At 67.8% G+C, this 219,955-nt stretch carries 238 protein-coding genes, 1 tRNA gene and 1 other RNA gene (2 of these 240 cut by a window edge); 156 read left to right on the forward strand and 84 right to left on the reverse strand.

What is annotated here, in order from left to right; translation table 11 throughout:
- The 6 genes from BUR28_RS14500 to BUR28_RS14525 all read left to right on the forward strand — a co-directional run.
- Positions 1-1,566, forward strand: the 3' portion of a protein-coding gene (locus BUR28_RS14500; protein ID WP_074220765.1) for a glycosyltransferase family 2 protein. The gene continues 279 nt to the left of window position 1, outside the view; only the last 1,566 of its 1,845 coding nucleotides appear in the window; its start codon lies off the left edge, out of view; the stop codon is at positions 1,564-1,566.
- A 10-nt stretch (positions 1,567-1,576) separates the two neighbouring features.
- Complete coding sequence (locus BUR28_RS14505; RefSeq protein WP_074220766.1) at positions 1,577-2,467, forward strand: glycoside hydrolase family 26 protein; 891 nt, start codon at positions 1,577-1,579, stop codon at positions 2,465-2,467.
- 245 nt (positions 2,468-2,712) lie between these two features.
- Entirely contained in the window at positions 2,713-3,012 is a 300-nt protein-coding gene (locus BUR28_RS14510; protein WP_074220767.1) for a hypothetical protein, read from the forward strand.
- 242 nt (positions 3,013-3,254) lie between these two features.
- Positions 3,255-4,385 (forward strand): capsular polysaccharide export protein, LipB/KpsS family, encoded by a 1,131-nt coding sequence (locus BUR28_RS14515; protein ID WP_074220768.1) that lies wholly within the window; start codon positions 3,255-3,257, stop codon positions 4,383-4,385.
- A 76-nt stretch (positions 4,386-4,461) separates the two neighbouring features.
- The gene (locus tag BUR28_RS14520; protein ID WP_074220769.1) at positions 4,462-5,484 is read left to right on the forward strand and encodes an aspartate-semialdehyde dehydrogenase; all 1,023 of its coding nucleotides are present in this window, start codon (positions 4,462-4,464) and stop codon (positions 5,482-5,484) included.
- Between the two features lie 138 nt (positions 5,485-5,622).
- Positions 5,623-7,230 (forward strand): DUF4139 domain-containing protein, encoded by a 1,608-nt coding sequence (locus tag BUR28_RS14525; protein ID WP_074220770.1) that lies wholly within the window; start codon positions 5,623-5,625, stop codon positions 7,228-7,230.
- Here the strand turns inward: BUR28_RS14525 and BUR28_RS14530 are convergent.
- The 3 genes from BUR28_RS14530 to glmU are packed head-to-tail and all read right to left on the reverse strand — an operon-like array spanning position 7,227 to position 11,078.
- Entirely contained in the window at positions 7,227-7,907 is a 681-nt protein-coding gene (locus BUR28_RS14530) for a DNA alkylation repair protein (RefSeq protein WP_074220771.1), read from the reverse strand. The two genes, BUR28_RS14525 and BUR28_RS14530, sit on opposite strands and share 4 nt — an antisense overlap.
- Positions 7,904-9,724, reverse strand: a complete 1,821-nt coding sequence (gene glmS / locus BUR28_RS14535; RefSeq protein WP_074220772.1) for a glutamine--fructose-6-phosphate transaminase (isomerizing) — start codon at positions 9,722-9,724, stop codon at positions 7,904-7,906. Before glmS ends, BUR28_RS14530 begins: the two co-directional genes overlap by 4 nt.
- Positions 9,725-9,728: 4 nt before the next feature.
- Complete coding sequence (gene glmU / locus BUR28_RS14540; protein WP_074220773.1) at positions 9,729-11,078, reverse strand: bifunctional UDP-N-acetylglucosamine diphosphorylase/glucosamine-1-phosphate N-acetyltransferase GlmU; 1,350 nt, start codon at positions 11,076-11,078, stop codon at positions 9,729-9,731.
- 127 nt (positions 11,079-11,205) lie between these two features.
- Between glmU and BUR28_RS14545 the strand changes: the two genes are divergently transcribed.
- Both BUR28_RS14545 and BUR28_RS14550 read left to right on the forward strand, forming a co-directional pair.
- The gene (locus BUR28_RS14545) at positions 11,206-11,886 is read left to right on the forward strand and encodes an HAD-IA family hydrolase (RefSeq protein WP_074220774.1); all 681 of its coding nucleotides are present in this window, start codon (positions 11,206-11,208) and stop codon (positions 11,884-11,886) included.
- Positions 11,883-13,070, forward strand: a complete 1,188-nt coding sequence (locus BUR28_RS14550; protein WP_074220775.1) for a DegT/DnrJ/EryC1/StrS family aminotransferase — start codon at positions 11,883-11,885, stop codon at positions 13,068-13,070. Before BUR28_RS14545 ends, BUR28_RS14550 begins: the two co-directional genes overlap by 4 nt.
- Here the strand turns inward: BUR28_RS14550 and BUR28_RS14555 are convergent.
- The 3 genes from BUR28_RS14555 to BUR28_RS14565 are packed head-to-tail and all read right to left on the reverse strand — an operon-like array spanning position 13,067 to position 15,062.
- On the reverse strand, positions 13,067-13,378 hold the full coding sequence (locus BUR28_RS14555) for a P-II family nitrogen regulator (protein WP_074220776.1): 312 nt from the start codon (positions 13,376-13,378) through the stop codon (positions 13,067-13,069). The two genes, BUR28_RS14550 and BUR28_RS14555, sit on opposite strands and share 4 nt — an antisense overlap.
- 4 nt (positions 13,379-13,382) lie before the next feature.
- Positions 13,383-14,360, reverse strand: a complete 978-nt coding sequence (locus tag BUR28_RS14560; RefSeq protein ID WP_074220777.1) for a sodium-dependent bicarbonate transport family permease — start codon at positions 14,358-14,360, stop codon at positions 13,383-13,385.
- Positions 14,361-14,411: 51 nt separating this feature from the next.
- Positions 14,412-15,062, reverse strand: coding sequence for a carbonic anhydrase (locus tag BUR28_RS14565; protein WP_074220778.1), 651 nt, complete (start codon positions 15,060-15,062; stop codon positions 14,412-14,414).
- A 177-nt stretch (positions 15,063-15,239) separates the two neighbouring features.
- Between BUR28_RS14565 and BUR28_RS14570 the strand changes: the two genes are divergently transcribed.
- The 3 genes from BUR28_RS14570 (at position 15,240) to BUR28_RS14580 (ending at position 17,870) form a co-directional block, all read left to right on the forward strand.
- Entirely contained in the window at positions 15,240-15,584 is a 345-nt protein-coding gene (locus tag BUR28_RS14570; RefSeq protein ID WP_175566954.1) for a hypothetical protein, read from the forward strand.
- A gap of 73 nt (positions 15,585-15,657) precedes the next feature.
- Entirely contained in the window at positions 15,658-17,040 is a 1,383-nt protein-coding gene (locus BUR28_RS14575; RefSeq protein WP_074220780.1) for a leucyl aminopeptidase family protein, read from the forward strand.
- Positions 17,037-17,870, forward strand: coding sequence for a C40 family peptidase (locus BUR28_RS14580; protein ID WP_074220781.1), 834 nt, complete (start codon positions 17,037-17,039; stop codon positions 17,868-17,870). The genes BUR28_RS14575 and BUR28_RS14580 overlap by 4 nt, the downstream gene beginning before the upstream one ends.
- Here the strand turns inward: BUR28_RS14580 and BUR28_RS14585 are convergent.
- A complete protein-coding gene (locus BUR28_RS14585) occupies positions 17,867-18,211 on the reverse strand; it encodes a DUF2794 domain-containing protein (RefSeq protein ID WP_074220782.1) in 345 nt (114 codons plus the stop codon). The genes BUR28_RS14580 and BUR28_RS14585 overlap by 4 nt on opposite strands.
- Positions 18,212-18,556: 345 nt before the next feature.
- The gene (locus tag BUR28_RS14590; protein ID WP_074220783.1) at positions 18,557-20,200 is read right to left on the reverse strand and encodes a Y-family DNA polymerase; all 1,644 of its coding nucleotides are present in this window, start codon (positions 20,198-20,200) and stop codon (positions 18,557-18,559) included.
- 137 nt (positions 20,201-20,337) lie between these two features.
- Here BUR28_RS14590 and BUR28_RS14595 point away from each other — a divergent pair, with 137 nt between their 5' ends.
- The 3 genes from BUR28_RS14595 to BUR28_RS14605 all read left to right on the forward strand — a co-directional run bounded on the left by BUR28_RS14595 (position 20,338) and on the right by BUR28_RS14605 (position 22,691).
- Positions 20,338-21,450: an S-(hydroxymethyl)glutathione dehydrogenase/class III alcohol dehydrogenase gene (locus tag BUR28_RS14595; RefSeq protein ID WP_074220302.1), complete on the forward strand. Its 1,113-nt coding sequence runs from the start codon at positions 20,338-20,340 to the stop codon at positions 21,448-21,450.
- The gene (locus BUR28_RS14600) at positions 21,447-21,908 is read left to right on the forward strand and encodes a phage tail protein (RefSeq protein ID WP_074220784.1); all 462 of its coding nucleotides are present in this window, start codon (positions 21,447-21,449) and stop codon (positions 21,906-21,908) included. The genes BUR28_RS14595 and BUR28_RS14600 overlap by 4 nt, the downstream gene beginning before the upstream one ends.
- Before the next feature lie 66 nt (positions 21,909-21,974).
- On the forward strand, positions 21,975-22,691 hold the full coding sequence (locus BUR28_RS14605) for an NYN domain-containing protein (protein WP_074220785.1): 717 nt from the start codon (positions 21,975-21,977) through the stop codon (positions 22,689-22,691).
- A gap of 3 nt (positions 22,692-22,694) precedes the next feature.
- Here the strand turns inward: BUR28_RS14605 and BUR28_RS14610 are convergent, their stop codons facing one another.
- Entirely contained in the window at positions 22,695-23,312 is a 618-nt protein-coding gene (locus BUR28_RS14610; RefSeq protein ID WP_074220786.1) for a TetR/AcrR family transcriptional regulator, read from the reverse strand.
- A 171-nt stretch (positions 23,313-23,483) separates the two neighbouring features.
- Between BUR28_RS14610 and mbfA the strand changes: the two genes are divergently transcribed.
- From mbfA to zapE, 7 genes are all read left to right on the forward strand, one after another.
- Positions 23,484-24,461, forward strand: a complete 978-nt coding sequence (mbfA, locus tag BUR28_RS14615) for an iron exporter MbfA (protein WP_074220787.1) — start codon at positions 23,484-23,486, stop codon at positions 24,459-24,461.
- A gap of 266 nt (positions 24,462-24,727) precedes the next feature.
- Positions 24,728-25,558 (forward strand): S-formylglutathione hydrolase, encoded by an 831-nt coding sequence (gene fghA, locus BUR28_RS14620; protein ID WP_074220788.1) that lies wholly within the window; start codon positions 24,728-24,730, stop codon positions 25,556-25,558.
- Positions 25,555-26,010 (forward strand): YaiI/YqxD family protein, encoded by a 456-nt coding sequence (locus BUR28_RS14625; RefSeq protein ID WP_074220789.1) that lies wholly within the window; start codon positions 25,555-25,557, stop codon positions 26,008-26,010. Before fghA ends, BUR28_RS14625 begins: the two co-directional genes overlap by 4 nt.
- Before the next feature lie 72 nt (positions 26,011-26,082).
- A complete protein-coding gene (locus tag BUR28_RS14630; protein WP_074220790.1) occupies positions 26,083-26,712 on the forward strand; it encodes an HAD family hydrolase in 630 nt (209 codons plus the stop codon).
- Positions 26,705-27,622, forward strand: a complete 918-nt coding sequence (locus tag BUR28_RS14635) for an ornithine cyclodeaminase family protein (protein WP_074220791.1) — start codon at positions 26,705-26,707, stop codon at positions 27,620-27,622. Before BUR28_RS14630 ends, BUR28_RS14635 begins: the two co-directional genes overlap by 8 nt.
- Complete coding sequence (locus BUR28_RS14640) at positions 27,619-28,539, forward strand: alpha/beta fold hydrolase (RefSeq protein WP_074220792.1); 921 nt, start codon at positions 27,619-27,621, stop codon at positions 28,537-28,539. Before BUR28_RS14635 ends, BUR28_RS14640 begins: the two co-directional genes overlap by 4 nt.
- Before the next feature lie 59 nt (positions 28,540-28,598).
- Positions 28,599-29,678, forward strand: coding sequence for a cell division protein ZapE (gene zapE, locus BUR28_RS14645; protein WP_074220793.1), 1,080 nt, complete (start codon positions 28,599-28,601; stop codon positions 29,676-29,678).
- 34 nt (positions 29,679-29,712) lie between these two features.
- Here the strand turns inward: zapE and BUR28_RS14650 are convergent, their stop codons facing one another.
- The 4 genes from BUR28_RS14650 to BUR28_RS14665 all read right to left on the reverse strand — a co-directional run bounded on the left by BUR28_RS14650 (position 29,713) and on the right by BUR28_RS14665 (position 33,875).
- Positions 29,713-30,987, reverse strand: coding sequence for a bifunctional folylpolyglutamate synthase/dihydrofolate synthase (locus tag BUR28_RS14650; RefSeq protein ID WP_139307585.1), 1,275 nt, complete (start codon positions 30,985-30,987; stop codon positions 29,713-29,715).
- Positions 30,984-31,976 (reverse strand): acetyl-CoA carboxylase, carboxyltransferase subunit beta, encoded by a 993-nt coding sequence (accD, locus tag BUR28_RS14655; protein ID WP_074220794.1) that lies wholly within the window; start codon positions 31,974-31,976, stop codon positions 30,984-30,986. Before accD ends, BUR28_RS14650 begins: the two co-directional genes overlap by 4 nt.
- Before the next feature lie 76 nt (positions 31,977-32,052).
- Positions 32,053-32,928: a CPBP family intramembrane glutamic endopeptidase gene (locus BUR28_RS14660; RefSeq protein WP_074220795.1), complete on the reverse strand. Its 876-nt coding sequence runs from the start codon at positions 32,926-32,928 to the stop codon at positions 32,053-32,055.
- Positions 32,929-32,990: 62 nt separating this feature from the next.
- On the reverse strand, positions 32,991-33,875 hold the full coding sequence (locus BUR28_RS14665) for a CPBP family intramembrane glutamic endopeptidase (RefSeq protein ID WP_074220796.1): 885 nt from the start codon (positions 33,873-33,875) through the stop codon (positions 32,991-32,993).
- 112 nt (positions 33,876-33,987) lie between these two features.
- Here BUR28_RS14665 and ilvD point away from each other — a divergent pair, with 112 nt between their 5' ends.
- The 5 genes from ilvD to BUR28_RS14690 all read left to right on the forward strand — a co-directional run bounded on the left by ilvD (position 33,988) and on the right by BUR28_RS14690 (position 40,509).
- The gene (gene ilvD / locus BUR28_RS14670; RefSeq protein WP_074220797.1) at positions 33,988-35,721 is read left to right on the forward strand and encodes a dihydroxy-acid dehydratase; all 1,734 of its coding nucleotides are present in this window, start codon (positions 33,988-33,990) and stop codon (positions 35,719-35,721) included.
- On the forward strand, positions 35,702-36,466 hold the full coding sequence (locus BUR28_RS19565) for a hypothetical protein (protein ID WP_074220798.1): 765 nt from the start codon (positions 35,702-35,704) through the stop codon (positions 36,464-36,466). The genes ilvD and BUR28_RS19565 overlap by 20 nt, the downstream gene beginning before the upstream one ends.
- Before the next feature lie 72 nt (positions 36,467-36,538).
- Positions 36,539-37,216 carry a DUF6478 family protein gene (locus tag BUR28_RS19080; RefSeq protein WP_254813754.1) on the forward strand — a complete coding sequence of 226 codons (678 nt, stop codon included), beginning with the start codon at positions 36,539-36,541 and terminating at the stop codon, positions 37,214-37,216.
- A 196-nt stretch (positions 37,217-37,412) separates the two neighbouring features.
- Positions 37,413-39,437 (forward strand): NADPH-dependent 2,4-dienoyl-CoA reductase, encoded by a 2,025-nt coding sequence (locus tag BUR28_RS14685; RefSeq protein ID WP_074220800.1) that lies wholly within the window; start codon positions 37,413-37,415, stop codon positions 39,435-39,437.
- Positions 39,438-39,606: 169 nt separating this feature from the next.
- Positions 39,607-40,509, forward strand: a complete 903-nt coding sequence (locus BUR28_RS14690; protein ID WP_074220801.1) for a LysR family transcriptional regulator — start codon at positions 39,607-39,609, stop codon at positions 40,507-40,509.
- Between the two features lie 22 nt (positions 40,510-40,531).
- On the opposite strand, the gene BUR28_RS14695 is transcribed toward BUR28_RS14690, so the two are convergent.
- Genes BUR28_RS14695 through BUR28_RS14710 form a run of 4 tightly spaced genes read right to left on the reverse strand, consistent with a single transcriptional unit; the run spans position 40,532 to position 43,505 of the window.
- Complete coding sequence (locus BUR28_RS14695; RefSeq protein ID WP_074220802.1) at positions 40,532-41,479, reverse strand: OmpA family protein; 948 nt, start codon at positions 41,477-41,479, stop codon at positions 40,532-40,534.
- Positions 41,476-42,051 (reverse strand): peroxidase-related enzyme, encoded by a 576-nt coding sequence (locus BUR28_RS14700; protein ID WP_074220803.1) that lies wholly within the window; start codon positions 42,049-42,051, stop codon positions 41,476-41,478. The genes BUR28_RS14695 and BUR28_RS14700 overlap by 4 nt, the downstream gene beginning before the upstream one ends.
- 3 nt (positions 42,052-42,054) lie before the next feature.
- The gene (locus BUR28_RS14705) at positions 42,055-42,777 is read right to left on the reverse strand and encodes a GNAT family N-acetyltransferase (RefSeq protein ID WP_074220804.1); all 723 of its coding nucleotides are present in this window, start codon (positions 42,775-42,777) and stop codon (positions 42,055-42,057) included.
- Entirely contained in the window at positions 42,774-43,505 is a 732-nt protein-coding gene (locus BUR28_RS14710) for a competence/damage-inducible protein A (RefSeq protein ID WP_074220805.1), read from the reverse strand. Before BUR28_RS14710 ends, BUR28_RS14705 begins: the two co-directional genes overlap by 4 nt.
- Positions 43,506-43,550: 45 nt before the next feature.
- On the opposite strand from BUR28_RS14710, the gene sfsA reads away from it, so the two are divergent.
- The 3 genes from sfsA to BUR28_RS14725 all read left to right on the forward strand — a co-directional run bounded on the left by sfsA (position 43,551) and on the right by BUR28_RS14725 (position 46,776).
- Entirely contained in the window at positions 43,551-44,267 is a 717-nt protein-coding gene (sfsA, locus tag BUR28_RS14715) for a DNA/RNA nuclease SfsA (protein WP_074220806.1), read from the forward strand.
- 66 nt (positions 44,268-44,333) lie between these two features.
- Entirely contained in the window at positions 44,334-45,146 is an 813-nt protein-coding gene (map, locus tag BUR28_RS14720) for a type I methionyl aminopeptidase (protein ID WP_371441599.1), read from the forward strand.
- Positions 45,147-45,222: 76 nt separating this feature from the next.
- Positions 45,223-46,776 carry an alpha/beta hydrolase family protein gene (locus BUR28_RS14725; RefSeq protein WP_074220808.1) on the forward strand — a complete coding sequence of 518 codons (1,554 nt, stop codon included), beginning with the start codon at positions 45,223-45,225 and terminating at the stop codon, positions 46,774-46,776.
- A gap of 6 nt (positions 46,777-46,782) precedes the next feature.
- Here BUR28_RS14725 and BUR28_RS14730 read toward each other — a convergent pair whose 3' ends face one another.
- Genes BUR28_RS14730 through BUR28_RS14740 form a run of 3 tightly spaced genes read right to left on the reverse strand, consistent with a single transcriptional unit; the run spans position 46,783 to position 49,537 of the window.
- Positions 46,783-47,724 carry a DUF6635 family protein gene (locus tag BUR28_RS14730; protein WP_074221678.1) on the reverse strand — a complete coding sequence of 314 codons (942 nt, stop codon included), beginning with the start codon at positions 47,722-47,724 and terminating at the stop codon, positions 46,783-46,785.
- Positions 47,725-47,765: 41 nt separating this feature from the next.
- Positions 47,766-48,329 carry a 16S rRNA (guanine(966)-N(2))-methyltransferase RsmD gene (gene rsmD, locus BUR28_RS14735; protein WP_074220809.1) on the reverse strand — a complete coding sequence of 188 codons (564 nt, stop codon included), beginning with the start codon at positions 48,327-48,329 and terminating at the stop codon, positions 47,766-47,768.
- Complete coding sequence (locus BUR28_RS14740; protein WP_074220810.1) at positions 48,326-49,537, reverse strand: NAD(P)/FAD-dependent oxidoreductase; 1,212 nt, start codon at positions 49,535-49,537, stop codon at positions 48,326-48,328. Before BUR28_RS14740 ends, rsmD begins: the two co-directional genes overlap by 4 nt.
- An 83-nt stretch (positions 49,538-49,620) precedes the next feature.
- On the opposite strand from BUR28_RS14740, the gene BUR28_RS14745 reads away from it, so the two are divergent.
- On the forward strand, positions 49,621-50,127 hold the full coding sequence (locus BUR28_RS14745) for a peroxiredoxin (RefSeq protein ID WP_074220811.1): 507 nt from the start codon (positions 49,621-49,623) through the stop codon (positions 50,125-50,127).
- Positions 50,128-50,178: 51 nt separating this feature from the next.
- On the opposite strand, the gene BUR28_RS14750 is transcribed toward BUR28_RS14745, so the two are convergent.
- From BUR28_RS14750 to BUR28_RS14765, 4 genes are read right to left on the reverse strand one after another with little or no spacing between them, the layout of a single operon-like run.
- The gene (locus BUR28_RS14750; protein WP_074220812.1) at positions 50,179-50,472 is read right to left on the reverse strand and encodes a 4a-hydroxytetrahydrobiopterin dehydratase; all 294 of its coding nucleotides are present in this window, start codon (positions 50,470-50,472) and stop codon (positions 50,179-50,181) included.
- A complete protein-coding gene (locus tag BUR28_RS14755; RefSeq protein WP_074220813.1) occupies positions 50,469-51,653 on the reverse strand; it encodes a GNAT family N-acetyltransferase in 1,185 nt (394 codons plus the stop codon). The genes BUR28_RS14750 and BUR28_RS14755 overlap by 4 nt, the downstream gene beginning before the upstream one ends.
- Before the next feature lie 46 nt (positions 51,654-51,699).
- Positions 51,700-52,467 carry a glycerophosphodiester phosphodiesterase family protein gene (locus BUR28_RS14760; RefSeq protein WP_074220814.1) on the reverse strand — a complete coding sequence of 256 codons (768 nt, stop codon included), beginning with the start codon at positions 52,465-52,467 and terminating at the stop codon, positions 51,700-51,702.
- Positions 52,464-52,928, reverse strand: coding sequence for a RidA family protein (locus tag BUR28_RS14765; RefSeq protein ID WP_074220815.1), 465 nt, complete (start codon positions 52,926-52,928; stop codon positions 52,464-52,466). The genes BUR28_RS14760 and BUR28_RS14765 overlap by 4 nt, the downstream gene beginning before the upstream one ends.
- Before the next feature lie 200 nt (positions 52,929-53,128).
- Between BUR28_RS14765 and BUR28_RS14770 the strand changes: the two genes are divergently transcribed.
- Both BUR28_RS14770 and BUR28_RS14775 read left to right on the forward strand, forming a co-directional pair.
- Positions 53,129-53,860 (forward strand): MlaA family lipoprotein, encoded by a 732-nt coding sequence (locus BUR28_RS14770; RefSeq protein WP_254813755.1) that lies wholly within the window; start codon positions 53,129-53,131, stop codon positions 53,858-53,860.
- A complete protein-coding gene (locus BUR28_RS14775; protein ID WP_074220817.1) occupies positions 53,838-54,455 on the forward strand; it encodes an MlaC/ttg2D family ABC transporter substrate-binding protein in 618 nt (205 codons plus the stop codon). Before BUR28_RS14770 ends, BUR28_RS14775 begins: the two co-directional genes overlap by 23 nt.
- Before the next feature lie 11 nt (positions 54,456-54,466).
- Here the strand turns inward: BUR28_RS14775 and BUR28_RS14780 are convergent, their stop codons facing one another.
- Complete coding sequence (locus BUR28_RS14780; protein ID WP_074220818.1) at positions 54,467-56,662, reverse strand: transglycosylase domain-containing protein; 2,196 nt, start codon at positions 56,660-56,662, stop codon at positions 54,467-54,469.
- Positions 56,663-56,922: 260 nt separating this feature from the next.
- On the opposite strand from BUR28_RS14780, the gene BUR28_RS14785 reads away from it, so the two are divergent.
- Positions 56,923-57,261: a P-II family nitrogen regulator gene (locus tag BUR28_RS14785; RefSeq protein ID WP_074220819.1), complete on the forward strand. Its 339-nt coding sequence runs from the start codon at positions 56,923-56,925 to the stop codon at positions 57,259-57,261.
- A gap of 39 nt (positions 57,262-57,300) precedes the next feature.
- Positions 57,301-58,638 (forward strand): ammonium transporter, encoded by a 1,338-nt coding sequence (locus tag BUR28_RS14790; protein WP_074220820.1) that lies wholly within the window; start codon positions 57,301-57,303, stop codon positions 58,636-58,638.
- A gap of 64 nt (positions 58,639-58,702) precedes the next feature.
- On the opposite strand, the gene BUR28_RS14795 is transcribed toward BUR28_RS14790, so the two are convergent.
- From BUR28_RS14795 to smpB, 3 genes are all read right to left on the reverse strand, one after another.
- A complete protein-coding gene (locus BUR28_RS14795) occupies positions 58,703-59,878 on the reverse strand; it encodes an amino acid aminotransferase (RefSeq protein ID WP_074220821.1) in 1,176 nt (391 codons plus the stop codon).
- Complete coding sequence (gene sseA, locus BUR28_RS14800; protein ID WP_074220822.1) at positions 59,878-60,735, reverse strand: 3-mercaptopyruvate sulfurtransferase; 858 nt, start codon at positions 60,733-60,735, stop codon at positions 59,878-59,880. Before sseA ends, BUR28_RS14795 begins: the two co-directional genes overlap by 1 nt.
- A 63-nt stretch (positions 60,736-60,798) precedes the next feature.
- Positions 60,799-61,275 carry an SsrA-binding protein SmpB gene (gene smpB / locus BUR28_RS14805; protein WP_074220823.1) on the reverse strand — a complete coding sequence of 159 codons (477 nt, stop codon included), beginning with the start codon at positions 61,273-61,275 and terminating at the stop codon, positions 60,799-60,801.
- A 675-nt stretch (positions 61,276-61,950) separates the two neighbouring features.
- Here smpB and BUR28_RS14810 point away from each other — a divergent pair.
- Together BUR28_RS14810 and BUR28_RS14815 are read left to right on the forward strand one after the other, a co-directional pair.
- Positions 61,951-62,367 (forward strand): Hint domain-containing protein, encoded by a 417-nt coding sequence (locus BUR28_RS14810; protein WP_175566955.1) that lies wholly within the window; start codon positions 61,951-61,953, stop codon positions 62,365-62,367.
- A gap of 94 nt (positions 62,368-62,461) precedes the next feature.
- A complete protein-coding gene (locus BUR28_RS14815) occupies positions 62,462-62,890 on the forward strand; it encodes a DUF4399 domain-containing protein (protein ID WP_074220825.1) in 429 nt (142 codons plus the stop codon).
- Between the two features lie 169 nt (positions 62,891-63,059).
- Here the strand turns inward: BUR28_RS14815 and BUR28_RS14820 are convergent, their stop codons facing one another.
- Both BUR28_RS14820 and dapA read right to left on the reverse strand, forming a co-directional pair.
- Entirely contained in the window at positions 63,060-63,536 is a 477-nt protein-coding gene (locus tag BUR28_RS14820) for a TrmO family methyltransferase domain-containing protein (RefSeq protein WP_074220826.1), read from the reverse strand.
- 2 nt (positions 63,537-63,538) lie between these two features.
- Entirely contained in the window at positions 63,539-64,414 is an 876-nt protein-coding gene (gene dapA / locus BUR28_RS14825) for a 4-hydroxy-tetrahydrodipicolinate synthase (protein ID WP_074220827.1), read from the reverse strand.
- 176 nt (positions 64,415-64,590) lie between these two features.
- Here dapA and BUR28_RS20750 point away from each other — a divergent pair, with 176 nt between their 5' ends.
- A complete protein-coding gene (locus BUR28_RS20750) occupies positions 64,591-66,513 on the forward strand; it encodes a lytic transglycosylase domain-containing protein (RefSeq protein ID WP_074221679.1) in 1,923 nt (640 codons plus the stop codon).
- Here the strand turns inward: BUR28_RS20750 and BUR28_RS14835 are convergent.
- Both BUR28_RS14835 and mnmD read right to left on the reverse strand, forming a co-directional pair.
- Positions 66,510-67,376 (reverse strand): DMT family transporter, encoded by an 867-nt coding sequence (locus BUR28_RS14835; protein WP_074220828.1) that lies wholly within the window; start codon positions 67,374-67,376, stop codon positions 66,510-66,512. The genes BUR28_RS20750 and BUR28_RS14835 overlap by 4 nt on opposite strands.
- A complete protein-coding gene (gene mnmD / locus BUR28_RS14840) occupies positions 67,373-68,050 on the reverse strand; it encodes a tRNA (5-methylaminomethyl-2-thiouridine)(34)-methyltransferase MnmC2 (RefSeq protein ID WP_074220829.1) in 678 nt (225 codons plus the stop codon). The genes BUR28_RS14835 and mnmD overlap by 4 nt, the downstream gene beginning before the upstream one ends.
- Before the next feature lie 56 nt (positions 68,051-68,106).
- On the opposite strand from mnmD, the gene BUR28_RS14845 reads away from it, so the two are divergent.
- Positions 68,107-69,153 (forward strand): NAD(P)/FAD-dependent oxidoreductase, encoded by a 1,047-nt coding sequence (locus BUR28_RS14845; protein WP_074220830.1) that lies wholly within the window; start codon positions 68,107-68,109, stop codon positions 69,151-69,153.
- Between the two features lie 3 nt (positions 69,154-69,156).
- Here BUR28_RS14845 and BUR28_RS14850 read toward each other — a convergent pair whose 3' ends face one another.
- The 7 genes from BUR28_RS14850 to def (BUR28_RS14875) all read right to left on the reverse strand — a co-directional run bounded on the left by BUR28_RS14850 (position 69,157) and on the right by def (BUR28_RS14875) (position 72,616).
- Positions 69,157-69,396, reverse strand: a complete 240-nt coding sequence (locus BUR28_RS14850) for a GlsB/YeaQ/YmgE family stress response membrane protein (RefSeq protein ID WP_074220831.1) — start codon at positions 69,394-69,396, stop codon at positions 69,157-69,159.
- Positions 69,397-69,452: 56 nt separating this feature from the next.
- Positions 69,453-69,605, reverse strand: a complete 153-nt coding sequence (locus BUR28_RS20170) for a hypothetical protein (protein WP_175566956.1) — start codon at positions 69,603-69,605, stop codon at positions 69,453-69,455.
- A 123-nt stretch (positions 69,606-69,728) separates the two neighbouring features.
- Positions 69,729-70,628, reverse strand: a complete 900-nt coding sequence (gene fmt / locus BUR28_RS14855; RefSeq protein WP_074220832.1) for a methionyl-tRNA formyltransferase — start codon at positions 70,626-70,628, stop codon at positions 69,729-69,731.
- Positions 70,628-71,131: a peptide deformylase gene (gene def, locus BUR28_RS14860; RefSeq protein WP_074220833.1), complete on the reverse strand. Its 504-nt coding sequence runs from the start codon at positions 71,129-71,131 to the stop codon at positions 70,628-70,630. The genes fmt and def (BUR28_RS14860) overlap by 1 nt, the downstream gene beginning before the upstream one ends.
- Complete coding sequence (gene def, locus BUR28_RS14865; RefSeq protein ID WP_074220834.1) at positions 71,128-71,622, reverse strand: peptide deformylase; 495 nt, start codon at positions 71,620-71,622, stop codon at positions 71,128-71,130. Before def (BUR28_RS14865) ends, def (BUR28_RS14860) begins: the two co-directional genes overlap by 4 nt.
- The gene (locus tag BUR28_RS14870; RefSeq protein WP_139307587.1) at positions 71,622-72,083 is read right to left on the reverse strand and encodes a hypothetical protein; all 462 of its coding nucleotides are present in this window, start codon (positions 72,081-72,083) and stop codon (positions 71,622-71,624) included. The genes def (BUR28_RS14865) and BUR28_RS14870 overlap by 1 nt, the downstream gene beginning before the upstream one ends.
- A gap of 11 nt (positions 72,084-72,094) precedes the next feature.
- On the reverse strand, positions 72,095-72,616 hold the full coding sequence (def, locus tag BUR28_RS14875) for a peptide deformylase (protein WP_074220835.1): 522 nt from the start codon (positions 72,614-72,616) through the stop codon (positions 72,095-72,097).
- Between the two features lie 100 nt (positions 72,617-72,716).
- Between def (BUR28_RS14875) and BUR28_RS14880 the strand changes: the two genes are divergently transcribed.
- The 3 genes from BUR28_RS14880 (at position 72,717) to BUR28_RS14890 (ending at position 76,208) form a co-directional block, all read left to right on the forward strand.
- Positions 72,717-73,886 carry a MalY/PatB family protein gene (locus BUR28_RS14880; protein ID WP_074220836.1) on the forward strand — a complete coding sequence of 390 codons (1,170 nt, stop codon included), beginning with the start codon at positions 72,717-72,719 and terminating at the stop codon, positions 73,884-73,886.
- A gap of 86 nt (positions 73,887-73,972) precedes the next feature.
- Positions 73,973-74,962, forward strand: a complete 990-nt coding sequence (locus BUR28_RS14885; protein ID WP_074220837.1) for a glutathione S-transferase family protein — start codon at positions 73,973-73,975, stop codon at positions 74,960-74,962.
- Positions 74,963-75,026: 64 nt separating this feature from the next.
- Positions 75,027-76,208, forward strand: coding sequence for a lytic murein transglycosylase (locus BUR28_RS14890; protein WP_074220838.1), 1,182 nt, complete (start codon positions 75,027-75,029; stop codon positions 76,206-76,208).
- A gap of 3 nt (positions 76,209-76,211) precedes the next feature.
- Here the strand turns inward: BUR28_RS14890 and smc are convergent, their stop codons facing one another.
- The gene (gene smc / locus BUR28_RS14895) at positions 76,212-79,670 is read right to left on the reverse strand and encodes a chromosome segregation protein SMC (RefSeq protein WP_074220839.1); all 3,459 of its coding nucleotides are present in this window, start codon (positions 79,668-79,670) and stop codon (positions 76,212-76,214) included.
- A 227-nt stretch (positions 79,671-79,897) separates the two neighbouring features.
- Here smc and BUR28_RS14900 point away from each other — a divergent pair, with 227 nt between their 5' ends.
- A complete protein-coding gene (locus tag BUR28_RS14900) occupies positions 79,898-80,398 on the forward strand; it encodes a GNAT family N-acetyltransferase (protein WP_074220840.1) in 501 nt (166 codons plus the stop codon).
- Here BUR28_RS14900 and BUR28_RS14905 read toward each other — a convergent pair.
- The gene (locus tag BUR28_RS14905) at positions 80,368-80,745 is read right to left on the reverse strand and encodes a hypothetical protein (RefSeq protein ID WP_175566957.1); all 378 of its coding nucleotides are present in this window, start codon (positions 80,743-80,745) and stop codon (positions 80,368-80,370) included. The genes BUR28_RS14900 and BUR28_RS14905 overlap by 31 nt on opposite strands.
- A gap of 50 nt (positions 80,746-80,795) precedes the next feature.
- On the opposite strand from BUR28_RS14905, the gene BUR28_RS14910 reads away from it, so the two are divergent.
- Together BUR28_RS14910 and BUR28_RS14915 are read left to right on the forward strand one after the other, a co-directional pair.
- The gene (locus BUR28_RS14910; RefSeq protein WP_074220842.1) at positions 80,796-82,010 is read left to right on the forward strand and encodes a TsoY family (seleno)protein; all 1,215 of its coding nucleotides are present in this window, start codon (positions 80,796-80,798) and stop codon (positions 82,008-82,010) included.
- Positions 82,011-82,109: 99 nt separating this feature from the next.
- Positions 82,110-82,820, forward strand: coding sequence for an aspartate/glutamate racemase family protein (locus tag BUR28_RS14915; RefSeq protein WP_074220843.1), 711 nt, complete (start codon positions 82,110-82,112; stop codon positions 82,818-82,820).
- An 18-nt stretch (positions 82,821-82,838) separates the two neighbouring features.
- On the opposite strand, the gene BUR28_RS14920 is transcribed toward BUR28_RS14915, so the two are convergent.
- Entirely contained in the window at positions 82,839-84,494 is a 1,656-nt protein-coding gene (locus BUR28_RS14920; RefSeq protein ID WP_074220844.1) for a thiamine pyrophosphate-binding protein, read from the reverse strand.
- Between the two features lie 120 nt (positions 84,495-84,614).
- Between BUR28_RS14920 and BUR28_RS14925 the strand changes: the two genes are divergently transcribed.
- Positions 84,615-85,157 (forward strand): NADPH-dependent FMN reductase, encoded by a 543-nt coding sequence (locus BUR28_RS14925; RefSeq protein WP_074220845.1) that lies wholly within the window; start codon positions 84,615-84,617, stop codon positions 85,155-85,157.
- A gap of 27 nt (positions 85,158-85,184) precedes the next feature.
- Here BUR28_RS14925 and BUR28_RS14930 read toward each other — a convergent pair whose 3' ends face one another.
- On the reverse strand, positions 85,185-85,583 hold the full coding sequence (locus tag BUR28_RS14930) for a VOC family protein (RefSeq protein WP_074220846.1): 399 nt from the start codon (positions 85,581-85,583) through the stop codon (positions 85,185-85,187).
- Positions 85,584-85,636: 53 nt separating this feature from the next.
- Between BUR28_RS14930 and BUR28_RS14935 the strand changes: the two genes are divergently transcribed.
- Positions 85,637-86,431: an HTD2 family dehydratase gene (locus tag BUR28_RS14935; RefSeq protein ID WP_254813756.1), complete on the forward strand. Its 795-nt coding sequence runs from the start codon at positions 85,637-85,639 to the stop codon at positions 86,429-86,431.
- Positions 86,432-86,440: 9 nt separating this feature from the next.
- On the opposite strand, the gene rnhA is transcribed toward BUR28_RS14935, so the two are convergent.
- The 7 genes from rnhA to BUR28_RS14970 all read right to left on the reverse strand — a co-directional run bounded on the left by rnhA (position 86,441) and on the right by BUR28_RS14970 (position 90,706).
- Positions 86,441-86,893 carry a ribonuclease HI gene (rnhA, locus tag BUR28_RS14940; RefSeq protein WP_074220848.1) on the reverse strand — a complete coding sequence of 151 codons (453 nt, stop codon included), beginning with the start codon at positions 86,891-86,893 and terminating at the stop codon, positions 86,441-86,443.
- Between the two features lie 51 nt (positions 86,894-86,944).
- On the reverse strand, positions 86,945-87,544 hold the full coding sequence (locus BUR28_RS14945; RefSeq protein WP_074220849.1) for a class I SAM-dependent methyltransferase: 600 nt from the start codon (positions 87,542-87,544) through the stop codon (positions 86,945-86,947).
- Entirely contained in the window at positions 87,541-87,990 is a 450-nt protein-coding gene (locus BUR28_RS14950) for a DUF3429 domain-containing protein (RefSeq protein WP_074220850.1), read from the reverse strand. The genes BUR28_RS14945 and BUR28_RS14950 overlap by 4 nt, the downstream gene beginning before the upstream one ends.
- Positions 87,987-88,601, reverse strand: coding sequence for a LysE family translocator (locus tag BUR28_RS14955; protein ID WP_074220851.1), 615 nt, complete (start codon positions 88,599-88,601; stop codon positions 87,987-87,989). Before BUR28_RS14955 ends, BUR28_RS14950 begins: the two co-directional genes overlap by 4 nt.
- Entirely contained in the window at positions 88,601-89,551 is a 951-nt protein-coding gene (gene ispH / locus BUR28_RS14960) for a 4-hydroxy-3-methylbut-2-enyl diphosphate reductase (RefSeq protein ID WP_074220852.1), read from the reverse strand. Before ispH ends, BUR28_RS14955 begins: the two co-directional genes overlap by 1 nt.
- Before the next feature lie 60 nt (positions 89,552-89,611).
- Entirely contained in the window at positions 89,612-90,058 is a 447-nt protein-coding gene (locus tag BUR28_RS14965; protein WP_074220853.1) for a YqaA family protein, read from the reverse strand.
- 69 nt (positions 90,059-90,127) lie between these two features.
- Positions 90,128-90,706: a LabA-like NYN domain-containing protein gene (locus BUR28_RS14970; RefSeq protein WP_074220854.1), complete on the reverse strand. Its 579-nt coding sequence runs from the start codon at positions 90,704-90,706 to the stop codon at positions 90,128-90,130.
- Positions 90,707-90,820: 114 nt separating this feature from the next.
- Here BUR28_RS14970 and folK point away from each other — a divergent pair, with 114 nt between their 5' ends.
- The 9 genes from folK to era all read left to right on the forward strand — a co-directional run bounded on the left by folK (position 90,821) and on the right by era (position 98,428).
- Entirely contained in the window at positions 90,821-91,459 is a 639-nt protein-coding gene (folK, locus tag BUR28_RS14975) for a 2-amino-4-hydroxy-6-hydroxymethyldihydropteridine diphosphokinase (RefSeq protein ID WP_074220855.1), read from the forward strand.
- A gap of 37 nt (positions 91,460-91,496) precedes the next feature.
- Positions 91,497-91,862 (forward strand): DNA-directed RNA polymerase subunit omega, encoded by a 366-nt coding sequence (rpoZ, locus tag BUR28_RS14980; RefSeq protein WP_074220856.1) that lies wholly within the window; start codon positions 91,497-91,499, stop codon positions 91,860-91,862.
- Between the two features lie 43 nt (positions 91,863-91,905).
- Positions 91,906-94,026, forward strand: a complete 2,121-nt coding sequence (locus tag BUR28_RS14985; protein ID WP_074220857.1) for a RelA/SpoT family protein — start codon at positions 91,906-91,908, stop codon at positions 94,024-94,026.
- 29 nt (positions 94,027-94,055) lie between these two features.
- The gene (locus BUR28_RS14990) at positions 94,056-94,700 is read left to right on the forward strand and encodes a DUF2062 domain-containing protein (protein WP_074220858.1); all 645 of its coding nucleotides are present in this window, start codon (positions 94,056-94,058) and stop codon (positions 94,698-94,700) included.
- 26 nt (positions 94,701-94,726) lie between these two features.
- On the forward strand, positions 94,727-95,467 hold the full coding sequence (locus BUR28_RS14995; RefSeq protein ID WP_074220859.1) for a pyridoxine 5'-phosphate synthase: 741 nt from the start codon (positions 94,727-94,729) through the stop codon (positions 95,465-95,467).
- A gap of 88 nt (positions 95,468-95,555) precedes the next feature.
- Positions 95,556-95,978, forward strand: a complete 423-nt coding sequence (acpS, locus tag BUR28_RS15000; RefSeq protein ID WP_074221681.1) for a holo-ACP synthase — start codon at positions 95,556-95,558, stop codon at positions 95,976-95,978.
- A 57-nt stretch (positions 95,979-96,035) separates the two neighbouring features.
- Entirely contained in the window at positions 96,036-96,827 is a 792-nt protein-coding gene (gene lepB / locus BUR28_RS15005) for a signal peptidase I (protein WP_074220860.1), read from the forward strand.
- Between the two features lie 7 nt (positions 96,828-96,834).
- Positions 96,835-97,524 (forward strand): ribonuclease III, encoded by a 690-nt coding sequence (gene rnc, locus BUR28_RS15010; protein ID WP_074220861.1) that lies wholly within the window; start codon positions 96,835-96,837, stop codon positions 97,522-97,524.
- The gene (gene era / locus BUR28_RS15015; RefSeq protein ID WP_074220862.1) at positions 97,517-98,428 is read left to right on the forward strand and encodes a GTPase Era; all 912 of its coding nucleotides are present in this window, start codon (positions 97,517-97,519) and stop codon (positions 98,426-98,428) included. Before rnc ends, era begins: the two co-directional genes overlap by 8 nt.
- On the opposite strand, the gene BUR28_RS19570 is transcribed toward era, so the two are convergent.
- Positions 98,389-98,634, reverse strand: a complete 246-nt coding sequence (locus BUR28_RS19570; protein WP_139307588.1) for a hypothetical protein — start codon at positions 98,632-98,634, stop codon at positions 98,389-98,391. The genes era and BUR28_RS19570 overlap by 40 nt on opposite strands.
- Positions 98,635-98,700: 66 nt before the next feature.
- On the opposite strand from BUR28_RS19570, the gene BUR28_RS15025 reads away from it, so the two are divergent.
- Positions 98,701-99,027, forward strand: a complete 327-nt coding sequence (locus BUR28_RS15025) for a DUF1491 family protein (protein WP_074220864.1) — start codon at positions 98,701-98,703, stop codon at positions 99,025-99,027.
- A 54-nt stretch (positions 99,028-99,081) separates the two neighbouring features.
- Complete coding sequence (gene recO, locus BUR28_RS15030; RefSeq protein WP_074221682.1) at positions 99,082-99,807, forward strand: DNA repair protein RecO; 726 nt, start codon at positions 99,082-99,084, stop codon at positions 99,805-99,807.
- A 61-nt stretch (positions 99,808-99,868) separates the two neighbouring features.
- Here the strand turns inward: recO and BUR28_RS15035 are convergent, their stop codons facing one another.
- Entirely contained in the window at positions 99,869-101,551 is a 1,683-nt protein-coding gene (locus tag BUR28_RS15035; RefSeq protein ID WP_074220865.1) for an acyl-CoA dehydrogenase family protein, read from the reverse strand.
- A gap of 169 nt (positions 101,552-101,720) precedes the next feature.
- Here BUR28_RS15035 and BUR28_RS15040 point away from each other — a divergent pair, with 169 nt between their 5' ends.
- Positions 101,721-102,482 (forward strand): sulfite exporter TauE/SafE family protein, encoded by a 762-nt coding sequence (locus BUR28_RS15040; protein WP_074220866.1) that lies wholly within the window; start codon positions 101,721-101,723, stop codon positions 102,480-102,482.
- On the opposite strand, the gene BUR28_RS15045 is transcribed toward BUR28_RS15040, so the two are convergent.
- Entirely contained in the window at positions 102,483-103,241 is a 759-nt protein-coding gene (locus BUR28_RS15045; protein WP_074220867.1) for a DUF429 domain-containing protein, read from the reverse strand.
- A gap of 79 nt (positions 103,242-103,320) precedes the next feature.
- Positions 103,321-104,919 (reverse strand): phosphoenolpyruvate carboxykinase, encoded by a 1,599-nt coding sequence (locus tag BUR28_RS15050; RefSeq protein ID WP_074220868.1) that lies wholly within the window; start codon positions 104,917-104,919, stop codon positions 103,321-103,323.
- 335 nt (positions 104,920-105,254) lie between these two features.
- Between BUR28_RS15050 and BUR28_RS15055 the strand changes: the two genes are divergently transcribed.
- Genes BUR28_RS15055 through BUR28_RS15085 form a run of 7 tightly spaced genes read left to right on the forward strand, consistent with a single transcriptional unit; the run spans position 105,255 to position 110,663 of the window.
- Positions 105,255-105,956, forward strand: a complete 702-nt coding sequence (locus tag BUR28_RS15055) for a response regulator transcription factor (RefSeq protein WP_074220869.1) — start codon at positions 105,255-105,257, stop codon at positions 105,954-105,956.
- Positions 105,957-105,984: 28 nt separating this feature from the next.
- The gene (locus BUR28_RS15060) at positions 105,985-107,688 is read left to right on the forward strand and encodes a sensor histidine kinase (RefSeq protein ID WP_074220870.1); all 1,704 of its coding nucleotides are present in this window, start codon (positions 105,985-105,987) and stop codon (positions 107,686-107,688) included.
- 10 nt (positions 107,689-107,698) lie between these two features.
- Complete coding sequence (locus tag BUR28_RS15065) at positions 107,699-108,130, forward strand: HPr kinase/phosphorylase (protein ID WP_074220871.1); 432 nt, start codon at positions 107,699-107,701, stop codon at positions 108,128-108,130.
- Positions 108,130-109,056, forward strand: a complete 927-nt coding sequence (rapZ, locus tag BUR28_RS15070; protein WP_074220872.1) for an RNase adapter RapZ — start codon at positions 108,130-108,132, stop codon at positions 109,054-109,056. The genes BUR28_RS15065 and rapZ overlap by 1 nt, the downstream gene beginning before the upstream one ends.
- Complete coding sequence (locus BUR28_RS15075; RefSeq protein WP_074220873.1) at positions 109,053-109,445, forward strand: PTS sugar transporter subunit IIA; 393 nt, start codon at positions 109,053-109,055, stop codon at positions 109,443-109,445. The genes rapZ and BUR28_RS15075 overlap by 4 nt, the downstream gene beginning before the upstream one ends.
- Before the next feature lie 10 nt (positions 109,446-109,455).
- The gene (locus BUR28_RS15080; protein ID WP_074220874.1) at positions 109,456-109,734 is read left to right on the forward strand and encodes an HPr family phosphocarrier protein; all 279 of its coding nucleotides are present in this window, start codon (positions 109,456-109,458) and stop codon (positions 109,732-109,734) included.
- A 26-nt stretch (positions 109,735-109,760) separates the two neighbouring features.
- Positions 109,761-110,663, forward strand: coding sequence for a lysophospholipid acyltransferase family protein (locus tag BUR28_RS15085; protein WP_074220875.1), 903 nt, complete (start codon positions 109,761-109,763; stop codon positions 110,661-110,663).
- A gap of 60 nt (positions 110,664-110,723) precedes the next feature.
- On the opposite strand, the gene BUR28_RS15090 is transcribed toward BUR28_RS15085, so the two are convergent.
- Entirely contained in the window at positions 110,724-111,599 is an 876-nt protein-coding gene (locus BUR28_RS15090; protein WP_074220876.1) for a 3-hydroxybutyryl-CoA dehydrogenase, read from the reverse strand.
- A 151-nt stretch (positions 111,600-111,750) separates the two neighbouring features.
- Here BUR28_RS15090 and BUR28_RS15095 point away from each other — a divergent pair, with 151 nt between their 5' ends.
- On the forward strand, positions 111,751-112,581 hold the full coding sequence (locus BUR28_RS15095; protein ID WP_074220877.1) for a DUF6473 family protein: 831 nt from the start codon (positions 111,751-111,753) through the stop codon (positions 112,579-112,581).
- 59 nt (positions 112,582-112,640) lie between these two features.
- On the opposite strand, the gene BUR28_RS15100 is transcribed toward BUR28_RS15095, so the two are convergent.
- The 4 genes from BUR28_RS15100 to BUR28_RS15115 all read right to left on the reverse strand — a co-directional run bounded on the left by BUR28_RS15100 (position 112,641) and on the right by BUR28_RS15115 (position 115,991).
- Positions 112,641-113,567 carry an electron transfer flavoprotein subunit alpha/FixB family protein gene (locus tag BUR28_RS15100; protein WP_074220878.1) on the reverse strand — a complete coding sequence of 309 codons (927 nt, stop codon included), beginning with the start codon at positions 113,565-113,567 and terminating at the stop codon, positions 112,641-112,643.
- A 1-nt stretch (position 113,568) separates the two neighbouring features.
- Complete coding sequence (locus BUR28_RS15105) at positions 113,569-114,330, reverse strand: electron transfer flavoprotein subunit beta/FixA family protein (protein WP_074220879.1); 762 nt, start codon at positions 114,328-114,330, stop codon at positions 113,569-113,571.
- Positions 114,331-114,511: 181 nt separating this feature from the next.
- Positions 114,512-115,084 (reverse strand): cob(I)yrinic acid a,c-diamide adenosyltransferase, encoded by a 573-nt coding sequence (locus tag BUR28_RS15110; protein ID WP_074220880.1) that lies wholly within the window; start codon positions 115,082-115,084, stop codon positions 114,512-114,514.
- Positions 115,085-115,160: 76 nt separating this feature from the next.
- Positions 115,161-115,991: an SDR family NAD(P)-dependent oxidoreductase gene (locus tag BUR28_RS15115; RefSeq protein ID WP_074220881.1), complete on the reverse strand. Its 831-nt coding sequence runs from the start codon at positions 115,989-115,991 to the stop codon at positions 115,161-115,163.
- A 51-nt stretch (positions 115,992-116,042) separates the two neighbouring features.
- On the opposite strand from BUR28_RS15115, the gene BUR28_RS15120 reads away from it, so the two are divergent.
- The 45 genes from BUR28_RS15120 to rplQ all read left to right on the forward strand — a co-directional run bounded on the left by BUR28_RS15120 (position 116,043) and on the right by rplQ (position 154,438).
- Positions 116,043-118,349, forward strand: coding sequence for a DNA topoisomerase IV subunit A (locus tag BUR28_RS15120; RefSeq protein ID WP_074220882.1), 2,307 nt, complete (start codon positions 116,043-116,045; stop codon positions 118,347-118,349).
- Positions 118,350-118,416: 67 nt separating this feature from the next.
- Complete coding sequence (locus BUR28_RS15125) at positions 118,417-119,085, forward strand: hypothetical protein (protein WP_074220883.1); 669 nt, start codon at positions 118,417-118,419, stop codon at positions 119,083-119,085.
- A gap of 91 nt (positions 119,086-119,176) precedes the next feature.
- A complete protein-coding gene (gene tuf / locus BUR28_RS15130; protein ID WP_074220884.1) occupies positions 119,177-120,352 on the forward strand; it encodes an elongation factor Tu in 1,176 nt (391 codons plus the stop codon).
- A 426-nt stretch (positions 120,353-120,778) separates the two neighbouring features.
- Positions 120,779-120,854 (forward strand) — tRNA-Trp (locus BUR28_RS15135).
- A gap of 201 nt (positions 120,855-121,055) precedes the next feature.
- The gene (gene secE, locus BUR28_RS15140; protein WP_074220885.1) at positions 121,056-121,247 is read left to right on the forward strand and encodes a preprotein translocase subunit SecE; all 192 of its coding nucleotides are present in this window, start codon (positions 121,056-121,058) and stop codon (positions 121,245-121,247) included.
- A 179-nt stretch (positions 121,248-121,426) separates the two neighbouring features.
- Positions 121,427-121,960 (forward strand): transcription termination/antitermination protein NusG, encoded by a 534-nt coding sequence (gene nusG / locus BUR28_RS15145; RefSeq protein ID WP_074220886.1) that lies wholly within the window; start codon positions 121,427-121,429, stop codon positions 121,958-121,960.
- A 105-nt stretch (positions 121,961-122,065) separates the two neighbouring features.
- Positions 122,066-122,494, forward strand: a complete 429-nt coding sequence (gene rplK, locus BUR28_RS15150; RefSeq protein WP_074220887.1) for a 50S ribosomal protein L11 — start codon at positions 122,066-122,068, stop codon at positions 122,492-122,494.
- A 5-nt stretch (positions 122,495-122,499) separates the two neighbouring features.
- Positions 122,500-123,198, forward strand: a complete 699-nt coding sequence (gene rplA, locus BUR28_RS15155) for a 50S ribosomal protein L1 (protein WP_074220888.1) — start codon at positions 122,500-122,502, stop codon at positions 123,196-123,198.
- A gap of 269 nt (positions 123,199-123,467) precedes the next feature.
- The gene (rplJ, locus tag BUR28_RS15160; RefSeq protein ID WP_074220889.1) at positions 123,468-123,986 is read left to right on the forward strand and encodes a 50S ribosomal protein L10; all 519 of its coding nucleotides are present in this window, start codon (positions 123,468-123,470) and stop codon (positions 123,984-123,986) included.
- Positions 123,987-124,058: 72 nt separating this feature from the next.
- A complete protein-coding gene (gene rplL, locus BUR28_RS15165) occupies positions 124,059-124,439 on the forward strand; it encodes a 50S ribosomal protein L7/L12 (protein ID WP_074220890.1) in 381 nt (126 codons plus the stop codon).
- A gap of 248 nt (positions 124,440-124,687) precedes the next feature.
- On the forward strand, positions 124,688-128,821 hold the full coding sequence (rpoB, locus tag BUR28_RS15170; protein WP_074220891.1) for a DNA-directed RNA polymerase subunit beta: 4,134 nt from the start codon (positions 124,688-124,690) through the stop codon (positions 128,819-128,821).
- Between the two features lie 51 nt (positions 128,822-128,872).
- Positions 128,873-133,120 carry a DNA-directed RNA polymerase subunit beta' gene (gene rpoC, locus BUR28_RS15175; protein ID WP_074220892.1) on the forward strand — a complete coding sequence of 1,416 codons (4,248 nt, stop codon included), beginning with the start codon at positions 128,873-128,875 and terminating at the stop codon, positions 133,118-133,120.
- A 1,004-nt stretch (positions 133,121-134,124) separates the two neighbouring features.
- Positions 134,125-134,535, forward strand: a complete 411-nt coding sequence (locus tag BUR28_RS15180; protein WP_074220893.1) for a DMT family transporter — start codon at positions 134,125-134,127, stop codon at positions 134,533-134,535.
- Positions 134,536-134,889: 354 nt separating this feature from the next.
- Positions 134,890-135,261: a 30S ribosomal protein S12 gene (gene rpsL, locus BUR28_RS15185; protein ID WP_074220894.1), complete on the forward strand. Its 372-nt coding sequence runs from the start codon at positions 134,890-134,892 to the stop codon at positions 135,259-135,261.
- Between the two features lie 12 nt (positions 135,262-135,273).
- Entirely contained in the window at positions 135,274-135,744 is a 471-nt protein-coding gene (rpsG, locus tag BUR28_RS15190) for a 30S ribosomal protein S7 (protein WP_074220895.1), read from the forward strand.
- Positions 135,745-135,772: 28 nt separating this feature from the next.
- Positions 135,773-137,896 carry an elongation factor G gene (gene fusA, locus BUR28_RS15195; protein WP_074220896.1) on the forward strand — a complete coding sequence of 708 codons (2,124 nt, stop codon included), beginning with the start codon at positions 135,773-135,775 and terminating at the stop codon, positions 137,894-137,896.
- A 63-nt stretch (positions 137,897-137,959) separates the two neighbouring features.
- Complete coding sequence (gene tuf, locus BUR28_RS15200; RefSeq protein WP_074220884.1) at positions 137,960-139,135, forward strand: elongation factor Tu; 1,176 nt, start codon at positions 137,960-137,962, stop codon at positions 139,133-139,135.
- Between the two features lie 57 nt (positions 139,136-139,192).
- Positions 139,193-139,501, forward strand: coding sequence for a 30S ribosomal protein S10 (gene rpsJ, locus BUR28_RS15205; protein ID WP_037209276.1), 309 nt, complete (start codon positions 139,193-139,195; stop codon positions 139,499-139,501).
- Positions 139,502-139,514: 13 nt separating this feature from the next.
- Positions 139,515-140,354, forward strand: coding sequence for a 50S ribosomal protein L3 (gene rplC / locus BUR28_RS15210; protein ID WP_074220897.1), 840 nt, complete (start codon positions 139,515-139,517; stop codon positions 140,352-140,354).
- Positions 140,351-140,971, forward strand: a complete 621-nt coding sequence (gene rplD / locus BUR28_RS15215; protein ID WP_074220898.1) for a 50S ribosomal protein L4 — start codon at positions 140,351-140,353, stop codon at positions 140,969-140,971. The genes rplC and rplD overlap by 4 nt, the downstream gene beginning before the upstream one ends.
- On the forward strand, positions 140,968-141,264 hold the full coding sequence (locus BUR28_RS15220) for a 50S ribosomal protein L23 (RefSeq protein ID WP_074220899.1): 297 nt from the start codon (positions 140,968-140,970) through the stop codon (positions 141,262-141,264). The genes rplD and BUR28_RS15220 overlap by 4 nt, the downstream gene beginning before the upstream one ends.
- A gap of 119 nt (positions 141,265-141,383) precedes the next feature.
- Positions 141,384-142,223: a 50S ribosomal protein L2 gene (gene rplB / locus BUR28_RS15225; RefSeq protein WP_074220900.1), complete on the forward strand. Its 840-nt coding sequence runs from the start codon at positions 141,384-141,386 to the stop codon at positions 142,221-142,223.
- Between the two features lie 3 nt (positions 142,224-142,226).
- On the forward strand, positions 142,227-142,505 hold the full coding sequence (rpsS, locus tag BUR28_RS15230; protein WP_074220901.1) for a 30S ribosomal protein S19: 279 nt from the start codon (positions 142,227-142,229) through the stop codon (positions 142,503-142,505).
- A gap of 5 nt (positions 142,506-142,510) precedes the next feature.
- Positions 142,511-142,891 carry a 50S ribosomal protein L22 gene (gene rplV, locus BUR28_RS15235; RefSeq protein ID WP_074220902.1) on the forward strand — a complete coding sequence of 127 codons (381 nt, stop codon included), beginning with the start codon at positions 142,511-142,513 and terminating at the stop codon, positions 142,889-142,891.
- Positions 142,891-143,595, forward strand: a complete 705-nt coding sequence (rpsC, locus tag BUR28_RS15240; protein ID WP_074220903.1) for a 30S ribosomal protein S3 — start codon at positions 142,891-142,893, stop codon at positions 143,593-143,595. Before rplV ends, rpsC begins: the two co-directional genes overlap by 1 nt.
- A 19-nt stretch (positions 143,596-143,614) precedes the next feature.
- A complete protein-coding gene (gene rplP, locus BUR28_RS15245) occupies positions 143,615-144,028 on the forward strand; it encodes a 50S ribosomal protein L16 (RefSeq protein ID WP_074220904.1) in 414 nt (137 codons plus the stop codon).
- A 273-nt stretch (positions 144,029-144,301) separates the two neighbouring features.
- Complete coding sequence (gene rpmC, locus BUR28_RS15250; RefSeq protein WP_074220905.1) at positions 144,302-144,502, forward strand: 50S ribosomal protein L29; 201 nt, start codon at positions 144,302-144,304, stop codon at positions 144,500-144,502.
- A gap of 10 nt (positions 144,503-144,512) precedes the next feature.
- Positions 144,513-144,746, forward strand: coding sequence for a 30S ribosomal protein S17 (rpsQ, locus tag BUR28_RS15255; RefSeq protein WP_074220906.1), 234 nt, complete (start codon positions 144,513-144,515; stop codon positions 144,744-144,746).
- A gap of 82 nt (positions 144,747-144,828) precedes the next feature.
- Positions 144,829-145,197, forward strand: coding sequence for a 50S ribosomal protein L14 (rplN, locus tag BUR28_RS15260; protein ID WP_039523372.1), 369 nt, complete (start codon positions 144,829-144,831; stop codon positions 145,195-145,197).
- Position 145,198: 1 nt separating this feature from the next.
- The gene (rplX, locus tag BUR28_RS15265) at positions 145,199-145,510 is read left to right on the forward strand and encodes a 50S ribosomal protein L24 (RefSeq protein ID WP_074220907.1); all 312 of its coding nucleotides are present in this window, start codon (positions 145,199-145,201) and stop codon (positions 145,508-145,510) included.
- The gene (gene rplE / locus BUR28_RS15270; protein WP_074220908.1) at positions 145,503-146,066 is read left to right on the forward strand and encodes a 50S ribosomal protein L5; all 564 of its coding nucleotides are present in this window, start codon (positions 145,503-145,505) and stop codon (positions 146,064-146,066) included. The genes rplX and rplE overlap by 8 nt, the downstream gene beginning before the upstream one ends.
- A 20-nt stretch (positions 146,067-146,086) precedes the next feature.
- A complete protein-coding gene (gene rpsN, locus BUR28_RS15275; protein WP_074220909.1) occupies positions 146,087-146,392 on the forward strand; it encodes a 30S ribosomal protein S14 in 306 nt (101 codons plus the stop codon).
- A gap of 12 nt (positions 146,393-146,404) precedes the next feature.
- Entirely contained in the window at positions 146,405-146,803 is a 399-nt protein-coding gene (gene rpsH / locus BUR28_RS15280; protein WP_175566959.1) for a 30S ribosomal protein S8, read from the forward strand.
- Between the two features lie 11 nt (positions 146,804-146,814).
- Entirely contained in the window at positions 146,815-147,348 is a 534-nt protein-coding gene (rplF, locus tag BUR28_RS15285; protein ID WP_074220910.1) for a 50S ribosomal protein L6, read from the forward strand.
- Positions 147,349-147,359: 11 nt separating this feature from the next.
- Positions 147,360-147,719 carry a 50S ribosomal protein L18 gene (gene rplR, locus BUR28_RS15290; RefSeq protein WP_074220911.1) on the forward strand — a complete coding sequence of 120 codons (360 nt, stop codon included), beginning with the start codon at positions 147,360-147,362 and terminating at the stop codon, positions 147,717-147,719.
- Between the two features lie 11 nt (positions 147,720-147,730).
- Complete coding sequence (rpsE, locus tag BUR28_RS15295; protein ID WP_074220912.1) at positions 147,731-148,297, forward strand: 30S ribosomal protein S5; 567 nt, start codon at positions 147,731-147,733, stop codon at positions 148,295-148,297.
- Between the two features lie 12 nt (positions 148,298-148,309).
- Positions 148,310-148,498: a 50S ribosomal protein L30 gene (rpmD, locus tag BUR28_RS15300; protein WP_074220913.1), complete on the forward strand. Its 189-nt coding sequence runs from the start codon at positions 148,310-148,312 to the stop codon at positions 148,496-148,498.
- A gap of 24 nt (positions 148,499-148,522) precedes the next feature.
- Entirely contained in the window at positions 148,523-148,972 is a 450-nt protein-coding gene (locus BUR28_RS20175) for a hypothetical protein (RefSeq protein WP_175566960.1), read from the forward strand.
- A gap of 193 nt (positions 148,973-149,165) precedes the next feature.
- Positions 149,166-149,642 carry a 50S ribosomal protein L15 gene (gene rplO, locus BUR28_RS15310; protein ID WP_074220915.1) on the forward strand — a complete coding sequence of 159 codons (477 nt, stop codon included), beginning with the start codon at positions 149,166-149,168 and terminating at the stop codon, positions 149,640-149,642.
- Positions 149,643-149,749: 107 nt separating this feature from the next.
- Positions 149,750-151,108, forward strand: a complete 1,359-nt coding sequence (gene secY, locus BUR28_RS15315) for a preprotein translocase subunit SecY (protein ID WP_074220916.1) — start codon at positions 149,750-149,752, stop codon at positions 151,106-151,108.
- Positions 151,105-151,752 carry an adenylate kinase gene (locus tag BUR28_RS15320; protein ID WP_074220917.1) on the forward strand — a complete coding sequence of 216 codons (648 nt, stop codon included), beginning with the start codon at positions 151,105-151,107 and terminating at the stop codon, positions 151,750-151,752. The genes secY and BUR28_RS15320 overlap by 4 nt, the downstream gene beginning before the upstream one ends.
- Before the next feature lie 189 nt (positions 151,753-151,941).
- A complete protein-coding gene (rpsM, locus tag BUR28_RS15325; RefSeq protein ID WP_074220918.1) occupies positions 151,942-152,310 on the forward strand; it encodes a 30S ribosomal protein S13 in 369 nt (122 codons plus the stop codon).
- Positions 152,311-152,325: 15 nt separating this feature from the next.
- Positions 152,326-152,715 carry a 30S ribosomal protein S11 gene (gene rpsK, locus BUR28_RS15330; protein ID WP_074220919.1) on the forward strand — a complete coding sequence of 130 codons (390 nt, stop codon included), beginning with the start codon at positions 152,326-152,328 and terminating at the stop codon, positions 152,713-152,715.
- A 115-nt stretch (positions 152,716-152,830) separates the two neighbouring features.
- A complete protein-coding gene (locus tag BUR28_RS15335; RefSeq protein ID WP_074220920.1) occupies positions 152,831-153,847 on the forward strand; it encodes a DNA-directed RNA polymerase subunit alpha in 1,017 nt (338 codons plus the stop codon).
- A gap of 168 nt (positions 153,848-154,015) precedes the next feature.
- Positions 154,016-154,438 carry a 50S ribosomal protein L17 gene (rplQ, locus tag BUR28_RS15340; protein ID WP_074220921.1) on the forward strand — a complete coding sequence of 141 codons (423 nt, stop codon included), beginning with the start codon at positions 154,016-154,018 and terminating at the stop codon, positions 154,436-154,438.
- Between the two features lie 99 nt (positions 154,439-154,537).
- On the opposite strand, the gene BUR28_RS19575 is transcribed toward rplQ, so the two are convergent.
- Positions 154,538-154,699, reverse strand: coding sequence for a hypothetical protein (locus BUR28_RS19575; RefSeq protein WP_175566961.1), 162 nt, complete (start codon positions 154,697-154,699; stop codon positions 154,538-154,540).
- A gap of 124 nt (positions 154,700-154,823) precedes the next feature.
- Between BUR28_RS19575 and BUR28_RS15345 the strand changes: the two genes are divergently transcribed.
- The 13 genes from BUR28_RS15345 (at position 154,824) to BUR28_RS15405 (ending at position 167,403) form a co-directional block, all read left to right on the forward strand.
- Positions 154,824-155,435 (forward strand): helix-turn-helix transcriptional regulator, encoded by a 612-nt coding sequence (locus BUR28_RS15345; protein WP_074220922.1) that lies wholly within the window; start codon positions 154,824-154,826, stop codon positions 155,433-155,435.
- A gap of 57 nt (positions 155,436-155,492) precedes the next feature.
- The gene (locus BUR28_RS15350; RefSeq protein WP_074220923.1) at positions 155,493-156,083 is read left to right on the forward strand and encodes an acyl-homoserine-lactone synthase; all 591 of its coding nucleotides are present in this window, start codon (positions 155,493-155,495) and stop codon (positions 156,081-156,083) included.
- Positions 156,084-156,188: 105 nt separating this feature from the next.
- Complete coding sequence (locus BUR28_RS15355) at positions 156,189-157,574, forward strand: trypsin-like peptidase domain-containing protein (RefSeq protein WP_074220924.1); 1,386 nt, start codon at positions 156,189-156,191, stop codon at positions 157,572-157,574.
- A gap of 23 nt (positions 157,575-157,597) precedes the next feature.
- A complete protein-coding gene (locus tag BUR28_RS15360; RefSeq protein ID WP_074220925.1) occupies positions 157,598-158,914 on the forward strand; it encodes a replication-associated recombination protein A in 1,317 nt (438 codons plus the stop codon).
- Between the two features lie 31 nt (positions 158,915-158,945).
- Positions 158,946-159,326, forward strand: a complete 381-nt coding sequence (gene crcB / locus BUR28_RS15365) for a fluoride efflux transporter CrcB (protein WP_074220926.1) — start codon at positions 158,946-158,948, stop codon at positions 159,324-159,326.
- Positions 159,323-160,366, forward strand: a complete 1,044-nt coding sequence (locus tag BUR28_RS15370) for an RluA family pseudouridine synthase (protein ID WP_074220927.1) — start codon at positions 159,323-159,325, stop codon at positions 160,364-160,366. The genes crcB and BUR28_RS15370 overlap by 4 nt, the downstream gene beginning before the upstream one ends.
- On the forward strand, positions 160,363-161,028 hold the full coding sequence (locus BUR28_RS15375; protein WP_074220928.1) for an HAD-IA family hydrolase: 666 nt from the start codon (positions 160,363-160,365) through the stop codon (positions 161,026-161,028). Before BUR28_RS15370 ends, BUR28_RS15375 begins: the two co-directional genes overlap by 4 nt.
- A gap of 4 nt (positions 161,029-161,032) precedes the next feature.
- Positions 161,033-161,752, forward strand: coding sequence for an ATP12 family chaperone protein (locus BUR28_RS15380; protein ID WP_074220929.1), 720 nt, complete (start codon positions 161,033-161,035; stop codon positions 161,750-161,752).
- Positions 161,753-161,975: 223 nt separating this feature from the next.
- Complete coding sequence (locus BUR28_RS15385) at positions 161,976-162,995, forward strand: amino acid ABC transporter substrate-binding protein (protein WP_074220930.1); 1,020 nt, start codon at positions 161,976-161,978, stop codon at positions 162,993-162,995.
- Positions 162,996-163,152: 157 nt separating this feature from the next.
- A complete protein-coding gene (locus tag BUR28_RS15390) occupies positions 163,153-164,586 on the forward strand; it encodes an amino acid ABC transporter permease (protein WP_083626674.1) in 1,434 nt (477 codons plus the stop codon).
- 1 nt (position 164,587) lies between these two features.
- Positions 164,588-165,904 carry an amino acid ABC transporter permease gene (locus BUR28_RS15395; protein WP_074220931.1) on the forward strand — a complete coding sequence of 439 codons (1,317 nt, stop codon included), beginning with the start codon at positions 164,588-164,590 and terminating at the stop codon, positions 165,902-165,904.
- A gap of 12 nt (positions 165,905-165,916) precedes the next feature.
- Positions 165,917-166,708 carry an amino acid ABC transporter ATP-binding protein gene (locus BUR28_RS15400; protein ID WP_074220932.1) on the forward strand — a complete coding sequence of 264 codons (792 nt, stop codon included), beginning with the start codon at positions 165,917-165,919 and terminating at the stop codon, positions 166,706-166,708.
- Positions 166,709-167,031: 323 nt separating this feature from the next.
- Complete coding sequence (locus BUR28_RS15405) at positions 167,032-167,403, forward strand: 2Fe-2S iron-sulfur cluster-binding protein (RefSeq protein ID WP_074220933.1); 372 nt, start codon at positions 167,032-167,034, stop codon at positions 167,401-167,403.
- Positions 167,404-167,413: 10 nt separating this feature from the next.
- Here BUR28_RS15405 and BUR28_RS15410 read toward each other — a convergent pair whose 3' ends face one another.
- Together BUR28_RS15410 and argB are read right to left on the reverse strand one after the other, a co-directional pair.
- Positions 167,414-167,920: a SixA phosphatase family protein gene (locus BUR28_RS15410; RefSeq protein ID WP_074220934.1), complete on the reverse strand. Its 507-nt coding sequence runs from the start codon at positions 167,918-167,920 to the stop codon at positions 167,414-167,416.
- A 68-nt stretch (positions 167,921-167,988) separates the two neighbouring features.
- Entirely contained in the window at positions 167,989-168,840 is an 852-nt protein-coding gene (gene argB / locus BUR28_RS15415; RefSeq protein WP_254813757.1) for an acetylglutamate kinase, read from the reverse strand.
- A 131-nt stretch (positions 168,841-168,971) separates the two neighbouring features.
- Between argB and BUR28_RS15420 the strand changes: the two genes are divergently transcribed.
- Entirely contained in the window at positions 168,972-169,703 is a 732-nt protein-coding gene (locus tag BUR28_RS15420) for an SDR family NAD(P)-dependent oxidoreductase (RefSeq protein ID WP_074220936.1), read from the forward strand.
- Positions 169,704-169,941: 238 nt separating this feature from the next.
- Here BUR28_RS15420 and yihA read toward each other — a convergent pair whose 3' ends face one another.
- The 11 genes from yihA to BUR28_RS15475 form a co-directional block, all read right to left on the reverse strand.
- Positions 169,942-170,595 carry a ribosome biogenesis GTP-binding protein YihA/YsxC gene (gene yihA, locus BUR28_RS15425; protein WP_074220937.1) on the reverse strand — a complete coding sequence of 218 codons (654 nt, stop codon included), beginning with the start codon at positions 170,593-170,595 and terminating at the stop codon, positions 169,942-169,944.
- On the reverse strand, positions 170,592-171,338 hold the full coding sequence (locus BUR28_RS15430) for an MOSC domain-containing protein (RefSeq protein ID WP_074220938.1): 747 nt from the start codon (positions 171,336-171,338) through the stop codon (positions 170,592-170,594). The genes yihA and BUR28_RS15430 overlap by 4 nt, the downstream gene beginning before the upstream one ends.
- Positions 171,335-173,218, reverse strand: coding sequence for a membrane protein insertase YidC (gene yidC / locus BUR28_RS15435; RefSeq protein ID WP_074220939.1), 1,884 nt, complete (start codon positions 173,216-173,218; stop codon positions 171,335-171,337). The genes BUR28_RS15430 and yidC overlap by 4 nt, the downstream gene beginning before the upstream one ends.
- Positions 173,219-173,362: 144 nt before the next feature.
- Positions 173,363-173,773: a universal stress protein gene (locus BUR28_RS15440; protein WP_074220940.1), complete on the reverse strand. Its 411-nt coding sequence runs from the start codon at positions 173,771-173,773 to the stop codon at positions 173,363-173,365.
- Positions 173,774-173,873: 100 nt separating this feature from the next.
- Positions 173,874-176,687, reverse strand: coding sequence for a DNA polymerase I (polA, locus tag BUR28_RS15445; protein WP_074220941.1), 2,814 nt, complete (start codon positions 176,685-176,687; stop codon positions 173,874-173,876).
- Between the two features lie 59 nt (positions 176,688-176,746).
- Positions 176,747-177,511 carry a DsbA family protein gene (locus BUR28_RS15450; RefSeq protein ID WP_074220942.1) on the reverse strand — a complete coding sequence of 255 codons (765 nt, stop codon included), beginning with the start codon at positions 177,509-177,511 and terminating at the stop codon, positions 176,747-176,749.
- 23 nt (positions 177,512-177,534) lie between these two features.
- A complete protein-coding gene (locus BUR28_RS15455) occupies positions 177,535-178,488 on the reverse strand; it encodes a 2-hydroxyacid dehydrogenase (protein ID WP_074220943.1) in 954 nt (317 codons plus the stop codon).
- A complete protein-coding gene (locus BUR28_RS15460) occupies positions 178,488-178,826 on the reverse strand; it encodes a tRNA-binding protein (protein WP_074220944.1) in 339 nt (112 codons plus the stop codon). Before BUR28_RS15460 ends, BUR28_RS15455 begins: the two co-directional genes overlap by 1 nt.
- Positions 178,823-179,644 (reverse strand): pyrroline-5-carboxylate reductase, encoded by an 822-nt coding sequence (gene proC / locus BUR28_RS15465; RefSeq protein ID WP_074220945.1) that lies wholly within the window; start codon positions 179,642-179,644, stop codon positions 178,823-178,825. Before proC ends, BUR28_RS15460 begins: the two co-directional genes overlap by 4 nt.
- Positions 179,645-179,677: 33 nt before the next feature.
- Positions 179,678-180,181 carry a type III secretion system chaperone family protein gene (locus BUR28_RS15470; RefSeq protein WP_074220946.1) on the reverse strand — a complete coding sequence of 168 codons (504 nt, stop codon included), beginning with the start codon at positions 180,179-180,181 and terminating at the stop codon, positions 179,678-179,680.
- Between the two features lie 344 nt (positions 180,182-180,525).
- Complete coding sequence (locus BUR28_RS15475; protein ID WP_074220947.1) at positions 180,526-180,771, reverse strand: accessory factor UbiK family protein; 246 nt, start codon at positions 180,769-180,771, stop codon at positions 180,526-180,528.
- A 97-nt stretch (positions 180,772-180,868) separates the two neighbouring features.
- Here BUR28_RS15475 and lgt point away from each other — a divergent pair, with 97 nt between their 5' ends.
- From lgt to pgeF, 3 genes are read left to right on the forward strand one after another with little or no spacing between them, the layout of a single operon-like run.
- Positions 180,869-181,759 carry a prolipoprotein diacylglyceryl transferase gene (gene lgt / locus BUR28_RS15480; protein WP_074220948.1) on the forward strand — a complete coding sequence of 297 codons (891 nt, stop codon included), beginning with the start codon at positions 180,869-180,871 and terminating at the stop codon, positions 181,757-181,759.
- Entirely contained in the window at positions 181,756-182,820 is a 1,065-nt protein-coding gene (locus tag BUR28_RS15485) for a class I SAM-dependent methyltransferase (RefSeq protein ID WP_074220949.1), read from the forward strand. Before lgt ends, BUR28_RS15485 begins: the two co-directional genes overlap by 4 nt.
- Positions 182,817-183,572 carry a peptidoglycan editing factor PgeF gene (pgeF, locus tag BUR28_RS15490; protein ID WP_074220950.1) on the forward strand — a complete coding sequence of 252 codons (756 nt, stop codon included), beginning with the start codon at positions 182,817-182,819 and terminating at the stop codon, positions 183,570-183,572. The genes BUR28_RS15485 and pgeF overlap by 4 nt, the downstream gene beginning before the upstream one ends.
- 305 nt (positions 183,573-183,877) lie before the next feature.
- On the opposite strand, the gene BUR28_RS15495 is transcribed toward pgeF, so the two are convergent.
- Positions 183,878-184,471, reverse strand: coding sequence for a rhodanese-like domain-containing protein (locus BUR28_RS15495; RefSeq protein ID WP_074220951.1), 594 nt, complete (start codon positions 184,469-184,471; stop codon positions 183,878-183,880).
- A 105-nt stretch (positions 184,472-184,576) separates the two neighbouring features.
- Here BUR28_RS15495 and BUR28_RS15500 point away from each other — a divergent pair, with 105 nt between their 5' ends.
- Positions 184,577-185,071 carry a HugZ family pyridoxamine 5'-phosphate oxidase gene (locus tag BUR28_RS15500; RefSeq protein ID WP_074221685.1) on the forward strand — a complete coding sequence of 165 codons (495 nt, stop codon included), beginning with the start codon at positions 184,577-184,579 and terminating at the stop codon, positions 185,069-185,071.
- Between the two features lie 19 nt (positions 185,072-185,090).
- On the opposite strand, the gene BUR28_RS15505 is transcribed toward BUR28_RS15500, so the two are convergent.
- Both BUR28_RS15505 and BUR28_RS15510 read right to left on the reverse strand, forming a co-directional pair.
- Complete coding sequence (locus tag BUR28_RS15505; protein WP_074220952.1) at positions 185,091-186,131, reverse strand: hypothetical protein; 1,041 nt, start codon at positions 186,129-186,131, stop codon at positions 185,091-185,093.
- Between the two features lie 49 nt (positions 186,132-186,180).
- Complete coding sequence (locus tag BUR28_RS15510; RefSeq protein WP_083626676.1) at positions 186,181-186,588, reverse strand: DUF4864 domain-containing protein; 408 nt, start codon at positions 186,586-186,588, stop codon at positions 186,181-186,183.
- Positions 186,589-186,693: 105 nt separating this feature from the next.
- On the opposite strand from BUR28_RS15510, the gene BUR28_RS15515 reads away from it, so the two are divergent.
- From BUR28_RS15515 to BUR28_RS20460, 10 genes are all read left to right on the forward strand, one after another.
- On the forward strand, positions 186,694-187,581 hold the full coding sequence (locus BUR28_RS15515) for a CHAD domain-containing protein (protein WP_175566962.1): 888 nt from the start codon (positions 186,694-186,696) through the stop codon (positions 187,579-187,581).
- Positions 187,582-187,633: 52 nt separating this feature from the next.
- Positions 187,634-187,732, forward strand: an RNA gene (gene ffs / locus BUR28_RS15520) — signal recognition particle sRNA small type.
- A gap of 105 nt (positions 187,733-187,837) precedes the next feature.
- Positions 187,838-188,863 (forward strand): sodium:calcium antiporter, encoded by a 1,026-nt coding sequence (locus tag BUR28_RS15525; RefSeq protein ID WP_074220954.1) that lies wholly within the window; start codon positions 187,838-187,840, stop codon positions 188,861-188,863.
- An 83-nt stretch (positions 188,864-188,946) separates the two neighbouring features.
- Positions 188,947-190,692 (forward strand): DNA polymerase III subunit gamma/tau, encoded by a 1,746-nt coding sequence (locus BUR28_RS15530; protein WP_074220955.1) that lies wholly within the window; start codon positions 188,947-188,949, stop codon positions 190,690-190,692.
- 18 nt (positions 190,693-190,710) lie between these two features.
- The gene (locus BUR28_RS15535; protein WP_074220956.1) at positions 190,711-191,055 is read left to right on the forward strand and encodes a YbaB/EbfC family nucleoid-associated protein; all 345 of its coding nucleotides are present in this window, start codon (positions 190,711-190,713) and stop codon (positions 191,053-191,055) included.
- Between the two features lie 8 nt (positions 191,056-191,063).
- A complete protein-coding gene (gene recR / locus BUR28_RS15540) occupies positions 191,064-191,663 on the forward strand; it encodes a recombination mediator RecR (protein ID WP_074220957.1) in 600 nt (199 codons plus the stop codon).
- A gap of 200 nt (positions 191,664-191,863) precedes the next feature.
- Entirely contained in the window at positions 191,864-193,681 is a 1,818-nt protein-coding gene (locus BUR28_RS15545; RefSeq protein WP_371441620.1) for an extracellular solute-binding protein, read from the forward strand.
- A gap of 16 nt (positions 193,682-193,697) precedes the next feature.
- Positions 193,698-194,783 carry a microcin C ABC transporter permease YejB gene (locus BUR28_RS15550; protein WP_074220959.1) on the forward strand — a complete coding sequence of 362 codons (1,086 nt, stop codon included), beginning with the start codon at positions 193,698-193,700 and terminating at the stop codon, positions 194,781-194,783.
- Positions 194,737-195,963, forward strand: a complete 1,227-nt coding sequence (locus BUR28_RS20455; protein ID WP_083626677.1) for an ABC transporter permease — start codon at positions 194,737-194,739, stop codon at positions 195,961-195,963. The genes BUR28_RS15550 and BUR28_RS20455 overlap by 47 nt, the downstream gene beginning before the upstream one ends.
- Positions 195,960-197,594 (forward strand): ABC transporter ATP-binding protein, encoded by a 1,635-nt coding sequence (locus BUR28_RS20460; RefSeq protein WP_074220960.1) that lies wholly within the window; start codon positions 195,960-195,962, stop codon positions 197,592-197,594. The genes BUR28_RS20455 and BUR28_RS20460 overlap by 4 nt, the downstream gene beginning before the upstream one ends.
- 112 nt (positions 197,595-197,706) lie before the next feature.
- Here the strand turns inward: BUR28_RS20460 and hemN are convergent, their stop codons facing one another.
- A complete protein-coding gene (gene hemN, locus BUR28_RS15565) occupies positions 197,707-199,062 on the reverse strand; it encodes an oxygen-independent coproporphyrinogen III oxidase (RefSeq protein WP_074220961.1) in 1,356 nt (451 codons plus the stop codon).
- A gap of 62 nt (positions 199,063-199,124) precedes the next feature.
- Between hemN and fnrL the strand changes: the two genes are divergently transcribed.
- Entirely contained in the window at positions 199,125-199,871 is a 747-nt protein-coding gene (gene fnrL / locus BUR28_RS15570) for a transcriptional regulator FnrL (RefSeq protein WP_074220962.1), read from the forward strand.
- A 29-nt stretch (positions 199,872-199,900) separates the two neighbouring features.
- Here fnrL and BUR28_RS15575 read toward each other — a convergent pair whose 3' ends face one another.
- The gene (locus tag BUR28_RS15575) at positions 199,901-200,740 is read right to left on the reverse strand and encodes a universal stress protein (protein ID WP_074220963.1); all 840 of its coding nucleotides are present in this window, start codon (positions 200,738-200,740) and stop codon (positions 199,901-199,903) included.
- Between the two features lie 211 nt (positions 200,741-200,951).
- On the opposite strand from BUR28_RS15575, the gene ccoN reads away from it, so the two are divergent.
- The 8 genes from ccoN to ccoS all read left to right on the forward strand — a co-directional run bounded on the left by ccoN (position 200,952) and on the right by ccoS (position 208,972).
- Entirely contained in the window at positions 200,952-202,550 is a 1,599-nt protein-coding gene (gene ccoN / locus BUR28_RS15580) for a cytochrome-c oxidase, cbb3-type subunit I (protein WP_074220964.1), read from the forward strand.
- Positions 202,551-202,561: 11 nt separating this feature from the next.
- Positions 202,562-203,290 (forward strand): cytochrome-c oxidase, cbb3-type subunit II, encoded by a 729-nt coding sequence (ccoO, locus tag BUR28_RS15585; protein ID WP_074220965.1) that lies wholly within the window; start codon positions 202,562-202,564, stop codon positions 203,288-203,290.
- A 12-nt stretch (positions 203,291-203,302) separates the two neighbouring features.
- A complete protein-coding gene (locus tag BUR28_RS15590; protein ID WP_074220966.1) occupies positions 203,303-203,509 on the forward strand; it encodes a CcoQ/FixQ family Cbb3-type cytochrome c oxidase assembly chaperone in 207 nt (68 codons plus the stop codon).
- Positions 203,506-204,387, forward strand: a complete 882-nt coding sequence (gene ccoP / locus BUR28_RS15595; RefSeq protein ID WP_074220967.1) for a cytochrome-c oxidase, cbb3-type subunit III — start codon at positions 203,506-203,508, stop codon at positions 204,385-204,387. Before BUR28_RS15590 ends, ccoP begins: the two co-directional genes overlap by 4 nt.
- Positions 204,388-204,708: 321 nt before the next feature.
- Positions 204,709-206,151, forward strand: coding sequence for a cytochrome c oxidase accessory protein CcoG (gene ccoG / locus BUR28_RS15600; RefSeq protein WP_371441600.1), 1,443 nt, complete (start codon positions 204,709-204,711; stop codon positions 206,149-206,151).
- Entirely contained in the window at positions 206,148-206,612 is a 465-nt protein-coding gene (locus tag BUR28_RS15605) for a FixH family protein (protein ID WP_074220969.1), read from the forward strand. Before ccoG ends, BUR28_RS15605 begins: the two co-directional genes overlap by 4 nt.
- A gap of 3 nt (positions 206,613-206,615) precedes the next feature.
- Complete coding sequence (locus BUR28_RS15610; RefSeq protein ID WP_074220970.1) at positions 206,616-208,808, forward strand: heavy metal translocating P-type ATPase; 2,193 nt, start codon at positions 206,616-206,618, stop codon at positions 208,806-208,808.
- A gap of 5 nt (positions 208,809-208,813) precedes the next feature.
- The gene (gene ccoS, locus BUR28_RS15615; protein WP_074220971.1) at positions 208,814-208,972 is read left to right on the forward strand and encodes a cbb3-type cytochrome oxidase assembly protein CcoS; all 159 of its coding nucleotides are present in this window, start codon (positions 208,814-208,816) and stop codon (positions 208,970-208,972) included.
- A gap of 66 nt (positions 208,973-209,038) precedes the next feature.
- Here ccoS and BUR28_RS15620 read toward each other — a convergent pair whose 3' ends face one another.
- From BUR28_RS15620 to BUR28_RS15630, 3 genes are all read right to left on the reverse strand, one after another.
- Positions 209,039-209,725, reverse strand: a complete 687-nt coding sequence (locus BUR28_RS15620; protein ID WP_074220972.1) for a fumarylacetoacetate hydrolase family protein — start codon at positions 209,723-209,725, stop codon at positions 209,039-209,041.
- Positions 209,722-211,110 carry a D-alanyl-D-alanine carboxypeptidase family protein gene (locus tag BUR28_RS15625; protein ID WP_254813758.1) on the reverse strand — a complete coding sequence of 463 codons (1,389 nt, stop codon included), beginning with the start codon at positions 211,108-211,110 and terminating at the stop codon, positions 209,722-209,724. The genes BUR28_RS15620 and BUR28_RS15625 overlap by 4 nt, the downstream gene beginning before the upstream one ends.
- 246 nt (positions 211,111-211,356) lie before the next feature.
- Positions 211,357-212,058: an HAD family hydrolase gene (locus BUR28_RS15630; protein ID WP_074220974.1), complete on the reverse strand. Its 702-nt coding sequence runs from the start codon at positions 212,056-212,058 to the stop codon at positions 211,357-211,359.
- 123 nt (positions 212,059-212,181) lie between these two features.
- Between BUR28_RS15630 and clpS the strand changes: the two genes are divergently transcribed.
- The 3 genes from clpS to BUR28_RS15645 are packed head-to-tail and all read left to right on the forward strand — an operon-like array spanning position 212,182 to position 214,393.
- Positions 212,182-212,502 carry an ATP-dependent Clp protease adapter ClpS gene (clpS, locus tag BUR28_RS15635; RefSeq protein WP_074221687.1) on the forward strand — a complete coding sequence of 107 codons (321 nt, stop codon included), beginning with the start codon at positions 212,182-212,184 and terminating at the stop codon, positions 212,500-212,502.
- Positions 212,503-212,518: 16 nt separating this feature from the next.
- A complete protein-coding gene (locus BUR28_RS15640) occupies positions 212,519-213,553 on the forward strand; it encodes a class I SAM-dependent methyltransferase (protein ID WP_074220975.1) in 1,035 nt (344 codons plus the stop codon).
- A 30-nt stretch (positions 213,554-213,583) separates the two neighbouring features.
- The gene (locus BUR28_RS15645; protein ID WP_074220976.1) at positions 213,584-214,393 is read left to right on the forward strand and encodes an SDR family NAD(P)-dependent oxidoreductase; all 810 of its coding nucleotides are present in this window, start codon (positions 213,584-213,586) and stop codon (positions 214,391-214,393) included.
- A gap of 5 nt (positions 214,394-214,398) precedes the next feature.
- Here the strand turns inward: BUR28_RS15645 and BUR28_RS15650 are convergent, their stop codons facing one another.
- The gene (locus tag BUR28_RS15650) at positions 214,399-214,794 is read right to left on the reverse strand and encodes a hypothetical protein (protein WP_074220977.1); all 396 of its coding nucleotides are present in this window, start codon (positions 214,792-214,794) and stop codon (positions 214,399-214,401) included.
- Positions 214,795-214,916: 122 nt separating this feature from the next.
- Between BUR28_RS15650 and hemF the strand changes: the two genes are divergently transcribed.
- A complete protein-coding gene (hemF, locus tag BUR28_RS15655; protein ID WP_074220978.1) occupies positions 214,917-215,810 on the forward strand; it encodes an oxygen-dependent coproporphyrinogen oxidase in 894 nt (297 codons plus the stop codon).
- 317 nt (positions 215,811-216,127) lie between these two features.
- Here the strand turns inward: hemF and BUR28_RS15660 are convergent, their stop codons facing one another.
- Both BUR28_RS15660 and BUR28_RS15665 read right to left on the reverse strand, forming a co-directional pair.
- A complete protein-coding gene (locus BUR28_RS15660) occupies positions 216,128-216,772 on the reverse strand; it encodes a cytochrome b/b6 domain-containing protein (protein WP_074220340.1) in 645 nt (214 codons plus the stop codon).
- Positions 216,772-217,071: a PepSY domain-containing protein gene (locus tag BUR28_RS15665; protein WP_074220341.1), complete on the reverse strand. Its 300-nt coding sequence runs from the start codon at positions 217,069-217,071 to the stop codon at positions 216,772-216,774. Before BUR28_RS15665 ends, BUR28_RS15660 begins: the two co-directional genes overlap by 1 nt.
- A 138-nt stretch (positions 217,072-217,209) precedes the next feature.
- Here BUR28_RS15665 and BUR28_RS15670 point away from each other — a divergent pair, with 138 nt between their 5' ends.
- The 4 genes from BUR28_RS15670 to BUR28_RS15685 form a co-directional block, all read left to right on the forward strand.
- A complete protein-coding gene (locus tag BUR28_RS15670) occupies positions 217,210-217,509 on the forward strand; it encodes a PepSY domain-containing protein (protein WP_074220342.1) in 300 nt (99 codons plus the stop codon).
- Positions 217,509-218,180 (forward strand): response regulator transcription factor, encoded by a 672-nt coding sequence (locus BUR28_RS15675; RefSeq protein ID WP_074220343.1) that lies wholly within the window; start codon positions 217,509-217,511, stop codon positions 218,178-218,180. Before BUR28_RS15670 ends, BUR28_RS15675 begins: the two co-directional genes overlap by 1 nt.
- Complete coding sequence (locus tag BUR28_RS15680; RefSeq protein ID WP_074220979.1) at positions 218,177-219,535, forward strand: sensor histidine kinase; 1,359 nt, start codon at positions 218,177-218,179, stop codon at positions 219,533-219,535. The genes BUR28_RS15675 and BUR28_RS15680 overlap by 4 nt, the downstream gene beginning before the upstream one ends.
- 83 nt (positions 219,536-219,618) lie before the next feature.
- A protein-coding gene (locus BUR28_RS15685) for a cytochrome b/b6 domain-containing protein (RefSeq protein WP_074220980.1) crosses the window boundary here: on the forward strand, positions 219,619-219,955 show its start. Its footprint extends 788 nt past the window's final position; 337 of the gene's 1,125 nt are visible here — the first part of the coding sequence; it begins with the start codon at positions 219,619-219,621; its stop codon lies off the right edge, out of view.

A 219,955-nucleotide genomic window follows, 5' to 3' on the forward strand; every position in this document is an offset into this window, starting at 1 on the left:
GGCAGCCCGCGCGTCGCGGTGGTGGTGACGAAAAGCCCCGCCGAGCCCTTCGAGGTGGTGCGCCGCACGCTGGAGGGGATGCTGGCGCAGGATTTCCCGCACGACACCTGGCTTGCCGACGAGGACCCCGCGCCCGACACGCTGGCCTGGTGCGCGGCCAACGGCGTGAAGGTCTCGACCCGTAAGGGCCGGGCCGACTATCACCGGGCGGAATGGCCGCGGCGCACCCGCTGCAAGGAGGGCAACCTCGCCTTCTTCTATGACCAGTTCGGCTACGACCGGTACGACTTCGTCTCGCAGCTCGATGCCGACCACGTGCCGCAGCCCGGCTACCTGCGCGAGGTCCTGCGACCGTTCCTAGACCCGCGCGTCGGCTATGTCAGCGCGCCGTCGATCTGCGCGCGCAACGAACGCGAAAGCTGGGCGGCGCGGATGCGGCTGCACCACGAGGGCATGTTCCACGGCATCCTGCAGGCGGGCTATTCCAACGGCTGGGCGCCGATGTGCATCGGCTCGCATTACGCGGTGCGGACGCGGGCCTTGCGCGAGATCGGCGGGCTGGGCCCGGAACTGGCCGAGGACCACTCCACCTCGATGATGATGAACGCCCATGGCTGGCGCGGCGTGCATGCCTTCGACGCGATCGCCATCGGCGACGGGCCGGTGACCTTCTCCGACATGCTGACCCAGGAATTCCAGTGGTCGCGCAGCCTGGTGACGCTGCTGCTGCGCCATACGCCGCGCTATTTCCGAGGTCTCGGGCCGGTCCTCAAGTTCCAGTTCCTGTTCTCGCAGCTCTGGTATCCGATGTTCGCGCTGTTCATGCTGGCGACCACGCTGGTTCCCGTGAGCGCCGTTCTGTTCGACATGCGCTATGCGGATGTCACATATCCCGCCTTCATCGCCCACAGCCTGCCGGTGGTGCTGGCCTTCGTGCTGATCGCCTATCAGCTCAAGGCCGACGGGCTGTTCCGGCCCACCGACGCCAAGGTCATCGGCTGGGAAAAGGCGCTCTTTCAATGCGCGCAATGGCCCTGGGTGCTCTGGGGCTGCCTGATGGCGGTGCGCGACAGCGTGACCGGGCGCTTCGTCGATTTCCGGATCACGCCGAAGGGCGCGTCGGCCACGGCCAAGCTGCCCTTGCGGGTGGTGGCGCCCTACGCGGTGATCGCGGCGGTCTGCATCCTGCCCGTGTTGATCGTCGACGACTGCGAGAACGCCGCCGGCTTCTACCTGCTGTGTCTTTTCAACGCAGTGCTCTACCTGGCCGTTCTCGCCGTCGCGATCATGCATCATATCTGGGAGAACGGCGTGGACCTGCTGTCGAATCTGCGCGTCTACGGGCCGCAGGTGGCGGCGACGGTCGGGATCGCGGGGCTGATGGTTGCGGCGGGCTGGCTGCGGGGCATGCAGAGCGTGCACTACCTCTCGGCCGGGCTCGGTCCCTATCAGTTCACCAAGGTCGAATTCCTGGTCTCCGGCGCGGGCCAGGGCGGCGGCAAGGCCATGCATTACTCGCTCGACCTTCCCTTCACGCGCCGTGACTGGGAACCGCCCGTGAAATAAGGACTGGACCATGGCACACATGCCGAAGATCGCAGCCGTTCTCGCCGCCACCCTTGCCCTGCCGGCCGCCGCCCTGGCCGAGTCCGCGCCGCCGGGCGACTTGCCCTTCGGGGTCTACGATCCCGACGGGGCCTTCGCCGACGATCCCGAGGTCACCATCGAACACCTGTTCCTGCCGTGGGAGGACGTGTTCCTGCCGAGCCTCGTCGAGGCCGACGCCTATGCGCTGGAGCGCGGCCGGTCGATCCTTGCCACGATCGAGCCCTGGACCTGGAACCGCAGCGAACGCAACACCGCCGAAGCCTTGCAGGAAGGAATCGCCTCGGGCGCCTACGACCGGTACATGGCCTCGATCTGCGCGGTGCTGAACCTCTTCGAGAGCCCGGTCACGGTGCGTTGGGCCCAGGAGATGGAGGATGAAAGCGGCCAGTTCATCTGGGCCGACTGGGAGCCCGAGACCTGGACCGCGGCCTATCGGCGCATGGTCGATGTCTGCCGCGCGCAGGCGCCGGACGTGAATTTCATGTGGTCGCCGCTCGGCCATGAGGAACTGGAGGACTATTATCCCGGTGACGACTATGTCGATATCGTCGGGCTGTCGGTCTTCGGCCTGGAGCCGTGGGAAGAAGAGATCGTCGGGCGCGCCCAATCCTACACCGACATTCTCGCCCCCCGATACGCGCGGGTGGAGCCCTTCGGCAAACCCGTCGTGGTGGCGGAACTCGGCTACTCGGGAAGCCAGGACTACGTCGACGCGTGGAACGGCGATGTGCGCGTGGTCTACCCCGAATTTCCGAACCTCGTCGCCGTGGTCTACTTCAACCAGAAGGAAGTCCATCCCTGGCCCGACGGCTACGGCCTGCCGAACTGGAAGTTCGACGCACGGGTGCTCGACGACTAGGCAGATGTGAGTCCCCCGGCGGCAAGCACCCGCCGAGGGCCGGGCGGCTCTCGGCGATCCTCCGCGCCACGACGCGCGCCCGGTCGGGCGGCCTCGTTTTTGCCCCACGCTTGCCTCAGAATGACCAAGGCTCTTTCGGACGGTGACCGCATCCCAGCCTTCGGACCGGCGCGCGCATCGTGCCCGTCGGTGGGCTGACGGCTCAGAAGGGCGACACGAGTTCCGACAACGCAGGGACAGGTCTCATGCCCCTTGAGAGAAAACGACCGGCCAAGGCCGGTGTGGCGGCTCTTGCCGCCGTCGCGACGGCGGGTTTCATCGGTACGGTGGCGCCGGCCGTGGCCGAGCGCCCGGCAGTCCAGCGTCCGGCCGTCGTCGGGGCCTCCGTGCGGCTGTGGCTCGCGCCCGAGGCCAGGCGGCTTTCGGCGCAAAGCCGCCAGGCGCGCAAGGTCCAGGCGGCGCGGCTCGACAGCCGCCATGGCCGCGGCAGCTACATCTGTTCGCCTTCCGGCTTCGGCGAGCGCCCGCGCTGTTTCGCGCGCTGAGCCCGCGCCCGTCGCGGCCCGGGTCGCCATGGAGCGCCACAGGGCGTTTCGGGGGGCGCATGGCCCCGGCCACCGATGTCGAGGCCTCTTTCCGGACCGCCCGGTAATGCGCTATGCCGAGCCACGCAAAGCGCGCGGGATGCCGCCGCGGCCCGACGGAGAGCCGGCATGCAGTTCGATACGACCGATGCGCCCCTGCGCGCCCCGGCCGCGGCACCGACACGCGGGGGGACGCGGCCGACATGATTGCCTGGCTCGCCGGCTGGAACCGGAAAAAGGACGCGATCTTCCGCGCGGTCGCCCGGGGCGCGGACGGTGGCGTGCGGCTGGCCGTGATCGGGCTGTCCTTCCGCGGCTTCCCCGAGAGCCGGAGGCGGGCCGCCGAGGCGCTTGCCGTGGCCAAGCGCCAGCCGAAAGGCAAGAGCGGCCGGGTGCTGAAACGCGCGCTGATCGAGGCGCAATACAACTGGTCGCGGCGCTACTTCACCCGTCATCCCGACCGGGTCGCGGTCTGCTGGAACGGCCTGACCGGGTCGCGCCGCGCCTTCATGGAGGGCGCGCGGGATGCGGGCGCCGGGCGGCTCTATGCCGAGCTCGCGCCGTTTCCGGGCCGGGTGACGCTGGACCCGGCGGGCGTGAATGCGCAGAACGGCCTGCCGCGCGATCCGCGCTTCTACCTGGACTGGGCCGAGACCGAGACGCCCCCCCCCGGCGAGACCTGGCGCGCGCTGGGCGAAGGTCTGACCGCGCGCGCCTCGCGCCGGGCCGATGTGGGGCAGGCCGGGGACGAGGCCCTCGCCGGGGCGGGTGATTTCCTGTTCGTGCCCCTGCAGGTGCCGAACGACAGCCAGATCACCCTGTTCTCGGGTTGGGCGGGCAGCTTAGAGGGGATGATCGCGGCGCTTGGCCGGGCGGCCCGCCGCCTGCCCGCGGGCTGGCATGTCCGGCTCAAGGAACACCCCTCTGCGCGGCAGTCTCTGGCCGATCCGCTGGAGCGGGCGGTCGCGGAAAGCGGCGGGCGGCTGGTCGTCGACAACGCGACCGACAGCTTCGCGCAACTGCGCGCGGCGCGGGGGGTCATCACCGTCAATTCCTCGATGGGGCTTCAGGCGTTCTTCCACGACAAGCCGGTGATCGTCCTGGGCGAGGCGTTCTTCGCGATCCCCGGCCTGGTGACCTGCGCGCAGTCCGAAACCCTGTTGGCCGAAGCGCTGTCGGCGCCCGGCAGGCTGACCTTTGACCCCGCGCTGCGCGCCGCCTTCATGAGCTATCTCGACCGCGTCTACTACCCCAGGGTGGAGGAACGCCCCGACGGAAGCGTGGTGATCGACCCCGAGGCGCTCGCCCGGAAGCTGGCCGCCGCGCGCCCCTGAGGACCCTTTCGCAGCCCCGGCCTTTGCTGTAAGGCTCCGCCCGACAGTAAATCCGCCTGACGCAGGAGCCATCCGTATGGGCTACAAGGTCGCCGTCGTCGGCGCCACGGGCAACGTGGGCCGCGAAATGCTGAACATCCTGGCCGAGCGCCAGTTCCCGGTCGACGAGATCGTGGCACTTGCCTCGCGCCGCTCGCTGGGCACCGAGTGCAGCTTCGGCGACGAGACGCTCAAGACCCAGGACCTGGCGCAGTTCGACTTCACCGGCTGGGACATCGCGCTGTTCGCCATCGGCTCGGACGCGACGAAGGAGTATGCGCCCAAGGCCGCCAAGGCGGGCTGCGTGGTCATCGACAACAGCTCGCTCTACCGCTACGACCCGGACGTGCCGCTGATCGTGCCGGAGGTGAACGCCGAGGCGGTCGAGGGCTATGCCAAGAAGAACATCATCGCCAATCCCAACTGCTCGACCGCGCAGATGGTGGTGGCGCTGAAACCGCTCCACGACCGGGCGAAGATCAAGCGCGTGGTGGTGTCCACCTACCAGTCGGTCTCGGGCTCGGGCAAGGACGCGATGGACGAACTCTGGAACCAGACCAAGGCGATCTACAACCCCGTGGACGAGGTCGAACCCTCGGTCTATCCCAAGCAGATCGCCTTCAACGTGATCCCGCATATCGACGTTTTCCTGGAAGACGGGACCACCAAGGAAGAGTGGAAGATGGTCGCCGAGACCAAGAAGATCGTGGATACTTCGATTAAGGTCACCGCGACCTGCGTGCGGGTGCCGGTGTTCGTGGGCCACGCCGAGGCGATCAATATCGAGTTCGAGGAGTTCCTCGACGAGGACGAGGCGCGCGACATCCTGCGCGAGGCGCCGGGCATCATGGTCGTCGACAAGCGCGAGGATGGCGGCTACGTGACGCCGGTGGAATGCGTGGGCGATTTCGCGACCTTCATCAGCCGCATCCGGCAGGATTCGACCATCGATAACGGTCTGAACCTGTGGTGCGTGTCCGACAACCTGCGCAAGGGGGCGGCGCTCAACGCCGTGCAGATCGCCGAGGTCCTGGGCAGCCGCGTTCTGAAGAAGGGCTGAGACCGGGGGCGGGCGCCGCCCGGCCAGCGCTTCGGCGGGGCGAACGGCCGGAGCGCTGTCTTGGGTGCAGTTGGCCCTTGCCTTTCGGCGGACGCATGACGCACCGTGCGTGCAGCGACCCAAACGGAGCCCGAAGTGATGCGCGCGCTCGTTCTGTGCCTTGCCCTTTTCCCGACGGTCCTTTGGGCCGACGACATCCCGCTTGAAACCGCGGTGGCCGCGGTGACCGTCTATCCCGACGGCGCGACGGTTACCCGGCAGGTGCCGTTCGAACTGCCCGCGGGCCAGCACCGGCTCATCCTAGCCGACCTGCCGCGCGACACGCCGCTGGCGCAGGTGCGCGTCGCGGTCGCCGGCGCCACGCTTGGCGCCGTCACGACGCGGTCGGATTTCGTGCCGCCCCGCTCGCCGCTCGAGGACGCGGTGGTCGAGGCGGCCGAGGCCAAGGTCGCGGAACTCGAGGACCGGTTGCGGTCGGGCGAGGCGGAGGTGCGCACGATCCGGCTGGAAGCGGTCGCTGCCGAGGCGCGGGCGGATTTCCTTGGCCGGATCGGCGCCGACGGCGGCCCGCTGCCAGCGGAGACCGACGCGCTTCTGGAACTCTCGGCGATGATCAAGGGCACGACGCTTTCGGCGCTGAACGAAGCCCACGAGGCGGAGTTGCGTGCCGACGCGGCGGACCGCGCGCTGGACGATGTCCGCGAAGAGCTTGAAGAGGCGCGCCGGACCCTGGCCGCGTTGGTGCCGGAAACCGAAGAGCGCGCCTATCTTGCGGTCTCGGTCTCGGCGGCGGAACCGGCAGCGGGGGAGTTGACGATCAGCCACCCGGTCGATGCGGCGGGTTGGGTTCCGGTTTACGACATCCGGCTGAACCGCGCGGAGGGCCGGCTTGCCATCGCGCGCGGCGCCTTCGTCCGCCAGGAGACGGGCGAGAACTGGCGGCAGGTCGCGCTCACGCTCTCGACGGCCCGCCCGAGCGGGCAGCTGGCCCCAAGCGAGGTGCGCCCGGACCGGCGAAGGGCCGTCGACCCCGACGAGGTCCTGCCGCTTCGCCGCTCGGGCATGGCCGGCATCGCCGCCGACGCCCCCGCGCCGGCGCCTGTGGTCGAGGCCAGGCCCGAGGCGGATGCCATCTCGGTGCGTTACGTCTATCCCGAGCCGGTCGATATCGCCGCCGGCGCCGACCGGGTGCGGCTTGCGCTGGGCACCGCCGAACTGGCGGCCGAGGTCGCGGCCCGCGCCGCGCCGCTTTGGGACGACACCGCGTTCGTCGTTGCGGGGGTCACAAATGACACGGGCGAAGTAATCCTGCCCACGGACGAGGCGATGTTCTATCTCGACGGCCGGTTCGTGGGCCGGCAGGCGCTGTCCCTGATCCCGGCGGGCGACGCCGCGGAACTTGCCTTCGGCCCGGTCGAGGGGCTGCGGCTGAGCCGTATCCTGCGCAATCGGACCGAGGGCGACCGCGGCGTGATCCGCAGCGGCAACGAGGTTGTCGAGGACGTGTGGATCGAGGTGGAAAACCTGACCGGCGAGGCATGGCCGGTGCGGCTGGTGGACCGGGTGCCCCATTCCGAGCAGGAAGACCTGAAAGTCACCTGGGAGGCGGAGCCGGCACCGGACGCGGTGGATGTGGACGGCAAGCGCGGCGTGCTGGAATGGCGCTTCGATCTCGCTGCCGGGGAGGCGCGCGAGGTGTCGCTGTTTCACCGCATGATTTGGCCGGACGGGCAGGTGCTGCGTTAGCGCATCGGCCGAGCGGCGTCCCGCCGGGCAAAGGGCTTCATGGCGGGGCCGTGGGCGTCGAGAAAGGCGCGCACGCGCTCCGGGTCCCGTTTCGAGAGACCGCGCAGCCACCAGGCCACCGCCTTCTGGATGAACCACGCGCGGTCGTCGACATAGCCGGCCGCCCAGCCGAGGACGCGTTCGCGGATGGCCAGATCGGCGGGTTTGGGGTGCGGCGTCTTGGCCCAGGGCAGGGTCATCACCAGCGCGGCGCGCCGGGTCCACATGGACGCGGCAGTGGTCCAACCCTCTACCTCGTCCAGCCGGGCGGGATCGTCCACCAATCGCTTCTGGCCTGCGATCGAGGCGTGGTCGGCGATCGCCCAGCCGTCGAACCCGGGCACCCAGGAGGCGATCAGCCGCCATGCCCCCGTGTCGTCGGGCCGGATGCGCGCCTGCGTCAGCAGCTTCGCCGCCGCGATCCGTGCCTCGTGGATGTCGCTGTCCCACAACCCGCTTGCCAACGCCAGCCGGTCCTGCAGCGTGCACTCCGCCCGCCACGCCCTGACCAGCGCGTCGATCTCGGGGTTGGCGACGCCGAGGTAGACCCGCGCCGCCTTGTGATAGACGGCCATCCCGGCAGCCTTGCCGGGGGCGGCGCGGCTTTCGAATGCGGCAAGCGCCGCCGCGGGCGTCATTCCACCGTGACGGATTTCGCGAGGTTGCGGGGCTGGTCCACGTCCGTGCCCTTGGCCACCGCCGTGTGATAGGCCAGCAGCTGGGCGGGCAGCGCGTAGAGGATGGGCGCGAACAATTCCGGCGCCTCGGGCAGCACCAGCGTTTCCCAGACCCCTTCGCCCGCTTCGGCCGCGCCGCGGGCATCGGTGATCAAGAGCACCTTGCCGCCACGCGCCATGACCTCCTGCATGTTCGACACCGTCTTCTCGAACAGCCGGTCATGGGGCGCCATCACGATCACCGGCACGGTCTTGTCCACCAGCGCTATGGGGCCGTGCTTGAGTTCGCCGCTGGCATAGCCCTCGGCATGGATGTAGCTGATTTCCTTGAGCTTCAGCGCCCCTTCCAAGGCCAGCGGATACATTGCGCCACGGCCGAGGAACAGCACGTCCTCGGCCTCGGCCAACCGGCGCGCGACCGCCTCGATCCGGTCCTGCAGCGCCATCGCCGCGTTCAGCCGCCCCGGAATGCTGCGCAGGTCTTCGAGGTGGTTTGCCAGCGCCGGCGCGTCGAGCCGGCCGCGCTGCCGCGCCGCATCGAGCGCCAGAAGCGCAAGAACCGTCAGCTGGCAGGTGAACGCCTTGGTGGACGCCACCCCGATCTCGGCGCCGGCATGGATCGGCAGGGCAAGCGCGCTTTCGCGCGCGATGGAGCTTTCGGGAACGTTGACGACCGAGACGATGCGGTCGGCCTTGTCGGCGCAATAGCGCAGGGCGGCCAGGGTGTCCGCGGTCTCGCCCGACTGGCTGACGAAAACGGCCAGCGTGCCCTCGGGGATCGGCGGCTCGCGGTAACGGAATTCGGACGCGATATCGACGTCGACCGGCAGGCCCGCGAGGTGCTCGATCCAGTATTTCGCCGTCTGACAGGCATAGAAGGCGGTGCCGCAGGCGACCATGGTCAGCCGGCTGACCCGCGTGAAATCGATCGCGCCCTCGGGCAGGACGATGCGGTCGTCCTCGGTGAGGTAGTGGCGCAACGCGTCGCCCAGCACGGCGGGCTGCTCGGCGATCTCCTTGGCCATGAAGTGCTTGTAGCCCCCCTTCTCGACGCGGGCGGCATCCATCTCGATGGTCTTGATCGCGCGGGTGACGGGGCGGCCCTCGGCATCGAAGATCGCAGCACCGGCCCGGGTGACGATCGCGCGGTCGCCCTCCTCCAGATAGGTGATGCGGTGGGTCAGCGGCGCCAGCGCGATCGCGTCGGAACCCACGAACATCTCGCCCTCGCCATGGCCGACGGCAAGCGGACTGCCGCGGCGCGCGGCGATCATCAGGTCCTCTTCGCCCTCGAAGAGGAACAGCAGCGCGAACGCGCCCTCCAGCCGGGCGAGGGTCTTTTCCGCCGCCTCGCGCGGCGGCAGCCCGGCTTCGAGATAGGACTGCGCCAGGTGGGCCACCGTCTCGGTGTCGGTGTCGCTTTCAAAGCCCGCCCCGGCGGCGACCATCTCGTCGCGGAGCGACCGGAAATTCTCGATGATGCCGTTATGGACGACGGCAACGCGGCCCGCGCGGTGCGGATGGGCGTTGGCGACGGTCGGCGCGCCATGGGTGGCCCAGCGCGTGTGGCCGATGCCGGCCTTGCCGGGCAGGGGGTCGTGGACCAGAAGGTCCGAGAGGTTCACGAGCTTTCCCACCGCCCGGCGCCGGTCGAGCCGGCCGTCGTTCACCGTGGCAAGTCCCGCGCTGTCATAGCCGCGGTATTCCAGCCGTCTGAGCGCCTCGACCAGGGAGGGCGAAACCTCGTGCGTGCCAAGGATTCCAACAATTCCGCACATGAATTCAATCTCTTTTCCGTTCGGCCTTTTGAGCCCGCAATCTGTCGAACAGCTTGCGCGCGAGGCCGGGTTTGTTTTCCTGCCGTGCGCGCCCCAGCGCCAATGCCCCGTCCGGCACGTTGCCGGTGATGACCGAGCCGCTGGCCGTCATCGCCTCGGCGCCCACCGACACGGGCGCCACCAGCATCGTGTCCGACCCGATGAAGGCGTGCGCGCCGATCTCGGTCCGGTGCTTGAACACGCCGTCATAGTTGCAGGTGATGGTGCCGGCGCCGATATTCGCCGCCGCGCCGATCGTGGCGTCGCCGATGTAGCTCAGGTGATTGACCTTGGCCCCCTCGGCGATCTGCGCGTTCTTCACCTCGACGAAATTGCCCACGCGCACATCCTCGGACAGTTCGGCCCCCGGCCGGAGCCGTGCGTAGGGACCGACCACCGCGCCACGGCTGACGTGGCAGCCTTCGAGATGCGAGAACGCGCGGATACGGGCGCCGGATTCCACCGTGACGCCGGGGCCGAACATCGCGTAGGGCTCGATCACGGCATCGCGCCCGACAATCGTGTCGCTGGCGAAGTACACCGTGTCGGGCGCGACAAGCGTCACCCCCTTGTCCAGCGCCTCTGCGCGGGCGCGGGCCTGGAACGCGTCCTCGGCCCGCGCGAGGTCGGCGCGGGAGTTGACGCCGAGCGTCTCGGTCTCGTCGCAGACGACGACGCCCGCCGACAACCCGCGCGCTCGGGCGAGCCCCACGATGTCGGTGAGGTAGTATTCGCCCGCGGCATTGTCGTTGCCGACCTCGGCGATCAGTTCGAACATGAGCCGGCAATCGGCCGCGATCACACCGGAGTTGCACAGCGGTATCGCCCGTTCGGCGGCGCTTGCGTCCTTGAACTCGACGATCCGGTCGAGCGTGTCGCCCGCCATCACCAGACGGCCGTAGCGGTCGGGGTCGGCCGGTTCGAAGCCCAGCACCACCACCGAATGCCGCGCCCGCGCCTCGGCCATGGCCGCCAGCGTTCCGGGCCGGATGAAGGGGGTATCGGCATACAGGACGATCGCGTCGCCCTCGAATCCCTCCAGCGCGGCGGCCGCCTGCGCCACCGCATGGGCGGTGCCAAGCTGTTCGGCCTGCACGGCCAGCAGCACCTCGGGATCGACGGCGAGCGCCGCGGACTGCACGGCTTCGGCGCCATGGCCGGCGACGATCACCGTCCGCTCGGCGGACAGCGCGTCGGCGGCGGCCATTGCATGGGCCAGCAGCGGTGCGCCGGCCACCTCGTGCAGCACCTTGGGCCGGTCGGAATTCATCCGCGTGCCCTGGCCCGCGGCGAGGATGATCAGAGCTGTCGGCATGTCCCTCTGCTCTTTCCTTTTTGCCGCTTCCCTTTTATCGCGGTTCTGCATGTTCGCAACGGGCGCCCGGGTCACTTGGCGTTTCGACGTGTTTCAGCGTGGGCGGCGGTTCGCGCAGGGAGTGGGGATGCGCACGGTCATATTCGATCTCGACGGCACGCTGGCCGACACCAGCCGCGACCTGATTGCCGCGGCGAATGCCTGTTTCGAGGAAGTCGGCCTTGGCCTGCCGCTCGATCCGGTGACAGATGCGACAACCGCGTTTCGCGGCGGTCGCGCGATGCTGCGCCTCGCGCACGAACGCCTGGGCAGCGCGGCCGACGAGGACATCGTCACCATACAGTATCCCGTGTTCCTCGACCACTACGCACGCAACATCGACCGGCACACGGTGCTTTACCCCGGCGCCCGCGCGGCGGTTGAGCGGTTGCGGCGGGCGGGCTACGCGGTGGGCATCTGCACCAACAAGCCCGAGGGGCTGGCAGAGGTGTTGCTGGGCCGTCTCGGCGTGCGGGAGTTGTTCGATTCTCTCGTGGGCGCGGACACGCTGCCGGTGCGCAAGCCCGCCTCCGCGCCCTACCGCGCGGCCGTCGAGCGGGCGGGCGGGGATGTCCCGCGGTCGATTCTCGTCGGCGATTCGGAGACCGACCGGGAAACGGCACGCGCGGCGGGCGTGCCGTGTGTTCTGGTGACGTTCGGACCGGCGGCTGCGGCGATGCCGGGATTGAAGCCCGATGCGCTGATGGGCGACTTCGACGAGTTGCACGCGCTGGCCGAACGGCTGATCCCGCGCGAGGCCGCGGAATGACCGAGCGCTTCGCGGGCAGTTTCACCCAGCAGGAGCCGCTGTCCGAGGAGGCCATCGCCGCAGCCGAGGAGGTGATGCGCCACGGGCGGCTGCACCGTTACAACCTCGCGCCCGGAGAGGCGGGCGAGGTTGCGCTCCTGGAAGAGGAGTTCGCGGCTTTCACGGACGGGCGCTATTGCCTGGCGGTCGCGTCGGGGGGCTACGCGCTGTCCTGTGCCCTGCGGGCCTTGGGGGTGGGCTCCGGCGATCCGGTTCTGACCAACGCCTTCACGCTGGCGCCGGTGCCCGGCGCCATCGCGAGCCTCGGCGCGCGGCCCGTCTTCGTCGAGACGACCGAGGCGCTGGTGATCGACCTTGACCACCTCGAGACGCGCGCCGTCGAGACCGGGGCGAAGGTGCTGATGCTCAGCCACATGCGCGGGCATATCTGCGACATGGACGCCCTGACGGCGCTTTGCGATCGGCTTGGCGTGGCGGTGATCGAGGATTGCGCACACACGATGGGCGCGGCCTGGGCCGGGGTGCCGTCCGGGCGGCACGGTGCCATCGGCTGCTATTCCACCCAGACCTACAAGCACATCAATTCCGGCGAGGGCGGGCTGATCGTCAGCGACGATGCCGCGCTGATGGCCCGCGCGATCCTGCTGTCGGGCTCTTACATGCTTTACGATCGTCACCGCGCGGCGCCCCCGGCGGAGGCGTTCGAGGCGCTGACCGGCGAGGTCCCGAACGTTTCGGGCCGGATGGACAACCTGCGCGCCGCGATCCTGCGCCCGCAACTCGCGGACCTGCCTGCCCGGGTCGCGCGCTGGAACCGCCTCTACGGTGCCATGGAGGCGGGGCTGCGGGGGGCGCCGGGCGTCGCGCTGATCGACCGGCCGCAGGACGAGGCCTATGTCGGCTCGTCGTTCCAGTTCCGGGTGCCGGACTGGACAGCGGCGCGGATCGAGGCGTTCCTGTCGCGCTGCGCCAGCCGCGGCGTGGAGCTCAAGTGGTTCGGTGCCGACCGGCCGGCGGGCTTCACGTCGCGCTATGCGCATTGGGCCTATGCCGACCCCGACCCCCTGCCGCAGACCGACCGGGTTCTGGCCACGCTCATCGACATGCGCCTGCCGCTGACCTTCTTGGAACACGATTGCGCGCTGATCGCCCGGATCATCCGCGAAGAGGCGGCGCGGCCCTAGAACCGTTCGGCGCGCAACACCTCGCAATCGGTGATCGAGACCACCCCGATATGGCGGTCGACCACGTCGAAGGCGGCCTCCAGCAGGCCGTCCAGCCGGTCGGGCCGGATCAGGCAGACCACCGCCACCATGCCGCCGGCCGCGCTCACCTGGCCCTCGCGGCTCCAGGTGCCCGACCGGCCCGATCCGCCGAGCACCGGCAGCACCGTGTAGCCGGTCACGCCGGCCTTGTGCAGCGCGCTCCTGAGACGGCGCTCCATCGGCGCCTCGATGATGATCTCCACCCGTTTCGCGGCATGGGTCTGCATGCGGCTATCCTCCGGTAGCAAGGCGCGCCGCCGCCAGGTAGAGCGGGATGCCCAGCGTCAGGTTGAACGGGAAGGTGATCCCGAGCGACAGCGTGAGATAGATCGACGGATTCGCCTCGGGCAGCGCCACGCGCATTGCCGCGGGCACCGCGATGTAGGAGGCCGAGGCCGCCAGCGTCATCAACAGCACCACCCCGCCCAGGCTGAGCCCGAGCAGGAGCCCCAGCCCCAGGCCGATCAGCGCGCCGATGGGCGGCATCAGGACCCCGAAGGCCAGCAGCCCGGGCGTGATGACGCCCCGGCTCTGGCGCAGGCTGCGGCCCGCGACCAGACCCATGTCCAGCAGGAACAGGCACAAGACACCTTTGAAGGGCGCGACGATGAAGCTCTCGATCTCGGCCAGCCCTGCAGGCCCGGTGATCCAGCCGATCAGGAACGCGCCCAGCAGCAGAACGATCGAGCCGTTCAGCAGGATTTCGCGCCAAAGCCCGGCCTCCATGTCCGTCTGCCCGCCCTGGCGCATCACCAGCCAGAGCGCGGCGAGGATCGCGGGGGCCTCCATGATCGCGGCGACGGCGACCATAAACCCCTCGGACGCGATGCCCTGGCTGGTCAGGACTGACGTGGCCGCGACGAAGGTCACGATCGAGATCGAGCCGTAATGGCCCGCGACCGCGCCGGCATCGACCGGGCCGAGCCGTGTCATCGCGCGCAGGAGCGCATAGGCGACGAAGGGAATCCCGGCTGACAGGACCAGCCCGGCCAGCAGCGCGAAGACCAGCGTCGCGTCCATCCCGTGCGCGGCGACGCCCGCGCCGCCCTTGAAGCCGATGGCGAACAGCAGGTAGATCGACAGCGCCTTCGCCGCGGCCTCGGGCACGGTCAGGTCGGATCGCGCCAGCGCCGCCGCCACGCCCAGCGCGAAGCTCAGGATGATCGGCGATAGCAGGTTGCCCGCCGCAAGGTTCAGTATCTCGCCCACCGCGCCCCCCGTTCGCGATCATCCCCGGAAGTCGGGCCGCCCCGGCCCGCCTCAGACCGGCACGAACCGGTCGCTCTCTGCGTCATAGCACTCCACCGCGCCCTCGCCGATATCGTTCCAGAGCCCGTGCAGGGTCAACTCCTCGGCCTCGACCGCGCTTTGAACGAACGGGAAGCTCATCAGGTTCCCGAGCGAGACCAGCACGGCGTCCTTCTCCATCGCTTCCAGCCGGGCGGCCTCGTCGCCGATATTGGCCATCCGATCGTAGCTGGGGCGCAATATGTCCATCCAGCGGCCGATGAAGCTGGACTTGTCCTCGAGTTGCGGCGCGTTCCCGGCGCACATGTCGTGGCAGCCGCGGATGCCGCCGCAGTGCGAATGGCCGACGACCAGCAGGTTCGCGACCTTGAGCACGGTGACGGCGTATTCGACGGCCGCCGAGGTGCCGTGATGGTCGCCGTCGGGCGCGTAGGGGGGCACGAGCCCGGCGATGTTGCGGTGGATGAAGAACTCGCCCTCGTCCGCGCCGAAGATCGAGGTCACGTGCACCCGCGAATCGCAGCACGAGATGATCATCGCTCGCGGCCGCTGCCCCTCGGCGGCAAGGCGCCGATACCACGCCTTGTTCTCGGCATGCGTCGTCGCCTTCCAGCCATGGTAGCGCTGGGCGAGATACTGCGGAAGCGGGCGGGCGTGCTGCATGGGGCTCTCCGTGTGTCCGCGGCTGCATAAAGCGCATTTGCGAGGAATTCGAGACATTTCCGCTTTTGCGTTCAACGCTTTCTTGACCCAAAAGGCCGAGGCTTGGCGCAGGTGTGGTGGTGCCGTTATCGGAGGGTGCGTGTGTCCCGAGTAGTTGTGTTGTGCCATGACGAGCCGTTGAAAGTGGATTCCGACCGTCTGGCCGATATGTTCGTCGATCTGGGCGAGGTCCGGGCGGCGCATCTTGTCGCGCTTTCCGTCGGGCGCCTCGAGGAATTGATGGAGGGGCTCGACCTCGCCTCCTCGCAGGTGCGCCCCGGCGACTGCATCGATCTTGCAGGGCAGATTCGCACGTTGGGCGAGTCGCTCGGTCTCGACAGCCTGTCGCTGGCCGCGCGGGGCGTCTCGTATGCGGTCCAGTCCGGGGATGCGACCGCGATATCGGCCACGATGGCGCGGCTCCGGCGGCTTGCACTGCGCTCGGTGCGCATCGCGGCAGAGCTTCAGCACCGCTCCGGTTGATCCCGCTTGCGGGGGCGGCGGAACCCGATAGGGTCGGGGCAACCCCGCAACCTGTCCGGAGGAACCGCCGCCCATGCCCCCCCGTTTCGCCGCGCCCGACACCGCCGCGCTGCCGTTCCACGTCGTAGACGAGTCCGCGCTTGACGACTGGCGCACGGCGCGCCCGCCGCACGAGGCTGCCTGGCTCAAGGCAAACGGCTTCGGCGCGGGGCTGGGCGAGTTGGCGGTGCTGCCCGACCCGGCGGGCGGGCTTGCCGGTGCCGTCGCAGGGTATGGCGCCGCGCCGGCCCGGGCGCGCGGGCGGTTTCACCTGGCCGGGGTGGCTGGCCGCCTGCCCGCGGGCATCTGGCGCCTTGAAACGGACCTCGAAGGCGCGGCCCTGGAGGCCGAGGCGCTGGGCCTGCTGCTGTCGGGCTACCGGTTCGACCGATACCGCGACCAAGGCCCTGTCCGGGCCGCGTTCCAGGCGCCTTCCGGGATCGACGCCGCGCGGGTCGAGGCCGTTGCGGCCGGCGAGGTGCTGACCCGCGACCTGATCAACACGCCGGCCTCGGACATGGGGCCCGAGGCGCTGGAGCAGGCTGCCTTCGCGCTGGCCGCGCGCCATGGGGCGACGGCGCGCGCGGTGCGCGGCGAGGACCTTCTGTCGCAGAACTTCCCGCTGATCCATGCGGTCGGCCGGGCCGGGCCGCAGGCGCCGCGGCTGATCGAACTGACCTGGGGCTACGGCGGTCCGCGCCTGACGCTGGTCGGCAAGGGCGTCTGTTTCGACACCGGCGGGCTGAACCTAAAGCCGGCCTCCTCGATGGGGCTGATGAAGAAGGACATGGGCGGGGCGGCAACGGTGCTGGGCCTTGCCGAGACGATCATGGCGCTGGGCCTGCCGCTTCGGTTGCGCGTGCTGATCCCGGCGGTCGAGAACAGCGTGTCGGCCACCTCCTTCCGCCCGCAGGACATATTGACCGCGCGCAACGGGCTGACCGTCGAGATCAACAACACCGATGCCGAGGGACGGCTGGTCCTGGCCGACGCGCTGGCGCTGGCGGCCGAGCAAGACAGCGACCTCATGATCTCGATGGCCACGCTGACCGGGGCGGCGCGGGTCGCGGTCGGCCCCGATATTGCGCCCTTCTACACCGATGACGAGGCGCTCGCCGGTGCGTTGTCCGAGGCCGGGGAGCGCGGCGCCGACCCGGCCTGGCGGATGCCCTTCCACGCGCCATACGAAGCGATGATCGAGCCGGGCATCGCCGATCTCGACAACGCGCCGAAGAACGGATTCGCCGGCTCGATCACCGCCGCGCTTTTCCTGCGGCGCTTTACCGCCGGGGCGCGCTATGCCCATTTCGACATCTACGGCTGGCAGCCCTCGGATGCGCCCGCCCGGCCGAAGGGCGGCACCGGCCAGGGGGCCCGGGCGATCCTGGGCGCGCTGCCCGACGCGCTGGGCCTGTGACCGGGGACCGCCGCGAGACGCCCGCCAACGGGCGCGTCGCCGCCGCCCATCTGGCCGGGCAGGTGAGCGCCGAGCGCTTCGTGGAACCCGTACGCCACCGCCTGACCCGCCCGCTCGCCGACCTGATGCGCGCCCCCGGCGGCCCGCGCGAACGGCAATTGCTGTTGGGCGAGGCGTTCGAGGTGCTGGATCTGCACGAGGGCCATGCCTTCGGCTGGGCCGCGCGCGACGGCTTCGTGGGCTACCTGCCCGCCGACGCGCTGTCCGACGCCGCGCCCGAGCCCACCCATATCGTCGCCGTCCCCGCGACCCACGCCTATTCCGCCCCCGACCTCAAGCGGCCCGAGCACATGGCGCTCAGCTTCGGCTCGCGCCTGCGCGTCGTCTCGGCCAGTGGCGGCTTTTTCGAAACCGCCGAGGGCTGGTTCGTGCCCAAGCCGCACCTGCGCCCGGCGAACGCGCCCTTCGCCGACCCGGTGACCGTCGCCCAGCTGTTCTTCGGCGCGCCCTATCTCTGGGGCGGGAACGCGATCTGGGGGATCGATTGCTCGGGGCTCGTGCAGGCCGCGTTCCTCGCCTGCGGGCGCGCCTGTCCGGGCGACAGCGACCAGCAGGAGCGCGCCCTGGCCCCCCCCCTCCCCGATGGGACGCCCCCCGAACGCGGCGATCTGCTGTTCTGGAAGGGTCATGTCGCGCTGGTCGTCGAGCCGGAGGTCCTGATCCACGCCAACGCGCATACGATGTCGGTTGCCTACGAGCGTATCGTTGACGCGCTCGCGCGGATCGAGGCGGCGGGCGACGGCCCGCTGACCGCGCATCGGCGGCCCTAGTCGACCGCCCGGATCAGCTTCTTCTCGAGGACGCGCAGAACGCTCTTCAACTCGTGCCCGCGCTTGAGGATCTGTCCGTCCATGCCGATCACGGCGTACATCCCCTGCCGGTTCCGCAGCTTGGGCCGCTTCTCGATGCGGTAGAGCGGGTGCTCGGCCGTGCGCCGGAAGATCGAGAAGACCGCCACCTCGCGCAGGCAGGAAATTCCGTAGTCGCGCCATTCGCCGGCCGCCACCATCCGGCCGTAGAGGGCGAGAATGACACCGAGTTCTGTCCGGTCGAAGGCGACCTGCTCCTGAGCGCGGGCCTGGCGGACCGGGGTGGGCGGCACGACGTTCATTGCGCCAGCGTGCCGCCCCGGGCCGTGCAAATCAAGCTCTGCCCGGTTTCCGCCGCAAAATTACCTTCCGAAAACCCGTCAGGCTCCGCGATCTCGCCGGGATTCGGCAGGATATTGTCTCCATAGCGAAGACGCTACCCCGGTGCCGCAGATTAACAGCCCCCACCCAGCCTGCGGCACCGGGGCCTTCGCTTCTCCCCCAGATGAATGCTCCGACCGTGTGGCGAAAGCGCATCCGCGCGTGGCCCGCCCTGGCCCTGGGCAGGCCGGGGAAGGCGGCCGGCCGGTGCCATGCGTCTTGGCTCAGGGGCTTGCCCGCGGCGTTTGGGTGCCGTGGCTGCCCGCTTACCCGAATTGCCCCTGGCAGAACCAGCCCGACGACATCTCGCCCCCGTGCGCATAGTAGAGCCAGAGCCTGAGGCCGGTCTCCGTCTCCACCCGCCAGTAATCGCGCGGGCCGGATCGCCAGTCGGGATCGTCCAGCCACCATTCCGGCGCGATCCGTTCGGGGCCGGTCGCGCCCACCGCCCGGAAATCGCGCCGCCGCCAGCGGAACCGGGCGGGCGGCCCCGGCCTGTCCGGGGCCATGACCGGCTCGGGCGGGAACAACAGCAGCGGCCGGGGCCGGTCGCGGGCGGGCCAGCGATCTACCGGCTCGGACCAGGCGGCGGCCAGCACCTGCCAGCCCTTCTCGGGAATGTGGCTTTCGGCCGGGGCCATCCGTGTGATCGCCTCGAGCCCGATCCGCACCCCGATCCGCCCGATTAGGTCCGCAAGCGCCGCCTCCGTGCCGTGGCGGTGCTGCGCGGCGCGGACGGCCTCGGCGTGGCCGGCATGCTGGCGGGCATGGACGGGCTCGGTCACATGCGCCTCGAGCCGAAGCCGATCGAGCCCGGGGCCGGCGTCGAGACTGGCGAGTTTCAGCGCGATCAGCGGCCGGATTCGGTCGGGGGCCGCGGTGGCCTGGGCAAGGCCCAGTTCGATCTCCTCGACCCCGTGGTCGCAGCGGAACGCCTGGAACCGCACCCGCCGCGCGCCGCGCGCCGCCTCTGTCAGCCGCGCCGCGAGCGCCTCCAGCAGCCGGTCGAGCCCGGTGAGGATGTCCGCCTCCAGCCCGATCGGCTCGGGCAGCGACAGGCGCACCGCGAAATGCGGTGCGGCGCGCAGCGGCGAAACGGGCTCGGGCTCGGCCCCCAGCGCCTGGTCGAGCCGCCGGACGAGGTCGCGCCCGAACCGGCGGGCGAGGGGGGCGCGCGGCATGCCGAGAATGTCCTCGATCCGCCGCAGCCCCAGCCGGGCCAGCGCCGCCACGGTGTCCTCGGGCAGTCGCAGAGCGGCCATCGGCAGCGGCGCGAGTGCCGGGCGTGTCTGGCCGGGAGCGGCGATGCGCGGGGTCTCCGCCGGGTCACCCGCGGGCGGCAGGCGTTGCCAGACCCGGCGTTTCGCCGCGCGCGAGCGGGTGGCGCGGGCCTCCTGCGCGATGGCGTCGCCCGAGCGGTGGGGGCGCACGGACTGCCCGGCGAACCGCGCCAGCGCCCAGGCCGCGCCCCTTGTATCGGCCAGCCCCGCCCGCACGCGCAGCCCCAGATCGGCGCAATCGGCCTCGACCTGCGCCATCAGGCCCGCCTCGCCGCCGAAGAGATGGGCGCATCCGGTGATGTCGATCACCAGCGCGTCGGGGGGCTCTTCCGCCACCCAGGGCGAGAACTTGCCCGCCCAGCGGGAAAGTCCCCGGAGAAACGCCGCCTCGCCCGACGGGTCGGCCGGCCGGGTGATCAGCTGCGGGCAGATCGCCATCGCGTCCCTGAGCGGCTGGCCCTGCCTGAGCCCCGCCGCCTCGGCCTCGTCGTTCAGCGAGGCGATCGCCTGTGCGCCGGTCGCCTCGGCGATCACCGCGAAGGGGCCGGGCGGCAGGCCGCGATGGCGGCGCAGTGCGCGGTCGGCGGCAAGCCGCGGAAACCAGAGCGAGAGGATGCGGCGGGCGGGCATGGCGGCAGTGTATGTTCACTTTATGTTCCAAATCTATCTTCGCGCCTGCGGGGAGTCGAGTCCACGCCGCCCGCGCTTGCAATGCAGCGGCCTTTCCCGCACCCTTCGCGCAAACTCATGCAGGAAGGGACAAGACGATGCGGACGCGTGCTGCGGTTGCGTTTCGGGCGGATTCGCCTTTGGAGGTGACGGAGGTGGAGCTTGCCGGCCCGAAGGCGGGCGAGGTTCTGGTGGAGATCAAGGCCACGGGGCTTTGCCACACCGACGAGTTCACGCGCTCGGGCGCCGACCCGGAGGGGCTGTTTCCGACGATCCTGGGCCACGAGGGCGCGGGCGTGGTGGTGGAGACCGGCCCCGGCGTGACCAGCGTCAAGACGGGCGATCACGTGATCCCGCTCTACACGCCGGAATGCCGCGAATGCGAATACTGCCTGAACCCCAAGACCAACCTCTGCCAGGCGATCCGCGCGACGCAGGGCCAGGGCCTGATGCCCGACGGCACCTCGCGGTTCAAGACGCTGGATGGCGACCCGCTCTATCACTACATGGGCTGCTCGACGTTTTCGAACTACACCGTGCTGCCCGAGATCGCGGTGGCGAAGATCCGCCCCGACGCGCCCTTCGACAAGGTCTGCTACATCGGCTGCGGCGTGACCACGGGGGTGGGCGCGGTGATCAACACCGCCAAGGCGGAGCCCGGCTGCCGGGCGGTGGTGTTCGGGCTGGGCGGCATCGGTCTGAACGTGATCCAGGGGCTCAGGCTGGTGGGCGCAGACCAGATCGTCGGCGTCGACCTCAACCCCGCGAAGCGCGAGATGGGCGAGCGTTTCGGGATGACCGATTTCGTCAATCCGGCCGAGGTTGAGGGCGACCTGGTGCCCTATCTGGTCGACCTGACGAAGGGCGGCGCGGATTACAGCTTCGACTGCACCGGCAACGTGAACGTGATGCGCGCCGCACTCGAATGCGCGCACAAGGGCTGGGGCGAGTCGATCATCATCGGCGTGGCGCCGGCGGGGGCCGAGATTTCGACCCGGCCGTTCCAGCTGGTCACCGGGCGGGTCTGGAAGGGCACGGCGTTCGGCGGTGCGCGCGGCCGGACCGACGTGCCGAAGATCGTGGAGTGGTACATGGACGGCAAGATCGAGATCGACCCGATGATCACCCACACCCTGACGCTGGACGAGATCAACCACGGCTTCGACCTCATGCACCAAGGAAAATCCATCAGAAGCGTGGTGGTCTATTGAGCGCGAAGGACGGCACGGGGCCTGGGACGGCCTGGCCCCTGCCGAAATTCCATTTCGAGGTCAGCTTCGGGGACGGGGCGCCCATCGGGTTCCAGGAGGTGTCCGGTCTGGATGTCGAAACCCGGCCGCTGGACGACCGGGCCGGCAACAGCCCTGCCTTTTCGAGCGTCAAGATGCCGGGGATCCGGAAGACGGCAAACGTCACGCTGAAGAAGGGCGGGTTTGCCGGGGACAGCACGCTCTGGGACTGGGTCGCCGAGGTCAAGATCAACACCGTCGAGCGGCGCGCGGTCACCATCCGGCTGTTGGACGAGGCGGGGGCGCCGGCCATGATCTGGCGGCTGGTGAACGCCTTTCCCGTCAAGGTGCAGGGCACCGACCTGAAGGCCGAGGGCAACGAGGTGGTCATCGAAACGCTGGAACTCGCCCACGAGGGGATCACCATCGAGACCGGTTGAGCGAGAGGCTGTTCCCCGCCGGCCCGCCCGTGTAGACAGGCGGAAAACGAAAGCGATGCAGGAACCATGCCCGACTCCAAGCCCCCTCTCCTCGCCGTCCTGATCGACGCCGACAACATCCCCGCCCGCTATGCCGAGGCGATCCTGAAGGAGATCACCTCTTTCGGGGAACCCGCGCTGCGGCGCGTCTACGGCGACTGGTCCTCGGACCGCCTGAAGCCCTGGGCGGAAAAGGTGATGGCGCTGGGGCTGGTCGCCCACCAGGAAACCGCGAACACCAAGGGCAAGAACGCCTCCGATATCGGGTTGGTGATCGACGCGATGGACATCCTGCATTCGGGCCGGTTCGACGGGTTCGTGCTGGTGTCCTCCGACAGCGACTTCACCCGGTTGGCGAGCCGCATCCGCGAACACGGGCTGGACGTGATCGGCATCGGCGAGTCCAAGGCGCCGGTCAGCTTGCGCAATGTCTGCAACCGCTTCGTGCTGATCGAGAACATCGTCGAGGAGCCCGCGCCCGCCCAGAAGGGGCCCGCGGCGGAGCCCGCCGGCAAGCGCAACCCGCGCGAAGCGATCGACCTTATCCTGCGGGCGATGGACAAGATCGAGCAGGAGGACGAGTGGTACACGCTCGGCCAGCTGGGCCAGTACATCACCGCCGACAATCCCGATTTCGACACCCGCACCTATGGCAAGCGCAAGCTCTCGGACCTCGTGCGCGGGCTGAAACGGTTCGAGACCCGGCAGGTTGGCAACCAGTTGCAGGTGCGGCGGGTCGACTGAGGCTCAGCGCGCGTAGCGCGCCATGAACGTGGTCACGGCGCCGTCGATCACCCGGTCGATCTCCGCGGGCGTGAACCGGATCTGCACGCCCAGAAGGTGGCGCAGGTAGATGTCGGCCTTGCAGAGTTCGATGAACTGGTCCGCGGCCAGGTGCGGGTCGGGCACGGCGAGCGCGCCCGCCGAGTCGGCGCGGCCCAGATAGGCCACGATCTCGTGGTGCAGGCGGCACGGGCCCGAGCGGTAGAACGCCTCGCCCAGTTCGGGAAAGCGGTCGGCCTCGGCCACGCAGACCCGGAACACCGCCTGGTTCAGGTCCGACAGGAACGAGGCGACCATGTGCTCGGCGGCCTTGCGCAGTACTATCGGCACCGGGGCCGTGAAGTCGATCTCGGACAGCGCGGCGTGGGTCTGGCGGTCGCATTCCACGCGGAACACTTCGAGAAACAACAGGCGCTTGTCGGGGAAGTAGCTGTAGAGCGTCGCCTTCGACACCCCGGATGCGCGGGCGATATCGTCGACATTCGCGCCCTCGAACCCGTCGCGCAGGAATACCTTGCGTGCGCCGTCGAGGACCTGGTCGAACTTGCGGCCCTTCTTGATCTGGCCGGGGCGGACGTTCATGGGCTCTCCCGCACGGTGGCCCGGAAGTCTAGCCCGGAGGGGGCGCGACGGGCAAGCCGGCCCGAGGGCGGCAATTGGCCCTCTCGCCCTTCCTTGCATCCGCAGCGAGATTTCCGTTGCCCCCGGCTGCCGCTCGATTAATTTAGAATCATTCCAAATACGGAGGCCCCGATGATTCCTGGCGTTCCGCAGCGTCGCCGCTTCTCCGACCTGTCCGAGCAGGAAATCCTCGCCCTGGCGATCTCGTCGGAGGAGGACGACGCGCGTATCTATCGCAGCTATGCCGAGCAGTTGCGCGGCGACTATCCGGATTCCGCGAAGGTGTTCGAGGAAATGGCGCGCGAGGAGGACGGCCACCGCCAGCGCCTGATCGAGACGCACCGCGCGCGGTTCGGGGAGGTGATCCCGCTGATCCGGCGCGAGCATGTCTCGGGCTATTACGCGCGGCGCCCGGTCTGGCTGGTGCAGAATCTCGGGCTCGAGCGCATCCGCGAAGAGGCCGAGATGATGGAGCGCGAGGCGCATCATTTCTACCTCAAGGCCGCGCAGCGCACCTCCGACGCCGAGACCCGGAAGCTCCTGGGTGATCTCGCCGCGGCCGAGGCCGGGCATGAGGCGACGGCCGACAGCCTTGCCGCCGAGCATCTGGGCGAGGACGTCAAGGAACAGGAGGACCGCACCGCCCACCGGCAATTCGTGCTGACCTGGGTCCAGCCCGGGCTGGCGGGGCTGATGGACGGGTCGGTCTCGACGTTGGCGCCGATCTTCGCCACGGCCTTTGCTACGCAGGACACATGGACGACCTTCCTGGTCGGTCTCGCGGCCTCCGTGGGCGCGGGGATCTCGATGGGCTTCACCGAGGCGGCGTCGGATGATGGCGAGATCTCGGGCCGCGGCTCGCCGGTGAAACGCGGCATCGCCTCGGGGGTGATGACGGCGCTGGGGGGGCTGGGCCACGCACTGCCCTACCTGATCCCGCATTTCTGGACGGCGACGATCATCGCCATGGCCGTGGTTTTCGTGGAACTCTGGGCGATTGCCTGGATCCAGAAGAAATACATGGAAACGCCGTTCTTCCGCGCCGCCTTCCAGGTTGTGCTGGGCGGCGCGCTGGTTCTGGCGGCGGGCATCCTGATCGGATCGGGCTAGCGGCGGATCGGGTTTCGCCTTGGCTTCGCCAAGGCGACCCGCCGGGGGCTCTGCCCCCGGACCCCCGGATATTTCAGGCCAGAAGAAGGGGTGGGGCGGGCCGCACACGTTGTCGCGCGGAACTGGTTCAGGGTTGAACCGTATTTGTCGGGTCCGGCGGCGTCTGCGCCGCGGCACGGGGCCGCTGCGTCGCGACGCGCGCGACTTGCCGGGACGGGGTGGGCGCGCTAGCCCTGTGGACGAGAAGCGTCGAGGGAGCGAAAGCCATGGAGACCGTATCGGAAAACAAGTGTTTCGGGGGGATGCAGGGGGTCTATACCCATGCCTCGGACGTATGTGCCTGCGACATGACCTTCGGCCTGTTCCTGCCCGCCGAGGCGCAGGATGGCCCGGTGCCGATGCTGTGGTATCTTTCGGGCCTGACCTGCACCCACGAAAACGCGATGGTGAAGGCCGGCGCCCAGCAATGGGCCGCCGAGCACGGGATCGCGCTGGCGTTTCCCGATACCTCGCCCCGCGGCGACGGCGTGGCCGATGACGAGATGTACAATCTGGGCAAGGGGGCCGGGTTCTACGTGAACGCGACCGAGGCCCCCTGGGCTGCCAATTACCGGATGTGGGATTACGTCGCCGAGGAGTTGCCGCGCGTGATCCTGAACGATTTCGCCATCGACGAGGAGCGCCAAGCGATCTCGGGCCATTCGATGGGCGGGCATGGCGCGCTGACCATCGCGATGGCCTATCCGGGCCGCTTCGCCAGCGTCTCGGCCTTCGCGCCGATCACGCATCCCAGCCAATCGGACTGGGCGAAGAAGCCGATCCACGCCTATCTCGGCGAGGGCAAGGTGGACTGGGTGCGCCACGACGCGTGCCTGTCGCTGCGCGAGAACGGGTTCGCCGGGCCGATGCTGATCGACCAGGGCACGGCAGACCAGTTCATCGATTCGCTGATGCCCGAGGCGCTGGCCGCCGCGCTGACCGAAACGCGTCACCCCGGCACGCTGCGGATGCAGCCGGGCTACGATCACAGCTATTTCTTCGTCTCGACCTTCATGGAGGACCACGTGGCCTTCCATGCCGAGGCGCTGTACGGGTGAGCCGCATCTTCGTCGATGCCGACGCCTGCCCGGTGAAGGCGGAGGCGCTGCGCGTGGCCGAGCGGCACGGGGCCGAGATTCACTATGTGGCCAATGGCGGTTTGCGCCCGGTGGACCACCCGCTGGCCCGCATGGTCTATGTCCCCGACGGCCCGGACGAGGCGGACAAGTGGATCGCCGAGCGCGCCGGGCCGGGCGATGTGGTCGTGACGGCCGACGTGCCGCTTGCCGCGAAATGCGTCGGCCAGGGCGCGCGGGTGCTGAACCACAATGGCGAGCCCTTCACCGAGGCCAATATCGGCCAGAAACTCGCCAGCCGCGACCTGATGGCCGACCTGCGCGCCGCCGACCCGTTCCGGCAGGGCGGGGGGCGGGCCTTCTCGAAGGCCGACCGTTCGCGGTTCCTCGACGGGCTGGAACGCGTGCTCCGGGCCGCCGGCCGGGGCGGATGAGCGCGCCGGCGCAATTCGCCCTTCCGCCGCCGGGGGGCACCCGCTAGCCTCGGCCGCGAACGAGGAGAGCCCATGCCCATCGACGCCGTCGTCTTCGACATCGGCCGGGTGCTGATCGACTGGCAGCCCGAGGCCTTTTTCGACCGCCGCATCGGCGCCGACCGGCGCCGCGCGCTGTTCGCCGAGGTCGACCTGTACGGCATGAACCTGTCGGTCGATCACGGTGCGGACCTTGGCGGGGCGGTGGAGGCGTTGGCCGCGCAGCACCCGGGCTGGGCGGCCGAAATCCGGCTGTGGCAGAGCCACTGGCTGGAGATGGCGAGCCCGGCCATCCCGGGTTCGGTCGCGCTGCTGAAGGCTCTGAGGGCGCGCGGCGTGCCGGTCTTCGCGCTGACGAATTTCGGCACCGACACCTACGAAATCGCGCGGCGCGCCTATCCGTTCTTCGACCTGTTCGACCGGGCCTTCGTCTCGGCGCGTCTCGGCGTCGTCAAGCCCGACCCGGCGATCTACGCGGTCCTCGAACGCGAAACCGGCATCGCGCCCGAAAGGCTGATCTTCACCGACGACCGGCCCGAGAACATCGCCGCCGCGGCCCGGCGCGGCTGGCAGACGCATCTCTTCGAGGCGGCGGAAAGCTGGGTGGCCCGGCTGGTCGAGGCGGGCGTGCCGGGCGCCGACGAGGTGACGCACCATGCCTGAGATCATCGGTTTCGAAGAGGGCGAGCGCATCCTGACCTGGCAGGGCCTTTGCGCGGCGTTCGAGGCGGGCCATGCCCTGCCGCGCGCCGAGATCGCCGACACGTTCCTCTACCGCGGGCCGGACACGCTGCTTTCGCGCGCGGCCTGGATCGACGGGCTGGGCATCGCGGTGAAGTCGGCGACGATCTTTCCGGGCAACCCGACCGACGGCAAGCCCGCGGTGAACGGCGGCGTCAGTCTCTATTCCGACCGTGACGGCACGCTGAGCGCCATCATCGACTTTCACCTCGTCACCAAGTGGAAGACCGCAGGCGACAGCCTTTTCGCGGCCACCAAGCTCGCTCGGCCGGACAGTGAGCGCATTCTGATCGTCGGGGCGGGAACGGTCGCCCATGCGCTTTACGAGGCGTATTCCGGTGCTTTTCCGGATGCGCGGTTCGCCGTCTGGAACCGCTCGGCGGCGGGTGCGGAACGGCTGGCCTCGGCCTTTCCGGATGTCCGGGTCACGGGCGATCTGGAGGCCGCGGTGCGCGAGGCCGACATCGTGACCTCCGCGACCATGGCGACACAGCCGCTGATCCGCGGCGCCTGGTTGCGGCCGGGGCAGCATCTCGACCTGATCGGCGCCTTCCGCCCGGACATGCGCGAAGCCGACGACACGGCGCTGCAACGCGCCCGCGTTTTCGTCGACAGCCGCGATACGACGCTGGGCCATATCGGCGAATTGAGGATCCCGCTCGAGCAAGGCGCCATCGCCGAAACCGACATCGTGGCCGACTATTACGATCTTGGCTCGGGGGCCTTCGCCCGCCGGTCCGACGACGAGATCACGCTGTTCAAGAACGGCGGTGGCGCGCATCTCGACCTGATGACCTGTGCCCATATCCTGGACGCCTGGCGCGGGCGATGACCTGGGCCTTCGGGCTTCTTGCGCTCGCCGTGCTTGCCTGGGCGCTGGCCGAGCGGCGGCGTCGGCCGATGGATCGGGCGGCGCGTGCGGCTGCACCGGGGCGGATCGCCGATCTGCCCTCGGGGGGTACGCATTACCGCTGGGACGGCCCGACCGAGGGCCCGGTGGCCGTCGTGATCCACGGCATTTCCATCGGCAGTTCCTTCATGGACGAGGTCGCCGCGATCCTGGCGGGCATGGGGTTCCGGGTGCTTCGCTACGACCTTTACGGGCGCGGCCTGTCCGACCGGCCCGGGGGCGCGCAGGACCGGGCCTTTTTCGTGGGCCAGTTGCGGGCGCTTCTGGACTATCTCGGGTTCGACGGCCCGGTGACGCTCGTGGGGCATTCGATGGGCGGGGCGATCGCCACCGCCTTTGCCGCCGAAGCCTCGCACCGCGTGAACCGGCTGGTCTTGCTCACGGCCGCGGGCCTGGGCGAGCGGACGCCGCTTCTCTTCAAGCTGGTGCGCGACGTGCCGGTGGTGGGCGACTGGCTGATGCGGGTGGGCGGCGGGCTGGCGATCCGGCGGATCGCGCGGACGCTGGGCCGCGATCAGGGTATCTCCGGCGAGGTCATCGAGGCCCAGTGCGCGGAGACGCGTTACCGCGGCTTCCTGCCCGCGATCCTGTCGAGCCTGCGCCATTTCTTGCGCGACGATCTGGCCGTTGACCACCGCAAGGTCGCCCGCACCGGTCTCCCCGTGCTCGCCATGTGGGCGGAGGAGGACGAAGTGATCCTGCGGTCGGTGCCGGGCCGTCTGGCCGAGATCAACCGCGACGCGATGCAGGTCGTCGTGCCCGGTGCCACCCATGCCTTGCCGGTCACGCATGTCAGGGACATTCGCGAGGCCCTGAGGGAGTTCCTGCGCGCGATCTGAAGACTGCGGCCCATGCGCCATGGCTTTTCTTCCGCGCGGGCGGGGCCTAGAACGCGCCCATGGGCACGAGCTTGCGCCACCTTTACGATCAGCGCGTCGAGGCCGGGGAGTTGCGTCCCGACCCCGCGCAGATCGCCGCGCTGGGGCCTCTGGATCGCATCCGGCAGGCGCTGGAGTGCCCGCCGCCGCGTCCCCGGGCCGGGCTGTTCCGCAAGCCCCCGCCGCCCAAGGCCGAACGCGGGCTATACCTCTGGGGGGGTGTGGGGCGCGGCAAGTCCATGCTGATGGACTTCTTCTGCGCCAATGTTGCGGTCGAGGGGAAGCGTCGCGTCCATTTCCACGCCTTCATGCAGGAGGTGCATTCGGGGCTGCACGCCGCACGGTCGGGCGGTGCAGGCGACGCGCTGAAGCCGGTGGCGGCGGAGATGTTCAAGGACCTGCGCCTGCTTTGCCTTGACGAGATGCAGATCACCGACATCACCGACGCGATGATCGTGGGGCGGTTGTTCGAGCTGATGTTCGGGGCGGGCGTCACGGTTGTGACGACGTCGAACCGGGTGCCGGGCGATCTTTACAAGGACGGGCTGCAGCGGGACCGGTTCGTGCCCTTCATCCGGCTGATCGAGGAGCGGCTGGAGGTGATGCACCTCGCCTCGCCCACCGATTACCGGCAGAACAGGCTGACCGGGGCGGATGTCTATTTCACGCCCGCAGACCGCCTGGCCCGCGAGGCTATGTCGGAGATCTGGGAGGATTTCACCGGCGGCGCGGGCGGACCGCTGGTGCTGCGGGTGCAGGGGCGCGACGTCGAGATACCGCGCTTTCACAACGGGGTGGCGCGGGCGAGTTTCTGGGACCTCTGTGCCAAGCCGCTGGGGCCGGCGGACTACCTAGCCGTCGCCGAGGCGGTGCGGGTTCTGATCCTCGAGGATATTCCGCGGCTGTCCTCCGAGAATTACAACGAGGCGCGGCGCTTCGTGACGCTGATCGACGCGCTCTATGAGGCACGGGTGCGCCTGATCGCGTCTGCGGCGGACGTGCCGGAATCGCTCTATCTCGAAGGGGAAGGCTCGTTCGAGTTCGAGCGCACGGCCAGCCGGCTGCGCGAGATGCAGGCCGCCGATTGGGGACGGGGGTGACTGGCCGGGTTTCGGGCGCGATCCGCGCCGGGGGTCAGCCGTTCTCGCCCAGAACGCGGCCTGCGAGGTAGAGCGAGCCGCAGATCAGGATGCGCGCGTTCGGGACCTCTGCGGCGATCCGCGCAACGGCCGCGCGGACGCTCTCGGCGGTTCGTGCGGACAGACCCGCCGCGCGCGCGGCCTCGGCCGTTATCTCGGCGGGCAGCGTCGCAGCCTCGCCGGGGATCGACACCGCGGTCAGGCTTTCGGCGATTTGCGCCAGCGGGCGCATGAACCCCCCGACATCCTTCGTGTTCAGCATGCCGCAGACCAGGTGCAGCGGGCGCGGCGCCAAGCGCGTCAGCGCCTCGGCCAGCGCTTCGCCGGCCGCGGGGTTGTGCCCGCCGTCGAGCCAGAGCTCCGCCCGGCCCGCGCCCTCGACCAGCGGCCCTTGGCGCAGGCGTTGCAGGCGGGCGGGCCATTCGGCGCGGGCCATGGCGGCCTCGCAGGGGGCCTCGTTCATGTCCAGCGCGCGTAGCGCGGCCAGCGCGATCCCGGCGTTCTGCACCTGGTGGGCGCCGATGAGCCGCGGCATCGGCAGGTCGAGCAGCCCCCGCTCGTCCTGGAAGACGAGCCGTCCGCGTTCCTCCCAGACATGCCAGTGCTGGCCGTGGGCCAGAAGCGGCGCGCCCATGCGCGTGGCCTGCGCCTCGATCACCTCCAGCGCCGCCTCTTCTTGGGGGCCGACCACGCAGGGCACGCTGCGTTTGATGATGCCGGCCTTCTCGAAGGCGATCTGCGGCAGTGTCTCGCCGAGGAATTGCTGGTGATCGAGAGCGACAGGCGTGATGACGGTCAGCCGGGGCGCGTCGATCACGTTGGTTGCGTCCAGGCGTCCCCCAAGACCGACCTCCAGCAAGCAGAAGTCGGCGGGGTCGCGGGCGAAGGCCAGGAGCGCGGCGCAGGTGGTGATCTCGAAATAGGTGATCGCCGCCCTGCCATTGGCGCGCTCGAACTCGTCCAGCACTTCCGTCAGCGCGGCCTCGGAAATCAGCCCGTCGGCCAGCCTTATGCGTTCGTGGAACCGCGCGAGATGGGGCGAGGTGTAGGCCTGCACGCGCAGCCCCGCGCCCTCCAACCCCGCGCGGATCATCGCCAGCGTCGAGCCCTTGCCGTTGGTTCCCGCGATGTGGATCACCGGCGCGAGCCGCCGCTCGGGGTGATCGAGCGCGCCCAGCAGGCGCCAGACCCGGTCCAGCGTCAGGTCGATGATCTTGGGATGCAACGCCATCATCCGCGCGAGGATGGCGTCGCTTTCGGCCCCGCTCACCCCTTGGCGTCCTCGGGGGGGTCTGCATCCGGCGGGGCGGTCTTGCGCAGCGGTTCGGCGTTCTCGGTGTCCTGGTCCGCCGCCTTTTCCGGCCCGTGGCTGAAACTGGCCGGAGGCGGCAGGTCGGCGATCACCGCGGGCGGCAGGCCCATCAGCATCCGGGTGATGGTGATGAGTTCCTCGCGCAGCCTGGTGCGCGGCGTCACGCGGTCAAGCATGCCGTGCTCCAGCAGGTATTCCGCCCGCTGGAAGCCTTCGGGCAGTTTCTCGCGGATCGTCTGTTCGATCACCCGTGGCCCGGCAAAGCAGATCAGCGCGTTCGGCTCGGCGATCTGCACGTCGCCCAGCATCGCGTAAGAGGCGGTGACGCCCCCCGTCGTGGGGTGGGTGAGGACCACGATGTAGGGCAGGCCCGCCTCGCGCAGCATCTGGATCGCCACGGTGGCGCGGGGCATCTGCATCAGGCTGAGGATGCCCTCCTGCATCCGCGCGCCGCCGGCGGCCGAGAACAGGATGAACGGGCGCTTGAGTTCCACCGCGCGGTCGATTCCGGCGATGATCGCGTTGCCGACATACATCCCCATCGACCCGCCCATGAAGCCGAAATCCTGCGCCGCCGCCACGACGGGGGTGCGCCCGATCTCGCCCTCGGCGACCAGCATCGCCTCTTTCTCGCCGCTGGCCTTCTGAGCGGCGCGCATCCGGTCGGGATATTTCTTCTGGTCGCGGAACTGGAGCGGGTCGGCGACCGGCTGGGGCACTGGCACCTCGGCGAAGATGCCGCCGTCGAACAGCGTGATGAACCGGTCGCGGGGGCTGATCCCCATGTGATGGCCGCAAGCCGTGCAGACGTTGAGGTTGTCGCTGAGTTCGCGGTGGAACAGCATCGTTCCGCAGGCGTCGCATTTCGACCAGAGGTTCTCGGGCATCTCGCGGCGCGAGAACAGCGAGTTGATCTTGGGCCGGACGTAGTTGTTGATCCAGTTCATGCGGCGCGCCACCCTTCGCTCGGTCTGGCCGGTCAGATAAGCCCCGGGGCGGGGAAATGCAATCGGCCCCGGGCGGTCAGATCAGCGCGCGCAGCAGCCGCCACATCGCCAGGATCAACAGGATGTCCAGCCCGAAGCTGACCGGCGCCATCGCCGTGTCGCTCAGGTCGAAGGGCGTGACGTAGAGCGCGAGCCCGGTGATCGTGCCCTTGACCGAGACCAGCAGGAGCGAGCTGCAGTTGTTGATGAAATGCCAGCCCATGGCGAACCCCAGGCTGCCCGATTTCTCGGTCAGGTCGGCGGCGGCCAGCGCGAAGGCGAGCACGCCGAGCAGTATGAAAACGAGGTTCCCTCCCGCCATCGGGTTGAAGTGCAGCGCGGTGAAGATCAGCGCCGGTACGCCCATCCAGACCGCGCGCCATGCGAAGCGCGCGGCGAGTTGCTGTTGCAGGTAGCCTCGGAACAGAAGCTCTTCCGACCCGGTCTGCACCAGCACCAGGATCACCGCCAACGGCAGAAGCCTCAGCCACTGGCCCGGGTCCAGATTGGGCTCCAGCGGCGTGACAAGCTGCCCGAGGAGGAGCAGCAGCGCATAGACCGGGATCAGAGCCGCGATCGATACAAAGAACCCGCGGATCGTGTCGCGGAACGGGCCGAAGAGGCTGCTCGGTTCGCGGTAGTGCAACGCCGGCGTCGCGATCAGCACGGCGAGTCCCATGCCGAGGAAGCTTGCCAGAATGAACAGCGTGTGGCCGGGCGTCGCGGGCTGGGTCAGGCCCTGCATCCAGCCGAAGTAATTGAGCGGCCCGAGCACCGGGTAGGCGCCCACCAGCATCAGCGCGAAGACACCGGCATAGATCAGCACGATCACCCCGATCCCGAGGAACAGCCGCCAGAGCTCGGGGTAAAGGCGGGCGGGCTCGATATAGGCCTCGAAAAGGGGGGCGCGCATTGGGTCTCTGCTCGTGGTGCGGTTGCGGCGCAAGCTAGCGCCCGGTGCGGCGCGCTTCAACGTCAGACCCGAAGCGCGACGCGCGCGGCCAGCCACGACACGAAAAGCACCCCCAGGTCGACGAGGAGAAGCGGCATCAGCGCCGGGTCGTCGGCGGCCATCGGGTGGGTGTAGAGCGCGAGCCCGGAGACCGGGCCGGGAAGCGCGACGAAGAGAATGGCGCTGGCGTTCGTCGCGAAGTGCAGCGCGATGGCCGGCCCCAGGGTGCCCGACCGCGCGGTCAGATCGGCCGCCGCGACCGAGAAGGCGCCCGCCCAGAGCGCGACGGCGGACGCGTTCTGCCCCGTCATGTCCGGTGTGTAGTGGCCCCAGGCGAACAGCGCTGCGGGCAGTCCGATCCAGACGAGCGGCGCGCGGAACCGCGCGGCCAGTTGTTGTTGAAGGTATCCGCGGAAGAACAGTTCCTCCGCGCTGCACTGGATCAGGATCGCCGGCACCGCGAGCGGCAGGAGGGCGAACCAGCGCCCCAGCCCGAGTTTGGGCGCCAATTCCAGCCCGGTCGGCAACAGCGCCCACACCACGGCATAGAGCAGCGTGAGCGCCCAGAGGACTCGCGCGAACTGTGCCGCCGCCAGGGTGGGCGGGCCGGTCAGCGACACCAGTCCGCGGCCGTGCAGCAGGTTGGTCGCCGCGAGCGTGCCCGCGATCATGAAGAGGAAGGAGGCAAGCAGCCACAGCGCACCGCTCGCGGTCAGGGTGCTGACGAAGATGCTCTCGAAGATCGAGGCGGCGAGGTCCGGCCCGCGCAGCATGGTCACCACGCCGAAGGCGGCGTAGACCAGCCCGATCTGGACCGCGAAGACCACCACCGCGCCGACCACGAGCCGCCAGGGCGCGGACTGCGCGCGGGCGGGGCGGACCAGGCGTTCATGGGGGGCGTAGCGCATTCTCGGCGTCCTTGTCGGTGCGAGACTAGACTGCCTCCCTGCGCCTATCAATCGCTTGTCTCGGCTCCGTCCGGGGGCTATTCCCGTGAACGACACGACCCCGGAGGACCCCATGCTCAAGCGACCCGTCGACAAGTCCCGCCTGCCCAGCCGCCACGTGACCGAGGGCCCGGCGCGCGCGCCGCACCGGTCCTACTACTACGCGATGGGGATTTCCGAGGACGAGATTCATCAGCCGTTCGTCGGGGTCGCCACCTGCTGGAACGAGGCCGCGCCCTGCAACATCGCGCTGAGCCGTCAGGCCCAGGCCGTGAAGTTCGGCGTCAAGGAGGCGCACGGCACGCCGCGCGAATTCACCACGATCACCGTCACCGACGGCATCGCGATGGGCCACGAGGGGATGCGGTCCTCGCTCGCCTCGCGCGAGGCGATCGCGGATACCGTGGAGCTCACCATGCGCGGACATTGCTATGATGCGCTGGTGGGGCTGGCGGGCTGCGACAAGTCGCTGCCGGGGATGATGATGGCGATGGTGCGGCTGAACGTGCCCAGCGTGTTCATCTACGGCGGCTCGATCCTGCCCGGCCGGCACGAGGGGCGCGACGTCACCGTGCAGGACGTGTTCGAGGCCGTCGGTCAGAACCAGGCCGGCAACATGTCCGAAGAGGCGCTGATCGCGCTGGAAAAGGTCGCCTGCCCGTCCGCGGGGGCCTGCGGCGGCCAGTTCACCGCGAACACCATGGCCTGCGTGTCCGAGGCGATCGGGCTGGCGCTGCCCAACTCGGCCGGCGCGCCCGCGCCCTACGAGAGCCGCGACCAGTATTGCGAGGCGTCGGGCCGCGCGGTGATGGACCTGATCGAGAAGAACATCCGCGCCCGCGACATCGTCACCCGCAAATCGCTGGAGAACGCCGCGCGCGTGGTGGCCTGCACCGGCGGGTCGACCAATGCCGGGCTGCACCTGCCGGCCATCGCGCATGAGGCCGGGATCGAGTTCGACCTGTTCGACGTGACCGACATCTTCCGCGACACGCCCTATTTCGTCGACCTCAAGCCGGGCGGGAAATACGTCGCCAAGGACCTCTACGAGGCGGGCGGCGTGCCGGTCATCATGAAGGAGTTGCGCAAGGCGGGCCTGATCCATGAGGACTGCATCACCGCCACCGGCCGCTCCATCGGCGAGGAGATCGACGTGGTCACGCGCGAGGCCGACGGCCGGGTGATCTATCCGGTCGATGCGCCGCTTTCCCCCACCGGCGGCGTCGTCGGTCTGAAGGGCAATCTCGCCCCCGAGGGCGCCATCGTGAAGGTCGCGGGCATGGAGGCCGACGCCCAGGTCTTCACCGGTCCCGCGCGCGTCTTCGAGTGCGAAGAGGACGCCTTTGCCGCCGTGAAGGCCCGTGAATACGAGGAAGGCGAGGTCATCGTCATCCGCAACGAGGGCCCCGCGGGCGGCCCCGGCATGCGCGAGATGCTGGCCACCACCGCGGCGCTCTCGGGCCAGGGCATGGGCAAGAAGGTCGCGCTCATCACCGATGGCCGCTTCTCGGGGGCGACGCGGGGGTTCTGCGTTGGCCATGTGGGGCCCGAGGCGGCGCATGGCGGGCCCATCGCCCTGATCCGGAACGGCGACATGATCACCATCGACGCGGTGAAGGGCGAGCTTTCGGTGGCGCTGACCGACGAGGAACTGGGCGCGCGCAAATCCGACTGGGCCGGGGCGAAGGATACCATCTACGGCTCGGGCGCGCTTTGGAAATATGCCCAGCTCGTGGGCTCGACGCGCAAGGGCGCGGTCACGCATCCCGGCGCCAACGGCGAGAAGCATGACTACATGGATCTCTGATCCGCGGTCCGGGGCACTCATTGCACTTGCCGGGCTGGCGGCGCTCGCGCTTGCCGGCTGTGCCGGCGGCCCCGATGCGACCGCGGGTTTCGGCGGCCTCTCCTTCTCACGCGCGGCGCCCCAAGCGGTCACCGTCGCTGGCGATACCGTGACCATTGCCGGGCCAGCGGGCTTTTGCGTCGAGAACAATGCGACCCGTGACGGCGACGACGGGGCCTTCGTGCTGATGGCAAGCTGTGCCGCCGTGACCGGGCGCGAGAACGCCCCCACTCCGGCGAGTGACGCGTTGTTGACGGCCTCCGTTGCGGCGAATGCCGGGCCGGGTGGCCGCCCCGAAGACCGCGCCATCGTGCTCGAACGGTTCTTCGCGTCCGAGGCGGGGCGTGCCGCGCTTGCCCGTGATGGCCGCGCCGCGAGCGTCGAGGTGGACGAGATGTTGGACCGCGACGGGCTGTTCGTCCTGCGGGCGCGCGACGACAGCGCCGGGCTTTTTCCGGGGCTGCGGAACGATTACTGGCGCGCGATCTTCGACGTGAACGGGCGCATCGTCACCGCCTCGGTCGTGGGCTTCAAGGCGCGGCCGATCAGCGACAGGGCGGGGCTGGCGGTCCTCTCCGACTTCGCGGACCGCATTCGGACGGAAAGTGCGGCGCTTGCACGGGCGCCCGGCGCTGCCGCCCCGGCCCAGTCAGAGATCGGACCGACGCCGCAAAAGACCGGCATTTTCGGATTCTTTCGGCGCTAGGTTTACCGGGAAGAAACCCGCCGGCGTCCTTAGTCGGGCGATCTGCAGCCATGCCCGAGACGGTCGCGCCCGATGGTTCCGAAACCCGATTCCCTGATCGACCGCCTCCTGGTCCGCCGCCTACGCGACCGGATCGTCCGTCAAGCGGATGGCCGCCTCCCCCGACCGCCGGCCGGCGCGACTGCGGTGGCCATGCCGCTGGGGTCGGACTGGGGGTGGCGGCCGGAGGTCTTTTGCAGCCCGCTGCCGGCCCCGGGCACTGCACCAGCCAGCAGCCGCACGCCGATCGGGGCGGAGGTGTGGCTGTTCCACGACTGCGTTAGTCCAGAACTGACCCTGCGGCAGCTGCGCAGCACGCGCGCCGAGGACAGGGCGCCCTTCGGTCTCCGCGTCGATGTCTTGCGCTTCGAGGGCAGCTTTCTGTCCCTGGCGATCGATCTGCCGCAAGACGCGGCGCGCGGCCTGCGTCGTAAGCACCTGGTCCGTCTCGACGCCCTCTTCGAGACCGAGGCACCGCTTGGGGTCTTTGCGCGTCTGAACGTCAGGCACGGGCCGAATGTCGCGCAGCTCGTGCGCGAAGTGCCGCCCAGGGCCGGGCCGGTCGCGGTGGACTTCGACCTTGCCTACACCCGGTTGAACGAGAACCGAGTCGAAAAGCTGTGGCTCGATCTGATTTTCGAGCGGCCGCGGGTGACCCGGATCACGCTGCGCGACGTGACGCTCAGCCGCAGGCCAAGGGCCGAGGTCTGACGGACGGGGTCCGCCCCGCAGCGGCCTCTGCACAGCCGCCGCCTTGCAGGCATGTGGGCGGCCCGCCCCGGCATCCCGAGAACGGCCTTCAGCCGACGTCGGGGCCCGGTCGCGCGACCAAGCCCGCCTTGACGCCGCGTTCCGTCGTGACAGCCTTGGCGCGGCCCGCCATTCTGCCGGCCGTGGAGGAGGGCCAATGACCGAATACCCGCACCTGCTGGCGCCGCTGGACCTCGGCTTCGTCACGCTGAGAAACCGTGTTCTGATGGGCTCGATGCATACCGGGCTGGAGGAACGGGGCGACTGGGCGCGCGTGGCGGAATTCTACGGCATCCGCGCACGGGGCGGCGCGGGGCTGATCGTCACCGGGGGGATGGCGCCGAACCCGGAGGGCGGTGTGTTCCCGGGGGCCGCGGGGCTCTACACTGCGGACGACATCGCAAACCACCGCCGGGTGACGGACCGCGTGCATGACGAGGGCGGGCGGATCGCGATGCAGATCCTGCATGCGGGCCGCTATGCCTATGGGCCCGACTGCGTTGCGCCCAGCGCGCTCAAGTCGCCGATTTCCCCGTTCCCGCCCACGGCGCTGGACGAGGCCGGTATCGAAAAACAGATCGCCGACATCGCCGCCGCCGCCGCGCGCGCCCGCGAAGCGGGCTATGACGGGGTCGAGGTGATGGGGTCCGAGGGCTATTTCCTCAACCAGTTCCTGGTCACGCATACCAACAAGCGCGACGATCGCTGGGGCGGGTCCTACGAGAACCGGATGCGGCTGCCGCTGGAGGTGGTGCGCCGGGTGCGGGCTGCGGTGGGGGACGATTTCATCCTGATCTACCGGCTGTCGATGATCGACCTGGTGCCGGACGGCTCGACGTTCGACGAGGTGGTGGACCTCGCGCAGCGCGTCGAAGAGGCGGGCGCCACGATCCTGAACACCGGCATCGGCTGGCACGAGGCGCGGGTGCCGACCATCGCGACCTCGGTGCCGCGGGCGGGCTTCGCCTGGGTGACGCGGAAACTGATGGGCAAGGTGGGCATTCCGCTGATCACCTCGAACCGGATCAACACGCCGGGGGTCGCCGAGACCGTGCTGGCCGAGGGCTGCGCCGACATGGTCTCGATGGCCCGGCCGTGGCTGGCCGACGAGGCGTTTGTCGCCAAGGCCGCGGCGGGCCGCGCCGACGAGATCGCCCTCTGCATCGCCTGCAACCAGGCCTGCCTCGACCACACCTTCTCGGGCAAGGTCTCGACCTGCCTTGTCAACCCCCGCGCCTGTTTCGAAACCGAACTGCGCTACGACGAGGCCGAGGCGCCGAAGCAGATCGCCGTGGTGGGCGCGGGGCCGGCGGGGCTGTCGGCCGCGCTGGTGGCCGCCGAGCGCGGGCACCGGGTCACGTTGTTCGACAAGGCCGGGCGTATCGGCGGGCAGTTGAACATGGCCCGACGCATCCCGGGCAAGGAGGAGTTCGACGGGCTGGTCGGGTGGTACGAAACGATGCTGGACCGGCGCGGGGTCGATCTGCGCCTGTCCACCGCGCCCGATACCTGGGAGCTTGCGGGGTTCGACGCGGTGATCGTGGCCACCGGCGTGCGTCCGCGAGACCCGGGCATTCCGGGTCAGGACCTGTCCCATGTGATGGGCTATGCCGACGTGCTTATCGCGGCGAGCGACGTGGGCGACCGGGTCGCCATCGTCGGGTCGGGGGGGATCGGCTTCGACGTGGCCGAGTTTCTGGTCACCGGCGAGAGCCCGACGCTCGACCCCGCCGAATGGCGCGCGGAATGGGGCGTTTCCGATCCGGCGCGCCATCGCGGCGGGCTGGCCCCCGACGGCCCGCGCCCGGTACCGCCCCTGCGCCGCGTGACGATGCTTCAGCGCAAGGACGAAAAGCCCGGCAAGCGGCTGGGCAAGACCACCGGCTGGATCCATCGCGCCGCGCTCAGGATGAAGGGCGTCGAGATGCTGGGCGGCATCAACTACGAGCGGATCACCCAAGAGGGGATCGAGATCAGCCACGGGCCCGACCGGCGCGACCCGCGGCTCGTCGCCGCCGATACCGTCGTGCTCTGCGCCGGTCAGGAGCCCGAGAGGCGCCTTGCCGAGGCGCTGTCGCGCGCCGGCATCGACAATCATGTGATCGGGGGCGCCGACGTCGCGGCGGAACTGGATGCCAAGCGGGCCATAGACCAGGGCGCCCGGCTGGCGGCGACACTTTGACTTCAAGGGCTTGCGGGATCGCGGCGTGGCCCGGGCGCGCTTGCCGATGGGTTTCCGCCGTCCCGACGATCCGGCGATCACCCCAGTATTGTCGAGCGTCTTTCAAAATCCTGCCTGAATTGCAGAGGATTGTATCGGACAGCACGGGGGTGTGAGTAAGGATGTTCCGATGGATCGACTGACCGAGATGGAGGCCTTTGCCACGGTGGTGGACCAGGGTGGCTTCACCGATGCCGCCAAGAAGATGGGAATCTCGAAATCCGCCGTGTCGAAGCATGTCTCGTCGCTGGAGGCGCGCCTGGGCGCACGACTCCTGAACCGCACCACCCGCCGCGTCAGCCCGACCGAAATCGGGCTTGCCTATTACGACCGCGCCCGCAAGGTGCTGAACGATGCCGGCGAGGCCGACGCGCTGGTCACCTCGATGCAGTCGGCGCCATCGGGGCTGTTGCGCATCTCGGTCGCGACCGATTTCGGAGTGAATCACCTGTCGCCGCTTCTGGGCGACTTCCTTCTGCAATACCCCGACATCACCGTGAACATGGTGCTGAACAACCGCTACGTGGAACTGATTTCAGAAGGATTCGACATGGCGATCCGGGTCGGCGAACTGGAGGACAGCACCTTGCGCGCGCGCAAGCTGGCCGAGACGAGCAAGCGCATGATCGGCTCGCCGTCCTACTTCCAGAAATACGGACGGCCGCAAAAGATCGATGATTTGAACGAGCACAAGCTGCTGCACTATTCCAACCAGGCCAGCGGCAATGTCTGGAAGATCACCGCGCCTTCGGGTGAGAAACGCCAGGTGCGCACCGCGGGCTGGCTGACGGTGAATGACGGCCAGTCGCTGCTGAATGCCGCGATCTCGGGCCTCGGCATCGCCTACCTGCCGAGCTTCCTGTTCAGGGAGGCGATCGAGAAGGGGTTGGTCGAAGAGGCGATCCCGGGCCTGCCGGTCGAGAAGCTGGGTATCTACGCGGTCTATCCCCCGGGCCGCTTCACCCAGCCCAAGGTCCGCGCCTTTATCGACTTCCTCGTGCAGCGGTTCTCCGGCGAGGATGCCGCCATCTGATCGGGGCTGGCGGGCGGCGGCATCAGTCTGTCGTGGTCAGGATCACCTCGACCCGGCGATTGCGCATCCGCCCCTCCTCGGTGCGGTTGGAGGCCAGCGGGGCGAGGAACCCGGCGCCGGCCGCCGCCACGCGGTCGGCCGGCGCATCGAGCGCGTCGATGAGATAGTTGCGCACGGCTTCTGCCCGCCGGCGCGACAGCGCGATATTGCTGTCCAGCGCTCCGACCGCATCGGTATGGCCCACGAGCATGATCGACCGGTTCGGCGTTTCTTCTAGGTAGCGCGCCAGCGCCTCGAGCGAGGCGAACTCGCCTGCTGTGAGCGTTGCTGACCCGGTCGCGAAGTCGAGACCCGCCAGCACCGCCCGCCCGTCGCGTTCCAACCGCTCAACCAGCGGGACCGCGTGCGTCAAAGGCGCCCCGTGACGGTCCGGTGCCGCGGGCGTCGCGGTCGGGGCAGAGGCCGCTGCGGTAATGCCGACACCGGTAACCTGCACGAAGGCGCGCGTGGCCGAGCGACTGACCATCAGGGTTACGTATTCCGGGCCATCGGCTCCCAATCGCCGCGCCGAGAGAAAGCGGAAATCGCCGAGGTCCACATGCATCGCCGGCTCGGGAAGGATATCGATGGCATAGCGGAAGTCGAAGCCGCCGCAGCGCGCGGCCGCACATTCGTGGATCACATGGAACCCGTCCGAGACCACCTGCGCGCGCAAGGCGGCCAACACCTGCCGGGTCGTCAGCCCCTGGAGCGGCTGTTGCCAGGCGCGGCGGGTGATCGGGCCTTCGGCGGTGATCGTCGGCACGGCGTTGCCGTCGAAATCGCCCACCGGGATCTCGGCGGTGCCCAGCGCCGACACCTGTTCTGCGGCCAGCGTCGCGGCGTCGGGCAGGTCCGGCGCCAATGCGCCGGCGCTCTTCGCCGCGAGCGCTGCGGCCAGGGTGCAGGCAACAAGGCGGGGCGCGCTCATCGATGGGCGCCGTGATAGGCCTCGTTGGGGTCCATGCCTGACGCCGAGGCGATCCGGTTCGACATGTTGAAGAAGCCCGCGACGGCGGCGATGTCCCAGATGTCGCGGTCGGTGAAACCCTGATCGCGCAGGCATTGCCGGTCCGGTTCCTCGATGCGGTGGCTTTCGAGCGTCAGTTTCTCGGCGAAGTCCAGCATCGCTTTCTGCCGTGCATCCAGCGGCGCGGCGCGGTAGTTCATCACCATGGCTTCGCCGAGCTTGGGGTCGCCCGACAACTGCCGCACCGCCGCGCCATGGGCGACCTGGCAGTACCAGCACCGGTTGATCGACGAGACCACCACCGCGATCATCTCGCGTTCCAGTTTGGTCAGCCCGCTGTCGCCCAGCATCAGGTCGTTATACATCGCGGTGAAGGCGTTCAGCTTGGCGATGTCGAAGGCGTAGGCGCGCAGCACGTTGGGCACGAGGCCCAGCTTCTCGGCGCAGATGTCGAAATACTTCTGCGTGTCCTCGGGAAGTGGCTCGACCGGCGGCAGGTCAAGCGCCGTGGGAAGGTCGGGGTCTTTGGTCACTGCTCAGACCTTGTGCGGCTCCTTGGCTCTGTAGTGGTAGTGTCCCACATTCTGCAGCCCCAAGGAAGCGTAGAGCGCCCGCGCGGGCGCGTTATCCTCGGTCACCAGCGCGACGATCTCCGAGGCCCCCTGGTCTTGCGCCCACACGGCCAGCGCCCGCATCATGTTGATGGCGGTGCCCTTCCGACGGTGGCTATCGGCCACTGCCAGCGCGTGGACGTAGCACAGCCCGTCATGGATCGCGGCGAAGCCGGCGCCGGCGGGGCGGTCGCTCTGACGGCCGAGCACGGCGGTCTTGGGGGCGGTCGAGCGGGCCATCACGGCGCGCCGCGCGGGGCCGATCCCGCAGGCGTCCCAGATCTCCTCCATGATCGCGAGCGGTTGCCACACTGTGAACGCGGTCACCGGCGGTGGTTCCTGGGCTACGGTCTCGACCGGCGCGGCGAGGACGCACACCGGGTCGACGACCCGGTAGCCCCGCGCGTCCAGCACCTCGTCCAGCGCCTCGTCGCCCGGCCGGATCATGAAGAGCGGTACTTGACCCAGCCGCGCCATCGCCACCTCCGCCGCGGTGATGTCGCCCTCGCTCACCGGTCCCTCAACGGTCGCTGCCGAGACGCGCTGGCCGCCGCCCTGTCCCTCGCGGATCGTGACCGGGCCCAGTCGGGTCTTTGCCGCGGGCGGCCAGGTCGCCTCTTGCGCGGCGAACAGTCGTGCGGGCGTCACGCCACGGCCTCGGGAAACCGTGCGCAGAGCCGCGCCATGGCGGCGTCGATCTGCGTGCCGTCGGTGCCGCGGATCACGACATTGGTGCCGTAAATCCCGTCGCGCACGAAGGGGTAGGACCCGATCGAGAGGTCGGGAAACTCGTTCGCCAGGGTGCGCAGGTCGCCCGCGATGTCGCCCTCGGCACGCCGGATCGTCAGGTTTTGCGACATCAGCGCCGTGCCGCCCGTCAACGTCGGCAGTACGCTTGCCACCATCGCTTCGAAGATCGCCGGCACGCCAGCCATGACGTGCACGTTGCCGATGGAAAAGCCCGGCGCCGCGGAAATCGGGTTATCTATCAGCGCCGCGCCCTCGGGGATACGCGCCATGCGCAGGCGGGACTCGTTCAACTCGCGCCCCATCTTCTCGCAATAGGCGCCCATGATGGCGCGGGCGTCCTCGCGCACATCGATCCCGACGCCGAAGGCGGCTGCCACGGCATCCGCGGTGATGTCGTCATGCGTCGGGCCGATGCCGCCCGAGGTGAACACCGAGTCGTAGCCCTCGCGCAGCGCGTTCAGGGCCGTGACGATCCGCTCCTGGTCGTCCGGCACGATCCGCACCTCGGCCAGCTTGATGCCATGCTTCACCAAGGCGCCCGCCAGGAAATGCATGTTGGAATCGCGCGTCCGCCCCGAAAGGATCTCGTCGCCGATCACCAGCATTGCCGCCGTTGGGTTGGCCATGCCCGCCTCCTTGCCCGGATACCTGCCCCGGTATAGGAGCAGGCCATGCGCTTTCAAAGCCCTCTCGTGCCCGGTCGGCTGATCCGCCGCTACAACCGGTTCCTCGCCGACGTGACGCTGGACAGCGGCGAGCAGGTGACGGCGCATTGCCCGAACCCCGGGTCGATGATGGGGCTGAAGGAACCCGGCCTGCGCGTCTGGCTGGAGCCGAATGACGACCCCAGGAAGAAACTGCGCTACGGCTGGCGGCTGGCGGAATTGCCGGACGGTCACTGGGCGGGGATCGATGCGGGCCTGCCCAACCGCGTGGTGCGCGAGGCGCTGGAGGCCGGGCAGGTGGCCGAGCTTGCGGCCTATGCAAGCGTTCGGCCGGAGGTCAAATACGGTGAGAAGAGTCGCGTCGATTTCCTGCTGACCGGCCCGGGCCTGCCGGATGCCTATGTGGAAGTGAAGAACGTCCATCTGCGGCGCCATGCCGATTGGGCGGAGTTCCCCGACAGCGTGACTGCCCGTGGCGCCAAACACATGGCCGAGTTGGCCCGCATGGCCGAACTGGGGCATCGGGCGGCGGTGCTTTACCTCGTGCAGCGGACCGACTGCGCGCGGTTTCGCCTCGCGGCCGATCTCGACCCCGCATATGCCGCCGCCGCGCGCAGCGCGCGGACGGCGGGTGTCGAGATGCTGTGCTATGGCGCGCGCATCGGTCCCGGGGGGGTGACGCTGTCCCATCCGCTGCCCTTGGACCTTGCGCCGCAGGATTAGGCCGGCCTCTGGCCATTGCAGGTTCAGCGACTTATGTTTCGCGCAAGAGATCATGGAGTTGCACTCTTGGACGAGAAATCCCGCGGTCGACGGACCAAGGACAATATCCGGCTTTACGACCCTGCGGATTTCGCGGGCATGCACATGGCTGGCCGCGTGGCCGCGGAAATCCTCGACGAGGTCGCGCCGCTGGTCTTTCCCGGCCAGACCACCGGCGAAATCGACCGGGTGATTACCGAGTTGGTTGAGCAGAAGGGGTCGACCTCGGCCACGATCGGCTACAAGGGCTACCAGCACGCCAGCTGCATCTCGGTCAACCACGTGGTCTGCCACGGGATTCCGGGCGACAAGGTGCTGAAGGACGGCGATATCCTGAACATCGACGTCACCGTGATCGTCGACGGCTGGTTCGGCGACACCAGCCGGATGTATGTGGCCGGCAAGCTTAGCCGCAAGGCCGAGCGGCTGATCCAGGTCACCCATGACGCGCTGTTCAAGGGGATCGAGGCGGTCAGGCCCGGCAACACCTTCGGCGATATCGGGCATGCGATCCAGTCCTTCGTGGAAGGCCACCGGATGAGCGTGGTGCGCGATTTCTGCGGCCACGGGCTGGGCCGGGTGTTCCATGCGCCGCCGAACGTGCTGCATTACGGCCAGCCGGGCGCCGGGCCGGTTCTGGAGGAAGGCATGTTCTTCACCATCGAGCCGATGGTGAATCTCGGACGGCCCGAGACCAAGATCCTCGCCGACGACTGGACGGCGGTGACCCGCGACAAGTCGCTCTCGGCGCAGTTCGAGCATTCGGTGGGGGTGACGGCGGACGGCGCCGAGATCTTCACCCTGTCGCCCGCTGGGCTTTTCCACCCGACATATGCGTGACGGTGTCCGGCTGGCCTTCGCCGCGCGCGCACTAGGTTAGCCGACAAGCGCGAGCGGCAGGAGGAGAGCGCCACAGATGAGCCATGCCGAGGCTTCCCATCACCGTGTCGCCTGGCGGCTGACCCCGGCGCGCTGGGTCGTCGCGATCCTGTCGGTCCTCGCCATCGCGGTTTCGGTCTGGCAGCTCGAGGCCGAGCGCACGGGCGTTCTGATCGAACCGGTGCCGGGCACCGGAACCACGCCCGCCACCGTCTACCGGCTGCCCGATGCCGGGCCGGCGCCCGTGGTCATAGTCTCGCACGGCTTCGCGGGCTCACGCCCGCTGATGCAGGCCAGTTCGCTGACGCTGGCGCGGGCGGGCTACAACGCGGTGGCCTTCGATTACGAGGGGCACGGCAAGAACCCCGAACCGATGTCGGGCGATCTCGACAGTCCCGAGGGTACCGCGCTCCTCTTGATGGCCGAGACCGAGCGGGTCATCGACGCCGCGCTCGCCCAGCCCTGGGCCGACGGGCGGGTGGCGATCCTGGGCCATTCCATGGGCAGCTATATCGCGGTGCGCCAGGCGGTGGTCGACGAGAGGCTGGAGGCGACCGTCGCGGTGTCGATGTCGAACGATTCGATCACGGCCACCGAGCCGCCGAACCTCTTGATGATCCAGGGGGAGTGGGAGGGCCGGCTGATCCCCGACGCGCGCGATGCGTTGCACCTCGCCGACCCGGACGCCGCGTTCGGCGACACCGTCGGCGATCCGGCCGAAGGCAATGCGCGCCGCGCGGTGCTCGCCCCCAATGTCGAGCATGTGGGGATCATCTGGTCGCCCTTCATGCTGCGCGAGGCGCGCGCCTGGCTCGACGCAACCTTCGGGCGCGAAAGCGCCGGCGAGGTCGCGAAGATGGGCGGCTGGGTCGCGCTTTTGCTGACCGGGATCGTGGCGCTCGGCTGGCCGCTCGCCCGGCTGCGGGAAAGGACCCACGACCCGCGCCCCGAACCGCTCTCGCGCCGGCGCTTCCTGGTCGTGGCGCTGTTGCCGGCGCTGGTCGTGCCGCTGGCGCTCGCACCGGTCGACACGCATCTCCTGCCGGTGCTGGTCGCGGAATACCTGGCGATGCATTTCGCCGCTTACGGGTTGCTGTCGCTCGCGCTGCTGTGGTGGTGGGGCGAGGTCCGCTGGCCCGGCCGGGCCGAGGCGGGGCGCATCCTCGTGCTGGCCGGCCTCGTGGCGTTCTACGGCATCTGCGTTTTCGGGCTGGCGATGGACCGCTACGTCACCAGCTTCTACCCGATCCCGATCCGGCTCCTGATCATCTGCGCGATGGCGCTGGGCACCGTGCCCTTCATGCTGGCCGATTCGCTGATGGTCGAGGGCGGGCGCGCGCCGCTCTGGCGCAGCGTCACGGCGCGGGGCGCCTTCCTCGTGTCGTTGGGGGTCGCCACGGCGCTCGATTTCGAGCGGCTGTTCTTCCTTCTGGTGATCCTGCCGGTGGTGCTGCTGTTCTTCCTCTTGTTCGGGATGATGGGCGGCTGGGTCGGGCGCGCCTCCGCCCGGCCCGCCGGCGCGGGCATCGGGCTGGGGCTGTTCCTGGCCTGGGCGCTCGGCGTGACCTTCCCGATGTTCCAGGCGGTCTGAACCGCCTCAGGGCGTCAGCAGGCGGATCGCGGCAAGCCCCGCATCCGAGAGGTCCAGCAACCGCGCCAGGTAATGCTCGCGGGCGGCGAAGCCGCGCCTGCCCTCGCCGGTAAAGGCATCCTCCATCGCGTCGATCAGCCGGTTCAGCCGGCGCCGATGCAGGCCCAGCGCGGCCTGCACCGGGTCGGCGATCACGCCCGCGAAGGCCGCGACCAGTGCGCCCAGCGCGACGAGGCCCAGCGTCAGCCCGGCCGTCAGCCAGGGCGAGACCACCGCCGGAAACACCCCGTACCAGGCCGAGCCCAGCAGCCCGCCCAGCGGGAAGGCCGCAATCGCCGCCTGCTGGGCCAGCACGGCGGCAAGGCCCGGCGCGAAGGAGACCATGCCCGGCGTCAGCGACTGGAACGCGACGGCGCCCGCCCCGATGGTGCCCAGCGCGGTCGTCATCTCGGCCACCGCCGAGCGCGTCCCGCCGTAATCCGACAGCGCCCGCGCGCTGACCGCTCCGGCCTCGCGCCTTGTGGCGACTAGGCGCGCGAGGGTGGGATTGGCCAGGATCGCACGGGCCAGCGCATCGCGCTCGCTCGCCCGGCCCGGGCCGTCCCACGGCAATTCCAGCAGGTCCACCACGATCGCCCGCTCGGTCGCGCGTGCAACCGCGGTGGGCAGGAGGATGCGCCGCGACGCCAGCCACCGGGCGATGCGCGGCGCCCCCGCCCGGCCCGCGCCCCAGGCGGCAAGGCGCGACAGGATCAGCACCGGCGAGAGCATCACGTTGAGGGGCGCCTTGAGGATGTCCCAGCCCAGCGCGTGGCGGTGCAGCCGCAGCGTGCCGCGCAGGCCGAACCGCTCGCGCACGAATCCCGGCACGCGGGCGCGCCGCTCCGCGAAATAGGCGCGGGCGGCGGCAATCAGCGCGGCATCGGTGTCCGGAGAAAGCTCGGGCATGGCGATCAGATGGGTTGCCGGGCGATGCACGGCAAGCGGCTTCAGGCGGCGCGGCAGAGGATCGCCACCAGGCTATCGCCATAGCGCCGCGTATCCAGAAGCTCCACCCCCTCGGGCGGCACGATCTCGCCGCCTTCCTCCCAGACGATCAGCGCGCCCGGCGCGATCCAGCCGCCCGCCAGCGCCGAGGCCAGCGCGCGTTCGCCCAGCCCCTTGCCATAGGGCGGGTCGAGGAACACCAGATCGAAGGGCGCGCCGCGGCCCTCGCCCAGCCGCGTGGCGTCGCGGCGAAACAGCTTCGTCGCGCCCTCGGCCTTGCACCGGCTCACGTTCTCGCGGATCAGCGCCCGCGCCTTGCCCCCGTCCTCGACGAAGGTGACATGGGCCGCGCCCCGCGACAGCGCCTCCAGCCCCAGCGCGCCGGTCCCGGCGAACAGGTCCAGAACCCGCGCGTCGGTCACCGGGTCGCCATAGGGGCCGTTCAGGATCAGGTTGAACAGGCTTTCCCGCACCCGGTCGGTGGTGGGCCTCAGATGCGCGCCCGGGTCGCCCTTGCCGACCGAGGCCAGCGCCAGCCCGCGATGCTCTCCGGCGATGATCCTCACGCGGTCATCAGCGCCTTGAGCCCGGTCGCGGGATCGGCGACCAGCGCCGCCCCGGGCGAGCGCCCCGCCTCGATCAGGCGCTTGGCGGTCATGTAGGCGCGCGGGTCGTTCATCGCGTCGACGGCCAAGAGGGACTCGCCGCGATAATACCAGTGGCTGATGCTGCCCGCCTTGTCGCCCTCGCGGACGATGACCCTCTCATAGCCTGCGTTCAGCCCCGCGATCTGCAGCTTGACGTCGTACTGGTCCGACCAGAACCACGGCTTCGGGTCGTACGGTGCGTCCGCCCCCAGCATGTTCGCCGCCACCGCCTCGGCCTGGTCGATGGCGTTCTGCACGCTTTCCAGCCGGGTTCGAACCCCGCGCCACGGAAAGCTGGCGCAATCGCCGGCGGCCCAGATCGCGGGGTCGGAGGTGCGGCCGAACGTGTCCACGGCGATTCCGTTCTCGATCGCCAGCCCGGCGCTTTCGGCCAGTTCCGTCGCGGGCGTCACGCCGATCCCGACGATGGCAAGGTCAAGGTCGAGCCGCGTGCCATCGGTCAGCTCGGCCCCGGTGACATGGCCCCCCCCGGTCAGCCGCACCAGCCCCGTGCCCTCGCGCAGGTCGACCCCGTGGGCGCGGTGCAGCGCGCGGAACCAGGTTGAGGTTTCGGGCGCGGCGACGCGTTGAAGGATGCGGTCGGCGGCCTCGACCAGCGTGACCCGCATGCCCTTGGAGGCGGCCACGGCAGCGGCCTCCAGCCCGATATAGCCGCCACCGACGATCAGGGCGCGCGCGCCGGCAACGAAATCCGGCGCCATCGCGTCCACGTCGGCCAGTGTGCGCACCACGTGCACGCCGGCCAGTTCGCCGCCGACGGCGCCGGGCAGACGGCGCGGGACAGCGCCGGTTGTCAGCGCGAGCTGGTCGTAGGGAAGCGCCTGCCCGCCCGCGATTACCTTTCGGTCGGCCCGGTCGATGGCCACCGCCGTCTCCGACAAGTGCAACTCGATCCCGTTCTCGGCATAGAATTCGGGCGGTCGCAGGTAGAGCCGTTCCAGCGCCATGTCGCCGAGAAGGTATTTCTTCGACAGGGGCGGGCGCTGATAGGGGGGCGCGGCTTCCTCGCCGATCATCGTGACATGGCCTGCGAAGCCGAGCGTCCTCAGCTTGGCGGCGAGCGCCGCGCCCGCCTGACCGGCGCCGATGATGACGATGTGGGACATTCGGGACGATCCGCTCTGGCCTGATCCGGTGTGCAGACTACCTGAGCGCCGGAACCGTTTGCAATCCGCGAGGAGGGACAGAGATGACGATTTCGACCGGCGACCGGCTGCCCGAGGCGAGCTTCACCCGCATGGGCGCCGAAGGGCCCGAGCAGGTGACGCTGTCCGAGAAGCTCAAGGGCCGCAAGGTGGTGATTTTCGCGGTGCCGGGGGCGTTCACGCCGACCTGCCACTCGGCCCACGTGCCCAGCTTCTTGCGGGTGAAGGACGCGCTGGCCGAGCAGGGCGTGGACGAGATCATCTGCATCGCGGTGAACGACCCGTTCGTGATGCAGGCCTGGGGCGAGGCCACCGGGGCGAGCGACGCCGGAATCACCATGCTCGCCGATGCCGACAGCGCATTCACCAAGGCGATCGGCATGGATTTCGATGCCGCGCCTGTCGGTCTCATGGCGCGTTCGCGCCGCTACGCGATGCTGGTCGAGGATGGAGGCGTCACCGTGCTGAACGTCGAGGAAAGCCCCGGCGAATGCGGGGTATCGGCCGGCGAAGCCCTGCTTGAGGCCGTGAAGTCGGGGCATGCCGCCTGAGCAAGGCACCTGGCGCCCCGGGGCACGGTGCCGTGCCCCGGGGCCTCGCGATCAGGCGAGTGCGTCCATGCGCCGGGCGAGTTCCACGTCCTTCATCGTCAGCCCGCCCGCGTCGTGGGTCGACAGCGTAACCTCGACGGTCTTGTAGACGTTGAACCATTCGGGGTGGTGGTCCAGTTTCTCGGCCCAAAGCGCGGCCCGGGCCATGAAACCGAACGCCTCCACGAAATCGCCGAAGCTGTAGCGGCGTGAGATCGCATCCCGCCCCTCCACCATCTGCCAGCCTGCGTCCAGCAGTGGGGCCAGTTCGGTTTCGCGTTCGGCATCCGTCAGCTTATCACTCATGTCTCCTCCGTCACGGTTTTCCTGAAGGGGCCGTATTCGGTCATCACCTCGATCTCTTCCTCCACCGCACCACGCTCGGCGCGAAGATACTGCTCGATCGCCCCACGCAGCCCCGGATCGGCGATCCAGTGCAGCGAATGGGTCTGCACCGGCAGATAGCCCCGGGCCAGCTTGTGCGCGCCCTGGGCGCCCGCCTCGACGGTGTCGAGCCCGCGGGCGATGGCGAAGTCGATGGCCTGATAGTAGCAGAGTTCGAAATGCAGGCAGGCGTGGTCCTCGATGCAGCCCCAGTAGCGCCCGTAGAGGCGCGACCGGCCGATGAAGTTCAGTGCGCCCGCCACCGGCTGGCCGTCGCGCTCGGCCAGCACCAGAACCATGTCGTCGCGCAGCGTCTCCTGCGCCCGGTCGAAGAACGCGCGCGTCAGGTAGGGCGTGCCCCACTTGCGCATGCCGGTGTCCTGGTAGAACCGCCAGAAGGCGTCGCAGTGCTCAGGCCGGAGGCCGTCGCCGGTGTAGTGGCGGATGGATCCGCCGAAGTCCTGCGCCGTGGCGCGTTCCTTGCGGATGTTCTTGCGCTTGCGCGAGGACAGCGAGGCGAGGAACGCGTCGAAATCGGTATAGCCTTGGTTTTCCCAGTGAAACTGTTGGGTCACGCGGTGCAACAGCCCCATCGCGGCGCCCGCCTTCGCCTCGTCCGCGGTGCAGAACGTGACGTGGAGCGAGGACAGACCGTTCTCGGCGGCCAGTTGCACGGCCCCCTGTACGAGCGCAGCCTTGCCGACGGTTTCGGCACCCGGCCGGGTGAGAAACCGCCGTCCCGTCGCCGGGGTGAAGGGCACCGCGATCTGGAGCTTGGGATAATAGCGTCCGCCCGCCCGCTCATAGGCATGGGCCCAGTTGTGGTCGAAGATGTATTCGCCCTGGCTGTGCGACTTGGCATAGAGCGGTGCGACCGCGATGACCTCGCCCGCGCGGCGCGCCACGAGGTGGCGCGGCTGCCAGCCGGTGCCGGGGCCGACCGAGGCACTGTCTTCGAGCGCAGACAGGAACCGGTGCGTCGTGAACGGGTCCTCGGGGCGTCCGCTTTCGGCGGCCTCGGGGCAGGCGCAGGCATCCCACTCTGCCGCCGCGATCTGCGACAGCGCCGAAAGGACCTCGATTTCCACCTGCTCCGCGGACATGGGTTCCCCTGCCTTGCCAGGTCAGATGGGCCGACGCCCGCGCGGGTCAAGCGGTCTGCAGCGCGGCGTAGCGTTCGAAGGTCACGTTCGCGGCGACGCTGCGGGCGATGGCCTCTTCGCGCGGGCTCTTGACGGTCCAGCACAGGATCGCCGCCCCGGCCGCGCGCAGTTCGGCGACGCGGGGGCGGGCGAGGTCGGACCAGCGGTGCGAGATGAAGGACGCCCCCAGCCGCTCGTAATCGGGGATCGCGCGGAGTTGCTCGCGCACCGGCGCCGGCAGGCCGGGCCATTTGAGCGGCTCGAAGGCGCAGGTCGTCAGCCCACGCGGAATGGCGGGGGCCGCCTCGGCGAAAGCCGCGAGCGCATGGGGGTTGAACGACATGACCGCAACGTCGCCCCCGTAGCCCGAAAGCACGCCGGCCACCGCGCGCTCAAGCGGCCCGACATCCCGGCCCATCGCCCCGTCCTGGTCCTTTATCTCGATCAGCAGGGGCACGCGGCCCCCGACCGATTCGAGCACCTGCTCCAGCGTCGGTATGCCATGCTTCCCCCCGATCAGCGTCAGACGCCCGAGTTCGGTGGCGGGCCGCGCCGATACCGGACCGGTGGCCCCGGTCAGACGCTTCAAGTCGTAGTCGTGGAAGACCATTGGCACGCCGTCGGCCGACGGCTGGATATCGATCTCGATCGCGTAGCCGCGCTCGGCGGCCGCGCGCACGGCTTCCGGCGAGTTCTCGGGGCGCCCGGCCGCGCGGTCGTGATAGGCGCGGTGGGCGATCGGGCGCGCCAGCAGCGCCGGGGGAAGCGCTGTCATCGGATTTCGAAGATCCCCTCGATCTCGACCGCGACGCCGAAGGGCAGCGACGCGGCGCTGACCGCCGAGCGCGAATGCCGCCCGGCCTCGCCCAGCGCCTCGACCAGGAAATCCGAGGCGCCGTTGACGACCTTGGGCTGGTCGCCGAAATCGGGCGTCGAGTTGACGAAGCCGGTCAGCTTGACCACCCGCTGCAGCCGGTCGAGATCGCCGCCGCAGGCCGCCTTGACCTGCGCCAGAAGCCCGATCGCGCAGCTGCGCGCCGCCGCGGCCCCGGCCTCGACCTCCATGTCGGCGCCAAGCTTGCCGATGATGAAGGTGCCGTTCTCCATCGAGATCTGGCCCGAAACGAACACGAGGTCGCCCGAGACGACATAGGGCACGTAGTTCGCCGCCGGGGCGGGTGCCGCGGGCAGGGTGACGCCAAGTTCGGCCAGACGGGCCTCGTAGTTTCCGCTCATGGGGTCTCCGGGTCAGGATTTTCTCTGCGGGAGAGGCTACAGGGAGCCGCGACCGGACGGAACCGGAAATCCGGCCATCTCCCGCTCGGCTCTGCCCTTGTGATCCGGGCCGGGCCATGGTTCGGTAGATGGGGATGTTCTGCAAGCGGAGGCTGGCCTTGCACGCGTTTCGATGGAATTGCGGACCCCGGCGCGCGGCGGTGCTGACGCTGGTGGCCGTGGCGATGTTGTCGGCCTGCGGCCCGGCCAACATTCCTGCGGGAATCGAGGACCCTTACGAAGCGCAAAACCGCAAGGCGCATGCCGACAACGTCGCCTTCGACAGGACCGTGCTGCGGCCCGTGTCGATGGCTTATGGCCGCACGGTGCCGGGCCCGGTGCGCAGCGGCATCGGCAATGTTGCCGCGAACCTTTCGCTTCCGGAAGCGGTCATCAACAGCCTGCTTCAGCTTCGGCCAGGCGACGCGGTGCAGAACACCACGCGTTTCCTTATCAACTCGACGATCGGGATTGCCGGTCTGTTCGATCCGGCGACGGCCATGGGCGCGCCCGCGGTCGAAACCGACTTCGGCGAGACGCTCTATGTGTGGGGCGTGCCGGAGGGCAGCTACACCATCTTCCCGCTGATCGGCCCGTCCACCGGGCGCCACGCGGTCGGCAGGGTGGTCGATTTCGCCTTCGATCCTCTCGGCTTCCTGGCATTGTCGCAGGAGGGGCGCTACGTGGCCGCCTCGACGGGCGTTCTGTCGGGGGTGAATGTGCGCTACGAGCGCACGGAAACGATTGATTCAGTCCTTTACGATAGTGCGGACAGCTATGCGCAGACCCGCCAAATCTATCTCGAGAATCGCAGGTTCAAGCTTCGGCGCGGGGCGGCCCCCGAGTATTTCGATCCCTACGAGGACCCATATGACGACGTTCCCGCAGAATGACACGCGCCGTCGCGACGTGCTGGCCTCCGCTCTTGCCGTCGGGTGCGCGGCGCTGTTTCCCGGGCCGGCCGGCGCGCTAACCACGAACGAGGCCGCGCAACTGGTCGACCGGGTGGTGGGCGACATAAACCGGGTGATCAATTCCGGCCGCTCCGAGTCGCAGATGCTGGTGGAGTTCGAGCGGATTTTCGCCCGCTATGCCGACGTGCCCATCATCGCACGCTCCGCGCTCGGCCCGGCGGCGCGATCCGCGTCGCCTGCCCAGCTTCGGGCCTTCACCGACGCGTTCCAAGGCTATATCTCGCGCAAGTACGGGCGGCGTTTCCGCGAATTCATCGGGGGCAATCTCGAAGTGCGCGAGGCGCGGCCCTACAAGAGGTTCTACGAGGTCAAGACGACCGCCTACCTGCCGGGGCAGTCACCGTTCGAGGTGATCTTCCTCGTGTCGGACCGGTCGGGGCGGGACCTCTTCTTCAACATCTTCATCGAGGGTGTGAACATGCTCGCGACCGAGCGGACCGAGATCGGCGCGATGCTCGACCGGCGGCGGGGCAATATCGAGGCACTCACCCAGGACCTGCGCCGCGCGGGCTGATGCCGCGCCGGTCAGTTCCTGCCCGTGCCGAGGATCGCGCCCAGCACCTCCAGGATGCGGTCGCCCATCTCGCCGGCCCCATCCGCCGGCCGCCGCTCGTTGCGATAGCCGTCGTCCGAGGAATAGGTGCGGCCCGGGTAGCGACCGTCCGCCGCCAGGCCGGGGCGTTCGGGCACCAGCATCGGCAACTGGCGCGCCGGCAGCCCCTCGTGAACGCGCAGCATCGTTTCGCGCCAGATTTCGGCCGGCAGGCCGCCTCCGGTCACGCCAGTCAGTGGCGTGTTGTCGTCGTAGCCCATCCACACGCCCGCGACGTAGTCGGCGGTGAAGCCGATGAACCACGCGTCGCGCGCGGCCGAGGTCGTGCCGGTCTTGCCAGCCGCGGGCCAGCCCGGCAGTTGCGCGCGCTGCCCAGTCCCGGCCTCGACGACCCGGTGCATCATGTAGGTCAGGCTGCGGGCCGCACGCTCCGAGATCACGCGTTCGCCGATACCGCCCTCCTGGTCCATCAGGGGGTCGCGCTCGCCCTTGAGGCGCAACTCGACCAGGCCGTAGGGCGTGACGCTGGACCCGCCGTTCAAAATGCCCGCATAGGCGCCGGTCATTTCGATCAGTGTCGATTCCGAGGCGCCGAGCGCCAGCGCGGGGCCGAGCGCGAGGTCGCTTTCAACCCCGAAATCGGCCGCGATCTTGCGCACGTTCTCGCGCCCGACCGATTCCGACACCTTCACGGCCGGCACATTGTAGGAATGCTGCAGCGCCTCGGCCAGCGTCACCCGGCCGTGGAACTTGCGGTCGTAGTTGGCGGGCGAATAGGGTCCTGACCCCGGCACATCGATCGTGTAGGGCTCGTCCACCACGGTCGCGTTCGGCGTGTAGCCCAGGTCGAGCGCGGCGGCATAAACGAAGGGTTTGAAGGCCGATCCGGTCTGGCGCAGCGCCATGGTCGCGCGGTTGAAGCCCCCGATGGTCGTCTTGCGCCCGCCCACCATCGCGCGCACCGCGCCGTCGGCCGACATCACCACGATCGCCGCCTCGGCCTTGGAACCGGGCCTCACCTTGGTCTCGAACACCTCCTTCAGCGCCGTCTCGGCGGCCTCCTGCAACCGCGGGTCGAAGGTGGTGCGGATGATGACGTCCTCGGTGGTGTCGCGGGTCAGGAAATCGGGGCCGGCGCCCATCACCCAGTCGGCGAAATAGCCGCCCGACCGCGACTCCGCGGCCTCCGACAACTCCGCGGGATTGGCCTTGGCGATGGCGGCTTCCTTGGCCGTCAGGTAGCCTTGGTCCTGCATCAGGCCCAGGATCAGGTTTGCCCGGTCGCGCGAGCGTTCCAGGTTGTTCGTCGGCGCATAGGTCGTGGGCGCCTTGAGAAGCCCCGCCAGCATCGCCGCCTCCGAGGCGCTGACCTCGTTCGCGGACTTGCCGAAATAGCGCTGGGCGGCGGCCTCGAACCCGCGCGCACCGGCCCCCAGATAGGCGCGGTTTAGGTAGATCGTCAGGATCTCGTCTTTCGCGTACTTCGCCTCCATCGCCAAGGCGTAGAGCGCCTCCTTGGCCTTGCGGCCCAGCGTGGTCCGCCGGCAATCGGCCTCGTAGGCGGCCTCGCTCTCCCATTTCGCGGGGTCGTAGGTCACGCCGAGGCACAGCAACTTTGCGGTCTGCTGCGTGATTGTGGACCCGCCATGGCCCGATAGCGGGCCGCGCCCTTCGGACAGGTTGATCCGGATCGCGCCGGCGATGCCGCGCGGGCTGATCCCGAAATGGCGGTAGAAGCGGCGGTCCTCGGTGGCGATAACCGCGTGTTTTAACTCCGGCGCGACGGTGTCGGCGGTGATCTGTCCACCGAACTGTTCGCCGCGCCAGGCAAAGACCTCGCCGCCGCGGTCCAGCAGCGTGACTGAGCCGCGGTTGCGCCCGTCCAGCAGCGCCGTCATCTCGGGCAACTGCACATAGAAATAGAGGACGGCCAGCGCCAGCGCCACGGCGCCCATGAGGGCGATGCGCGAAAACAGACGCCAGACCAGCCGGGCGAGCCAGCGAAAGAGCCCCGTGACCGCGGCGACCACCGGGTTGCCGCGTCGCCGCGTCTTGCGCGCGCGCGTCGTCTTGCGCCGCGCCGGCGCCGCTTTCCTTGCCGGGCGCTTCTTCTTCGGATTGCGCCGCTCCGCCACCAGTGGCTTTTTTTTCCGGCCGTTGCTGCCCATGACGGTTCCCGTGACCTGCCTGCCCGTTGCCGCACCATACAGCGCCACCCGGCGAATGTGGAGTTCCGCCGGGTCACATTATCGGCTTCGCAGTAATGCCTAATAATTAAGCAAACAAGTTAATCTGTGCAAAGATTGTGCAAAAACGCCGGATGCCGAGCCCTCGCAACCGCAGGATTCCTTGTCAGCTTTCCGCCTCCGGCCCCTTCTTGCCCGGGTACTCCCGCAGGACCGCCTGCCAAAACCGGAAGGGTCATGACGTGAAACTGATCATTGCTGCAATCAAGCCGTTCAAGCTGGAGGAGGTGAGGGAAGCACTCACGGCCATCGGCGTGCGCGGCATGATGGTGACCGAGATCAAGGGCTTCGGCTCGCAATCCGGCCACACCGAGATCTACCGCGGCGCCGAATATGCCGTGAACTTCGTTCCCAAGGTCAAGCTCGAAATCGTCGTGTCGTCCGCGATGGCCGACCAAGTCGTCGACACCATCGCGAAGACCGCGAAGACCGACAAGATCGGCGACGGCAAGATTTTCGTCCTCGATGTGAACCAGGCGGTGCGCGTGCGCACCGGCGAAACCAACGAAGACGCGATCTGAGCGCCCCCTGACGATCCTGAAGCAAAAGGACCAGTACAGATGAAATCGATGAAACTTCTCACCCTCGCCGCGGGCTTGGCTGCCCTGCCCGCGCTGGGCTTCGCCCAGGAAGCCGAGGTGCCCGCCGCCGTGCCGACCGACGTGGTCTGGATCCTCAACACCTTCCTGTTTCTCGTGGCGGGCTTCCTGGTGTTCTTCATGGCCACCGGCTTCGCCATGCTCGAAGCGGGCCTCGTGCGCTCCAAGAATGTCACGATGCAGCTGACCAAGAACGTCGGCCTGTTTTCTCTGGCCACGATCTTCTACTGGCTCATCGGCTACAACCTGATGTACCCGCTGGGCGACTGGGCCATCGAGGGTGTGTTCTCGGGGCTGTTCCCGACCTGGGGCGTGCTTGAGCCCGTGGGCGCCGGCGCCGATGCCGTCGACGATTACGGCTATGCCTCCACCGGGTCTGACTTCTTCTTCCAGCTGATGTTCTGCGCGGCAACCGCCTCGATCGTGTCGGGTACCCTGGCAGAGCGGATCAAGCTCTGGCCGTTTCTGGTGTTCACCATCATCCTGACCTCGATCATCTACCCGCTGCAGGCCTCCTGGAAGTGGGGCGGCGGTTTCCTGGACTCTATGGGCTTCCTCGACTTCGCCGGTTCGACCGTCGTGCACTCGGTCGGTGGCTGGGCGGCGCTGGCCGGTGCCATCATCCTGGGGGCGCGTAAAGGCAAGTATGGCAAGGACGGGTCGATCCATCCGATGCCGGGCTCCAACCTGGCCCTCGCGACGCTGGGTATGTTCATCCTGTGGCTGGGCTGGTTCGGCTTCAATGGCGGTTCGCAGCTGGCGCTTGGCTCGATCGGCGATGCCGCGGACGTGTCGCGAATCTTCGCCAACACCAACGCCGCGGCCGCGGCCGGCGGTGTGGCGGCGCTGATCCTGACCCAGGTGGTCTACGGCAAGGTCGACCTCACCATGGTGCTGAACGGCTGTCTGGCGGGCCTGGTGTCGATCACCGCCGAACCGCTGACGCCCTCGCTGTTCATGGCGACGGTGATCGGGGCCATCGGCGGCGTGATCGTGGTCTTCACCGTGCCGCTCCTCGACAAACTGAAGATCGACGACGTGGTCGGCGCCATCCCGGTGCACCTGTTCGCGGGTATCTGGGGCACCATTGCGGTCGTCCTGACCAACCCCGATGCCAGCTTCATCACCCAGATCATCTCGATCGCGATCGTCGGCGCCTTCGTCTTCGTCGCCTCGTCGGTGGTCTGGCTGATCCTCAAGGCGACCATGGGCATCCGCGTGTCCGAGGAGGAAGAGGTCAACGGCCTCGACGTCACGGAACTGGGGATGGAAGCCTATCCGGAATTCGTGAAGGGCTGAGCCCGCGCACATGGCAAGATGACGGAAGGCCCGGGGTTTGCCCGGGCCTTTCGCGTTTCGCGGATTACAGGCCGATGTCGAGCAGGGCCTCGGAGACCCGCGGGATCAGCGCCTCGGTCAGCCCCGCCAGGTTCATCCGCCCGTCGCCGACCACATAGACCCCATGACGCTCGCGCAGCGTGCTCACCTGCTCCGGCGTCGCGCCAAGCAACGAGAACATGCCGCGCTGCTCCGCGAGATGGCAGAACCGATCCGAGCCGCTCTTCGCGCGCAGGCTGTCGGCAAGGTCGCGCCGTAGCCGCTGCACGCGGTCGCGCATCGCGTCGAGTTCGTGCTGCCAGTCGCGGCGCAGGGCCGCGTCGGTCAGGATGTCGGTGACGACCCGCGCCCCGTGATCGGGCGGAAAGGCATAGGTCTGGCGGTTGAGGTTCGAAAGGTTGCCGCGCACGGTCGCCGCCGTCTCCGTCAACGCGAGGATCGCGCCCGCCCGCTCACGATACAGGCCGAAGGTCTTGGACCCGCTGACCGCCACCAGCATTTCGGGCAGGGTTCTGGCCAGAAGGCGCAGGCCGGCCGCATCCGCCTCCACCCCGTTGCCGAAGCCAAGGTAGGCGAGATCGACCAGGGGCAACGCCCCGGTGCGGTTCAGCACCTCCGCGACCGCGGCCCAATCGCCTGTCGCAAGGTCTGCGCCGGTCGGGTTATGGCAGCAGGCATGCAGGATCACCACGTCGCCGGGGCCAGTGCGTTCGAGGTCGGCCAGCATCCCCGGCGCATCGACGCCCCGCGACTGCGCATCGTAATAGCGGTAATCGGCCTGTTCGAGCCCCAGGAACCCCGCGATGGCGGCATGGTTCGGCCAGCTAGGATCTGGGATGAAGACGCGGGCATCCGGGCGCGCCAGCCGCACGAGGTCAAGCGCCAGGCGCACCGCCCCGGTGCCGCCGGGCGTGGCCACGGCCGCCACTCGATCCGGTGGCACGGCCTCGCCCAGGGTCAGGTCGCCGATCGCGTGGAGGAAGGCCGGATCGCCCTCGATCCCCACATATCCCTTGCTGTCTTGCAAGCGCCACAGGCGCTCCTCGGCCGCCTTGACGGCGCGCATGACGGGGGTGCGGCCCTCGGCGTCGCGGTAGACGCCCACCCCGAGGTCGATCTTGTCGGGGCGCGGATCGGCGCGGAAGGCCTGCATCAGGCCGATGATCTTGTCGGGCGCCTGCGGCGAAAGGCGCGAGAGCATCAGGCGGGTCCGGTCGCGACCGGCAGGTCGTCATACATGCCCCATTCGGTCCAGGACCCGTCATAGACAGCATGGTTGCGATGCCCCATCACCTCGAGGGCGAGGTTCAGGATCGCGGCCGTGACCCCGGTGCCGCAGGAGGTGATTGCGGGCTTTTTCAGGTTCACGCCGGCCGCCTCGAAAACCGCGCGCAGGTCGTCAGGCGACTTCATCGTGCCGTCGGCGTTCAACAGCGCCTCGAAATGCACGTTACGCGAGCCGGGGATGTGACCGGAGCGCAGGCCGGGCCGCGGCTCGGGGTCGGTGCCCGCGAAGCGGCCGGGGCTGCGCGCGTCGATGATGGCGTAGTCCGATAGCTTGGAGGCCGCCGCGACCTGGGTGACGTCCTTCACCAGATGCGCCTGGCGCTGGACGGTCATGTGCCGGTCGCGCACAACGGGCGGCAGGTCCTCGACTGCGCGCCCCTCGGCCTGCCATTTCGGAAAGCCGCCGTCCAGCACCGCGACGTCGGATTTGCCCATCAGCCGGAAAGTCCACCACACCCGCGGCGCCGAGTAGGCCCCGGCCCCGTCGTAGATCACCACATGGTGGCCGTCGCCGATGCCCATCGCGCGCATGCGGCTGATGAACTTCTCGACCGGCGGCGCCATGTGCGGCAGGTCCGACCGCAGGTCGGCGATCTCGTCGATGTCGAAGAAGCGCGCGCCGGGAATGTGCGCGGTCTGGTATTCGGCCCTGGGATCGCGCCCGGCATCCGGCAGGTACCACGACGCATCGATCACCCGCAGGTCGGGATCCTGCAGGTGTTGCGCCAGCCAGTCCGTGGACACAAGCGTTGTCGGATCGTCGTAGGCCATGGCCCCCTCCGCCTCGGGCAGTTCGTTTTCCCTTAGAGCGCGGACCCGCGCGAGGCAAGGCGCTCAGCCTTGCTCCTTGAGCAGGCGTTGCTTCTGGCGCTGCCAGTCGCGCTTGGCCTGGGTCGCGCGCTTGTCCTGGGTCTTCTTGCCCTTGGCGATCCCGATCTTCAGCTTGGCCAGGCCCTTATGGTTGAAGTAGAGCACCAGGGGGACCAGCGTGTAGCCCTTGCGCTGGGTGTCGGACCAGAGCCGGGCGAGTTCGCGCCGCGACACCAGCAGCTTGCGCCGGCGCCGTTCGTCATGGGCGAAGGTCTTGGCCTGCTCGTAGGGCGGGATATAGCCGTTGACGAGCCACAATTCGCCCCCCTCGACGCTGGCGTAGCTCTCGGCGATGTTGGCACCGTTCTCGCGGAGCGATTTCACCTCCGAGCCCTCGAGCACGAGTCCGCATTCGACATCGTCCTCGATGGCGTAGTCGAAGCGCGCGCGCCGGTTCTCGGCGATCACCTTGTAGTTCGGGTTCGTCTGCAACTTGGCCATGGTGGGCGCGATATAGGCGAATCCGTCGCCCGGGGGAAGCGGTGCGGGCCGATCCGTCGGGGGTGAGTCGCGCCCGAAGACGCGGTTTCGGGGCGGTTTGACCAGTGCGAAGTCGCGAAAATCCGCGCGAAACAGTGTGTTCCCGTATCGAGAACGCCAAAAGATGGCATGATCGCGGCCGCCCGTCGTTTCGCGTTGGGAAACAGACTTGGCCGCCGCGGCCGCTTGGACCTGATCCTTTAGACAGGTTTCGTCACGGCACTGTTGCGATGGCATGGACGAGGTCGTGGCGCCGCTTGCCGGTGCTGCGCCGCGCCGTCACCAACGCTCCGCAAAGTACCAAGACTCGACCTGACTGATGTCCGATTCCGAACCACAATGCCGCTCACGGGCCGGGGCGACCCGGTCCGGTGTTGGGCCCTTCGGGGCCGGTAAGAGGTGGTGTGGTTGCTTGGGGTGCACGGGCCAACAGGGTTTTCGGCTCCGTGCGCCCCAACGCTGTTCCGGGGCGGCCCGTCGGTCGCGGCGACGCGGTCCACGGCCCCTTCGCGAGGACGTGACATGTCGGGAGAGAGTGGCTTGAGGGATGCGACGGGCCAAGGCCGCTTGTGCGATGGATCGGCGTCTCGCGCCGCCTCGGCCGGGCGCGATTGGCCGCTGCCGGGCTTCGGCCCGATGACGCGTATCTCGACCCAGATGGGTGCGTTTCCGGCCCAGACGTTGCGCGTCGGCGACCGCGTGCGCACGCGGCGCGGACCCTACTTGCGAATCGTCTGGCTCGACCGGCTCACCCTCGACGAGGCGTTCCTGACCGCGCACCCCGAAGCGTTGCCGATTCTCATACGGCCCGGCGCCTTCGGTGCAGGTCTGCCCGCGCGGAACGTGGTCGTCTCGCCGGGCCAGCGGCTTCATCCGCAGACACCGGGCCTCGGCAGCCGGTCGGAACCCGCCGCTCGCCTGACCTCAATCCCCCGCATCCTGCGCAAGCCCGAGACCATCTTCACCTACACGCTGTTCCATTGCGAGGACCTCGTGGACGTGCATGTCGAGGGGCTTTGGGTGCCGTTGCCGCCGCGGGCGCCCCGGCATTGATCGCGGCATTGCGCGGCCTATCTCTCCCACGTCGATCCCTCGCCGAACGCGGAGAGGGGGCGGCGGTTGTCAGAGAGCAAGGGAGGACTTTGCGATGATTCGTTTCCGTCTTGCCGCCGCGGCGCTGGGAGTCGCGCTGGCCGTACCCGCGATGGCCCAGGAGCGGAGCGCCGCGCCCGACGGCGCCAGTGCCTATGTCATCAGCCCGGAGGATGGTAGCACCGTGTCGAGTCCCGTGACGATCCGTTTCGGGCTGGAGGGCATGGGCGTGGCGCCCGCCGGAACCGAGGCCGAGGCGACCGGCCACCACCACCTGATCATCGACATTCCGCAGGAGGGGTACGATTTCTCGACCGCCGTGCCAGCCGACGACAACCACATCCATTTCGGGGGCGGTCAGACGGAAACGACGCTGGACTTGCCTGCGGGAACCCATACGCTCTGGCTGCTGCTCGGCGATGCGATGCACGTGCCGCACGATCCGCCGGTGATGTCCGCGCCGGTGACGATCACGGTGGAGTAACCGGCGCCCGCGCTCCCCTGCCGGAATGTCGCCCGGCTTCGGTTTCGCCGCGGCTGCGCCGCGCCGACCCGCCGGGGGGCTCTGCGCCCGTCGCCATTGTCGCTCGGACCAATGGCGCTCCAATGGCGACCCCCGGGATATTTGACGCCAGAAGAAGGACGACGGGGACTCAGGGCGCGGGGGGCAGGTCGATGGTCTCGATCCACGGTTTCATATCGACCATGGGCGTGCCGTCGAAGCAGTCGATCGCGTCAATTCCGACCGTGCCGCGGTCCGCGTCGAGCGCCGTGATGCGGACCGTGGCCTGCGCGATCGCGTTGGGCCGGTTCGGCGAGCGCAGCGCGAAGGTGCCGCGCGGGCCGTCGAGATGCCGGGGCGCCTGGCGCAAAAGGTCGCGCCGCGCCCGGTCCATCCAATAGAGTAGGATGAGCGGCTGGCCGATCCCGAGCCCCAGTAGGGCCGGCCCGTAGCCGGAGGCGAGCTCGATCCGGGCGCCCCGGCCCGATGCGCGCGCGGCGCGCATGTTCTTGGGGCAGTCATCCGGGCCCCAGGGCGAGCGGATATGGCCGATGAAACGCAGGCGCGGACCGTCGGGCGGCGCCTGATCGTCAAGTGCGACCTCGCCGGGGCGCCGCGGCTTGGCCATGATCAGTTTAGCAGGCCCGCGTGACGCATCGCGGCGTCGATCTTCGCCGCCGTGCCCTCGGTCACGCCTGTGAGGGGCGCGCGCACCTCGTCGCTGCACCGACCGAGGCGGGCGAGCGCGTATTTGGCGCCCGCGACGCCGGGCTCGAGGAAGATCGCCACATGGAGCGGCATCAGGCGGTCCTGCAGGTCCAGCGCCCTGGAATAGTCGCCTGCCAGCGTCGCCTCCTGGAATTCGGCGCAGAGCCGGGGGGCCACGTTCGCGGTGACCGAGATGCAGCCGCGGCCGCCATGGGCGTTGAAGCCCAGCGCTGTCGCATCCTCGCCGGAGAGCTGGAGAAAGTCGGGCCCGCAGGTGATCCGTTGCTTGGGCACCCGGGCAAGATCGCCGGTCGCGTCCTTCACGCCGATGATGCGGGGCAGCCTGGCCAGTTCGCCCATCGTGTCGGGCATCATGTCGACGGCCGATCGGCCGGGGATGTTGTAGATGATGATCGGCAGCTTGCAGCAGTCGTGCAGCGCGGTGAAATGCGCGATCATCCCGGCCTGGGTGGGCTTGTTGTAATAGGGCGTGACCACCAGCGCGGCATTGGCGCCGACCTTCTCCGCGTGCTGAAGGAAGCGCATCGCTTCCTGGGTGTTGTTCGAGCCCGCTCCCGCGATTACCGGCGCCCGGCCGTCCACGGCCCTCACCACCTCCTCGATGACGGTCTCGTGCTCGGCATGGCTGAGGGTGGGGCTTTCGCCGGTGGTGCCGACGGGGACGAATCCGTGGCTGCCCTCGTCGAGATGCCACTCGACCAGGCGTTTGAGCGCGTCGATATCCAGTGCACCGTGCTTGAACGGCGTCACCAGCGCGGGCAGGGACCCTTGAATCATGACACGCTCCTTTCATCTATGGCTGACCGAGGCCGTGGCCGACGACTCGCGCCCGCCGCAGCGCGCCGGACCCTATAGCGCCAGAAGGGCGTTGCCAAGTTTGTGTATTGCCTGTGCCCCGTGCGCCATGACAGCCTGAGAGCCGTTTTCCCGTGACCGTGCCGCCCGACCTTTCCATGCGCCTGAAAGCCCTCTGCCTCGCGCTCGCGCTCGCCGCACCCGCCGATGCCGAGCAGGCGGTTCTGGCGACGGTGATGGACGCGGTGCGCGCCGACCGCTGGGAAAAGGCCTGGGACCTCGCCGACCGCACGGCGCCCGTGGCGCGCGACATCGTCACCTGGCGCTGGCTGCGTGCCGGGCAGGGCGACTTCGAGGACTATCGCGCGTTCCTTGCACGCAACCCCGATTGGCCCGGGCTCGACCGGCTGCGGGCCGAGGGCGAGGGCAAGATTCCAGGCGGCGGCGCCTCCGACGCGGTGATCGGCTATTTCGGCGGCAAGCCGCCCCATACCGGGACCGGTGCCCTGCGGTTGGTGCAGGCACATGCCGCGCGCGACGAGGTGGGCGATGCGCAGGCGATGGCGGTGCTCGCCTGGCGTACCCTGGTGCTGTCGGAAAACGCGCGGGTCGCGTTCCTCGCCCGTTTCCGCGATCAGCTTGCGCCCCATCACGAGGCCCGCATCGACGCGATGCTGTGGGACGGGCATTTCGTTTCGGCCCGCCGGATGCTGCCCTTGGTTCCGGAGGGGTGGGAGGCCCTGGTGGCCGCGCGCGAGGCCCTGCGCAAGCAGGCGCCGGGCGTCGACGCGCTGATCGACACGGTTCCCGAGGCGCTCAAGGACGATCCGGGGCTGGCCTACGAACGCTTTCTTTGGCGCGCGCGGAAGGGCCGTAACGAGGATGCCATCGCGCTTCTGGACGCGCGCAGCGGCTCGGCGGACTCGCTGGGGCGCCCGGAGGCCTGGGCGGGCTGGCGGCGCGTTTTCGCCCGAACGGTCCTGAGCGAGTTCGACCCGGGCCTGGCCTATCGCCTGGCATCGCGCCACCATCTCGCGACGGGATCGGACTACGCCGATCTCGAATGGCTTTCGGGTTTCATCGCGTTGCGCTTCCTAGACGACCCCGAAACGGCGCTCGCGCATTTCGTGAATTTCGAGGCGTCGGTGCGGACGCCGATCAGCCTGGGCCGCGCGGGCTATTGGCAGGGCCGGGCGCTGGAGGCGCTTGGCCGCACGCAGGAGGCGCGCGCCGCCTACGTGAAGGGGGGCGCGCATCAGACGAGTTTCTACGGGCTGCTCGCGGCCGAGCGGGCGGGACTGACGATGGACCCGGCCCTGACCGGGCGCGAGGCGCTCCCCGACTGGCGGGATGCGCCCTGGGCCGAGGGGTCCGTGGTGCAGGCGGCCCGCCTGTTCCACGAGGCGGGCGAACGCAACCTGATGGAATGGTTCCTCACCCATCTGGCCGAGACTGCCGGCCCCGAGGGCCAGCGCCAGATCGCCGGGCTGGCGCTGGAGCTTGACGAGCCCCATGTCGCGGTTCGCATCGCCAAGGTCGCGGCGCGGGACGGCAACGTGATCATGCCGGCCTATTTCCCGGTGACGGAGCTTGCGGCGGGGGATCATCCGGTTCCGACCGAACTTGTCCTGGCGATCGCCCGGCGCGAAAGCGAGTTCGACCCTGCCGTGGGCAGCGGCGCGGGCGCGCGCGGGCTGATGCAGCTTATGCCGGGCACGGCGCAGGCGATGGCCCGCAAGCTCGGCGTCGAGCATTCCGATGCCGCCCTGCTGACCGATCCCGACTACAACGCGGAATTGGGGGCGGCCTACCTGGCGCAACTCATCGCCGAATTCGGCGCGAACCCGGTTCTGGTTTCCGTTGGGTACAATGCCGGGCCCGGCCGGGCCCGGCGCTGGTCGCGGGTGATGGGCGATCCGCGCGCGGCGGATGTCGATGTGGTGGACTGGATCGAGATGATCCCGTTTCGCGAAACCCGGAACTACGTGATGCGGGTAGCCGAGTCGCTGCCGGTTTACCGCGCGCGGCTGACAGGCGACACCGCGCCGCTGCGGCTGTCGGAAGAGCTGAAGGCCCGTTAGGCGCGACGCCGTTCGCGCCACAGCGTGAAGAGGCCTGCCGCCACGACGAGGGCCGCGCCGAGGACCACGTTCGGCCGCAGTGACTCGCCGAAGACCGTCAGTCCGAGCGCCGAGGCGAAGGCAAGTTGCAGGTAGGCGAATGGCTGCACCGCGCTCGCCTCGGCGACTTCGTAGGCCTTGATCAGCAGGAAATGTCCGGTGGCCCCGGTCACGCACAAGAGCGCCATCCAGCCCCAGTCGCCGGGCGCCATCGGCTCCCACACCCAAAGCCCGACGGCGGTCATCGCGACGGCGCCTACGGTGCCCGTCCAGAAAAAGCTGGTCGCGGCGCTGTCGGCGCGGGCGACGTAGCGGGTGAGCAGCCCGTAAAGCGCGAACATCAGCGCCGCGGCGAAGGGGATCAGCGCGGCCGGATCGAACACCGCGACGCCGGGCTGCAGGATGATGAGCACCCCAAGGAAGCCCACGCCGATCGCAACCCAGCGCCGCCAGCCGACCCGTTCGCCCAGAACCGGGCCCGACAGCGCCGCGATGAGCAGCGGATAGCAGGTGAAGACCGCGTGACTCTCGACAAGCCCGAGCGCCACGAAGCCGGCCACCATCACGCAGATCTCGGCCGCCAGCAGAAGGCCACGGAACGCCTGGACCAGCGGCTGGCGCGTTGCGGCGGCGGCGCGGATGCCCCCGGCTTTCCGGGTGGCGACGGCGATCACGAAGGCGGCGAAGAACCAGTAGCGGATCATCACCACCATCAGCACGTTGTATTCCCCCGCCAGATGCCGCGAGAGCCCGTCCTGCACGGCGAACACCATGGTCGTGGCCACCATCAGCAGAATGCCGAGGCGCGTGTTCTGTTCCGTCATCCGGGCCGCCTTGCCGCGGTCATGTGCCGCTTCCCGCCATAGCCGGCGCGGCGTTCGACCGCGAAGCCGGCGGCGGCGAGGGCGCGGCGGACATGGCCTGCGGCCGTGTAGGTCGCCGCGGTGCCGCCGGGCGCGGTGTGCGCGCCGACCTCGGCCAGCAGGTCGGGGGCCCACAACTCGGGGTTCTTCGCCGGTGAGAACCCGTCGAGAAACCAGGCATCGGCCTGCCCCGGCCAGCCCGGCAGGCACTGGCGGGCGTCGCCCAGGATGATCTCGGCTTCCAGGTCGTCGGCGCGGATCGTCCGCGCGCCGTCCTGCCATGCGCGCAGCAGTGGGCCGGCTACGGCTTCCGCCTCGGGGAAGGCGGTTAGCGCGCGTGCGATCTGGTCCGCGCTCATCGGGAATGCCTCGAAGCTGGTGAACCTCAGCGGTCCGGCCACGCCCGCCGCGCGCCAGGCCACAAGCGCGGCCAGCATGTTGAGCCCCGTGCCAAAGCCGAGTTCGGCGATGTGGAAACCGGGCCGGAAGCGTTCGGGCAAGTCGTTGCCGGCCAGGAAGACGTGCCGCGACTCCGCCAGCCCGCCCCGCAGCGAGAAATACGGGTCGTCGAATAGCGTCGAAACCGGCACGCCGCCCCCCGCCCAGGTGAGCTCCGTCCGCTGGCCTTGTTCCATCACATGCCCTAGACCGCCGATGACTGGAGCCGCGAGCATGGGTGAGGGCGAGAGGAATGGCAACCGACGTGACGGTGATGGGCGCGGGCGTGTTCGGGCTGGCCTGCGCCTATGCCTGCGCCGCGCGCGGTGCGCGCGTGCGTGTCGTGGAGTGGTCGCATCCGGCGGCCGGCGCCAGCGGAACCCCGGTCGGTGCGCTCGCCCCGCATGTGCCCGAGGGCTGGAATGACAAGAAGGGATTTCAGTTCGAAAGCCTGCTGATGTCGGACGCGTTCTGGGCCGAGGTCGAGGCGGCAAGCGGTCGGCCCACGGGCTACGCACGCCTAGGCCGGTTCCAGCCGATCGCGGATGAGCCCGCGCGCGCCCGGGCCGAGGCGCGCGCGGAGGCCGCGGCGACGCTGTGGCGCGGTGCGGCGCGCTGGGAGGTGGTGCCGGCGGACCGGGCGGGCACGCTTGCCCCCGTCTCGCCCACGGGCCTGCTGATCCGCGATACGCTGTCGGCCCGGATCGCCCCCCGCGCGGCCTGCGCGGCGCTTGCCGGCGCGGTCGAGGCGCTCGGCGGCGAGGTGTCGTGCGGCGCCGAGGGGCCCGTCGAGGGAAAGGTGATCTGGGCCACGGGCTATCCCGGCCTCGCGCAGCTTTCGGCGGAGTTGGGCCGGCAGGTCGGCAGCGGGGTCAAGGGGCAGGCGGCGATCCTTGCGCATGCCGCGCTGGATGCGCCGCAGGTGCATGGCCACGGCCTGCTTATCGTCCCGCACCATGACGGGACGGTGGCCGTCGGCTCGACGACCGAGCGCGAGTTCGACGATCCCTATTCCACGGATGCTCGCCTGGACGACGTGATCGCCCGCGCCCGCGCGCTGTGCCCGGCGCTTGAGGGCGCGGAGGTGATGGAGCGCTGGGCCGGCGTGCGCCCGCGGGCGCGGAGCATCGCGCCGATGCTGGGGCCGTGGCCCGGGCGGTCGGGGCACTACGTGGCCAATGGCGGGTTCAAGATCGGGATCGGTCTGGCGCCCAAGGTGGGCGCGGTGATGGCCGACCTCGTGCTGGAGGACCGGGAAGAGGGCATCCCGGCGGGGTTTCGGGTCGAGGCGCACCTCTGAGTCTCAGCGCCTGTCGAGATAGCTCCGGTAGAGCCAGATCAGCAGCATCGCGCCCAGGATGGCCCCGACGAGCCCGGCTGCGATACCCGTCAGCGCCAGCAGCGCTCGCAACACGAAGCCGCCGATGAGCGCCCCGAGAATGCCGATCGCAAGCGTCACCGGAAGGCTCGCCTCGACGCGCATCAGCCGCGTTGCGATGAAGCCCGCGGCGGCGCCGATGATGACCAGAGCCAGGAACTGCATGGGCCGACTATGGGCCGGACGGCGGGATTCGCCTAGGGCCGCTTTGGCGCCGAGGCCTATTCCCGCGTAAAGACGTCGGTGGAGACCATGCCCTTCGCGGCGGACTTGAGCGCCTTGCGCTCCTGCTCCCCGCTCGGAAGCGCGAGGAGCACGAGGGTCACACCCACCAGCCCGGAAAAGCCCAGGAGTTCATATTTCGTCGATTTCATCTGCTCTGCCTCTTTTTTGGAAGCATGGCATCGATCGTCGCATACATCAACGAGGGTGTGCGGCGATTCCCGGCCCGTTGCCGGCGCGCCGCACGAACCGTGGCGGATGCGCCGGCGGGCGCGTCAATCGAGGCGGTCGGGTAGGCGGAAGCCTCGAAGGATCTCGTCGGCCGACATCGGCCGCTTGCCTTGGCGCTGCGCCTGCAGCAGGTCCACCGCCCCTTCGCCGCAGGCGATCCGCAGCCCGCCGAGAACCGTGCCGGGCGCCCCGGCCCCCTCGACCGCCCGTGCGCGCAACAGCTTGAGGCGTTCGCCGCCGGCTTCGCACCAGGCGCCGGGAAAGGGGGAGAGGCCGTTGATATGCCGAGCCACCTCGGCGGCCGTGCAGGTCCAGTCCACCCGCGCTTCGGCCTTGTCGATCTTCTCGGCATAGGTGACGCCCGTCTCCGGTTGCGGGTCGGGCGCCAGATCGGGCAGCCGGTTGAGCGCCTCGACGATCAGCCGCGCGCCCATGGACGAAAGCCGGTCGTGCAAATCGCCCGTGGTCTCCTCTGCGCCGATCGGGGTGACCTCGCGCAGAAGCACCGGGCCGGTGTCGAGCCCCGCCTCCATCCGCATGATGCAGATGCCGGTTTCGGCATCGCCTGCCATCACGGCCCGGTGAATCGGTGCCGCCCCCCGCCAGCGCGGCAACAGCGAGGCGTGGATGTTGAGGCAGCCGTGCCGCGGCGCGTTCAGCACCGGCTGCGGCAGGATCAGGCCATAGGCGACAACGACGGCGACATCGGCATCGAGGTCGGCGAAGGCGGCCTGTTCTTCGGGAGTGCGCAGCGATCCGGGGTGGCGTACTAGGAGCCGGAGTGCCTCGGCCCGGGCCTGAACCGGCGAGGGGCGGTCCTTCTTGCCGCGCCCGGCGGGGCGCGGCGGCTGACAGTAAACAGCGGCGATCTCGTGCCCGGCCGTCACCAGCGCCTCTAGCACCGGAACCGAGAATTCCGGCGTGCCCATGAACACCACCCGCATCAGCGCCCTCTCCTTTTCTCCGCCTTCTTCAGCAACCGTGCCCGCTTCAGGCGCGAGAGGTTGTCGAAATACATCCGTCCCGCAAGGTGGTCGATCTGATGCTGCACCGAGGTCGCCCAGAGCCCGTCGAACGCGCGCTCCTCGATCTCGCCCTCGGTATTGAAGAACCGCACCGTCACCCGCGCGGGCCGCGTGATTTCGGCCGAAACCCCGGGCAGGCAGGGGCTTGCCTCCTCGTGGGCATTTCGCGTCTCCGAGGCGACGACGATCTCGGGGTTCGCCATGCGGATGGCCTGGCCGCGCTCCTGCGAACAGTCCAAGACCGCCAGACGTTGCAGCACCCCGATCTGCGGTGCGGCAAGCCCCACGCCCTGACCGGGCATCGCCTCCATCGTGTCGATCATGTCGGCCCAGATCGCGCGGATCTCGTCGGTCACCGTTGCGACGGTTTCGGCCGGTGTCATCAGGCGCCGATCCGGCCATTGCAAGATGTCGCGGATCATGGGGCGTAGGCCTTTTCCAGCGCGGCGCGGTCCTCGGGCGCGAGGCGGTCGAGGGTCACGATCCCGTCGAGATGGTCGATCTCGTGCTGGGCGCAGATCGCGGCAAAGCCGGTCAGCGTTTCACGATGCGCCGTGCCAGCAAGGTCGCGCCAACTCAGCGTGATCTCGAGCGCTCGCTCCACCTGGGCGACGATGCCGGGAATCGAGAGGCAGCCTTCGGGGCCGCTTGCGGTCTCGACCGAGCGCGCCTCGATCACGGGGTCGACGAACACCCGCGGCGCGGGCGGCCCCGCGCGTCCGTGCGGGTCCATCACGAACAGCCGCCAGAGCACGCCGACCTGCGGCGCGGCGAGCCCCCGGCCCGGCGCGGCATACATCGTGTCCAGCATGTCGCCGGCGAGCCTTGCGACCGCGTCGGAGACCGCGCCCACCGGCGTGCAGGGGGCCGACAGCCGCGGGTCCGGCCAGCGCACTATGTCGCGCACCGGCATCAGTGCATCCCGTCGGGCAACGCCGTCGCCAGGTAGGCCGAGGGGTTCGGCGTCGGCGTCATCATCGTTTCGATCCAGGCGCGGCGCTCGGCCTCGATCACGGCGAGTTCCCAGACGCAGGCCAGGAGCGGCCGTCCCAGCATCGGGAGGAACACGCCGCCCTCGGGGTCGGCGCGGAACAGGCGCTGGCAGCAGATGTCGCCATGTGCCCACCAGTCGAGCAGCAGCCACAGCCCGTCGGTCCCCCGGTGCAGGACGACGAAGCGGAGGTCATGGCCCGCGCCCTCGGCCTGCATCTCGATGGGCAGCACCTCGCGCGCCACGGCCTCGGCCATCGCGGATATCTCGGGCTCCGGCGCGGCGGCGCCATGCACGTCGATCCAGTAGAGCTTGAACCGCGCCCCGTTCACCTGCCAGTCGGGCTGTCGAACGATCCGGCGGGGCGCGTAAGGGGCGGGCATCGTCCCAAGGCTCAGGCGCGGGCGCGTTCGCGCTTGAGTTTCTGCATACGCCGCGTGATCAACTGGCGCTTGAGCGGCTTGAGGTAATCGATGAAGAGCTTACCTTCGAGATGGTCGATCTCGTGCTGGACGCAGGTGGCCCACAGCCCTGCGAACCTGTCCTCCTTTGCCTCGCCCGAGGGGTCGGTCCAGCGTACCACGACTTCGGCCGGCCGCGTCACCTCGGCGAAGGTTTCGGGGATCGACAGGCAGCCCTCCTCGTGGATGTTCAGGTCGTCGGATTGCCACACTACCTCGGGGTTGAACATCGCGTGGGGTTGCGGGCGCGCGCCCTCGTCCTTGGCGCAATCCATCACGATCAGCCGGTGCGACAGACCCAGCTGCGGCGCGGCCAGCCCGATGCCCGGCGCGTCGTACATGGTCTCCAGCATGTCCTCCGCAAGCCGTTGAAGCTCGTCGGAGATGTCCGTCACCGGGTCCGCCACCTTCTTCAGGCGCAGATCGGGATGGATCAGGATCGGTCGAACACTCATGACAGCAGGATTTAGGCGAACCGGCCGCCTTGCGCAATGCGACGAAGGCTTGCGCCCGCCGTGTCGGCTTGTAGCTTGGCGCGACACTTCGGAGGACCCCATGAATTTCGACGAGATCATCGAGCGCCGCGGCACCCATTCGCAGAAATGGGACATGATGGAGCCGATCTACGGCGTGCCGGCCGAAGACGGGATCCCTATGTGGGTGGCCGACATGGACTTCCGTCCGCCCGCCTGCGTGAGCGCGGCGGTGCAGCGGATGATCGATCACGGGGTCTACGGCTATTTCGGCGACGAGAGCGCCTACAAGGCGGCGATCGGCTGGTGGATGTCTGAGCGCCATGGCTGGACGGTCGACCCGTCATGGATCTTCACAACGCACGGGCTGGTGAACGGGACGGGAATGTGTGTCGACGCCTTCACCGCGCCCGGCGACGGTGTGGTTCTGTTCACGCCGGTCTACCACGCCTTTGCACGGGTGATCCGGGCCGCCGGTCGCAAGGTGATGGAATGCCCGATGGTCAACCGCGAAGGCCGTTATGAAATGGATTTCGCGGCCTATGACGGGATGGTCGAGGGGGCGAAGATGGTGATCCTGTGTTCGCCGCACAATCCCGGCGGGCGGGTCTGGACGCGCGAGGAATTGCAGGGTGTCGCCGATTTCGCCAAGCGGCACGACCTGGTGCTGGTCTCGGACGAGATCCACCACGATCTGGTCTACCCGGGGGAGTGCCACACGGTGATGGACCTGGTGGATGCCAGCATACGTGACCGGCTGGTAATGATGAGCGCGACCACCAAGAGCTTCAACATCGCCGGCAGCCATATAGGCAACGTCATCATCCCCGACGAGCGCCTGCGCCGCACCTTTGGGGCGCGGATGATGGCGCTGGGCCTGTCGCCCAACTCCTTCGGGGTCGAGATGGCGACCGCCGCCTATTCGCCCGGGGGTGCGGAGTGGATCGACGCGCTGATGGCCTATCTGGACGGCAACCGCCGGCTGTTCGACGAGGGCGTGAACGCCATTCCGGGGCTCGCGTCGATGCCGCTGGAGGCGACGTACCTGGCCTGGGTGGATTTCGCGGGCACCGGCATGTCCGCGGAGGAATTCACTCGGCGCGTTGAGCGGGACGCGAAGATCGCGGTGAACCACGGGTCGACCTTCGGGGCGGGGGGCGAAGGTTTCCTGCGGTTCAACATCGCCACGCCGCGCGCCCGCGTCGCCGAGGCGGTGGAGCGGCTGCAAGAGGCCTTCGCCGACCTGCAGTAGTGCGTTGATGCAGGGGGCGTGCGCGCGCCCTGCGGATGTGCGCGGGCCGCGCCGGCCCTAACTGGTGCCCCGAAAAGGAGGGCATCATGGGCCAACTGATCGACGGCGAATGGAAACCGGGCTGGTACGACACCGGCAAACACGGCGGCAAGTTCGTCCGCTGGGACTCGACGTTTCGCAACTGGATCACGGCCGACGGCCGCGCCGGGCCACGCGGCGAGGGCGGGTTCGCGGCCGAAAGCGGACGTTATCACCTGTATGTCTCGTTGGCCTGCCCCTGGGCGCACCGCACGCTGATCTTCCGCCGGTTGAAGGGGCTGGAGGACCATATCGACGTCTCGGTCGTGCATCCCGATATGCTGGACGATGGCTGGACGTTCTCGACCGATTCCCCCGGCGCGACGGGCGACACGCTGTATGGCCTGCCGTTCCTGCGAGACGTCTACACCAAGGCCGCGCTGAATGTGTCGGGCAAGGTGACGGTGCCGGTTCTGTGGGACAAGCGGCGGCAGACCATCGTGTCGAACGAATCGGCCGAGATCATCCGCATGTTCAATTCGGCCTTCGACGGGCTGACCGGAAACCGGGACGATTACTGGCCCGAGCACCTGCGCGGCGAGATCGAGGAGGTGAACGCGCGGGTCTATGACACGGTGAACAACGGGGTCTACAAGTCCGGTTTCGCCAGTTCGCAAACGGCCTACGACGAGGCCGTGTGCGCGCTGTTCGACAGCCTCGACTGGCTGGAAGACCGGCTGGCCACGCGGCGCTACCTCGTGGGCGAGCGCCTCACCGAGGCCGATTGGCGGCTGTTCACGACGCTGGTGCGGTTCGACCCCGTCTATCACCTGCATTTCAAGTGTAACCGCAACCGGCTGATCGACTTTCCGAATCTCTGGGCCTATGCGCGCGAGCTGTACCAATGGCCGGGCGTGGCCGGGACGGTCGATTTCGACCATATCGTGCGCCACTACCATTACAGCCACGACATGATTAACCCCAACCGGATCATCCCGATCAACCCGGTGATCGACTGGCACGAACCGCATGGGCGCGAGAGGCTGGCCGCCGCGTGAGCGGTTGCCAGATCGCGGAGCCCTGCTAGGGTTGCGATACTTAAAGCCTTTTCGGAGCCCATTCATGCATTTCCCAGCCGCGATTGCCGTCTGCCTTGCCCTTGGGGCGCCTTCGGTCACCCTGGCCAATGCGACCTGCGGGGGCAGCTTTGCCGGTTTCGTCGCCGGGCTGAAGGGCGAAGCGGTGGCGCGCGGGCATGACCGGGGGGCTGTGGACCGCTTTTTCGCCGGCGTGCGCCAAGACCCCGAGGTGATCCGCCGGGACCGGGCGCAGGGCTTTTTCCTGCGCGACTTCATCGACTTTTCACGCCGCCTCATCAGCCAGTACCGGCTGGACAAGGGGCAGCAGAACGCGGCGCGCCATGCCGCGGTCTTCGACGAGATCGACCGGCGCTTCGGCGTTTCGCGGGGCGTGTTGCTGGCGTTCTGGGCGCTGGAGACCGATTACGGCGCGGTGCAGGGAGATTTCAACACGCTCAATGCGCTGGTGACGCTTTCGCACGATTGCCGGCGGCCCGAGTTGTTCCGGCCACAGGTCTTCGCCGCGCTCACGCTCTTCGAACGGGGCGATTTCGACCCCGCGCGCATGACCGGCGCCTGGGCGGGCGAGATTGGACAGGTGCAGATGCTGCCCGAGGACATCCTGGAGAACGGCGTGGACGGCGACGGCGACGGGCATGTGCGCCTGAAGACCTCGGCACCGGATGCGCTGATGTCAGGGGCGAACATGCTGCGCGATCTCGGCTGGCGGCCGAGTGAGCCCTGGATGCAGGAGGTCGTGATCCCCGATGGCCTGCCGTGGCCGGAGACCGGGCTCGACCACCGGAAGGCGGTCGCCGACTGGGCCGCGCTGGGCGTGCAGGCACGTGAGGGCAGCCTTGGCCCCGGCGGCATGCCCGCCTCGGTTCTGCTGCCGGTGGGACGGAACGGTCCTGCCTTCCTCGTCTATCCCAACTTCCGCGTCTTTTTCGAGTGGAACCGAAGCCTCGTCTACGTCACCACGGCGGCCTACCTCGCCACGCGGCTGGAAGGCGCGCCGCCCTACGATCCGCGCCGGCCTGACCCCGGCCTTTCAGGCGCGGAAATGAAGCGGCTTCAGCAAAGACTCGTGGCGCGGGGGCACGATGTGGGCGGCATCGACGGCATCCTCGGCGCCAAGACGCGGGCGGCCGTGCAGAAGGAACAGTTGCGCCTCGGTCTGCCGGCCGATTCCTGGCCGACGCCGGAGCTGCTGAACCGGCTGTGAGGCTCAGGCGACCATCTGTTCCGCCTTTTTCAGGTCGACCGACACCAGCTGGCTGACCCCCTGTTCGGCCATCGTCACTCCGAACAGGCGGTCCATCCGGCTCATGGTGATCGCGTGGTGGGTGATGATGAGGAAGCGCGTATCGGCGCGCCGCGTCATCTCGTCCAGCAGGTCGCAGAACCGCGTCACGTTGGCGTCGTCGAGCGGTGCGTCGACCTCGTCGAGCACGCAGATTGGCGCGGGATTCGCCAGGAACACCCCGAAGATCAGCGCCAGCGCCGTCAGCGTCTGTTCGCCCCCGGACAAGAGCGACAGCGTCGAGAGCTTCTTGCCCGGTGGCTGGCACATGATCTCCAGGCCCGCCTCCAGCGGATCGTCGGATTCGACCAGAACGAGCCGCGCCTCGCCGCCGCCGAAAAGGTGGGTGAACAGCATCCCGAAATTGGAGTTCACCTGTTCGAACGCGGTCAGCAGTCGTTCGCGTCCTTCCCGGTTGAGGCTGGCGATGCCGGAGCGCAGCGCCTTGATCGCTTCTTCGAGGTCGTGTTTCTCGGCGGTCAGGGTGTCGTGCTCCTCCTGCACCGCGCGGGCGTCTTCCTCGGCGCGCAGGTTCACCGCACCCAGCGCATCGCGCTGGCGCTTGAGCCTCGTGACATCGTGTTCGATCGTCTCGGAGGACGGCAGCTTGTCGGGGCCGGCATCGAGGCTTTCGAGAAGCGCTGCGGGCGTCGTCTCCATCTCTTCGGCGATCCGGGCGCTTGCCTGGGCGACGCTGTCGCGCGCGGCCTCGGCGCGGGCCTCGGCGGCGGCGCGGGCCTCGCGCGCCTCGCCGGCCGCGCGTTCGGAGTCGCGCGCCGCGCGGTCGGTTTCGCGCAGGGCGGTCTCTGCCTCGGCCAGTGCGTCGGCCGCCGTGCGGCGCCGCACCTCTGCGGTCTCGATCGAGGCGGCGAGTTCCTCGCGGCGGGCGGCGATCTCCTCGGGTGCCGCGGCGGCCCTGCCCAGTTCCTCTTCCGAGGCGGCCTTGCGATCGGCGAGCTCGGCGATCCGTGTCTCGGCGGTCTCCAGCCGCCGTCGCCAGCTCGCGACCTCCTTGGCGATGTCCTGCAGGCGGCGCGCCCGCGCCTCGCCGTCGCGGCGGAGCTCGTCATGGGCGGCGCGGCGCGCCATCATCGTCATCCGGGCCGCCTCGACGGTGGTCTTGATGTCCTCGACCTCGCCCCTCGCCTCATCTAGATCGCCCAGGTCCGCCAAGGCGGCCTCGGCCTCTTTCAGGCGGGCGCGGGCCGCGGTGGCCTCGTCCTCGTGGCGCGAAACGGCCATCCTTGCCGACTCGAGCTTGCTCGCCGCGATGTCACGCTCGCCTTCCGCGCGCGAGAGGGTGCGTCCCGCCTCGGCCAGATCGCGGTCGGCGGCACGTCGCGCCTCGCGGGCGGCGCGATCGGCCTCGGTCGTACAGGCCAGATCCTCGGCCAGTTCGGCATGAGCCTGTGCCGCGACGGCGGCCCGGGCATTGGCCCTATCGAGATCGCGCTTGAGGTCGTCCAGGCGGTTGCGCTGCTCCAGACGCAGCGCGGCGGCGGTGGGGGCATCCTCGGCGCCCGCGCGGAAGCCGTCCCAGCGCCAGAGGTCGCCTTTGGGGCTGACCAGCCTTTGTCCGGGGCGCAATTCGGCCTGCAGCCGCCGGCCGGTTTCGGCATCCGGCACAAGGCCGATCTGCCCGATGCGGCGGAGAAGGACCGCGGGCACGGAAACATGCTCGGCCAGCGGCGCGGACCCGTCGGGCAGGGGTTGCGACCGGTCGTACGGCGGCAGCGCGACCCAGCCCGAGGCCGCCCCGGTCTCCGCCTCGGGAGCGCGCAAGTCGTCGGCCAACGCGGCCCCGAGCGCCTTTTCGTACCCTGACTCGACACCGAGCTGGTCGAGGACTTGCCCGGCCTCGGCGGTGTCCCGCTCCACCAGCCGCGCGAGAGCCGCCACCTCGGCGCGGAGCGCCCCGGCCTCGCCCTCGGCCTCGGACTGCTCGGCGCGGGCCTCGGCCTCGCGGGCATGTGCGGTGCCGCGCGCCTCGTCGGCGGCGACCAGCGCAGCCTCGGCCGCTTCAGCGGCCTCGGTGGCCTGGGTCTGGCGGTCGGTGGCCGCGCGCACGGCCTCTGACGCGGCATCGAGCGCGGCCGTCGCCTCGCCGACTGCCGTGCGTGCGCGGGCCGCTTCGTCCTCGTTCCGGGAAAGCGTGCGCGCTGCATCCTCTCGCAGCCGCTGGGCCGATTGATGCCGGGCCGAGAGGCGTGCCACATCCTCGGTCTTCTCGCTCAGCACATCCTCGCGCTCGCGAAGGACGGCGGCTGCCTCCTGGGCCGCTGCGGCGGCCGACTCGAGCGTGGCCCCGTGGCCCTCATGGGCCTGGTCGAGCGCGGCCTGCTCTTCTTCCAGCCGGGCGATGGTTTCGCCGGCGTCGCGGTTGAGCCCGCTCTCCCGCTCCATGTCGCGGCCAAGCTGGGCAATGCGTCCGGTCAGCGTCTCGATGGCGTCGCGCGCGCGGACCTCCTCCTCGGTGAGTGCGTCGCGCTGGACGGTGAGACGTTGCAGGATCGCCGCGGCGATCGCCTCTTCCTCGCGCAGCGGGGGCAGGGCCTCTTCCGCCGTCTCGCGCGCCCTGGCCGCCTCGCGGGCCGTCGCCTCCGCGGCTGCGGCCGCCCGGGTGCGCTCCGTCAACTCGGCTTCGGTCGTGGCGCGCGCGGCATCGGCCTCCTGCCAGCGGCGATAGAGCAGAAGCCCCTCGGCGTGGCGCAGGTCCTCAGAGAGTGCGCGGTAGCGCGCCGCCTGCCGCGCCTGCCGCGCAAGCTGTGACAGCTGCTGCGACAACTGGTCGAGCACGTCGTCCACGCGCGAAAGATTCTGCTCTGCCGCGTTCAGCTTCAACTCGGCTTCGTGGCGCCGTTGGTAAAGGCCCGAGATCCCGGCCGCCTCTTCGAGGATGCGGCGGCGGTTGCGGGGCTTGGCGTTGATCAGTTCGGAAATCTGCCCCTGGCGGACCAGCGCGGGCGAATGGGCGCCGGTCGAGGCGTCGGCGAACAGCATCTGCACGTCCCGGGCGCGCACGTCCTTGCCGCCGACACGGTAGGCGCTGCCGGCATCTCGGGTGATCCGACGCACAACCTCCAGGATGTCGGCATCGTTGAACTCGGGCGGGGCCAGACGGTCGGAATTGTCGATCTGAAGGCTGACCTCGGCGAAATTGCGCGCGGGCCGCGTGGCGGCGCCGGCGAATATCACGTCCTCCATGCCCCCGCCGCGCATCGCGGTCGGGCGGTTCTCGCCCATCACCCAGCGCAGCGCCTCCAGCAGGTTCGACTTGCCGCAGCCATTGGGGCCGACGACTCCCGTCAGCCCCTCCGCGATCACCAGATCGGTGGGGTCTACGAAGCTCTTGAAGCCATTGAGCCGGAGCCGGTTGAAGCGCAAGGGCCCATCCTTTCGCGATTCCCGTCACGTTCCCCGATCCTTTGTGTCCGCAGCCCGCAAGTCAAGGGCTGACCCCACCATCTGGGCGCATTGCAGGTGTTTTCCACAATATATTGACGGGCGTTGGGTGCGGGCTGGGGGTGTGCCGAAACCTGGGCGGTGTTGCGACGGGAGGGTTGACCCCTTGGGGCGGCTGGGCGATATGCGCGACGAGCGAGGATCAGAGCATGGCCTTCACCATCACCACCGAGAGCCCGCTGACGCCTGAGGGCCGTGCGCTTGTCGAGGCAAGCCAGGCGGCGCTTCTGGAAGTCTATCCGCCGGAAGAGTGCTTCAGCTTCTCGGCCGAGGAACTTGCAGCCAGGAACACGCAATTCCTGGTGGCGCGCGACGGCGGCCAGCCGGTGGGGTGTGTCGCCTTGGTGGACGAGGGCCTTTATGGCGAGGTCAAGCGACTCTATGTCGATTCGGTGCGGCGCGGCCAGGGTGTCGGTGGCGTGCTGATGGACGACCTGGAGCGTGCGGCGCGGGATATCGGGCTCGGCTGGCTCCTGCTGGAGACCGGCGCCGCGCTGGAGGCCGCAGTCGCCCTTTATCGACGCCTGGGGTTCGTCGAGCGTGGGCCGTTCGGCAGCTATCCCGACATTGCCTCGAACCTGTTCATGGAAAAGCGGATCGGGTTCAGCCTGCGAGGTCCTCAGGGGGCCGAGCAGGAGAGCCTCGCATAGACCACAGCCGGATCGCCGGACAGCGTTCCCGGCCGAACCTGGCAGCCCGTCGCCGGTTCGATCGCCACGAAGGCGCGCGCCATGACGCCCGCGCGCCGTTCCATGTTCACCCGAATGGCCTGGGCCTCGTTGCCATTGCGCCGCACCGCGAAGGTGGAGCCGTCGACGCTCACCCGCGTCGCGGGAAGGCCCGCATAGTCGGGGTCGGGCGAATCGCAACTCGCCAGGGCCGCAAGAGCCAAGATCATCGCCAGCCGTGTCATGGCTCCAGAGCGCCCCAATCCGGTTAACAGCGCCTTAACGCCCGCGAGCGCCGCGGCCGAACGAAGGAATTGCAGTATCTTCAATATTGGTTTATTACATATTCCAAATCGTGAATATAAATCGGAGTTCTCGTATGGAACCAAAGGTCTCTCGTCCGGCAGACCGCTATTCGCCATTCTATTTCCTCGCCTCGCTGGGGGCGGGCGGTTTGGCGGTGACGTTCTTCATGTACCTGTTCTTCTGGGTGGATCACCCGGCTCAGCCCGTCCCCGTCTTCGAGGATGTGGCCCGGGCATTCGCCACCGGGTCGGTGCTGACGCAGGCAATGATTGTCGTCGCCTATCTGGGGATTGCAGTCATGGCGTTCCACAACATCCGGTTGCTTCTCTGGAACATCGCCCAGTATCGCCGCCTCACGGACACGGCGACGTGGAAAGACCTGACCACGACCAATGCCGAGACGCAGCTCTTGGCGATGCCGCTCGCACTCGCGATGAGCGTGAACGTGGGCTTCGTGCTGGGGATGGCCTTCGTGCCCGGGCTCTGGAGCGTCGTGGAATACCTGTTCCCGATGGCGCTGGTCGCGTTTGGCCTGATCGGCGTGCTGGCCTTCCGCCAACTCGGGCGGTTTCTCGGTCGGGTGCTCAGCGAAGGTGGCGTGTTCGACGTGACGGCGCACAACTCGTTCGCCCAACTCCTGCCCGCCTTCGCGCTGTCGATGGTCGCAGTGGGCTTTGCGGCGCCGGCAGCGATGAGCACGGTGCCGCTGACCGCGGGCATCAGCCTGATCGGCTCCACCTTCTTTGGCATGACGGCGATCCTTTATGCGGTGGTTGCTGCGATCACCGGATTCAATTCGATGCTCCACTACGGCACGGCGAAGGAATCGGGGCCGACGCTGATGGTGGTGATTCCGATCATGACGGTGCTGGGCATCACGTTCCTGCGCCAGCAGCACGGTATGCACGCCACCTTTGGCGCTGAGGGTGCGGCGGTCGAGACGCTCGTGTTCCTGTCGCGGCTGATGGCGGTGCAGGTGGTGTTCCTGTTGCTCGGCTTTCTCGTGTTGAACCGGCAGGGATATTGGCGGAGCTACATCTTCGGGGCGCGTGACTCCGCCGGGGCCTATGCGCTCGTCTGCCCCGGCGTCGCACTCTCGGTCATGCTGCAATTCTGGCTCAACAGGGGCGTCGTTCCGTCCGGACTCGTCGAGAAGTTCTCGGCCGGCTACTGGGCGGTTTCGGCGCTGGCGGTGGCGATCCAGATCGTTATGGTCTGGTTCACCTTCCACCTGAACCGGCGCCATTTCGGGCGAGCGCGCGGCGCCCAGCCGATGCCGGCCGAATAGCTCGGCGGCGGGCGGCCGATGCGCCGCCCGCTTGTCCCTGCCGCCTTGCGTCGGGGCCGTGCCTGTCCCATCACCGGGGCAACAGAGGAGCGAGCCCACGTGAAGACCATCGGCATCCTCGGCGGCATGTCCGCCGCCTCGACCGCGCTCTATTGCGAGGCGCTGAACCGCGGGGCGCGTGAGCGGTTGGGCGGCTTGCATTCGGCCGAGCTGCTGATCCGGTCGCTGGATTTCGCGGTGGTGGAGCGGATGCAGGAGGAGGGCGACTGGGCGGCGGCCGGGCACCTGTTGAGCCGTGAGGCGCGCGCGCTTGAGGCCGGCGGCGCGGAACTGCTGATCCTCGCCACGAACACCATGCACAAGCTGGCCGATCAGATGATGGCGGGCGTGGCGATCCCCTTTCTGCACATCGCCGACGCCACGGCCGCGGCGATCCGCACGGCCGGTCTGTCGAAACCGGGGCTGATGGCGACCGCCTACACGATGGAGCAGACCTTCTACACCGACCGCCTGCGGGCCGCCGGCCTCACGCCGATGCTGCCCGGCCCGGAAGATCGCGCCGAGACCCACCGCATCATCTATGACGAGTTGTGCCGCGACGTGATCCGCGACGAAAGCCGCGCGGCCTACGAGGGAATCGCGATGCGGCTGGCCAAACGGGGTGCCGATTGCCTGATCCTAGGCTGCACCGAGGTGGGCCTTCTGCTCAACGCCGGCAATGTCCCTGTGCCGGTCTTCGACACGGTCGGGATTCATTGCGATGCGGTGCTCGACATGGCGCTGGCGGGCAAGGCGGCCAGGATCGCCTGACCGCGCGCGGGTACGAAGTCAGCCGGCCTCGCCCATGGCCCGGGCCTCGGACAGCGTGAAGCCGGTCGCCAGCGCCTCGGAATCGAGCCGCAATTCCACCACGAACGGCGTGTCGGCCGCCAGCGCGCGATCCATCGCCACCGGAAAAGCCGACTGCTCTTCGACGACGACCCCGTCGCCGCCATAGGCCCGCGCCAGCGCCGGGTAGTCGGGGTTCGCCAGGTCGGTCCCGCTGACCCGGCCGGGATAGGTCTTTTCCTGGTGCATCCGGATCGTGCCATAGCGGCCATTGTTCGCCACGATCACGACCAAGTTCGCACCGTGCTGCACCGCGGTCGACATCTCGTTCAGCGTCATCTGGAAACAACCGTCGCCCGCAAGGCAGATTACCGGCCGGTCGGGATGTTCGAGCTTGGCCGAGATCGCCGCGGGAAAGCCGTAGCCCATGGACCCGGAGGTCGGCGCAAGCTGCGTGCCATGGCCCTTGAAGGCGAAATAGCGGTGCAGGAAGGCCGCGTAGTTGCCCGCCCCGTTGGTCACGATGGCGTCCTCGGGCAGATGTGCAGACAGCCAGGCGACGACCCGCTCCATCTTGACTGCGCCGGGCGTTTCCTTCGGCGTCGACCAGGCCTCGTACTCGGCGCGGGCCGCCGCGGTCCATTCCGCCCACGGCCCCGGATGGCTGGGCAGCCGGGCCAGACCCTCGACCATCGCGGGCGCCGAAAGCGCGATGCCGGGCTCAGGGCGCCAGACCCGGCCCAACTCGTCGGGGTCGGGGTGAACATGGACGATCCGCGGCCCCGGCCGCGTCGGGTCGAGCAGGGTGTAGCCGTTCGTCGCCGTGTCGCCTAACCGCGTGCCGAGCGCCAGCACTAGGTCCGCCCGTGCGAGCCGCGCCCCGAGTTTCGGGTTCATGCCCACGCCAAGGTCGCCGACGTAATGGGAATGACGGTTGTCCATGTAGCTCTGACGGCGAAAGCTGACCGCCACGGGCAGGTCGAAGGCTTCCGCGAACCCGGCCAGGTGTGCCGCCGCACGGGACGACCACTGCGGCCCGCCCGCCACCACAAGCGGCCGCTGTGCCGCGTTCAGCGCCTCGAGAATGGCGGCCACCTGCGCCTCGGTTGCCTCGGGTGGCAGGCGGGCGGGGGGCGCGCCGTCCGGCACGTCTGCGCGCGCGCTCAGCATGTCCTCGGGCAGAGCGAGGACCACCGGGCCGGGGCGGCCCGAGGTCGCAACGTGAAAGGCGTGCGAGACATATTCGGGCAGCCGCTCGATCTGGTCGACCTCGGTCACCCACTTCACCAGTGGGCCGAAGAAGCGCCGGTAATCGACTTCCTGGAACGCTCCGCGATCACGGTCGCCCCGCGCGATCTGGCCGACGAAGACAACCATCGGGGTCGAATCCTGCCGCGCCACGTGCAGCCCGCTGGACGCGTTGGTGGCCCCCGGTCCACGCGTTACGAACAGCACGCCGGGCCGACCGGTCACCTTGCTATGCGCTTCGGCCATCATCGCTGCGCCGCCTTCGTGCCGGCAGACGACATTGGGGATGCCCACGTCGTACAGCCCGTCGAGTGCCGCGAGAAAGCTCTCGCCCGGGACGGAAAAGACCCGGCTCACCCCCTGCAAGGCCAGTTGATCCGCCAGAATCCGCCCGCCGTGCCGTTCCATTCACCCCTCCGTCGCAAGCTTCGGGCGCACCCTGCGCGAAGCCTGCGCCGGGGGCAAGGCGCGGCTTGCACCGCCGCGCCCGTGCCTTAGGTTCTGGCGCGCAGCAACAGGCGAGACCCCATGGCACAGTATTCCCTCCTCGGCATTTCCGGTTCGCTCCGCAAGGAGTCGTTCAACACCAAGCTGATCCGCGAGGCCGCGCGCCTCTTCGACCCGGCCGAATTCGTGGAGGCGGACCTGCGGTTCCCGCTCTTCGACCAGGACCTCCAGGATGCGGAGGGTATCCCCGCGCCGGTCCAGCGCCTTGCCGACCAGATCGCGGCTGCGGATGCGGTGGTGATCTCGGGGCCGGAATACAACAAGTCGATCACCGGCGTGCTGAAGAACGCGCTCGACTGGGTGAGCCGTTGCGACGGCAACCCGTGGGCGGACAAGCCTCTGGCGATCATGGCCGCAACCGCGGGCCGGGCAGGCGGCGAGCGGACGCAATTCGCGCTGCGGCTCTGCATGGTGCCCTATCGCCCTCATATCCTGCAGGGGCCCGAGGTCCTGGTCGGGCAGGCCACGGACCAGTTCGATACGGACGGGCGGCTGACCAACCCGATCAACCTCAAGGCGCTGGAAGGCCTGATGGCGGCGCTGCGGTCCGAGATCGGCCGCTAGGCCGCGGCGTCGCCGCGTCCGGGTGCATCAGGCGCGATTGGCGACCTCGATGAGGTTGCCGTCCGGGTCGCGCAGGTAGAGCGACATGATGGGCGCGGTGGCCCCGGTGCGGGGAACCGGCCCCAACTCGACGGCGATCCCCAGCCCCTCCAGATGCACCTGCCAGTCGGCCAGCGGCGTTTCGGTGAGGAAACAAAGGTCGGCGCTTCCCGGTCGGGGCGCGGCGGCGTGCGGGGCTATCTCGGCGCCCGCGCGGTGCAGGTTGATCTTTTGGGCGCCGAAATGCAGGGCCATCCGCCGCCGCCCGTCAGCCCCCGCGAATGCCTCGGCGCGCATCCCGAGGGCGGCGGTGTAGAAGGTCACCGCCGCGTCGGGGTCGCGGACCGTGAGCACGAGGTGGTCGAGGGCTGTGATGGCCGGAGTCATGCGCGTTGCGCCTTTCGCGGGCTAAGGCTAGCGTCGCCACCATGCAAGAGGCGATGGACAGAACGCAAACCTTCCGCGACGCGATGGACCCGTCGCGGGCCGCGGCGCTTCACGCGACGTTGGGCCTCGACGGTCCCCCGCCCAAGGCGCGCGACGCGCTGCCCCCGTTCTTCCACCAAGTCTATTTCTGGGATCCGCAACCCGCGCCCGCGCTGGGCCGCGACGGCCACCCGGCGTTGGGCGGGTTCATCCCGGACATGGGCCTGCCGCGTCGTATGTGGGCCGGTGGGCGGCTGACCTTCTATGGACCGCTGCGGCTGGGCATGCCGGCCGAGAAGACGACCACCATCGCCGCCGTGGAGCGCAAGCAGGGCCGGTCCGGTCCGCTCGGTTTCATCACGCTGTGCCACAACATCGTGCAGGGCGGGGTGCTGCGCGTGCGCGAAGAGCAGGACCTGGTCTATCGCGAGGACCCGCGCCCGGGCGCGCCGCAGCCCGCGCCGCCCGAGGCGCCGGGCGGGGCGGAAGACAGTTCCGAGGCGCACTTCACGCCGACGCTGCTGTTTCGCTATTCCGCGCTGACCTTCAACGGCCACCGCATCCATTATGACCGGGACTACGCCCGCGATGTCGAGGGATATGGCGGGCTCGTCGTCCACGGCCCGCTGCTGGCCCAGTTGCTGATGCTGCGGGCCGAGGCGCATGCGCCGCTCCGCGCCTTTCGTTTCCGCGCCCGCTCGGCGCTGATCGACACCGAGGCGGCGACGCTTTGCCGGGCGGGAACGACCCACTGGGTCGCGGCGCCGGACGGACGGCTTTGCATGGGGGCCGAGGCCGAGCACGCCTGAGCGTTTTGATTAGCGCTTGAATGCCGCCATGCCCGCACGGGCCAGTTCGTCGGCGCGCTCGTTCTCCGGGTGGCCCGCATGGCCCTTGACCCATTCCCAGCGCACCTCGTGCCGCGCCTGCGCCGCGTCGAGCCGCTGCCAGAGTTCCACGTTCTTCACCGGCTTCTTGGCAGCCGTTTTCCAGCCGTTTCGCTTCCAGCCGTGAATCCAGCCCGTGACACCGTTCTTCACGTATGCGCTGTCGGTGACGACGGTGACCCGGGCGGGCCGGCTGAGACTCTCCAGCGCGTTGATCGCGGCGAGGAGTTCCATGCGGTTGTTGGTGGTCGCCGCCTCGCCGCCCGACAGTTCGCGTTCCTTCACCAGGGTCTCGCCATCCTTGGCTTGCAACAGCACCCCCCAGCCGCCGGGGCCGGGGTTTCCGCTGCACGCACCGTCGGTATAGGCGTAAAGTTCCGTCATCGGCGGTCGTCCTCCTGCGCCGGGGCGGTGTATGGGGCGGACATCAGGGCGTCAATCGCACCGGGCGGTCATGTACAGGGTTTCGCCCTCGGTTCCGTCGAAGCCCATCGACATCCGCACCTCTTCGCTCTCCGGCGCGAACCCTGCTTCTGTCAGCAGCCCGCGCAGCTCGTCCCGGCCGACATAGGTGTAGAGCCGGCCCAGCCGGTCCCGGCCCGCGCCCGCGCCAAGCTTCATGGCGACCGCCAGCAGCCCGCGCGGCCGGAGCGCGCGGCGGATCGCGGCGAAATGGCCGGGAAGTGCTGCCCGTGGGGCGTGGAGCAGGCTGAAATGCGCCCAGATGCCGTCGAAGGCGGCCTCATCCGCGAGGGCGTCGAAGGGCGCCACGGTCACGGCAAGCCCGTAGCGGGCGCGTGCGACTTCGGCCATCTCGGGGCTGGCATCCAGCGCGGTCACGTGCAGCCCTGCGTCGCGCATCTCCGCCGCCGCCCAGCCCGGGCCGCAGCCGAGATCGAGTGCCGTGCCGCCCCGCGGCAGCGCGGTGACGAAGGCGCGCAGCCGCTGCGCGGTTTCCGGCCCGTGATGAAGCGCGGAGTAGTCGCGTGCCCGCGCTTCGTACACCGCCAGCGTTTCCCGGTCGGTGCCGCTCACAGCAGGGCGAGGGCGAGGCAGGTCACCACCACCGCGGTCAGCGGGACGCGCAGCTGCATCCACCAGAGCGGGGCGAGGCCGGCCTTCCAGTAGAAGGTGTCGAGCATCAAGAGACCCAGGTAGCCGCCGATCAGCGCCATGATCGAGCCCTCCGGCCCGCCGCCGACCATGAAGAAGGCCCAAAGCGCGGGGATCACCGACAGGGCGTAGGCCATGCCCGCCCGCGCGCCTTCAGCCCGGGTGGCAAAGCCCCAGAGCACGCCCGACATGAACGCCAGGATGATCGTGCCATAGAAATTCAGGACGTAGATCCCCATGAAGCGCGGGCCGACGCTTGTCAGGGCAAAATCGAAGAGCCCCGGCACAAGCACGGTGCCCGCCCCCCAAACGAACGGGATCAGCCCGGCCAGACCAAGGACGAGAGCGGAACGAGGGACGTCTTTCATGCCTTCTCCAACGCGAGTCTGAGGCCGAGCCCGGCGAAGGCCGCAGCGAAGCCCCGGTTCAGCCAGGCCATCGCGCGCGCGGAGGTCAGAAGACGGTCGCGGGCCGCGGCGGCGAACAGACCGTAGCCCAGAAACACCGCGAAGGTCAGCGCCATGAAGACAGCGCCGAGCAGCCCCATTTCCGACGTCGCTGTGGCCGGGTTGCCGCTCAGGAAGGGGGGCAGCAGGGCGAGGAAAAAGATGGACAGCTTGGGGTTGAGGATGTTGATCAGCGCACCGCGCGCGGCGATGCGGAAGAACCCATTATCTCCGCGCTCTGCACCGATGTTCAGCGCGCCGCCGCGACGCACGGCCTGCCAGGCGAGGTAGAGCAGGTAGGCGATGCCGGCGAACCTTACGATCTGGAACAGCACCGCCGAGGAATGCAGGAGCGCGGCCACGCCGAGGATCGCCGCCAATAGGTGCGGCACGATGCCGAAGGTGCAGCCGAGCGCGGCCGGCAGCGCGGCGCGTCGGCCCTGTCCAAGTGACATCATCAGCGTGTAGACGACCCCCGTCCCGGGCGCGAGCACCACGACCAGCGCGGTCAGCAGGAACTGCGCCGAGATCATCAAGCCGGTTCGCGTACAATGCGCGGCAGGCGGAACTCGATCTTCTCGGTCGCTGTGACCACCGGTTCGACCGCCAGGTCAAACCGGTCGCGGAAGGCTTGCACGACCTCCTCGACCAGCACATCGGGCGCCGAGGCCCCGGCCGTCAGACCCACGGCCGAACAGCCTTCGATCGCGCGCCAGTCGATATCGGCCGCGCGCTGGACCAGCTGCGAATACTCGCACCCCGCCGCGGCGCCGACCTCGACCAGCCGCTTCGAGTTCGACGAGTTGGGTGCCCCGATCACCAGCAGCGCCTGAACCTTCGGCGCCACCGCCTTGACCGCGCCCTGGCGGTTCGTGGTGGCATAACAGATGTCTTCCTTGTGGGGGCCTTCGATGGCTGGGAACCGCGCTTCAAGTGCCTTGACCACCTCGGCCGTGTCGTCGATCGAAAGCGTCGTCTGGGTAATGTAGGCCAGTTTTTCGGGGTCGCGCACCTCCAGCCCGGCCACGTCCTCGGCGGTTTCGACCAGCAGCACCTCGCCCTCGGGCAACTGCCCCATGGTGCCGACGGTCTCGGGATGGCCCTTGTGGCCGATCATGACCATCTGCTTGCCGTTCTCGTGATGGCGTTGCGCCTCCAGGTGCACCTTGGAGACAAGCGGGCAGGTCGCGTCGACATAGACCATCTCGCGCCGCTGCGCCTCTTGCGGCACTGCCTTCGGCACGCCATGGGCCGAGAAGATGACCGGCCGGTCGGCCGGACATTCGTCCAGTTTCTCGACGAAGATGGCCCCCTTTTCGCGCAGACCGTCGACCACGAACTTGTTGTGCACGATCTCGTGCCGCACATAGACCGGCGGCCCCCATTTCTCCAGCGCCATCTCGACGATCTTGATCGCGCGGTCGACACCGGCGCAGAAACCGCGCGGCGCAGCCAGGTGAAGGGTCAGCGGGGGTTTGGTCATGGCGTCTCTCCTGTTCGTTCAAGAGGTAAACCTCCGGGCGTTTCTCGTCCAGCCCCGGACCTAGCCCGACGCCGCGCCGGTGGCCCAGGCAAGCGCGGCATATCGCCCGGTCTTGGCGATGGTGACCAGCACCAGGAACAGCCAGGCCGGCGTGCGCATCATGCCTGCGACCACGGTGAAGCCGTCGCCGAAGGGCGCCCAGCTGAGCAACAGCGTCCAGACGCCCCAGCGTCCGTACCACTCCTGCGCCTTCGCCAGTTGAAGGTTGGAAACCGGAAACCAGCGCCGTTTGCGGAAATGCTCGACCCAGCGGCCGAGCACGTAGTTCACGACGGCCCCCAGGATGTTGCCGACGCTCGCCGCCACGACGAGCGTGACCGGGTCGATCTTGCCGGCGAGCTGAAGCCCGACGAAGACCAACTCCGATTGGAACGGCAGCACCGTCGCGGCGCCGAAGGCGGCGAGAAAGAGCGTGGCGAGTTGGGCGAGGAGCGACAGGTCCAGCATCTGCCCCGTCCAGATGCCGCGGCGGGGCCGCGTTTCAAGGGCGGGCCGACGCTGCGCCGGCCCGTCCGGTCAGCCGTTCGACGCGGCCTCGGTCCGCGGTTCCCTCGGTTCGCGCTGTTCGCGCGGGGGGCGGCCGATCACTTCCTTGAGCTCGTCGAGCTCGATGAAGTTGTCCGCCTGGCGGCGCAGGTCGTCGGCGATCATCGGCGGCGAGCTCCGGATCGTCGAGACGACCGAGACCCGCACGCCCTGCCGCTGCAGGCTTTCGACCAGCGGCCGGAAGTCGCCGTCACCGGAGAACAGCACGATGTGATCGACCCGCGGGGCCAGCTCCATGGCATCGACCGTCAGTTCGATATCCATGTTGCCCTTGACTTTGCGGCGACCCTGGCTGTCGGTGTATTCCTTCGCGGGCTTCGTCACCATGGTGAAGCCGTTGTAGTTCAGCCAGTCCACAAGGGGCCGTATCGGCGAGTAGTCGTCATTGTCGAGCAGCGCGGTGTAGTAGAACGCTCGCAAGAGCTTTCCGCGCCGCATGAATTCCTGGCGGAGGAGCTTGTAATCGATGTCGAACTCCAGCGCCTTGGCGGCGGCATAGAGGTTCGAGCCGTCGATGAAAAGCGCCAGGCGTTCATCTCTGTAAAACATTCGGGCTCCTTTTTGATGTGCCCGCAAGCTCAAGTCCGTGAGTGGGGTGAGACAATGTGCACAATAAAAACGTGGTGCTGCGGGCCATTGCCCAGAACCTAAGGATCGCACGGAATGCCGCAACCTCCAAATCACGCGAAAACCAACCCAAAAGGACACGTTGCCATCGGCACAAATGTCGCGATTCGCGGCGCAACCCTGTCGGGCACGCTTGCGAAGGCGCTCCGCGCGCTTGACAGCGCGTCGTTGCGGGTGGGGCGAATCAGCCGGTTCTACCGCACCCCCTGCATGCCGGCGGGGGCCGGTCCCGATTTCGTGAACGCCGTCGCCGAGATCGAGACCGCGCTCCCGCCAGACGAGGTTCTGGCGCGGCTTCATGCGGTGGAGGCGTCGTTCGGACGGGTGCGCTCCGAGCGCTGGGGGCCGCGCTGCCTTGACATGGACCTGCTGGCGCTGGGCGACGTGGTGCTGCCCGACGTCGAGAGCCAGACGGCTTGGCGCACGCTCCCGCCCGGAGCCCAGCAGCGCGCCGCGCCGGATCGATTGATCTTGCCCCATCCGCGGCTGCAGGAACGCGGCTTCGTGCTGGTGCCGCTTGCCGAGATCGCGCCCGACTGGCGCCACCCGATTCTGCGCCGCACGGCGCGGGAGCTGCGCGATGCCCTTCCGGCCGGGGAAAAGGCGGAAATTGTGCCGATTTCGGGCCCCTGGGGCGAGGTTTCCGCCCTTGTCAAGGACTTTCAGACCCAATAGACAGGGGGCTCAACCTCCCAACGGATCGGAGTGTGCCATGGCCCGCGTGACGGTAGAAGATTGCGTCGACAAGGTTCCGAACAGGTTCGAGTTGGTGCTGCTCGCCTCCCACCGCGCCCGCGAGATCGCGTCGGGCGGCCAATTGACCGTCGACCGCGACAACGACAAGAACCCGGTCGTCGCTCTGCGCGAGATCGCGGAGGAAACCCAGTCCGCCGACGAGTTGCGCGAACGCATGATCGAGGCGAACCAGACCCAGATCGAGGTCGACGAGCCGGAAGAGGATTCCATGGCGCTTCTGATGGGTGGCGGCGGCGCGAGCGAGCCCGACCGGCCGGCCGAGGACGACATGTCCGAAGAGAAGCTGCTTCGCGCGCTGATGGAAGCGCAGGCACAGAAATGACCGCGGGGCGCGCGCGACGCGCCCCCATAAGGCTCGCGGCCGGATGATCGACGTCGAAGACCTGATCTCGCTGGTTCGCAACTACAACCCCCGAACGGACGAGGCGCTGATCCGCAGTGCCTATGTCTACGGGCGCGAGATGCACGCGGGCCAGCTCCGGCGGTCCGGCGAGGAGTATTTCACTCATCCGGTGGCCGTCGCCGCGATCCTGACCGAACAGCGGCTGGACGACGCCACCATCGTGACCGCGCTACTGCACGACACGATCGAGGACACCAAATCGACCTACAAGGAGATCGAGCGGCTCTTCGGCCACGAGATCGCCGAACTGGTCGACGGCGTCACGAAGCTCACCAACCTGCAACTTTCGTCATCGGAAACCAAGCAGGCCGAGAACTTCCGCAAGCTGTTCATGGCGATGTCCAAGGACCTGCGGGTGATCCTGGTCAAACTGGCGGACCGGCTGCACAACATGCGCACGATCAAGTCGCTGCCGCATGACAAACAGGTGCGCAAGAGCCACGAGACGATGGACATCTTCGCGCCGCTCGCTGGCCGGATGGGCATGCAGTGGATGCGCGAGGAACTGGAGGACCTCGCCTTTCGGGTGCTGAACCCCGAGGCGCGGAATTCCATCATCCGCCGCTTCATCAGGCTGCAACGCGAGTCGGGTGACGTGATCCAGCAGATCACCCAGGACATCCGCAAGGAACTGGAGCGCGAGGGTGTCGAGGCCGACGTGTTCGGCCGCGCCAAGAAGCCCTACTCGATCTGGCGCAAGATGGAGGAGAAGGAACAGGGCTTCTCGCGGCTCTCGGACATCTACGGCTTTCGCGTCATCACCGGGAGCGAGGGCGACTGTTACCGCGTTCTGGGCGCGATCCACCGCCGCTGGCGCGCGGTACCAGGACGGTTTAAGGATTACATCAGCCAGCCCAAGTCCAACGGCTACCGCTCGATCCAGACCACCGTGTCGGGGCGCGACGGCAAGCGTGTAGAGGTGCAGATCCGCACCCGCCAGATGCACGAGGTGGCCGAGTCCGGTGTTGCGGCGCATTGGTCCTACCGCGACGGTGTGCGGGCGGAGAACCCCTTTGCGGTCGACCCCGCCAAGTGGATCGCGTCCCTGACCGAGCGGTTCGAGAACGCCGAGGACCATGACGAGTTCCTCGAGCACGTCAAGCTCGAGATGTACTCCGACCAGGTCTTCTGCTTCACGCCCAAGGGCGATGTGATCAAGTTGCCCCGCGGCGCCACGCCGCTGGACTACGCCTACGCCATCCACACCCGGATCGGCGACTCCTGCGTTGGCGCGAAGGTCGACGGCATCCGCGTGCCGCTCTGGACCCGGCTGAAGAACGGCCAGTCTGTCGAGATCATCACCGCCGAGGGCCAGCGCCCGCAGGCGACATGGCTTGATATCGTGGTGACCGGCCGCGCCAAGGCCGCGATCCGCAAGTCGCTGCGCGAGGAGGACCGGGAACGCTACATCAAGCTCGGCCGCGAACTGGCCCGCGTGGCGTTCGAGCATGTCGGCAAGAAGGCAACCGACAAGGCGGTGAAGACGGCGGCGAAGAGTTTCGGCCTGCCCTCCGGCGCGGAGCTTCTGGCGCGCCTCGGCTCGGCCGAGTTGCGCGCGCAGGATGTGGTCGAAGCGCTCTATCCCGAGCTTGCGACCTCGGGCGGCGACGAGATCGACGCCACCCGTGCGGTCGTGGGCCTGTCGCCCGATCAGTCTTTCACCCGCGCGCCCTGCTGCCAGCCGGTGCCGGGCGAACGCATCGTCGGCATCACCTATCGCGGGCGGGGCGTGGTCGTGCATGCGATCGACTGCCCGGTGCTGGAGAAGTTCGAGGACCAGCCCGACCGCTGGATCGACCTTTACTGGCACTCGGGCAAACACCCGGCGGTGCACACGGTCGGGCTGAGCGTCACGATCCGCAACGATGCGGGGGTCCTTGGCCATATCTGCACGTTGATCGGCGAGCAGAAGGCGAATATCTCCGACATGGAATTCGCGGACAAGAAGCCGGATTTTTACCGTTTGCTGATTCAGGTGGACCTGCGCGACGTCGAGCATCTTCACACTGTGATGACCGCGCTTGAGGCCGAGAGCGATGTGGCCGAAATCGAAAGGTATCGCGATCCCGAGCGCGCCGACTGAGGCGTGCCTGCCCCGAAAGGACGACCGGTTTGGTCTTCAAGCGCCGAGACAAGCGAAGCATGGGCCAGGTCATGCTCGACAGCGTCTATCCGCGCGGCGGGTGGGGCCGGGCGCTCTATTACATCACCCACCGGGTGCGCCGGCTGCCCGACAGCCCCGAGAAGATCGCCCGCGGCATCTTCGCCGGCGTGTTCGTGACCTTCACCCCGTTCTACGGGCTGCATTTCGTGCTTGCGGCGGTTCTTGCGATGGTCATGCGCGGCAACATCCTAGCGGCGATGCTGTCGACGTTGTTCGGCAACCCGCTGACCTATGTCCCGATCGGGGTGATCGCGCTGAAGACCGGGCATTTCCTGATGGGCACCGAGTTCGACGAGACGATGAACACCACGCTGGTCGGCAAGTTCACCGGGGCGGCCGCCGACCTCAGGGACAATGTGTTCGCGCTTTTCAGCGAGGCGGAAACCAACTGGGCGAAGCTTGCGCAATTCTACGACGAGGTCTTCCTGCCCTATCTGATCGGGGGCATCATCCCCGGCATCGTCGCGGGGCTTGTCGCGTATTACCTGAGCGTGCCGGTGATCCGCGCCTATCAGAACCGCCGCCGCGGGCGGCTCAAGGAGAAACTGGCCGAGCTGCGGCGCAAGGCGGCACAGGTCGAGGACCGGACTTGAACCCGGACAAGTGGAGGCAAGGGGCCATGGACCATCTGCGGCTGGGCGTGAACATCGACCACGTGGCGACCGTGCGGAACGCGCGCGGCACCGACTATCCCGACCCGATCCGGGCGGCGATACTCGCCGAGGAGGCCGGGGCCGACGGCATCACCGCGCATCTGCGCGAGGATCGGCGCCACATCTCGGACGCCGATATCGACGGGCTGATGGCGGCGTTGACGTTGCCGCTCAACCTCGAGATGGCCGCCACCGAAGAGATGCAGGCAATCGCGCTGCGCCACCGGCCCCATGCGGTCTGCATCGTGCCCGAGAAGCGCGAGGAGCGCACCACCGAGGGCGGGCTCGAGGTGGCGCAGGACGAGAACCGGCTGGCGCATTTCATCGCCCCGCTGAGGGACGCGGGCTGTCGGGTGTCGATCTTCATCGCCGCCGATCCCGCGCAGATCGAGGCCGCCGCCCGGATTGGCGCAGCGGTGGTGGAATTGCATACCGGCGCCTTTTGCGACCTTCACGCCGAGGGGCGGATCGAGGCGCGGGATGCCGAGCTGGACCGGCTGCGGAAGATGGCGACCTACGCCCACGACCTGGGGCTGGAGGTCCATGCCGGCCACGGGCTGGCCTATGATACGGTCGCGCCGGTGGCCGCTTTCACCGAGCTGCGCGAGCTCAATATCGGGCATTTCCTGATCGGCGAGGCGCTTTTTCTCGGCCTAGGCCCGGCTATCGCGGAAATGCGGCGGCGGATGGACGAGGCGCGCGTATGAGCAGGGGCGGGACCAGGAGTTCTTCAGAACACCTTGGCAGAAATCTGCGGACGGTGTTGTGGCGGTGCCCGGCAATGGGGGCGCGCCCGTGATCCTCGGCATCGGCACCGATCTGGCCAATATCGAGCGTGTGCAGCGCACGCTCGACCTGTTCGGCGACCGGTTCCGCACGCGCGTCTTCACCGAGGTCGAACAGCGCAAGGCCGAGCGGCGCGCCGATGTAGCGGGCACCTATGCCAAGCGCTGGGCCGCCAAGGAGGCCTGCTCCAAGGCGCTGGGTACCGGGCTGCGCATGGGCATCGCCTGGAAGGACATGAGCGTTGCCAACCTGGGGACCGGACAGCCGGTGATGCGGCTGTCCGGCTGGGCCGCCGAGCGTCTGGCCGAGATGACGCCGGCAGGCCACGAGGCCATCGTCCACGTGTCCCTTACTGACGACCACCCGTGGGCGCAGGCCTTCGTGGTGATCGAGGCGGTGCCCTCCGGCGCCGATGACCCGACGGCGCCTTGACAGCCCATGCCTGCGACCGCAAGAAGCGACGATCGAACAGAAGGCAGGACCGGGCATATGGCGAAGACGGGCGAGAAGCAGCAGGGCGGTCTGTGGGAGACCGTCAAGACGATCTTCTGGGCGCTCCTGATCGCCGGGATCTTCCGCACGGTCTTCTTTCAGCCGTTCTGGATCCCGTCGGGCTCCATGAAGGACACGCTGCTGATCGGCGATTTTCTCTTCGTCAACAAGATGGCCTATGGCTATTCGCGCTATTCCTGCCCGTTCGGCCTGTGTCCCATCGAGGGCCGGATATTCGCGTCGGAGCCCGAACGCGGCGACGTGGTGGTGTTCCGCCACCCTGTGAACGGGTCGGACTTCATCAAGCGTCTCGTGGGGTTGCCCGGCGACACGGTCCAGATGAAAGAGGGCGTGCTGCACCTCAACGGGGCCCCGGTCGAGATGGAGCCCGCCGGTGATTTCGTCGAGACCTATCGTCGGCAGGGGCCAATGGGATACTATCCGCAGTGCGAGAATGCCCCGGTGGGCGAGGGCGGCACCTGCGCCAAGTCGCGCGCGGTCGAGACGTTTCCGAACGGCAAAAGTCACAATGTCCTGAATATCCGCGACGGCTTCTTCTCGGACAACACGCCGGTCTTTACCGTCCCCGACGGGCACTATTTCTTCATGGGCGACAACCGCGACAACAGCCAGGACAGCCGCTATGCCCGCGCCAACGGGGGTGTCGGATTCGTGCCGGCCGAGAACCTGATCGGACGGGCCGATCGGATCATGTTCTCCTCGGCCGGGCGGTCGCTGTTCTTCGTGTGGACCTGGCGGGGCGATCGTTTCTTCAAGGCCGTCGATTAGGGCGGCCGTGAAGCTCTCTGCCGATCTCAGCGCGTTTACCAAGCGCCTCGGACACCGGTTCAAGCGTCCCGACCTTCTGGTGCGGGCGCTCACCCATTCCTCGCTGTCCAGCCCCACGCGGCCCGACAACCAGCGGCTGGAATTCCTTGGCGACCGGGTGCTGGGGCTTGTCATGGCCGAGGCGCTGCTCGAAGCCGATGGCGGTGCCACCGAGGGCCAGCTCGCGCCGCGGTTCAACGCGCTTGTCCGGCGCGAAACCTGCGCCGAGGTTGCCCGCGAGATCGGGCTTGGCGAGGTGCTGAAGCTCGGCCGTTCCGAGATGATGTCGGGCGGCCGGCGCAAGGAGGCGCTTCTCGCCGATGCGATGGAGGCGGTGATCGCGGCGGTCTATCGCGATGCGGGGTTCGATGCGGCGAAGGCCCTGGTCCTGCGGCTTTGGGGCGCCCGGATCGGCGCAGTCGAAAGCGACGCACGCGACGCGAAGACCGCGCTGCAGGAATGGGCACAGGCGCGCGGGCTGCCCCCGCCGGTCTATGCCGAGATCGCCCGTGAGGGGCCGGACCACGCGCCGCAGTTCACTATTGCGGCGCGCCTGTCTACTGGCGAAGAGGCCTGCGCCACCGCGGGGGCCAAGCGCCAGGCGGAGCAGACCGCGGCGCGCGCGCTGCTCGAGCGGATGGAGGCGAAGGATGGCTGAGACCCGTGCGGGATTCGTGGCTCTCATCGGAGAGCCGAATGCCGGCAAGTCGACGCTGCTCAACCGGATGGTCGGGGCCAAGGTCTCGATAGTCACCCACAAGGTGCAGACTACGCGCACCCGCATTCGCGGCGTGGCGATCGAAGGCGATGCGCAGATCGTGTTCGTCGACACGCCGGGTCTGTTCCGGCCACGCCGCCGGCTGGACCGGGCGATGGTGGCCGCGGCTTGGGGCGGGGCGGCGGATGCCGATATCGTGGTGCTTCTGGTCGAGGCGCATCGCGGGCGAACGGGCGGCGTGAACGCGATCCTGGAGGCGCTCCGCGAGCGGGTGCCCGAGGGCCAGACCGTGGCGCTGGCGATCAACAAGATCGACCGGGTCAAGGCCGAGGTGCTACTGGCGCTGTCGGCGGAGCTGAACGAGGCCTATCCCTTTGCCCGGAGCTTCATGATCTCGGCCGAAAAGGGCTACGGGGTGGACGATCTGCGCGCGTGGCTCGCGGAAAGCCTGCCCGAGGGCCCGTGGCTTTATCCGGAGGATCAGATCGCCGATCTGCCGATGCGGACGATCGCCGCCGAGATCACGCGCGAGAAGCTGACGCTGAGGCTGCACCAGGAATTGCCCTACCAGTTGACTGTCGAGACGGAGAACTGGGAGGATCGCAAGGACGGCTCCACCCGGATCGACCAGCTGATCTACGTGGCGCGCGACGGGCACAAGGGCATCGTGCTGGGCCAAAAGGGCGAGACGATCAAGGCGGTCAGCCAGGCGGCACGGGCCGAGATCGCCGAGTTTCTCGGCCGCACAGTCCACCTGTTCCTGCAGGTCAAGGTCCGCCCGGGCTGGCTGGAAGAGGCGGAGCGCTATTCCGAGATGGGCCTCGATTTCCGGGAGGGGGATTGAGCGTCATCCGGTTGGCCCGGGAACCTGTGGAAGAAATGACGCACGATGATCCAGTAGATGGCTCCACAGGCGAAGATGTTGGCGAAGAGCATCAGCAGAATCGCGGTCGGTGCCCGCCATAGGCCGGTGACGACGACGATGTTGATCAGGATGGCAATCGCGAAGATCGCCTTAGCAGGTCCGGGGGTCGGCAAACGATCGGGCATCGGTCTTTCTTTCGTCTCGCGCAGCGATCATAGCGTGGCGGCGGGCCGAGACCAGAGGGCGTGGCAATGCGTCTGACATCGGATTTCTGGATCAAGGCCTATCTCGCGCGGCTCAGGCTTGCCGGAATACCGGCCTTCGTCGTGACCCATGGCGACGACACGGCCGGGGCTGTGCTGGTCAAGCTGAACACGCTTGACGGGCAGGCGCGCGCCTTCCAGAGATCTTTCGACCTGTCGACCGGGGACCGGGTCTGGGTGGTGCTCGCAGAGGGGCACGAGGCCGAGGTGGACGCCGCGATCGCGCGGCAGCGCGGCTTCGATCCCGATCTCTGGGTGATCGAGGTCGAGGATCGGGCGGGCCGGCACCTGCTGGACGAGGACGGGTTGACCTGACGCGGGCGCCGGCGTGGAGTGGGCCGACCGGGAAGACAGCCGGGGTGGCGGATGATCGAATGGCGGGACGAGGGCGCGGTTCTGGCGGTGCGCCGGCATGGCGAGAGTTCCGCCATTGTCGAGCTTTTCACCGCCGAGCACGGCCGGCACCTGGGCGTGGTGCGCGGCGGGGCAGGCCGCCGCATGGGCCCGGTCCTGCAGCCCGGCACGCAGTTGGCGGTGACCTGGAAGGCACGGATCGAGGACCACATCGGCAGCTACACGGTGGAGCCTGTACGCTCGCGCAGCGCCCACGTTCTGGGCGACGCCCGCGCGCTGGCCGGGCTCAATGCCGTAACCGCGCTTCTGTCCTTCGCCCTGCCCGAACGGGCACCGCACCCGGGGCTCTACGGACGGTCGGTGACGCTTCTCGACCTGCTCGGCCATGCCGACGCCTGGCCGCTGGCCTACCTGCGCTGGGAGATGGCACTGCTGGAAGAGATGGGGTTCGGGCTCGACCTGTCGCGCTGCGCGGTCACGGGCGAGCGGGACGATCTCGTTTACGTCTCACCGCGCACTGGGCGGGCGGTCAGTGCGGCTGGCGCGGGCGACTGGGCGGACCGCCTGTTGCCGCTGCCGCCCTGTCTGCTGGGCCAAGGGCCGGTGCGCGCCGAGGAAATCGCCGAGGGGCTGCGGACGACGGGGCACTTCCTGGAAAAATGGCTGGCCCCGGCACTGGGAGAGAAACCGCTGCCGGGCACCCGGGCGCGGTTGGCGGAGCTTTTGGGGCGGATGGACTGAGGCCCCGAACGAAAACGCCCCGGCCATGGGGCCGGGGCGGGTGGTCGGTTCTGATGCGTTCTCAGCCCAACAGGCGCCGCGCGATGACCTGTGCCTGAATTTCGGCCGCACCCTCGAAGATGTTGAGGATGCGCGCATCGCACAGGATGCGCGAGATCGCGTATTCCAGCGCGAAGCCGTTGCCACCGTGCACCTGCAGGCCGTTGTCGGCCGCCGCCCAGGCGATGCGCGCGCCCAGGAGTTTCGCCATCCCCGCCTCGAGGTCGCATCGCCGGTCGTGGTCCTTTTCCCAGGCCGCGAAATAGGTCAGCTGGCGGGCGACCATGATTTCCACCGCCATCATCGCCAGCTTGTCCGCGACGCGGGGGAAGGCGATCAACGGCTTGCCGAACTGCTTGCGGTCCTGGGCGTATTGCATGCCCACGTCCAGCGCCGATTGCGCCACGCCGATGGCGCGCGCCGCAGTCTGGATGCGCGCGCTCTCGAAGGTCTGCATCAGCTGCTTGAAGCCCTGGCCCTCGACCCCGCCGAGCAGGTTCTCGCCCCTGACCTTGAACTTGTCGAAGCCGAGCTCGTATTCCTTCATGCCGCGATAGCCCAGCACCTCGATCTCGCCGCCGGTCATGCCCTCGGTCGGGAAGGGGTTTTCGTCGGTGCCCGGCGTCTTTTCCGCCAGGAACATCGACAGGCCCTTGTAGTCGGTCGTTTCGGGATCGGTGCGGGCGAGCAGCGTCATCACATGGGTGCGCGCGGCGTGGGTGATCCAGGTCTTGTTGCCCGTCACTTCGTAATCGTCGCCCACCTTGACCGCGCGGGTCCGGAGCGCGCCGAGGTCGGAGCCGGTGTTCGGCTCGGTGAAGACGGCGGTCGGCAGTATCTCGGCGCTCGCGATCTTGGGTAGCCATTCCTGCTTTTGCGACTCGGTGCCGCCGCAGAGGATCAGTTCCGCGGCGATCTCGGACCGCGTGCCCAGCGAGCCCACGCCGATGTAGCCGCGCGACAGCTCCTCGGACACGACGCACATCGACGCCTTGGACAGCCCGAACCCGCCATATTCCTCGGGGATGGTCAGCCCGAATACGCCGAGTTCGGCCATCTCCTCGATGACCTCCATCGGGATCAGTTCGTCCTTGAGGTGCCATTCATGGGCGTTGGGTTCCACGCGGTCCACGGCGAAACGGCGGAACTGCTCGCGGACCATCTCCAGCTCGTCTTCGAGCCCGGTGGCGCCCACGGTTACGTTGGCGGATTGCTCCTGCATCAGCGCGACGAGGCGCGCGCGGGCCGTCGGCGTGTTGCCGGACTGTGTCAGCGTCATGACCTCGGACGTCATCAGCGCACGCTGATCCTCCTGGCTCAGGCCGATATCCTGCAGCCGCACGATCTCGGTCTGGCTCATCGGGATGCCGCCGTAGATCTGCCAGAGGTATTCCCCGAACGCGATCTGGTGGATCAGCTGCTCAACCTCGCCGAACTTGCCGCCTTCGCTCAGCCGCTCCGCCCAAGCCTGCATCTGGTGCAGCGCCTGCGCGTAGGTCGCAAGCCAGGCCAGCCCGTGCGCGGCCGTCTGGTGCGCCTCGACAAGGCGGCCCGACACGCGGTCGCCCTCTGTCACCTTCGCGCGAAGCGATTGCCGCGCGGCCTCCAGCACACTGTCGACCGGGCCGAGCGCCGCCTTCGTCAGCGTCATCAGGTTAGGGAGGAGGGCGGTTTCGGCGGGCATGTCCTGGCCGTCATGGGGCATGAATCGTCTCCTTCTCTCGGGCTTCGGCTGACATAGGCCCTTCGCAGGTGCAGCGCAACAAAAATTCAATTTCCACAGGCTTTGCGAAGCAAAATGTCCAAGGCATTTTGGCGCTGCGGCGCCTGACAGCCTGCGATATAGGGCAGGGGCCGGACCAGTCAGGGGGCCCATGCTCTTCGGGATCGATCCACCTCTTTTCGCCGCGGCGGCCTCGGTCGCGCTGTTTGGCGGGTTCGTGAAGGGCGCGGTGGGTTTTGCGCTGCCGATGATCCTGATCTCGGGGTTATCGAGCTTTCTGCCGGCCGAGGTTGCGCTGGCCGGCCTGATCCTCGCGACGCTCTTGACGAATGTCGCCCAGGCCTTCCGGCAGGGGGCGGCAGCGGCTTGGGGGTCCGTGTGCCGCTACTGGCGTTTGATCGGGTGCGTTGTGCTGGCGATCGGGCTGAGCGCGCCGCTGGTCACTATCCTGCCGGACCGGGCGATGTATCTGCTGCTTGGCATTCCGATCGCGGGGTTCACCTTCTCGCAGTTGCTCGGCCGGCAACTGATCTTGCCTGCCCGGCACCGGGCGCGGGCCGAGGTGGCGACGGGGCTTGTGGGCGGCTTTTTCGGCGGTATTTCCGGGGTCTGGGGGCCGCCGGTGATTGCCTATCTGCTCAGCTTCAACACCGATAAGGTCGAGATGGTACGCGTGCAGGGGGTGGTGTTCCTGCTGGGTGCGGTGATGCTGGTGGCTGCCCATCTGGGATCGGGTGTGCTGAACGCGCAGACGCTGCCATTCTCCGCGGCGCTCGTGGTGCCGGCGGCGCTGGGCATGTGGCTGGGCTTCCGCGTGCAAGATCGGCTGGAGCCCAACCGGTTTCGCAAGGCGACCCTGGTGATCCTGACGATCGCGGCCGGGAACCTGATCCGCAAGGGTCTGTTCGGCTGATCAGTAGTGAATCGCCATGCGATGCCCGCGGCTGTCGCGCTGCGGCGGATCGGGGAGCGTTGCGTGCGTGCCCTGGGCGATGCGGTCGGCGGACCAGAGCGCGATGCAGGCGTCGTAGAGATCGTCGGACGCCCAGCGGCCTGTACGTCTGCCGAGCCCGTGTCGAAGTCGTTCGAGGTCGAAGCCGATACGTTCGAGCAGAGACCTGCGTTGCTCGGGCCCAGGAGATGGCTTGCGCCTCGTGGATTTCTTGGGCGCTAACGTCTGACCTGCACAGGCAGCAAAGGAGACCTCGGGATGGACCTCATACAGCGGAACGTCGGTCTTCTCGCTGAGAAGATTATCCAACTCGACGATCTTGGTACAGATTGCCCATGCGACAGGTGAAAGCCGCTTTCCCTTTGGAAGCGTCTCGCAAAGATCCCAGTAACCTCGCTTGCTGGGGTCCGAATTGAAGAACGAAAGATGTTCCCTCGTTGGCGACAAGAACACTCGGGTTTCGGGAAACCCCTTTCGCACGAGTGGGTCTATTGCACGTTCCTTAAGGAAGTCTTTCGCTGCCTTGTCCGCTAGCCGCTGCTCACCTGCCGCGTCTGCCAGACCGATCGGGATGTCGATTGCTACATATGAACCGACCGCGAGCAAATCCTTGGCGCTTTCGACAATGCACGCCCTTGCCTTTTCTGGTCGATCCGGTGGCATCGTGACCGCGAGCCACCCAGCGCGGCAACCATCCGCCCCACAAGGATCATGAGTCATGGCACATCAAACGCCAGAGCACACCGCCCGGGCCAATGGCCGGGCAGTGCGTTGGGCTTCAAGGTGATCCTCGTAACGCTCACCCGATCGCCGCGCTCTTCACGTCGTCGTCGATGAAGGGCAGGTACTGGGCGAAGTTCTCGGAGAACATGTGCACCAGTTTCGCCGCCTGCGCGTCATAGGCGTTGGCGTCGGCCCAGGTGCGGCGCGGGTCGAGCAGCACCTCGGGCACATCTGGCACGCTGAGCGGCACCTCGAAGCCGAAATTCGGGTCCTTGCGGAACTCGGCATCGTTGAGCGAGCCGTCGAGCGCCGCGGCCAGCAGCGCGCGCGTCGCCTTGATCGGCATCCGCTCGCCGGTCCCGTAGGCGCCGCCGGTCCAGCCGGTGTTCACCAGCCAGCAGGTCGCGCCGTGGGTGGCGATCCTGTCGCGCAGAAGCTGGCCGTAGACCTCGGGGCGCCGCGGCATGAAGGGTGCGCCGAAGCAGGTCGAGAAGGTGGGTTCGGGCTCGGTCACGCCCTTCTCGGTGCCGGCCACCTTGGAGGTGAAGCCCGACAGGAAGTGATACATCGCCTGTGCCGGTGTCAGTCGGGCGATCGGGGGCAGCACCCCGAAGGCGTCGCAGGTCAGCATGATGATGTTCTTGGGATGCCCGCCCAGCGCCGAGTCGGAGGCGTTGGAGATATACTCCAGCGGGTAGGCGCAACGCGTGTTCGCGGTCAGCGAGTCGTCCTCGAAGTCGAGCGCGAGGCTGTGCGGCTCGAACACCATGTTCTCGATTACCGTGCCGAACTTGGTGGTCGTGGCATAGATCTCGGGCTCGGCCTCGGCGCTGAGGTTGATGGTCTTGGCGTAGCAGCCGCCCTCGAAATTGAAGGTGCCCGTGTCGGACCAGCCATGCTCGTCGTCGCCGATAAGCGTGCGCGCCGGGTCGGCCGAGAGCGTGGTCTTGCCGGTGCCCGACAGACCGAAGAAGATCGCGGTATCGACCGGGTTGCCGGGCGCGTGGTTGGCCGAGCAGTGCATCGGCATGATGCCCTTTTCGGGCAGGATGTAGTTGAGCAGGGTGAAGACCGATTTCTTGATCTCGCCCGCGTATTCGGAGTCGCCGATCAGGATCAGTTTCTTGGCGAAGTTCATCGCCACCACGGTGCGGCTGCGGCAGCCGTGACGTTCGGGGTCGGCCTTGAAGCTGGGGCAGTTGATGACAGTGAACTGGGGCGCGAAGGAGTCGAGTTCGTCCAGCGCGGGTCGGCGCAGCAAGTGGCGCGAGAACAGACCGTGCCACGCCATCTCGGTGACCACGCGCACGTCCAGTCGGTTCCCGGGGTCGGCCCCGGCGTAAAGGTCCTCGACGAACACCTCGTTGCCTTTCAGGTGCGCCAGCATGTCGGCATGCAGCCGGTCGAAGGCCTCGGGCGTCATCGGGCGGTTGTTGTCCCACCAGATGCTGTCCTCGACATCCGGGGTGCGCGCCACGTGCTTGTCTTTGGGCGAGCGGCCGGTATGTTCGCCGGTGGTCACCAGGAAGGCGCCGCCCTGGCCGAGATGCCCCTCGCCGCGCTTCAGCGCCTCTTCGATCAGAGCCGGTTCCAGCAGGTTGTAATGGACCTTTCCGAGCCCGATTATGCCCTGATCTTCAAGACGTTGCGCGGGGTTGACCCGTCCGATTTCCATCTCGCACCCTCCATGACGCCGCGTAAGAATGATGCGCGGCTATATCATAACGCTTCCACGGAACAACAGGGCGGGAAAGCGGCGTTAGCGCAATCATGTGACTTTGCCGCGTGCGTTAGCGCAATCATCCTGCGTGGGTGAACGATTGTTGCCCGCGGAGGAACAGCGAATACGGCGACCTGGCGCGGATTAGCGATGTGTAAGGGGTTTTCGCGTTGATTGTTGCCACGAGAAAGCCGCGATTCGGAGGTAAAAATCGATTCGCGGCATCTATCCGGGACGATTGGCGTCGGAATACAGACAGTTCTGGCGCTGAGCAGTACGAGGACACCGACATGTCAAGGATTGCCTTGGTTGACGACGACAGGAACATCCTGACCTCTGTTTCCATGACGCTCGAGGCCGAGGGCTTCGAGGTGGAAACCTACAATGACGGCCAGGCGGCGCTGGACGCGTTCAACAAGCGCCTGCCCGACATGGCGGTCTTCGACATCAAGATGCCACGGATGGACGGGATGGACCTGTTGCAGCGGGTGCGCCAGAAGACCAGCATGCCGGTGATCTTCCTCACCTCGAAGGATGACGAGATCGACGAGGTTCTAGGGTTGCGGATGGGCGCCGACGACTACGTGAAGAAGCCGTTCTCGCAGCGCCTTCTGGTCGAACGCATCCGAGCGCTGTTGCGCCGGCAGGAAGTCATCGCATCCGACGCCGGCCCGGCGCCCGAGGAAAGCAAGGTGATGGTGCGCGGCCAGCTCTCGATGGATCCGCTGCGGCACGCGGTGACCTGGAAAGGGCAGAACGTCTCGCTGACCGTGACCGAATTTCTGCTGTTGCAGGCGCTCGCCCAGCGGCCCGGTTTCGTCAAGAGTCGGGACCAGTTGATGGACGTCGCCTATGACGACCAGGTCTATGTGGACGACCGGACCATCGACAGCCATATCAAGCGGCTGCGCAAGAAGATGCGCCAGGTTGACTCGGAGTTCTCCGCGATCGAAACCCTCTACGGCATCGGGTACCGTTACAACGAGGAGTGACGGTCTGGACGCGGACCCGGGGGCGGTCGTGCGGGATACGAAACGGACAACGGACGGAGACGTCGTTCTCGGCGAGGACTGGGTCGCGCCGGGTCCCGGGTTGGAAAGCGAGATCAGGCTGCAGCGCGAGGGTCGGAGCTTCGTCTCGCTCAACCGGTCGCCGCTGGCGCGCAAGATCATCACCTTCAACCTGATTGCCCAGATCGTCCTGATCTCGGGCGTGCTCTACCTGAACCCCGCGCGCGACAGCCTGCTCAGCCAGCGCGAGAGCAGCATGATGGCCGAGGCGGAGCTGATCGCCGACGTGTTCGAGGCGCAGATGGCACGCGGCGCACCCGTCGAGCTTGCCACCGCTGACGGCATCGACGTCGGGGCGACGCTTGCGGCGCTGGACCTCGCCCCCGGGGCGGATGTCTTCGTCTTCGACGCAGCCGGAAGCCTCGTCGGACGGGCGCGCGGTCTGGCGAGCCCCGGCTGGCCCGTCGCGTCGTACGAGGACGAGCGCCGTATCACGATCATCACGGATTTCCTCAACATGATCTGGGAGGGGCTGGCGCGCGTCACCGGCTCGGACCGTGCGGGAGCCACGCTGGGCAACCCGCAGGAGCGCATGAGCGACCAGGTCGCGCGGACCAGTCAGACCGGCGCCCAGGTCCAGACCGGGGTCGACGCGCGCGGTCGCACGTCGTTCACCGTCACCACGCCGATCACGCAGCTCGGCCGCACCGTGGGCGTCGTTGCCGTGACCTCGGCCAGCGGCGAGATCGACTGGCTGGTGCGGATCGAGCGCGAGCAGGTGCTGCAGGTCTTCGTCGTCGCGACCCTCGTCTCGATCGGGCTCAGCCTCGTGCTTGCCTCGACCATCGCCAATCCGCTGTCTGATCTTGCTGCCGCCGCCGAACTCGGCCGCGACCGCAATGCGCGCAAGATAAATCCGGTGCGCGTGCGAATCCCCGACCTGACGGCCCGCCCCGACGAGATCGGGCGTTTGTCCGGCGCGCTGCGCGGCATGGTCACCGCGCTCTACGACCGCATCGACGCGAACGAGCAGTTCGCGGCGGATGTCGCCCACGAGATCAAGAACCCGCTGGCTTCCCTGCGTTCGGCGACCGGCACGCTGCGCGTCGCCAAGCGCGAGGACCAGCGCGCCAAGCTGCTCGACGTGATCGACCATGACGTGCGCCGGCTCGACCGCCTGGTCAGCGACATTTCCAACGCCTCGCGGCTCGACAGCGAACTCGTCAAGGAAGAGGAAGAGCCGTTCGACCTTGTCCGCTTGCTCACCAGCCTGACTGGGCATCATGGGCAGGAGGCGCGCGAGAAGGGCGTCGAGTTCATCTCGGACCTGCCCCCGGACCCGATCCTCATCAATGGGCTCGAGGCGCGCCTCGCCCAAGTCTTCGTCAACCTGATCACCAACGCAATTTCTTTCTGCGAGGCGGGGGACGCGGTGCGCATCTGGGCGCGCACCCGCGACAGCCGGGTTCTCGTCGTGGTCGAGGATACCGGCCCGGGAATCCCCGATCAGGCGTTGGCCAAGGTCTTCAACCGGTTCTATTCCGAGCGCCCCGCGGGCCAGTTCGGGGACCATTCCGGCCTCGGTCTCGCGATTTCCAAGCAGATCGTCGAGGCCCATGGCGGCGTGATCTGGGCCGAGAACATCCGTCCCACCGCTGCCGACGTCACCTCGGAACCCCTGGGCGCACGTTTCGTCGTGGGCCTGCCGCTCTGAGGGCGCGCGCATGACCGGCATCGCCTCTCCGCTGATCCTTCATGCCAGCTGCGTGGCCGTCCAAGGCCGCGCCGTGCTCATCCTCGGCGCGTCGGGGGCCGGCAAGTCCGGGCTCGCGCTGCAACTGATGGCGCTGGGGGGCGGCCTCGTCGCGGACGACCGGACCTGTCTGGCGCGCGGCGCCGACGGCCTCGTTGCCTCGTCGCCTTCGGCGATCCGCGGCCGGATCGAGGCGCGTTTCGTCGGGCTGCTCGCCGCCGACCCGGTGCCAGAGGCGCCGGTTGCGCTCGCCGTTGATCTCGACCGTGTCGAGACTGAGCGCCTGCCGCCTCGCCGCGAAGCGCGATTTCTTGATGTCGTCGTGCCCTTGCTTCGACGGGTTGACCGGGCATATTTCCCCGCAGCGATCCTTGCGCACGTCATCCACGGCCGAACCGACTGATGCCCGACCCCGACGAGAGAGACCCTTCCGCGCCGAGCCAGCGCGTCGTCCTGGTCACGGGCGCGTCGGGGGCGGGGCGGTCGACCGCGCTCAACTTGCTGGAGGACCTGGGCTTCGAGGCGATCGACAACCTGCCGATGTCGCTGATCCCGCGGCTGCTCGACGGGGCGGACCCGCGCCCGCCGCTCGCGGTTGGCGTCGATACGCGGACGCGCGAGTTTTCTGCGCGCGCGCTGGCCGATCTCATCGGGCAACTCTCGGCCGACGCCGCGATCGAGGCGGATGTATTCTATCTCGACTGCCGGCCCCAGGTTCTTCTGCGCCGGTTCTCCGAAACGCGCCGCCGCCACCCGATGGCGCCGGCCGAAAGCCCGGCCGAGGGCGTCAGCCGTGAACTCGACCTGCTGACACCGATCCGCGACCTCGCCACCATTCTCGTCGATACCTCGGACCTCACGATCCACGAGTTTCGGGCCGAGATGACGCAACGTTTCGCCACCGGCGGCGAGGCGCCGCTTGCGGTGTCGCTGCATTCGTTCTCGTACAAGCGGGGGATGCCGCACGGGCTCGACATGGCGTTCGACTGCCGGTTCCTGCGCAATCCCTACTGGGAAGAAGCCCTGCGTGGGCATGACGGGCGGGAGGCGTGCGTCAAGGACTATATCGCGGCCGATCGGCGCTACGGCCCGTTCCTGGACCGTGTTCTGGCGCTGGCCGAACTGGTGCTGCCCGCCCATCGCGAGGAGGGGCGCAGCCATATCTCGATCGGGTTCGGCTGCACCGGAGGCCAGCACCGGTCGGTCGCCGTCGCGGAAGCCGTGGCAAAGAGGCTTGCGGCAATGGAATGGCAAGTGTCTATAAGACATAGAGAGTTGGAACGGCGGACGCAGACCGCGCCCGCGATCACATCGGGAACGGGCGGGTGATCGGAATCGTCATCGTCGCGCATGGCGGGCTCGCCAGGGAATACCTGGCCGCAATGGAGCACGTCGTCGGGCAACAGGCCGGCATCCGCGCGATCTCGATCGACCCCGAGGACGACCGGATTTCCAAGCAGGAGGAAATCTGCCGCGCCGCCGACGAGGTGGACACCGGGGGCGGCGTGGTGGTGGTGACCGACATGTTCGGTGGCTCGCCGTCCAATCTTTCGATCCGCGCCTGCGTCGCCGCGGACCGGCGCATCCTGTACGGGGCAAACCTGCCGATGCTGATCAAGCTGGCGAAATCGCGGCGGATGAGCCTCGGCGAGGCCACCGCCTCGGCGCTGGCGGCGGGGCGGAAATACATCGACAGCTTCGACGCGGGCAGCCTCTGACAGCCGGGCCATGGGGGATAGTGTGATCCGAACCATCGAGATCGTGAACGAGAAGGGTCTGCACGCGCGGGCCTCGGCGAAGTTCGTGGAATGCGTCGAGGAGTACGATGCCTCGGCCGAGGTGAGCCGCGACGGCATGAGCGCGGCGGGTGACTCCATCATGGGGCTTTTGATGTTGGCAGCCTCGAAGGGAACAACTATTGAGGTCAGGACCAGCGGGCCCGAGGCGGAGAAGCTGGCCGACGCGCTGGAACGGCTCGTGGCGGAGCGGTTCGGCGAGAACATGTAGGGCAGACGTCCCGGGAACCAGCACCCATGGTGGACAGCACCGAGATCAGACCGGCTCTTCTGCATCGCTCTCCCCGGCTGGTCGGCCAGGGCGACGGCACGCGGCTCGCCGAGCAGGCGTACGACTCGCGGCGGCTATCCTACGCGCATACGTTCTCGAACCCGCTTCAGATGCGGACCATCCAGACGATGGAATACCTCACCGGAAAGCTGCACCTGTTGCGGCTGATCCGCCGGTTCGAGGCGATGGGTGTGCCCGAAGGCCAGCCCTTCTGGAAACAGGCGCTGGACCTCATGGGCATCGCCGTCGAGACGCCGGAGGCGCAGATCGCCAACATCCCGGCGGAGGGGCCTCTGGTCGTGGTCGCGAACCACCCCCATGGCCTGGTCGACGGGATGGTGTTGGCCGAACTGATCGGACGGGTGCGCACGGATTACAAGATCTTGACCCGCTCGCTTCTGACCGGCGTAGGCGAGGTCGAGCAGTTTCTCATCCCCGTGCCGTTCCCGCACGAGGACGACGCGCTGCAACAGAACCTCGAGATGCGCCGTCGCGCCATGGCCCACCTGGCCGATGGGGGCGCGATCGCGCTGTTTCCCTCCGGGCTCGTCGCCTCGTCTCAGACGATGTTCGGCCCGGTGGTCGAGGCCGAGTGGAGCCCGTTCACCGCCAAGATGATCCAGCGTTCCGGCGCGCGGGTGGTGCCGATCCGCTTCCGCGGGGCGAATTCGCGCTGGTACCAGTTCGCGAACCAGATCTCGGCCACGCTGCGCCAGGGTCTGCTGCTTTACGAGGTGCGCCATGCCCTGAACCGGCCGCAGGCCCCGGTGATCGGGCCGGCGATCGGGCGCGATGAGATCGGATGCTGGGCCGGGAATCCGCGCGGATTCATGGCCTGGCTGAGGGAGCAGACGCTGGCGCTGGGCTAGGCGGCTATTGGATAGAGCGCCTTCGGCGCACGCCTTCTGGCACTGCGTGCGGTAGGCGTCTCACCTCGTCGGGACCGGGACCTCGTCGCGGTAGTCGTAGAAGCCGCGCTGCGTCTTGCGGCCGAGCCAGCCGGCCTCGACATATTTCGTCAGCAGCGGGCAGGGGCGGTATTTCGTGTCCGCCAGCCCGTCATGAAGCACGTTCATGATGGCAAGGCAGGTGTCGAGCCCGATGAAATCGGCCAGTTCCAGCGGTCCCATCGGGTGGTTCGCGCCGAGCCGCATCGACTCGTCGATCGACTTTACCGAGCCCACGCCCTCGTAGAGCGTGTAGACCGCCTCGTTGATCATCGGCATTAGGATGCGGTTGACGATGAAGGCGGGGAAATCCTCGGCCGTGGCTGCGCTCTTGCCGAGTTTCTCGACCACGCCGAGCAGCGTCTTGTAGGTCGCCTCTTCGGTGGCGATGCCGCGGATCAGTTCCACCAGTTGCATCACGGGCACGGGGTTCATGAAGTGGAATCCCATGAACTTCTCGGGGCGGTCCGTGCGGCTGGCCAGCCGGGTGATCGAGATCGACGAGGTGTTGGATGTCAGGATCGTTTCGGGCTTGAGGTGCGGCTGGAGGTCCTCGAAGATGGCGGTCTTGACCGTCTCGCGCTCTGTCGCGGCCTCGATGATGAGGTCCGATGGGCCGAGATCGGCCAGCATCGTCGTCGTGGCGATCCGCTCAAGCGCCGCGGTCTTTTCGGGCTCCGTGATCTTGCCGCGCGCGACCTGGCGGTCGAGGTTCTTGCCCACGCTTGCCAGCGCGCGGGAGAGGGCCTCGTCCGAAATGTCGGTCAGCAGCACGTCGAAGCCGGCGAGCGCGAAGACATGCGCGATGCCGTTGCCCATCTGGCCCGCGCCGACCACACCGACGGTCCTGATTTCCATGGGGTTCCCCTTGCGCTGTTGGCCGGGACCTTAAGGTGCCCCGCGCCATCCGCGCAAGGGTGAAGCGGCCGATAAAATCCGGGCTTTAGCGACTTGGAAACCCTGTGACGTCAGGTTGGCGAAGATGAGTCGCAACTCCGAGTAGGCAATCATGAGTTTCGAAAAGCCCGGCAGCGCGGACATGTCCTATTTCCCGTGCCGCTACGGCAATTCCCGACTCCTGTTCCGGGGGCCGAAGCGGACGCTCGAGGGCGCCTATTGTGCCGTGATCGGCGGGACCGAGACCTACGGGAAGTTCATTCCTACCCCCTATTCCAGCCTGCTCGAACAGGCGATGGATATGCCGGTCGTGAACCTGGGTTGTGTCAATGCGGGGATCGACGTCTTCGTCAACGATGCCACGATCATGGAGGTCGCGGCGGGTGCAAAGGTCGCAGTGATCCAGGCGCTGGGTGCCCAGAACATGTCGAACCGGTTCTACGCGGTTCATCCGCGGCGTAACGACCGGTTTCTCCGGGCCTCGGCCATGCTCAAAGCGCTCTACCCCGGCGTCGACTTCACCGAGTTTCATTTCACCCGCCATATGCTGATCGCCCTGAAGGAAAGATCCGAGAGCGCGTTCGAGATCGTGGTGGCCGAACTTCAGGTGGCCTGGCAGGCGCGGATGCGGATGCTGGCCACGCGCCTGCCGGGAGAGAAGGTGCTGCTGTGGTTCTCCACGCGGTCGCCCGACGCCGAGCAGCATGCGGACGGGTTGGGCCAGGATCCGCTTTTCGTCACCCGTCACATGCTGGATACGGTGCGCCCCTATTTCAACCGCGTCGTCGAGGTCTCCGATAGCGCCCGGACCGGCGACGAGGGGACGGACGGCATGATGCTGAGTGAGGTGGACGCCCTGGCGGCCGCGGCGCTTCCGGGGCCGGCGGTGCACCGGGACGTGGCGGATGCGCTGGAAGCCGTGCTGCGCGACCTTATTGCCTGAGGTGTGAAGAAAAAGGCCCGCCGAAGCGGGCCTATTGAATTTTTCGGCGATATGTCGCCTCAGAGCTTCTCGATCAACTCCGGCACGGCGTCGAAGAGGTCCGCCACAAGACCGTAATCGGCCACCTGGAAGATCGGCGCCTCTTCGTCCTTGTTGATGGCGACGATGACCTTGCTGTCCTTCATCCCCGCAAGGTGCTGGATCGCGCCCGAGATGCCCACCGCGATGTAGAGTTCGGGCGCCACCACCTTGCCGGTCTGGCCGACCTGCCAGTCGTTCGGCGCATAGCCCGAGTCGACCGCCGCGCGCGAGGCGCCGACCGCGGCCCCCAGCTTGTCGGCGAGTTGCTCGATCATCCGGAAATCCTCTTCCGAACCCACGCCGCGACCGCCCGAGACGATCACCCCGGCCGAGGTCAGTTCGGGCCGATCGCTTTCCGCGGCGGTGTCCTCGACCCATTCGGAGAGGGCGGGGTTGGCGGCCGTGGCCGCCTCTTCCACCGGCGCGGGGCCGCCTTCGCCTGCGGCGTCGAAGGTCGAGGTGCGAATCGTCAGCACCTTCTTCGCGTCCGAGGTCTTGACGGTCTGCACCGCGTTGCCGGCATAGATCGGTCGCTCGAAGGTGGCGCCGTCCACGACGCCCACGATGTCCGAGATCACCATCACGTCGAGCAGCGCGGCCACCCGCGGCATGATGTTCTTTGCGTCCGTCGTGGCGGGCGCCGCGATGTGATCGTAGTCGCCGGCGAGCGACACGATCAGATCGGCGGTCGGCTCGGCCAGGCGATAGCCATAGATCGCGTCTTCGGCCACGAGGACCTTGGCCACGCCGTCGATCTTTGCGGCGGCCTCGCCCGCGGCCTTGGCCTCGGCCCCGACGCACAGCGCGGTGACCTCGCCCAGATCGCGCGCGGCGGTGACGGCCTTGGCGGTGGCGTCGAGCTGCAATTCGCCGCCGGTGACTTCGGCAAGAAGAAGAACCGCCATGTCAGAGCACCCCCGCTTCGTCCTTGAGTTTCGTCAGCAATTCGTCGACCGAGCCGACCTTGACGCCGGCCTGCCGCTCGCGCGGTTCGGCGGTCTTCAGCACCTCGAGTCGCGGCGTGACGTTGACGCCGTAATCGGCGGGAGTCTTTTCGTCGAGCGGCTTCTTCTTGGCCTTCATGATGTTGGGCAGCGAGGCGTAGCGCGGCTCGTTGAGGCGCAGGTCCACGGTGACGATGGCCGGCATCTTGACCTTGATCGTCTGCAGGCCGCCATCGACCTCGCGGGTGACCAGCGCGTTATCTCCGTCGATGCCGAGCTTGGAGGCGAAGGTGCCCTGGCTCCAGCCCAGAAGCGCCGCCAGCATCTGGCCGGTCGCGTTCATGTCGTTGTCGATCGCCTGCTTGCCGGCGAGGACGAGGCCGGGCTGTTCCTCGTCGATCACCGCCTTGAGGATCTTAGCGACCGCCAGCGGCTCGATATCGTCGTGGATATCCTCGGCGGCGACAACCAGGATCGCGCGGTCGGCACCCATGGCGAGCGCCGTGCGCAGCGTTTCCTGCGCCTGCTTGACGCCGATCGAGACCGCGACGACCTCCTCGGCCTGGCCGGCCTCCTTCAGGCGGATCGCTTCTTCCACTGCGATCTCGTCGAAGGGGTTCATCGACATCTTGACGTTGGCGAGATCGACCCCCGTGCCGTCCGCCTTCACGCGGACCTTCACGTTGTAGTCGATCACGCGCTTGACGGGCACGAGTACCTTCATCGGCGTGTCTCTCCTTGGCTAGCATGCCCCCCGGCAGGGCGGCAGGTCAGTCATTGGGCCACCTGTTAGCGAGTCTGAAACCGGGAAAACAGGTCAAAATCGACGCGACAGGAAATTTCGACGTCACGTTCGCAGGCTTTCGATTGTTGCCCTGGGGTCCGTCAGCCGCCGGGCCTGCGGCTCACCGGTTCGCGCCCGGCACCCACAGCACGTCGGCCTTTCCGCCGTCATTGGCGAGGCGGGCCGCGACGAAGAACCAGTCGGACAGCCGGTTGAGGTATTTCACCGCCCAAGGGTTCACCGAGTCCGTGGTCGCAAGCTCCACCGTTTCGCGCTCGGCCCGGCGGCTTACCGTCCGGCACAGGTGAAGATGCGCGGCCAGCGCCGAGCCGCCGGGCAGTATGAAGCTGCGCAGCGGTTCGAGATCGGCATTCATCGCGTCGATCTCCGATTCCAGCCGCCTGACCTGCGCCTCGACCATGCGCAGCGGCGGATACTCCGCCTCGGCATCCTTGTGCAGGTCCGGCCGGCACAGATCGGCGCCCAGGTCGAACAGGTCGTTCTGGATCGCGGCAAGGCGGGTATCCATCTCGCCCTCGGCATGGAGCCGCGCAAGGCCGAGCGTCGCGTTCGCCTCGTCCACGGTGCCATAGGCGGTGACCCGCAGACCGTGCTTGGCCACCCGGCTGCCGTCGCCCAGCGCGGTTTCGCCGTGGTCTCCGGTCTTGGTGTAGATCTTGTTCAGAACGACCATCCTGATCCCCGTTGCTGACTTGCCTGTGCCGTTGGGCGCGACATAGCTGGAATGGTGCCGAAAGCGACCCCGGACTTCACCCCTTGGCGATGATCCAGTCAAGCGCCGCCGTGGGCAGCGCTCGGCGCAGGACGTTCATGATGTAGGTCGGCGTCGTGACAAAGTAGCGGGCGCGCGGACGCGGGCTTTCCAGCGCATGGATCAGCTTTCGGCTTACCGCCGCGGGTGGAAGTTCGAACCTGTCGGGGCCGCGCGACTCGTAGAGCCGTTTCAGGAGGCTGGTGCGATACTGTTCGGCCCGCGGACTGGCCTTCCAGTTGACCCAGCGTTCGAAATGCGGGATCGAGTTGACCCGGATCCGCGAGGTGGTGGGACCCGGCTCGATCAGGACAACGTGCAGCGGCGTGTCGCGCATCTCCAGCCGCAGCGAGTCGGTCAGCCCTTCCAGCGCGTATTTCGTCGCCACATAGGCGCCGCGCCATTTCATCGGCACGAAGCCGAGCACCGAAGAGCAATTGACGATCCGACCGTGCCCCTGCGCCCGCATCGCCGGGATCACCCGCACGGTCAGGTCATGTACCCCGAAAAGGTTGGTTTCGAAGATCTCCTGCAGAGCGCCGCGGGGCAAATCCTCCACCGCACCGGGGCAGCCGAAGGCGCCGTTGTTGAACAGCGCGGCGAGCGTGCCGCCGGTCCGAGCCAGCGCTTCGTCCACCGCGGCGCCGATACTGCCCGGATCGGCGTAGTCGAGCGGGAAGCTCTCCAGCCCCTCGGCACGCAGTCTCGCGCAATCGGCCTCTTGCCGGCAGGTCGCGAAGACCCGCCAGCCACGGCGGGCCAGCGCGTGCGCCGCGTCATATCCGATTCCCGACGAGCACCCGGTGATCAGGACCGATCTCTCCGCCATGTTTACCACTCGCCTCTGGACCGCGTTCGGCCCGCGCTATACACAACATCCATGTCCGACGCTACCGATGACCCCAAGATGGACGCGCCATTGGCCGAGCCGCTCCGCCGTGCGATCGGTGAGCGGTATCTGACCTACGCGCTCTCAACGATCATGGACCGGGCCCTGCCCGACGCGCGCGACGGGCTGAAGCCGGTGCACCGGCGGATTCTCTATGCGATGCGGGAACTGCGCCTGTCCTCGTCGGGCGGCTATCGCAAGTCGGCGAAGATCTCGGGCGACGTGATGGGCAACTATCACCCCCATGGCGACTCCGCGATCTATGACGCGATGGCGCGGCTGGCGCAGGAGTTCAACGTCCGCTATCCGCTGGTCGACGGGCAGGGGAACTTCGGCAATATCGACGGCGACAACCCTGCCGCCTCCCGTTACACCGAGGCCCGCCTGACCGCCGCGGCCGAGGCGCTGATGGAGGGGCTGGCCGAGAACGCGGTCGATTTCCGCCCGAACTACGACGGCACGCTGGAAGAGCCCGTCGTGCTGCCCGCGGCCTTTCCGAACCTGCTTGCGAACGGCTCCAGCGGCATTGCGGTCGGGATGGCCACCAACATCCCGCCGCACAATATCGACGAACTGGTGCGGGCCTGTCTCCACCTGATCGAGACGCCCGATTGCCGTGACGACACCCTGCTGACCTACATCGAGGGGCCGGACTTCCCGACCGGCGGCGTGATTGTCGAGCCCAAGGATAGCATGGCCCAGACCTATCGCACCGGGCGCGGGTCGTTCCGCCTGCGCGCCCGGTGGGCCAAAGAGGACTTCGGCCGCGGGCAGTGGCAGATCGTCGTCACAGAGATTCCCTATCAGGTCCAGAAGTCGAAGCTGATCGAGAAGATCGCGGAGTTGATCCAGGCCAAGAAGGTGCCGATCCTAGCCGACATCCGCGACGAAAGCGCCGAGGATATCCGCCTGATCCTGGAGCCGCGATCCAAGAACGTGGACCCCGACGTGTTGATGGGCACGCTGTTCCGCAATTCCGACCTTGAAGTGCGCTTCAGCCTCAACATGAACGTGCTGATCGACGGGCGTACGCCGAAGGTCTGCTCGCTCAAGGAGGTGCTGCGCGCGTTCCTCGATCACCGGCGCGAGGTGCTGGTCCGGCGCAGCCGGTACCGGCTGGAGAAGATCGATCATCGGCTGGAGGTGCTGGAAGGCCTGCTGATCGCCTTCCTCAACCTCGACCGGGTGATCGACATCATCCGCTACGACGACGACCCCAAGGCCGCGCTGATGGCCGAGGATTGGTCGCGCCCGCATGTCCGTGCGACCTCGGAGGGCGATTATGTCTCGCCCTTGCCCGCCGACACCGAAGGGCAGCTGACCGAGGTGCAGGCCGAGGCGATCCTGAACATGCGCCTGCGGTCGCTGCGCCGCCTGGAGGAAATGGAGCTGTCGTCCGAGCGCGACAAGCTGATCGCGGAGCGCGTGGCGCTCGAGGAGTTGCTGGAAAACGCACCTGTCCAGTGGGCGAAGATCGCCGAGGAGCTGAAGGAGGTCCGCAAGACGTTCGGCCGAAAGGCGTCCGGCGGCGCGCGCCGCACCCGCTTCGCCGAGGCGACCGAGGTCGAGGAGGTGCCGCTCGAGGCGATGATCGAGCGCGAGCCGGTGACGGTCGTGTGTTCGCGGATGGGCTGGATTCGCGCGATGAAGGGACACCTGGAGGCCGGCGCCAACCTGAAGTTCAAGGATGGTGACGCGGGCCGTTTCCTGATCCACGCCGAGACCACCGACAAGCTGCTGGTCTTCGGGGCGAACGGGCGGTTCTACACCCTGCCCGTAGCCCAGCTTCCGGGCGGGCGCGGCATGGGCGAACCGGTCCGGCTGATGGTCGACCTGCCGAACGATGTCGAGATCGTCTCGTTGATGATCCACCGCCCCGGCGAGAAGCTGCTGGTCGCCTCCAGCGCGGGTGACGGGTTCGTGGTGGCGGCCGACGAGGTGCTGGCCCAGACTCGCGCCGGCAAGCAGGCGCTCAACGTGCGCGGCGACTCCGTCGCGCGCGTCTGCAAGCGCGTGGCGGGCGATCATGTTGCCTGCGTGGGCGAGAACCGGAAGGTGCTGGTCTTCGCCCTCGATGAGCTGCCCGAGATGGCGCGCGGCAAGGGCGTGCGGCTGCAGAAATACAAGGATGGCGGGCTGTCGGACGCAACCACGTTCACGCTCGCCGAAGGGTTGATCTGGCGCGATCCCGCGGGGCGCACGCGCACCGAGGCCGATCTTTCGGAATGGCTGGGCAAGCGCGCGGGCGCCGGCCGCATGGCCCCGCGCGGCTTCCCGCGCGACAACCGTTTCACCTGAGCCGGGGCCGTTGCGCGGGCTACCCCCCTGCGCTATCCCGTACGGGGTTTGCAACACCGGGGGGATCATGCATCACGCCGTTTCCAGTCTTCGTTCCGCGCTGCTGATTGGCGGGGCCGTCCTCCTTGCCGGCTGCGCCGCCAAGGACCCGCTTAGTCAGCCGGCCGTCCCGCTCGGCGATTTCAGCCTCGGCTATACGATCGTCGTTGCCGACGACGCCAAGCTCGTGCCCCCCAGCCGCAGCGCGACCGCCGAGGAGTGGGAAAGCGTTCTGAAGGCGGCCCTGGAGCGGCGGTTCGCGCGTTACGAGGGCGACAAGCTCTACCACTTCGGGGTGAATGTGGATGGCTATGCGCTGGCGGTGCCCGGCGTGCCGGTCATCGCCTCGCCGAAGTCGATCCTTGTGGTGTCGGCCAATGTCTGGGATGACGCTGCGGGCGAAAAGCTGAACGCCGAGGTCGAGCAGTTGTCGGTCTTCGAGGACCTGACCGGCGACAGCGTGATCGGAACTGGGCTGACGCGCAGCAAGCAAGAGCAGATGCACGACCTGGCCGACAATATGGCCCGCCGGATCGAACGCTGGCTGGTCGAGAACCGCGAGGACTGGTTCGGCTTCGACCCCGAAGCTCCGGCCGCCGACGCGCCGGTCGCGCCCGCGGCGTCGGGTGTCCCGGCCGAGTCGATCTCCCAAGCGACCCTGGGCGGCCCCGAGACGGATTCGGCCGCCGCCAACTGACGCTTGATTTCTCCGTGACCTCGGACTAGAGAGCGCGCGATGTTGAATCGGGCCTTCCTGAGGGCCCCCTAATCAATGAGGCGCCCCACCCATGGCGAAGGAAAAGTTTGAGCGTACGAAGCCGCATGTGAACATCGGGACGATTGGGCATGTGGACCACGGCAAGACGACGCTGACGGCGGCGATCACGAAGTATTTCGGTGATTTCCGGGCCTATGACCAGATCGACGGGGCGCCGGAGGAGAAGGCGCGGGGGATCACGATCTCGACGGCGCACGTGGAATACGAGACCGAGAACCGGCATTACGCGCACGTGGACTGCCCCGGCCACGCCGACTACGTGAAGAACATGATCACGGGCGCGGCGCAGATGGACGGCGCGATCCTTGTGGTGAACGCGGCCGACGGCCCGATGCCGCAGACCCGCGAGCACATTCTGCTGGCCCGCCAGGTTGGGGTGCCCGCGCTGGTGGTATTTCTCAACAAGGTCGACCAGGTGGACGACGAGGAACTGCTGGAGCTGGTCGAGATGGAGGTGCGCGAGCTTCTGTCGAGCTACGACTTCCCCGGCGACGACATCCCGATCGTGGCGGGCTCGGCGCTGGCGGCGATGGAGGGCAACAACCCCGAGATCGGCGAGGAGAAGATCCGCGAGCTGATGGCGGCCGTGGACGACTTCATCCCGACGCCGGAACGTCCCGTTGACCAGCCGTTCCTGATGCCGATCGAGGACGTGTTCTCGATTTCGGGCCGCGGCACGGTGGTGACCGGCCGGGTGGAGCGCGGCGTGATCAACGTTGGCGACGAGATCGAGATCGTTGGGCTGAAGGAGACCAGGAAGACGACCTGCACGGGCGTCGAGATGTTCCGCAAGCTGCTGGACCGCGGCGAGGCGGGCGACAACATCGGCGCGCTCTTGCGCGGCATCGACCGCGACGAGGTGGAGCGCGGGCAGGTGCTGTGCAAGCCGGGTTCGGTGACGCCGCACACCAAGTTCGAGGCCGAGGCCTACATCCTGACCAAGGAAGAGGGCGGCCGCCACACGCCGTTCTTCGCCAACTACCGCCCGCAGTTCTACTTCCGCACGACGGACGTGACCGGGACGGTGGAACTGGCCGAAGGCACCGAGATGGTGATGCCGGGCGACAACGTGTCGTTCAAGGTGGAACTGATCGCGCCGATCGCGATGGAGGAGAAGCTCCGCTTCGCCATCCGCGAAGGCGGCCGCACCGTCGGCGCAGGCGTCGTCTCCAAAATCATCGAGTAATCCGGCCGCACGCCGGAACATTACGAGGGGGCCGTCCGACAGGGCGGCCCTTTCCCTTTGCGAGGCCGTCGCCAACCCGGCCCCCGCGCTGCGACTGCGAGGGCGCACGCCGTCCCTCGGCAAGCTGTGCCCTGGAGTCGCCGGCGAAGCAGCCCGGAGCGGCAATGTCTGCAGCGCCTTGCGCCCGGTATCGCCCGAGCGCGCAACAGACGCTCGCTCCGCATCGCTCAGCAGGCCGGGGGCCTCCGCGGCCGTACTCCGGCGCGAGCGCTGCCCGGGGCACGGTGGCGACGCGTCACCGGTTGCCGGAGGGGAGACGCGCACATGGGGGCGGCGTAGCACCGCACCGCCCGCGAAACCTGAGCCGCGGTCGAAAAACCGGGCTTGATTCCGCCTGCGCAGGGACGTAAACGGGCGCACGGCCCTAGGGGTGTAGCTCAGTTGGTAGAGCATCGGTCTCCAAAACCGAGGGTCGGGGGTTCGAGCCCCTCCGCCCCTGCCAGGCCGCTTCAGGACATGTCCGCGGATTCCTGTCGCCAAGGCGCAGACGGCGCGCGTACGCCTCGCCGCTTGGGCGCACATCCCGCCTGAGGCGCGTCCAGCTGTCTCGAACGCGAAAGCGGCCGGCATCGGGTCAGCCCCTTGCAATGGGGGCGCCAAGCGCGTATCTCGGCGCCGTTGACGACGAGGATCAGGTCCGGCCATGGCAAATCCCCTTCAGTTTATTCAGCAGACCCGCGCGGAGGTCGCGAAGGTCGTCTGGCCGACCCGCCGCGAGGTCCTTCTGACCACGATCATGGTGCTGATCATGGCGACGCTGACGGCGATCTTCTTCTTCCTTGTCGACTGGTTCATCCGGACCGGGCTTCAGTTGATCCTGGGGTTTTTCGGCTGAGGCGACAGGTTTTCCCGCAGCCGGCCCTTGAAACGCCCAGGCGACATCTGTAAGGCCAATTCTACTCTGGGAGCCGGCGTGCATCGATTCGGGTTGCGCGCTGTTTTTTGTTCCGGAAAAGCGCGACGTTCGAGAAAAGATCACGGCCCCAGGCCGGAGGACACGAGGTAACGGGCATTATGGCGAAACGGTGGTATTCGGTGAGCGTGCTCTCGAATTTCGAGAAGAAGGTCGCCGAACAGATCAGGCAGGCCGTTTCCGATGCCGGTCTCGAGGACGAGATCGAGGAAGTTCTGGTGCCTACCGAAGAGGTGCTCGAGGTGCGCCGGGGCAAGAAGGTGACGACCGAGCGCCGCTTCATGCCGGGTTATGTGCTGGTGCGCATGGATATGACGGATCGTGGCTATCACCTGATCAACCAGATCAACCGAGTCACCGGGTTTCTCGGTCCGCAGGGCAAGCCGATGCCGATGCGCGACGAAGAGGTGAACCAGATCCTCAACCGCGTCGAGGAGGGCGAGGCCGCGCCGCGCTCGCTGATCACATTCGAGGTGGGCGAGAACGTCAACGTGACCGACGGTCCGTTCGAGGGCTTCTCGGGCATGGTCGAGGACGTGGACGACGACAACCAGCGCCTGAAGGTGACGGTGTCGATCTTCGGCCGGGCGACCCCGGTCGAACTGGAATTCACGCAGGTCTCGAAAGGCACCTGACGTGAGCATCGTGGGAGGCGAGCGGGCGCGCCCGCGGGCCGGACCACTAAACCGATGCGCCACCCTCGCGTGGGTCCGGCGTGGTGAGAAGAAGGAGACGGCCAGATGGCCAAGAAACTCGCAGGCACGATGAAGCTGCAGGTCAAGGCCGGCCAGGCCAACCCGAGCCCGCCCGTGGGCCCGGCGCTGGGTCAGCGCGGCATCAACATCATGGAATTCTGCAAGGCGTTCAACGCCAAGACCCAAGACATGGAGCCCGGCGCGCCGTGCCCGACGGTCATCACCTACTATCAGGACAAGTCCTTCACGATGGACATCAAGACGCCGCCGGCGTCGTATTTCCTCAAGAAGGCCGCCAAGCTGAAATCCGGTTCGCAGACGCCGGGCCGGTCGACCGCCGGGTCGGTCAGCGTCGCCCAGGTGCGCGAAATCGCCGAGGCGAAAATGAAGGATCTCAACGCCAACGATGTCGAGTCGGCGATGCAGATCATCCTGGGGTCCGCCCGCTCGATGGGCATCGAGGTGAAGGGGTGAACGCGATGACGAAGCATGGAAAACGTGTCCGCGCCGCGCGCGAGGCCGTGGCCGGCAAGTCCGATGTGACGGTCGAAGAGGCGGTCGCGCTGGTCAAGGGCAATGCCAAGGCCAAGTTCGACGAGACCGTGGAAATCGCGCTGAACCTCGGCGTCGATCCGCGCCATGCCGACCAGATGGTCCGGGGCGTGGTGACGCTGCCGAACGGTACCGGCAAGGATGTGCGCGTGGCCGTCTTTGCCCGCGGGCCCAAGGCCGAGGAGGCCAAGGAGGCCGGCGCCGACATCGTGGGCGCCGAGGATCTGATGGAGACGATCCAGGGTGGCAAGATCGAGTTCGATCGCTGCATCGCGACCCCGGACATGATGCCGATCGTCGGGCGGCTGGGGAAAATCCTCGGCCCGCGCAATCTGATGCCGAACCCCAAGGTCGGCACGGTGACGATGGACGTGGCCGACGCGGTCAAGAACGCCAAGGGTGGCGAGGTGCAGTTCAAGGCCGAAAAGGCCGGCGTCGTGCATGCCGGCATTGGCAAGGCATCCTTCGACGAGGGCAAGCTGGTCGAGAACGTGCGCGCTTTTGTCGACGCGGTGAACAAGGCCAAGCCCACGGGCGCAAAGGGCACCTACATGCAGAAGGTGTCGTTGACCTCGACCATGGGGCCCGGCGTCACCATCGACGTGGCCTCGGCCACGGGCAACTGATTTCGGGCGGGCCGGTGGCCCGCCTGCACGAATTCCCGCGCCTTCGGGTGGGGGGATGGCGGGGCGGATACGCCCCGTCCTGTCCGAGACGGAGGGTGCATCCCGAACGGGACGCTTAATGTCCTTCCTGAGATGGGGAAACGAGACAGATTCCGCGAAGGTCTTTCCTTCGGGCGATCCTGGCCTCGGGACCCTCACGGACCCGACCGCCGGGCCTTTGGGTCCGGCAAAACTGAGCCGGGGGGCGACCCCCAGATTGGAGTGAAACTGTGGATAGAGCCCAGAAAGAGAAAGTGGTCGAGGAACTCGGCCAGATCTTCGAAAGCTCTGGCGTCGTGGTGGTTGCGCACTACGCGGGTCTCACGGTTGCCGAGATGCAGGACCTGCGCGCGCGCATGCGCGAGGCGGGTGGGTCCGTTCGCGTCGCCAAGAACAGGCTCGCCAAGATCGCCCTGGAAGGAAAGCCCTGCGCCAGCATCGCCGACCTTCTTACGGGCATGACCGTGCTCACCTATTCCGAAGACCCCGTGGCGGCAGCCAAGGTCGCGGAAGGCTTTGCCAAGGATAACAAGAAGTTCGAGATCCTTGGCGGGGCGATGGGTGAGACGTTCCTGGACCGGGCCGGTGTCAAGGCAGTGTCCGACATGCCGTCGCGCGAGGAGCTCATCGCTTCGATCGCCGGCTGTATCGGTGCACCCGCCAGCAACATCGCCGGGGCCATTGGCGCGCCCGCTTCCAATATCGCGAGCATCCTCTCGACCATCGAGGAGCGTGCGGAAGCCGCTTGAGCAACTTGTGATCCCGCGTGAGGCGAATCGCGCTCGCGTTGGAACAGACAAAGTGAAAGAACGGAAACGGAAATGGCTGATCTGAAGAAACTTGCCGAAGAGATCGTGAACCTCACGCTGCTCGAGGCGCAGGAACTGAAAACCATCCTGAAAGACGAATACGGCATCGAGCCCGCCGCAGGCGGCGCCGTGATGATGGCCGGTCCCGCCGCCGGTGGGGAAGCCGAGGCTGCCGAGGAGCAGACCGAGTTCGACGTGATTCTGAAGTCCGCCGGGGCGTCCAAGATCAACGTCATCAAGGAGGTCCGCGCGATCACCGGCCTTGGCCTGAAGGAAGCCAAGGAACTGGTCGAGGCCGGCGGCAAGGCCGTCAAGGAACAGGTCTCCAAGGAAGAGGCCGAGGAGATCAAGGGCAAGCTCGAAGCGGCTGGCGCCGAAGTCGAGCTCAAGTGATCCGGGCGCGGGTGGACGGCCCGCGACCCCATGCGCATTGGCTGGGCCGGGGTGATTCCCTGGCCCGGCCGAACCTGTCTTGAAAAGGGCTTGGGCGAACGGAGCCCTTTTCAAGGTGCGGTTCGAGGTTCGGGAGCGGTCGGTGGGACGTCCGCAAGAATGGAACCTTGCCCCCTGTTTCGTGAGCGGCGCGCGGCCGGGGCCCGACGGCATTGCGCGACCGCGACAGACGAAAGGCGAGACCAAGCATGACGCAGAGCTACGTTGGCCAGAAACGACTCCGCAAATACTACGGCAAGATCCGGGAAGTCCTGGACATGCCGAACCTCATCGAGGTTCAAAAATCCTCTTACGACCTTTTCCTGAAATCCGGCGACCAGCCCGAGCCGATGGACGGCGATGGCATCCAAGGCGTGTTCCAGTCGGTCTTCCCGATCAAGGATTTCAACGAAACCGCAGTGCTGGAATTCGTCCGCTACGAATTGGAGCGCCCGAAATACGACGTCGAGGAATGCCAGCAGCGCGACATGACCTATGCGGCGCCGCTGAAGGTCACGCTGCGGCTGATCGTGTTCGATGTCGACGAGGATACCGGCGCCAAGTCGGTTAAGGACATCAAGGAACAGGACGTGTTCATGGGCGACATGCCGCTCATGACGCAGAACGGCACCTTCATCGTGAACGGGACCGAACGGGTCATCGTGTCCCAGATGCACCGCTCTCCGGGCGTGTTCTTCGACCATGACAAGGGCAAGACGCACAGCTCGGGCAAGCTGCTCTTCGCCTGCCGGATCATCCCCTATCGCGGGTCCTGGCTCGACTTCGAGTTCGACGCCAAGGACATCGTCTTCGCGCGCATCGACCGCCGCCGGAAACTGCCGGTGACGACGCTGCTCTATGCGCTGGGTCTGGACCAGGAAGGCATCATGGATGCCTATTACGACACGGTGCAGTTCAAGCTGGAGAAGAACAGGGGCTGGGTCACCAAGTTCTTCCCCGAGCGCGTGCGTGGCACGCGGCCGAGCTATGATCTCGTGGACGCCGACACCGGCGAGGTGATCTGCAAGGCCGGCGACAAGGTCACGCCCCGCGCGGTTAAGAAGATCATCGACGAGGGCAAGATCACCGAGCTTCTCGTGCCCTTCGATCACATCGTGGGCCGCTACGTCGCCAAGGACATCATCAACGAGGAAACCGGCGCGATCTATGTCGAGGCCGGGGACGAACTCACCTGGACCGTCGACAAGGACGGCGAGGTAACCGGCGGCACGCTCAAGGCGCTGCTGGATGCAGGGATCACCGATATCCCGGTGCTCGACATCGATAACATGAACGTGGGTCCGTATATCCGGAACACCATGGCGCAGGACAAGAACATGAACCGGGAAACCGCGCTCATGGATATCTACCGCGTCATGCGCCCGGGCGAGCCGCCCACCGTCGAGGCCGCGACCACGCTTTTCGACTCGCTGTTCTTCGATCCCGAGCGCTACGACCTCTCGGCCGTGGGCCGGGTCAAGATGAACATGCGCCTGGCGCTGGACGCACCCGACACCCAGCGCACGCTGCGCAAGGAAGACATCATCTCCTGCATCAAGGCGCTGGTGGAGCTGCGCGACGGCAAGGGCGAGATCGACGATATCGACCATCTCGGCAACCGCCGGGTGCGCTCGGTCGGCGAGCTGATGGAGAACCAGTACCGCGTCGGCCTTCTGCGGATGGAACGCGCGATCAAGGAGCGGATGTCGTCGGTCGAGATCGACACGGTGATGCCGCAGGACCTGATCAACGCGAAACCGGCCGCCGCCGCCGTGCGCGAATTCTTCGGTTCCTCGCAGCTGTCGCAGTTCATGGACCAGACCAACCCGCTGTCGGAAGTCACGCACAAGCGCCGGCTGTCGGCGCTTGGTCCGGGTGGCCTGACCCGCGAGCGTGCGGGCTTCGAGGTGCGCGACGTGCACCCGACGCACTATGGCCGGATGTGCCCGATCGAGACGCCGGAAGGCCCGAACATCGGTCTCATCAACAGCCTCGCGACCTTCGCGCGGGTGAACAAGTACGGCTTCATCGAGACGCCATATCGCCGCGTCGAGAGCGGGCAGGTGACCGACGAGGTCCACTACATGTCCGCCACCGAGGAGATGCGCCACACCGTCGCCCAGGCGAACGCGAATCTCGACAATGAGGGCCGGTTCATCAACGATCTGGTGAACACCCGCCAGGCCGGCGAATACACCATGGCCCCACGCGAGAACGTCGACCTGATCGACGTGTCGCCCAAGCAGCTGGTGTCGGTTGCCGCCTCGCTGATCCCGTTCCTGGAAAACGACGACGCGAACCGGGCGCTGATGGGTTCGAACATGCAGCGCCAGGCGGTGCCGTTGTTGCAGGCCGACGCGCCCTTCGTCGGCACCGGCATCGAGCGCGTGGTGGCGCGCGATTCCGGGGCGGCGATCATGGCCACCCGCGGCGGCGTGATCGACCAGGTCGACGCGACCCGGATCGTCGTGCGCGCCACCGAGGACCTGGAGCCGGGCGACCCGGGCGTCGACATCTACCGGCTGCGCAAGTTCCAGCGGTCGAACCAGAACACCTGCATCAACCAGAAGCCGCTGGTGAAGGTGGGCGACAAGGTAACCAAGAACGAGGTCATCGCCGACGGCCCCTCGACCGACATGGGCGAGCTTGCGCTCGGCAAGAACGTGATCGTCGCGTTCATGCCCTGGAACGGCTACAACTACGAGGACTCGATCCTGATCTCGGAACGCATCGCGCGCGATGACGTGTTCACCTCGATCCACATCGAGGAGTTCGAGGTCGCCGCCCGCGACACCAAGCTGGGCCCGGAAGAGATCACCCGCGACATCCCGAACGTGGGCGAGGAAGCGCTGCGCAACCTCGACGAGGCGGGCATCGTCTATATCGGCGCCGAGGTGGGGCCGGGCGATATCCTCGTGGGCAAGATCACCCCCAAGGGCGAAAGCCCGATGACGCCGGAGGAGAAACTGCTCCGCGCGATCTTCGGCGAAAAGGCGTCGGACGTGCGCGACACCTCGCTGCGCCTGCCGCCCGGCGATTACGGCACCGTGGTCGAGGTGCGGGTCTTTAACCGGCACGGCGTCGACAAGGACGAGCGTGCGTTGCAGATCGAGCGCGAAGAGGTCGAGAGCCTCGCGCGCGACCGGGACGACGAGCAGGCGATCCTGGAACGCAACATCTATGCGCGCCTCAAGTCGATGATCCTCGGCAAGAAAGCGGTGAAGGGCCCGAAGGGCGTCGCGCCGAATTCCGAGATCACCGAGGAGCTTCTGGACGGCCTGAGCCGCGGCCAGTGGTGGCAACTCGCGCTCGAGGGCGAGGAGGATGCCGCCCAGGTCGAGGCGCTGAACGCCCAGTTCGAGGCGCAGAAGCGTGCGCTGGAACACCGTTTCGAGGACAAGGTCGAGAAGGTGCGCCGGGGCGACGACCTGCCGCCGGGCGTGATGAAGATGGTCAAGGTCTTCATCGCGGTGAAGCGCAAGCTGCAACCCGGCGACAAGATGGCCGGCCGCCACGGCAACAAAGGCGTCGTGTCCAAGGTGGTGCCGATGGAGGACATGCCGTTCCTCGCGGACGGCACGCCCGTGGACCTGGTGCTGAACCCGCTCGGCGTCCCCTCGCGGATGAACGTCGGGCAGATCCTCGAAACCCACATGGGCTGGGCCGCGCGCGGCCTGGGGCTCAAGATCGACGACGCGCTGGACGAGTACAAGCGCTCGGGCGACCTGACGCCGGTGCGCGAGGCGATGCGCATCGCCTATGGCGACGACGTCTACCAGGAAGCGATCGCGGCGATGGACGAGGAGGCGCTTGTCGACTCCGCCTCGACCGTGACCCGCGGCGTGCCGATCGCGACGCCCGTCTTCGACGGCGCCAAGGAGGCCGATGTGGACGACGCGCTGGTGCGTGCGGGCTTCGACACCTCGGGGCAGTCGGTCCTGTTCGATGGCCGCACCGGCGAGCAGTTCGCTCGACCCGTGACGGTGGGCGTGAAGTACCTGCTCAAGCTGCACCACCTGGTGGACGACAAGATCCACGCGCGCTCGACCGGGCCCTACAGCCTGGTCACCCAGCAGCCGCTGGGCGGCAAGGCGCAGTTCGGCGGCCAGCGCTTCGGCGAGATGGAGGTCTGGGCGCTGGAAGCCTACGGCGCCGCCTACACCTTGCAGGAGATGCTGACGGTCAAGTCGGACGACGTGGCGGGCCGGACCAAGGTCTACGAGTCGATCGTCAAGGGCGAGGACAATTTCGAGGCCGGCGTGCCCGAAAGCTTCAACGTTCTGGTGAAGGAAGTCCGCGGCCTCGGCCTCAACATGGAACTCCTGGACGAGGAGGACGAGTAGGGGCCGCGTAACCGGCCCCCTCCCTACCCGACGCCTCTCAAGGATTGAAAGATGAACCAGGAACTGACCCCCAACCCGTTCAACCCGCTGGCCGCGCCCAAGCAGTTCGACGAGATCAAGGTTTCGCTCGCCTCCCCCGAGCGCATTCTCAGCTGGTCCTACGGCGAGATCAAGAAGCCTGAGACCATCAACTACCGCACGTTCAAGCCCGAGCGTGACGGCCTGTTCTGCGCGCGCATCTTCGGGCCGATCAAGGACTACGAGTGCCTTTGCGGCAAGTACAAGCGCATGAAGTATCGCGGCGTCGTCTGCGAGAAATGCGGCGTCGAGGTGACGCTGCAGAAGGTCCGGCGCGAGCGCATGGGCCATATCGAATTGGCCGCGCCGGTCGCCCATATCTGGTTCCTCAAGTCGCTGCCCTCCCGCATCGGCCTGATGCTGGACATGACACTGCGCGACCTGGAACGCGTGCTCTACTTCGAGAACTACGTCGTGATCGAACCCGGTCTGACCGATCTGACCTATGGCCAGATGATGACCGAGGAAGAGTATCTAGACGCCCAGGACCAGTACGGCGCGGATGCCTTCACTGCCGGGATCGGCGCCGAGGCGATCCGCGAGATGCTGGCCCAGATCGACCTCGAGTCCGAGGCCGAGCGTCTGCGCGAGGAGCTGAAGGAAGCCACCGGCGAGTTGAAGCCCAAGAAGATCATCAAGCGGCTGAAAGTCGTCGAGAGCTTTCTTGAATCCGGCAACCGCCCGGAATGGATGATCCTGACGGTGATTCCGGTGATCCCGCCGGAACTGCGTCCGCTGGTGCCGCTGGACGGTGGCCGGTTCGCCACGTCGGACCTGAACGACCTCTACCGCCGGGTAATCAACCGGAACAACCGCCTCAAGCGGCTGATCGAACTGCGCGCGCCCGACATCATCGTCCGCAACGAAAAGCGGATGCTGCAGGAGTCGGTTGACGCGCTGTTCGACAACGGCCGCCGCGGCCGGGTCATCACCGGGGCCAACAAGCGCCCGCTGAAGTCGCTGTCGGACATGCTCAAGGGCAAGCAGGGCCGCTTCCGCCAGAACCTTCTGGGCAAGCGGGTCGACTTCTCGGGCCGGTCGGTCATCGTGACCGGACCGGAACTCAAGCTGCACCAGTGCGGCCTGCCAAAGAAGATGGCGTTGGAGCTGTTCAAGCCGTTCATCTATTCGCGGCTCGAGGCGAAGGGTCTCTCTTCGACCGTCAAGCAGGCCAAGAAGCTGGTCGAGAAGGAGCGCCCCGAAGTCTGGGACATCCTCGACGAGGTGATCCGTGAGCATCCCGTCCTGCTGAACCGGGCGCCGACGCTCCACCGTCTGGGCATCCAGGCCTTCGAGCCCACGCTGATCGAGGGTAAGGCGATCCAGCTTCACCCGCTGGTCTGTTCGGCCTTCAACGCCGACTTCGACGGCGACCAGATGGCCGTGCACGTTCCCCTCTCGCTGGAAGCCCAGCTTGAGGCCCGCGTGCTGATGATGTCGACGAACAACGTGCTGTCGCCGGCGAACGGCGCGCCGATCATCGTGCCGTCGCAGGACATGATCCTTGGCCTCTACTACATCACGATGGAGCGCCAGGGCATAAAGGGCGAGGGCATGGCCTTCGCCGATGTCGAAGAGGTGCAGCACGCGCTCGACGCGGGCGAGGTGCATCTGCACGCGAAGATCACCGCGCGGATCAAGCAGATCGACGAAGAGGGCAACGAGGTTCTCAAGCGTTACGAGACCACGCCCGGCCGCGTGCGGCTCGGCGCGCTTCTGCCGCTGAACGCCAAGGCGCCGTTCGAACTGGTCAACCGCCTTCTGCGCAAGAAGGAGGTGCAGCAGGTCATCGACACCGTCTACCGTTATTGCGGGCAGAAAGAGTCGGTCATCTTCTGCGACCAGATCATGTCGATGGGCTTCAAGGAGGCGTTCAAGGCGGGCATCTCCTTCGGCAAGGACGACATGGTGATACCCGAAAGCAAGTGGACCATCGTCGAGAACGTCCGCGACCAGGTGAAAGAGTTCGAACAGCAATACATGGACGGGCTCATCACCCAGGGCGAGAAGTACAACAAGGTCGTCGATGCCTGGTCGAAATGCTCCGACGAGGTGGCGAACGCCATGATGTCGGAGATCTCGTCGGTCAAGCTCGACGACGAGGGCCGCGAGATGGAGCCGAACTCTGTCTACATGATGTCCCATTCGGGCGCCCGGGGCTCGCCCGCGCAGATGAAGCAGCTGGGCGGCATGCGGGGCCTCATGGCCAAGCCCTCGGGCGAGATCATCGAGACGCCGATCATCTCGAACTTCAAGGAAGGCCTGACCGTGCTGGAGTACTTCAACTCCACCCACGGCGCGCGGAAGGGCCTGGCCGACACCGCGCTCAAGACCGCGAACTCGGGTTACCTGACCCGGCGCCTGGTGGATGTGGCGCAGGACTGCATCGTGCGGCTGAACGATTGCGGCACCGACCGGGCGATCACCTGTGAAGCGGCGATCAATGACGGCGAGGTCGTGGCCTCGCTGGCCGAACGGCTGCTCGGCCGGGTGGCGGCGGACGACGTGCTGAACCCCGGCACCGACGAGGTTCTGGTCAGCGCCAACGAACTGATCGACGAGCGCAAGGCCGACGCGATCGAGAAGGCGGGTGTCGCCACGGTGCGCATCCGCTCGCCCCTGACCTGCGAGGCCGAGGAGGGCGTCTGCGCCGCCTGCTACGGCCGCGACCTAGCCCGCGGGACCATGGTCAACGTGGGTGAAGCGGTGGGCATCATCGCCGCCCAGTCGATCGGCGAGCCGGGCACCCAGCTGACGATGCGGACCTTCCACATCGGCGGCATTGCCCAGGGCGGCCAGCAGTCTTTCCAAGAGGCCAGCCAGGAAGGCAAGATCGAGTTCCGCAACCCGAACCTGCTGGAGAACGCCGCGGGCGAACAGATCGTGATGGGCCGCAACATGCAGGTCGCGATCATCGACGAGAACGGCGTCGAGCGGGCCAGCCACAAGGTCGGCTACGGCACCAAGGTCTTCGTGGCCGAGGGCCAGAAGGTCGAGCGGGGCGACAAGCTCTTCGAATGGGACCCCTACACCCTGCCGATCATCGCCGAGAAAGCAGGCGTGGCCAAATTCGTTGACCTGACCTCTGGCGTTTCGGTGCGCGAGGAAACGGACGACGCCACCGGCATGACCCAGAAGATCGTGTCCGACTGGCGCGCCGCGCCCAAGGGCAATGATCTCAAGCCCGAGATCCTGATCGTCGATCCGGCGACCGGCGAGCCCGTGCGCAACGACGCGGGCAACCCGGTCACCTACCCGATGTCGGTCGACGCGATCCTGTCGATCGAGGACCAGCAGGACATCAAGGCCGGCGATGTCGTTGCGCGGATCCCGCGCGAGGGCGCCAAGACCAAGGACATCACCGGCGGTCTACCGCGGGTGGCGGAACTGTTCGAGGCGCGCCGTCCCAAGGACCACGCGATCATCGCCGAGATCGACGGCTATGTGCGGTTCGGCCGCGACTATAAGAACAAGCGGCGGATCTCGATCGAGCCCTCGGACGAGACGCACGAGCCCGTCGAATACATGGTGCCCAAGGGCAAGCACATCCCGGTGCAGGAAGGCGACTTCGTGCAGAAGGGCGACTATATCATGGACGGCAATCCCGCGCCGCACGACATCCTCGCCATCATGGGGGTCGAGGCGCTGGCCGATTACATGATCGACGAGGTGCAGGAGGTCTATCGCCTGCAGGGCGTGAAGATCAACGACAAGCATATCGAGGTCATCGTCCGGCAGATGCTGCAGAAGTGGGAGATCCTCGACTCGGGCGACACGACGCTTCTCAAGGGCGAACATGTCGACAAGGCCGAGCTGGAAGCCGCGAACGAGAAGGTGGAGGCCAAGGGCGGGCGTCCCGCCGAGGGCCAGCCGATCCTTCTGGGCATCACCAAGGCGTCGCTCCAGACCCGGTCCTTCATCTCGGCCGCCTCGTTCCAGGAAACGACGCGGGTGCTGACCGAGGCCGCCGTCCAGGGCAAGCGCGACAAGCTGGTGGGGCTGAAGGAGAACGTCATCGTCGGCCGGCTGATCCCGGCGGGCACCGGCGGGGCGAGCCAGCGCGTGCGCCGCATCGCGGCCGAGCGCGACCAGAAGGTGATCGACGCCCGCCAGGCCGAGGCCGAGGCCGCCGCCGCGCTGGCCGCGCCGGTGGAGGAGTTCGCCGATGTGGACGAGGACGATCTGGGCCTCGTCGAGACACCGGAAAGCCGCGAGGAGTAAGCGGCCCCGATCGCGAAACAGGCGCCCCCGCCAGCGATGGCGGGGGCGTTTTCTTGTGTGCGTCCCTTCGCCATTATCGCTCGTACCAGTGGCGCAGCAATGCCAATTCCCTGTGCCTGTCATCATTTATCGATCGCGGACGATTCAGAGGGGATGTTTTGAGCATCCCCAGGACCGAACATCTTCTGAAGATAAAAGTCATAAAGTATGACCTAGTTTCGTGGAGTCACACCGATCCTATCCGCTCAAGAGCGTTCTTCGCTCGTCAATTTACCTGGGGTTTGGTCGTTGCTCGGGAGTTATTTCCGGTCAAGCTTCTTGGCGATGAAATGCCATACGGCGCTCGCCAAGAGGCTGCCCAGAAACCCGATAATGAGGGCTTCCAGCATGCAACATCCTGTCAGGGTGAGGTTCGTTTGCACGAACGCAGAAAAGCCCTGTGAGGCGCTCCCACAGGGCTACGAAAAACCCCACGCCCCGCATGACGCGGAAACGTGGGGCATCTCTTTTTCATGTGCCTAGTCGCGCTTCTCGCGCATCAAAGCTCTAGGCATAGCTTCGCACTTTCGATGCCGCAGGCCCCTATCGGTTATCTGCGCACCTGCGCGGCGTGTATCCGTAATGCCGCAACCATTTCAGCCATATGACGGCAATGGCCCCGGCTATCAGGTTCACCGGGTCCCGGCGATTTGGCGCACGGGTTCGGCGACCTTTATGTCAAGATATCTAGAGGATCGCAAGAAAAAACACATCATCTAGTGGATGCGTGACCCATCACCGACGAAACCGCGTCGCCGAGGGCGTGGATTCTGCCTCCCCCTCCGCTGCCGATATCCACCCGGTCGATCATCCTTGATCGGCCAGCTTGAAGACTAACAATCGGAACCAGAAGGAGGAATACGGTGGTCAAGCAGCCGCCGACGTGCCGCCCGTTCATCTCTCGCCGTCGCCGCGGTGTCGCAAATGGCGCTGCCGCTGGCGGCAAACCCTGATAAGGCCGGGACATGGCGCCCCTCTCCGACAACATGCGCGGCGCGGCCCTGATGATGGGGTCGATGGCCGCCTTCACCTTCAACGACGCCTGCATGAAGGCGCTGTCGGACGCGGTGCCGTTCTTTCAGGCGCTGTTTCTCAGGGGCTGCGGCACGATCCTCTTGCTGCTGATCCTCGCCCGCGCGATGGGCGGGCTGCGCCTGCGGCTGCCGCGGTGCGACTGGGGACGGATCGCGGTTCGGACGCTGGCCGAGATCGGGGCCGCCTTCTTCTTCATCACGGCCCTTTTCAACGCACCGATCGCCAACGTGACCGCGATCATCCAGACGACCCCGCTCAGCGTGACGCTTGCGGGGGCGGTGTTCCTTGGCGAACCCGTCGGCTGGGCGCGCTTGTCTTCGGTGAATGGCCGTCATGGCTGACGCTGGCGGGAGCCGCCCTGATGGCCGCGACGGGCCTCTACACGTTCTACCGGCAACGCAGGGCGGCGCCCGCCGCCGGTCCCACGACGCTGCAAATGCGTTGAGCCGGGTCAAGCGGTGTTGACACCCCCCCCGACTCGACATATAGAGCGCGCACTTCGGGCCTGCGGTCCTGTCCGCGACGCCTGAAATCAGAACTGAAGTGGTCACGATCCGGGCCCTCGGCCCCGATCCTCTGGAATTCCACCGCGTCGTTCCCGGAACGGAAAAGGGGGCGAGGGCGGTTTTCGCGTTTCGTGGACGCACGAGGCGCGCGAGACGAGATTTGAACGGGTTGCAACACGGGGAACCGGAATGCCGACGATCCAGCAGCTGATCCGCAAGCCGCGGCAGCCGAAAGTGAAACGCCAGAAGTCCATGCACCTGCAGGGCTGCCCGCAGAAGCGGGGCGTGTGCACGCGCGTCTATACCACCACGCCGAAGAAGCCGAACTCGGCCATGCGGAAGGTGGCCAAGGTGCGCCTGACCAACGGCTACGAGGTGATCAGCTACATCCCCGGTGAGAGCCACAACCTTCAGGAACACTCGGTCGTGCTGATCCGCGGCGGCCGGGTCAAGGACCTTCCGGGTGTCCGCTACCACATCCTGCGCGGTGTGCTGGACACCCAGGGCGTCAAAGACCGCAAGCAGCGCCGCTCGAAATACGGCGCCAAGCGTCCGAAGTAAGGAGAGACGTCGATGTCCCGTCGCCACGCTGCCGAGAAGCGCGAAATCCTGCCCGACGCCAAGTATGGCGACCGGGTGCTGACGAAGTTCATGAACAACCTGATGATCGACGGCAAGAAGTCGGTCGCCGAAAGCATCGTCTACAACGCGCTCGACCGCGTCGAGGCCAAGCTCAAGCGCTCGCCTGTCGAAGTCTTCACCGAGGCGCTCGACAACGTGAAGCCCTCCGTCGAGGTGCGGTCGCGCCGGGTTGGCGGCGCCACCTACCAGGTGCCGGTCGAGGTGCGCCCCGAGCGGCGCGAGGCTCTGGCGATCCGCTGGCTGATCGATGCCAGCCGCAAGCGCAACGAGAACACGATGGAAGAGCGCCTCGCCGGCGAGCTGATCGACGCGGTCCAGTCCCGCGGCACCGCCGTGAAGAAGCGCGAAGACACCCACAAGATGGCCGAGGCGAACAAAGCCTTCAGCCATTACCGCTGGTAACCCATTCAGGCCCCCAGGACCCGAACCCATGGCACGCGATTATCCCCTCGAGCGCTACCGCAACTTCGGTATCATGGCGCATATCGACGCCGGCAAGACCACGACGACCGAGCGCATCCTGTTCTACACCGGCAAGTCCCACAAGATCGGCGAGGTGCATGACGGCGCCGCGACCATGGACTGGATGGAGCAGGAGCAGGAGCGCGGCATCACCATCACGTCGGCCGCCACCACCACCTTCTGGCAGTGGCAGGAAGACCCGACCGCCGAGGGCACGTCGGACACCAAGTTCCGCTACAACATCATCGACACGCCCGGCCACGTGGACTTCACCATCGAGGTGGAGCGCTCGCTCGCCGTGCTCGACGGTGCCGTCGCCGTGCTGGACGCCAATGCCGGCGTCGAGCCCCAGACCGAAACCGTCTGGCGCCAGGCCGACCGCTATCAGGTGCCGCGCATCGTGTTCGTCAACAAGATGGACAAGATCGGGGCCGATTTCTTCAACTGCGTCCACATGATCAAGGACCGCACCGGCGCGATTCCCGCGCCGATCCAGATGCCCATCGGGGCCGAGGACAAGCTCGAAGGCATCGTCGACCTGATCACCATGGAAGAATGGACGTGGAAGGGCGAGGACCTGGGCGCCTCGTGGACCCGTCAGGAGGTGCGTGCCGAGCTGAAGGACAAGGCCGAGGAGATGCGCGGCGAGCTGGTCGAGCTTGCTGTCGAGCAGGACGACGAGGCAATGGAAGCCTATCTTGAAGGCAACGAGCCCGACATTCCCACCCTGCGGAAGCTCATCCGCAAGGCTACGCTCTCGATGTCCTTCGTGCCGGTGCTCTGCGGCTCGGCCTTCAAGAACAAGGGCGTGCAGCCGCTGCTGAACGCGGTGATCGACTACCTGCCCAGCCCGCTCGACGTGCCGCCCTACATGGGCTTCGCGCCGGATGACGAGACCGAGACCCGGAACATCGAGCGCAAGCCCGGTGACAGCGAGCCTTTCGCGGGCCTCGCGTTCAAGATCATGAACGACCCGTTCGTCGGTTCGCTGACCTTCACCCGGATTTACTCGGGCATCATGTCCAAGGGCGAGTCCGTGCTGAACTCGACCAAGGGCAAGCGCGAGCGCATCGGCCGGATGATGATGATGCATTCGAACTCCCGCGAGGAGATCGACTGGGCCGGCTCCGGCGACATCATCGCGCTGGCGGGACTGAAGGACACCACCACCGGCGACACGCTCTGCGACGCGTCCAAGCCGGTCGTGCTGGAGACCATGACGTTCCCCGACCCGGTGATCGAGATCGCGGTCGAGCCGAAGACCAAGGCCGACCAGGAGAAGATGTCCCAGGGCCTGGCGCGGCTTGCCGCCGAGGACCCTTCCTTCCGTGTGGAAACTGACCTGGAATCGGGCCAGACCATCATGAAGGGCATGGGCGAACTTCACCTCGACATCCTCGTCGACCGGCTCAAGCGCGAGTTCAAGGTCGAGGCCAATATCGGCGCGCCGCAGGTGGCCTATCGCGAGACGATCAGCCACAAGGCCGAGGTCGACTACACCCACAAGAAGCAGACCGGTGGCTCGGGCCAGTTCGCCCGCGTCAAGCTAGAGATCGAGCCCACCGAACCGGGCGAAGGTTACAGCTTCGAAAGCCTCATCGTGGGGGGCTCGGTGCCGAAGGAGTACATCCCCGGCGTCGAGAAGGGCATCAACTCGGTGATGGATTCCGGTCCGCTGGCCGGCTTCCCGGTGATCGACTTCAAGGTCAAGCTGACCGACGGCGCCTACCACGACGTCGACTCTTCGGTCCTCGCCTTCGAGATCGCCTCGCGCGCCGCCATGCGCGAGGGTCTCAAGAAGGGCGGCGCCAAGCTGCTCGAGCCGATCATGAAGGTCGAGGTGGTCACGCCGGATGAATACACCGGCAACATCATCGGCGACCTGACCTCGCGCCGGGGCCAGGTGCAGGGCCAGGACAGCCGCGGCAACGCGGTGGTCATCAATGCCTTCGTGCCGCTGGCCAACATGTTCGGCTACATCAACAACCTGCGCTCGATGTCCTCGGGACGCGCGCAGTTCACGATGCAGTTCGACCACTACGAACCGGTGCCGCAGAACATCAGCGACGAGATCCAGGCGAAATACGCCTGAGCGTGACATCAGCCCGGGCGCGCGTGAGCGCGGCGCCCGGCCCCAAGACCAGAGGAGGCCGACATGGCGAAGGAAAAGTTTGAGCGTACGAAGCCGCATGTGAACATCGGGACGATTGGGCATGTGGACCACGGCAAGACGACGCTGACGGCGGCGATCACGAAGTATTTCGGTGATTTCCGGGCCTATGACCAGATCGACGGGGCGCCGGAGGAGAAGGCGCGGGGGATCACGATCTCGACGGCGCACGTGGAATACGAGACCGAGAACCGGCATTACGCGCACGTGGACTGCCCCGGCCACGCCGACTACGTGAAGAACATGATCACGGGCGCGGCGCAGATGGACGGCGCGATCCTTGTGGTGAACGCGGCCGACGGCCCGATGCCGCAGACCCGCGAGCACATTCTGCTGGCCCGCCAGGTTGGGGTGCCCGCGCTGGTGGTATTTCTCAACAAGGTCGACCAGGTGGACGACGAGGAACTGCTGGAGCTGGTCGAGATGGAGGTGCGCGAGCTTCTGTCGAGCTACGACTTCCCCGGCGACGACATCCCGATCGTGGCGGGCTCGGCGCTGGCGGCGATGGAGGGCAACAACCCCGAGATCGGCGAGGAGAAGATCCGCGAGCTGATGGCGGCCGTGGACGACTTCATCCCGACGCCGGAACGTCCCGTTGACCAGCCGTTCCTGATGCCGATCGAGGACGTGTTCTCGATTTCGGGCCGCGGCACGGTGGTGACCGGCCGGGTGGAGCGCGGCGTGATCAACGTTGGCGACGAGATCGAGATCGTTGGGCTGAAGGAGACCAGGAAGACGACCTGCACGGGCGTCGAGATGTTCCGCAAGCTGCTGGACCGCGGCGAGGCGGGCGACAACATCGGCGCGCTCTTGCGCGGCATCGACCGCGACGAGGTGGAGCGCGGGCAGGTGCTGTGCAAGCCGGGTTCGGTGACGCCGCACACCAAGTTCGAGGCCGAGGCCTACATCCTGACCAAGGAAGAGGGCGGCCGCCACACGCCGTTCTTCGCCAACTACCGCCCGCAGTTCTACTTCCGCACGACGGACGTGACCGGGACGGTGGAACTGGCCGAAGGCACCGAGATGGTGATGCCGGGCGACAACGTGTCGTTCAAGGTGGAACTGATCGCGCCGATCGCGATGGAGGAGAAGCTCCGCTTCGCCATCCGCGAAGGCGGCCGCACCGTCGGCGCAGGCGTCGTCTCCAAAATCATCGAGTAACGCAAAAAGGCCAGGGCCGGCCACCGCGCCGGCCCGTCAGCCTGAAGGGCTAAGAAAATGCAAAGTCAGAACATCCGCATTCGGCTGAAGGCCTTCGACTACCGCGTTCTGGATGCCAGCACGCAGGAGATCGTGAACACGGCCAAACGGACCGGCGCGCAGGTGCGCGGGCCGATCCCCCTGCCGAACAAGATCGAGAAATTCACCGTCCTGCGCGGCCCGCATGTCGACAAGAAGTCGCGGGACCAGTGGGAAATCCGCACGCACAAGCGGCTTCTCGACATCATCGACCCGACGCCGCAGACCGTGGACGCGCTGATGAAGCTCGACCTCGCTGCCGGCGTCGACGTCGAGATCAAGGTTTAAGGAGGGCACCCGGATGCGCTCTGGAGTGATCGCAAGGAAGGTGGGCATGACCCGCCTGTTCATGGAGGACGGCCGGCAGGTTCCGGTCACGGTCCTGCAACTGGATGGCTGCCAGGTCGTGGCGCAGCGCACCGCCGAGAAGGATGGCTACACCGCCGTTCAGCTTGGTGCGGGCAGCGCCAAGGCCAAGCGGATCTCCGCGCCGATGCGTGGCCATTTCGCAAAGGCCAGCGTGGCGCCGAAGCGCAAGCTTGCGGAGTTCCGCGTGGCCCCCGAGAACCTGATCGGCATCGGTGAGGAAATCACCGCCGACCACTATTTCGAGGGCCAGTTCGTGGATGTCAGCGGCACCTCGATCGGCAAGGGCTTTGCCGGTGCAATGAAGCGGCACAATTTCGGCGGCCTCCGGGCCTCGCATGGCGTGTCGATCAGCCACCGCTCGCACGGCTCGACCGGTCAGTGTCAGGACCCGGGCCGCGTGTTCAAGGGCAAGAAGATGGCCGGCCACATGGGCGCGGCGCGGGTGACCACGCAGAACCTCCAGGTCGTCAAGACCGACGCCGACCGGGGGCTGATCATGGTCAAGGGCGCGGTGCCGGGCGCCAAGGGCGGCTGGGTGACGATCAAGGACGCGGTCAAGAAGCCGACGCCGGAGAACATCATCCTGCCCGCCGCGCTGAAATCGGCCGCCGAAGAGGCGCAGCGCGCCGCCGAGGAGGCCGCCGCGCAGGCTGCCGCGGAGGAGGAGGAGGCCCGCAAGGCCGCCGAGGCCGAACAGGCCGCCGCCGAGCAAGCCGCGCTGAAGGAGGCCGAGGCTGAGATCGAGGCCGAGAAGAAGGACGGTGAGGAATGAAACTCGACGTGATCAAGCTGGATGGGGCCAAGGCCGGCACCGTCGATCTCGGCGACGAGATCTTCGGCCTCGAGCCGCGCGCCGACATCCTGCACCGCGTGGTCCGCTGGCAGCGTGCCAAGGCACAAGCCGGCACCCACAAGGTCAAGACCCGGTCCGAGACCAGCTATTCGACCAAGAAGATCTACCGCCAGAAGGGCACCGGTGGCGCCCGCCACGGCGACCGGAACGCGCCGATCTTCCGCAAGGGCGGCATCTACAAGGGCCCGGTGCCGCGCAGCCATGCGCATGACCTGCCCAAGAAGTTCCGCAAGCTGGGGCTTCGCCATGCGCTCAGCGCCAAGGCGCGGGCCGGCGAACTGGTGGTGCTGGACTCGGCCGAGGTGGAAAGCCCCAAGACGGCCGCCCTCGCCAAGTCGGTGAAGAACCTGGGCTGGAAGCGCGCGCTGGTGATCGATGGGGCGCAGGTCAACGAGAACTTCGCCCTGGCGGCGCGCAACATCGAAGGTCTCGACGTGCTGCCGTCGGTGGGGGCCAATGTCTATGACATCCTCAAGCGCGACACGCTCGTGCTGACCAAGGCAGGTGTCGAAGCGCTGGAGGCGCGACTGAAATGAGCGCGAAGCCGGAACATTACGACGTGATCCGCAAGCCGGTCATCACCGAGAAGGCGACGATGGCTTCCGAAGCCAATGCCGTGGTTTTCGAGGTGGCGATAGATGCGAACAAGCCGCAGATCAAGGAGGCCATCGAAGGTCTCTTCGGCGTCAAGGTGAAGGCGGTCAACACCACCATCACCAAGGGCAAGACCAAGCGGTTCCGCGGCATCCGCGGTCGCCGCAACGACGTCAAGAAAGCCTATGTGACCCTCGAGGAGGGGAACACTATCGACGTGACCACCGGTCTCTGATAGACGGGCACGATCCTTGGCCCCGGCTGCGTCCGGGGCCGGGTTTTTTCGAGTGGGGGCGCGTGCGTCCCATACGGAAACGGGACCCCAGGGTCCGAAGCTGACGGAAGACAGAAAGCATGGCACTCAAGTCGTACAAGCCGACGACGCCGGGCCAGCGCGGGCTGGTGCTGATCGACCGTTCGGAGCTTTGGAAAGGGCGCCCGGTCAAGGCTCTTACCGAGGGTCTGACCAAGAAGGGCGGCCGGAACAATACCGGACGGATCACGGCGCGGCGCCGTGGCGGGGGCGCGAAACGCCTCTACCGGATCGTCGATTTCAAGCGGAACAAACTGGACGTGACCGGCGTGGTCATGCGCATCGAATACGATCCGAACCGAACCGCCTTCATCGCGCTGATCCAGTACGAGGACGGCGAGCAGGCCTACATCCTCGCGCCCCAGCGCATCAGCGTGGGCGACAAGGTCGTCGCCGCGGCCAAGGCCGACGTGAAGCCGGGCAACGCGATGCCGTTCACCGGCATGCCGATCGGCACGATCGTCCACAACATCGAGCTGAAGCCCGGCAAGGGCGGCCAGATCGCGCGCGCGGCGGGCACCTATGCCCAGTTCGTCGGCCGTGACGGCGGCTATGCCCAGATCCGGCTGTCGTCGGGCGAACTGCGCATGGTCCGTCAGGAATGCATGGCGACCGTGGGCGCGGTGTCGAACCCCGACAACAGCAACCAGAACTTCGGCAAGGCCGGCCGGACCCGTCACCAAGGCAAGCGTCCCGCCGTCCGCGGCGTCGTGATGAACCCGATCGACCACCCCCATGGCGGCGGCGAGGGCCGGACCTCGGGTGGCCGCCACCCGGTCACGCCCTGGGGCAAGCCCACCAAGGGCGCCCGCACCCGCAAGAACAAGGGCACGGACAAGTTCATCATCCGCTCCCGCCACGCGCGCAAGAAGGGTCGCTAAGCCATGACACGTTCTGTTTGGAAAGGCCCCTTCGTCGACTCCTACGTCCTGAAGAAGGCCGAGAAGTCCCGCGAGTCGGGCCGCAACGAGGTGATCAAGATCTGGTCGCGCCGCTCGACCATCCTGCCCCAGTTCGTTGGGCTGACCTTCGGCGTCTACAACGGGCACAAGCATATCCCGGTGAACGTCTCCGAGGACATGATCGGCCAGAAGTTCGGCGAGTATGCCCCGACGCGGACCTATTACGGGCACGCGGCCGACAAGAAAGCGAAGAAGAGGTAAACGCCATGGGTAAGGACAAGAACCCCCGCCGCGTGGCCGAGAACGAAGCGATGGCCAAGGCCCGCATGCTTCGCACCTCGCCTCAAAAGCTGAACCTGGTGGCGGCGATGATCCGCGGCAAGAAGGTCGACAAGGCGCTGTCCGATCTGACCTTCTCGAAGAAGCGGATCGCCGAGGACGTGAAGAAATGCCTTCAGTCCGCCATCGCGAATGCCGAGAACAACCATAACCTGGACGTCGATGAACTTGTCGTCGCCGAGGCCTATGTCGGCAAGAACCTGGTCCTGAAACGCGGCCGTCCGCGCGCCCGCGGCAGGTTCGGCCGGATCAACAAGCCGTTCTCGGAACTCACCATCAAGGTCCGCCAGGTCGAGGAGCAAATCTGATGGGTCACAAGGTCAACCCGATCGGCATGCGTCTCCAGGTCAACCGCACCTGGGACAGCCGCTGGTACGCCGATACCAAGGATTACGGCGATCTTCTCCTCGAAGACGTGCGGATGCGCGACTTCATCAAGGAGGAGTGCAAGCAGGCCGGCGTCAGCCGCGTCATCATCGAGCGCCCGCACAAGAAGTGCCGGGTGACGATCCACACCGCGCGCCCGGGCGTGATCATCGGCAAGAAAGGCGCCGATATCGAAGGCCTGCGCAAGAAGCTCGCGAACATGACCGACAGCGAGCTGCACCTCAACATTGTCGAGGTCCGCAAGCCCGAGCTCGACGCCCAGCTGGTGGCCGAGAGCATCGCCCAGCAGCTGGAACGCCGGGTCAGCTTCCGCCGCGCGATGAAGCGGTCGGTGCAGAACGCCATGCGCATGGGCTCGCTGGGGATCCGCGTCAACGTCTCGGGCCGCCTCGGCGGTGCCGAGATCGCCCGGACCGAATGGTATCGCGAAGGGCGGGTGCCGCTGCACACGCTGCGCGCCGATATCGACTATGCCTATGCCGAGGCGCAAACGCCCTACGGCATCATCGGTGTGAAGGTCTGGATCTTCAAAGGCGAGATCATGGAGCACGATCCCAGTGCCCGCGACCGTCGCCATGCCGAGCTCCAGGAAGGTGGCGGCGGGCCGTCCCGTCCGCGCCGCTGAGCCCTGAAGGAGAAGCGAGATGCTGCAACCAAAGCGCACGAAGTTCCGCAAGATGCACAAGGGCCGTATCCACGGCCAGGCAAAGGGCGGAACGGATCTGAACTTCGGCTCCTTCGGGCTCAAGGCCACCCAGCCCGAGCGGATCACTGCGCGCCAGATCGAGGCCGCGCGCCGCGCCATGACGCGCCACATGAAGCGTCAGGGCCGGGTCTGGATCCGCATCTTTCCCGACACGCCGGTGTCCTCGAAGCCAACCGAGGTCCGGATGGGTAAGGGCAAGGGCTCGGTCGATTTCTGGGCCGCAAAGGTCAAACCCGGCCGGATCATGTTCGAGATCGACGGCGTCAGCGATAACGTCGCCCGCGAGGCGCTGCGCCTTGCCGCGATGAAGCTGCCGATCAAGACCCGGATCGTCCAGCGCGAGGACTGGTAAGAGTCGGCCGACACCGACCTACGCGACAGGACCCCCGTCGAGAGATCGGCGGGGGTTTCGAATGTCGGCCAGTCGAAGAGGTCGGTCATCCCGGTCGGTCTTGCACGCGACATGCCCTCGTCCCGCCCTCGCTTGGAAATTCGGTGAGCCATCTGATGGAAACGGGTTGCCAACAGGCCGTATCCCCCCTATACGGCCCACTTCTACACGAACTCCACCGAATCCCGGGTGACCCGTGCGGGGCCCATCGGTGATGTTGAAAGGAACACGGCGATGAACGCCAGCGAACTCCGGGACAAGACTCCCGACCAGCTCCGCGAGGAACTGACCAACCTGAAGAAAGAGGCCTTCAACCTCCGCTTCCAGCAGGCCACCGGCGCGCTGGAGAATACGGCGCGGATGCGTCAGGTGCGCCGCGACGCGGCTCGCGTGAAGACCGTGCTCAACGAAAAAGCCCAGCAGGCGGCGGAGTAAGGAGGCCCAAATGCCCAAACGGATTCTGCAAGGCACCGTGACCTCGGACCAGAACGCCCAGACCGTGACGGTCTCGGTCGAGCGGCGCTTCACGCATCCGGTTCTGAAGAAGACGATCCGGAAGTCCAAGAAATACCGTGCCCATGACGAGAACAACCAGTTCAAGGTGGGCGACACCGTGCGCATCCAGGAATGCGCGCCGAAATCCAAGACGAAACGCTGGGAGGTGATCGCCCAGGCCTGACCTGAGCTGTCACATCCCGGTTTGATCGAAACCCTGGGGCGCCGTCGCAACGGATCAGTCCCCAAAGGTCGGGAGAAACCACATGATCCAGATGCAGACCAATCTGGATGTCGCTGATAACTCCGGCGCACGCCGGGTTCAGTGCATCAAGGTCCTCGGCGGGTCGAAGCGGAAATATGCCTCTGTCGGCGACATCATCGTGGTGTCGGTGAAAGAGGCGATCCCGCGCGGCCGCGTCAAGAAGGGCGACGTCCGCAAGGCCGTCGTCGTGCGCACCGCCAAGGAAGTGCGCCGAGAGGACGGCACCGCGATCCGCTTTGACCGGAACGCCGCCGTCATCCTCAACAACAACAACGAGCCGATCGGGACGCGCATCTTCGGACCGGTGGTGCGCGAGCTGCGCGGCAAGAACTTCATGAAGATCATCTCGCTCGCCCCGGAGGTGCTGTGACATGGCTGCCAAGCTGAAAACCGGCGACACGGTCGTCGTGCTGGCCGGCAAGGACAAGGGCCGCGAAGGCACCATCCAGTCGGTCGATCCCAAATCCGGCAAGGCGGTGGTCGAGGGCTTGAACATGGCCGTCCGCCACCAGAAGCAGAGCCAGATGAGCCAGGGCGGCCGCATCGCCAAGCCGATGCCGATCGACCTCAGCAACCTCGCCATCGTCGACAAGAACGGCAAGCCCGCGCGCGTGGGCTTCCGCGAGGAGGACGGCAAGAAGGTCCGCTACGCCAAGACCACGGGGGACGTGATCGATGCTTGATGCCGCCAATTACACCCCGCGTCTGAGGGCGCAGTACCGCGAGACCATCAAGGCTGCGCTCAAGGAAGAGTTCGGCTACACCAACGACATGCAGATCCCGCGGCTCGACAAGATCGTGCTGAACATCGGCTGCGGCGCCGAGGCGGTGCGCGACTCGAAGAAGGCCAAGTCGGCGCAGGAAGACCTGACGCTGATCGCCGGCCAGAAGGCGGTCGTGACCAAGGCGAAGAAGTCGATCGCCGGCTTCCGCGTCCGCGAGGACATGCCGCTCGGCGCCAAGGTCACCCTGCGCGGCGACCGGATGTACGAGTTCCTCGACCGGCTGATCACCGTCGCCATGCCCCGCATCCGCGACTTCCGCGGCGTCTCGGGCAAGTCCTTCGACGGCCGCGGCAATTACGCGATGGGCATGAAGGAGCACATCGTCTTCCCGGAAATCGACTACGACAAGGTCGACGAGGTCTGGGGTCTGGATATCGTCATCACCACCACCGCGAAAACCGACGCGGAAGCGAAGGCGCTGTTGAAGCATTTCAACATGCCGTTCAACAGCTGATCGCGGGAGGGAGAGAGAACATGGCTAAGAAAGCAATGGTCGAACGCGAAAAGAAGCGTCAGCGCCTGGTCGAGAAATACGCCGCCAAGCGTGCCGCTCTCAAGGAAATCGCGAACAACGAGGATCTTCCGATGGAAGAGCGGTTCAAGGCGCGGCTGAAACTGGCCAAGCTGCCCCGCAATTCCTCGCCGACGCGGCTGCACAACCGCTGTCAGCTCACCGGGCGTCCGCACGCCTATTACCGCAAGCTCAAGGTCTCGCGGATCATGCTTCGGGAACTCGGCTCTCAGGGCCAGATTCCCGGCATGGTGAAGTCGAGCTGGTAAGGAGGGGAAAAGATGTCCGTGAACGATCCTCTCGGCGATATGCTGACCCGCATCCGCAACGCGCAGATGCGCGGCAAGTCGACCGTGCGCACGCCGGCCTCCAAGCTTCGCGCCTGGGTGCTCGAAGTGCTGGCCGACGAAGGCTACATCCGCGGCTACGAGAAGCTGGACGGCGCCAATGGCCTGCCCGAACTCGAGGTCAGCCTGAAATACTACGAGGGCGCGCCCGTGATCCGCGAGCTGCGCCGCGTGTCGACCCCGGGGCGCCGCGTCTACATGGGCGTGAGCGACATTCCGCAGGTCCGCCAGGGCCTTGGCGTCTCGATCGTCTCGACGTCCAAGGGCGTGATGTCCGATGCAGCCGCGCGCTCCGCCAATGTCGGCGGCGAAGTGCTCTGCCAGGTGTTCTAAGGAGGAAGGCAATGTCTCGTATTGGCAAAAGACCGGTCGAGCTGCCGTCGGGTGTCACCGCATCCGTCTCCGGCCAGACCATCGAGGTGAAGGGGCCCAAGGGCACCCGCAGCTTCACGGCGACCGACGATGTGACCATCGCGGTCGACGAGAACGCCGTCACCGTCACCCCCCGGGGCAATTCCAAGCGCGCGCGCCAGCAATGGGGCATGTCGCGCACCATGGTCGCGAACCTGGTGCAAGGCGTGACGCAAGGCTTCAAACGCGAACTGGAAATCCAGGGCGTCGGCTACCGGGCGCAGATGCAGGGCAACACGCTCAAGCTCAACCTCGGGTACAGCCACGAGGTCAACTTCGAGGTGCCCGAGGGCGTCACTGTCACCGCGCCCAAGCAGACCGAGGTCGTCGTTGAGGGCGCCGATCAGCAACTCGTCGGCCAGGTTGCGGCGAATGTCCGCGAATGGCGCGCGCCGGAGCCCTACAAGGGCAAGGGCATCCGCTACAAGGGCGAGTATATCTTCCGCAAGGAAGGCAAGAAGAAGTAAGGGCGCGACAGATGGCAAACAGCAAGAGAGACCTGTTCCAGAAGCGCCGCCTGCGCGTGCGGAACAAGCTTCGTGCGATGAATTCCGGGCGCGTGCGCCTGTCGGTGCATCGCAGCAACAAGAACATCAGCGTGCAGCTGATCGACGACGTCAACGGCGTGACGCTCGCCTCGGCCTCCTCGCTCGAAAAGGACCTGGGCGTGGTCGGCAAGAACAATGTCGAGGCGGCGAGCAAGGTCGGCAACGCGATCGCCGAGCGGGCGAAGAAGGCCGGCGTCGAGGAGTGCTACTTCGACCGGGGCGGCTACCTCTATCACGGGGGCGTCAAGGCACTGGCCGATGCCGCTCGTGAAGGCGGCCTGAAGTTCTGAGGAGACGAGAGATGGCAAGAGAAGACAATCGCCGGGGCGGCCGCGATCGCGACGAGAACCCGGAATTCGCCGATCGTCTCGTGGCGATCAACCGCGTGTCCAAGACCGTGAAGGGCGGCAAGCGCTTCGGCTTTGCGGCCCTCGTGGTCGTGGGCGATCAGAAGGGCCGCGTCGGCTTCGGCAAAGGCAAGGCCAAAGAGGTGCCCGAGGCGATCCGCAAGGCCACCGAACAGGCCAAGCGGAAGCTGATCCGCGTGCCGCTGCGCGAGGGCCGGACGCTGCATCACGACATCGAGGGCCGCCACGGCGCGGGCCGCGTGGTGCTGCGCACCGCTCCTCAGGGGACCGGCATCATCGCCGGCGGCCCGATGCGCGCGGTGTTCGAGATGCTGGGGGTCCAGGACGTGGTGGCCAAGTCGGTCGGCACCCAGAACCCCTACAACATGATCCGCGCGACGCTGGACGGGCTGACCAAGGAAAGCTCGCCCCGCCAGGTGGCGCAGCGCCGCGGCAAGAAGGTGGCCGATATCCTGCACCGTGACGAGGCGCCGGCCTCCGACGCGCCGGCCGAAGCGTAAGGAGAGGGACACATGGCCAAAACCATCGTCGTCAAGCAGGTGGGCTCGCCCATCCGCCGCCCGGGCGTTCAGCGCCAGACCCTGATCGGGCTGGGGCTGAACAAGATGCACAAGACCCGCGAGCTGGAGGACACCCCCTCGATCCGCGGCATGATCGCCAAGATCCCGCATCTGGTGGAGATCGTCGAAGAGCGCGGGTGAGCCTTTACGCCTTCTGCGTGTTGATTGCGCAGCAACGCCCCGGGCATCGCCCGGGGCGTTTTTCTTAGGTTTCGTCGGTCAGTTTGCTACGCTATCGGAAGTTGCAAAGCGTTAGAGAGCAGGTCAAATGATCTTGCAGAGGGAAAAGAGCTGTCGCCTGAACAGGTTGAAGCCGTCCTGCCCGAATTTAATGATGGCGAGGACTTTGTTCGAATGATGCTTCATCGCCTTGATCCACCTGACGGGCAGCCTGATGGCGTTTTTACTTTGAAGGCGGAAAGAGTCCTTCGTGAAATCTCGTACGGTAAGGGCGGGGTGAGAAGGAAGGTGAAGGGCCTATTGAACGAAAAATTGACCTTCAGAGAAGAGATCTCGCGAGAGGACGCGGCGCTGCTTCGCGATGAGATTTTGAAGTTGAATGAAGCCATTGAGGAGGCGGAGGAAGAACTCGTTGCTTCCCTGAGGCCTACCTGAAGTGGTCTCCCGCTCCATCGCCCTTCGAGGGAGGCAATTCTATCCGTGTAAGCGGACGGCGGTCTGGGCTTGATCCACGTCTTTCTGGCGTATATACGCCCCCGGTGGCCCTTTCAGGCCACACCCCACAACCACGAAACGCCGTGGCCGTCCCATCTCGCTTCGGGGGCGCGTCCGGCCAAGGAGAAGCGACATGAAACTCAACGAACTCCGCGACAACGACGGCGCGGCGAAGATGGCCAAGCGTGTCGGCCGCGGCCCGGGCTCGGGCAAGGGCAAGACCGCCGGGCGTGGCATCAAGGGCCAGAAATCCCGCTCAGGCGTCGCGATCAACGGCTACGAGGGCGGGCAGATGCCGCTCTACCAGCGGCTGCCCAAGCGCGGCTTCAACAAGCCGAACCGCAAGCAATACGCCATCGTGAACCTGGGCCTGATCCAGAAATTCGTCGACGACGGCAAGCTGGACGCCAAGCAGCCGATCACCGAGGACGCGCTGGTGGCCTCGGGCCTCGTGCGGCGCAAGCTGGACGGCGTGCGCGTGCTCGCCAAGGGCGAGTTCTCGGCCAAGGTCGAACTCGACGTGACCGGCGCCTCGAGGTCCGCCGTCGCGGCGGTCGAGAAGGCCGGCGGCTCGGTCAAGACCGCCGCCCCGGCTGCCGCGACCGAATAAGAGGTTGTTCGCGGCGCCCGCGCCGCTTAAATCTCCGACAGGTTTTCCTTCGCGCCGCCGGAGCCGGAAAACGGTTTCGGCGGCGCTGACATTCACAAGGGCTCAGCATGGCATCTGCAGCAGAGCAAATGGCCGCGAACATGAGCTGGGGGGCCTTCGGCAAGGCCACCGAGCTGAGGCAGCGGATCTTCTTCACCCTCGGCCTTCTGATCGTCTATCGCATCGGCACCTACATCCCGGTGCCGGGCATCGACGGCGCGGAACTGCGGGCCTTCATGGATCAGGCGGCCTCGGGGCTGGGGGGCATCCTGTCGATGTTCACCGGCGGCGCGCTGGGCCGCATGGGCATCTTCGCCCTCGGCATCATGCCCTACATCTCGGCCTCGATCATCGTGCAGCTCCTCGCCGCGATGGTGCCCCAGCTCGAGCAACTGAAGAAGGAGGGCGAGCAGGGCCGCAAGAAGATCAACCAGTACACCCGCTACGGCACAGTGGCGCTGGCCTCGTTCCAGGCCTACGGGCTGGCCGTGAGCCTGGAGGCGGGCGGGCTCGCCTCGGACCCGGGATGGTTCTTCCGCGCCTCCTGCGTGATCACCCTTGTCGGGGGCACGATGTTCCTGATGTGGCTGGGCGAACAGATCACCGCCCGCGGCGTCGGCAACGGCATCTCGCTGATCATCTTCGTCGGCATCATCGCCGAGGTGCCGGCGGCGCTGGCGCAGTTCCTCAGCCAGGGCCGGTCGGGCGCGGTCTCTCCCGCCGTGATCATCGGCGTGTTCCTTATGATCGTGGCGGTGATCGCCTTTGTCGTGTTCATGGAGCGGGCGCTGCGCAAGATCCACATCCAGTATCCACGACGACAGGTGGGGATGAAGGTGTACGACGGCGGGTCCAGCCACCTGCCGGTCAAGGTGAACCCCGCGGGCGTGATCCCGGCGATCTTCGCCTCGTCGCTGCTCCTGCTGCCGACGACGATCTCGACCTTCTCGCACAGCCAGGCGGGGCCGGTGATGTCGGTGGTCCTGGCCTATTTCGGGCCGGGGCAGCCGCTCTACCTTGCGTTCTTCTCGGCGATGATCGTGTTCTTCACCTACTTCTACACGCAGAACGTCGCCTTCAAGACCGAGGACGTGGCCGAGAACCTGAAGAATCAGAACGGGTTCATCCCCGGTATTCGGCCCGGCAAGCGCACGCAGGAATATCTTGACTACGTTGTGACCCGCATCCTGGTTCTGGGCTCGGGGTATCTCGCCCTCGTCTGCCTGCTGCCGGAAATCCTGCGCTCGCAACTCGCGATCCCGTTCTATTTCGGCGGCACCTCGGTCCTGATCGTCGTGTCCGTGACCATGGACACGATCCAGCAAGTCCAGTCCCACCTGCTGGCGCACCAGTATGAGGGGCTGATCGAAAAATCGCAGCTCAGCCGCAAGCGCAAGGGCAAACGAAAAGGGACAGCGCGTCGATGAACATCATCCTTCTGGGCCCCCCGGGGGCCGGCAAGGGCACCCAGGCCCGCAAACTGGTCGAGGACCGCGGCATGGTGCAACTTTCCACCGGAGACATGCTGCGGGAGGCGCGCAGTTCGGGCACCGAGATGGGCCAGAAGGTCGCCGAGGTGATGGACCGGGGCGAACTTGTCACCGACGACATCGTCACAGGGCTGATCCGGGAAAAGCTGCAGGAGGGCGCCGAGGGCGGCTTCATCTTCGACGGCTTCCCGCGCACGCTCGCGCAGGCCGACGCGTTGGGCGCGCTTCTGTCCGACATGGGCCGGGCGCTGGATGCGGTCATCGAGATGCGCGTGGACGACGAGGCGCTGGTCTCGCGGATCACCGCGCGGTCCACCTGCGGCGGCTGTGGCGAGGTCTACAACGACAACACCAAGCCGATCCCGGCGGATGGCAAATGCGCCAAGTGCGGCGGCACCGAGTTCAAGCGCCGGGCGGATGACAACGAGGGGTCGCTGCGCCAGCGGCTGATGGAGTACTACAAGAAGACCTCGCCGCTGATCGGCTACTACTACGCCAAGGGCCAGCTTTCGACGATCGACGGGCTGGACGAGATCGACGCGGTCGCCGGCCGGATCACGGCGGTGCTTGACAAGGCGTAACGGTGCCCCTTGACGGGCGACCGGATTCGCCCTAGGGACGGCGTCTCGATAGAGAATCGACCTTTTGTCGCATGCGGGCTGTCCCGGGGCGGCGAGGGGCTTGAGCGGCCCGAAGGCAGCACGCTTTCGGGCCTCAGTTGTGAGAAAAGGTTCTGGGGTTACGGAACCGCAACGAAAGGAAAGCTACGCGTGGCACGTATCGCTGGCGTCAATATCCCCACTGGGAAACGCGTCCCCGTCGCCCTTACCTATATCCACGGCATCGGCCAAAGCTCGGCCGAGCATATCTGCGGCGCGGTCGGCGTCGACACCGCGCGCCGGGTCAACGAACTGTCCGATGCCGAGGTGCTGGCGCTCCGCGAGCATATCGACGCGAACTACACCGTCGAGGGCGACCTGCGCCGCGAGGTGCAGATGAACGTCAAGCGGCTGATGGATCTCGGCTGCTACCGCGGGCTGCGGCATCGCCGCAACCTGCCGGTGCGCGGCCAGCGCACCCACACCAATGCCCGCACCCGCAAGGGTCCGGCGAAACCCATCGCCGGCAAGAAGAAGTAAGGGAGGGCATCAGGTATGGCACGCGATAAAACCCGGGTCCGCCGCAAGGAACGCAAGAACATCGCCGCGGGCGTGGCGCATGTGACCAGCTCGTTCAACAACACCAAGATCCTGATTTCCGACGTGCAGGGCAACGCGATCTCGTGGTCGTCGGCCGGCACGATGGGGTTCAAGGGGTCGCGCAAGTCGACGCCTTACGCTGCGCAGATGGCCGCCGAGGATGCCGGCCGGAAGGCGCAGGAACACGGCGTCAAGACGCTGGAAGTCGAGGTCCAGGGCCCCGGTTCCGGCCGCGAGAGCGCGCTGCGCGCGCTGGCCGCCGTCGGGTTCAACATCACCGCGATCCGCGACGTGACCCCGATCGCCCATAACGGCTGCCGCCCGCCGAAACGCCGCCGGGTCTGATCCACGGATTTTCCGCCCGGGCTGCCGCCTCTTCGGTGGCCCGGGCATGTCGCTATTTCCCTCGGGCGTTCTTCGCTTTGGACATGGGCGAAGGGCAGGAATTGAGGAGACATTCATGATCCACAAGAATTGGCAGGAACTCATCAAGCCGACCCAGCTTGACATCAGGCCGGGCAACGAACCCGCGCGACAGGCGACCGTCGTGGCCGAGCCGCTGGAGCGCGGCTTCGGCCTCACCCTCGGCAACGCGCTGCGCCGGGTGCTGATGAGTTCGCTGCAGGGCGCGGCGATCACCAGCGTCCAGATCGACAACGTGCTGCACGAGTTCTCTTCGATCGCCGGGGTCCGCGAGGACGTGACCGACGTGGTGCTGAACCTCAAGGGCGTCGCGCTGAAGATGGAGGTCGAGGGGCCGAAGCGGGTGTCGATCGCGGCCAAGGGGCCGGGCGTCGTGACCGCCGGCGACATCTCGGAAACGGCCGGGATCGAGGTGCTGAACCGCGACCACGTGATCTGCCATCTCGACGAGGGCGCGGACCTGTTCATGGAACTGACCGTGGACACCGGCATGGGCTATGTCGCGGCCGACAAGAACCGACCCGAGGACGCCCCGATCGGGCTGATCCCGATCGACGCGATCTTCTCTCCGGTCAAAAAGGTGGCCTATGACGTCCAGCCGACCCGCGAGGGCCAGGTGCTCGACTACGACAAGCTGACGCTCAAGGTCGAGACCGACGGCTCGGTCACGCCCGAGGACGCGGTGGCCTTCGCGGCGCGCATCCTGCAGGACCAGCTGTCGATCTTCGTCAATTTCGAGGAGCCGGAATCCGCGGGTCGCGAATCCGAGGACGACGGTCTGGAATTCAACCCGCTTCTGCTGAAGAAGGTGGACGAGCTGGAGTTGTCGGTGCGCTCGGCGAACTGCCTGAAGAACGACAACATCGTCTATATCGGCGACCTGATCCAGAAGACCGAGGCGGAGATGCTGCGCACGCCGAACTTCGGCCGGAAGTCGCTGAACGAGATCAAGGAGGTGCTCTCGGGCATGGGCCTGCATCTCGGCATGGATGTCGAGGAATGGCCGCCGGAGAACATCGAGGAACTGGCCAAGAAGTTCGAGGACCAGTTCTGATCCAGCGGGGGACGCGCCACAGGGCGTGCCCCTCCCACCCGCCCACACGCCCCGTGGCGCGTCGGGCGGGGAAACGACCGGGCAAACCGCCCCAAGGTGAGCCGGTGACACGCATCGCCGGCCGGACAAAGCAAAACGCCCCCCCGAGGGCAAAGACGGAGAAGACAGATGCGTCACGCTAGCGGCTATCGCCGCCTCAACCGCACCCATGAGCACCGCAAGGCCCTGTTCGCCAACATGGCCGGCTCGCTCATCGAACATGAACAGATCAAGACCACGCTGCCGAAGGCCAAGGAACTCAAGCGCGTCGCCGACAAGCTGATCACGCTGGCCAAGCGCGGGGACGTGCACGCCCGCCGCCAGGCGGCCGCCCGGCTGAAGCAGGACGCCCATGTCGCCAAGCTTTTCGACGTGCTGGGCCCGCGCTATGCCGAACGTCCGGGCGGCTATGTCCGCGTGCTGAAGGCGGGCTTCCGGTACGGCGACATGGCGCCGATGGCGATCGTCGAACTCGTCGACCGCGACCCCGAGGCCAAGGGCGCCGCGGATCGCGCGCGGCTCGAGGCCGAGGAAGCCGCCGAAGAGGAGTGATCCGGCCCGCGTTCCGGTCTGCGCCGCGCGGAAATCATATGCCGAGAATTGCGAAAGGCCCTGCCGCCTGGCAGGGCCTTTTCCTGTTCGGGTCGGGGGTCAGGCGCCGCAGGCCATCGGTTCACGGACAGTCATGGCCCGTCGGTCATCCTCCAGCAGGCGGTCCACATCGTGCAGCATGCGCTCGAGTTGGGCATCGGCGACCGGCGTGGCGCCGAGGAATTCCAGCATGTCGATCCGCACGGCCGCAGGCAGGCGCATCAGCCTCGTAAAGAGATTGGGGTGGATTGTACGCACTGAATACTCCGCTAGACTGTCCAAATACGTGACGTCGCAGCAAACAATTTAAGGTTGACTGAAAATTCCGCAACTTGTCTAAAAGGTCATGTTCGAAAAGTCAGTGTTTGATAGGGAATTGAAGGCTTTGGATGCGATGGCCCCCGAGGGCTACAACATCGGGCTGCACATCCGATTCACGTCGCCTCTCATGACTTTTCAGACATATGACCCCGAGTGGCTCGCCCACTACACCGAGCATGGCTATGTCCTGCGCGACCCGATGGTCGCGTGGGGTTTTTCAACCACCGGAGCAACTCGGTGGAGCAACGAAAGCATACCGGACCCTTTCGGCATCCTCCAAGAGGCCGCGGGGTTCGGATTGAGGTTCGGCGTGACGATCTCCTGGGGACCGATCACTTCCAGGACCATTGCCAGCGTGGCGCGAGCAGATCGGGAATTCACGGATGCCGAGATCGACCAGATCGAAGCGATCGTGCGTCGTTTGCACGACATGACCGAGCCACCGCAAGAGCTTACCAAGGCTCAGATCGAAGCGCTGAAATGCATTGCGGACGGCGACCGCCAGGCGGCCGCGGCCAGCAAGCTGGGGATCTCGGAAAGTGCGCTCAAGGCCCGCCTCGCCTCTGCTCGCGAGCGGCTCATGGCGCGCACCACTGCAGAAGCCATTCAGCGCGCCAAGGATTACCGGCTGCTTTGACGGCCGTCGCCTTCCGCACGGGTACCAACCACATCACCAACCCTGCAGGAGGCTCCTATGCAGACCACGACTCTCTCCTTCGAAAACTTGCACAACCATGGCGAACTCTTTGCCAACATGCTTCGCGCAAGGCGTGAACTCTTCATCGAGCAGAACAAATGGGACCTGCCCGAGGCGCTGGGCATGGAATACGACCAGTACGACACCCCGGCCAGCCGCTGGGTGGTCGTTCATGACGACCTGGGCCAGGTCCTCGCGGGCAACCGGTTGACGCCTACGACCGCCCGCTGCGGAATCTACAGCTACATGATCCGCGATGCGCAGAAGGGGCTTCTCGACACGATCCCTTCGCATCTTCTCTATGAAGAGGCGCCGGTGGCCGAAACGGTCTGGGAAAGCTCGCGGCTTTTCGTCAGCCAGAAGGTGCCGCTGGCCCAGCGCCGCCCGATCTACTTCAATCTCGTGCAGGAACTGGCCAAGGCCGCGCGCAGCCTGGGCGCCACCCAGTGTCTTACGCTGCTCAACGCCAACTGGACCCTGTGGTACAAGCGGGTGGGCATCGACATGACGGCGATGGGCCCGGTGATGGAAATCGACGGCATCAAGAACCAGGTGGTCTCGATGAACTTCGCGGCGAACCTGCACTGACGCGGCGCAAGCCCCCCGCTCGGGTGGGCGGGGGGTGTCCCGGCGTTGAACTCGTCATGCCATGCGCGCATATGCGTGGGTGTGACGTTCATGTGCAGCCAACCGATGACCCGCTTCGCAGCGATCCTTTGCCTTTGTCTCGCCGCCCTGCCGCTCGCGGCCGAAGAGCGCCGCCTGCCGGCCTCGCGCGCCGAGATCAGCCTCAGCTTCGCCCCCGTCGTCCGTGAAACCGCGCCCGCGGTGGTCAATATCTATGCGCGACGCGTGGTCGCCGACCGGGTGAGCCCGTTCTCGAACGATCCATTCTTTTCCGACCTCTTCCGCAATTTCGGCCGAGCCCAGCCGCGGGTGCAGAACTCGCTCGGCTCCGGTGTGATCGTGTCGCGCGACGGTCTGGTCGTCTCCAACTACCACGTCGTCGGCCAGGCGACCGACATCCGCGTGGTGTTGGCGGACCGCCGCGAGTTCGACGCCGAGGTGCTGTTGAGCGACGAGGAGTCGGACCTCGCGATCCTGCGGCTGCGGGGCGCCGAGGACCTGCCCGCGCTCGATCTCCGAAATTCCGACACGGTCGAGGTGGGCGATCTCGTGCTCGCCATCGGCAACCCGTTCGGCATCGGCCAGACGGTCAGTTCCGGCATCGTCTCCGGGCTGGCGCGCTCGGGGCTGTCGATCGGCGGCGGGCGCGGCTATTTCATCCAGACCGACGCGGCGATCAACCCGGGCAACTCGGGCGGCGCGCTCGTGGACATGCAGGGCCGGCTGGTCGGCATCAACACGGCGATCCTGTCGCGCTCGGGCGGGTCGAACGGCATCGGCTTCGCGATCCCGGCGAACCTCGTTTCGCGGTTCGTGGACCAGGCGCGCGAAGGGCGCGCCCGGTTCCAGCGCCCGTGGGCGGGCATCTCCGGCCAGGCGGTGGATGCGGGACTGGCCGAGGGCTTCGGCCTCGATGTGCCGCAAGGCGTCGTGCTCACCGGGCTGCATCCCGAAAGCCCCTTCGCGAAGGCCGGGCTCCGGCGCGGCGACGTGGTGATCGAGCTTGGCGGCGCGCCGGTGAATACTCCGCAAGAGATGTTGTTCCGCCTCTCGGCGGAGGGCGTCGGCGGCGAGATCGGTCTTCGTTACCTGCGGGACGGGCGCGGGTTCGAGGCGCGGCTGGCGCTGATCGCACCGCCCGAGACCCCTCCCCGCGACCCGGTGACGATTGCAGGGCGCAGCGTCCTGGCCGGGCTGTCGGTCGTCAACCTCAACCCCGCCGTCGCGCAGGAGGCGGGGTTGCCGGCCGACGCGGCGGGCGTTCTGGTGACCGATCCGGGCGACGTGGCGCGCCGCGTGGGGCTGCGCGCCGGCGATGTCCTGGTGCAGATCAACGACCGCGAGATTCGCACCACGCGCGACGTGGCCGCCGCCGCGCGGGCGGGCGGGCGCGGCTGGTATGTCGAGTATCTGCGCGACGGGCGGCGCGGCGCCTTGCGCTTTCGTGTCTGAGCCCGCTGGCATAGGCTGGGCACATGGCTGACCTCTTCGACCGTGCCGAGGGCGAGACACCCTCCAAAAGCGGGCCGCGCCCCTTGGCCGACCGCTTGCGCCCCACGCAGCTGGCCGATGTCATCGGGCAGGAGCATGTGCTGGGCCCCGACGCGCCGCTGGGCGTGATGCTGGCCTCGGGCACGCTGTCCTCGCTGGTCTTTTGGGGGCCGCCCGGGGTGGGCAAGACCACGATCGCGCGGCTTCTGGCCGACGAGACCGACCTCGCCTTCGTCCAGATCAGCGCGATCTTCACCGGCGTCGCCGAGCTGAAGAAGGTGTTCGAGGCGGCGAAGATGCGCCACGCCAACGGGCAGGGGACGCTGCTTTTCGTGGACGAGATCCACCGCTTCAACAAGGCCCAGCAGGACGGCTTCCTGCCGCATATGGAGGACGGCACGATCCTGCTGGTCGGCGCGACCACGGAAAATCCCAGCTTCGAGTTGAACGCCGCGCTTCTGAGCCGCGCGCAGGTGCTGGTGCTCGACCGGCTCGACCTCGCGCATCTGGAACTCCTGGCCCAGCGGGCCGAGCACGAGTTGGGCCGCGCGCTGCCGCTGACCGGCCCGGCGCGCGAGCAGCTTCTGGAGATGGCCGATGGCGACGGGCGGGCCCTGATCAACCTGATCGAGCAAATCGCCGCCTGGAATGTCGACGGCGCGCTGTCCCCCCAGGACCTTGCCGCGCGGCTGCAGAAACGCGCCGCGCAATACGACAAGTCCGGCGAGGCGCATTACAACCTGATCTCTGCGCTGCACAAATCGGTGCGCGGCTCCGACCCCGACGCCGCGCTTTACTGGCTCGCCCGGATGCTGGAGGGCGGCGAGGATCCGCGCTACCTCGCGCGGCGCATCACCCGCATGGCAATCGAGGATATCGGGCTTGCCGATCCGCAGGCGCAGACGCTCTGCCTCGATGCGTGGAACATCTACGAACGCCTCGGCTCGCCCGAGGGCGAACTGGCGCTGGGCCAGGCGGTGCTCTACCTCGCGCTCGCGCCGAAATCGAACGCGGGCTATGCGGCCTACAAGAACGCCCGCGCGGCGGCAAAACGCACCGGGTCGGAGCCCCCGCCCAAGCATATCCGCAACGCGCCGACCAAGCTGATGAAGGAGCAGGGCTATGGCGCGGGATATGAATACGACCATGACAGCGAGGCGGGCTTCTCGGGGCAGAACTACTTCCCCGACGAAATGAAGCGCGGCGTCTACTACAACCCCGTGGAACGCGGCTTCGAACGGGAACTGAAACGCCGCCTGGACTACTTCACCAAGCTGCGTGCCCAGCGGCAGGGCGGTTGACAAGGCCGGTGCGCGGCGCGAAGGGAACGCCATGACTTCCGGAACGATCCTGCAGGTGGCGCTGGGCGGCGCGTTGGGCGCGGTGGCCCGGTACCTGACGGGCGTGGCCACGATCCGCCTGATGGGGTCGGGCTTCCCGTGGGGAACGCTGACGGTGAACATCGTCGGGTCGTTCCTGATGGGGGTGCTGGTGGTGGTGCTGGCAAAGAAGGGCGGCACCCATTTCGCGCCGTTCTTCATTACCGGGCTTCTGGGTGGTTTCACCACGTTTTCGGCCTTCTCGCTGGACGCGATGACGATCTACGAGCGCGGCCAGACCGGGCTGGCGGCGGGGTATGTCGCGGCCTCGATGATCCTGTCGCTTGCGGCGATCGCGGCGGGGCTCTGGGTGGCGCGGGGGCTTTTGCCGTGAGCGGGGTGCAGACCCTGACCGTGGGCGCGGGCGAGGGCGACCAGCGGCTCGACCGCTGGTTCCGGCGGCGCTTTCCGCATGTGCCCCAGGGTCGGATCGAGAAGATGTGCCGCAAAGGGGAGATCCGCGTCGATGGCGGCAGGGTGAAACCCGCGAGCCGCGTCGAAGAGGGTCAGCAGGTGCGCATCCCGCCGCTGCCCGAGCCGGGCGAGGCCCCTGCGACCCCGCGCCCCGCCGTCAGCGAGGCCGACGCCAGGATGATCCGGGCGGCGGTGATCTATCGCGACGACCACATCCTTGCCCTGAACAAGCCGCCGGGCCTGCCTGTGCAGGGCGGCAGCGGGCAGACCCGCCACGTCGACGGCATGGCCGAGGCGTTGCGCTTCGGGTTGGACGAATCCCCCCGGCTCGTCCACCGGCTCGACAAGGACACCTCGGGCGTCCTGCTGATGGCCCGCACCCGCGCCGTGGCCAAGGACCTCACCTCGGCCTTCCGCTCGCGCGAGACGCGCAAGATCTACTGGGCGGCGGTCGCCGGCACGCCCAGTCCCGCGATGGGCACGATCCGCTACGGCCTGGTGAAGGCGCCGGGCCACGGCGCCAAGGGCGAGGGCGAGAAGATGGTTTGCATCCACCCCGACGCGGTGGACGCGACCCCCGGCGCAAAGCGCGCGGTGACCGACTACGCGGTGCTCTCTTCGCTGGCCAAGCGCGCGTCCTGGTGCGCGCTTGTCCCCGTGACCGGGCGCACCCACCAGCTCCGCGCCCATATGGCCGAGGTCGGCCACCCGATCGTGGGCGACGGCAAGTATGGCGGCTCGGGCCAGGTCAACGAGGGCGAGGGCTGGGGCGCGCAACTCGGCGGTGAGGTCAGCCGCAAGCTCCATCTGCACGCGCGCGCGCTTTCGCTGACCCACCCGGTCACCGGCCGCCCGCTCACCCTCACCGCCGCCTTGCCAGAGCACATGCGCCGCACCTGGCAGATGTTCGGCTGGTCCGAGTCCGACGTCCCCGCCGATCCGTTCGAGGCGGCGGAATGAGCGATCTCAGGCTCATCATCTTCGACGTCGACGGCACGCTGGTCGACAGCCAGTCGCATATCGCCGCGGCGATGGAGGCCGCGTTCGTCGCCGAGGGGCTGCCGGTGCCGCCGCAGTCGCAGGTCCTCGGCGTGGTCGGGCTTTCGCTCGAGGTCGCGATGGCAACGCTCGTGCCCGAACTCGACGCGCCGCAGCGTGCGCGGATGGTCGAGACCTATCGCGCGGCATTCTTCGCGCATCGCGTCGGCAACGCCGCTTCGCCGCTCTATCCCGGCGCGCGCGGGGCGCTCGAGGTGCTGGCGGGGGTAGAAACGCATCTGTTGGGCATCGCCACCGGCAAGTCGCTCCGCGGGCTCGACCACATCCTGGAGGCGCATGGCCTCGGGCACCATTTCGTCACGCTGCAGGTCGCCGATCATCACCCCTCCAAGCCGCACCCGGCAATGGTGCTGGCCGCGCTCGCGGAAACGGGCGTGCCGCCCGAAAACGCGGTGATGATCGGTGACACCGAATACGACATCGAGATGGGCCGCGCGGCGGGGGTGCGGACGCTGGGCGTGGGCTGGGGCTATCACCCGCCCGACCGGCTGGGGGCGGCCGACGCCGTGGTCGCCGGGTTCGCGGCGCTGCCCGCGGCCGTGAACGGGCTTTGGAGGGGCTGAAACGATGGCGGAATGGGCGCTCAAGCGGTTCTGGAAAGCGGCCGAGGTCGCCGAGACCGATGGCGGCTTCACCGTGCATCTGGACGGCCGGCCCCTGCGCACGCCTGCCAAGGCACCGCTGGTGATGCCGACTCGCGCCATGGCCGAGGCCGCCGCCGCCGAGTGGGACGCGCAGGAGGCCGAGGTGCGGCCCCTGACCATGCCCGTCACCCGCGCGGCCAATGCCGCGATCGACCGGGTGCGCACCCACCGGGCGGAGGTCGCGGCCCTGATCGCCGCCTATGGCGAAAGCGATCTGTTGTGCCACCGCGCCGACAGCCCGGCCGAGTTGGTCGCCTGGCAGGAGGCCGCCTGGGGGCCGTTGCTGGCCTGGGCGCGCGACGCGTTGGAGGCCCCGCTTGTCGTCACAAGCGGGGTGATCCCCTGCCCGCAGCCGGCCGACGCCCTGTCCGCGCTGCAGGCCCGCGTTGCCGCGCGCGACGAGTTCGAGCTTACGGCGCTGCACAATCTCGTGGGTCTCTCGGGCTCGCTCGTCATCGGCTTCGCGGCGATGGAGGACGCCGTGGCGCCGATCGAGGAACTGTGGGACCTCTCGCGCCTCGACGAGACCTGGCAGGAGCGGCAATGGGGCGTCGACGACGAGGCCGCCGCGGCCGCGGCGCGCAAGAAAGAGGACTTTCTTCAGGCCCGCCGCTTCGCCGATCTGGCCCGCCGATCCGCGTAATGCCCAGCCTTTGCGCCGCCTTGCCCGATTCTTGTGCGGGCCTTTCCGAGGGCGGTCCGGCCGGCCCCGCAACGCGACGCCCACCAGTGCGCCCTTGACCTTGTGGCGGGAATTTGCCCAAACTTGCCGCGCTGCGGGGGTTGTTCTCTCGGATGAGGCCATTGCCCTGCCGGGGTGACAAAAAAATGCCGTCTAGAGGGCGGAACATCAGGAAGAGGTAAACATGAAGACATCCGTATTTCTTGGCGCGCTGACGGTAGCCGGGCTGGCAGCCGGAGCGGGAGCCGCCGCCACGCTTGACGACGTGAAGGCGCGCGGAACGCTGAACTGCGGCACGAATACCGGGCTTGTCGGCTTCGCAGCGCCGGATGCGAACGGCGAATGGCAGGGCTTCGACGTTGCGGTCTGCCGGGCGGTGGCCGCCGCGGTGCTGGGCGACTCCTCGGCCGTCGAATTCGTCCCCACGACCGGCAAGACCCGCTTCACCGCCTTGGCCTCGGGCGAGATCGACGTTCTGTCCCGCAACACCACCTGGACCTTCAGGCGCGACAACGACCTGAAGTTCACCTTCGTCGGCATCAACTACTATGACGGCCAGGGCTTCATGGTGCCGAAGGATCTGGGCGTGAGCTCCGCCAAGGAACTCGACGGCGCGACGGTCTGCATCCAGACCGGCACGACGACCGAGCTCAACCTCGCCGACTTCTTCCGTGTCAACAACATCGGCTACGAGCCGGTGCCGATCGAGACCAATGCCGAGGCGCAACAGCAATACCTGGCCGGCGCCTGTGACGTGTACACGACCGACGCCTCGGGCCTCGCCGCGACGCGGGCCACGTTCGAGGACCCGTCGGCCCATGCCGTGCTGCCCGATATCATCTCGAAAGAGCCGCTCGGCCCGCTTGTGCGCCACGGCGATGACGAATGGGCCGACATCGTGCGCTGGACGCTGAACGCGCTGATCGCGGCCGAGGAATACGGTGTGACCTCGGCGAATGTCGACGAACTGGCCTCGAACCCGACCTCCAACCCCGAGATCAACCGCCTGCTCGGCACCGAGGGCAATCTGGGCGAGATGATCGGGCTGGACAGCGACTGGGCCGTCCGCGCCATCAAGGCCGGCGGCAACTATGGCGAGCTGTTCGAGAAGTATATCGGCGAGAACACCCCGATCGGTCTGGCGCGCGGTCTCAACGCGCAGTTTACCGAGGGCGGCCTGCTCTATGCGCCGCCGTTCCGGTAAGCCAGTGACGAAGGGCGCGGGACATTCCGCGCCCTTCTTCTATCTGAGGTAAAAACAAGACGACACCCGGAAGGACGACACCCGGAAGAGCGCGCCCGACACGGGGCCAGCGCAAAATAAAACTGTGTTCCGGGAAAGCGCGACAGGGAGCGCCGCGATGACCACAGCCAGCGATCCGCCGAAGGAGGCGTTCCGGCTCAGCATGCTGATCTATGACACACGCTATCGGTCGCTGACCATACAGGTGGTCGCGCTGATGGTGTTCATGCTGCTGGCGGCCTGGCTTGTCAACAACACGATGCAGAACCTTGCCGATCTCGGCAAGCCGATCGAGTTCGGCTTCCTGACCGAACCGGCGCAATACGACATCAACCAGACGCTGATCCCCTACGACAACCAGGACAGTCATCTGCGGGCCGCGATGGTCGGGCTTCTGAACACGTTGCTGGTGGCGGTCCTCGGCTGTGCGCTCGCCACGGTCGTCGGCGTGATCGTGGGGGTTCTGCGCCTGTCGAACAACTGGCTCGTGGCGCAGATCATGTCCGTCTATGTCGAGATGTTCCGCAACGTGCCGGTGCTGCTGTGGATCGTGTTCTCGATGGCGATCCTGATCGAGACCTTCCCGCCACCCAGCGCCTATCGCGGCGCCGAACCCGAGGCGCGGATGCTCCTTGGCGACAGTGTCGCGCTCACCAATCGCGGCTTCTACATCCCCAAGCCCCAGTTCACCCGCTCGCTCGGTGGCAACCCTCCGGCCGTGCAGCCCGAGGCGGAGGCGGTCGGCGGCGATGGCGCGGCCGGCGGTGTCGTCGGGATGGCGGGCGGAAGCAGCCGGATCGCCACGGGCGGCGCCGGAGGAAGTGCCACCGGCCAGTCCGATGCCCCGGCCGAGCGCGCGCAAGAAATCGAGAACCGCGGGCAGACGACCGGGGCCTTGCCCTCGTCGTCGGTCTGGGACTGGGTCCTGATCCTGGGCGTGTTCGGCGCCTCGCTCCTCGGCGCAAGGGCGATCTCGCGATGGGCCGACCGCCGGCAGGAAGCGACCGGGCTTCGGCCCGGCACGATCTGGGCGCAACTCGCCGTGATCGTGCTGCCGGTCGCCGCGGTTCTCGCCGCGCTCGGGGTGCAGTTCCAGAAGCCGGAACTCACGGGGTTCAATTTCGACGGCGGCATCCACATGCGCAACTCGCTGATCGCGCTGTGGCTGGCGCTTGCGTTCTACACGGCCGCCTTCATCGCCGAGATCGTGCGCGGCGGGATCCTCGCCATTTCCAAGGGCCAGACCGAGGCCGCGGCCGCGCTGGGCCTGCGCCCTAACCGGATCATGTCGCTGGTGATCCTGCCCCAGGCGCTGCGCGTCATCATCCCGCCCCTGATCTCGCAATACCTGAACCTGACCAAGAACTCCTCGCTCGCGATCGCGGTGGGCTACATGGACATCACCGGCACGCTGGGCGGCATCACCATGAACCAGACCGGGCGCGAGCTGGAATGCGTGCTGCTGTTGATGCTGTGCTACCTGATCATCTCGCTCTGCATCTCGGCGGTGATGAACTGGTACAACAGCCGCGTCAAACTGGTGGAGCGGTAAGATGAGCGGAACCCACGCCCATACCGTCGCCTATGTCCGCGACACGATGGTACCGGAACAGGCGCCGCCCGCCAGCTCGGTCGGCATCGTCGGCTGGTTGCGCGAGAACCTGTTTTCCAACTGGTTCAACGCGATCCTCACGCTGCTGTCGCTGGGCTTCATTTATTATGTGCTGTCCCATTCGCTGCCCTGGATCGTGCAGTCGAGCTGGACGGCCAATTCCCTGGACGAGTGCCGCCGGCAGATCGACGCGGCCTTCGGTCCGACCGCGGACGGCGCCTGCTGGGCGGTGATCCGCGAACGCTACCTCCAGCTCATCTTCGGCTTCTACCCGTCCGAGCTCTACTGGCGGCCGCTGCTGGCCTTCGGGCTGGCACTCGCAGCGCTGGCACCGATCCTGTTCACCGGGCTGCCGCGCAAGCTGTTGTGGCTGTCGGCGGTCGCGCCGTTCCTCGTTCCCTGGCTGCTCTGGGGCGGCACGTTCTGGCTGCCGCTTGCCGTCGCGCTGGGCTTCGTTCTGGGCTATTTCGCATTCCGTCTGGTGGCCGGCGCCACGGGCTCGCTGTTGGGCGTCATCGCCGGGGGGCTGGTGCCGGTGCTATGGTGGCTGCTTGCGGCAGGCGGCTGGGCCGCGCTGATGCAATCGGTGCTGCCGCTCGGCATCGAGCCCGTCGCCAGCCGCGCCTTCGGCGGCTTCATGCTGTCGATTACCATCGGCCTCGTGGCGATCACCTGTTCGCTGCCGATCGGCGTGCTGCTGGCGTTGGGGCGGCAGTCGAACCTGTTCATCATCAGCGCGATCTGCACCGGCTTCATCGAGTTCATCCGGGGCGTGCCGCTGATCACGCTGCTGTTCGTGGCCTCGCTGCTGCTCAACTACTTCATGCCGCCGGGCACGGATTTCGACATCATCCTGCGCGTGATCATCATGGTGACGCTGTTCGCCTCGGCCTACATGGCCGAGGTGATCCGGGGCGGGCTCGCCGCGCTGCCCAAGGGCCAGTACGAGGCGGCCGATGCGCTGGGCCTCGACTACTGGAAGGCGCAGCGGCTGATCGTCATGCCCCAGGCGCTGAAGATCTCGATCCCCGGCATCGTCTCGACCTTCATCGGGGTGTTCAAGGACACCACGCTGGTCTCGATCATTGGCCTTCTGGACCCGTTGGGCTTTTCCAACGCGATCCGGGCCAACGCCGCGTGGAACGGCATCGTGTGGGAGCTTTACGGCTTCATTGCGCTGCTGTTCTTCGTCTTCTGTTTCTCGATGTCCCGATACTCGATGTGGCTGGAGCGCAAGCTGCAGACCGAGAACCGCTGAGGAGCCTCGCCCATGTCCGAACTCGCCGTGGACCGCGAAGTCGACCGCTCGAAACTGACGATCTCCGATGAGGTCGCCATCCAGATCGCCAACATGAACAAGTGGTTCGGCGCGTTCCACGTGCTGCGCGACATCAACCTGACGATCTACGAGGGCGAGCGGATCGTGGTCTGCGGGCCCTCGGGCTCGGGCAAGTCGACGCTGATCCGCTGCATCAACCGGCTGGAGGAACACCAGTCGGGCCAGATCGTCGTGGACGGGATCGAGCTGACGAGCGACCTGAAGAACATCGACAAGGTGCGCTCCGAAGTGGGGATGGTGTTCCAGCATTTCAACCTGTTCCCGCATCTGACGATCCTCGAGAACTGCACGCTGGCGCCGATGTGGGTGCGCAAGGTGCCCCAGAAGGAGGCGGTGGAAACCGCCATGTACTTCCTCGAGAAGGTCCAGATCCCCGAGCAGGCCAACAAGTATCCCGGCCAGCTTTCGGGCGGGCAGCAGCAGCGGGTGGCGATCGCGCGCTCGCTCTGCATGAAGCCCAAGATCATGCTGTTCGACGAGCCGACCTCGGCGCTCGACCCCGAGATGATCAAGGAGGTGCTCGACACCATGATCGAGCTCGCCGAGGAGGGGATGACGATGATCTGCGTCACCCACGAGATGGGCTTTGCCCGGCAGGTGGCGAACCGGGTGATCTTCATGGACCAGGGGCAGATCGTCGAGCAGAACGAGCCCGAGGAATTCTTCAACAATCCGCAGTCCGACCGGACCAAGCTGTTCCTCAGCCAGATCCTCGGCCACTGACGCGGGCGCGGGTCGGCGCGGGCCGTCCCGTTTCGCCCCGGCTTGCGCCGGGGCGACCGGCCGGGGGCTCCGCCCCCGGACCCCCGGAGTATTTTCGCCAAGAAGAAGACGCGCGCCTCACGGCCCTGGCCCCTGTCGGCAATGCCCGCTTGCCGATGTCGGATTTCCGACGATTGTCCGATCCCGGCTCCGTTTCCGGTCGCATCCCGTTGGGAGGCGGCCGTTCAGCCGGTGGCACGCTCTTTGCTTTCTTCGACAGGGAGCGTGCGGGCGGATCGATCCAGAGTCCGCCAGATGACGGAAACAGACAAGGGACAAGTGACATGGCCATCGTGACCTTTTCTTCGCCGGTGATGCACAAGGACAAGGCGGTCTATGCCGTCGCCGGCGACACCAAGACGATTCTCGCCCTCGCCGAGGAGCACCGCATCCCGATCCCGTTCGAGTGCCGCGACGGGAATTGCGGGTCCTGTCTGATCGAGGTGACCTATGACGCTCCCGAAGCGAAGAAGGCGATCATGTTGACCGACAAGGAAAAGCTGACGCTGAAGGAACTGGGCAAGATTACCGAGGCCGAGATCGAGAATGCCGAGGTCAACGACATGCCGCCGCGCTATCGCCTGGCCTGCCAGTTCATCGCGCGGGACGAGGACGTGACCGTGAGCTTCACCGGCACGCCCGGGGGCTCTGACTGAGGCGCCGGCTTCAGTCGGCGATCTGCTTGGGGACGATGAAATCGATCGCGTGTCCGGTGCCAAAGTCGACCTCGCTCCAGTCGTCACCCTCGAAGGCGGCGACAAGGGCGGCGCAGGTCGGATAGGCCGCGAAGCGGTCGTTCGCGGGCGGCTTGCGGAGGATGCGCCGAGCGAAGTCGCCGATGCCCGGATTGTGCCCCAGCATCAGGACCGGGGAGGCGGCGCAGGCATTCAGCACCTCGAGCATCCGTTCGGGCCCGGCGTGGTAGAGCGCCGGGGCCCGCCGCATCACCGTGCACTCGCCGAAGGCGGGCGCCATGCGCTCCCACGTTTCGACCGCGCGCCGGGCGGTGGAACTGACAACCTCGGCCGGCACATGGTCGCGCTCTGCCAGCCAGGACGCCACGCGTGGCGCCGCGTCCCGGCCGCGGGCGTTCAGCGGTCGGTCGTGGTCGTCCTGCCCCGGGTCGTCCCAACTCGATTTCGCGTGGCGGACCAGTATCAGGCGAAGGGTCATCGGCGGGCCGTCATGCTGCTCGAACGTGCGGGCATCCTGTCACAGCTTCCCGTTTTAGCCCAGCGCGTTCAGCGCGGCCGGCGGATCAGCGAGCCCGCGCCGTGATCGGTGAAAAGCTCCAGCAGGCAGGCGTTGGGCGCGCGCCCGTCGAGGATCACCACCGCCCGGACACCGCCCTCGATCGCGGCGAGCGCGGTTTCGGTCTTGGGGATCATGCCGCCGGCGATCACGCCCCGGTCGGTCATCTCGCGGATGTTCTCCGGCGTCAGTTCGGTGACGACCTCGCCGGTTTCGTCCTTCACACCGGCCACGTCGGTCAGCAGCAGCAGCCGGTCGGCCTTGAGCGCGGCGGCGACGGCGCCGGCGGCGGTGTCGCCGTTGACGTTGAAGGTCTCGCCCTTTCGACCCGCCCCGAGGGGCGCGACGACGGGAATGAACCCCGACTCGAACAGGCTGTGCAGCACCTTCGGGTTCATTTCCGACGGCGTGCCGACGAAGCCGAGCTCGGGATCGCTTTGCTCGCAGATCATCAGGCCCCCGTCTTTGCCCGACAGCCCCACGGCCCGCCCGCCCTGGTCGTTGATCGCCTGCACGATGCGCTTGTTCACCCGGCCCGACAGCACCATCTCCACCACCTCGACGGTGGCCTGGTCCGTCACCCGCTTGCCGTGGACGAACTCCGAGGTCACGCCCAGCTTGGCCAGCATCTCGTTGATCATCGGCCCGCCGCCATGGACGATCACCGGGTTCACGCCGACCTGCCGCATCAGCACCACGTCGCGGGCGAAACTCTCCATCTCGGCATCGTCGCCCATGGCATGGCCGCCGAACTTGATGACGACAATCGCGCCGGTATAGCGCTGCAGATAGGGGAGCGCCTCGGACAGGGTCCGGGCGGTGGCGATCCAGTCGCGTTTCATGGGCGTGCGTCTTTTCATCTTTTCGGGCCGGTCACTGGGCGCATGTGTTAGACCGCCACTGCGCCCGCGCCAAGGGTCATTGTCTTTTCGTCTGGCCCATTTAGGGTGGCCGGGCGAAGGAGACGCACCCCATGGATGAGAAGATTCTGCTCTTGACCGGCGCGAGCCGGGGCATCGGACATGCGACCGTGAAACGGTTTTCGGCCGAGGGCTGGCGGGTCTTGACCTGCTCGCGCCAGCCGTTCGACCCGCGCTGCCCCTGGCCCGGCGGGGCCGAGAACCATATCCAGATCGATCTGGCCGATGCGGCCGCCACCAAGCGCGCCATCGAGGTGATCCGCGGCAAGCTGCCCCAGGGGCGGTTGCACGCGCTGGTCAACAATGCCGGCATCTCGCCCAAGGCCGAAGGCGGCGGGCGGCTCAACACGCTGGAGACCGACCTGCGCACTTGGGGGCATGTCTTCCACGTGAATTTCTTCGCCTCGATCGTTCTGGCCCGCGGGCTGCAGGACGAGTTGGCCGCGGCGCAGGGGGCCATCGTCAACGTCACCTCCATCGCGGGCAGCCGGGTGCATCCGTTCGCGGGTGCGGCCTATGCCACCTCCAAGGCGGCGCTCGCGGCGTTGACGCGGGAGATGGCGCATGATTTCGGGCCGCTGGGCGTGCGGGTGAACGCCATCGCGCCGGGCGAGGTTGAGACCTCGATCCTGTCACCGGGGACCGAGAAGATCGTCGAAGGGCTCCCGCTGTGCCGGCTCGGCCAGCCCGAGGAGGTCGCCAGCGTGATCCATTTCCTCTGTTCCGAGGAATCGAGCTACGTCACCGGCACCGAGATCGAGGTGAACGCGGGCCAGCACGTGTAAGGTCCTGCGTCCGCCCCTCCGGTTTCGCCTCGCTTCCGCGAGGCGACTGGCGCGGGGGCTCTGCCCCCGCGACCCCCGGGATATTTTCGGCCAGTAGATTCCCCCGGTTCTTCTTCTGGCGCGAAATATCCCGGGGGGAGTCCGAAGGACGGGGGGCAGAGCCCCCCTTGCCGACCTCCGGCTCTGGCGATCGCCCTGATCGGTGGCGCCGCAGGGCCCTCGCACGGAGCGGCGCGCGTCAGCCGATCCCGGCGACGATGGCGCGGAGCGTCGCGATTCCGTCGTCTTTCTCGGCCGAGGTCAGCACCAGTTCGGGAAAGGCGGCCGGGTGCTTGGCCAGGCGCCCGCGCACCTGCGCCAGAACCTTGTCGCGCTCCTTGTCCTTCACCTTGTCGGCCTTGGTCAGCACCACCTGAAAGGTCACGGCGGCGCCGTCGAGCAGCGCCATGATCTCCTCGTCCACGGGTTTCACCCCGTGGCGCGTGTCGATCAGCACGAAGGCGCGGCGGAGCGTGGAGCGGCCGGCGAGATAGGCTTTCAGAAGCTGCTGCCACCGTTCGACGACCGCCACCGGCGCCTCGGCGTAGCCGTAGCCAGGCAGGTCGACCATGTAATGGCTCTCGCCGAGGGTGAAATAGTTGATCTCCTGCGTCCGTCCAGGCGTGTTCGACGTGCGTGCGAGTGCCCTGCGGCCGGTCAGCGCGTTGATGAGGCTCGATTTGCCCACGTTCGACCGGCCGGCGAAGCAGATTTCGGGGCGGTCGGCCGGCGGCAGTCCGTCCATCGCGACAACGCCCTTGAGAAACGCGACCGGCCCGGCGAAGAGCTTGCGCCCGCGTTCGGCGGCGGGGGTGTCGGGGACGGACGCCAGGGGAAAGGGCAGGGCGCTCACAGCAGGTCCACCCTGTCGCCCAGAGCGGCCCGGCCGCCCGCGATCACCTCGGCATAGACGCCGAGGTCGGTATGGCCCCACCGCGCCTCGAGCGTGCCCAGCGTGTCGGCGTCGCGCCGGCCGGTCTCGGGGTTGGCCGCGGTCGCCATGCAGCGGCCGATGCGCTCGCGTATCGCGATTTCGGCGGCGCCGATCCGCAGGCGCCGCCCGACCCAGTCGAACTCTTCCCACGGCGCCAGCCCCTCGATCCAGAAATTCGCGCGGAAACGCCGCGGGTCGAGTACGCGCCCGACCGCGTCGGACAGGGCGCGCAGCGACGACAGGCCCAGCACGCTGACCGAGGGGAAGTCGCTGTCGGTCATCCCGCGCCCCGGCACGCGGACGATCCGGGCGGACGCCGCCCGGTCGGCGGGCATAAGCGGGGCGACCCAGTCGAGGAACGCCGGCGCCTCGCGGTCGGGCGCAAAGGTGATTTCGGGCCGTTGCGGGTGGCGCAGCGTCACGGTTTCGGCCGCCGCGTCAAGCCGGGCCATGATCGCCATGAGCTCCGGCGCCTTGGCCCCGCGCGAGAAGTTGGCGCAAGGCGCCCAGCCCGTGCCGTCCGCGCGGGCCGCCTCGTGCGCGACGGCCCATGTCCGGTCCCAGGGCATCGTGCGCCCCGTTTCCAGCGTTACCTCGTCCAGCGCCTCGGCCCCGTGCCCCTTGATCGGGTGGCGCCAGATCTGCGCCAGGCGGGCGGTCATTTTCCGCCCGTCTCGGAACTCTTCCGCCGTAAGCTCGACAGGATGTTGCCCAGCACGTCGGGCTTGTAGCCGTGGCTGCGCATGATCGCGTATTGCTGCGCGAAGGTGATCAGGTTGTTCGCGATCCAGTACAGGATCAGGCCCGAGGCGAAGCCGCCCAGCATGAACATGAACACCCAGGGCAGCCAGGCGAAGACCATCGCCTGGGTGGGGTCTGTGGGCGTCGGGTTCAGCTTCTGCTGCAGCCACATCGAGATACCGAAGACGATGGGCAGGATGCCCAGCGAGAGGAGCTCGAACGCACCGAGATTGGGCACCGTGTACGGCAGAAGCCCGAACAGGTTGAGGAACGAGGACGGGTCGGGCGCCGACAGGTCGCGGATCCAGCCGATCCAGGGCGCGTGGCGCAGCTCGATGGTGACGAAGATCACCTTGTAGAGCGAGAAGAAGATCGGGATCTGCACCAGGAGGGGCAGGCAGCCCGCGGCCGGATTGACCTGTTCCTTCTTGTAGAGCGCCATCATCTCCTGCTGGAGCTTCTGGCGGTCGTCGCCGACGCGCTCCTTGATCTCCTCCATCTTCGGCTGAAGTTCCTTCATCTTCGCCATGGAGGTGTAGGACTTGTAGGCCAGGGGCAGCAGGATCGCCTTGATGATCAGCGTCAGCCCGATGATCGCCCAGCCCATGCTTCCGGGGATGCCGATACTGGCGAAGGCCGCGTTCACCCAGTGCAGCAGCCAGAAGATCGGCTTGGTGAAGAAGAAGAACCAGCCCCAGTCGATCGAATCGATGAAGCGGTAGATGCCTTCCTCGCGCTGGTATTCGCGGATCGTCTCCCACTCCTTCGCGCCGGCGAAGAGCATCGTCTCGGTCTGCGACGTCTCCCCCGGTCCGACCGTGACCACGGGCAGGCGCGATTCGACCTGGTAGATGTCCGTGCCCTCGACGTATTTCGCGACCGAGGTGAACCGCTGGCCCGGATCGGGGATCAGCGTGGTCATCCAGTACTTGTCGGTGAAGCCGATCCAGCCGTTCTCCTCGACCTGGGCGACATTGGCGCGGGCGGCCTCGCGGTCGACGAAGTCCATGTCCGGCATGTCGTTGTAGTCGATCTCTTCCAGCTCGTTGTCGAGCTGGCGGACGACGCCCTCGTGCAGGATGAAAAAGCCGATCGTGTCGGGCTGGCCGTGGCGCGCAACGATGCCATAGGGTGCCATCCGCACGGTTTCGCCGCTGTTGTTCTCGACGCTCTGCCGGATGGTGAACAGGTAGTCCTCGTCCACGCTGATCGTGCGGCGGAAGGTCAGCCCCGCGCCGTTGTCCCAGATCAGCGTGACGGGGTTCCCGACGCTCAACGGCCCGCCGCTTTCGGCCTGCCACTCGGTATTCGCGCCGGGCACCTGTTCATAGGACAGCTGGCCCGCCGGCGCCCAGCCGTAAAGGGCGTAGTAGGGCCGCGGACTGCCCACCGGCGACAGGAGTTCCACGTTCTCGGAGTCCGGTTCGATCGTCTCCTGGTAGTCCTTGAGGGCAAGCTGGTCGATGCGCCCGCCCAGAAGCGAGATCGAGCCCGCCAGGCGCGGGGTGTCGATGTCGAGCCGGGGCAGGTCGGCGCCCGCGGCCGGCTCCGCCCCATCGGTTTCGGCCTGCGGCCCGCTCGCGGCGGCGTCCGAGGCAGGGGCGGGGGGCGTGGCCGCGATATCGGGCTGCGGCGCGGGCGCTGTCGCCGCGTCATCCTGCGTCTCGCTCATCTCCACGCTCGCGGGCTCCGGCTCGGGAAACCACTCGGGGAACATGCGCGGCCCGACCGCGTACCAAAGCAGGATCACCAGAAAGCTTAGCGCCGTCGCGAGCAGAAGATTCTTGCCTTGATCGTCCATGTCAGGCCGCTACCCGTGTCTGTGGAATTGCGGGTGGTTCAACAGATTGCGGCCCGCGAGGTCAAGCTGTTTTCCCGACGCATGCGGGCCGTCGCGCCCCGGCGCGGGCGCGGTGCGTAGCGGGCCGGTCGGCGGCCCGGCCGCTTAGCGGACGACCATCACCGTGCAGGGCGCATGGTTCATCACGTGAGTTGCCGTCGTGCCCAGCAGGTAGTCCTGGATTCGCGGGTTGGCCGATTCCATGACGATCATGTCGATCTTTTCGGCCTTGGCCATCTTGACGATCTGGCGATGGGGCGCGCCCTTGCGCACCACAAGGCGCACGGGCACGTCGCCCGCGGGGTTCTCCTTCAGGAAACGCGCGAGTTCCTGTTTCCAGAACGCCTCGGAGTCGCGGATGTTGAGGTTGCGTTCCATCTCGGGGGCGACGGTCATGAGGATCACCTCGGCCCCGTGCCACTTGGCGAGCCTGAGCGCTTCGCCATAGGCCGGGTGGGCCAGTTCCGCGTGGCGGAGGTTCAGCGGGCAGAGGATCGTCTTGATCTCGCGGGGCATGTCGGGGTCCTGTCGATGGTATCCGGGGTGGCGCTGCCTTACATCCTCCCGGTTAAGGGATCATGTCGCAATACGCCGCGATGGGGGGCGGAAGCGGCGTTCAATGGGCCTCGGCCCAGTTGGCCCCCTGTCCGGCATCGACGACCAGCGGCACGTCGAGCTTCACGGCCGGCAGGGCGGCGCCTTCCATCACCTCGCGCACGGCGTCGGCGACCTCGTCCGCGGCGCTCGTCTCGACCTCGAAGATCAGCTCGTCATGGACCTGCAACAGCATCTTCGCGGGCAGGTCCGCGATGGCGTCCGGCATCCGGATCATGGCGCGGCGGATGATGTCGGCCGCGGTGCCCTGGATAGGCGCGTTGATCGCGGCGCGCTTGGCGAACCCGGCCTGCGGCCCCTTGGCGCCGATCTCGGGCGTATGGATGCGCCGCCCGAACAGCGTCTGGACGTAGCCGTTCGCCTTGGCGAAGGCCACGGTCTCGTCCATGTAGGCCTTGATGCCGGGGAAGCGTTCGAAATAGCGGTCGATGAAGCCCTGCGCCTCGGCCCGCGGGATGCGCAGGTTGCGCGCGAGGCCAAAGCCGGAAATGCCGTAGATCACCCCGAAATTGATCGCCTTGGCCTGGCGGCGGATCTCGGGGGTCATGTCCTCCATCGGCACGTCGAACATTTCCGAGGCGGTCATGGCGTGGATGTCCTGGCCGTCGCGGAACGCCGCCTTCAGCGCGTCGATCCCCGCGACATGGGCGAGGATGCGCAGCTCGATCTGGGAATAGTCGAGGGAAACCAGCACCTTGCCCTCGTCGGCGACGAAGGCCTCGCGGATGCGCCGGCCCTCCTCGGTGCGCACGGGGATGTTCTGCAGGTTCGGGTCGGTCGAGGCCAGCCGCCCGGTGACCGCGCCGGTGATGACGTAAGAGGTATGCACGCGCCCCGTGTCGGGGTTGATGTGGTCCTGAAGCGCGTCGGTATAGGTCGATTTCAGCTTGCTGAGCTGGCGCCAGTCCAGCACGCGGGCGGGCAGGTCGTGGCCCTCGGCGGCGAGGTCTTCCAGCACATCGGCGCCGGTGGCATAGGCGCCGGTCTTGCCCTTCTTGCCGCCCGAAAGGCTCATCTTGTCGAACAGGATCTCACCGAGCTGCTTGGGGCTGCCGACATTGAACGTCTCGCCCGCCAGCTCGTGGATTTCCGCCTCCAACCCCGCCATCTTCTGCGAAAAGGCGTTCGACATGCGGCTCAGCGTGTCGCGGTCGACCTTGATGCCGGTGCGCTCCATCTGCGCCAGTACCGGGACCAGCGGGCGTTCCAGCGTCTCGTAGACGGTCGTCACGCGGTGCGTGTGCAATTGCGGCTTGAAGAGCTGCGCGAGCCTGAGCGTGATGTCGGCATCCTCGGCGGCGTATTTCACCGCCTCGTCGATCGGCACCCGGTCGAAGGTGATCTGCGACTTGCCCGAACCGATCAGCTCCTTGATCGGGATTGGGACGTGTCCGAGATAGCGTTCGCTGAGCGTGTCCATGCCATGGCCGTGCAGCCCGGCATTCATCGCGTAGGACATCAGCATCGTGTCGTCGATGGGCGCGATATCGATGCCGTAGCGCGCCAGCACCTTGGCATCGTATTTCATGTTCTGGCCGATCTTCATCACCGCCGGGTCTTCCAGGAGCGGCTTGAGCATCGCCAGCGCCTCGTCCAGAGGCATCTGCCCTTCGGCCAGCGCATCCGACCCGAAGAGATCGCCGTCGCCGTCGCGATGCCCCAGCGGGATGTAGCACGCCGCGCCCGGCTCGACGGACAGCGACACGCCCACCAGATCGCAGCGCATCTCGTCGAGGCCCGTCGTCTCGGTGTCGACGGCGACCCAGCCGCGGGCATTGGCGCGGTCGATCCAGACCTGCAAAGCCGTGGCGTCGCGGACGCAGTCATAGGTGTCGGGCGTGAAGGGCAGCGCCTCGGGCACGTCCGGCTGTTCCGAGGGGGCGGCGCCCGCCGGGTTGGTGTCGCCGATGACCGGCGGCTCGACCCTCAGGTTCTCGGCGATCCGCTTGGTCAGCGTGCGGAACTCCATCTGCGCGAGGAAGTCCAACAGCGCCTCCGGCTCGGGGTCCCGCACCTCCAGGTCGTCCAGCGGGAAGTCGAGCGGCGTGTCGGCGTCCAGCGTGACCAGCTTCTTCGACAACTCGATCTGCGCGCGGTGCTCGATCAGGGTCTGGCGGCGCTTGGGCTGCTTGATCTCCTCGGCCCGGTCCAACAGCGTTTCCAGATCGCCGAAATCGTTGATCAAGAGCGCCGCAGTCTTCACCCCGATGCCCGGGGCGCCGGGGATGTTGTCGACGGAATCGCCGGCCAGCGCCTGCACGTCGACCACGCGCTCGGGCCCCACGCCGAACTTCTGTTCCACCTCCTCGACGCCGATCCGGCGGTTCTTCATCGCGTCCAGCATCTCGACGCCGTTTCCGACCAGCTGCATCAGGTCCTTGTCGGAACTGACGATGGTGACGCGGCCGCCCGCCTCGGTCGCGTGCCGCGCGAGGGTGGCGATGATGTCGTCGGCCTCGTAATTCTCCTTCTCGATGCAGGCGATGTTGAAGGCGCGGGTGGCTTCGCGGGTCAGCGGGATCTGCGGGCGCAGGTCCTCGGGCATCTCGTCCCGGTTGGCCTTGTATTGATCATAAAGGTCGTTGCGGAAGGTGTGGCTGCCCTTGTCGAACACCACCGCAACATGGGTCGGCGCGTCGGGGCCCGCGTTATCCTCGACGTATTTCTGGATCATGTTGCAGAAGCCCGCGACCGCGCCCACCGGCAGGCCGTCGGATTTGCGCGTCAGGGGCGGCAGCGCGTGGAAGGCGCGGAAGATGAAGGCCGATCCGTCGATCAGGTGCAGATGGCAGCCCTTGCCGAAATTCCCGCTCATGTTCGCCCCCTTCGCTGTGCGCCCCCGGTTTGCCACGAAGCCATGCCCGCCGCCAGCCGTTAGGCGCAGGGGGCGGTGCCAGCCTCGGCGCGTTCGCGTGCGATCAGCCGCTCCAGCGATCCCTCCTCGATCCGGCCGAGCACGGCAGTCCGGCCGATGACCAGGCCGGGCGTGCCGGGGAAGCCGAAGAGGTCGGCAAGAGTGCGGCTGACCGCAAGTTGGTGGTCGATCGCGGGGGCGTCCATGTCCACCAGCAGCCGGTCGCCGTCCAGCCCGATATCCTCGGCCACGCGGCGCAGGCTTGCCGGCGTCGGCACCATCCGAGCGTTGGCGAGCCGGGCATGAAGTTCCGGCCCGGCGCCCTGGGCCGCGGCGGCCAGCGACGCGCGGGCCGCCAGCACCGATGTCGCGCCCAGCAGCGGCAATTCATGCCAGGCGAGATGGATCGGCGAAGCGGGCGCCTGCGCGCGGGCAATCAGCAGCGGGGTCATGCGACGGCAATACTGGCACCGCACATCGGTGAAATAGGCCACCGGCACGCGGCCCCGAGGCGGGGCGCCGAAGAGATGCCGGCAGAGATCGGCACGCAGGTCCTGTGGCGCCGACGGCTCTCGCGGGACGGGCTCCAGCCCGATCAGCGCGGGCGATGCCGGCACGGTCGCCGCGCTCGGCACGCGGTGAAACCCGGGCAGGCCCGGAATCGGTTCGAACGCGAAGTCGGGCGGAAAGGCGCGGCGCCACAGGCCGGGTCCCGAGGACAGCGCGAGATAGGCCAGCGCGATGCCGCCAAGCCAGAGAATGTTCCGCCGCGTGCGCCCGATCATGGCCTCCGCCCCTAGAGCCGCGCCTATACCGGGTTGGGCAGGTCCTCGCCGGCGAGGTAGGCCCGGATGTTCTCGACGGCCATCATCCCCATCGCCTCGCGCACCTCCAGCGTGGCGGTGCCGAGATGGGGCAGCAGCGCGACGTTCTCCATGGCCACAAGCTGCTCGGGCACGTGGGGCTCGAACTCGTAGACATCGAGCCCGGCGCCCGCGATCCGGCCCGCCTCGAGCGCCGCGATAAGCGCAGCCTCGTCGACCACGTCGCCGCGCGAGATGTTGACGAAATGCGCCGTGGGCTTCATCGCGTCGAACAGGTCCGCGCCCATCATGTGCCGCGTCTGCGCGCCCCCCGGCACGCAGGAGACGACCACGTCGGCCGCCGCGCCGAGCGCGGCAAGGCTGTCGACGGCGCGGGCCGGGAAGTCGAGCCGCTTGGGCGAGCGCGTGTAATACACCACCTCCATCCCGAAGCCGTAATGGCAGCGCCGGGCCAGCGCCTGGCCGATATTGCCCATCCCCACGATGCCCAGCGTCTTGCCGGTGACATGCAGGCCCAGCATCTGGGTCGGGTGCCAGCCGGTCCACTGGCCCGCGCGGACCATCCGCTCGCCCTCGCCGCCGCGCCGGCAGGTCATCAGGATCAGCAGCATGCCGATATCGGCGGTGGCATCGGTGACCGCGCCGGGCGTGTTGGTCACCGCGATCCCCAGCGCATGCGCGGCCGCGACGTCGATATGGTTGTAGCCCATTCCGAAATTCGCCAGAAGCCGGGCCCTGGGCGTGCGGACATCGGCAAAGACCTCGGCCGTGAACATGTCGCCCAGGGTCGGCAGCACGATGTCGAACTCCGCCAGCGCCCGGCGCAGTTCCGCGTCCGACAGGGCCGCGTTGCTGTCCCGCATCTCGACCTCGCCAAGCTCGCGGACGATGGCGCCCACCTTGCCCGGCATCGGCCGCGTCACCAGAATCCTCGCCATCAGTACATTCTCCCCCCGATCGGCACGTCCTTGTCCGGCGTGATGAGAACTACCTCGCCATCGGCATCGGGCAAGCCCAGCACCAGCACCTCGGACATGAACTTGCCGATCTGCCGGGGCGGGAAGTTGACCACGCCGAGCACCCGCTTGCCCGGCAGGTCCTCGGGCGCGTAATGCGCGGTGATCTGGGCCGAGCTCTTCTTCTCGCCGATCGCGGGGCCGAAATCGACCCACAGCTTGATCGAGGGCTTGCGCGCCTCCGGGTAGGGCTCGGCCCGCACGATCTCGCCCACGCGGATATCGACCTTCATGAAGTCGTCGAAGCTGATCTCGGTCACGTTCCCAGTTCCCTGCTGCGGTTGGTCGCGGCGGCGACCGCGCGTTTCAAGAGTGGCGGAAAGCCGGTCTCCGGGTCCATCAGCACCTCCAGCGCTGCCGCCGTGGTGCCCTGCGGCGAGGTCACGTTCACCCGCAGTTGCGCCGGGTCGTCCTCCGCCTCTTCGGCCAGTTGTCCCGCACCGCCCACCGTCGCCTTGGCCAGTGTCATGGCCATGTCGGCGGGCAGGCCCTGCGCCTCTCCGGCGGCGGCCAGCGTCTCGATCAGGTGAAACACGTAGGCCGGGCCGGAGCCCGACAGGGCCGTGACCGCGTCCATCTGGTCCTCGCTCTCCAGCCGCACGGTCTGGCCCACGGCAGAGAGCAGCGTTTCGGCCAGCGACAGGCCCTCTTCGCCGACATGTGCGTTGCCGATCAGCGCGGTGATGCCGCGGCCCACGGCGGCAGGCGTGTTCGGGATCGAGCGGATCACCGGGGCCGCGTCGCCCAGATGGCGTGCGAAGTAGTCCAGCGTCTTTCCGGCCGCGACCGACAGGAACAGCGTGCGCCCGTCGGCCAGCCGCGCCACCTGCGGCAGCGCGTCGTCCATCATCTGCGGCTTGACCGCGATCAGCACGATGGCCGGCGCCCGCGGAAGGGGCTCGTTCAGATGCAGGCCCTCGCCGGCGCGCGCGCGCAGCCAGTCGGACGGCCCCGGGTCGATCGCCCAGACCGCACCGGCCGGCAGCTCCCGCTTCAGCCAGCCCTCCAGAAGCGCCGAGCCCATCTTGCCGCAGCCCAGAAGCACCAGCCCCCGGGTGGCGAGGTCGTCCATGTCCATACGCAAGCCCCCTGTCTGCCTCGGGGGCCGAGGTTAGGCGCGGCCGTAGGCCTCCGCAATGGCGACTTGCAGCGCGTCGGCCGGCGTGCGGTCGCCCCAGCAGACCAACTGGAAGGCGGGGTAGAAGCGTTCGGCCGCCGAGACCGCTGCGCCGATCAGCTGGTCGACCCGTTCGGCGCCGACCGGCTGGCCGCCCGCCAGCATCAGGCCGTGGCGCCAGACCATCAGCTGCTGCGCGTGCCAGTAGGTGAAAGCGCCCGCCCAGCACAGGTCGTTGGTCGCGTTCAGCGCCTCGTAGAGCGCGGGCAGCTTGTCCTCGGGCGGCTCCATCTCGAAGGTGCAGATCAGCCGCAGCATCTCGTCATAGCCCGACCAGGCCAGCGTCAGTGAGTAGGTGCGCCACTGGCCCGTCACCGCCATGGCGATCTGGTCGTCGGCGACCCGGTCGAACTCCCAATCGCGGTGCTCGGCCAGGGTCTCGACGATGTCGATGGGGTGGAGGTCCTCGCTGTGCAGGAAGTCTTCGGAAAGCGACATGCCCGGCCTCTCTGGTTGCAGCCTTGTGTCGGTGGCAGCCCACAAGGCTTAGGTGCCTGCTCTAGGCTCTGGGCGGTAAATCGCCGAGCCCTACAAGATATGGTGGGCGCAAAGGGGCACCAAGTAAAGCAGAATTTTTGTGACACAGGGGGGCGGCAACGCAATATCTTGTGGAAAAGCGTATCCGTTGGGCAGGGTCGCGCCCATTGGCCAATCGAGGATACAGCGCCGTGCGCCGGCGCGACCCGCACCGGCCGGCCCATCCCGAAACCAAGAACGCGCCGCGAAAGCGGCGCGCCCTGCAACTCCCGTCATGTGCGGCCTTGCGACAGGCCGGGCCGGGCTCAGCCCTTGCCGGCCTCCAGCGCGTCGAGCCGCGCCTTCAGCGCCTCGTTCTCCTCGCGCGCCTTCTGAGCCATGGCGCGCACCGCGTCGAATTCCTCGCGGGTGACGAAGTCGCGGTCGGCCAGCCAGCGGTCGATCATGCTCTTCATCGCCGTCTCGGCCTCGTCGCGCGCGCCCTGGGCCACGCCCATCGCGTTGGTCATCAGTTTCGACATGTCGTCGAGCATCTTGTTGCGCGTCTGCATCGGCACCCTCTGGCGTTACATTCGCGTTCTATATGGCCCGCGGCGGGCGGAACCTCAAGGTTGACTTCCCCGCGCCCCCTGCCAAGAGAGGCAAGAGATGCAGGCTGTTCTGACCTTCCCCGACCTCGATTCCGAGATCTTCGCGATCTCGCTCTTCGGCATGGAGTTCGCGTTGCGCTGGTATGCGCTGGCCTATATCGCGGGCATCCTGATCGGCTGGCGGCTGGTGGTGGCGCTGGTCAAGCGCCCGCGGCTGTGGCCTGGCGACCGCGCCCCGATGACGCCCGCGCAGGTCGAGGAATTGCTGACCTGGATCATTCTCGGCATCATACTCGGCGGGCGGCTGGGCTTCGTGTTCTTCTACAAGCCGCTCTATTACCTGCAGCACCCGCTGGAAATCCCGATGCTCTGGCAAGGGGGCATGGCCTTCCATGGCGGGCTGCTGGGGGTCATCCTCGCGCTCGTCCTGTTCACGCGCCGCCATGGCATTGCGCTTCTGTCGGCCGCCGACGCACTGGCGATCGCGACGCCGCCGGGGCTGTTCTTCGGCCGCATCGCGAATTTCATCAATGCCGAGCTCTGGGGGCGGCCCTCCGACCTGCCCTGGGCGGTGGTCTTCCCCGGCGAGTTTGCACAATACTGTCCCGGCTGGGAGACGGTGCCCTGCGCGCGCCACCCCTCGCAGCTTTACGAGGCGGGGCTGGAGGGGCTCGTGCTCGGCGCGGCGCTGCTCTGGCTGGTGGCGCGGCGCGATGCGCTGAAACGGCCCGGCGCCGTCGCGGGGATGTTCTTTGTCGGGTACGGGTTTGCGCGGATCTTCGTCGAACTGTTTCGCCAGCCCGACTTCCAGTTCGTCTCGCCCGACAACCCGATGGGCTATGCGGTGCAGTGGGGCGGGGCCGGGCTGACCCAGGGGCAGCTGCTGTCGCTGCCGATGGTGGCGCTTGGGCTGATCCTGCTGGCGCTGTCGCGCCGCCCGCGCGCGTGACGCCGCTGGCCGACATCCTCGCCCGGCGGATCGCGGCCACCGGGCCGATCACGGTGGCCGACTACATGGCCGACTGCCTGATGCATCCCGAGCATGGCTATTACACCGCGCGCGAGCCGTTCGGGACGGCCGGCGATTTCATCACCGCCCCCGAGATCAGCCAGATGTTCGGCGAGATGATCGGGCTGTGGCTGGCGCAGGCCTGGATCGATCGCGGGCGCCCCGCGCCGTTCACTCTGGCCGAACTCGGCCCCGGGCGGGGCACGCTCATGGCCGACATCCTGCGCGCCGCCGGAACCGTGCCCGGTTTTCAAGCGGCCGCGCGGGTGCATCTGGTCGAGGCCTCGCCGCGCCTGCGCGAGGCCCAGCGCGCGGCGCTTGGCGGAACCGCCGTCACCTGGGCCGAGGGCGTCGCGGACCTGCCCGCCGCGCCGCTCTTCCTCGTCGCCAACGAGTTCTTCGACGCGCTGCCGATTCGCCAGTTCCAGCGCGACCCGGCCGGCTGGCGTGAGCGGCAGGTGGGGCTCGACGGCGAGACGCTGGCCTTCGGCCTCTCCGCCCCCGCGCCGCTGGCCGACCTGCAAGGTCGGCTCGGCGACACGACACCCGGCGACATCGTCGAAACGCGGCCCGCCGCCAGCGCTATCATGCAGACCATCGCGGCGCGGATTGCGGCCCACGGGGGCGCGGCGCTGATCCTCGATTATGGCGACTGGCGGTCGCGCGGCGACACGCTTCAGGCGGTGCGCGGCCATGCGCCCGAGCCGCCGCTCGCCCATCCCGGCGCGGCAGACCTGACCGCCCATGTCGACTTCGCGGCCCTTGCCGACGCCGCGCGCGGCGTGACCGTCGGCCCGATGGTCCCGCAAGGCGGTTTCCTCGAACGGCTCGGCATCACGGCCCGCGCGCAGGCGCTCGCCCGGCGGCTCAGCGGGGCGGCGCTGGAGTCCCACATCGCCGCACATCGCCGCTTGACCCATCCGCAGGAAATGGGAACGCTCTTCAAGACACTCGCGCTGACAGATCGGGGCGCCTCGCCCCTGCCCGGATTCGACCCATGACCCTCGAGATCCTCACCTCGGACGTGCTGAGCCCGCTCCGCCACGGGTTCTTCACCCGCCGCGGCGGGGCGTCCTCCGGCGTTTTTCAGGGGTTGAACTGCGGCGGCGGCTCCTCGGACCTGTCGGAGGTCGTGTCGATCAACCGCGCCCGCGTCGCCTCGGCCATGGGCGTGGCCCCCGATCACCTTCTGACCGCGCATCAGGTGCATTCGCCCGACGTGGCGGTGGCCGACGGGCCGCTTCCGGTGGCGCCGCGGGCCGATGCGCTGGTGACCGCCACGCCGGGGCTTGCCCTGGCGATTCTGACCGCGGATTGCCAGCCGGTGCTGTTCGCCGATCCCGAGGCCGGGGTGGTCGGGGCCGCACATGCGGGCTGGCGCGGTGCGCGTGACGGCGTGTTGGAGGCGACGCTCGACGCGATGGAAGGGCTTGGGGCGGACCGCGGCGACATCCGCGCCGTGATCGGCCCCACGATCAGCCAGCGCGCCTACGAGGTCGGCCCGGAATTCCTCGACAGCTTTCTTGCCGAGGACCGGGACAATGCCAGGTTCTTCGCGAACGGAAACGGCGACCGGATGCTGTTCGACCTGACCGCCTACAGCCTCGCCCGGCTGCGCGCGGCGGAGATCGGGCAGGCGGTCTGGACGCGACATTGCACCTATTCCGACCCCGAACGCTTCTTCTCCTACCGGCGCGCCGTCCACGCGGGCGAGGCGGATTACGGGCGGCTGATCTCTGCGATCCGGCTTTGAGGTCTGGGCAAACGCCACGTTTCGGGCGGCCGCCGGCCTTGTCCGCGCCCGATTCCACGGGGACTCTGGCAACGGGCCGCCGCGCCAGGCCGCAGGTCATGCGGGCGATGGGGCGGTCCTGATACCTTGTGCCGGATGGAGTGTCGCGATGACCCGCAGGAGCCGCTGGATGACCTGGATTCTTGAGGAAAGCGCGCAGCCCGCAGCGGCCCTCCCGTGGAGCAGGGCCGCCCGCACGCGGCGGCGCGCCGCAACCGGCTGAGCCCACGGTCGCGGGGATTGGGGCCGCCGCCGGGCCGCGGGGCCTAACCGGCGCCGTCGGTGACGCTCAGCCCCAGCAGGCGCCAGACCTGCATGCCGCCGCGGTAGTAGTGGATGCGCTCGGCCGGATAGCCCGCCTCGATCATCCGCCGGATCGCCGCAGGCGATTGTCCGCACCAGGGCCCGTTGCAGAACAGCGCCACGGTCCGGGCGTTCTCGCAGGTCCAGCCGTCGAAATCGATCTCGCACCCGAGTTCGCCCAGCCGGTCGACCATCTCGGTATAGGGCATGTTGACCGCGCCGGGGATCGAGCCCTGTTCGAACCAGGGCACGGTGCGGCTGTCGATCACGGTGGCCTTCGCATCGGCGAGCATCTCCAGAAGTTCCAGTTCGCCGATCGTGGTGACGCCCTCGGCGGGCGACATCGGCTGGATGCAGAAGTCGGGGCAGGGGCGCGAGGTGCGCGCCCATTCGCCGGACAATTCGTGCGCGGGGTCCTGGATGCGCGAGATCTCGGCCTCTCCGGTGCGCGTCGGCACGGTCACGCTCATCACGTCGGGGCGAATGCCCACGCCGGGATCGTCGGCAAGCGCCGGGGTCGCCATGGTCACGGCCAGCGCGGCCATCAATCGTTTCATGCTGGTCCTCCCTTGCTGTCCTGCCAGCAAAACCCGCGCGGGCGGGGCGCGCAAGTCTGGGCAAGCCGGCCGCGCCGCGCGATGATCGCCGAAAGGGAGAATGCGATGTCACAAAAAGACCCGTTCCAGCCGACCGACGATGCCGCCCGCGCGCTGGCGCGCCGCCTGATCGACGCGGCGCGCTTCGGCGCGCTTGGCGTGCTGGAGGACGGCGCGCCCTTCGTCACGCGCATCGCGCTTGCGCCCGGGCCGGACGGCGTGCCGCTGACCCTGATCTCGGACCTGTCGGTGCATACCGCCGCGCTCCGCGCCACGCCGGACTGTTCGCTCATGGTGGGCGAGCCGGGGCCGAAGGGCGATCCGCTGACCCACCCCCGCCTAACGATCGCCGCGCGGGCCGAGTTCGTGCCGCGCGACGCGCCCGGCCGGGCGGCGCTGCGCGCGCATTACCTGGCGCTGCAGCCCAAGGCGCACCTCTATGTCGATTTCGGCGATTTCAACTTCGTCCGCCTGGTGCCCCGGTCGGCGCATCTCAACGGCGGTTTCGGCCAGGCCTACCGCCTTGACGCCGCCGATCTCGGCCCGGGGCCGCAGACGTGACCGCGCGGGGTGGGCGGGCTCATGCCGACGGGCCTTCGCGCATCTCGGATACTAGCCGGCGCAGGAGGAATCGTTCCGCCCGCGCCACGATGATCAGCGAATCGAACGCGCCGTCGCGGACCAGCGCGATGTAGTCCTCGCGCGCACCGAGCACGGCCTCCACCTGTTTCTCGCCGGGCCAGTCGGCATCGATGGTCGACCGGATCAGGCAGGGCCGCAAGAGCTCTTCGAGCCGCGCCAGCGTCAGCTTGTCGGGCGGGTCTTCTAGCGATCCGCCGACCGCCAGTTGCGAGGCCAGTTGGTCCATCAGGATCTGCTCGGGGGCGTCATCGCCGAGATCCTTGTAACGGTCGTCGTCGAGATACCGCCAGACGCCCACATGCGGCTGGGGCGCGACCGGAAAAGGCGGGTCCGAACCGAGGAGAAGATACTGGGCGGACAGGCTGCGCGCCTGGTCATAGCGTCGGCGGTAGTCGTCGCGGTCGTCCAGGATCGCACCGAGCACGTCGCGGGGCCGCGCCCAGCCCAGGAACCGGCGGTCGCGGTTCTCCTCGCGGCCGACGAAGGTGATGACCGAGGGCGTGCCGCGGCGCATGGCGCCCGCGGCCAGCGCCAGCAGGCGCGTCACCCACCACGCGTCGCCGCCCTCGATATCGACGACCACCATGTCGGACCGGGCCGACGTCGCCAGGACATCCAGGATGTCCATCGGCAGCGTGTCGGACACGATCGGGCCCGTGCGCCCCATGTTCGCGGGCAGCGTGACGGGCCGCTGCCGCACCGCGTCCGGCGTGCCCTCGCCCCGGCTGAGGTCGATCCGCATGATCCCCTGCAGGTCCAGAACCGCCCGTTGCCGCGCGAGAAACTCGAGGATGACCAGGGCAAGCGGGATCAGGCTGACGAGCAGGACGACAAGCAGAACGGAGCCGATGGCCTCGTCGGTCGGCCAGGCGACCATCGAACGCACCAGCGCAAGCGCGGCCGCGCCAAGCCCGAAGAGGAATACGGCGGCGATCAGCGCGCCGCGCACGCCGTAGCGCCAGAGAGGCTCGCGTTGCATTGTCCGAGGGTCATGCGCGAGCCACGTCCTGTCAAGCGCGGCCGCGCCGTCAGGTCAGCGGAGGCGCTGCCTCCAGCACGCGCACCCCGTCGATGCGCCAGCCCGACGCGGTGCGCACCATGCTGTATTCTAGCCGGTGCACCTGCCCGGCGCGGTCCACGATCTCGACGATCTGCTGGCGCGCCGTGCCCGCGCCGCGCAGGTCGAGATAGCGCAGGTCTTCCGGCCGCCAGACCATGGGATAGCCGTTGCGCACCATCTGCCCCAACCGCTCGTGCGTGCCGAACAGGCGCTGGATGCCCGGCGAGGCGAAGGTGAAGGCGGTGGCGAAATCGTCGGCGCGAAAGGCCGCGATCTGGTCGGAGATCACATCCTCGATCGCGTCGGCCGCCGGCTCTGCGCGGGCGACCGGGCCAAGCCACAGCGCGATCATCAGGATGGCCGGAAATGTGCGCATGGGTCTCGCCCCCTTTGCTGGCGATTGTTAACCTTTGCGGGTAGATACGCAGGCGGCCCGGTTTCGGATCGGAAAACCTGCAAGGCCGAGATGGGTGCTGCGCCGATGACCTACCGCCTGAAGCTGTCCGACAAGACCTCGCAGGACGCCCTGCGCCGCATCGCGGTCGAGGAGGTCGACAGCGCGCTCGCCGAACTCGACGACGCGGAGATGGACCTGCACGAGAAGGTGCACCAGGTGCGCAAGCGGGCGAAGAAGCTGCGCGGGTTGATCCGGCTGGTGCGGCCGCATTTCCCCGACCACGCGCGCGAGAACGCGGCGATCCGCGATGCGGCGCGGCGGATTTCGGGGTTGCGGGACCGCGAGGCGCGGGTCGAGACCTACGACAAGCTGATGGTCGCGACCGGTGCCACCGGGTTCGACGAGGTCCACGCCCATCTGGTGGCGGTGCGCGACGCGGCCTCGGGCCATGACCACGTCGCCGATGACTTGGCCGCATTCCGCGCCGAGTTCGAGGCGTTGCGCGCGCGTGCGGCCGGGTGGTCGTTGTCGGCGCGCGGCTTCAAGGCCTACCGGCCGGGGCTGGAAAAGATGTTCGCCCGCGCGCGCAAGGGCCGCCGCGCGGCCGCCGAATCGCCCGATGCGGCGACGATCCATGACTGGCGGAAGGCGGTGAAATACCACTGGTATCATACCCGCCTGATGGCGCCGATTTCGCCCGAGGCGCTGGAGCGGCGGGCCGGTCAACTCAAGGACCTGTCGGAATTCCTGGGCGATCATCACGACCTTGCCGTGCTCGACGCGTTCATCGCCGAGGCGCAAGAGCTGCCGGGCGATGCCGCCCTCTGGCAGGCGTTCCGGGCGCGCATCGCCGCGCGGCAGGACGTGCTCGAATCCGAGGCCCAGGCGCTGGCGGCACGGCTTTTCGCCAGCCCGGCAAAGGATCTCGGCAAGCGCTGGAAAAGCTGGTGGAAGGCATGGAAAGCCGCATGAGCCGGCTCGTGCCCGCCTTGCGAATCCCTCGTGCGACGCTTATGTAATCCGGTGAGAGGTTGGCGCGGGCGAACGCCTCGCCAACCCGGTCAGGTCCGGAAGGAAGCAGCCGTAACGAGCCCCGTTCGGGTCGCTGTCCAACCTCTCACCTTTTCCCCGCAGTGCCGGATCGCATGGGTGATCGCGTTCGCGCCCCGGGCGTGCAACCATTGCCGCGGCGGGACGTTGTCCCGTGCGACCATTGGAGCGGGGTGGAATGTTCTCCGATCTGTCCCTGATCGCGCTGCTCGGCACGCTGGCCGGCGCCGCTCTGGTCATCCTCGTCTGCGGGCTGAGGATGACCTCGCTGGCCGACCGCCTGGCCGACCGGACGGGGCTGGGCGAGGCCATGGTGGGTGCCGTCCTGCTGGGGGCGGCGACTTCGCTCTCGGGCACCGTCGTCTCGGCGACCGCCGCGCTCGACGGCCGCGCGTCGCTCGCCTTTTCGAACGGCATCGGCGGGATCGCCGCGCAGACGGCCTTTCTCGCGCTGGCCGACCTGCTGCACCGCCGGGCCAACCTGGAACACGCGGGCGCGGATCTCGCCAATGTCTTCCAGGGCACGCTGCTGATGCTTATGCTGGCGCTGCCGCTTGTCGCCTATACGCTGCCCGGGTTTTCGTTCTGGGCCGTGCATCCCGCCTCGGTCCTGCTGGTGGTGATCTATGCCGGCGGTGTCTACGCGGCCAACCGCGTGCGCGAAAACCCGATGTGGCGGCCGGTGCGCACGAAGGAGACGCGCGAGGATACCCCGGACGAAGAGGATGACGAGCCCCGTTCGACCGCCGCCCTGTTCCTGCTCTTTCTCGGCCTCATGGGGCTGATGGGGCTCGCCGGGTGGACGCTGTCCAACGTCGCCGGGGCATTGACGGATCGCTACGACCTCAACGCTTCCGTCGTCGGGGCGCTGCTGACGGCCGTCATCACCTCGCTGCCCGAACTCGTGACCACGCTTGCCGCGGTGCGGCGGGGGGCGCTGCAGATGGCCATCGGCGGGATCATCGGGGGCAACACCTTCGACGTGCTGTTCCTGACGGTGTCGGACGTGGGGTATCGCGACGGGTCGATCTACCACGCCATCACCAGGGGGGACCTGTTCTGGCTGACCGTGGGCATGACGATGACGGCGATCCTGACGCTGGGGATGCTCTACCGGCAACGGCTGGGGCCGGCCGGGATCGGGATGGAGAGCGTCCTGATCCTGCTGGTCTACGCGGGCGCGATCGTCGCGCAGGTCCTCTAGCGTCGCTGCCGGTCATCGGCCTGCTGGACGCGGGGCGGGCCAGACCCTACGCTGAAGCCCGCCCGCGAATCCCGAGAGGACCCATGGCCGAAACGACCGGCGCCGCCTACGAGGTGCTCGCCCGCAAGTATCGCCCGCAGACCTTCGCCGACCTGATCGGCCAGGACGCGATGGTGCGCACGCTCAGGAACGCCTTCGCCGCCGAGCGGATCGCGCAGGCGTTCATCATGACCGGCATCCGGGGCACCGGGAAGACCACCACGGCGCGGATCATCGCCAAGGGGATGAACTGCATCGGCGCGGACGGGCAGGGCGGACCGACGGTGGAGCCCTGCGGCCAGTGCGAGCATTGCGTGGCCATCGCCGAGGGCCGCCATGTCGACGTGCTGGAAATGGACGCGGCCAGCCGGACGGGCGTGGGCGACATCCGCGAGATCATCGACAGCGTGGCCTATCGCGCGGCTTCCGCGCGCTACAAGATCTACATCATCGACGAGGTCCACATGCTGTCGACGAGCGCGTTCAACGCGCTTCTGAAGACGCTGGAGGAACCGCCCGCCCATGTGAAGTTCATCTTCGCCACCACGGAAATCCGCAAGGTGCCGGTCACGGTGCTGTCGCGCTGCCAGCGGTTCGACCTGCGCCGGATCGAGCCCGAAGTGATGATCGCGCATCTCAAGCGCATCGCGGGGCTGGAGAACGCGCCGATCACCGACGAGGCGCTGGGGCTGATCACCCGCGCCGCCGAGGGTTCGGTGCGCGATGCGATGAGCCTGCTGGACCAGGCGATCAGCCATGGCGCGGGCGAGACCACCGCCGAGGCTGTGCGCGCGATGCTGGGGCTCGCGGACCGGGGGCGGGTGCTGGATCTGTTCGACCTGATCGTGAGTGGCGACACCGCCGGCGCGCTGGCCGAACTCGGCGCGCAGTACGCCGACGGGGCGGACCCGATGGCGGTCTTGCGCGATCTGGCCGAGATCACCCATTGGCTGAGCGTCATCCGCATCACGCCCGAGGCCGCCGACGACCCGACCGCCGGCCCCGACGAACGCGCGCGCGGTCAGGACATGGCCGGGCGGCTGTCGATGCGGGTGCTGGCGCGGATGTGGCAGATGCTGCTCAAGGCGCTGGAAGAGGTGGCGATCGCGCCGAACGCGATGATGGCCGCGGAAATGGCGGTGATCCGGCTCACCCATGTCTCGACCCTGCCGAGCCCGGAAGACCTGGTCCGCAGCCTGCAGGAGACGCCGCCTGCGGGGCCGGGTCCGGGCGGCGGCGCACCGGCGCCGGCCGGCAACGGGTCCGGCGTGCAGGCGCGCGCCGTGCCCGCGCCGGGCGGCGTGTCGGGCGGGGGCGCGGCGACGGCCCTGGCCCGCGCGCCCGCGACGGCGCTTGCGGCCTATGCGCGGTTCGAGGACGTGGTGAAGCTGATCCGCGCCAATCGCGACATCAAGCTCTTGCTCGATGTCGAGAGCTATCTGCGGCCGGTCAGCTATTCCCCCGGCCGGATCGAGTTCGAGCCGGCGGACGACGCGCCGAAGGACCTCGCCCAGCGTCTGGGCCAACGGCTCCAGGGCTGGACCGGCGCGCGCTGGGCCGTCTCTGTCGTCGGATCGGGGGGCGGGGCGACCATCGCCGAGACCCGCGCCGCCGAAGCGGACAGCCTGCGCTCGGCCGCCGAGGCGCATCCGATGGTGCGTGCCGTTTTTGACGCCTTCCCAAGCGCCCGGATCGTGGACATATCACTGCCCGAGGGCCCGGAGACCGAGGCCGCCGCCGAGGCGCTGCCGGAAGTCGAGGACGAGTGGGACCCCTTCGAGGACGACTGAACCAAAGGAGAGACGCGAATGCTAAAGGGTTTGGGCAATCTTGGCGACATGGCCAAGATGATGAAGACCGCGCAGGAAATGCAGGGCAAGATGGCCAAGCTGCAGGAGGACCTGGCCTCGACCATCGTCGAGGGCGAAAGCGGCGCAGGGCTGGTCAAGGCCACGGCCACGGCCAAGGGCACGCTGACCGGGCTCGACATCGACCCATCGATCTTCAATTCCGAGGACAAGGAGGTCGTCGAGGACCTGATCCTGGCGGCGATCAAGGACGCCCAGGAAAAGGCGATGGAGAAGACCAGGGAAGAGACCCGCAAGCTCAGCGAGGAACTGGGTCTGCCCGCGGGCATGGACCTGCCGGTCTAAGGGTGCCCATGGGCGACGGCCCGCGCGAGATCGACGCTCTCATCGACATGATGGCGCGGCTGCCGGGGCTCGGGCCCCGGTCGGCGCGCCGGGCCGTTCTGCATCTCGTCAAGAAGCGCGCGGTGCTGCTGCTGCCGCTGGCCGAGGCGCTGCAGCGCGTGGGCGAGACGGTTCGGGAATGCCCGCGCTGCAGCAACATCACCACCGCCGATCTGTGCGAGATCTGCGCCGACGAGACCCGCGCCAATGGCGAGCTTTGCGTGGTCGAGGATGTGGCCGACCTCTGGGCGATGGAGCGGGGGCACGCCTTCAAGGGGCGTTACCACGTGCTCGGCGGCACGCTGTCGGCGCTCGAGTCCATCGGGCCGGAGGATTTGCGCATCCCCGACCTCGTCGCCCGCGTCCGCGCCGAGGGGATTTCCGAGGTGATCCTTGCCCTGAACGCCACCGTGGACGGCCAGACCACCGCCCATTACATCGCCGACGAACTGGCCGGCACCGGCGTCCGGCTCACCTCGCTCGCCCAGGGCGTGCCGATCGGGGGCGAGCTCGACTATCTCGACGACGGCACGATCAGCGCCGCGCTGAAGGCGCGCAAGGGGTTCTGAGGCGCGGGCTCGCGGCGCTTTCACGCAATCTCAACTTGAACTTGCGCCGATGCGGCCCTTAGCTTTGCCGAAACCTCGCGCTAGATGGACCGTCAGACAGGGAGTCCGCCACGATGCCCCAGCCCCGCCCGGCCCGCGCCGCCGTCCTTGCCCGTGCCGTTCCCGTCCGGCCGTGGCTGACGGCCTGGGCGCTGGTGCTGATGCTGGCCCTCGGCGCGGGTCTGGCCCGTGCCGAGGAGAACGTGACCGTCGCCCACGGCATCTCGACCTTCGACGACCTGAAATACCCCGCCGATTTCGAACATCTCGACTACGTCAACCCCGAGGCGCCCAAGGGCGGCGAGATCTCGATCTGGGCGTTCGGATCGTTCGACTCCATGCATCCCTACACCACCAAGGGCCGGGCCGGGGCGCTTTCGACGATCTTCTTCGAGTCGTTGCTGACCGGCACGGCCGACGAGACCGGCGCGGCCTACGGTCTCTTGGCGGAAAGCGTCGAGTATCCCGAAGACCGCTCCTGGGTGATCTTCGGCCTGCGGCCCGAGGCGCGGTTCTCGGACGGCAGCCCGGTCACGCCCGAGGACGTCGTGTTCTCCTACGAACTGTTCCGCGAAAAGGGCCTGCCCAGCTTCCGGGTGCAGCTCTCGCGCCAGGTCGAAAGCGCCGAGATCCTCGACGACGGCAGGGTGAAGTTCACCTTCCCCGAGGGCATCCCGACCCGCGACCTGCCGCAACTCGTCGGCAGCCTGCCGATTTTCTCCAAGGCGCAGTACGAGGCCCAGGGCCGCGATTTCGAGGAGTCGAGCCTGGAGCCGCTCCTGGGCTCCGGCCCCTACGTGCTGGCCGAACTCGACGTGGGCCAGACGCTGGTCTATGCACGCAACCCCGACTACTGGGGGGCGGACCTGCCGATCAATGTCGGACGCAACAATTTCGACCGCATCCGGGTGGAGTACTACGCCGACTACAACGCCGCCTTCGAAGGCTTCAAGGGCGGCACGTATACCTTCCGCAACGAGGCCTCCTCCAAAAGCTGGGCCACCGGCTACGACTTTCCGGCGGTTGAGAACGGCTGGGTCGTCCGCCGTGAACTGGACGACGGCAGCATCGCGACGGGGCAGAGCTTCGCCTTCAACCTGCGCCGCCCGCAATTCCAGGACCCGCGCGTGCGCGAGGCGCTGGGGCTGATGTTCAATTTCGAATGGTCCAACGAGACGCTGTTCTACGGCCTCTATGCCCGCGTCAATTCCTTCTGGGAAAACAGCTATCTCGCCGCGGACGGCCCGCCCGACGCGGGCGAGCTGGCGCTGCTGGAACCGCTGGTGGCCGAGGGCTTGCTTCCCGAGGCGATCCTGACCGAGCCGGCGGTGACGGCGCCGACCTCGGGCGAGCGTCAGCTTGACCGGCGCAACCTGCGCAAGGCCTCGGCGCTGCTGGACGAGGCCGGCTGGGTCGTGGGCGATGACGGCATGCGCCGCAAGAACGGCGAGACGCTGCGGGTGGAGTTCCTCAACGACAGCCAGACCTTCGACCGGGTCATCAACCCCTATGTCGAGAATCTCCGGCGCCTCGGCGTGGATGCGTCGCTGACCCGTGTGGACAATGCCCAGGCCACCAACCGCGAACGCTCCTACGATTTCGACATGGTCACGGCGCGGTTCCCGATGACCTACATCCCCGGCTCGGGGCTGCGGCAGTATTTCGGCTCGGAAACCGCCGACGGTTCGGTGTTCAACATCATGGGGTTGAAGAACGAGGCGGTGGACCGGCTGATCGAACAGGTCCTCGCCGCCGACAGCGAGGACGGGCTGACCACGCGGGTCAAGGCGCTGGACCGGGTGCTGCGGTCGCTCCGTTTCTGGGTGCCGCAATGGTACAAGGACATGCACACCGTGGCCTATTACGACATGTACGAGCACCCCGAGCCGCTGCCGCCCTACGCCTTGGGCAACCTCGACTTCTGGTGGTACAATCCCGAAAAGGCCGAGGCGCTGCGCGCCGCCGGCGCGATCCGGTAGCGGGGCGGGCCGGGCCATGGGCGCCTATATCCTGCGGCGATTGCTGCTGATCATCCCGACGCTGTTCGGGATCATGGTGATCAACTTCACGCTGACCCAGTTCGTCCCCGGCGGCCCGATCGAACAGATCATCGCCCAGATGGAGGGACAGGGCGACGTTTTCCAGGGCATCGCCGGCGGCGGCGATGTGGGCGAATCCTTCGAGGCCGGTGGCGACGACCGCTATGTCGGCTCCCGCGGGCTGCCGCCCGAATTCATCGAGGAACTGGAACGCGAATTCGGCTTCGACAAGCCGCCCTTGCAGCGGTTCGGCGAGATGATGTGGAACTATATCCGCTTCGATTTCGGCCAGAGCTATTTCCGCTCGGTCTCGGTGATCGACCTCGTGCTGGAAAAGATGCCCGTCTCGATCACGCTGGGGCTGTGGTCGACGCTGCTCGCCTATCTGGTCTCGCTGCCCTTGGGCATCCGCAAGGCGGTGAAGGACGGCACGCCCTTCGACACCTGGACCAGCGGGGCGATCATCATCGGCTACGCGATCCCGGGCTTCCTCTTCGCGGTGCTGCTGCTGGTGGTCTTCGCGGGCGGGTCCTACCTGCAATGGTTCCCGCTCAGGGGCCTGACCTCGGACAACTGGGAGGAACTCAGCCCCATCGGCAAGGTCGGCGACTATTTCTGGCACATCACCCTGCCGGTGCTGGCCTCCACGATCTCCAGCTTCGCGACGCTGACGCTGCTGACCAAGAACTCGTTCCTCGACGAGATCAAGAAGCAATACGTGATCACCGCCAAGGCCAAGGGGCTGACCGAATCCCGGGTCCTCTACGGCCACGTGTTCCGCAACGCGATGCTGATCGTGATCGCGGGCTTTCCGGGCATGTTCATCGGGGTGTTCTTCGGCGCGTCCATCATCATCGAGACGATCTTCTCGCTCGACGGGCTCGGCCGGCTCGGCTTCGAGGCGGCGGTGGCGCGCGACTATCCCGTGATTTTCGCCACGCTCTACGTGTTCGGGCTGATCGGTCTCTTGGTGGGGCTGTTGTCCGACCTGATGTATGTGCTGGTCGATCCCCGGATCGACTTCGAAAGCCGGGAGACCTGACGTGTTCACGCTCTCGCCGCTCAACCAGCGCCGCTGGCGCAACTTCAAGCGCAATCGCCGCGCCTACTGGTCGCTCATCATCTTCTCGATCCTGTTCGGTCTGACACTCTTTGCCGAACTCATCGCGAACGACAAGCCGATCTATGTCCGCTATCAGGGCGAGAGCTTCTTTCCGATCTACAGCTTCTACCCCGAAACCGCCTTTGGCGGCGATTTGCGCACCGAGGCGGTCTATCGCGACATCGAGGTGGAATGCCTGATCGTCACCGGTGGGCTGATCGACTGCTGGGACACCCCCGAAGAGCTGATCGAGGACGCGCAGGACGGGGTGATCGCGGGGGAGGAGATCGCCAGGGGCACCGTGATCTGGCCGCTGATCCCCTACAGCTACAACACGATCTCGGATATCGAGGGAACTGCGCCCTCGCCGCCCAACGAACATCACTGGCTGGGCACCGACGACACCGCGCGCGACGTGCTGGCCCGCGTGATCTACGGGTTCCGGCTGTCGATCTTCTTCACCCTGATCGTCACCGGCATAGCCTCGGTCATCGGCATCGTCGCGGGCGCGGTGCAGGGCTTTTTCGGCGGGCTGACGGACCTCATCTTCCAGCGGGTGATCGAGATCTGGACGTCGACGCCGCAGCTTTACATCATCATCATCCTGTTCGCGGTGCTGGGCCGCAGCTTCTGGCTCCTGGTGTTCCTGACGGCGCTGTTCGGCTGGCCGGCGCTGGTCGGCGTGGTGCGGGCGGAATTCCTGCGCGCGCGCAACCTCGAATACGTCCGCGCGGCCCGCGCCCTCGGTGTCTCCAACTGGAAGATCATGTTCCGCCACATGCTGCCCAACGCCATGGTCGCGACGCTGACCATGCTGCCCTTCATCATCACCGGCACCATCGGCACGCTCGCCAGCCTCGACTTCCTCGGCTTCGGCCTGCCGTCGTCCGCGCCGTCGCTGGGGGAACTGACCCTTCAGGCCAAGCAGAACCTCCAGGCGCCCTGGCTGGCCTTCACCGCGTTCTTCACCTTCGCGATCATGCTGTCGCTCTTGGTGTTCATCTTCGAGGGCGTGCGCGACGCCTTCGACCCGCGCAAGACCTTCTCGGGCAGTTCGGTCTCCGGCGCCGCCGCCAAGCCGGCCGCCAAAAGCGCGCAAGAAAAGGCGGGCACGGCATGAGCGTGACAGCCGATCCCATCCTGTCGTTCCGCGACCTGACCGTCCAGTTCAACCAGGACGGCACCGTGACCGATGCCGTGCGCGGTGTCAGCTTCGATATCGGGCGGGGCGAAACGGTCGCGCTGGTGGGGGAGTCCGGCTCCGGCAAATCGGTGACCGCCTTGTCCAGCGTCGCGCTCCTGCCCGAGAGCGCGCAGGTCGGGGGCTCCATCCGGTATGAGGGCGAGGAGATGGTCGGCGCCTCCGAGGCGCGCCTGCGCGAGGTGCGGGGCAACGACATCAGCTTCATCTTCCAAGAGCCGATGACCTCGCTGAACCCGCTGCATACGCTGGAAAAGCAGCTTTCCGAAAGCATCGCGCTGCACCAGGGGCTGACCGGCGCCCCCGCGCGCCAGCGCATCCTGGAACTGCTCGGCCGGGTGGGCATCCACGACCCGGAAAGCCGGCTCAAGGACTATCCCCACCAGCTCTCGGGCGGGCAGCGCCAGCGGGTGATGATCGCGATGGCGCTGGCCAACGGCCCGGACCTGCTGATCGCGGACGAGCCCACAACCGCGCTCGACGTGACCATCGAGGCGCAGATCCTCGAATTGCTGGCCGAACTGAAGCGCGACGAGGGGTTGAGCCTGCTGTTCATCACCCACGACCTGAACGTGGTGCGCCGGATCGCCGACCGGGTCTGCGTGATGAAGGATGGCGAGATCGTCGAGACCGGGCGGACCGAGGAGATATTCCGCGCGCCCAGGCACCCCTACACCCAGAAGCTTCTGGCCGCCGACGCGACCGGCGTGCCGGGCCCGGTGAAGCCGCAGGCCGAAGAGATCGTGCGCACGGACGGGCTGAAGGTGTGGTTTCCGGTCCAGCGCGGCTTCCTGCGCCGCACGGTCGGGCACATCAAGGCGGTGAACGGTGCCGACATTTCCGTGCGGGCGGGCGAGACGCTGGGGATCGTGGGCGAGTCCGGCTCGGGCAAGACGACGCTCGCCCTCGCGATCATGCGGCTGATCTCGTCCGAGGGGCGGATCGTCTTTCAGGGCCGGAACATCGACGAGTTGAAATCGCGCAGGATGCGCCCCCTGCGCCGCGACATGCAGATCGTGTTCCAGGACCCGTTCGGCAGCCTCAGCCCGCGCATGACGGTCGAGCAGATCGTGGCCGAGGGGTTGGGCGTGCACGGGGTGGAGCCCGGCCATTCCAAGCGCGAGGAAGTGGCGCAGATGCTGTCCGAGGTCGGCCTCGACCCCGCGATGATGCACCGCTACCCGCACGAGTTTTCCGGCGGCCAGCGCCAGCGCATCGCCATCGCGCGCGCCATGATCCTGCGCCCCCGCCTGCTGGTGCTGGACGAGCCGACCTCGGCGCTGGACATGACCGTTCAGGTCCAGATCGTGAACCTGTTGCGCGATCTGCAGCGGAAATACGACCTCGCCTACCTGTTCATCAGCCACGATCTGCGCGTGGTCCGCGCGCTGAGCCACAAGGTGATCGTGATGAAGCAGGGCGATATCGTCGAGGCGGGCGCGGTGCAGGCGATCTTCGACGCGCCCGAGACGGACTATACCCGCACCCTCATGCGCGCGGCCTTCGGCATGCCCGGCGCGCCGGCCAGGGCGGAATTGGCCGCCCGGTAGCCGCCCCTTGCGAAAGAGAACGCCCGCCCCGGGGGGGAGGGGCGGGCGTCCTGCGGAGCCAAATTGCTCCGGTATCGGTCGGGCCGCGCGGGCGCGCCCCGGCCGGTGGGGATCAGATGGCCGAGCTGTGCCCGGCTTTCGACAGGTCGTAGGCGTCGAACCCGCGCGCGATCATCCGTGTGAGCGGCTTGCCGTGCTCGGGGATCGAGAGCCCGTCATTGGTCAGGTCCACGAAGCCGGCGAACTGGTCGACGACCTCCTGGAACATCGCGTTGATCTCGGATTTCGAGATGCCGAACGTGTCGCAGATTTCCGCGCGGTCGATGCGGAACTCGCACATCAACTGCTCGATCATGCGCGAGCGCATGTTGTCCTCCTGGGTGAACACATGGCCCCGGCCCGTGGCGAAGCGCCCGTCGCGGATACGCGCGGTGTAGTCCGACGTGCCGGACAGGTTCTGCGCGTAGCCCTGCGGGAATTTCGAGATCGAGGACGCCCCCAGCCCGATGAGCGCGGGCGCGGTGTCGTCGGTATAGCCCTGGAAGTTCCGGCGCAACTCGCCCGCATCCAGCGCCACCGCCAGCCCGTCCTCGGGCCGGGCGAAGTGGTCGATCCCGATCTCGCGGTAGCCGTCCCACAGGAACAGCTCCTTCGCGGTCTCGTAGAGCTTCAGCCGCGCCTCGGGCGTGGGCAGCGCCTCGGCCGGGATCATCGACTGGCGCCGCGCCATCCACGGCACGTGGGCATAGCCGTAAAGCGCCACCCGGTCGGGCGAGAGCGACATCAGCTTCTGCACCGATTCGGCGATCCGCTCGTTCGACTGGTGCGGCAGCCCGTAGAGGATGTCGGCGTTGAGGCTGGGGATGCCGCGGGCGCGGATCATGTCCACCGCGTCGCGGGTCACGTCATAGCTCTGGATCCGGCCGATCACCGACTGGATCTGGGGGTCGAAATCCTGGATGCCGATGGACGCGCGGTTCATGCCGGCCTCGGCAAGGACGTCCAGCCGGGCCTCGTCGATCTCGTTGGGGTCGATCTCGACCGAGAACTCGCCGGTCTCGTGCAGCGGCGCGGCCTCGAAGATGGCCTCGGTCAGCTCCTTCATCATGTCCGCGGCCAGAAGGGTCGGCGTGCCGCCGCCCCAGTGCAGCCGCGACAGCGTCACGCCCTCCGGCAGCCGCCGGCCCAGCATGCCCACCTCGGTCTTCAGCGTCTCGAGATAGGCGCGGACCGGCGAGTCCGAGCGCGTGCCCTGCGTCCGGCAGGCGCAGAACCAGCACAGCCGGCGGCAGAACGGCACGTGAAGATACAGGGAAATCTGCGAACCGGGCTCGATCTGGTCGATCCAGCCGGCGAAGTCTCCGTCGTCCACCGATGCGTTGAAATGCGGCGCCGTGGGGTAGCTGGTATAGCGCGGGACCTTCGCATCGAATAGACCGAGACGCGTGAGTTGCGATTCGGTGCTCATTGCACTAGCGTTATTTTCACCCAAGGGTTCGCTCCTTGATCGATGTCAAACTTGGACGCGGAATGGCCGTAACCGATCCCCCCCTGACCCAAACCGATTGCGTCGATTGCCCGATCCGGCATCGCGCGGTCTGCGCCCGCTGCGAGACGGACGAACTCTCCAGCCTCGAGGCGATGAAGTACTACCGCAGCTACGATGCGGGGCAGACGGTCATCTGGTCGGGTGACCGGATGGATTTCGTGGCCTCGGTGATCGAGGGCATCGCCACGCTCAGCCAGACGATGGAGGACGGGCGGACGCAGATGGTGGGCCTGCTGCTGCCGTCGGATTTCGTCGGCCGTCCGGGGCGCGAGACGGCCGCCTACGACGTGGTGGCGACGACGCCGCTGACCATGTGCTGCTTCCGCAAGAAGCCTTTCGAGGAGATGATGCTGCGCACGCCGCATATCGGCCAGCGGCTTCTGGAAATGACGCTGGACGAACTCGACGCCGCGCGGGAATGGATGCTGCTCCTGGGCCGCAAGACGGCGCGCGAGAAGATCGCGAGCCTGCTGACCATCATCGCGCGCCGCGACGCGACGCTGAAACTGGCCAACCCGCGCGGCCGGATCGTCTTCGACCTGCCGCTCACGCGCGAGGCCATGGCCGACTACCTGGGCCTCACGCTGGAAACGGTCAGCCGGCAGATCTCGGCGCTGAAGCGCGACGGGGTGATCGTTCTGGAAGGCAAGCGTCATGTGACCGTTCCCGATTTCGACCGTCTGCTGAACGAAACAGGCGACGACGCCGACGGCGGCATGCCGGCGTGAGGTAGGGTGCGGGGCCGGGGCCCCGCCTCTCAGTGGGCCATCAGGATCGGAATCTCGGTGCGCTCCAGCATGTCCCGCGTCGCGCCGCCCAGAATCGCCTCGCGGAAGCGCGAATGCCCATAGGCCCCCATGATCATCAGATCGGCGTCGATGTCCTGCGCATGGCGCTGAAGCACGTCCGAAATCCGCGGCATCGTCTTGGCCAGAACCGAGATCTCCGTCTTCACGCCGTGGCGCGCCAGCATCTGCGACAGCGCCCCGCCCGGGTCGGAGCGGTCCGAGCCGTGCTTGGGCGGATCGACGATGGCGATGTTGACCAGTTCGGCGTGCTGCATCAGCGGCAGCGATTGCTTGATGGCGGCCATCGCCTCGTGGCTCTGGTTCCAGCCCAGCAGGATCTTCTGGCCGATCACGGCGGTGTCCGCGCCTTCGGGGACGATCAGCAGCGGCGCGTGCCCGTCGAACAGCACCGCCTCGGTCGCGGCCTCGTCCTCGATGCCCCGGCCCTCGCCATAGGGGCGCGGCATCACCACCAGGTCCGAGAAACGCGCCCGCTGTGCCACGAGGTGGCTGAGCCCGGCAATCTGCGCGACGGCGGCCTCGCTGGTCCAGGCGATTCCCTCCCGGTTCAGCCGGTCCTTGACCGCGGTCTCGATCGTCTCGGAATCCTCCTGCGCCTTGTGCAGCGTCTCCTGCTGGATGAAGGCGTTGGTGCCGGCGTAGTAATATCCCGTCTGGGTGCGGTCCACGCCCATGCAAAGCACGTCCAGATGCGCGTCCTCGCGCGTGGCCAGCGTGATCGCCGGCTCCAGCGCAGAGTCGGATATGTCGGTGTCCGTGATGATCGTGAGAATGGTCTTGTAGGCCACCTGGAATCTCCTTGGGGTCGAACCTGCCGTCGTTGCAAGAACTCTAGGGCGCAAGACGCCGCGGAGACTTTGACAAGGATCAATCTGGATTTGGAGCAATTCAAACATGCCTTGACATGGATCAATGCATATCTTTGCATACGATCGGATACAGCGCAGAATGAGGGAGTCGGCCGAGCACGCTCGACCGGATGAGACGAAGGGACTTTAAATGTGGGACTACGTTAAGATCGCCGTCTACGGCGTGATCGCGGTGTGTGCCGCGATCGCGGCCAGTTACGCGCGCGACTTCGCCTACCAGGTGCACGCGGTGATCGTGATGCTGGTCGCGGCCGGGCTGTTCCTGTGGACGGTGCGCCGCACCGACGAGCCCAGGCCGGCGCCCGAGACCGGCTACATGGACGATGTGGTGCGCGCGGGCGTGATCGCGACCGCGTTCTGGGGGGTGGTCGGCTTTGCCGCCGGCACCTTCATCGCCAGCCAGCTGGCCTTCCCGTGGCTCAATTTCGACTGGGCCCAGGGCTATCTGAACTTCGGCCGGCTGCGGCCCCTGCACACCTCGGCGGTGATTTTCGCCTTCGGCGGCAATGCCTTGATCGCGACGTCCTTCTACGTGGTCCAACGCACCTCGGCCGCGCGGCTGTGGGGCGGCAACCTCGCCTGGTTCGTGTTCTGGGGCTACCAGCTCTTCATCGTGCTGGCGGCGACCGGCTATCTGATGGGCGCGACGCAATCCAAGGAATATGCCGAGCCCGAGTGGTATGTCGATTGGTGGCTGACGATCATCTGGGTCGCCTATCTGGCGATCTTCATGGGCACCATCTTCCGCCGCAAGGAGCCCCACATCTACGTGGCGAACTGGTTCTACCTGTCCTTCATCGTGACCGTGGCGATGCTCCATATCGTCAACAACATGTCGATCCCGGTCTCGCTCTTCGGCTCCAAGTCGGTGCAGGTCTTCTCGGGCGTGCAGGACGCGATGACCCAGTGGTGGTACGGCCACAACGCGGTGGGCTTCTTCCTGACCGCGGGCTTCCTGGGGATGATGTACTATTTCGTGCCGAAACAGGCCGAACGCCCGGTCTACAGCTACAAGCTGTCGATCATCCACTTCTGGGCGCTGATCTTCCTGTATATCTGGGCCGGTCCGCACCACCTGCACTACACCGCGCTGCCCGACTGGGCGTCGACGCTGGGGATGGTGTTCTCGATCATGCTGTGGATGCCCTCCTGGGGCGGCATGATCAACGGCCTGATGACGCTCTCGGGCGCCTGGGACAAGCTCCGCACCGACCCGATCATCCGGATGATGGTGGTCGCGGTCGGCTTCTACGGCATGTCGACCTTCGAAGGGCCGATGATGTCGATCAAGGCCGTCAACTCGCTGTCGCACTACACCGACTGGACGATCGGCCACGTGCATTCCGGCGCGCTGGGCTGGAACGGCATGATCACCTTCGGCGCGCTCTACTTCCTGGCGCCCAGGCTCTGGGGCAAGGAGCGGCTCTACTCGACGGCGCTCGTCTCCTGGCACTTCTGGCTCGCCACCATCGGGATCGTGCTCTACGCCGCCTCGATGTGGGTCTCGGGCATCATGGAAGGGCTGATGTGGCGCGAGGTCGACGACCAGGGCTTCCTGGTCAACAGCTTCGCAGACACGGTCGACGCCAAGTTTCCGATGTATGTGGTGCGTGCCATCGGCGGCGGGCTCTACGTGCTCGGCGGGCTGATCATGTGCTTCAACATCTGGAAGACCGCAACCTCGGCGCCCACCAAGCAGGCGACCCCGGTCGCGGCCCCGGCTGAATAGGGACGGCAGACATGGCTATTCTCGAAAAACACAAGATCCTTGAGAAGAACGCGTCGCTGCTGCTCGTCTTCAGTTTCCTGGTGGTGACCGTCGGCGGCCTGGTCGAGATCGCGCCGCTCTTCTACCTGGAGAACACCATCGAGGAGGTGGAGGGCGTGCGCCCCTATTCCCCGATGGAACTCGAGGGGCGCGACATCTACGTGCGCGAAGGGTGCTACGTCTGCCACAGCCAGATGATCCGCCCGATGCGGGACGAGGTGGAACGCTACGGCCATTACAGCCTGGCGGCGGAGTCGATGTACGACCACCCGTTCCAGTGGGGCTCGAAGCGGACCGGGCCCGACCTCGCCCGCGTCGGCGGGCGCTATTCCGACGACTGGCACGTGCAGCACCTGCGCGACCCGCAATCGGTGGTGCCGGAATCGGTGATGCCGAAATACGGCTTCCTCGAGAACCGGATGATCGACCCCGAGGACATCGCCGACAAGATGCGCGTGCACCGCATGGTGGGCGTGCCCTACACCGACGGGATGATCGAGAACGCGGTGTCGGACTTCAACGCGCAGATCGATCCCTATGCCGACGGTGTCGACGGTCTGATGGAACGCTATCCCAAGGCGCAGGTCCGCAATTTCGACGGCAATCCGGGCATTTCCGAAATGGATGCGCTCGTCGCCTACCTGCAGATGCTGGGCACGCTGGTCGATTTCTCGACCTTCGAGCCGGACGCGAGCCGCTGAGGAAGGGACCCCATGGAGACCTATTCCGCAATGCGCGAATTCGCCGACAGCTGGATGCTGCTGTTCCTGACGCTGTTCTTCCTGGGCGTGATCGCCTGGGCCCTGCGGCCGGGCAGCGCCAGGGTGCACCGCGACAGCGCGGACATCCCGTTCCGGCATGAAGACGAACCGGCAGACCCCGACGCGGGGGCCACGTGCCAAGAGGAGGCGCGGACATGACGACCGAGGACAAGAAGACCGAGCACGAGGTCGAGACGACCGGCCACAGCTGGGACGGCATCGAGGAGTTCAACAACCCGCTGCCGCGCTGGTGGCTCTGGACCTTTTACGGGACCATCGTCGTCGCGGTGATCTACGTTCTGCTCTACCCGGCGATTCCGCTGCGGAACGGCGCGACGCCCGGGCTTCTCGGCTACTCGACGCGGGCCGATGTTGCGCGCGACATCCAGCGGTTCGAGGAAGCCAACGGCGATCTCATTGCCAGGCTGACCGAGGTCGAACTGGACCCCGAGGCGATCCGCGCCGAGCCGGACCTCTACAACTACGCGGTGCAGGGGGGCGCGGCGGTGTTCCGCACCTGGTGCGCCCAATGCCATGGCGCCGGGGCCAACGGCGTGCAGGCCTCGGGCTATCCCAGCCTGCTCGACGACGACTGGCTCTGGGGCGGCTCGCTGGAGGAGATTCACTACACCGTCACCAACGGCATCCGCAACGAGGACAACCCCGATGCGCGCTGGTCGCAGATGCCCGCCTTCGGCGCCGACGAGTTGCTGAGCGATGAGGAAATAGACCAGGTCGTCCAATATGTGCGGAAAATATCCGGACAGGAACATGATGCCGCATTGGCAAGCGCGGGCGAAGAGGTTTTCCTCTATAACTGTGCTGCATGTCACATGGAGGACGGCACCGGCGACCGCTACCAGGGCGCGCCCAACCTGACGGACGCGATCTGGCTTTACGGCGGGGATGTCGAGACGCTGACAGAGACGGTCTACAACGCGCGGTTCGGCGTCATGCCGAGCCACAAGGAGCGTCTCAGCGAAGCGGAGCGGCGGGCCGTTGCGACCTACGTCCACCAGCTTGGCGGCGGCGAGTGATACAAAGGCTTCCGGGGGCCGCAAGGCCCCCGGTCGATGGCACCGGCCCCCATCCTGTTCGCGCGTTTCCACGGGGGCCGGTGTCTATAATCGCCCAAGCCCCCGACTCCGTCCAGCGCATCACCTGAGACCTGCCTGTGCATCTGCGCACCGAATTGGAACTTTTCTCATTCGAGATCGCCGCGCCGCGCGATTCGCAGCAGGCAGCGCCCGATGTGATCGGGCCCCGCACTTACAATCGACGGCCGCAAGGTTTAGCTTGAACCACCAAGGGGCGCGTGCCGGCCGGCCGCTTCTCCCGCCCGCCCCAGCCGAAACGGAGTGAGCCCTTTGAGCTCGACAGACCAGAGCCCCGATCGCCTCTATACCGCCCGCGAGCCGGTTTTCCCGCGTCGCGTCTCGGGCCCGTTCCGCACGCTCAAGTGGTGGATTCTGGCGGTCTGCCTCGGCATCTACTACCTGCTGCCCTGGATCCGATGGGACCGGGGGCCGAACCTGCCCGACCAGGCGGTGCTTCTCGACCTCGCGAACCGGCGGTTCTTCTTTTTCTGGATCGAGATCTGGCCGCACGAGTTCTATTTCGTGGCGGGCCTCCTGATCATGGCCGGGCTGGGCCTGTTCCTGTTCACCTCGGCGCTGGGCAGGGTCTGGTGCGGCTATCTGTGCCCGCAGACGGTCTGGACCGATCTCTTCGTGCTCACCGAGCGCTGGATCGAGGGCGACCGCAACAAGCGTGTGAAGCTCTGGAACGCCAAGTGGGATTTCCACAAGACCCGGCTGCGGGTGACGAAATGGGCGCTCTGGGTGCTGATCTCGGTGGCCACCGGCGGCGCCTGGGTGTTCTATTTCGCAGATGCGCCGACGCTCCTGGGCAACCTGTTCACCCTGCAGGCCGCGCCGGTGGCCTACGCGACCATCCTGGTCCTCACGCTGACCACCCTCATCCTCGGCGGCTTCATGCGCGAACAGGTCTGCATCTACATGTGCCCCTGGCCGCGCATCCAGGCCGCGATGATGGACGAGGACACCCTGACCATCGGCTACCGCGAATGGCGGGGCGAGCCGCGCGGCAAGCACCGCAAGTCCGAGGGCGCGGAACTCCTGGGCGATTGCATCGACTGCTACGCCTGCGTGAACGTCTGCCCGGTGGGCATCGACATCCGCGACGGCCAGCAACTGGCCTGCATCACCTGCGGGCTGTGCATCGACGCCTGCGACGAGGTGATGGAAAAGACCGGCAAGCCGCGCGGCCTGATTGACTACATGGCGCTGTCGGACGAGGCGCGCGAGCGCGCGGGCGCAGAGCCCAAGCCGGCGTGGAAGCACATCCTGCGGGTGCGCACGCTGCTCTATACCGCGCTCTGGTCGGCGGTCGGCGTTGGCCTGATCGTGGCCCTGTTCGTACGCTCCGAGATCGACCTGACGGTGTCGCCGGTGCGCAATCCGATCTACGTGACGCTGTCGGACGGTTCGATCCGTAACGCCTACGAGGTGCGGGTGCGCAACATGCAGGGCGAGGCGCGCGATTTCGCGATCAGCGTGACGCCGGGCGACGTGTTCCAGGTCGAGGTGGAGGGCGCCGAGACCGGCACCTTCACCGTCCCGGCCGACGAAACCGACCTCAAGCGCGTCTACGTGATCGCATCGCCCGACAGCGCGCCCGCGCAGAGCCAGAGCACGCCGTTGCGCATCTGGCTGAAGGACATCGCGGCCGAGGAACGGGCCTATTCGGACACCGTCTTCAACGGGAGGGTGGCGCGATGAGCCAGAAGGAGCTGACCGGCCGCAAGGTGCTGATCATCGTGGTTTCGGCCTTCACCGTCGTGATCGGCGTGAACCTGCTTCTCGCCTACCAGGCGGTCAGCACGTTCCCCGGCCTCGAGGTCGACAATTCCTACGTCGCCAGCCAGCAATTCGACGCGATGCGCGACGCGCAAGAGGCGCTGGGCTGGACGGTGGCCGCCGATTACGACACCGACGCGGGCCTGTTCCTGCTGCGCTTCACCGATGCCGAGGGCGACCCGGTGGAAGTGCCGGAGGTGGCCGTCACCATCGGCCGGAAGACCTCGAACCGCGACGACCGGACGCCCGAACTGCTCTACTACAACGGCGAGTTCTCGGCGCCGCTTGCGCTGGACGGGGGCTACTGGACCGTCCGGCTGCTGGCGCGGGCCGCCGACGGCACGCAGTTCCGTCAGCGGCTGGAACTCTACGTCCGGGGCTAGGCGATGACGACGGCGCTCTCCTCCCGGCCCTCGGCCTGCCCGGCCTGCGCCGTGGCGCCGGCCGCCGAGGACCTGTCCGAAGCGGGCCAGCCGCGGGACGCGCGCCTGTTCCTGTCGCTGCCGACGATCCACTGCGCGGGCTGCATCTCGGCGGTCGAACGCGCGCTGAACGCGACGCCCGGCGTGCACGCGGCACGGGTGAACCTGACGCTGAAGCGCGTCGCGGTCGAGGCCGACCCGCAGGTGAGCGCCGCGGACCTGATCGGCGTGCTCGACGGCATCGGGTACGAGGCGCACGAACTCGACCCGGGCGTGATCGCGGCGACCGCGACCGACAAGGCGGGGCGCGACCTGCTGATGCGCATCGCGGTTTCCGGCTTCGCGATGATGAACGTGATGCTCCTGTCGGTGGCCGTCTGGTCCGGGGCGTCGGATTTCACCCGCGACATGTTCCACTGGATTTCCGCGATGATCGCGCTGCCGACCATCGCCTTCGCGGCGCAGCCCTTCTTCCGCAACGCGGCCAAGGTGCTCCGGCACGCCCGTCTGAACATGGACGTGCCGATCTCGCTGGCGATCGTGCTCGCCGCGGGCATGTCGCTTTACGAGACCTGGCAGCACGGGCCGCACGCCTATTTCGACGCGGCGCTCTCGCTGACCTTCTTCCTGCTCGCCGGCCGCTATCTCGATCACCGCACCCGCGCCGTGGCCCGCTCCGCGGCCGAGGAACTGGCCGCGCTCGAAGTGCCCCGGGCGCTGCGCCTGCGTGCCGACGGCACCGAGGAGACCGTGCCCATCGCCGAGATCGCCGTGGGCGACACCGTCCGCGTCAAACCCGGCGCGCGGGTGCCCGTGGACGGGCTCATCGCCGAGGGCCAGTCGGAAATCGACCGCTCGCTGCTGACGGGCGAAAGCCTGCCCGCCTATGCCGGCCCGGGGATGGCGCTGTCGGCCGGTGAGGTGAACCTCACCGGCCCGCTCGCCGTCACCGTGACGGCGGCCGGCGAGGACAGCTCGCTCCATCGGATGGCCGATCTCGTCGCGGTCGCCGAAAGCTCGAAGAACCGCTATACCTCGCTCGCCGACCGCGCGGCGCGGGTCTACGCGCCCGGCGTCCACCTGCTGGCGCTCGCGGCCTTCCTGGGCTGGCTGTGGGTTTCCGGCGGCGACATGCGGCTGGCGCTGAACATCGCGGTGGCGGTGCTGATCATCACCTGCCCCTGCGCGCTGGGCCTCGCGGTGCCCGCGGTGACGACCGCGGCCTCGGGGCGGCTCTTCAAGCGGGGCATGCTGATCAAGGACGGCACCGCGCTGGAACGGCTGGCCGAGGTCGACACGGTGGTCTTCGACAAGACCGGCACGCTGACGCTGGGGGCGCCGGACCCCACCAACCTGGGCGATCATGCCCGCCGCGACCTGGAAATCGCGCTGGCGCTGGCCGAGGCGTCGGAACACCCGCTCGCGCGCGCCCTGGCCGAGGCCGCCCGCAGCGCCGGGCTCCACCCCGCGCGCCTGACCGAGATCCGCGAGGTGCCGGGCCACGGCGTCGAGGGGCGGCTGGGGGGCGAGCCCGTGCGCTTCGGCCGCGCGGCCTGGGTCGGGGCCGAGGCGGGCCGGCAGACCGCCGCCTGGCTGCGCGTCGGCACCGCGCGGCCCATCGCGTTTACCTTCGCCGACCGGCTGCGCCCCGGTGCCGAGCAGGCCGTGGCCGCGCTCAAGCGGCAGGGGCTGGCGGTGCGTCTTGTCTCGGGCGATGCGCCGGCCCCGGTGGCCGACCTTGCGGCGCGGCTCGGGATCGAGGACTGGACGGCCGAGGCGCTGCCGGCCGAGAAGGCCGCGCAGGTGCAGGAGCTGGGGGAGGCGGGCGCCAAGGTGCTGATGGTGGGCGACGGGCTGAACGACACCGCGGCGCTGGCCGCCGCGCATGCCTCCGTGTCGCCCGCGACCGCGCTCGATGCCGCCCGCGTCGCCTCCGACATCGTGCTCCTGGGCCACGACCTCGCGCCGCTGGGCGAGGCGGTGGGGACCGCGCGCAAATCGGTCCGCCGGATCAACGAGAACTTCGCGATCTCGGCGCTTTACAACCTGATCGCCGTGCCGATCGCGCTTCTGGGCTTCGCCACGCCGCTGGCCGCGGCGCTGGCGATGTCGGCCTCCTCGATCACCGTGTCGCTCAACGCGCTGCGCCTGAGGTAGCCCCGATGGAAGTGCTCGCCTACCTGATCCCGATCGCGCTGTTCCTTGGCGGGCTGGGCCTCGCGGCCTTCTTCTGGGCGCTGAGATCGCACCAGTTCGACGACCCCGAAGGGGACTCCCGCCGCATCCTCACCGACGACTGGGACGATCACCCGAAGCCCTGAGGCCGGGGGCTGTCTGCCCCCGGACCCCCGAGGATATTTCCGGCCAGAAGAACAGGGGTGTGCGCGTCACGCGATCTGCGTTGTGACCCGCCCGATGCCGCGGATCTCCACGCTGCAGGTTTCGCCGGGGGCAAGCGGCCCGACCCCCGCCGGGGTGCCGGTATAGATCAGATCGCCCGGGGCGAGCGTCACCAGCCGCGAGAGATGGGCAAGGATCGCCGGCAGCGGCCAGATCATCTCCGACAGGTCGCCGTCCTGCCGCGGCGCGCCGTTCACGGTGCAGAGGATGCGTCCGGCCGCCGGATGGCCGAGACGCGCCGCCGGTACCAGGGCGCCGCAGACGGCCGACGCGTCGAAGCCCTTGGCCATGTCCCAGGGCCGGCCCATCGATTTCGCCTCGGCCTGCAGGTCGCGGCGGGTGAGGTCGTTGCCCGGCGCATAGCCCCAGACATGCGACAGCGCGTCGGCCTCGGGAATCGCGGCGCCGCCCAGCCCGATCGCGGCCACCAGTTCGGCCTCGTGATGCAGGTCCGCGGTCGCGGGCGGGTAGGGGACCGTCGCGCCGTCCCCGACCAGCGCATCGGCGGGCTTGGTGAAGAAGAACGGCGGCTCGCGCTCGTCATTGCCCATTTCGCGCACGTGCTCGGCATAGTTCCGGCCGACGCAGAAGATGCGGCGCACCGGGAAGCGCGCCTCGGCGCCGGCGATGGCGACCGAGGGCCGTTCGGGCGCGGCGATGGCGTAGCGCGTCACGACCGGGGGCCGATGGGCGTGCAGTCGGTGCCGTGGGATTGCAGCCGCCGGCAGGCCAGCGCCGCCTCGTTCTCGGTGAGGCCGACGAAATTCGCCTCGTAGCCGCGGGGGTGATGCACCACCTTGCGCAGCGCGTCGTCCAGCGTGCCAAGCTCCTGCAGCGCGGTCTTCAAGAGCACCCGCTCGGCCTGGTAGCGCGACCCGTAGCGGCCCACATTGATGCCCCAGTGCCGTCCGCCGGACGAGGACAGCCGCGTGACGATTTCCTGCTCCACCGGCTGCGGGGTTGCCCGTGCCGCCGGCGCAGCCCGCGCCGGGTCCGCCCCCGCCGCAAGGCCCCGGGGCCGGGGTTGGGGCGCGATGTCGGGCACGTCCGGTGCGGCCGAGCCCTGCGGCAGCCGCGTGTCGGGCGGGGTCGCGGCCACGGCGGCCGCGGCAAGCTCGGTCTGCGCCGCTTCCAGCGCGGTCGCCACGCCTTCGCTCAGCGCGATGAGCACCTCTTCGGCGGGCGACCCGGCCGGGCGTTGCGCGGGCCGGGGCGACCTGTCGAGCGTCATCGACAGCCGGACGGTTCGGCCGGCGGCGCCGTAGGGCGGTTTGGCCGGCTTGCGCACGGCCACCCGGCGCGGCGCGCGCTCGAAGCCCATGTTCAGGAGTTCCGCGACCCGCGCGTTCCGCGCGGCCGACGACGTTCCGCCGAACATCGTGGCGATGATGCGTTCCCCGTTCCGCTCCGCCGAGGCGACGAGGTTGAAGCCGGCCGCCCGCGTGTAGCCCGTCTTGATGCCGTCGGCGCCGCGATAGCTGCCGAGGAATCGCCGGTTGGTGTTGGAGACGGAGCGCAGGCCCGCATCCGTCGAGCGGCGCGAGAAGAGGTTATAGTATTCCGGGTAGTCGTAGAACATGTGCCGGCCCAGCGTCGTCATGTCCCGCGCGGTCGACATGTGTCCCGCTTCGGTCAGGCCGTGGGCGTTCTTGAAGGTGGTCCGCGTCATGCCCATCGCCTTGGCGGTGCGGTTCATCCGCCGCGCGAAGGCCGCCTCGGAGCCTTCGATGGCCTCGGCGATGGCGGTGGCGGCATCGTTGGCCGATTTCACCGCCGCCGCCCGGATCAGGTAGCGAAAGCGGATCTTCGTGCCCGCGCGCAGCCCCAGCTTCGACGGCGGCTCGGCCGCGGCGCGCTTCGAGATCGTGACGTAGTCGTCGAGCCCGATCTCGCCATGCTCCACCGCCTCGAAGGCGATGTAGAGCGTCATCATCTTGGTCAGCGAGGCCGGGTGCAGCCGCGTATCGGCATTCCGCGAATGCAGCACCTCGCCGGATCGCGCGTCGACCACCATCGCGGCGTAGGGGGCGGCCCGCGCCCCCGACGTCAGAACGGCCATGCCGATCGCGAGCATGGATAGAAAAAGTACGTGCCGGACGTACTGCCCCAGTGGTTGCACGTCGCCTGCCTTTTCACTGCCTCTCGCCGCCCGTATTTGTCTGCCCGGGCGATCATTTCATCGTTACCATACCACAGCGGCACAGCCGCGAAAATACCAATGTTTCAAGGGTAACGAAGGTAAAGCTCAGGTTGATCGATATATCGGGGCCGCGCGGCCGCCGGCCACAATCGCTGCGATCCGGCCTCAATCGAGCGCGGCGACCAGCGCGGGCAATTCGCCCAGGTGTTGCAGTTCGGCAAAACGGGCCTGGTCGCGCGGCGGTTCTGCGTGCTCCAGTTCCCAGGTCAGGTCGTGCGGGACGAACACGCCCCAGGCGCCCGCCTCGATCGCGGGGATCACGTCCGACCGGAGCGAGTTGCCCACCATCATCGCCCGCCCCGCGCCCTCGCCATGGGCGGCGAAGATCGCGTCGTAGCGCGGCGCGGTCTTGTCCGAGACGATCTCGACCCCGTCGAAAAGCTCGCCCAGCCCCGACTGCGCCAGCTTGCGCTCCTGGTCCAGCAGGTCGCCCTTGGTGATCAGCAGAATGCGGAAGCGGTCGGCCAGCGCGGTCACGGCCTCGCGCGCCTGGGGCATCAGTTCGATCGGGTGGCGCAGCATCTCCTGCCCGGCCTCCAGAAGCGCGCGGATCACGCCTGCCGGCACCCGCTCGTCGGTCACGTCGATGGCCGTCTCGATCATCGACAGAACGAAGCCCTTGATGCCGAATCCGTAATGCCCGAGATTGCGCCGCTCGGCCTCCAGAAGCCGCTCCATCAGGTGGTCGGGATCGACGTGGTCCGACAGCAGGTCGGCGAATCGGTCCTGGGTCATGCGAAAGAACCGCTCGTTCTGCCAGAGCGTGTCGTCGGCATCGAAGGCGATGGTGGTAAGCTTGCCGTCCATGGCGCCCCTTCCGTCCCTGACCGCCCCTTTTCAGACGGGGCGCGGCGAATATATAAAGGGGCTGAAGCCGAACACCACCCGATTTGCCAAGGACGGGCAGCCGTGACGACCGACCCTCTGATGATGGCCGCGATGGGCGACGACCCCGACAGCGAGTCGGAGGTCATCACCAAGACCAAGCCCAGGACGCAGCGCCCGCCGCTTTACAAGGTGCTGCTTCTGAACGACGACTACACGCCGATGGAATTCGTCGTGCACGTGCTCGAGCGGTTCTTCGGCATGAGCCACGCCCAGGCGTTCGAGGTGATGCTGATGGTGCACAAGAAGGGGGTTGCCGTGGTCGGTGTCTTCAGCTTCGAGGTGGCCGAGACCAAGGTCGCGCAGGTGATGGATTTCGCCCGCCGCCACCAGCACCCGTTGCAGTGCACCATGGAAAAGGAATAGGGCGCAACGCCCGCCCATGCCCGACACCCGACTGACCCTTGCGCTCGAATCAGGCGCGGCCAGCCTGCCTGCCGCGGGGCGGCTTGCGGTGTTCGACGCCCCGGCAGAGGCCGATCTGTCCGCGCTGCCCAAGGCGCGGGTGCAGATCGTGCAGGGCTTCGCCCCCGATCACCACGCCTGGGAGGAGCGGGGCTGGGATGTCGTCGTCGAACCCGAAGGCGATTTTGCCGGCGCCGTTGTGTTCACCCCGCGGGCCAAACTGGCCGCCCGCGCGATGGTGGCCCAGGCACTGGAACTGACCTCGGGCGGTCCGGTCATCGTCGACGGCCCCAAGGCCCACGGGATCGACAGCCTTCACAAGGCCGCCCGCCGGACCGGCGCCGAGGTCTCGGCGGCCTTCGCCAAGGCCCATGGCAAGCTGTTCAGCGTCCAGGCGGACCCCGAGCTGTTCGCGCACTGGATCGCGGAGGGTGCGATCCTGCTCGACGGGCGCTATCGCACGACGCCGGGGGTCTTTTCGGCCGACGGCGTCGATCCCGGCTCGGCGCTGCTGGTGCGCGCGCTTCCGCGGGGGCTTCGCGGGCGGGTGGCCGATCTCGGCGCCGGCTGGGGGTTTCTCGCGGGCGAGGCGCTGGCCGCCAACCCGGACATCGCCGAGATGCACCTCGTCGAGGCGGATTACGTCTCCCTCCTCTGCGCCAGCGCCGGGGTGCAGGACACGCGCGCGCGCCTCCACTGGGCCGATGTCGCGCGTTTCGTGCCCGATGCGCCCTTCGACCACGTCCTGATGAACCCGCCGTTCCACACCGGGCGCGCGCCCGACCCCGCGCTGGGGCGCGCGTTTCTCGCGGCGGCGGCCCGGATGCTCGCCCCCCACGGGTCCGCGTTCATCGTGGCCAACCGGCACCTGCCCTACGAACGCGACCTCGTTTCCCTCTTCGGCGAGGTGCAGGAGATCGGCGACGATCCGGGCTACAAGATCATCCGCGCCGCGCGGCCCCGGCGGGCGGCTCGTGGGGGACGGCTCGCGGGGGGCGGTAAAATCGCCTAGGTTCCGCCCCCGAATCAGGAGTTTTCCCGCATGTCCTTCTCGATCGCAGGCAAGACCGCCATCGTGACCGGCGCGGCCAACGGCGTGGGCCTGGCCATCGCCCGGCATTTCGTGGACCGCGGCGCCAACGTGATGATGGCCGATATCGACGAGGCGCGGCTGGTCGACGAATGCGGCAAGAACACCGAGGGCGAAGGCACGATGCGCTACTTCGCCGGCGACCTGCGCGAACGGCTGACCGTGGCGAACCTGCTCTCGGCCACGATCGACGCCTATGACCGGATCGACATCCTGGTGAACGCCTCGCGCCAGATGGCGCCGTCCGACCCGCTCGACCCCGATGGCGACGCGGTCGAGACGCTTCTGGCGCAGAACCTCATCACCAGCCTGCGGCTGAGCCAGATCGTCGCCCGGCGGATGATCCGCCAGGCCGAGGAGGCCGGGCTCGAAGAGGGCTCGGCCGGGGCCATCGTCAATCTTTCGTCGATCGCGGCGCGGCGCACCCATCCCGCGCTTCTGGGCTACTCGGTCAGTTCCGCGGCCCTCGACCAGCTGACCCGGTCGATGGCGGTGGCGCTGGCGCCGCACCGGATCCGGGTGAACGCGGTGGCCTTCGGCTCGGTCCTCTCGGCCAGCCTGCAAGGCGTTCTGAAAGAGCACGCCGATTACCGCGAGGACATCCGCGACCACACGCCGCTCGGGCGGATCGCCAAGCCCTCGGAACTCGCCGAGGCGGTGCAGTTCCTCGCCTCGGACGGCGCGCAGTTCATCACCGGCCAGATCATGACCGTGGATGGCGGGCGGACGCTGCTCGACCCGGTGAACGCGCCGGCGCACTGAGCGCGTCACCCCTCGGGGTAGCGGGCGCGGCAGGCGGCCATCGCCCGCGCGGCGTCGCGCGCCACCTCGCGCCGCTTGGCCCGGAGGTCGGCGAGCTTCTGCCGTTCGGCGCGCAGGTCGACCGCGACCGGGCGCTCGCGGAAGCCGATATCGGGGCGGTTGCACCAGACGAAGCCGAGCCCGCTGCCGTCGTCGCCGAAGCCGCGGCCATAGCACATCTCCAGGCTGGTGCGCCGATAGGGCTCGCGCTCCAGCGCATAGCCGCGCGCCAGCGTCTGCTCGGTTTCCAGAACCAGCCGGTCGAGCAGCATCAGGTCGTACATCGCGTTGCGTTCGCAGGCCTGGCGCGGGGTGGCGCAGGCGGCAAGCGTCAGCAGGCAGAGCAGGGCGAAAAGGCGCATGGGGGCGATTCCTGGTTGATTTCGCCCAGCATACGCCGCCGCCGGGCCGCTGCCAAAGCATGCGATGGTGTGGCGTGGCGCGGGTGAAGCTGCTAGTCATTGCCCAGCAGGAGGGAGGCGACATGACCGAGCAATTCGACGACCACAAGACCCGCGCCGCGGCATGGTTCCGCGCGCTCCGCGACGAGATCGTGGCCGCCTTCGAGGCGCTGGAAGACGCGCAGCGGACCGGCCCGTTCAAGGACGCCTCCGCCGGCCGGTTCGAGGTGAGCGAAACCCGCCGCACCGCCGAGGACGGCTCGGATGCCGGCGGCGGGCTGATGAGCGTGATGCGCGGCGGCCGGGTGTTCGAGAAGGTCGGCGTCAACGTCTCGACCGTCTACGGCACGCTCAACCCGCGCGCCCGGGCCGCGATGATGGCCCGCAAGGACATGCCCGGCATGGCCGAGGACCCGCGCTTCTGGGCCAGCGGGATCAGTCTTGTGGCGCACATGCAGAACCCGCACACCCCGGCGGTGCACCTGAACACGCGGATGTTCTGGACGCCGCATGGCTGGTGGTTCGGCGGCGGCACCGACCTGAACCCCAGCCTGCCCCATGACGAGGATACCCAGGCGTTTCACGGCGTGCTGAAGGCGCATTGCGACCGGCACGACCTCAGCCACTATCCCCGCTACAAGGCCTGGGCCGACGAGTATTTCTATGTGCCCCATCGCGGCCGGGCGCGCGGGGTGGGCGGCATCTTCTTCGACGACCACAACACCGGCGACTGGGAGGCCGATTTCGCCTTCACCCAGGAGGTCGGCCGCGCCTTCCTTCCGGCCTTCGTCCCGATCGTCGAGCGCCGCCGCGACACCCCCTGGACCGAGGCCGACCGCGCCGCGCAACTCGCCCATCGCGGGCTCTACGCGGAATACAACCTGCTTTACGACCGCGGCACCAGGTTCGGCCTGGAAACCGGCCACGACCCCGACGCGGTCCTGATGAGCATGCCGCCGCTGGCAAGCTGGCCGTAGGGGGGCTCGGCGGGACGGAGTCCCCATTGACCTCGACCGATGCAGGCGCGCGCTTTCTCGGGTCGGCGCTCGAAAGTGGACGCCCGGACGGCTTGCGCTCCGTCACTTGTTTCCGCCCCCGACAGCGAAGTGCAAGACGCGCGCATCGCTCCGGTCGCGCGGAGCAGACCTGCGCAAGTCCACGTCCCGATGTCCGGAGAGCCACATCCAACAGAAACACTCGAGTGAATTTCGACGCCGAATCCCGGGCTTCCAACCTGGCCGCCCGGTTCATGCGGACCGCGGGCGGTTGGCCCGCGGTTTGCCATGTTTCGCGTTCAGGCGCGCTTGTCTCCGGTGATCATCGCGTGGGCGAGGTTTTCGCGATGGACCATGCTGGCCCAGGCCACGCCGCCGACATGCAGCAGGATCAAGAGCACGGAGAGGTTCGCGGCGGTCTCGTGGATGTCCTCCCACGCGGTCTCGCCGCCCGCGTGGCCCTCGCGTTCCTCATGTTCCTGGCGCTCGTAGCTTGCGACGCCGCCCTCGCCGCCGCTCTCGCTCTGCGCGATCAGCCCGGCCAGCGGACCTTCGCCTTCCTCTTCGGCCAGCACCGCCATGCCGGAAAACGCGGTGGCGCCCAGCATGACCAGGAGCGCCACGGTCATCGCGCCGCCGGCGGGGCTGTGGCCTATATGGCGTTCGGCCGAGCCCGCGACCAGCCGCTTGAGATAGGCGACGACCTTGCCGGGCCCGGTCACGAAGTCGGAGAAGCGCGCGCGCTCGGGCCCCACGAGGCCCCAGAAGATGCGCAGCGTCACCGTGGCCGCGATCGCGTAGCCGGCCCAGACATGGAGCCATTCCGGCTCGCCCTCGGTGAGGTAGGCGGTGGCGAAACCCGCCACCAGGACCCAGTGCCCGACGCGCACCACCGGGTCCCAGACCCGGACGCGCGCCTCGGCTTGCGCCGTCTGCTCCGCCATCAGTCGTCGTCCCGGCCGAGGCGGGTCGCGGGGGCGCCGGTGGCCGGATCCAGATAGGCCTCGACCACCATCCCGTTGGCGTCGCGCATCTTGACCTCCCAGTAGCGGCCGTCCTCGCGCTCGGCCTCGAGGACGGTGTAGCCCTGGCTCTCCAGTTTCGCGATCAGCTCGCCGAGCGGCATCCACCGGGCGGGCTGGGCCATCGCGGGTGCGGTTTCGGGCGAGGCTTGCGCCTCGCCGAGGGCGACCAGGCCCGCGGCGGAAGCCAGGGCGGCGGTGAACAGGATCGTGCGTTTCATGGGGGTCTCCCGTGCTTGGTTTCACCTTGCCGGCACGTGGACCGGCTGCGATGGGACCGGTCTATCCGCAGGCGCCTGACGCCGGCCTGACCGCGCTTGTCAGCGCCCTGTCAGGCGGGGCAGAGTAGCGCCGTCACCATGAAACGGTTCGCTCTCCTCGCCTCGATCCTGGTCCTCGCCGCGCCCGCGCCGGCCGAGCGCGATCACGACCGCGCGCGCCGCGCCCTTGAACGGGGCGAGATCCGGCCCCTGCACAGAATCCTGCCCGAGGTGGAAGACCGTTTCGACGCGCGGCTTCTGGAGGTCGAGCTGGAACGCGAGGAGGGCCGCCTGGTCTACGAGATGGAACTGATCACGCGGGACGGACGACTTCTGGAGGTGCTCGTCGACGCCGCCTCGGGCCAGGTGCTGGAGCACGAGATCGAGGACGACGACTGATGCGCGTGCTCGCCGTCGAGGACGACCCGCGGATCGCGGCCGACCTGTCGGCCGCGCTGGAAGCCGCGGGGTTCCGCGTGGAAACCTGCGCCGATGGCGAGGAGGCGTGGTTCCTGGGCGATACCGAGGCGTACGGGCTGGTGGTTCTGGATCTCGGCCTGCCGGGGCTCGACGGGCTGACGGTCCTGAAACGCTGGCGCGCGAACGGGCGCGAGATGCCGGTTCTGGTGCTGACCGCGCGCGGCACCTGGACGGAACGCGTCGAGGGCATCGACGCCGGCGCCGACGACTACCTGCCCAAACCGTTCCGGATGGAGGAGCTGGTGGCCCGCGCCCGCGCGCTGGTGCGCCGCTCGGCGGGGCGCGGCAGCGCGCTGCAGGAGGCGGGCGCGCTCGCGCTCGACACGACCCGCATGGCGGTCAGCTTGCGCGGCGTGCCGGTGCAGACCACGGCGCTGGAGTATCGCCTGCTCGCCTACCTGATGCTCAACCGCGACCGCGTGGTGCCGCCCACGGAACTGCTGGAACACCTCTACGGCGACGACGATGCGCGCGAGGCCAACGCGCTGGAGGCGCTGGTGGCGCGGCTGCGGCGCAAGCTGGGCGCGGGCGTGATCGGCACGCGCCGCGGCTTCGGCTATTTCCTCGAAGCCGGGGCGCCCGCGCCGTGAGGCGGCTGTCGCTGCGGCTGCGGCTGGCGCTGGCCGGGGCGGTCGCGGTGACGCTCGCGATCCTCTTGTCCTCGCTGGGGCTCGCCGCGCTCTTCGGCGCGCATGTCGAACGCCGCGCGCTGGCCGAACTCTCGGTGCAGCTCGACCAGGTGCTGGCCGGGGTCGAGCGCGCCCCCGACGGCACGCTGGAACTGACGACCGCCCCCGCCGATCCGCGCTTCCGGCAGGTCTATGGCGGGCTCTACTGGCAGATCGAGGCGGGCGGGCAGGTGCTGCGCGCGCGCGCGCTCTGGGATTACGAAATCCCGCTGCCCGCCGACACGCTGGGCGACGGGGCCGAGCATGTGCACGACCTGCCGGGCCCGGCGGGCCAGCCGCTGCTGGCGATCGAGCGCAGCGTGACCCTGCCCGACCGGCTGGGCGGCGACGCGATGCGCGCGGCCGTGGCGATGGACCGGACGGACCTCGCCGCCGCGCGCGCCGGGTTCCTGCGCGACCTCATCCCCTATTCGGCGCTGCTCGCGGCGGCGCTGATCCTCGCGGGCTGGGCGCAGATCGCCGTGGGTCTCCGCCCGCTCGGCGCGATCCGCGCCCGCGTGGCCGATATCCGCACCGGCCGGGCGCGTCGCGTGGGGGGCGATGTCCCCGCCGAGGTGCAGCCGCTCGCCGCCGAGGTCGACGGCCTGCTGGCCGCCCGCGAACAGGAGGTCGCGCGCGCCCGCACCCGGGCGGGCGACCTCGCGCACGGGCTCAAGACGCCGCTCCAGGCGCTGATGGGCGAGGCCGGGCGGCTCCGGGCCGAGGGGCGCGGTGCCGCGGCCGACGCGGTCGAGGAGATCGCCGGCGCGATGCGCGCCCATGTCGACCGCGAGCTTGCGCGCACCCGCGTCGCCATGCGGGGGCGCCAGGGCCGCGCCGACCTTGCCGATGTCGTCGCGGGGCTCGTGCGGGTCATGCGCCGCACCGGGGAAGGGGCGCGGTGCGACTGGCGCGTGGACCTGCCCGAAGGTCTCGCGGTCGCCGCCGATCCCGGCGACCTCTCCGAGGCGCTGGGGGCGCTGATCGAAAACGCCGCGCGCCATGCCCGCACGCGGGTCGAGATCGGCGCGCAGCCCCGCGGGGGCCGGGTCCAGATCGTCCTCCGCGACGACGGCCCCGGCATCCCGCCCGACCGGATCGAGGCGCTGATGGCGCGCGGCGCGCGGGCCGACACCCGCGGCTCCGGCCTCGGCCTCGCCATCGCGCGCGACATCGCCGAGGCGCTGGACGGCACGATCACGCTGCGCCCGGCCTCGCCCGGGCTCGAGGCGCGCCTGTCCCTGCCCGCAGCCGACAGCGTCCTGACAGATCGCTGACACCCCGGGTCAGCCCGGTGTCAGCCACCCCGTGCGATGACGGTCTCACGGTCTCACGGTCGCCCGGAGGAAGCCCCACACCCATGTCGTTCCGAACGAGTCTCTCCCCGTTTCCCCGCGTTCCCGTCTGGGACATCTGGGTGCGCCTTTTCCACTGGGCGCTTGTCCTCTGCATCGGCGGGGCGGTCCTCACCGGCTTTCTCGCCGATGCACGCTGGGCCGGGTGGCATCTCGGCTTCGGGCTGGCCGCCGCCGCCCTCGTCGTCGCGCGGATCGTCTGGGGCCTTTTCGGCACCGCCCACGCGCGATTCGCCGATTTCCTGCCGCGGCCTTCGGCGCTGCTCGCGCATCTGCGCGGTGCGGGCGGCCGCCATCGCGGCCACAACCCGCTGGGCGCGCTGATGGTGTTCGCGCTCTTCG

Origin of the sequence: Rhodovulum sp. ES.010, from assembly GCF_900142935.1 — a bacterium.
In the GTDB taxonomy this organism is placed as follows: Bacteria; Pseudomonadota; Alphaproteobacteria; order Rhodobacterales; family Rhodobacteraceae; genus Rhodovulum.

Coding starts and splice junctions, on each gene's coding strand:
- BUR28_RS14505 (WP_074220766.1), top strand. CDS start 1,577: ATGGCACACATGCCGAAGATCGCAGCCGTTCTCGCCGCCACCCTTGCC.
- BUR28_RS14510 (WP_074220767.1), top strand. CDS start 2,713: ATGCCCCTTGAGAGAAAACGACCGGCCAAGGCCGGTGTGGCGGCTCTT.
- BUR28_RS14515 (WP_074220768.1), top strand. CDS start 3,255: ATGATTGCCTGGCTCGCCGGCTGGAACCGGAAAAAGGACGCGATCTTC.
- BUR28_RS14520 (WP_074220769.1), top strand. CDS start 4,462: ATGGGCTACAAGGTCGCCGTCGTCGGCGCCACGGGCAACGTGGGCCGC.
- BUR28_RS14525 (WP_074220770.1), top strand. CDS start 5,623: ATGCGCGCGCTCGTTCTGTGCCTTGCCCTTTTCCCGACGGTCCTTTGG.
- BUR28_RS14530 (WP_074220771.1), bottom strand. CDS start 7,907: ATGACGCCCGCGGCGGCGCTTGCCGCATTCGAAAGCCGCGCCGCCCCC.
- glmS (WP_074220772.1), bottom strand. CDS start 9,724: ATGTGCGGAATTGTTGGAATCCTTGGCACGCACGAGGTTTCGCCCTCC.
- glmU (WP_074220773.1), bottom strand. CDS start 11,078: ATGCCGACAGCTCTGATCATCCTCGCCGCGGGCCAGGGCACGCGGATG.
- BUR28_RS14545 (WP_074220774.1), top strand. CDS start 11,206: ATGCGCACGGTCATATTCGATCTCGACGGCACGCTGGCCGACACCAGC.
- BUR28_RS14550 (WP_074220775.1), top strand. CDS start 11,883: ATGACCGAGCGCTTCGCGGGCAGTTTCACCCAGCAGGAGCCGCTGTCC.
- BUR28_RS14555 (WP_074220776.1), bottom strand. CDS start 13,378: ATGCAGACCCATGCCGCGAAACGGGTGGAGATCATCATCGAGGCGCCG.
- BUR28_RS14565 (WP_074220778.1), bottom strand. CDS start 15,062: ATGCAGCACGCCCGCCCGCTTCCGCAGTATCTCGCCCAGCGCTACCAT.
- BUR28_RS14575 (WP_074220780.1), top strand. CDS start 15,658: ATGCCCCCCCGTTTCGCCGCGCCCGACACCGCCGCGCTGCCGTTCCAC.
- BUR28_RS14585 (WP_074220782.1), bottom strand. CDS start 18,211: ATGAACGTCGTGCCGCCCACCCCGGTCCGCCAGGCCCGCGCTCAGGAG.
- BUR28_RS14590 (WP_074220783.1), bottom strand. CDS start 20,200: ATGCCCGCCCGCCGCATCCTCTCGCTCTGGTTTCCGCGGCTTGCCGCC.
- BUR28_RS14595 (WP_074220302.1), top strand. CDS start 20,338: ATGCGGACGCGTGCTGCGGTTGCGTTTCGGGCGGATTCGCCTTTGGAG.
- BUR28_RS14605 (WP_074220785.1), top strand. CDS start 21,975: ATGCCCGACTCCAAGCCCCCTCTCCTCGCCGTCCTGATCGACGCCGAC.
- BUR28_RS14610 (WP_074220786.1), bottom strand. CDS start 23,312: ATGAACGTCCGCCCCGGCCAGATCAAGAAGGGCCGCAAGTTCGACCAG.
- mbfA (WP_074220787.1), top strand. CDS start 23,484: ATGATTCCTGGCGTTCCGCAGCGTCGCCGCTTCTCCGACCTGTCCGAG.
- fghA (WP_074220788.1), top strand. CDS start 24,728: ATGGAGACCGTATCGGAAAACAAGTGTTTCGGGGGGATGCAGGGGGTC.
- BUR28_RS14630 (WP_074220790.1), top strand. CDS start 26,083: ATGCCCATCGACGCCGTCGTCTTCGACATCGGCCGGGTGCTGATCGAC.
- BUR28_RS14635 (WP_074220791.1), top strand. CDS start 26,705: ATGCCTGAGATCATCGGTTTCGAAGAGGGCGAGCGCATCCTGACCTGG.
- BUR28_RS14640 (WP_074220792.1), top strand. CDS start 27,619: ATGACCTGGGCCTTCGGGCTTCTTGCGCTCGCCGTGCTTGCCTGGGCG.
- zapE (WP_074220793.1), top strand. CDS start 28,599: ATGGGCACGAGCTTGCGCCACCTTTACGATCAGCGCGTCGAGGCCGGG.
- accD (WP_074220794.1), bottom strand. CDS start 31,976: ATGAACTGGATCAACAACTACGTCCGGCCCAAGATCAACTCGCTGTTC.
- BUR28_RS14660 (WP_074220795.1), bottom strand. CDS start 32,928: ATGCGCGCCCCCCTTTTCGAGGCCTATATCGAGCCCGCCCGCCTTTAC.
- BUR28_RS14665 (WP_074220796.1), bottom strand. CDS start 33,875: ATGCGCTACGCCCCCCATGAACGCCTGGTCCGCCCCGCCCGCGCGCAG.
- ilvD (WP_074220797.1), top strand. CDS start 33,988: ATGCTCAAGCGACCCGTCGACAAGTCCCGCCTGCCCAGCCGCCACGTG.
- BUR28_RS19565 (WP_074220798.1), top strand. CDS start 35,702: ATGACTACATGGATCTCTGATCCGCGGTCCGGGGCACTCATTGCACTT.
- BUR28_RS19080 (WP_254813754.1), top strand. CDS start 36,539: ATGGTTCCGAAACCCGATTCCCTGATCGACCGCCTCCTGGTCCGCCGC.
- BUR28_RS14685 (WP_074220800.1), top strand. CDS start 37,413: ATGACCGAATACCCGCACCTGCTGGCGCCGCTGGACCTCGGCTTCGTC.
- BUR28_RS14690 (WP_074220801.1), top strand. CDS start 39,607: ATGGATCGACTGACCGAGATGGAGGCCTTTGCCACGGTGGTGGACCAG.
- BUR28_RS14695 (WP_074220802.1), bottom strand. CDS start 41,479: ATGAGCGCGCCCCGCCTTGTTGCCTGCACCCTGGCCGCAGCGCTCGCG.
- BUR28_RS14710 (WP_074220805.1), bottom strand. CDS start 43,505: ATGGCCAACCCAACGGCGGCAATGCTGGTGATCGGCGACGAGATCCTT.
- sfsA (WP_074220806.1), top strand. CDS start 43,551: ATGCGCTTTCAAAGCCCTCTCGTGCCCGGTCGGCTGATCCGCCGCTAC.
- BUR28_RS14725 (WP_074220808.1), top strand. CDS start 45,223: ATGAGCCATGCCGAGGCTTCCCATCACCGTGTCGCCTGGCGGCTGACC.
- BUR28_RS14730 (WP_074221678.1), bottom strand. CDS start 47,724: ATGCCCGAGCTTTCTCCGGACACCGATGCCGCGCTGATTGCCGCCGCC.
- BUR28_RS14740 (WP_074220810.1), bottom strand. CDS start 49,537: ATGTCCCACATCGTCATCATCGGCGCCGGTCAGGCGGGCGCGGCGCTC.
- BUR28_RS14745 (WP_074220811.1), top strand. CDS start 49,621: ATGACGATTTCGACCGGCGACCGGCTGCCCGAGGCGAGCTTCACCCGC.
- BUR28_RS14750 (WP_074220812.1), bottom strand. CDS start 50,472: ATGAGTGATAAGCTGACGGATGCCGAACGCGAAACCGAACTGGCCCCA.
- BUR28_RS14755 (WP_074220813.1), bottom strand. CDS start 51,653: ATGTCCGCGGAGCAGGTGGAAATCGAGGTCCTTTCGGCGCTGTCGCAG.
- BUR28_RS14760 (WP_074220814.1), bottom strand. CDS start 52,467: ATGACAGCGCTTCCCCCGGCGCTGCTGGCGCGCCCGATCGCCCACCGC.
- BUR28_RS14765 (WP_074220815.1), bottom strand. CDS start 52,928: ATGAGCGGAAACTACGAGGCCCGTCTGGCCGAACTTGGCGTCACCCTG.
- BUR28_RS14775 (WP_074220817.1), top strand. CDS start 53,838: ATGACGACGTTCCCGCAGAATGACACGCGCCGTCGCGACGTGCTGGCC.
- BUR28_RS14780 (WP_074220818.1), bottom strand. CDS start 56,662: ATGGGCAGCAACGGCCGGAAAAAAAAGCCACTGGTGGCGGAGCGGCGC.
- BUR28_RS14790 (WP_074220820.1), top strand. CDS start 57,301: ATGAAATCGATGAAACTTCTCACCCTCGCCGCGGGCTTGGCTGCCCTG.
- BUR28_RS14795 (WP_074220821.1), bottom strand. CDS start 59,878: ATGCTCTCGCGCCTTTCGCCGCAGGCGCCCGACAAGATCATCGGCCTG.
- sseA (WP_074220822.1), bottom strand. CDS start 60,735: ATGGCCTACGACGATCCGACAACGCTTGTGTCCACGGACTGGCTGGCG.
- smpB (WP_074220823.1), bottom strand. CDS start 61,275: ATGGCCAAGTTGCAGACGAACCCGAACTACAAGGTGATCGCCGAGAAC.
- BUR28_RS14810 (WP_175566955.1), top strand. CDS start 61,951: ATGACGCGTATCTCGACCCAGATGGGTGCGTTTCCGGCCCAGACGTTG.
- BUR28_RS14815 (WP_074220825.1), top strand. CDS start 62,462: ATGATTCGTTTCCGTCTTGCCGCCGCGGCGCTGGGAGTCGCGCTGGCC.
- BUR28_RS14820 (WP_074220826.1), bottom strand. CDS start 63,536: ATGGCCAAGCCGCGGCGCCCCGGCGAGGTCGCACTTGACGATCAGGCG.
- dapA (WP_074220827.1), bottom strand. CDS start 64,414: ATGATTCAAGGGTCCCTGCCCGCGCTGGTGACGCCGTTCAAGCACGGT.
- BUR28_RS20750 (WP_074221679.1), top strand. CDS start 64,591: ATGCGCCTGAAAGCCCTCTGCCTCGCGCTCGCGCTCGCCGCACCCGCC.
- BUR28_RS14835 (WP_074220828.1), bottom strand. CDS start 67,376: ATGACGGAACAGAACACGCGCCTCGGCATTCTGCTGATGGTGGCCACG.
- mnmD (WP_074220829.1), bottom strand. CDS start 68,050: ATGGAACAAGGCCAGCGGACGGAGCTCACCTGGGCGGGGGGCGGCGTG.
- BUR28_RS14845 (WP_074220830.1), top strand. CDS start 68,107: ATGGCAACCGACGTGACGGTGATGGGCGCGGGCGTGTTCGGGCTGGCC.
- BUR28_RS14850 (WP_074220831.1), bottom strand. CDS start 69,396: ATGCAGTTCCTGGCTCTGGTCATCATCGGCGCCGCCGCGGGCTTCATC.
- BUR28_RS20170 (WP_175566956.1), bottom strand. CDS start 69,605: ATGAAATCGACGAAATATGAACTCCTGGGCTTTTCCGGGCTGGTGGGT.
- fmt (WP_074220832.1), bottom strand. CDS start 70,628: ATGCGGGTGGTGTTCATGGGCACGCCGGAATTCTCGGTTCCGGTGCTA.
- def (WP_074220833.1), bottom strand. CDS start 71,131: ATGATCCGCGACATCTTGCAATGGCCGGATCGGCGCCTGATGACACCG.
- def (WP_074220834.1), bottom strand. CDS start 71,622: ATGCCGGTGCGCGACATAGTGCGCTGGCCGGACCCGCGGCTGTCGGCC.
- BUR28_RS14870 (WP_139307587.1), bottom strand. CDS start 72,083: ATGCCCGCCCCTTACGCGCCCCGCCGGATCGTTCGACAGCCCGACTGG.
- def (WP_074220835.1), bottom strand. CDS start 72,616: ATGAGTGTTCGACCGATCCTGATCCATCCCGATCTGCGCCTGAAGAAG.
- BUR28_RS14880 (WP_074220836.1), top strand. CDS start 72,717: ATGAATTTCGACGAGATCATCGAGCGCCGCGGCACCCATTCGCAGAAA.
- BUR28_RS14885 (WP_074220837.1), top strand. CDS start 73,973: ATGGGCCAACTGATCGACGGCGAATGGAAACCGGGCTGGTACGACACC.
- BUR28_RS14890 (WP_074220838.1), top strand. CDS start 75,027: ATGCATTTCCCAGCCGCGATTGCCGTCTGCCTTGCCCTTGGGGCGCCT.
- BUR28_RS14900 (WP_074220840.1), top strand. CDS start 79,898: ATGGCCTTCACCATCACCACCGAGAGCCCGCTGACGCCTGAGGGCCGT.
- BUR28_RS14910 (WP_074220842.1), top strand. CDS start 80,796: ATGGAACCAAAGGTCTCTCGTCCGGCAGACCGCTATTCGCCATTCTAT.
- BUR28_RS14920 (WP_074220844.1), bottom strand. CDS start 84,494: ATGGAACGGCACGGCGGGCGGATTCTGGCGGATCAACTGGCCTTGCAG.
- BUR28_RS14925 (WP_074220845.1), top strand. CDS start 84,615: ATGGCACAGTATTCCCTCCTCGGCATTTCCGGTTCGCTCCGCAAGGAG.
- BUR28_RS14930 (WP_074220846.1), bottom strand. CDS start 85,583: ATGACTCCGGCCATCACAGCCCTCGACCACCTCGTGCTCACGGTCCGC.
- BUR28_RS14935 (WP_254813756.1), top strand. CDS start 85,637: ATGGACAGAACGCAAACCTTCCGCGACGCGATGGACCCGTCGCGGGCC.
- rnhA (WP_074220848.1), bottom strand. CDS start 86,893: ATGACGGAACTTTACGCCTATACCGACGGTGCGTGCAGCGGAAACCCC.
- BUR28_RS14950 (WP_074220850.1), bottom strand. CDS start 87,990: ATGAAAGACGTCCCTCGTTCCGCTCTCGTCCTTGGTCTGGCCGGGCTG.
- BUR28_RS14955 (WP_074220851.1), bottom strand. CDS start 88,601: ATGATCTCGGCGCAGTTCCTGCTGACCGCGCTGGTCGTGGTGCTCGCG.
- ispH (WP_074220852.1), bottom strand. CDS start 89,551: ATGACCAAACCCCCGCTGACCCTTCACCTGGCTGCGCCGCGCGGTTTC.
- BUR28_RS14965 (WP_074220853.1), bottom strand. CDS start 90,058: ATGCTGGACCTGTCGCTCCTCGCCCAACTCGCCACGCTCTTTCTCGCC.
- BUR28_RS14970 (WP_074220854.1), bottom strand. CDS start 90,706: ATGTTTTACAGAGATGAACGCCTGGCGCTTTTCATCGACGGCTCGAAC.
- folK (WP_074220855.1), top strand. CDS start 90,821: ATGCCGCAACCTCCAAATCACGCGAAAACCAACCCAAAAGGACACGTT.
- rpoZ (WP_074220856.1), top strand. CDS start 91,497: ATGGCCCGCGTGACGGTAGAAGATTGCGTCGACAAGGTTCCGAACAGG.
- BUR28_RS14985 (WP_074220857.1), top strand. CDS start 91,906: ATGATCGACGTCGAAGACCTGATCTCGCTGGTTCGCAACTACAACCCC.
- BUR28_RS14995 (WP_074220859.1), top strand. CDS start 94,727: ATGGACCATCTGCGGCTGGGCGTGAACATCGACCACGTGGCGACCGTG.
- lepB (WP_074220860.1), top strand. CDS start 96,036: ATGGCGAAGACGGGCGAGAAGCAGCAGGGCGGTCTGTGGGAGACCGTC.
- era (WP_074220862.1), top strand. CDS start 97,517: ATGGCTGAGACCCGTGCGGGATTCGTGGCTCTCATCGGAGAGCCGAAT.
- BUR28_RS19570 (WP_139307588.1), bottom strand. CDS start 98,634: ATGCCCGATCGTTTGCCGACCCCCGGACCTGCTAAGGCGATCTTCGCG.
- BUR28_RS15025 (WP_074220864.1), top strand. CDS start 98,701: ATGCGTCTGACATCGGATTTCTGGATCAAGGCCTATCTCGCGCGGCTC.
- BUR28_RS15035 (WP_074220865.1), bottom strand. CDS start 101,551: ATGCCCCATGACGGCCAGGACATGCCCGCCGAAACCGCCCTCCTCCCT.
- BUR28_RS15040 (WP_074220866.1), top strand. CDS start 101,721: ATGCTCTTCGGGATCGATCCACCTCTTTTCGCCGCGGCGGCCTCGGTC.
- BUR28_RS15045 (WP_074220867.1), bottom strand. CDS start 103,241: ATGACTCATGATCCTTGTGGGGCGGATGGTTGCCGCGCTGGGTGGCTC.
- BUR28_RS15050 (WP_074220868.1), bottom strand. CDS start 104,919: ATGGAAATCGGACGGGTCAACCCCGCGCAACGTCTTGAAGATCAGGGC.
- BUR28_RS15055 (WP_074220869.1), top strand. CDS start 105,255: ATGTCAAGGATTGCCTTGGTTGACGACGACAGGAACATCCTGACCTCT.
- BUR28_RS15065 (WP_074220871.1), top strand. CDS start 107,699: ATGACCGGCATCGCCTCTCCGCTGATCCTTCATGCCAGCTGCGTGGCC.
- rapZ (WP_074220872.1), top strand. CDS start 108,130: ATGCCCGACCCCGACGAGAGAGACCCTTCCGCGCCGAGCCAGCGCGTC.
- BUR28_RS15080 (WP_074220874.1), top strand. CDS start 109,456: ATGGGGGATAGTGTGATCCGAACCATCGAGATCGTGAACGAGAAGGGT.
- BUR28_RS15085 (WP_074220875.1), top strand. CDS start 109,761: ATGGTGGACAGCACCGAGATCAGACCGGCTCTTCTGCATCGCTCTCCC.
- BUR28_RS15090 (WP_074220876.1), bottom strand. CDS start 111,599: ATGGAAATCAGGACCGTCGGTGTGGTCGGCGCGGGCCAGATGGGCAAC.
- BUR28_RS15095 (WP_074220877.1), top strand. CDS start 111,751: ATGAGTTTCGAAAAGCCCGGCAGCGCGGACATGTCCTATTTCCCGTGC.
- BUR28_RS15100 (WP_074220878.1), bottom strand. CDS start 113,567: ATGGCGGTTCTTCTTCTTGCCGAAGTCACCGGCGGCGAATTGCAGCTC.
- BUR28_RS15105 (WP_074220879.1), bottom strand. CDS start 114,330: ATGAAGGTACTCGTGCCCGTCAAGCGCGTGATCGACTACAACGTGAAG.
- BUR28_RS15110 (WP_074220880.1), bottom strand. CDS start 115,084: ATGGTCGTTCTGAACAAGATCTACACCAAGACCGGAGACCACGGCGAA.
- BUR28_RS15115 (WP_074220881.1), bottom strand. CDS start 115,991: ATGGCGGAGAGATCGGTCCTGATCACCGGGTGCTCGTCGGGAATCGGA.
- BUR28_RS15120 (WP_074220882.1), top strand. CDS start 116,043: ATGTCCGACGCTACCGATGACCCCAAGATGGACGCGCCATTGGCCGAG.
- BUR28_RS15125 (WP_074220883.1), top strand. CDS start 118,417: ATGCATCACGCCGTTTCCAGTCTTCGTTCCGCGCTGCTGATTGGCGGG.
- tuf (WP_074220884.1), top strand. CDS start 119,177: ATGGCGAAGGAAAAGTTTGAGCGTACGAAGCCGCATGTGAACATCGGG.
- secE (WP_074220885.1), top strand. CDS start 121,056: ATGGCAAATCCCCTTCAGTTTATTCAGCAGACCCGCGCGGAGGTCGCG.
- nusG (WP_074220886.1), top strand. CDS start 121,427: ATGGCGAAACGGTGGTATTCGGTGAGCGTGCTCTCGAATTTCGAGAAG.
- rplK (WP_074220887.1), top strand. CDS start 122,066: ATGGCCAAGAAACTCGCAGGCACGATGAAGCTGCAGGTCAAGGCCGGC.
- rplA (WP_074220888.1), top strand. CDS start 122,500: ATGACGAAGCATGGAAAACGTGTCCGCGCCGCGCGCGAGGCCGTGGCC.
- rplL (WP_074220890.1), top strand. CDS start 124,059: ATGGCTGATCTGAAGAAACTTGCCGAAGAGATCGTGAACCTCACGCTG.
- rpoB (WP_074220891.1), top strand. CDS start 124,688: ATGACGCAGAGCTACGTTGGCCAGAAACGACTCCGCAAATACTACGGC.
- rpoC (WP_074220892.1), top strand. CDS start 128,873: ATGAACCAGGAACTGACCCCCAACCCGTTCAACCCGCTGGCCGCGCCC.
- BUR28_RS15180 (WP_074220893.1), top strand. CDS start 134,125: ATGGCGCCCCTCTCCGACAACATGCGCGGCGCGGCCCTGATGATGGGG.
- rpsL (WP_074220894.1), top strand. CDS start 134,890: ATGCCGACGATCCAGCAGCTGATCCGCAAGCCGCGGCAGCCGAAAGTG.
- rpsG (WP_074220895.1), top strand. CDS start 135,274: ATGTCCCGTCGCCACGCTGCCGAGAAGCGCGAAATCCTGCCCGACGCC.
- fusA (WP_074220896.1), top strand. CDS start 135,773: ATGGCACGCGATTATCCCCTCGAGCGCTACCGCAACTTCGGTATCATG.
- tuf (WP_074220884.1), top strand. CDS start 137,960: ATGGCGAAGGAAAAGTTTGAGCGTACGAAGCCGCATGTGAACATCGGG.
- rpsJ (WP_037209276.1), top strand. CDS start 139,193: ATGCAAAGTCAGAACATCCGCATTCGGCTGAAGGCCTTCGACTACCGC.
- rplC (WP_074220897.1), top strand. CDS start 139,515: ATGCGCTCTGGAGTGATCGCAAGGAAGGTGGGCATGACCCGCCTGTTC.
- rplD (WP_074220898.1), top strand. CDS start 140,351: ATGAAACTCGACGTGATCAAGCTGGATGGGGCCAAGGCCGGCACCGTC.
- BUR28_RS15220 (WP_074220899.1), top strand. CDS start 140,968: ATGAGCGCGAAGCCGGAACATTACGACGTGATCCGCAAGCCGGTCATC.
- rplB (WP_074220900.1), top strand. CDS start 141,384: ATGGCACTCAAGTCGTACAAGCCGACGACGCCGGGCCAGCGCGGGCTG.
- rpsS (WP_074220901.1), top strand. CDS start 142,227: ATGACACGTTCTGTTTGGAAAGGCCCCTTCGTCGACTCCTACGTCCTG.
- rplV (WP_074220902.1), top strand. CDS start 142,511: ATGGGTAAGGACAAGAACCCCCGCCGCGTGGCCGAGAACGAAGCGATG.
- rpsC (WP_074220903.1), top strand. CDS start 142,891: ATGGGTCACAAGGTCAACCCGATCGGCATGCGTCTCCAGGTCAACCGC.
- rplP (WP_074220904.1), top strand. CDS start 143,615: ATGCTGCAACCAAAGCGCACGAAGTTCCGCAAGATGCACAAGGGCCGT.
- rpmC (WP_074220905.1), top strand. CDS start 144,302: ATGAACGCCAGCGAACTCCGGGACAAGACTCCCGACCAGCTCCGCGAG.
- rpsQ (WP_074220906.1), top strand. CDS start 144,513: ATGCCCAAACGGATTCTGCAAGGCACCGTGACCTCGGACCAGAACGCC.
- rplN (WP_039523372.1), top strand. CDS start 144,829: ATGATCCAGATGCAGACCAATCTGGATGTCGCTGATAACTCCGGCGCA.
- rplX (WP_074220907.1), top strand. CDS start 145,199: ATGGCTGCCAAGCTGAAAACCGGCGACACGGTCGTCGTGCTGGCCGGC.
- rplE (WP_074220908.1), top strand. CDS start 145,503: ATGCTTGATGCCGCCAATTACACCCCGCGTCTGAGGGCGCAGTACCGC.
- rpsN (WP_074220909.1), top strand. CDS start 146,087: ATGGCTAAGAAAGCAATGGTCGAACGCGAAAAGAAGCGTCAGCGCCTG.
- rpsH (WP_175566959.1), top strand. CDS start 146,405: ATGTCCGTGAACGATCCTCTCGGCGATATGCTGACCCGCATCCGCAAC.
- rplF (WP_074220910.1), top strand. CDS start 146,815: ATGTCTCGTATTGGCAAAAGACCGGTCGAGCTGCCGTCGGGTGTCACC.
- rplR (WP_074220911.1), top strand. CDS start 147,360: ATGGCAAACAGCAAGAGAGACCTGTTCCAGAAGCGCCGCCTGCGCGTG.
- rpsE (WP_074220912.1), top strand. CDS start 147,731: ATGGCAAGAGAAGACAATCGCCGGGGCGGCCGCGATCGCGACGAGAAC.
- rpmD (WP_074220913.1), top strand. CDS start 148,310: ATGGCCAAAACCATCGTCGTCAAGCAGGTGGGCTCGCCCATCCGCCGC.
- rplO (WP_074220915.1), top strand. CDS start 149,166: ATGAAACTCAACGAACTCCGCGACAACGACGGCGCGGCGAAGATGGCC.
- secY (WP_074220916.1), top strand. CDS start 149,750: ATGGCATCTGCAGCAGAGCAAATGGCCGCGAACATGAGCTGGGGGGCC.
- BUR28_RS15320 (WP_074220917.1), top strand. CDS start 151,105: ATGAACATCATCCTTCTGGGCCCCCCGGGGGCCGGCAAGGGCACCCAG.
- rpsK (WP_074220919.1), top strand. CDS start 152,326: ATGGCACGCGATAAAACCCGGGTCCGCCGCAAGGAACGCAAGAACATC.
- BUR28_RS15335 (WP_074220920.1), top strand. CDS start 152,831: ATGATCCACAAGAATTGGCAGGAACTCATCAAGCCGACCCAGCTTGAC.
- rplQ (WP_074220921.1), top strand. CDS start 154,016: ATGCGTCACGCTAGCGGCTATCGCCGCCTCAACCGCACCCATGAGCAC.
- BUR28_RS19575 (WP_175566961.1), bottom strand. CDS start 154,699: ATGCGCCTGCCTGCGGCCGTGCGGATCGACATGCTGGAATTCCTCGGC.
- BUR28_RS15345 (WP_074220922.1), top strand. CDS start 154,824: ATGTTCGAAAAGTCAGTGTTTGATAGGGAATTGAAGGCTTTGGATGCG.
- BUR28_RS15350 (WP_074220923.1), top strand. CDS start 155,493: ATGCAGACCACGACTCTCTCCTTCGAAAACTTGCACAACCATGGCGAA.
- BUR28_RS15355 (WP_074220924.1), top strand. CDS start 156,189: ATGACCCGCTTCGCAGCGATCCTTTGCCTTTGTCTCGCCGCCCTGCCG.
- BUR28_RS15360 (WP_074220925.1), top strand. CDS start 157,598: ATGGCTGACCTCTTCGACCGTGCCGAGGGCGAGACACCCTCCAAAAGC.
- crcB (WP_074220926.1), top strand. CDS start 158,946: ATGACTTCCGGAACGATCCTGCAGGTGGCGCTGGGCGGCGCGTTGGGC.
- BUR28_RS15375 (WP_074220928.1), top strand. CDS start 160,363: ATGAGCGATCTCAGGCTCATCATCTTCGACGTCGACGGCACGCTGGTC.
- BUR28_RS15380 (WP_074220929.1), top strand. CDS start 161,033: ATGGCGGAATGGGCGCTCAAGCGGTTCTGGAAAGCGGCCGAGGTCGCC.
- BUR28_RS15385 (WP_074220930.1), top strand. CDS start 161,976: ATGAAGACATCCGTATTTCTTGGCGCGCTGACGGTAGCCGGGCTGGCA.
- BUR28_RS15390 (WP_083626674.1), top strand. CDS start 163,153: ATGACCACAGCCAGCGATCCGCCGAAGGAGGCGTTCCGGCTCAGCATG.
- BUR28_RS15395 (WP_074220931.1), top strand. CDS start 164,588: ATGAGCGGAACCCACGCCCATACCGTCGCCTATGTCCGCGACACGATG.
- BUR28_RS15400 (WP_074220932.1), top strand. CDS start 165,917: ATGTCCGAACTCGCCGTGGACCGCGAAGTCGACCGCTCGAAACTGACG.
- BUR28_RS15405 (WP_074220933.1), top strand. CDS start 167,032: ATGGCCATCGTGACCTTTTCTTCGCCGGTGATGCACAAGGACAAGGCG.
- BUR28_RS15410 (WP_074220934.1), bottom strand. CDS start 167,920: ATGACCCTTCGCCTGATACTGGTCCGCCACGCGAAATCGAGTTGGGAC.
- argB (WP_254813757.1), bottom strand. CDS start 168,840: ATGAAACGCGACTGGATCGCCACCGCCCGGACCCTGTCCGAGGCGCTC.
- BUR28_RS15420 (WP_074220936.1), top strand. CDS start 168,972: ATGGATGAGAAGATTCTGCTCTTGACCGGCGCGAGCCGGGGCATCGGA.
- BUR28_RS15430 (WP_074220938.1), bottom strand. CDS start 171,338: ATGACCGCCCGCCTGGCGCAGATCTGGCGCCACCCGATCAAGGGGCAC.
- yidC (WP_074220939.1), bottom strand. CDS start 173,218: ATGGACGATCAAGGCAAGAATCTTCTGCTCGCGACGGCGCTAAGCTTT.
- BUR28_RS15440 (WP_074220940.1), bottom strand. CDS start 173,773: ATGCCCCGCGAGATCAAGACGATCCTCTGCCCGCTGAACCTCCGCCAC.
- polA (WP_074220941.1), bottom strand. CDS start 176,687: ATGAGCGGGAATTTCGGCAAGGGCTGCCATCTGCACCTGATCGACGGA.
- BUR28_RS15450 (WP_074220942.1), bottom strand. CDS start 177,511: ATGATCGGGCGCACGCGGCGGAACATTCTCTGGCTTGGCGGCATCGCG.
- BUR28_RS15455 (WP_074220943.1), bottom strand. CDS start 178,488: ATGGCGAGGATTCTGGTGACGCGGCCGATGCCGGGCAAGGTGGGCGCC.
- proC (WP_074220945.1), bottom strand. CDS start 179,644: ATGGACATGGACGACCTCGCCACCCGGGGGCTGGTGCTTCTGGGCTGC.
- BUR28_RS15470 (WP_074220946.1), bottom strand. CDS start 180,181: ATGTCGCTTTCCGAAGACTTCCTGCACAGCGAGGACCTCCACCCCATC.
- BUR28_RS15475 (WP_074220947.1), bottom strand. CDS start 180,771: ATGCAGACGCGCAACAAGATGCTCGACGACATGTCGAAACTGATGACC.
- lgt (WP_074220948.1), top strand. CDS start 180,869: ATGCAGGCTGTTCTGACCTTCCCCGACCTCGATTCCGAGATCTTCGCG.
- pgeF (WP_074220950.1), top strand. CDS start 182,817: ATGACCCTCGAGATCCTCACCTCGGACGTGCTGAGCCCGCTCCGCCAC.
- BUR28_RS15495 (WP_074220951.1), bottom strand. CDS start 184,471: ATGAAACGATTGATGGCCGCGCTGGCCGTGACCATGGCGACCCCGGCG.
- BUR28_RS15500 (WP_074221685.1), top strand. CDS start 184,577: ATGTCACAAAAAGACCCGTTCCAGCCGACCGACGATGCCGCCCGCGCG.
- BUR28_RS15505 (WP_074220952.1), bottom strand. CDS start 186,131: ATGCAACGCGAGCCTCTCTGGCGCTACGGCGTGCGCGGCGCGCTGATC.
- BUR28_RS15510 (WP_083626676.1), bottom strand. CDS start 186,588: ATGCGCACATTTCCGGCCATCCTGATGATCGCGCTGTGGCTTGGCCCG.
- BUR28_RS15515 (WP_175566962.1), top strand. CDS start 186,694: ATGACCTACCGCCTGAAGCTGTCCGACAAGACCTCGCAGGACGCCCTG.
- BUR28_RS15525 (WP_074220954.1), top strand. CDS start 187,838: ATGTTCTCCGATCTGTCCCTGATCGCGCTGCTCGGCACGCTGGCCGGC.
- BUR28_RS15530 (WP_074220955.1), top strand. CDS start 188,947: ATGGCCGAAACGACCGGCGCCGCCTACGAGGTGCTCGCCCGCAAGTAT.
- BUR28_RS15535 (WP_074220956.1), top strand. CDS start 190,711: ATGCTAAAGGGTTTGGGCAATCTTGGCGACATGGCCAAGATGATGAAG.
- recR (WP_074220957.1), top strand. CDS start 191,064: ATGGGCGACGGCCCGCGCGAGATCGACGCTCTCATCGACATGATGGCG.
- BUR28_RS15545 (WP_371441620.1), top strand. CDS start 191,864: ATGCTGGCCCTCGGCGCGGGTCTGGCCCGTGCCGAGGAGAACGTGACC.
- BUR28_RS15550 (WP_074220959.1), top strand. CDS start 193,698: ATGGGCGCCTATATCCTGCGGCGATTGCTGCTGATCATCCCGACGCTG.
- BUR28_RS20455 (WP_083626677.1), top strand. CDS start 194,737: ATGTGCTGGTCGATCCCCGGATCGACTTCGAAAGCCGGGAGACCTGAC.
- BUR28_RS20460 (WP_074220960.1), top strand. CDS start 195,960: ATGAGCGTGACAGCCGATCCCATCCTGTCGTTCCGCGACCTGACCGTC.
- hemN (WP_074220961.1), bottom strand. CDS start 199,062: ATGAGCACCGAATCGCAACTCACGCGTCTCGGTCTATTCGATGCGAAG.
- fnrL (WP_074220962.1), top strand. CDS start 199,125: ATGGCCGTAACCGATCCCCCCCTGACCCAAACCGATTGCGTCGATTGC.
- ccoN (WP_074220964.1), top strand. CDS start 200,952: ATGTGGGACTACGTTAAGATCGCCGTCTACGGCGTGATCGCGGTGTGT.
- ccoO (WP_074220965.1), top strand. CDS start 202,562: ATGGCTATTCTCGAAAAACACAAGATCCTTGAGAAGAACGCGTCGCTG.
- BUR28_RS15590 (WP_074220966.1), top strand. CDS start 203,303: ATGGAGACCTATTCCGCAATGCGCGAATTCGCCGACAGCTGGATGCTG.
- ccoP (WP_074220967.1), top strand. CDS start 203,506: ATGACGACCGAGGACAAGAAGACCGAGCACGAGGTCGAGACGACCGGC.
- BUR28_RS15605 (WP_074220969.1), top strand. CDS start 206,148: ATGAGCCAGAAGGAGCTGACCGGCCGCAAGGTGCTGATCATCGTGGTT.
- BUR28_RS15610 (WP_074220970.1), top strand. CDS start 206,616: ATGACGACGGCGCTCTCCTCCCGGCCCTCGGCCTGCCCGGCCTGCGCC.
- ccoS (WP_074220971.1), top strand. CDS start 208,814: ATGGAAGTGCTCGCCTACCTGATCCCGATCGCGCTGTTCCTTGGCGGG.
- BUR28_RS15625 (WP_254813758.1), bottom strand. CDS start 211,110: ATGGCCGTTCTGACGTCGGGGGCGCGGGCCGCCCCCTACGCCGCGATG.
- BUR28_RS15630 (WP_074220974.1), bottom strand. CDS start 212,058: ATGGACGGCAAGCTTACCACCATCGCCTTCGATGCCGACGACACGCTC.
- clpS (WP_074221687.1), top strand. CDS start 212,182: ATGGCCGCGATGGGCGACGACCCCGACAGCGAGTCGGAGGTCATCACC.
- BUR28_RS15640 (WP_074220975.1), top strand. CDS start 212,519: ATGCCCGACACCCGACTGACCCTTGCGCTCGAATCAGGCGCGGCCAGC.
- BUR28_RS15645 (WP_074220976.1), top strand. CDS start 213,584: ATGTCCTTCTCGATCGCAGGCAAGACCGCCATCGTGACCGGCGCGGCC.
- BUR28_RS15650 (WP_074220977.1), bottom strand. CDS start 214,794: ATGCGCCTTTTCGCCCTGCTCTGCCTGCTGACGCTTGCCGCCTGCGCC.
- hemF (WP_074220978.1), top strand. CDS start 214,917: ATGACCGAGCAATTCGACGACCACAAGACCCGCGCCGCGGCATGGTTC.
- BUR28_RS15660 (WP_074220340.1), bottom strand. CDS start 216,772: ATGGCGGAGCAGACGGCGCAAGCCGAGGCGCGCGTCCGGGTCTGGGAC.
- BUR28_RS15665 (WP_074220341.1), bottom strand. CDS start 217,071: ATGAAACGCACGATCCTGTTCACCGCCGCCCTGGCTTCCGCCGCGGGC.
- BUR28_RS15670 (WP_074220342.1), top strand. CDS start 217,210: ATGAAACGGTTCGCTCTCCTCGCCTCGATCCTGGTCCTCGCCGCGCCC.
- BUR28_RS15675 (WP_074220343.1), top strand. CDS start 217,509: ATGCGCGTGCTCGCCGTCGAGGACGACCCGCGGATCGCGGCCGACCTG.